The following is a 166195-nucleotide window of genomic DNA, read 5'->3' as shown; positions in this document are numbered from 1 at the left end:
ACAAACTAATTTGCGCATAACTCTTGACACTACCTTCCGCGTTCCGTGATAAACTCACACTGCTGACAAATTTTTCTTTTTAGCATCAGATTCTCTGCACAACACGTTCTAAGAAAAACCGCCGTCCATGGGGACGGCGGTTTCATCAGTTCTTCTTTGATTTTCCAAAGCCGGACACAATGGCGTGGGTCGGACAGACCTCTTTACATAGTCCGCACCGAATGCATTCGGCAGAATTGATGTTTTGAACCACATTCACACCCATTTTGCAGGCTTTTTCGCATTTTCCGCAGTGTACGCAGGCATGTTCATCCACCCGCATCTGATAGGCGCTGAAATGGTTCAACAGCCCGTAAAACGCTCCCAACGGGCAGAGATACTTGCAAAACGGGCGGTACAGCAGAACCGACCCAACCAGCACTAACACCAAAATTCCCATTTTCCATGAAAACAGGAATCCGGCGGCAGAGCGCAGGCTCTCGTTGGCCAACAACAGCGGGATTCCTCCCTGCAGCGTCCCGGCGGGGCAGATGTACTTGCAGAAGACCGGATCGCCAATGCCGAAGGCGTCCGTCAGCACCGCCGGCAAAATCAGCACAGCGGCCAGCGCAGCATATTTGCCCCAGCGCAGTGTTTGGTCCAGTCGGCGCGGTATTGTTGGCTTGGGCGTACGGATCTTATGCAGCAAATCCTGCACAAAGCCAAACGGGCACAGAAAGCCGCAGATCAGCCGTCCAAACAAAACGCCGAACAGCAGCAACACACCAAACACATAATAGGACACATTTTTTGTCCGTCCGCCGATGACCGCCTGCAGCGAGCCGATGGGACACGCTCCAGCGGCTCCCGGACAGGAATAGCAGTTCAGTCCCGGCACACAGATGCGTTTTGTGCTTCCCTGATAAATGCTCCCCGTAAAAAAGTTGGGAATATGAGGATTGCTCAACAGCGTTGCCAGCGCTTGGATCAAGTGTCTTTTTCCTTGTTTCATCAGCCGATACCAATACATTCCAGACAGATGTTGACTGCCTTTTGCCGCACTTCGTCAGGCTCGCCAATAAAAATTCCAACGGCGATCAGAATAATTGCCGCCGCAAAAATCGCGGCAGTGACATACTTGCGCGTTCTCATACAGGAACACATGTCCCGTCGTACATGCCCCAAGTCTTTTCTGCCAGCGCGGCAGATTTCCCCCGCTTTTCCAGAACGCCCCCCAGCATCTTTTCCGTCTTTTCAAGCCCCAGAATGATCGCATTGCATTTCATTTTTGATCCTTCTTTCTTGCAAATATGGTCTGATTGATCCCGCCCACCGTCATATTCGCCAGCCGCCGGCGGCAGGCCTCGTTCATGTCGGCGTATAAACCGTCCATAACATTGCCCATTCCTGAAGAAATCAGGCATTCCCGGTCAATCGCTCCCGAGCGCCAATTCATCGTAATCGGCTCTTCGTCCAGCGCGTCCAGAACCCGATCCAAGGACAGTTCCGCACTGCCGGGCCGGGACTGGTAGCCGCTTCCTTTCCCCTGAAACGCGTCCACCAGTCCGGCTTTGTGCAGCTTTGTCATGACCTTGCGTACCCGAGCGGGATTCGTGCAAATATTGTCCGCCAGCTCCTGGCTGGAAACCACGCACTCTTTATGGAGCAGGTATACCAGCGCATGGACTGCCAACGAAAATTCCGCCGTCATGCCGCCGCCTCTTCCAGCAGAGAATCGATGATTCTTGCCCAATCCCCTCCACTGCGGGAGCCAACATAGGACTGGCCCACAAGATTCCCCGCGCTGTCCACAAAAATGGTCTCCGGCACGGCGCTGACTGATTTCAGTTTGGCGGACACCAAATCCACGGAGGGCAGCAGGTGGGGATAGTCCGCGCCGGTCTGGGCGACCAGCGCCTGCGCCGTCTCGACCATCTCGGGAGAATACGTCCCGTCGTCTCTTTGGGAAACGTCTGCCACGATTCCAACGATCTGTACGCCGCGCTCCGCATAGTCAGCTGCCAGCTGCCCCAGCTCCGGCATTTCCCGCAGGCAGGGGCCGCAGAAGGTGGCCCAGATGTTAATCATGGTCAGCCGATGATCCGCAAAGATACTTTCATCCTCCGCGACGCCGTTCAAATCATAGGTGGCAAAGGAAGTCAGTGTCCCCTCCTTTTTCTCCGTCTGATAGGCTCCGCTTTCCGTTTCATAGGTCCAGTCCTGAATACCGCCAAAATCGGACACATTGGTATAACCCATGCCCACCAGCTTCTGTGCGGCCTGTGCACTGCGGTTTCCGCTGCGGCAGTATAGAAGAATCTCCGTATTCAACACGGGAATCGCGGCCAAAGGCTCCGTGCCGATCTCCTCATTGGGAATCAGAATCGCACCGGGAATGTGATTTTCGGCATACTCCTCCGCAGTCCGCACATCCACCACGACAATGGGGTCGCCGCTGTTCATGCGGGCATACGCCTCCTCGGCGGTAATGTTCACCACACCAATAGACTCTTCGGCACTGCCGGACGTCTGTGCGCCCATGCTTCCGGTAGCAGTCTGTCCGTTGGCGCCGCAGGCGCTCAAAAGCAGCAAGAGGGCAAGGCCCAGCAATAATCCTGTTTTTTTCATCATGACTTCTCCTTCATTGCAATCATAGCGGTTTATTAATGTAATCGTTATGGTTACATTAATATATACCATACTCCGCCTTGCATTGCAATAGCTTTTTTCAAAATTCTGACCGGTCAAGGCAAAAAGCAAGCGAGAGGCGGTGTCTCTCGCTTGCTTTCCTATGTAATTCTTCTCAATTGACAGTTCGCAGATTTTCGGCTTTCGCCTTAGAAAAACAATTGGCTTTCTGCCCGACGGGTGTAATTGGTTTCCAGCATGTCCTTGTGGGACAAAAACGCCGGGTCATCGAAATATTTGGCGCCTGTGGGACACTTCACCACACAGGCCTGACATTTAATGCACACGCCGGGTACGCTGGAAACATCCGCCGGGTCGATGGAACCCATGGGACACACCGCCGCGCACAGCCCGCAGTCCGTACACTTGTCCGGATCGGTCTGAGGCTTTGCCTTCAGGAATTTGGCGGGCTGACCGTCGGTTCCCAACGGCGTATAATAGGGTGCGGCAGGATCACCGGAAACCTGAACAGGGGCCGGAATCTGCGTCAACCCTTTTATCTTTACAGCTATATCTTTTCCAAAACGCTCCGCCTGAGCAAAGTCCTCTTCGTCAGGGCGGCCCGCAGCCAGCTTGGTCGCAAAGGCGTGCTGGCCCACAAAGGCGGCGGCGGCCACGGTGTGGAATCCGTGGGCCTCCAGCTCCGCGCAAAGCTCGGCCAGAGAGTTGTCAAAGTTCCGGTTGCCAAACAGCACCACCGGCACTGCCAGCGCACCGTTTCCCGTCAGCTTCGTCTGGAAATAGGGCAGCATCTTGTTGGGAATGCGCCCCGCATAGGTGGGTGTTCCCACAACCACCAGATCCGTATCTGTAAAGGAAATATCCTTTTCACGCTCCGCCGGGGATGAAATATTCACAGTTTCCAACGGCTTCCCCAGTTCGCGCGCCAGCCCTTCCGCCACGGCTGTGACGACCTTCTCCGTGGTACCTGTCGCGCTGTAATAGACCACCCGGACTTTTTCGATCTCCATATCCGCTTTCCCCTCTTTTTCTATTTTTAGGTTCGCTCTCAGAGCGAAAAATCCTCTTCCTTCAACCGCGTCGTCTCCAAGGTCGCGGGCCGAGGCGGCATCCGCTTCAGTGGATCGTACCGGAATTTGCGGCAGCTGCTCTCCATCGGGACGATTCCCTTTTTCACACAGGCCACTTCCCGTTCGTTGATCTGCGCACCCTGCCGGCAATATGCGCATCGCGGGTCAATATCTTTTCGGAACAGCACGAAAGTCACCTTCCTTTACAGTGCTTACAAAGCATAGAGTTTCACTTTTTCATCTTCCACCGTCGCCCGAATTTGAGAGATGGGGTGCTCAAAGCTGTCGATCATCTGGGCGGCCATGGGGTCCTCCAGCTCTTTCTGAATGGTGCGCCGCAGATTGCGGGCGCCATAGGTCACGGAATAGGACTTGTGCGTGAGATAAGCCAGCAGTCCGTCGTCGTAGGTCAGCGTCACGCCCTTGTCCTTTAAGGACGCGGTCAGCTCCTCCAGCATAATGCGGGCAATGGACTGGAAATTCTCCTCGCTGAGGCGGTTAAAGCAGATCACCTCGTCCACGCGGTTGATGAACTCCGGGCGGAGGAACTGCTCCAGCCCCTTCATGGCCTTCGCCTTGTCCTGCTGTCCGGCGGTGCGGTCAAAGCCAACCGTCCCCTCCTTGGTGGCACTGCCGGCGTTGGAGGTCATGACGATCACGGTGTTTTCAAAGTTGACCTTCCGCCCATGAGAGTCGGTGATCTCGCCGTCATCCAGAATTTGCAGTAAAATATTCAGCACATCCGGATGCGCCTTTTCGATCTCGTCAAACAAAACCACGGCGTAGGGCTTACGGCGGATTTTTTCCGTCAGCTGCCCCGCCTCGTCATAGCCCACATATCCCGGGGGAGAGCCCACAATGCGGGAGACGGAGTGCTTTTCCATAAACTCGGACATATCCAGCCGGATCAGGCTGTCCGGCGTGTTGAACAGGTCGGTCGCCAGCTGCTTCACCAACTCCGTCTTTCCCACGCCCGTGGGACCGACAAAGATAAAACTGACGGGCTTGCGCTTGGGGCTGATGCCCACTCGGTTCCGCCGCACAGCGGCAGTGACGGACTCCACCGCGGCGTCTTGTCCCACGATGTGGGATTTCAGACGGCTATCCAACTGGCTCAAGCGCTGGAACTCCTGCTCCCGGATGCGGGAGGCGGGAATTTTCGTCCATAGTTCAATGACATGGGCCAGATTTTCCATGGCAAGCTGAGGGTCGCCCTTGTCCAGCAGAACCTGCAGCTCAGAGCCCAGCTGCGCACGCTTGCTCTTCAAAAACGCCATCCGCTCATAGTCTGGCTCCGCGCCGTCATCGGCGGCCAGCTCCTCCAGCATGGCGTTTTCCTTTTCATAGTCCTCCAGCTCCCGCTGAATCTCCATGCGGCGGGAGATGTTCGGGTCTTTCAAATTCAGATCGGAACAGGCCTCGTCAATCAGGTCGATGGCCTTGTCCGGCAGGAAACGGTCCGTAATATACCGCTCGGAGAGCAGCACCGCCTGACGCAGAATGCCGTCGCTGAGTTTCACGCCGTGGAACGCCTCATACTTCGGAGCAAGCCCCTTCAAAATCTGGATGGAATCCTCGATAGACGGCTCGTTCACCGTCACCGGCTGGAAGCGCCGCTCCAGCGCCGTGTCCTTTTCGATGGACTTGCGGTACTCGGTAAAGGTGGTGGCTCCAATCACCTGAATCTCGCCCCGGGAAAGGGCGGGCTTCAAAATGTTGGCGGCATTCATGCTGCCCTCCGCATCCCCCGCGCCCACGATGGTGTGAACCTCGTCGATCATGAGGATGATGTTCCCCAGCCGCTTTACTTCGTCAATCAAGCCCTTCATCCGGGACTCAAACTGGCCACGGAACTGCGTACCCGCCACCAAGGCGGTCAGGTCCAGCAGATAGACCTCCTTCTCCCGCAGCTTAAAGGGAACCTGCCCCGCGGAAATGCGCTGGGCCAAGCCCTCGGCAATGGCGGTCTTGCCAACGCCCGGCTCGCCGATCAGGCAGGGATTGTTCTTCTGGCGGCGATTCAGAATCTGGATCACCCGCTCAATCTCCTGTTCCCGGCCGATCACCGGGTCCAGCTTGCCGTTTTTGGCCCGCTCCGTCAGATTCAGGCAATAGCTCTCCAGATACTTGCGCTTTTTGTCGCCCTTGTGTTCCTTGTCCCGGTCCGCCCGGGCAGAACTGCCCTCGGACTGCTCATCGTTCCGGGACGAGGAGTCGCCATTGAACAGACGGTTCAAAAACGGGAAGGTGGCAGTTTTGCCCTCTTCCTCATCCGTGTCCGGATCTTCCTCCTTGGGCAGATCCTCCACGTTCTCCACGCCGTCAAACGCCTGAAGCATCTCATTGTTCAGCGTGTCCAAATCGTCGTCGGAGATCCCCATCCGCTTCATCATATCGTCCACCTGAGGCAAGCCCAGTTCCTTCGCGCACTTCAGGCACAGGCCCTCGTTCACGGTGTTCTCGCCGTCCAGCCGGGAGATGAACACCACGGCCACATTTTTTTTGCATCTTGAGCAAAGTTTCGGTTGCATCGTATACCTCCAGAATTACAGTGGGCGTCCGGGACGCCGTGCGCAGTCACTGCGCGGAAAGTCAATAGAAAAGCAAGTCCAAAGGACTGTGGCTTGTGAAAAAACTCAGTAACCGGGTCTGGGCCACGATCTCCGTGTCGAAAGAGACGCGCAGACAGCGCAGCAGCCAAATCGCCAGGAAGATCAGCAGCACTCCCTGAATCAGACCCACCACAGCGCCGCCCAATCCATTCAGCAGGTGAACGCCCGGCAGCTTCATCGCGATATCCAGCGCCCTTGCCACCAAGTGGAGCAGGAGCGACAGCACCGCAAAGGACAGGGCAAACAAAACCATGTACACGAAGGACTCCATCACACTGTCCACCACGGCCATGGCGAGGGAAACGCCGGTGTCCCGGACCTTTTCCTCCGCCCGGTCCGAAAGGGATTTCGTCAGGGTATCGTCCCAGCCCATCAGCTTCAGCAGCTCTCCCGCCTGCAGGCGGGTCTGCGCGCCGCTGTCACCCAAAGCACCGGAGGAATCCGCCGCACTGGCGGAACCGGCGGAACCGGACGGCGACGAAGCCTCCGAAGAAGGCGGACTGATCTCCGGCTGCATGGGAACCACAGTCTCTTCGCCTCCCTGCGAGGGCGCGCTGCCGTTCATGGCGTCGTCCACCCGCTGCGTGACAGTATTTTCAATCACGGGGCGAAGCAGATTCGTGGCAATCGGGGTCAGCTCCCGGGCAACAAACATGGCTCCCGTCAGGGCGAGGATCACCATCAGCAGCCCCGCAACCGCTCGAAACAGGCCGCGCCATGCCCCATAAATCAAGAAGCCCAGCAGCACAGCTGCGACAATACAGTCTATTATAACAGCTGTTTGCATGTTTGCCTACCTCCCCACCCGTAAATAATTTGTGAATTCAGCTGAAATATCGTCCAAAAATGCACGTTCATGGCAAAAATCTCACTGCTTTCTCCGATGCCATCAGCAGAGCGGACCCGTCACTTCCCACCAGTGCTTCCCGGGCATAATCCGTTCCCGTGAGGGAGGCATACTGCTCCAGCTGGGGTGTGTAGATCGCCAGCTTGTCGGCATACAGCACCGCAATATACCGCCCGGAGGCGGAGATACTCAAAACTTCCTCACTGACATCGAGCGAGGCGATCTCCTGTCCGTCGGCCCCCACCGTCACCAGTCGGGCCACGCTTCCGGACTGATAGCGGTTCAGCAGCAGCACCGCATAGTTCTCGCCCTGAAGATCGTACTCCCGCAGATAGGACCCTCCATAGGAATACGAGGCCGACAGCTCCCGGTCTGAAGCACTGAAGTACAGTCCGTCGTCGCAGACCATGGTGAGGCTGCCGCCCACGGCTCCCATATCGTAGCACATGCCGCTGCCCACGGGCCAAGATGCCACCGGATCGGTAGCCGTCAGATCATAAAGCACCACATTGGATGCAAACGCCCCGCCGGACTGGCCCAGCGTCACTGCCGCCAGATACTTTCCGTCGTCGGTCGCATAGGCGTTGGAAACAAAACGCTCGGAGGAGTTGAAGGCAAACAGCGGATTTCCAGCCGAATCATAGACGGAGACAGCCGCCTTATAGTTCTGCTTTCGGGCAGTCACCGCCAGCTCGCCGCTGCTGTTCAGGGTTGCGGAGAGATACGGCTCTGTCTCGTCGGCGCTCACCTGATAAACAAGCCCCGCTTGATCCAGCACATACAGCTGCGTACCGCCCACATCGTAGGCCACAGCCCGGTCCCCCACGGCGCTTAATGCCGGGGATTCCATTTTCACAGAGGCAGACCAGAGCGTATTTCCGTTTCCGTCCACCAGAGACAGTGCCGTGTCCGACAGTACCACCAGCGTATTCCCCAGTTTTGCAAAGCGGTTGCTGGAGGACGCGTCGTAAACGTATCCTGTGGACCCGTCTCCCTCGCTTTTGCCATAGGCAAAGTAACGGTGCAGAGCGTCCAGCCCCGTACCGTCCCTCCATGCGGCGGCAAGAACCACCAGCAGCACCGCCAGAAGCAACAGGAAAAAGATCAGGAAGCTGCGCAGACGGTGGCGTTTGATCGGAAGGTCTTCCTCGTCATCATCATTCCAAATATCTTTCGTTCTATTAGCCATTGAGCTGTTCATCCTCATACCAAAGTCTCGTCAGGTACAATCCGCCCGGCGGCGCGGTGGGTCCCGCAGCGCTGCGGTTCCGTCCCTCCAAAATCGCGGGGATATCCTCCGGGGTGAATTTCCCCTCCGCCGCGTACAGCACCGTTCCGGTGATGGCACGCACCATATTATACAAAAAGCCGTCGGCGCAGACCTTCAATTCCAAAAGGTCCCCCCTGCGGGATACATCGCAGTAATAAATCGTGCGAACGGTGGTTCTCGTCTCCGTCCCCACGCTCCTCACCGCCGCAAAATCGTGGGTTCCCACGAACATTCCCGCCGCCCGGTTCAGAAATTCCTCGTCCAGTTTCTTGGGGTAAAAATAAGCCCGATTCACATAAAAAGGGTTTTTAAAAACAGAGTTGTAAATGCGATAGGTGTATTCCTTTTTGATGCAGGACCCGATGGCGTTGAAATCCGGGTCCACTTCCAGCGCCTCTTTCACGGCGATGCTCTCCGGCGTGTGGGTGTTGATAGCAAAGGGCAGCCGATCCACTGGAATGCGGCTGTCTGTGCGGAAATTGGCGACATACCGCTCGGCGTGGACTCCCGCATCGGTGCGGCCGCAGCCGGTGAGATGCACCGGCCCCCCACAGACCTCCGCCAAGGCTTTTTCCAGCGTCCCGCAGACGGAGACGGCGTTTTTCTGCACCTGCCACCCGTGGTAGGCGGTGCCGTTATACATCAGTTTCAGGGCAATGTTGCGCATAGCAGTCAAAACTCCTTATTTGGGACAAGTCGGTGTTGGATCGGCGGAGGCGCGGTACTCCAGCCGAAAAAGGAACTTCGCGCACAGCAGACGCGGCACCTTCTGTTTGGTAAAAAACACAGCCGCCGCGCGGGCGTCCTCCTTCACGAAACTATCGGTGGAATGCTCTGTGGGAGAACGCTTCCCCCGTGTTCTGTGATGGAGGTGGATTCCAGTGGAAATTCATAGGAAAGCCCGTCCTCTCCGGTGCAGGCAAAGGTCAGGGACACTTCGTCTCCGCTCTGACACACCAGCGCATTGTCCCACGGCTGAGGGCCATAGAGGTACTGTCCCGACTCATCCTCCACGGCGGCAAGCTGCTTTATCCGTTCACCGTTGCAGTACAAACGGAACGATGCGCTCTTAACCTCCGCCGGTTTGCTCCCGTCCAGCACGGAGACGCGACAGTCCGCATTGATGCGCATCAGGCCCACACCCGGCGCCGGCAGCGCCTTGCGAACATAGGTCATACCGCCCTCTTTCACATCCACCCGAAGGGAGGCCAGCATAAACAGAGCGTTGGGATAGTCCCCCAGCCGCTCCTGCGCGTACACGCCGCCGCCCTTCACCAATGCCGACAAGGCAATGCTCTGATCGTCCTGCTGTGATGAAAGAGGCAGTGTCAGTGATCCGCTATAAACGCCGGAGGAATTCCGGGTCAGCGTTTGAGAGGCGGCGGAGCCGCCCCGGGTCACCAACAGCGTCACCGCCGCATCGGGCTGGTCGTCCCACAGCGTCAAGGACACGTCCGCCGTTACCGTTTCCCCCGCTTCGTCCTTTCCCTCGGGCACCAAATCAAAGGTTTTTATCAGCTGAGAGATACTTTTTGGAGACAGGGCGGAAGCGCCCGTCTCCCCGGATGAGGTCTGTGCAGACAGGGCGGGCGCAGTCATTCCCATGCCGCGCAGTCTGCTCCCCTGCCAGATTACCACGCCAATCAGCGCGGCGCACAGCGCCACCGCAATCAATAGCATCCACATCGGCAGCTTTCTGTCCTTCATGCGGCAGACCTCCCTTTTCCGACCTCAGTTTTTAAAATCCGAACCGTCCCAATGCAATCACGCCCGCCGTGACTACCACGCCGCAGACCAGCGTCCAATAATCCCGCGCGGCGTATTTCAAGGGGTTCAGCTTTGTCCGCCCCTCACCGCCGTGATAGCAGCGGCACTCCATCGCCACCGCCAGCTCGTCCGCCCGGCGAAACGCGCTGATAAACAGCGGCACCAGAATGGGGATCAGCGCTTTGGCCTTGTGGAACAGGTTCCCGCTCTCAAAGTCCGCGCCCCGCGCCTTCTGGGCGGACATAATCTTGTCCGTCTCCTCAATCAGCGTGGGGATAAACCGCAGAGCGATGGACATCATCATCGCCAGCTCGTGAACCGGCACATGGATTTTTTTCAAGCCCCCCAGCAGCCGTTCCAGCCCGTCCGTCAGGCGGATGGGGCTGGTGGTGTATGTCAGAAGGAACGTCCCCATAATCAGCAGCATGATTCGCAGCACCATCCGCACCGCCATCGCAATTCCCTGCCGGGAGATGTGGAGGAATCCAAATTGCCACAGATAGTCGCCGGGGGTAAAAAACAGATTCAAAATGCCGGTAAAAAGGATGATAAGCAGTACCGGTTTCAGTCCCCGCACCAGCGCTCTGGCTCCAACTTTGGAAACCCGGGCGCAAATCAAAAAGGCGGCAATCATCACCCCGTAGGTCAGAACCGAGTCCGCGCAGAAAAGGCCCACGATATACAAAACCACCAGCAGCAGTTTTGTTCTGGGGTCCAGACGGTGGGCGATGGTATCGCCGGGAAAATACTGACCCAGCGTGATATCCTTCAGCATCCCGCCGCCCCCTTTCGCAGGGCCATCAACTGCCGTTCCAGCTCCTCGGCGGTGTACACCGCCGGGTCCACGGCAAGTCCCCGCGCTTTCAGCGCCATGGCGACGCGGGTGATCTGGGGCACGTCCAGCCCAGCGGAGAGCAGTTCATCCGCCCGGGAAAAGACCTCCTTGGGCGTCCCCTGCATCAGCACATGGGCGGACTTCAGCACCAAGATGCGGTCCACATTTCGGGCCACCTCTTCCATGCTGTGGCTGACCATGATGACCGTGCCGTTTTTGTTCCGGTGATAGTCCCGGATGTTGGCCAGCAGATTTTCCCGGCCCGCCGGGTCCAAGCCCGCCGTGGGCTCGTCCAAAATCAGCACCTGCGGCTCCATCGCCAGCACACCCGCCAGCGCCACCCGGCGCTTTTGTCCGCCGGAAAGCTCAAAGGGAGACTTTTCCATCTGATCGTCCCGGATGCCCACAAGGCGCGCGGCCTCCCGCACGCAGCGGTCCAATTCTTCCCCAGTTTTTCCCATGTTCATGGGGCCAAAGGCGATGTCTTTATAGACCGTCTCCTCAAAGAGCTGATACTCCGGATATTGGAACACCAGCCCCACCCGAAAGCGCACGTCCCGGATTTTCTTCGGCGCGGCCCAGATGTCCTTTCCGCACAGCAAAATCTGCCCGGAGGTGGGCTTCAAAAGGCCGTTGAGATGTTGAATAAGAGTGGATTTTCCAGAGCCGGTGTGGCCGATAACGCCCAAAAATTCCCCGTCCGCCACGTCAAAGCTCATATCCTCCACGGCGCTGCGCTCAAAGGGCGTGCCGATACCGTAGGTATGGGTCAGGTTCTTGACCTGTAAAATCGGTTCCAATGCTCTTGTTCCTTCCTGTCTGGTTTTATCGCAGCGCCGCTGCCACCGCGTCCGCGCACGCATCCACAGTGAGCGCGTCCAGCGGCAACTCCAATCCGTCCCTGCGCAGGCGGTCCAGCAGATCCACGGTGTCCGGCACCGTCAGTCCCAGATTGCGCAGTTCCTCCACGCGGGTAAAAATCTCCTGCGGGGTGCCGTCCATAGCGACCTTGCCGTTGTCCATGACGACGACGCGGTCCGCGTCCTCTGCCTCATTCATGTGGTGGGTGATAAGCACCACGGTGATGCCCTTCTCCCGGTTCAGCCTGTGAGCGGTGGACAGCACCTCCTGCCGTCCCGTGGGGTCCAGCATGGCGGTGGCCTCGTCCAAAACGATGCAGTCCGGCTCCATGGCGATCACGCCCGCAATGGCAATGCGCTGCTTTTGCCCGCCGGAAAGCAGGTGCGGCGCGTGCTGGGCAAATTCCGCCATGCCCACCGCGCCCAAAGCGGTATCCACCCGCCGGCGAATTTCGGCCGTGGGAACCCCCAGATTTTCCGGAGCGAAAGCCACGTCTTCTTCCACCACATTTGAGACGATCTGGTTATCGGGATTTTGAAACACCATCCCGACCTTTCTGCGGATGTCCAGCAGGCGCGCTTCGTCGGTGGTGTCCATTCCCTCCACGCGCACGCTGCCCGCGGCGGGCAGCAGAATGGCGTTGAAGGTCTTCGCCAGCGTGGATTTCCCGGACCCGTTGTGGCCTAAGACTACCACGAAGGTTCCTTTTTCGATCTTCAGATCCACGCCACGCAGGGCCACCGTGGCCTGCTCCCCCTCCTCCACCGCCGGATAGAGGTATTGAAGGTTTTCCGTTTCCAGAATCGTTGACATATCTATGACTGTTCCTTTCACTTCGCTTCAAGGCACAAAAGGCCACGAAAAGGGATGTCCATAATGTGTATCGTTTTCGGCTGCCGCTGAAGCGGCGAGAAAAATGCACCGCAAAGAAACGAAGTTTGAACCTGTTCAAACTTCTTCCCGCCGCTTATTCGCTGAACCAGCGTCCCGTCGCCCCGCAGGGCAGGCACATTCCCGTTTTTGTCACCGGCAGACCCAGCTCGTCCCACGCGCACTTGCCGCCGTATTTTTCCTTCACCAAAATTCCCAGCAGATATCCCAGCACCGACGGGGCAAGGCCGGTGGTATAGGAATTGATAAGCACGAACAAGGGCTTGTCCGACAGCACGCCCACGCAGAGCTTCACAAAGTCGTAGAGATTCTCCTCCAGCTTCCACACTTCGCCGCCGGGGCCTCGTCCGTAAGAGGGCGGGTCCATAATAATGGCGTCGTAGGTCTTTCCCCGGCGGATTTCCCGCTCCACAAATTTGCCGCAGTCATCCACGATCCAGCGGATAGGCGCATCTTCCAGGCCGGAGAGTTTTGCGTTCTCCTTGGCCCAGGCCACCATGCCCTTCGCCGCGTCCACATGGCACACGCTGGCTCCCGCCTTGGCGCAGGCCACCGTGGCCCCGCCGGTATAGGCGAACAGGTTCAGCACCCGAATGGGCCGCCCTGCGTTTTTGATCTTCTCCATCGCAAAGTCCCAGTTAACGGCCTGCTCTGGAAAAAGCCCGGTATGCTTAAAGTTCATGGGCTTGACCTGAAATGTCAAGTCTCCATAGTGCATTTCCCAGCTCTCCGGAAGCTTTGCCTTTTCCCAGTGTCCGCCGCCGGTTTGGGAGCGGAGATACCGTCCTCCCACCCGTTTCCAGCCGGGATCGCTGTGGTCCGTCTCCCAGATGGCCTGAGGGTCCGGGCGCGCCAAGAGCTGGCCTGCCCAGCGCTCCAGCTTTTCGCCGCCGCCGCAGTCCAGCAATTCATAATCCCGCCAGTTTTCCGCGATCCACATGATGGTTCCTCCGTTTTCTCAGTAAAATCAAATCAATTGTAACATTATACTTCAAAAGCGCCCGCCCCGTCAATCAAGGATTTGGGGGTAAATGCCGCCGCATGTCCGTTTTTCGCGGGCAGGCGGGCCTTCTTTCGTCTTTCCATCGCAAAACGACGCAAACCCGCACAAAAACTTCTTGACTTTTTAAAAACCCATGCTAAAATAGCACCAATATGAAAAGGCAGTGACGGAGAGGGCGGAGACGCGGACCTTTCAGAGAGCCGGCGTTTGGTGCAAGCCGGCAGGGAAACGTCTCCAATGCCTATGGCTCCCGAGCCGAAAGAGCGAACCCGTATAGGGATAGGTCTTTCCGTGTCGCCGCGTTAAGGCAGAGGGCTTGTTGGAGCCTGTGAGAGGCGTGTTTTTTGCACGCAATTTGAGTGGTACCGCGGAAGTTTTCAGTGACTTTCGTCTCAAAGGATGCTTTGAGGCGAGGGTCTTTTTCTTTTGCCTCAAAGTGTCAAACGGAAAGGAGTTCAACACGATGAGCAATCAGAAAATCGAAACCATCTGCGTCCAAGGGGGCTACACGCCCGGCAACGGCGAACCCCGCCAGATTCCCATTGTCCAGTCCACCACCTTCAAGTACGCCACCTCCGAAGACATGGGCAAACTCTTTGATCTGGAGGCCAACGGTTATTTCTACACCCGCCTGCAAAATCCAACCAACGACTATGTAGCGGCGAAAATTGCCGCGTTGGAGGGTGGCACGGCGGCCATGCTTACCTCCTCCGGTCAGGCGGCAAACTTCTTCGCCCTGTTCAACATTGCCTCCTGCGGGGACCATATCGTGGCCTCCTCCTCGATTTACGGCGGTACCTTCAATTTGATCTCCGTCACCATGGCAAAAATGGGCGTGAAATGCACCTTTGTCGCCCCGGACTGCACGGACGAGGAGCTGGAGGCCGCTTTCCGCCCCAATACAAAGTGCGTCTTTGGCGAAACCATCGCAAATCCGGCGCTGACCGTATTCGACATTGAGCGCTTCGCCGCCGCGGCACATGCTCACGGCGTCCCTCTGCTGGTGGACAACACCTTTGCCACGCCCATCAACTGCCGTCCCTTCGAGTGGGGCGCGGACATCGTCACTCACTCCACCACCAAGTATATGGACGGCCACGGCGCCGCCGTGGGCGGAGCCATCGTGGATTCCGGCAAATTCGACTGGCTGGCCCATGCGGAGAAGTTCCCCGGTCTGTGCACGCCCGACGACAGCTATCACGGTGTGACCTATGCGGAGAAATTCGGAAAAGAGGGTGCGTTTATCACCAAGTGCACCGCCCAGCTGATGCGGGACTTCGGCTCTATCCAGTCCCCCCAGCACGCATTCTATCTGAATCTGGGTCTTGAGAGCCTGCACGTCCGTATGGCCCGTCACTGTGAAAACGGGCAGGCCGTGGCGGAATTTTTGAACAGTCATCCCAAGGTGGCCTCCGTCAGCTATTGCGGTCTGCCCGGGGATAAGTACCACGCACTTGCGGAAAAATATCTGCCTCACGGCTCCTGCGGCGTGGTATCCTTTGAGCTGAAGGGCGGACGAGAGGCCGCCGGGGTATTCATGAAGCATTTGAAGCTGGCTGCCATCGAAACCCATGTGGCGGACGCCCGCACCTGCTGCCTCAACCCCGCCACCTCCACCCACCGCCAGATGACCGACGAGCAGCTACTGGCCGCGGGCATTCCCGCAGGGCTTGTCCGCATGAGCTGCGGCCTTGAGAGCAAGGAGGACTTGATTGCCGATATCTCCCAGGCGCTGGATCAGGTGAAGCGTTGAGCGCTGTCTCCGCATTTTCGCATCGCACCGCTTTGAAAGGAGCTATCGGCTTTGCCTATTAAGATTCCAAATCAACTGCCTGCCACCAGCACGCTCACACAGGAAAATATTTTTGTCATGACTGAAACGCGTGCGATCACGCAGGATATTCGCCCCCTGCAAATCCTCCTGCTGAATCTGATGCCCACGAAGGCGGATACAGAAACGCAGCTGGCCCGGGTGCTGGGGAACACACCGCTCCAGATCGAGATGGAGCTGATCGCCCCGGTGGGGCACGTATCCAAAAACACCCCGCAGGAACACATGCTGGCTTTTTACAAGAGCTTTGACGAGGTGCGGGAGCGAACCTTTGACGGACTGGTCATCACCGGCGCGCCGGTGGAGAATCTCCCCTTTGAAGAGGTGGATTACTGGCCGGAGCTGTGCAAGATCATGGAGTGGAGCAAGACCCATGTTCACTCCACGCTCCACATCTGCTGGGGCGCGCAAGCGGGACTTTACTACCATTACGGTATCCCCAAGCGGGCGCTGCCGGAAAAGCTGTTCGGCGTGTTCCGGCACACAGTGGAGGACCCCAACTTCATCCTTTTCCGGGGCTTTGACGATCAGTTTGAGGTTCCTCACTCCCGCCACACCACCGTAGACCGGGAGGATATCGAAGCCGTGCCGCAGTTGAAGGTTTTAGCCTCCTCGCCGGAGGCGGGAGTCTACGCGGTGAAAACCGACGGGAGCCGTCAGATTTTTCTGATGGGCCACGCGGAGTATGACCGGGATACGCTGAAACGGGAATACGAGCGGGACGTATCCACCGGAACCGCCATCCAACTGCCCAAGCATTATTTCCCCGGTGACGATCCATCTCAAACACCCAAGGTCACTTGGCGCTCCTGCGCCAACCTGCTGTACTCCAACTGGCTGAACTACAACGTTTACCAGACATCCCCCTATGATATCCGGGATATTCAGTACGGCAAGCGGACGGAGGATATTTGAATTTCACCTCTCTGATTCCCACAAGTCCTCATATTACCTGCATTTTCCCATAGAAAAGCCCGGTGCGGAGCCTTCCGCGCCGGGCTTCTTATCACATAAGCTGCTGTTTATGCGGCTGTATCAATCGCGTATTGCACTGTCTTGGGCAACACCACGCAAAGAACGCCTTGTGACTCTGCGGTAATGCCCGTGAATTTTTGAAAGGAGCAGGACGGTATTTCACCTTGTCTCACGATTTGACCACCACATTTTCCTCGCCCAGCGTCTCCCGCGCCTCCTGCAAAAGGGCCTGATGGAGCAGCAGCTGCGTGCCGAACACCTTGCGGGTGTCCGCCATCACCAGCTTCACCGGCGTGGTCCCGGGGAACATCTGAAACACCAGCTTCATATGGCGCAGCTGAGGGCTGTCCTTCCCCGGAAATTTCAGGTAGAGAACGCTTCCATCCACCGCCGCTTTTGGTTTCCCGTCGTTGGCGGCGGAAGCCGGGAGCGGCACACCGCTATCTAGCGGCATGGCAGAATCGCACATAATCTGGGGGGCTTTCTCGTCCCGGACAGACAGCTTCCCCTTCACAATCACGGCCTGATTTTCCTGCAAGCACGCGCCGCAGGCATCCAGCGTCCGGGAAAAGCACAAAAGCTCAATGGCGGCGGTGTCATCCTCCACCGTGACGTAGGCCATGAGGGTGTTGCTCTTGGTGGTTTTTGTCTTGCTGGAGGTCACCACTCCGGCAATCGTAACCCGCTGCCCGTCAGAAAAGCGGGTGGGACCGCCCTCCTGCGAAAAATCATCCAAAATGGAGACGATGGAAGGTGCGTTCAGCCGTTTAACCTCCTCACGATACTGATCCATGGGGTGGCCGGAGAGATAAAGTCCGGTAATCTCCTTCTCCATGTTCATCAGTTCCTGCGGAGAGAATTCCGGGATATCCGGCAAATCCACCTCTTTCGACGGCTCCGGCTCCGCGCCGGCTCCCGCCGCCATGGAAAAGAAGTCGATCTGCCCCTCCACATTCTGGCGGCTGGCGTTGGCGATGGAATCCATCACCGTCTCGAACACGCGTATCAGCTGAGAGCGCCTCGCCCCGAAGCCGTCAAACGCGCCGGAACGGATGAGGTTCTCCACTGCCCGCTTATTCATTTCGCTTCCGTTCATCCGGCTGCAAAAATCGTTCAGTGAGGAAAAGGGCCGCTCCTGCCGCTCCCGCATCACCGCCTGTATAAAGCCCCGGCCAATGTTTTTCACCGCGGCAAGGCCAAACCGAATGCCGCCCTCCTCCACGGTGAACGCATCACAGGAGCGGTTGATATCCGGCGGCAGAAGCTGGATGCCCCAATCGCGGCACTCCGTGATATACCCCGCGATCTTGGCGGAGTTGTCCAACACGCTGGTCAGCAGCGCTGCCATATACTCCTTGGTGAAATGGCGCTTGAAATACGCCGTCTGATACGCCACCACGCCGTAGGCCACGGAGTGGGCCTTGTTGAAGGCGTAGTTGGCAAAATCGTAAATATCCTGATAGATGGCCTGCGCCGTGGCCTCCGGGATGCCGTTTGCCACGCATCCCGTAATTTTCCGTTCTGCGTCGCCATGGATAAACGCGCCCTTTTCCCGCTCAATCTGGACGGCTTTCTTTTTGGAAATGGCGCGGCGCACCATGTCCGCCTGACCCAGAGAGTACCCCGCCAGCTGGCGGAAAATCTCAATAACCTGCTCCTGATACAAAATGCAGCCATAGGTGATGGACAGGATCGGTTCCAGCCTTGGATGGAGATAGGAGATCAGCTTTGGATTCTGTGCGCAAGCGATAAACTTTGGAATCGAGTCCATGGGGCCGGGACGGTAGAGGGCAATGATGGAGGAAATATCCTCCAGATTCCGGGGCTTCAGCCCCACGCACACGCCGGTCATGCCGGTGGATTCCATCTGGAACACGCCGATGGTCTTCCCCTGTCCCAACATCTCATAGGTAGGCCGGTCGTCCTCGGGAATGTCCTCCAACCGGAAGCCGGGGTGCTCCGCCTGAACCATTTTCACCGCATCGTCCAGCACGGTCAGGTTCCGCAGGCCCAGAAAGTCCATTTTCAAAAGACCCAGCTCTTCCAGCGTGGTCATAATGTACTGGCAGACCACCGCATCGTCGTTTTTCGCCAGCGGCACATATTCGTACACCGGCTTTTTCGTGATGACCACGCCGGCGGCATGGGTGGAGGCGTTGCGGGGCATTCCCTCCAGCTTCTGCGCCGTGTCAATCAGCGCTTTCACGTTTGCATCGCCTTCATAGAGATCGCTGAGGGGCTTTGAAAGACGCAAGGCGTCCTTGAGCGTAATGTGTAGGGTGTTTGGCACCTGTTTTGCGATGGCGTCCACGTCCGCATAAGGCAGGCCCATCACCCGCCCCACGTCTCGGATCACGCCCCGGGCCGCCATCGTGCCAAAGGTCACAATCTGGGCCACGTGGTCGTCGCCGTACTTACGGCGGACGTAATCCACCACCTCGCCCCGGCGAACATCGCCAAAGTCCATGTCAATATCCGGCATACTGACCCGCTCCGGGTTCAAAAACCGTTCAAAATACAAGCCGAACCGCATCGGCTCGATGTCCGTGATCTCAAGGCAGTAGCTCACCATGCTTCCGGCGGCGCTGCCGCGTCCCGGCCCCACGGGGATTCCAACGCTTTTGGCATAGCGCACAAAGTCGGAGACGATCAGAAAGTAGTCTGTAAAGCCCATCTTTTCGATCATTTCCTGCTCGTAGGTCAGCTGTTCGCGGTACTCCGGGTGGGCGCCGCCGTACCGCTTGGAAAAGCCTTGATCGCACAGTTCTTTTAGATAAGTATAAGCGTCGTACCCCTCCGGCAGCTTGAATTCCGGCAGCTGATACTTGCCGAAGACAAACTCCACATTGCACATCTCGGCAATTTTTCCGGTGTTGTCCACCGCGCCCTCATACCCCTCGAAGAACTGCTGCATCTCCTCTTCCGAGCGGAGGTAGAAGTTTCGTGGCTCATAGCGCATCCGGTTTTCATCCGCCAGCTGCTTGCCCGTCTGGATGCACAGCAGAACATCGTGGGCCTCCGCGTCCTCCTTACGGAGATAGTGAGCGTCGTTGGTGCAGACCATGGGCAGGCCCGTCTCCCGGTGCAGTTTCAAAATCCCGCGATTCACGGTCTGCTGGTCCGGGATGCCGTGGTCCTGCACCTCCAGATAAAAACGGTCCGGCCCGAAAAGTTCCGCCATCTCCAGCGCCACGGCCTTGGCGGTGTCATACTCCCCGTTGCGCAGCCGCCGGGGAATCTCTCCGGCAAGACAGGCGCTGAGGGCAATCAGCCCTCCGCAATGGGCTTTCAGCAGATCCATGTCGATGCGGGGTTTGATGTAGAAGCCCTCGGTCCACGCCATGGACACCATGTAGCTCAGGTTGCGATACCCTTCCTCATTTTCGCACAGCAGCACCAGATGGCGGCTCTCCGCATCGAATTCGTGCTGCTTTTGAAACCGTGTCCGCCCCCTTGGGGTGACATAGACCTCACAGCCGATGATGGGCTTCACGCCCGCGTCTTTACAAGCGCGGTAAAAGTCAATCACGCCGTACATCACGCCGTGATCCGTGATGGCGCAGGCAGTCTGGCCCATGGCCTTTACCACGCTGGGCAGTTCTTTGATGCGGCACGCACCGTCCAGCAGGCTGAACTCCGTATGAACATGTAAATGGGCAAAGGACATGGTTCGCTCCTATTCTTTTAACACTTTTGCATTGCCGTTCTTCCAGCCGAATCGGGTTGAGACGGAAACACGTTCCGCCGCGCCCGGACTTTCCGCTCCATCAGCGGTCGTTCAGCATTTCCTCCACGATTTCCACCGCTGTGACGATCATAATCGCGCAGTGATTTGTCAACTCCATACGCTGGGCGGCGGGAGTCGCGTCGTCAGGCTGATACTTCTCCGCCAGCAGATTCGCACAGCGCAGATGTCCGAACTTCTCGGAAAACCGCTTCTGAAATTCCCGGGAAAGGCCCACGGCCCGTTTCTTCCCCGCCGTAGGGTCCTCAATCGTGGCGGGAAACATCTGGGACAGTGCCATTACCGCCCCGGTGATCGCACCGCACAGTTCTCCCGTTCCCGCGCCGCCGCCAAAGCCGCCGCCGATAGCAAGGCTCTCCGCCTCGCTCAGCCCCGTTATGTCGGAGAAAGCCGCCAGCACTGCCTGACAGCAGTTACAGCCCTTTTTATGATAGTCGTTTGCACGCTCACAGCGATCCATGTTTCATTCCTCTTTTTCTTACTGATTCTGGGAAACACACTTTTCAAGTTCCTGATAAAACGCGCCCAGATGAATCCCATCCGCCAGCGCGTGGTGCGCCACCAGCGTCACCGGAAGGGTGGTCCGTCCGTTTTCCGTGGCGTACTTGCCCCACGCCAGCCGCACATTGCTAAACGCAGGCTCCGGCAGCGGCTGTTTCATGTCCGTATACCGCAGCCACGGGACGCAGGAGATGAAAAAATATTCCCCGCTGTCCCCGTCCTCGCGCATCGTCCCACCGTCCCGGGCCGCGTCCAGAGCCTTTCGCCCCTGCGCCAGATACTCCGCCCAAGGCAGCGTCCCGTCCAGCGTACAGTAGGCATAAGACCCGTCCGGCTTTGCCACGGTGCAGGAGCAGCGGCATGCGTCGTATTCCACCACCCGATCGCCCTCGATCCGCCGCCGCAGTTCCGGCACGGCGTTGGCCGCCGCCAGAACCTCATAAGTAAACGCAAGGAAAAACGGCGCGCCGCTTTGCGCAAGCCGCTCCATAAAAGCGGTGATGTCCACCTGACAGGTCACGCCCGCATAGGGGTCCTTCAGGGACGCGAAATACTCAAACTGCTCATGGCGTGGATCTTTGGTCATGTCAATCACACGTTTTTTCATCGCGGTTCTCTCCTTTACTTCTGGGAAAGCACAAGGCTTTCCGTCCGTTCCGTCTCTCCGTCCGCGCCGCGAATGGTAACGTTGAGCGCCGTGCCGTCCTCCGAATAGGATAAATCAGAGATGAACTCCGGCTCCTGCAAATCGTAAGAGGCCAGCGCTTCGCCGTTGTAATTCAGGATATCGCCCCACAAGGAGTAGACGATGGTGTTCACGTCATCGCCGTAAAAGGTCAGATTTCCCCCCTGTATGTCCTTTTCAAAGGTCTTGGTTTTCGTATCAAACACGCCATAATATACGACCTTCGGGTTGATGTGTCCGCCCACAATAATGGTATCCTCCCCGATGGTATCGTAAATTTCCAGCGCGTTTACCGATGGACACCGCTCCGTGATCTCATAGTCCGTGCCGTCGAAAGTAAACACGGTTCCTTCCACCGACGCCGCGGTGTGAGGCACGGGGGCGCTGGCCGCCATCTGTTCCGCGTTGGCGCAGCCTGTCAGAATCAACAGGGCGCAAAGCCCCATCGCCACAAGTCCCTTTTTCACGCAGTCCCTTCCCCTTTCAGCTTGCGCGCCAACTCCACGAGCTTGCGCAGCCGATGGTTCAGGCAGGATTTGGTGATGGGCGGTTCAAAGCTGTCAGCCAGCTCGGAAAGACTCAACTCCGGATTTTCAAGCCGGGCCGCCGCCGTCTCCTGCAGCTTGTCCGCCATCTGCTCCAGCAGCCCCGCGCGCATCAAAAGCCGAATGGCCTCAGTCTGCTCCAGCGCCGCGTCCACGGCCTTGTCCAAATTCGCGTTATCGCAGTTCAGACGGCGGTTCACGCTGTTGCGCAGGTCCTTTTCCATTTTCGCGCTCATCACGTTCATTGCCGCCACCGGAGCACCCACCAGCGTCAAAAAGTCCTCAATCTGGTCGCTCTGCTTGAAATAGGTGATGTAGCTGCCGTTCCGGCTCAGTCCCTTGGGCGGAAAGCCGTTGTCCCGCAGGAGGGCTTCCAGCTCCCGACTCACCTGCAAATGGGAGGTGGCCAGCTCCAGATGATACCGTTTCAGTGGGTCGGTGACGCTTCCTCCGGCAAAAAACACACCCCGGAGGAAGGACGCCCGACAGCATTCCTCTTCCAGAAGTCCAAAATTGATGTGCAGCACCAAATTTTGCTGCGGCGCATAGCCCAGCGCGTCAATAATCCCATCCAGTTTTTTCTGTTCGGTGATTTGAAACACCAGCTTTCCGGGCGTATCGGGTTCCGGAATCCGGTCAAACCGAATGCGGAACGCCCGGTGGAACAGCCGGGGCAGCCGCGCGGCAAAGTTGGGATTTTCTGTAACGATACGCACCTCGCCGGAGTTGAACGTATTGCAGTAGAGCAGGATGCCGTATGCCTCTGCCCGGGCACAGCATTGCTTTTGCACATCCAGCCGGCACAGTTCGTTTTTCGCGTCAAAAGAAAAGGACATCTCCGCTCACCTCCTGCCCCGCGCCTTACTCGTTCAGGGCTTTTTTCAAATCCTCCAGATATCGTCTCTGCTGCTTTTTCAAATAGGCTCCCACCAAAATCGTCATGGGAAACCGCTCCACCGTCACGCGTTCGTTAAAGCGGACGCGGCAGCCGCCGTCCCGCTCTGAAAATTCCCCCGTCCAGTCGCCCCGGAGATTCGCGTTGCGCATCTGGAACGCGTACCGGCGGCAAGGATCCTTTTCCGTGATGGTAAACTCCGTGGCAAAGCCCTGTGGGGTATACTCTGTAAAGGAATTCCCATTTTCAGCGACTTCCACCCGGGCAAGATCGCTCCGCCAGCCTGTGCGCCGGTTGTCCGTCACGGTGGCCCAGACCTTCTCCACAGGACTGCGCAGCTGCGCCGAAATCTCCCGTTCAACGATTTTTGCCATCTGCGCCCGGCCCCTGTTCCTTGGAATCCTCTACGAGGTAAAAATCTTTATCAAATGTAAACCGATCCCCCGCAATGCGGACGCTGCGCTCTGCGTGGAGCAAAATCAGCTCCCGGGCAAGATGACCGGGATCATGGCGCACAAACCCATTTTCCACCGTGGCCACGGGCCGATTGATTATCTCCACGCCCAGTTCCCCGCACCGCTCTTTATCGCAGCGGATCAGCTCCGCCCCCTCCTGCGCGTACCGCTGGGCGACACCCTTTGGAATGGGGGAGGAATTGGTGAGACACAGGTCGAAGAGATTCGGTACGGAGTGCTTGAACAGCGCCGCAATATGGTCGGCGGCGGTGTACCCCTCTGTCTCCCCCTCCTGTGTCATTACGTTGCAAACGTAAATTTTCAGTCCGTCGGACTCTTGAATGGCCTCTACAATGCCATCCACCAAGAGATTTGGGATGATGCTGGTGTATAGGCTCCCCGGCCCCAGCACTACCATGTCCGCGTTTTGGATGGCCTCCACCGCCGCGCACAGCGCCTTTGGGTGCTCCGGCAGCAGCCGAACCTGCCGGATGCGGCAGTCCTGCTCCTTTTTGCAGTAGAAGATTTTGGATTCTCCCACCACCCGCACGCCGTTTTCAAACTCCGCCTCCAACTGCACGTTGGCGTTGGTGACGGGCAGCACCCGCCCGGTGATGGCCAGCACCTCGCTCATACGGCTCACCGCCGCGTCAAAGGAAGAGGAGATGCCGTTCAGCGCCGCGAGAAACAGATTTCCAAAGCTCTGTCCCGCCAGCGTACCTTCGGAAAAGCGGTAGTGCAGAAGCTCCGCCATCAGCGGCTCTGTGTTTGCCAGTGCCTCCAGACAGTTGCGGATGTCTCCAGGAGGGGGCATCCGCAAGTCCTGACGCAGCATTCCCGACCCGCCGCCGTCATCCGCCACCGTGACGATGGCCGTGATGTTTTCCGTATACTGCTTTAGTCCCCGCAGCATGGTGGAAAGGCCATGTCCTCCGCCGATGACGGCGATTCGCGGCCCATGGGCTTTGGGGAGACGATAGGACGTCCTTCGATTTTCCATAGGTCCCCTTTCAAAGTTTCCTCTGTTCAACCCCGAGGCATGTCCCGGTGATACTCCGTGACGGGATAGCCCTTTTGCTGGATAAACCCGGTCAGCGCATGGGCAATGGCCACGGAGCGGTGCTGTCCGCCGGTACAGCCCACCGCCACAGTGAGGCTGGTCTTTCCCTCCTCGGCGTACAGCGGCAGCGTCAGCGTCAGCAAATCCTCCAGCTTCGTGAGAAAATCCTGTGTCTGCTGGAAGGAAAACACATAGTCAGACACCGCTTGGTCAAGGCCCGTTTTCTCCCGCAGCGTCTCGATATAAAACGGGTTTGGCATAAACCGCACATCCAGAACCAAATCGGCTTCCAGCGGCAGACCATACTTGAATCCGAAAGACGCCACCGCCACGGTCATACCCGCCTTTTCGTCCTTGCCGCTGAACATCCGAAGCAGCTCTCCACGCAGCTGGGCGGTAGAAAGGCTGCTGGTGTCGATCACGAAGTCCGCCCGCTCCTTGACCGGGCGCATGACCTCGATCTCCCGACGGACCGCTTCTTCCAGCGTGTCTGTTCCGCTGCTGAGAGGGTGGCGGCGGCGCGTCTCTTTATAGCGCTTGATAACGGTTTCCGGGGATGCCTGTAAAAACAGCATCCGGCACACGCCGCCCATGCTTCGCAGCTTATCCAGCACATCAAACAACTCTGAGAAGGAGTCCGACGTGCGCACGTCATACACCAGCGCGACCCGGTCGTACCGCCCGTTTCCGCCCGCACAAAACTCCGCAAATTTTAAAATCATTGCCGCAGGCATATTGTCCACGATATAAAAGCCCATATCCTCCAAAAAAGAGGCCGCTTTGCTCTTGCCAGCCCCGGACAGGCCGGAAATAATCACAATTTCCATGAAATCACCCGTTTCTCTCTCCCGCGCGGGGCTTTACCCCACAATTTTAACCTCCGGTTCCAAATAGACGCCGGTGGCCGTCAGCACCCGCTCCTGCACCTGCGCGATCAGCCCTGTCACGTCGGCAAACGTTGCTCCGCCCCGATTGATGAGAAAGCCCGCGTGCTTCTCGCTGACCTGCGCGCCGCCAACAGTCAGTCCTTTCAGTCCGCATTGGTCAATCAGCGTTCCGGCAAAATTCCCCTCCGGCCGCTTAAAGGTACTGCCCGCACTGGGCCACTCCAGCGGCTGGCTGGCTTTCCGCTTTCCCATGAGCTCTTCCATCCGGGCGCGGATTTCCGCGCCGTCGCCGGGATACAGACGGAACACCGCATGCAAAACCACCCAGTCCGGGTGGTCGGTCAGAATACTGCGGCGGTATCCGAATTTCATTTCCGCGCCGGAAAGTATCTTCACGCCGCACTCCGGGTCCAGCAGAGTAACCTGCTCCACCACCTGTGCCATCTCCCCGCCGTAAGCTCCGGCGTTCATGCACAGGGCTCCGCCCACCGTGCCGGGGATGCCGTGAGCAAATTCAAGACCTGCAAGGCCCCGCTTTTGGGCAAAGTCTGCCAGCCGCGCCAGCGAGATGCCGGACTCCGCCGTTACCTGCGTCTCTGCTGCGCCCATTTCCAGCCGGTTCAGCCCGGCGGAGGTGTCAATCACCAGCCGGTCCAGTCCCTCGTCCGGAACCAGCAGATTCGTGCCGTTGCCGATTACCAGAGGCCGCGCGCCGCATTTGTGCGCAAAATCCGTCAGCAGCACAAGCTGTTCCCCCGTCTTGGGAAACGCCATCCGCCGCGCCGGTCCGCCGATGCGGAAAGAGGTGTGGCGGCTCATGGTCTCATCGTTCTTGATCTCCAAGTCCGGCAGGTATTCTCCCGCGCACCGGTCCAGTTCTTCCGCCCAATCCATGCAGGTCCTCCCCTAAACTTAAATTGCCCGCTTCAGCAGCGCCGCCCCGATGATTCCCGCGTCGTTGCCAAGCTCCGCCTTCACCACCGTGGCTTTTCCGCCGCAGTGGGCGGCGTAGCTTTCCCGGTCCACGATCTCCCGCAGGGGCGTGAGCAGCAGCTCATCTTCCGCCTCGCTGACGCCGCCGCCGATGGCAAGCACCTCCGGCTGCAAAATATTCAGCAGGTTTACGATCCCCGCCGCCAGATAGTCTACATATGTCTCGCACAGGGCCTTTGCCGCTACGTCTCCCCGCAGGGCGGCGGCAAACGCCGTCCGGCCCGAGACAGCCGTTCCGCCCTTGGATTCTTCCCAGAGCAGGCTCTCTCGATTCCCCTCCATGGCCTCTTTTGTCATGCGGATCAGGCCAGTGGCGGAAGCATATGTCTCCCAACAGCCGCGCCGCCCGCAGTTGCAGACCGCGCCGTTCCGCTCCACTACCATATGCCCGACCTCGCCGGACATACCGCTGGCGGCATAGAGCTTCCCGCCCAAAATAAAACCGCCGCCAATGCCGGTACCCAGCGTCACCACGGCAAAGTTCTTTGTCCCCCGTCCCGCGCCGCAGAAATATTCGCCCACGGCGGCGCAGTTTGCGTCATTTTCCAGCAGCACCGGCACGTCCAGATACTGGCTGAACAGCCGCTCAATGGGGACATTTGCCAATGGGATGTTGCAGGTGTAAAGGATATTCCCCTCCGCCACCGCACCGGGGATACCCATGCCCACGTACTCCAGATCCCCGGGGGCCACGCCGCCATCGCGCGAGACTTGCGCCGTCAGTTCCGCCAGTCTCCGGACAAAATACTCCTTGCCCTGAAACGGCCCAAGGGGGATTTTCCGCGTTGCCAGCAGGCGGCCCGCCTCATCCACAAGGCCCGCTTTCAGATTTGTGCCGCCCACGTCAATTCCAACGTACATCGTTTCCGCTCCTCTTTCAGTTCTTTTTGCTGATGCCAAGATTTGCCCGCTCATCCACCCGTCGGGCCAGCTCTTCCGCCGCGTTAAAGCCGAAGCGCCGGTGGCGGTTGTTCATAGCCGCCACCTCCACAATATTGGCCAGGTTCCGCCCGGGCCGAACCGGAATGGTGACGCAGGGCACCTGCAAATCCAGAATCTCCGTATAATGATCCTCAATGCCCAGCCGGTCATAGAACTTGTTGTTGTCCCACTGCTCCAACTGCACCACAAGGTCAATCTGAGACTCGACCTTAATGGCCCGCATTCCAAACAGCTGCCGCACGTCGATCACGCCGATGCCCCGCAGCTCGATATAGTGCCGGATCATCTCCGGCGAGGTGCCGATCAGCTGGTTGGACACCCGCTGAATATCCACGGAATCGTCCGCCACCAGCCGGTGGCCCCGCATAATCAGCTCGATGGCCGTCTCGCTCTTGCCGATGCCGGAATCGCCGGTGAGCATAACGCCCTCGCCGTATACGTCCATCAGCACACCGTGCCGCCCGATGCAGGGCGCCAGCTTGCGGTTCAAAAATTCGATGGTGTGGGCCGTGAAGTCCACGGTCGTCTCCGGGGTGCGTAGCAGCGTCCGTTCATGCTCCTGCGCGCTTTCCAAGCACTCCGGGAAGCAGTCCAGATCCCTTGCGATCACCAGAGCGGGAATATCGTAGAGAAAAAGATCGTCAAAGGCTTTTTTCCGCTCCGCCCCCGTCAACCCCTTCAGGTACATAACCTCCGCCTTGCCGATCACCTGAAGACGGCGAGGGTCAAAATAATCGTAAAAGCCCAGAAACTGAAGTCCGGGCCGGTTCACGTCCGTGATGGAGAGGACGGCCTCCTCATAATCATTTCCGCGATTGAGGATTTGCAGGTCGAAGGAAGCTGCAAAGTCCTTCATTTTCAGTCCGCTGACCGCCATAAACTTCTGTCTCCTTTTCGTGGCGGCCATAGTGCCGCCACCCGCAATATTTGTTTTCCCGGCGCACGCGCCAGGCTCTTTTCCGCAGCAAGCGCCCACAAACGCCGCCTCACGGCCCGTTCCTGCGGAGTGCACCTGCACGATATGCACTCATTATAACGTATGGGTCGTCTTTTCGCAACAGTTTCCCCAGCGCCGACTTTCTATATTTTTGAATTTTTTTGAATTTTCCACTTGCTTTTTACATTTTTATCTGTTATGATATCAGCTGTGCCTGTGAGAAATGGGTACTAGTCCGCAACAGCGAGGAGGTGCAACGGATGGCTAAGTGCGAGTTTTGCGATAAGGGTGTCACCTTTGGTATTAAGGTGTCTCACTCCCACAGACGTGCCAATCGTCCCTGGAAGCCCAATGTAAAGCGTGTCAAGGCAATCGTCAATGGTACGCCGCGCCATGTATATGTTTGTACCCGGTGTCTGCGCTCCGGCAAAGTCACCAGAGCGGTCTGATAAGACGAATAGGCTCCCGAACTTCGGTTCGGGGGTTTTTTTCTGCGGGGTGGGCATTTTCCCACCCGTAAAGCAGCCCGAACATGCTCCCCCGAATATCTCCGCTCCACCGCAAACACCGGAAGCGGCCGCTCTTGGCGGCTGCCTCCGGTGTTTGCAGATTCACCAGTACGCTCGATTAAATAGGCCCAATCAAAAAATTGCAAGCCGCGCCTTTCGACGCGGCTTGCTTCTTCTTTGTTCCATAGGCGGAATTTCCGCAGAAACTCACATCCAGCCGTAGCCCAGCTCGTCTTTTTTGGAGCGGGTCATCAGCTCCATGACCACGTCCCGGACCTGTTTGCCCTGATACAGCACCTGATAGGCGCAGGTGCAGATGGGCATCTCCACCCCGGCCTTCTGCCCAAGCTGATAGACGCTCTCAGCGGCGTAGTATCCCTCCACCACAGCGCCTACCTCCTCCATGGCCCCCTGCGCGGTCTTTCCCTGTCCGATCAAGATGCCCGCCCGGCGGTTCCGGGAGTGCATGGAGGTGCAGGTGACGATCAGGTCGCCCATGCCCGCAAGACCCGCAAAGGTCTGACGCTGACCGCCCAAAGTCTCTCCGAGCCGGGCGATTTCGGTCATGGCGCGCGTCATCAAAAGCGCCTTGGTATTGTCTTGATAACCCATGCCGTCGCAGATGCCGCAAGAGAGCGCCACCACGTTTTTCAGCGCGCCGCCCAGCTCCACGCCCACGATATCCGGGCTGGTGTAGACGCGGAAATTACGGTTCATGAACGCATCCTGCACCAGCTTCACGGCCTCGCCGCTCTCCCCCGCCGCCACGCAGCCGGTGGGCAAACGAATGCTGACCTCCTCCGCGTGGGAGGGGCCGGACAACGCCGTCACCGGGAAACGGCCTTTCGTCTCCTCCAGCAAAAGCTGGCTCATGCGCAGGTTCGTATCCCGCTCAATGCCCTTGGAGACAGACACCAGCACGGCGCCTTCTTTCAAAAACGGAACAACCAGTCGGATATTGCTCCGCACCGCATAAGACGGAGAGGCGGAAACCACAATCTCCGCGTCCTTTACACAGGCCGGGTTCCCGTCAAGTTTCAGCGCCGCGGGCAGTTCCACGTTTGGCAAAAGCGGATTTCTCCGCGTCTGCGCCATCAGGGCCGCCTTTTCCGGGCTGTGGGACCAAAGCGTCACATCGTGCCCGTTGTCACACAGCACCATGGCCAGAGCCGTGCCCCAGCCGCCGGAACCTAAAACCACTGTTTTCATATCCATAATCCCGCTTTCTCAGGAAATTTCCCGACGGTTTTCGCCGCCGGGATCGGGGAAGAAAACTCCGCCGCAATCAACACACGCTGAAATCAAGCGGAGACTCCTCCGTACCCGTCACTTTTTGTGATGAAAGGTAAATTTGTTCTCCTGTCCCTTTAAAAGGCGCTTGATATTTGCCCTGTGGCCCCAAGCCAGCAATCCGCCGCAGCAGCCCGCCAGCACCGCCAGCACCAGACTGTGCATCACAAAGTAGGTGGCAAAGGGAAAGGCTGTTCCCGCGTACAAAGAACCGAGAGATACGTATCGGGTCAGCGCTGTTAAAATCACAAAGCCGCCCCAGACAATCAGCGCCACCCGCCAGTCCAGCATAATGGCAACAACACCTCCGGAGAGAACGCCCTTGCCACCCTTAAAGTGAAACATGCAGGGAAACATGTGTCCGATCATGCAAAACAGGCCGGCAAACAATTTTCCCTCCGCCGCATAGCCGCCAAACAGCCACGCGCCGATCAGAACGGCAATTACCGCTTTCAAAACGTCTGTGAGAATCACCACAAAAGTCAATGGGCCGCCAAACGTCCGATAAAAGTTGGTCAGTCCCGCGTTGCCGCTGCCGTGGGTGCGGATATCGTCCTTTAGAATATACTTGGAGACGATAACCGCCCCGTTGAAGCAGCCCAAGAAATAGGCTGCCGCCGCAGTTATCAGACAAATCAGCACCAGCATTCCGCCGGTGGGGACCGCCATGATTGGCACTTTCGCCATAATACTCAGTCCTCCTTATCCCCTTTTTGCCGGATGGACAGAATGATCGGCGTACCGCTCAAACCGAACACGGAGCGAATCTGATTTTCCAGATACCGCTGATAGGAGAAGTGGAACAGCCGCGCGTCGTTGCAGAAAACCACGAAATGGGGCGGGCGGATGCCCACCTGCGTCATATAGTAAATCTTCAGTCGGCGGCCCTTGTCGGAAGGAGGCTGAACCCGGGTCTGCGCATCGGAGAGAACATTGTTCAGCATGCCGGTGGTGATGCGTAGGGACGCCTGATTGCTCACCGCCACGATCAGTTCAAAGAGCTTTTCCACCCGCTGCCCCGTCAGGGCAGAGATGAACAGCACGGGCGCATAGGTCATAAAGCCCAGATCCCGCCGGATATCGGCGGTGAGCTTGTCCATGGTCTTGTCGTCTTTGTCCACCAAATCCCACTTGTTCACCACGATAATGCTGGCTTTTCCCGCCTCGTGGGCAAGTCCTGCCACCTTGGTGTCCTGCTCCGTCACACCGTCCCGCGCGTCGATCAGGATCAGACACACATCGCTGCGCTCGATGGCCATGGTGGCCCGCAGAACGCTGTATTTCTCAATATCCTCGTCCACCTTGGATTTTTTCCGCATACCCGCAGTGTCGATCAACAGGAATTTTCCGTGCTTATTTTCAAAGGGAGAGTCGATGGCGTCCCGGGTGGTACCCGCCACGTCGCTGACGATGCTCCGTTCCTCCCCCAAAATCCGGTTCAGCAAGGAAGATTTGCCCACGTTGGGCTTGCCGATCAGCGCCACCTTAATAGCGTCGGCTCCCTCCTCCTCGTCTTCCTCCGGCGGGAAAAACTTCACGCAGGCGTCCAAAAGGTCGCCGGTTCCATGTCCGTGGACTGCAGAGACGGCAATAGGATCGCCCAGTCCCAGATTGTAAAATTCATAAAAATCAGGATCCACTCTGCCGGTGGAATCCATTTTATTCACCGCCAGAACGATGGGCTTGCCGCTTCGAAGCAGCATATTCGCCACCTCGTGGTCCGAGGCGGTGAGGCCGGTTTTGATATCGGTCAAGAAGATGATGACCGCGGCGTGGTCGATGGCCAGCTGCGCCTGTTGGCGCATAAAGGTCAAAATCTGATCGTCGGTCCGCGGCTCGATGCCGCCGGTGTCGATCAGGGTAAAGGCGCGGCCGTTCCAGTCCGTCTCCCCGTAAATACGGTCGCGGGTAACGCCCGGTGTGTCCTCCACGATGGAGAGCCGCCGACCGATCAGTTTATTAAACAGCATGGACTTGCCCACGTTGGGCCGGCCCACAATGGCAACAATTGGTTTCATTGATTTCCTCCCGTTTCTTGATTGTTCAGGCTCCCGCCGGGATGCCGGGAGCGCTCCTGTCTCTCATTATACCCAGACGGCATAGAATTGCAACCGCACAGCCGGAAAAAGTAGCGGATACAAAACAAGGAGGAAAGAGCGGACTCTTTCCTCCTCATTATGATGCAAAAAACTTATTTTGCAGCGTTGGCGGCAACAGACTTGACGACTTTAATCGTCCGGCCGTTGTAAGTGCCGCACTCCTTGCACATTCTGTGAGGCAGGTGCAGCGCACCGCATTTGGAACAAGCCACGAGACCGGGAGTCGCCAGCTTCCATGTAGAGCTGCGCCGCTTGTCACGTCTTGCCTTGGATACTTTTCCCTTGGGTACTGCCATAATGACACCTCCTTCAGATCAGCGGACGGCTTTTCGCCTTTCCGCTCTGGTTCCATTTATTAGTTGTTCTCTAAAAGCTTTGCAAGGGCAGCCAGACGCGGATCCGCATCCTTTTTGCAGCCGCAGGGGCCGAGGTTCAGGTCGGCGCCGCAGCGGGGGCAGAGTCCTTTACAATCTTCCGAACACAGAAATTTAGCGTCCATTTCAAGGATGAACGCAGTGCGAGCCAGATCCTCCACGTCCACTTCGCCGTCTTCCAGCAAAACGATCTCGTCGTTTTCCTCGTTCTCCAGTTCTTCCGCCAGCAGGCAGTGGAACTCCACTTCCTTGGGCAGTCGAATCGGTTTGGCGCAGCGGTCACACGCGGCGTCCAGCATAGTGGATGCCGCCATGAAAAGCTCCAGCAGTCCGGCGGTGTTCCGCACGGAGCCCCGGACTTCAATCGGTTCCTGAGCGGGATACTGCCCGTTCAGCTCCGTGTCGGACAGGTCCAGCGCAAACTGAAAGTCCAACGATTTGCCGGGGGAATTTAGAATTGGTTTTACGTCGAAACGCATAGTACACCTCGCAATGACACGAGTAGTATTATAAGGGATATTTTTCGGCTTGTCAAACACTTTTTTCTGATTTCCTTGCATTTTTTTCAAAATCGGATACAATAGCCATATATCGCTTTTTGGGAGGCTCCTATGCGGGAATTCACCATCAATAAAAATGACGCCGGACAGCGGCTGGACCGGTTTGTGGCAAAGGCCGCGCCCCTACTCCCCCCTGCTCTGGTGCAGAAATACATCCGGCTCAAACGGGTGAAGGTCAACGGCAAAGGCTCCAAGCGGGAAATCCGGTTGGAGAAGGGCGACGTGCTGCAAATGTACATCAATGACGAGTTTTTTGAGGGACCGGACGCGCAGGAGGATAAATTCCTCTCCGCGTTCCACCCGCAGCTCGACATGGTGTATGAAGACGAAAACCTGCTGCTGGTGAACAAGCGTCCGGGGCTGGTGGTCCACGCCGATGAAACGGAAAAGGTCAACACACTGGTTCACCATATTCAGGCATATCTTTATCAAAAGGAAGAATGGGACCCGGCGGCAGAGAATTCTTTTGCTCCGGCTCTTTGCAACCGTATCGACCGCAACACCGGCGGCATCGTCATCGCCGCGAAGAACGCCGAGACGCTGCGCGTCATCAATGAGAAAATTCGCACTCACGAGCTGCGCAAGGCTTATCTCTGCGTGGCAGTGGGACGGCCTCGGCCCGCCGCTGGGAAAATTGAGGGGTTTCTTTTAAAGGATGAGGAGAAAAAGCAAGTCGCCTTCTACCGCCGCCCCGTTTCCGGCGGACGCAGCGCCGTCACCTATTATAAAACGCTGGAGACACGGGGTGAACTTTCTTTGGTAGAGTGCGAACTTTTAACGGGCCGGACGCACCAAATCCGCGTTTCCATGGCGGAAATCGGCTGTCCTCTGCTGGGAGACGGGAAGTACGGCCGGGGCGAGGTGAACCGGAGCTATCATGAACAAAAGCAGTGCCTTTGGTCCTATCAGCTGACCTTTGATTTTCAGTCCGACGCGGGAGTTCTGGAATATCTGCGGGGGAAGGTATTCCGGGTAGAAAATATTCCATTTAAAAATCGCTATTTTTCTTGACTTTTCAGCATGTTTCCGATATAGTTTTTAATTGCCGAATTTCAACGAGAAAGGTTCCCCCTCAACAGAGAAAAGAGGCGCTTCTATTTTTTTATCAATTGTAGAAACGGGGGAGGATACATGTCCAAAGAGTTGATTCGCCTGCGGGATCTCTGCATGGCGTTTGACGACGAGCTGGTTCTCGATCACTTAAATCTTTACATTAATGACAAAGAGTTCCTCACACTGCTTGGCCCCAGCGGCTGTGGCAAGACCACGACGCTGCGGATCATCGGGGGTTTCACGACGCCAATGTCGGGAGATGTCCTGTTCGACGGTGTGAGGATTAATGACGTTCCGCCTTATCAAAGGCAGATCAACACCGTGTTCCAAAAGTACGCGCTGTTTCCCAATATGAACGTCTTTGAAAACGTGGCCTTCGGCCTGCGGATGAAACGCATTCCCGATCCTGCCGACCCCAGCGGAAAGCGGACGGTAAAGCTGGCGGAGGCGGAGATCGAAAAGCAGGTTCTTGAGATGCTGGAAATTGTCAGTCTCAAGGGCTTTGAGCACCGCAAGCCGGACGCTCTCTCCGGCGGCCAGCAGCAGCGGGTGGCCATCGCCCGGGCGCTGGTCAACCGGCCGAAGGTTCTTTTATTGGACGAACCTCTTGGCGCGCTGGATTTGAAGCTGCGCAAGGACATGCAGATCGAACTGAAGAAAATTCAGCAGCAGGTCGGCATTACCTTTGTGTACGTTACCCACGATCAGGAGGAAGCCCTCACCATGTCCGACACCATTGTGGTGATGGACAAGGGCTCTATCCAGCAGATTGGCACGCCGGAGGATATTTACAACGAGCCGAAAAACGCCTTTGTGGCAGACTTTATCGGCGAGTCCAATATCATCGACGGGCTGATGCTTCAGGATAAGCTGGTGAAAATATACGGGAAGACCTTCCCTTGTGTGGACGGCGGGTTTGTGCTCAACGAGCCTGTAGATGTGGTCATCCGGCCGGAGGACATCGATATCGTGCCCGTGGAGCAGGGACAGTTGGTGGGCACCGTCACCAATGTGACCTTTAAGGGGATGCAGTACGACATCATCGTGGACTTCCGGGGCTTCAAGTGGTTGATCCAGACCACGGACCACTCCCCTGTCGGCGCAAAGATCGGTGTGAAAATTGATCCCGACGGATTCCACATTATGAAAAAGAGCGAATATTCCGGCAAGTTCGGCGATTACAGCTCTTATAGTGAGGAATACGACGAGCTTTCCGATGTGGAGGCGCTGGACGAGACGGAGGAGGTTGCGGCAGCGGAGGGCAGCGGCAATGAAGAATAAGGGTCTTGCTGTGCCGTATGTCGCTTGGCTGGCGATTTTCGTGGTTGCACCGCTGATTTTGGTGCTGATCTACGCGTTTCATGACGGCAGCCGCTTCACGCTGGATAATTTCCGCGTTATGGGGACTTATGCCGCCGTGTTCGGCCGGTCCTTCCTGCTGGCGGCCATCGCAACGCTGATCTGTATTCTGATCGGCTACCCCGTGGCTTGGTTTTTAGCGCGGGAGGGCGCAGGAATGCGGCGTATCGCCACCATTCTCATCATGTTGCCCATGTGGATGAATTTTTTACTGCGGACTTACTCTTGGATGTCCATTTTGGAGAACACCGGGCTTTTGAACACGCTGTTTCAGAAAATCGGCCTGATCTCCCTTGTCAACGGCATTTTTGGAACGAATTACACCTATTTCTCCATGATTAACACGCAGGGGGCTATCGTGCTGGGCATGGTTTATAACTATCTGCCCTTCATGATCCTGCCTATTTTCACGGTCATTGAGAAGATCGACCCCCGCCTCATCGAGGCGGCGCAGGATTTGGGCGCCAACAGCGCCGTAGTCTTCCGCAAGCTGATCTTCCCCCTGTCCGTTCCCGGCATCCTCTCCGGCGTGACGATGGTGTTCGTCCCGTCTGTGGCCACATTTGCCATTTCCCGCCTGCTGGGCGGCGGCATGGTGACGCTGCTGGGCGACCTGATTGAAGCTCAATTCTTGGGCGGAGCATACAATCCCTATCTCGGCTCTGCCATTTCCCTTGTGATGATGGTGATCGTGCTGGTGTGTATGGCCGTGATGAACCGCTTCGGTGAGGGCGAAGAGGAGGCGATGCTGCTGTGAAAAAGAACAACTTCGGCAACCGCCTGTTTCTGGGGCTGATTTTCCTCTTCCTCTATGCGCCCATCTTTGTTCTGATCGTCTTTTCTTTCAACGCCACGAAAAGCCGGACAATTTGGGGCGGTTTTTCTTTGCAGTGGTATGTGCGGCTGTTTCAGGACAGCGCTATTTTAAGCGCCTTGCAGACAACGCTTTTGGTCAGCGTCCTTGCGTCTCTGATCGCCATGGTTGCGGGCACTGCCGCCGCCATCGGCTTTGCCGCCATGAAGCGGCGCAGCCGTCACATGCTGATGAGCGTCAACAACATTCCCCTGACCAACGCGGATATTGTCACCGGTGTTTCCCTGTCTCTGCTGTTTATGCTGGCGATCAACGCATTCAACAGCTCGTTGGGCAGTGCGATGAATATTACGCTGGCCAAGGGCTTTGGCACCATGCTCATTGCCCACGTCACCTTTGACATTCCCTATGTAATCCTATCCGTCATGCCCCGGCTGCGGCAGCTGGACCCGCATATCTACGAGGCGGCGCAGGACTTGGGCGCACGGGGGTTCTATGCGTTCCGCAAGGTGATTCTGCCCGATCTGATGCCCGGTATTATCAACGGAACCATCATCGCCTTTACCATGTCGGTGGATGATTTCGTGATTTCCTATTTCACCGCGGGCAACAAGGTTTCCACCTTGGCGATGGAGGTTTATTCCATGGCTCGGCGGCGCATCAGCCCGGAGATCAATGCCATTTCGACGCTTCTATTTGTTGCGGTTCTGGCGATGCTGATCATTGTGAACCTACGGCAGGCGCGTCAGGATTCCGCTGCCCGCCATCAGCGGGCCGCTTTGACACCGAAGCGCTAAAGCTCTGGCGCAGTGCGCCGTTTATATAGTTGAATCTTATTGAGTAAAGGAGAACGCGAAGAATTGAAAAAGATTCTTTCTCTGATTCTGGCAGTCCTCATGGTCTGCCCCTTGCTGACCGCCTGCGGCGGCAGCGGTACCAGCAGCCAGTATCCCAACGGTGAAGTGAACGTTCTGAACTGGGGCGAATATATCTCTGACGGACAGGACGGTACGCTGGACGTGATTGAACAATTCCAGCAGGAAACCGGCATCAAGGTCAATTACAACGTCTGCCCCGATAACGAGACGCTGTATGCAAACCTGCAGCAGGGCGATTCCTATGACGTGATCATTCCCTCCGATTATATGATTTCCCGCCTGATCGACGAGGGGATGCTGACTCCGCTGAATTTTGATAATATCCCCAACGCTTCTGATGTGGACCCCAAGTTTTTGAATCCGGCCTATGACCCGGACAATGCCTATTCTGTTCCCTACATGTGGGGCACGGTTGGAATTATTTACAACACCACGATGGTGGACGAGGCCATCACCAGCTGGGATTCTCTGTTTGACAAGAAGTACGCCGGGCAGGTTTTGATGATTAACAACTCCCGAGACGCGATCGGCGTGGCGCTGAAGGATCTGGGTTATTCCTACAATACCACAAATCAGGCACAGATCACCGAGGCGGTGAACCTTCTGATTCAGCAGAAGCAGAATGGCATTGTGCAGGCCTATGTTATGGACGAGATTTTCGACAAGCTGGAGGGCGGCGAGGCGGCCATGGGCGTGTACTACGCCGGAGACTACCTCACCATGTACGAAAACAATCAGGATCTCGCCTTTGTGGTCCCCTCTGAAGGGTCCAACATCTTTACCGACGCCATGTGCATTCCCGCTGGAGCCGCCAATCAGGCCAACGCGGAGAAGTTCATCAACTTTATGTGCTCCAAGGATGTGGGCGTTGCCAACTGCGAGGCCATCGGCTACTCCTCTCCTCTGATGAGCGTGGTGGAGGCTCTGGACCCCGCCATTACCGCCGACCCGGTGGCGTATCCGTCGGATGAGGTTCTTGCCTCCTGCGAGGCATTTTTGAATCTGCCGGAGGATATTTTGAAATTCTACGACTCCGAATGGCTGCGGCTGAAAGCCTGAGCAAACGCAGAACATAAGCGGTGGGAAATCAATTTTGATTTCCCACCGCTTCTCTTTTCAATCCGACCGCCACAAACGGTAATCGGTCATGCCTTGGATTTTCATAGCTTTTACCCCTTGTACGGCAGAGCTGTTTTCAGTATAATAGTACACGATCAATCAAAAGGTAAAGGAGCAATCGCATATGATAATAATTGGAGCAAAATGTCAGGTGGAGCAGGTCGTCACGGATCAGCTGACCGCCGCAGTGGCCGGTTCCGGTGCTTTGGCGGTATTCGGCACACCGTTTATGATCGCCATGATGGAAAACGCCGCCCTCACCTGCCTGCAGGCAGGTCTGGAAGAGGGAAAGGGCAGCGTGGGCGTTCACATGGACGTGAGCCACGACGCCCCCACCCCCGTTGGAATGAAGGTCTGGGCCGAGGCGGAGATCACCGCCGTTTCCGAAAACGGCAAAATGGTAGACTTCAAGGTGAAGGCATGGGACGAAAAAGGCCCCATTGGGCAGGGTGTCCACACCCGTGCCATCATCAACAACGAGCGCTTTCTCTCCAAATGCAACGCCAAGCTGGAGGGCTGAACAGCAGTCCGTCCGAAAAAACGACCGGCTGCGGGAAATTTCCCGCAGCCGGTCGTTTTATACGCATCGATTTTCGCCAAAGGCAAGAGCGCAGCGGACTTTGCCGCGTTCCCCGTCTTGTCTCGCGTAAAATTCCACCAGAATTTTACGCAAAGGAGGCGGCGCAAGAATGCGAAGCGCAGTTTTCGCCCTTAGGCGGAAACGGAGTGCAGCAGACTTTACGATGCCGATCAGCCCGGAGGCCAAGTCATATCCCGGCCGCTGAGCACATGAAAGTGGAGATGATGCACACTTTGGCCCGCCTGCTCTCCGATGTTGGAGACTACGCGATAGCTCTCAATCCCCTTTTCAGCAGTAATTTTGGCAATGACCTCGAAAATATGGGCTACGAGGCCGCTGTTGCTTCCGTCAATTTCGGATACAGAGCCAATGTGCGCCTTGGGAATCACCAGGAAATGGGACGGTGCCTGCGGCGCAATGTCATTGAACGCATAGCAAAGTTCGTCTTCATAGACCTTATCGCTGGGGATTTCGCCCGCAATAATTTTGCAGAATAGGCAATCAGACATCAGTACTTCCCTCCTTAAAAAATTTCTGAATACATGGGGTTCAGACAAATTGATTGTGCGCGGCGTCATAGCGGTAATTCAGATCGGCCAGCGTCTCAAGGAGTGCCGTTTGATTGGCGTCTTCCCCGGCGCAGAGATCGTCCAGATCGGAATAGAAATCCCGCAGCTTTGTATTTACCACGCTCAGTAAAATCACAGGGTCCTTCGGCAGCATAGCAACTCAGTCTCTCTGTCATAAAGATTTTTTGTGGAGTCCCCTCGATAGGCCTCCCTTAGGCAGCTTATTTCAGCTTTCCCGCCACGAAATCGTCCACCGCGGCCAGCGCATCGTCCAGCTTCAGCAGGTCTTTGCCGCCGCCCATGGCAGAATCGGGCTTGCCGCCGCCGGAGCCGCCCGCGATTCCGGAAACCAGCTTCACCAGATCCCCGGCCTTGACGCCCTTCGCCACAGCCTCCTTGCCGCACACGGCCAAGAAGGTGATTTTATCCTCGCCGGTAGCGGCCAAAACCGCCACAACACCCGGCTCCTTATCCCGCAGGAAGTCGCCCATCTGGCGCAGTGCGTTTGCATCCGCGCCGGGGCGAACGTTGGTCAGCACCTTCAAGCCGCCCACCGCCTTGGCGGACATCAAGAACTGCTGTGCCTGTCCCAGAGACGCCTGCGCCTGGAACTTCTCCAGAGAATGGCGCAGATCCCGCATCTCGTTCATCATCTGCTCCGCCTTGCCCGCCAGCTCGCCGGGATTGGTCTTCATCATCTCCGCCACATGGAACAGCATCTCCTGATTTCGGTTCATCACCTCCAGAGACGCTCTGCCCACGGTTGCTTCGATGCGGCGCACGCCGGAAGCTACGCTGGCCTCGGATTTAATGCGGAAGGGGCCGACCTTGGCGGTATTGTCCAAATGCGTACCGCCGCAGAACTCCAAGGAGGCAAGCTCCTCTCCCTCTCCCATGGAGACGACGCGGACGGTCTTGCCGTACTTCTCGCCAAAAATAGCGGTAGCGCCCAGTTTCTTTGCTTCCTCAATGGGCATCTCGCGGGTTTCAACCGGCATACCCGCCAAAATTTCATCGTTCACCAACCGGTCGATTTTGGTAAGCTCCTCCGGTGTGATGGCGGAAAAGTGAGTGAAATCGAACCGCAGACGGTCCGGCTCCACCAAAGAACCGGCCTGATGGACATGGTCACCCAGCACCTTTTGCAGCGCCGCATCCAGCAGATGGGTGGCGCTGTGCGCGCGGCGAACCGCCTGACGGCGCTCCCGGTCGATGGCGGCGGTGATGGTGTCGCCCACCTTCAGCTCGCCGGACTCCATCACACCGTGGTGCAGGAACTTGCCCGCCTTGTCCTTTTGGACGTTGGTAACGGTAAACACCGCGTCGCCCAGAGAGATTGTGCCATGGTCGGCCACCTGACCGCCCATCTCGGCGTAAAACGGCGTTTTGTCCAGCACGATCACGCCCTCGGCACCCTTCACCATAGCGTCCCGCAGCTCTTCGTCCGCCACGATGGCCAGTACCTTGCCGCTGTCTGTGTCGTGGTCATAGCCGGTAAACGCGGTGGGCGTGGCGTCCAGCCCCAAGTCGATTCCGGCCCAAGCCACGTCTCCCAGCGCCTCTCTGGCCTTTCTGGCCCGGGTGCGCTGCTGTTCCATCAGCTCGTCGAACCCGGCCTTGTCCACGGTCATGCCCTCTTCTTCCAGCATTTCCGCCGTCAGGTCGATGGGGAACCCATAGGTGTCGTAGAGCTTAAACGCATCCGCGCCGGAGAACACCGTCTCCTGCTTTTCCTTGTGCGCCGCCAGCAGATCCGTGTAAATTTTCATGCCCGCGTCCAGCGTCTTCAGGAAGTTCTCCTCCTCTGTCCGGACGACCTTGGTGATATAGGCTTCCTTTTCCACCAGATCGGGATAAGCAACCTTGTTCACTTCCACCACGGTGGCAACCACGGTATAGAGGAAGGGCTCGTCCATACTCAGCAGCTTTCCATGCCGCGCGGCGCGGCGCAGAAGGCGGCGCAGCACATAGCCCCGTCCCTCGTTGGAAGGCAGCACGCCGTCGCAAATCATCATAACGGCGGAGCGGATGTGGTCGGTGATGACCCGCAGACTCACGTCGGTCTTGGCACTTTCGGCATAATGTGCCCCGGTGATCTCGCTCACCTTGTTGGTGATGTGCATGACGGTATCCACGTCGAACAGCGACGCAACGTCCTGACTGACCACCGCCAAACGCTCCAGACCCATTCCGGTGTCGATATTCTTATTCTGCATCTCTTCGTAGTGGCCCTCGCCGTCGTTGACAAATTGAGAGAAGACATTGTTCCAGATTTCGATATACCGGTCGCACTCGCAGCCCACGGTGCAGTCCGGCTTGCCGCAGCCGTATTTTTCGCCCCGGTCGTAATAAATTTCAGAGCAGGGACCGCAAGGCCCGGGGCCGTGCTCCCAGAAGTTGTCCGCCTTGCCGAAGCGGAAAATGCGCTCGGCAGGGATGCCCATGTCCTTGTTCCAAATCTCAAAGGCCTCGTCGTCGTCCACATAGATCGAGGGATAGAGCCGATCCGGCTCCAGACCCACCACCTTGGTCAAAAACTCCCAACTCATGGGGATGGCGTCCTTTTTAAAATAGTCGCCAAAGGAGAAATTGCCCAGCATCTCAAAATAGGTGCCGTGGCGGGCAGTCTTGCCGATGTTCTCAATATCGCCGGTGCGGATGCACTTTTGGCAGGTACACACGCGGTTGCGGGGAGGCTCCTCCTCCCGCGTAAACCAGGTCTTCATGGGAGCCATGCCGCTGTTGATGAGCAAGAGGCTTGCGTCGTTGTGAGGGATCAGGGAAAAGCTGGGCAGGCGCAGGTGCCCTTTGCTCTCAAAGTAGCTGAGGAACATCTCCCGCAGTTCGTTCAGCCCATAAACCGGATGTGACATATTGTTTTCCTCCGTCTTTCTCAAATTCCGGGTACAAAAAGAAAACGCCCCGCCCCGGTATAGGGGCGAAGCGATGCTTCACGGTACCACCCTAATTATCCCCTTGCGGGGCATCTTAGCCATCCTGTATCGGGGATGAACCGCCCCGCTCAACACGGGATGCTCAGGAGTGGCTGCTTTTCGTCGTCGGTCAAGGGGCTTTCACCGTCCCCCTCTCGCTTCGGCCTGTGCGCAAAGCTGGCTCCATCGTGGCATTTTTCAGATTACTTTGCTATTTTAGCACATTTTTGCACAATGTCAATGGCATTTTGCGGAGAAAACTCCGGAATTCCACGCCAACACGTTTTAGAAAATCCAGTTAATGAGGAACGTCATCAGCCTCCGCACCGGAGCCCACATGGCGGCAAGCTCCGGCTTCAAAAATTCCAAAACCTGTGCCGCAGTCACGGCGGGGTTTGTCAGCATCCGGCCGCCCTTAGCCTCCAGCCCCACGGCAGTAGAAGCCGATGCGGCAGCGCCCACTGCCACGCGGGAGCCTTGCGCCGCCGCGCCCACCGCATAAACGCCCAATGCGGACGCGCCCACCGCCAGATAGCCCACCGCTACCGCGCCAAAGGCCACCACACCGATGGAAATCATTCCAAACGCGACTCCACCCAGTGCAATCATCCCAATCGGCAGCAATCCGGCGGAGATCAGGCCGATGCTGACGACACCCAGCGAAAAATTGCCGATGGCAATCACACCCACCGCCGTGTTCTCCCGGCAGGGATGGCGGTCATGTCCGAAACGGACGGATACCAGCGGCAGGCCGAAAATTTTCCGGCGGCTGGTGAAGCTGTAAATACGGTTCCGGTTTGCCAGTGCGTCCACCTTTTCCTCCAGACGCGCGGCGGTATCTTTGTCCAGCGCAGGCTTGGCCATTTCCGGTTCCTCTATGTAATCTTTCACCAGATAGTCCAAACTCACGCCGAACAGCTCCGACAGGGCCGTCAGCTTGCCAAGCTCCGGCATCGCCGAGCCGGACTCCCACTTGCTGACAGACTGCCGCGTCACATCCATCCGATCAGCCAGCTGTTCCTGACTCATGCCCTCCTGCCGACGGAGTTTCATCAATTTCTCAGAAAACATCAATTTTGGTTCCCACTTTCCATCTGACCTTAAGGGGCCGATTGCCGTCAGCATATCCGTTTTTCACCCATCTTGCAAGAACGCGGCGGTTGGAACCTTGTCAACCACTGGTTGCGCACACTGCGCCCCAATGGTTTGCGCGATTTAACATTCACGGTGCTTATGCCAAAAACGGCACCACCAAAGACGCCAGCAGTGAAAACACCAGCAGGCAGACGATAACAACCGCCACGATGCGCGTTCCCTTATTCATTGCTTCTTTTCCTCCTCTGTCAAAATTTTGCGGATGCTCTTTTCCGCCCGGCTCCGGGGCAGCATCAACTCATGCCCGCAGCCCATACACTTAAGCTTGATATCCATGCCCACCCGCAGAATTTCCCAGCGCTTGCTGCCGCAGGGATGCTGCTTTTTTAGTTCCACCTGATCATAAAGATGCAAGTCCATGAAATTCCTCCTGTCAATCCTGCGCCGGGAATCGCATATAGTGGCTCAGATGCTGAATGAAATGCCGCGCTGCGCGGCGGATGGAGAGAGTTGCCATGCCGGAAAATAAAATTTACCTGCCGGAGGGCCTGCGCCCCTGCGCCCCCCTGACCCCCGCTCTGCTGCGGGACGCTCTGGAACAAGAGACGATTCTGGAAGCCCCCGTGGAACGGTGCGACGGGTCACGAGCGCTCCATATCTCACTGGGGCCCATAGACGGGCTGATTCCCCGCGAGGAAGCGATCTCCCCTTGGATCAGCGGCGCCAGCCGGGACATTGCACTTTTGTCCTTGGTTGGTAAGCCGGTTTGCTTCACCGTCACAAGTCTCGCCGCCGACGAAAAAGGCGCGCCCCACGCACTGCTCTCCCGCAGAGCGGTGCAGGAAAAGGCGCTGGATCATCTGCTGGAAACACTGGAACCGGGAATGCTCCTTACCTGCCGGGTCACCCACATGGAATCCTTTGGGGCCTTTGTGGACATCGGCTGCGGAATCGTTGCCATGCTGCCCATCGAGCGCATTTCCGTCTCCCGCATTCCTCATCCGGCGGCCCGGTTCCGCACGGGTCAGAAACTCTTGGCGGCGGTACTGTCCATCGACCGGGAAAACCGTCGTTTCACCATGACTCACCGGGAGCTGCTGGGAACTTGGATGGAAAATGCCAGTCATTTCTCTCCCGGAGAGACGGTACAGGGCATTGTCCGTTCGATTCGGGAATACGGAGCCTTCGTGGAACTGGCGCCCAACCTCTCAGGTCTTGCGGATTTAAAAGAGGGCCTCAAGGAAGGGGACCGTGTCTCGGTCTATATCCGCTCGATCCGTCCCGAGCATATGAAAGTAAAGCTGCAAATTATCCAGCGCCTGCCGCCCCCGATCTATCCCGCACCCCTGCGCTATCAGATCACGGACGGAAAGCTGGAGCGCTGGGTCTATTCTCCGCCCAGCTATGAAAAGCCGCCGGTAGTCACGGACTTTACCGCCTCGGAAATTTCCGGGTCGGACGCAGACATTATTTCTTGATCTCGTCCCAATACCGCTTGGCGGCCTGTTCCGTTTTGTTTTCGCCGTATTCATAGTACCGGGCGTTTTTCAGCGCATCCGGAAGATATTGCTGCTCCACCCAGTGGTTGGGGTAGCTATGGGGATACTTGTAATTCTGTTTGTTGTCAAAACCTGTGGTGTCGGCGTGGACATTTTGAAGCTGGCGGGGAATATCGCCGGTGCGCCCCGCTTTTAAATCGGCCCGGGCCGCGTTGATCGCGTCGTGAGCGGAATTGGATTTTGGCGCGGTGGCCAGTAAAATGGCGGCTTCCGCCAGTGGGAGCTGTGCCTCCGGCAAGCCCAGCTGCACCGCCGCGTCCACGCAGGCTTTTGTCACCACGATGGCCTGCGGATAGGCAAGGCCGATATCCTCCGCCGCGATCACCAGCAACCGCCGGCAGGGGGACAGCAGATCGCCCGCCTCCAAAAGCCGGCCCAGATAGTGAACCGCTGCGTCCGGGTCGCTGCCCCGGATGGACTTTTGGAGGGCCGACAGGATGTCATAATGGGCGTCGCCGTCCCGGTCATAGCGCATGGCACTGCTCTGGGACACCTGTTGGGCGTCACTCCGCGTCAGCTTTAGTTTTCCGTTTTTGCCCGGACGCGCCGCCTGACAGAGAAGTTCCACGGCGTTGATCGATTTGCGCACATCGCCGCCGCAGGCGGTGGCGATGTCCAGCGGCACTTCCTTTTCCCACGAAAGAGGCAGCTCCTGCCTTCCCTTTTCAATCTCCAGCGCCCGCTCCACAGCGGGCAGAACCTCTCTGGGGGACACAGATTTAAACTCAAACACCGTGCTGCGGGAAAGCAGTGCGCCGTAAACGTAAAAATATGGGTTCTCCGTGGTGGAGGCGATCAGTGTAATCTGTCCGTTCTCCATGAACTCCAGAAGGCTTTGCTGCTGCTTTTTGTTGAAATACTGAATCTCATCCAGATACAGCAAAATGCCGCCGGGGGCCAAGAGTGTGCCCACATTCGCGAGGATGTCCTTCACGTCTTGCAACGAAGCGGTGGTGGCGTTGAGCCGGTAGAGCGTTTTTTGCGTCTTCTCCGCGATGATGTTGGCCACGGTGGTCTTTCCGGTGCCGGAGGGTCCATAAAACACCATATTGGTGGAGGTTCCGCTCTCGATCAGGCGGCGAAGCACCGCGCCGGGGGCCAGAAGATGGGTCTGCCCCACCACCTCGTCCAGTGTTCTGGGCCGTATTTCATCTGCCAACGGGCGCTGCACGGCGCTCCCTCCTTTCTCATACGACTCTTCCAAGAAGACAAATGATTTTTCGTATAAAATGACTGTTGGAATCTTTTTTGCATACTTGTTTAACATATCACACTCATTTAAAAATTGCAACATTTCTCCTGCGGTGAGAGGGCTCGCTGCACCGCGTGCGGTGCGAAAGTGTTTGCCGCATAAACAGATGGAAAGCAGCGCCCCGGCTGTCAGGAAACGAACCTGACGGCCGGGGTGCTGCCTGCTGCTTTTGTAGGATTAAATCAGAGCTTTGTAATGCCTATTATTTGCCGTTTTTCTTTGGCCTGTATTTCAGGGCCGTATACCGATCCTTGCCTTCTTTTTTTGCCTTGTACAGCGCCTCATCCACGCATTTGAAAACGCTTTCATAGTCGGCGCTCTCTCCGGCGATGCTGATGATGCCGATACTGGCCCGAATCGGTTTTTCAGTGCCGATGGTGATTCGATGCAACTCCTCCAGAATTCTGGCGGCCTTTTTCTCAGCAGCTTCAAGCGAGGCGGCAGACTTCATATAAACGATGAACTCATCGCCTCCAAAACGGACAACAATATCCGCCCCAGAGAACAGTTTCCGCAAAATCATGCCCACCTGCCTGAGCACCTGATCCGCCTCCAGATGGCCATAGGAATCGTTGATCCACTTGAAATTGTCGATATCCATAAACAGGATGCAGTTAACCTCCTCCAGCGTCCGCTTCTTCAAAGCCTGCTTGATCGCCGTCAGACCGTAGTTTTTGTTAAGGATTCCGGTCAATTCGTCATACTGCGCGTCCATGCGGAACCGGTCCTTTTCCAGCATCATATCGTTGATATCGTCCAATCGGCCAATCACCCGATAGGCGCACCCTTCCTCGTCGGCAAGCGTCACATATTTTGCGCGATACCAGCGCAGCGTCCCGTAATAATTTCCTCGGAAATCATAGGTTCCGCTGGCGCGGTCACTGGCGGCGCTGCGCAGGGCGGAAATAAAGCGCCGCTCTTCCTCGTTGGAAATTTGATCTCCGTGGGAAACCTCCTCCGCATAGTGTTCATAGGTCGTTTCAATGGGATCTTCACCCGGTAGGTGCAGCGAAATGCGCATAACGTCGTCCTGCGGCGCATAGTCAAAGGTTATTACATCTGTGGACTCGCTCAAAATTCGATACTTTTCCATTTGCCAAAGGTACTCCTGCTCCCGTGCCAGTTCCTCTGTAATATTTACCAGAACCGCATAATACAGCGGAACTCCCTCCTCGTTTCTGCTCATGCTGCAAAAAGCCCGCAGCCAAAACCGGCTTCCATCCTTCCTCTTTGCGTGCATTCTTCTAATCACCAGCGGCTTGCCCGACATCAGCGTCTCAAGTCCGGCCTTTGTCAGTTCATCCGCCGTGGGCACAAAATTCGTGGATTGGCCATTGGCAATACGCAAATCATACTCTTTCCTTGTAAAACCAAACATCTCGCAGGTTTTGTCGCTGGCATAGACCGGCAGCAGCTTTCCTTCCTCCATTTCATAAATCGCAACGCCTGTGGGAATATTTGAAATGATTTGCTGCATTCTGGTTAAAAGCCGCTCCAGTGCAATTTTTGACCGCATCTGCGCATCCAAATCCGTCAGGCTGCCGATGATGCGCAGCACCTTGCCGTTTTTATCCTTGAGGAAGGTTCCCGCCATTTTCGTCCAGCGATAGCTTCCATCCGTCATTTTCACGCGGAGAGTCTCTTCCAGATAAGGCGTTTGTGTCTTCGTCGCATTAAAAAAGCGGTCAAGAAGCTGCTGGTCGTCCGGATGGACAATGCTGCGGTCCCCGCGGTTGTAGATAATTTCCTGCTGGTCGCACCGGCTCATCTCGTACTTATGATACGCCTTTGTGGATGAGAATTTTCCGGTTTGCAGATTCATCTCAAACGCGGCGATCCCGGTTTGCGCCACGATGACGCGGTACAGGTTCTGGTTCTCTGCCTGCGATTTTAGAATTTGCAGTTTCTCTCTGTCCAGCTCCGCATTTTTTTGACTTGTCACGTCCTTGGTGCAGCACAGATAGCGGCTTACATCCATCTGCAGCAGCGTACTTTGGCAGTAGTGGAGCGAACCGTCCGGCAGAGAGATTTGGTAGTTCATCGAGGGAGTCCGGCCCTTGCGGAACATCTCCCGGATATGCGCAAGGTCCATAAATTCATCAAGCGCGGCCCGGTCCTTCGCGCACACATAGGTTTCTATCCATTTCGTAAATGTCTGGTAAAGGTTCGTTGCTCTAACGCCTCTGCCTGTCTGCTTGTAGTTTGCATACAGTGGCAAAAACGTATTGGCGGCGAAGTTGAATTCAACAATTTCATCGTACAGCGCGCTCAGTGTTCTGGTATAGAGCTGGAGCGTCCAATTGTACTCGGTCTGACGGATTTGTGGCACATTTTCTGCAAAGCAGCTTCGATCCGTACCCAAAACCTGAATCACCTTGCGTCCATGCCACAGGAAGGAGGATGCCTGCATGATATAGCGGCGGCCGTCATTTTCCGCCTCCACAGGGAGGGACAGTCCCATCCAAGAAAGCGACCTGATCGGACACCCGGGACACACAGCGTCGCGTCGGGCAAATGCCTTGTAGCATGATTCCCCTCTCAGCGGAACGCCCTTTGATGCCTCAACAGAGGGGTTCCAATAAAGGACTTCATAGGTATCGGGATCGACCATATAGATATAAGCCGGGCTGCTGTCCATTCGCCGCAGTGTCTCCTCCGGCAGATCGAAATTATCGTTTTCATGATTTGAGAACAGAAGGGTACTTAAAATCTGGGCCACAATGCGCAGTACGTTAATCTGCTGCCCTGTCCAGATTCTGGTGCGCCGGCACTCATCAAAGCCAAGACAGCCGCAGAACGCCCCACCCTTCAAAATTGCGCACTGGATGATCGCCCTGACTCCCCGAGGCTCCAGTTCTTTTCGTATCCAGTCCGGAAGTGTGGAAACATCGGAGCAGGAGAAAATCTCATTGTCGCCGAATAGTTCCGCGTATTTTCTCTCTGGGGCCTCTCGGTAGGCCCGGGACGGAAGATGGTTCTTCTCTGGTGCAGCATCGCCGCCGCACCATTCAAACGTATTTAAAAGATACCGCCCATCTTCCTCTTTCTGCATGATATAGGTGCGGCTGACATCAAATTTTTCTCCCAGATAAGACAGGATCGCCTGCACAGCCGTCCGCGAATCGGCAGCGGCATTCAGCGTTTGAAGCACCTCTCGCACAGCCCTCCGGTCATAGGCCAAGTCCTTAAAATCGCAGCCTGTGAACTCAAACAGCTTTTTGTTCAAGCTCTGATTCATATCGTTCTGTACTTGACTGACCTGCCCCACGATCCGGCAGACCTTTCCCGCCTCGTTTGCGATGGAGGCAATTTGCACGGAGCAATCGCAAAATCCACCGCCAAAGCGGTTCGACCGGTATTCAAGGGTTCGGCGGAGCGGTTCCTTGATCGCCTCCGCGAACATCTCCCGGATGCGTTCCCGATCCTCTACACTGATGAAGGGATTATCGGAAAGTGTAGCAAAATAGTGCCGTGTCATCTCCTCGACAACGCCGCGCTCCGAGTCCATGCGCTGTGTTTTTAAAACATCGGAAACGGGGTCATAGTCATAGACCAGTACGCCGGTTTTTTCAATAAAAAGACGGTTCCGCTCACTTTCCTTTTGCTGCGCGGCGGCAAGTGCCTGCAGCTTTTCATTTTCCTTAGCCAAAAACTCGGCGTTTTTCTGGCCCGTGATGTCCTTGTTGCAGCTCAGATGCACCGACCCGCTTAGATACAGCACCGTATTGGACGCCCAGTGTTCTTTTCCCTCCGCGTCATGATACCGGTATTCCAGCGTCTCCGGCATGGCGTTTGCACGATTGCCCGTTCTTTGGTAAAAGTCCCGAATTCGTTGACGATCCTCTGGAAACGCATACCGCTCACATAATATGTCAAGGGTCCGGTTAAAGGGCATTAATTTGCCAATGCGGGAATCATCTGGATTTTTTGCCGATCTCATGGAGCAGATATTCTGATCCAAATCAAACTCAAAAACTTCGTCGAATAATCCGAACAGCGCGCCGCTCAGACGCTTTAGATCCGCCTGCTTGCGGTGGCTGATATCGCTGAGCACCACCTGAATGGCCTCTTCACCGTTCTGATAGTTCACTCTCTGAAGCAGCACCCGCAGCCACCGGATGCTGCCATCCGGGCGGATGATTCGAAACTCGCAATCCGTCTGCATCCCCGTCTTTGCCGCAGAGATTTTCTTAAGGGCCTCGCTCACAATGGGCAAATCTTCGGGATAAACATCTTTCAGCTTGCTTTTTCCGCGCATGGCCGCCACATACTGGCTGCGGCTGTCATAGCCGCTAATTTTCCATGCGGTATCGTTCAGGCTGAGCAGTTTCCCCGTTTCGCCCTCCTTACTGGCGGCTGAAAACTGCATAATGCCGCAAGGGATCGTGTCGTATAGCGCTTGCAGCGAGATCCGCTGCTTTTCCAATTCCTGCTCCTGCTTTGCCGCAGTTTGCCGGCTCTTTACCTCATCGTCAATATCAAGCAGGATTCCGCTTGCAAATCTGACGTCTCCATTTTTTCTTAAAACGCGGGCAGTTAGACGTACATAGCGCCAAGTGCCGTTCCGGCAGATATGGCGGTAGACCGTTTCCAGCGTGGGAACCTCTCCGCGGATCAGCCGACCAATCTGACGGCCTGCCTTTGGGAAATCATCGGGGTGGATGGTGGCCAGCGGATCGTCGGCAAACAGCTTTTGATACTCCTCCCGCGTATATCCAAACATCGCCGGAGCCATATCGTTGAAATAGCTGATACGCGCTTTGTCCGTGATCTCATAGTCTAAAATGCCACCGGGAAGATTGTCCATGATGGCGGAAAGATGCTCTGTCAGTTCCGAGTTCTGGGTCAGCAGCTTTACTCTCTGCGTAATATCCTCCACCGCCAGATAGAGAATGTAACGGTTTGCGTTTTGAGCCAAAAGCCGCAGCTGCACTCTTGTCCAAAGGGTGTGGTTGTGGCCCCCGATTGGCAGAGAGTGCAGTTCGCAGCTGCTCTCCCTGCCGGTTTCGATGGCCTTTTCAATCGCGTTTACCAGAATCGCCCGGTTTTCCTTGTCAAAGCGATCCAGCAGATGGAGCTGCTTGCCCGCATACTCCTCACGCGTGACGCCCAGCGTTTCAAAATATTTGTCGTTTAGGCGCAAGGCCTCCACATTACTGCCGTCATATTCGATGATAGCCGCCCCGCCCACAAAGCTGTTGAACAAGAGAGTCGCCTGCGTAGAGGCGGAAAGGAAATTCTCCGCGCCCTCAATATCGTCGGAAAAGCACTTTTGGTTGCCGCCCTTTAGCGTACTGGAAGCAAGAATCTTTTCAAATTCCTTCACCGGCATCGGCTTTGCAAAATAGTAGCCCTGCATATGGGTGCAGCCGATGCTTTTGAGGTAATCCGCCTGCGCCTTTGTCTCCACGCCCTCGGCAATCACGGGCAGCTTGAGCCAGTGGGCCATGCGGATAACCGATGTAAGGATGTTGCCGCCCCTCGTGTCGTTCATGCTCTTTTCAAGGAACTTCATGTCCAGCTTCAGCGTCTGAACCGGCACATCCTTCAGCGTGTTGAGCGAGGAATAACCGCTTCCGAAATCGTCCATCTCCACGGTAAAGCCCGCTGCAAGCAGCTCGTTGACAATTTCGATCAGCTGGTCGGGATTGTCCATATACGCCGACTCGGTGATCTCCAAACGAAGAAGCTCAGGCGCAAGCCGATATTTCTTTACAAGATTCTGAAGCAGTCCGCACAGATGGGACCGATAGATGTCCCGCCGCGAAATATTAACCGAAATCGGCACAATTGGCTTTCCGTCATCCAGCCATCCGCGCAGCATACGGCACACCTGTTCCCAGACATACTCGTCCACGTTGCTGATAAAACCATTGCGCTCAAAGACAGGAATAAATTTTCCCGGAGAAATCAGTCCCTTTTTCGGATGCTGCCACCGCACCAGCGCCTCTGCGCCGTCGAGGGTTCCCGCAGCATAGTCATACTGCGGCTGCAAGTACACGACAAACTGCCCCTGCGCCAGAGCGCGTTCCATCTCCTGAAGAATCTCCTGCTCCTCCAGTAGCGACGCACGCATGGAATCGTCATAAAACGCCACGCGCGCCAAATAGTTGTTTTTAACAGAGCGCAGCGCCAGCAGCGCCCGGTCGCACATCAGCGACACGTCGATTGTCGGGTCATTTACCTGATACACGCCTACCCGGGTGACAAAATCGAAATCGTCATACAGGGAGTTGAGCGCACCAATCGTTCGGTTTAGTTCCGTAATAAACTCATACGCCTGAAACTGCGCCGCCTCCACGCAAAGGACAAAGTGATCCGCTTCCCAGTGTCCGCAAGTCGTTCCCGGTTTGGCGTTGTTGCAGAGTATCTGCCCGATTTCACTCAACAGGATATCGCCCGCAGGTACGCCAAAGGTATCGTTAAAAATTTTAAAGCGATCAATATCCCAGCGCAGGATCACATAGCTTTTATTCGGGTGAGCTGCCAGCAATTCAGCGGTTTTGCGGCAAAATGCTTTCTTATTGAGGATTCCCGTCCTCTCATCAATCTCAGACTGGCGAAGCTGCTCTTCCAGAACGCGGTTGCGCGCCGCCTGCTGTCCGGCTTCCCGGTGGTTGATCAGATTGCGCACCCGGTGCAGGGCGATCTGCGGATTGAACGGCTTGATCAGCACATCCAAGGCGCCCAAATCCAGCGCCTTGAGCTGGCTTTCAAGGTCGTCGCTGCCGGTGTCTACCACAACCGGAATATCCCGAAGCTGCTCGTCCGCTCGCATGGCCCGCAGCACGCCATAGCCGTCCAGTTCCGGCATTTTTATATCCAAAATCACGGCGGCCACATCCGCCACGCGTCTTAAAATAGCCATCGCCTGCAGACCGTTTTCCGCCTGCTCCACCTGATATTCCTTAGAAAATATCTCATGGAGCAGCTTGAGATTTGTTCGTGAATCATCCACTACGAGAACCACGGGTTTTCCCGTCTGTTCCGCCATTACTAACCCCTCCAGAGCATTGCAGATGCCCTTCCTGACGGAAACGCATACGCAGTAAAATTCCGAGAGTCCTCGCCCACCTGCTGACTGGGCCCTTCATTGCGGAAAACCGGTAAGGTCCGTCAATGCCATGACCGTGCGCAAAAAGCGCCTGTCAGCCGCATGACAGGCGCTTTCCCAACTCTTCAGTTGCCGCCACCTGCTCGCGCTATGGCTCTCGACTTTGTGCGGCGGCATTCGCCGCCGGAGTTGTCCCTTTTCTTTCTTTTCAAAACTGTATCGCACTTAAGGCAGCACCGCACAATATCCGCCTCTGCCTTTAAATCGCATTGGCTTGCAGCGTTTTCACCAAAAGCCATCCGATATTTCCTCCGCCTATTTTTTTTCAGTATATCATTTTTCTATAATTTTGCAACCGTTTTTCGACGGTTTTCGCATTTGTGCATCCCATGTCCTTTAAACTGTCCTCAGCATCACGGAACCGCTTGACATTGGGTTTCGGAAACTCTATAATATTGTGTCATGACTAAGCTGGAATCCTTGTGGACATCCATAAGGAAAATATAGGGGAGCAGAAAGGACTTGTACCGATGAGCAACGAATACAGGATGAGCCAAGCCCGTCTCGACGAGCTGCAGACAGAACTGAATTTTTTAAAAACCACCCGCAGTGACGAGGTTGCAGAGCAGATCAAAATCGCCCGCGGCTTCGGCGATCTCAGCGAAAACAGCGAATATGACGAGGCAAAAAACGAGCAGGGCAAACTGTACTCCCGCATTGCGGAGCTGGAGGAAGTCCTGCAGCACGCTGTGGTGGTGGACGAGAACGCCGCAGACAACGACGCCGTCACCATCGGCTGCAAGGTCACTGTGGCGGATGGCAGCGGCAACGTGCTGCCCACGGTCTATAAAATCGTCGGCTCTCAGGAATCCGACCCGATGCACGGCATCATTTCCGAGGAATCCCCCTTTGGCAAGGCCCTGATGGGCGCAAAAGAGGGGCAGACCGTCACGGTGGAAGCCCCCAACGGCAGTCTCACCTACGTGGTTCACAAGATTGAGCGGTAAGGAGAATAATATGGCTGAACAAGAGACATCCCAGCGGCCCGAACTGGATCTGAGTGAGCAGACCCGGGTCCGCCGAGAAAAGCTGGCAGCGCTTCAGGCCGCGGGCGAGGACCCTTTCCGCCAGACCCGATTTGACTGGAACGCCACCAGCGAACAGATCAAGTCCCATTTCGACGCCATGGAGGGCCAGAGCGTGAAGATCGCGGGCCGTCTGATGAGCAAGCGCGGCATGGGCAAGGTGAGCTTCTGCGATCTCGCCGACCGGGAGGGCCGCATTCAGCTCTACGCGCGGCAGGACGAGATGGATGAGGCGGTCTATAAGAAGTTCAAAAAGTACGACATCGGCGACATCGTTGGTGTGGACGGCGAGGTTTTTCGCACCCAGCGGGGCGAGATGAGCGTCCGGGCCAAGGACATCGTCCTCCTCAGCAAGGCATTGCTGCCTCTGCCTGAAAAGTTCCACGGCCTTCAGGACAAGGAGCTGCGGTATCGCCAGCGGTATGTGGATTTGATTGTGAATCCGGAGGTGAAGCGCAACTTCATCATCCGTTCCCAGTTCATCAAGCACCTGCGCAACTATCTGGACAATCTGGGTTATATTGAGGTGGAAACCCCGGTTTTGAACACCATTTCCGGCGGCGCGGCCGCCCGCCCCTTTGTGACCCATCACAACACGCTGGATATCGACATGTACATGCGTATTGCCACGGAGCTGCCGCTGAAGCGGCTGATCGTGGGCGGCATGGACCGGGTCTATGAGATTGGCCGCATCTTCCGCAACGAGGGCATGGACCCCAAGCACAACCCGGAATTCACCACCGTGGAGCTTTATCAGGCCTATACCGATTTTCACGGGATGATGGACATTGCCGAGGGCGTTGTCTCCTCCGCCGCGAAGGAACTTTTGGGCACCTATGAAGTGGAGTGGATGGGACAAAAGATTGATCTGACTCCCGGCTGGCCCCGCCTGACCATGATTGACGCAGTGAAGCAGTACGTGGGGATTGATTTCGGCGCCATCTCCGACGACGCAGAAGCAGTTGCCGCCGCGAAGGCCAAGGGCGTGGAGCTGGCAGACAGCGCGGAGAAGACATGGGGCAACGCCCTGTACCAGTGCTTTGACCAGCGGGTGGAAGATCATTTGATCCAGCCCACCTTCATCACCATGTATCCGGTGGAAGTCTCTCCCCTAACCAAGCGCAGCCCGCAGGACCCCCGTCTCACCGAGCGGTTTGAGTTTTTCATTAACCACAGCGAGATGGGCAACGCCTATTCCGAGTTGAACGACCCCATTGACCAGCGCCAGCGGTTTGAAAAGCAGGCGGAGGCCCGGGAGCGGGGCGATGAGGAGGCCGAGATGCTGGACGAGGACTTCCTCACCGCTTTGGAATACGGACTCCCCCCCACCGGCGGCATGGGCATTGGCATTGACCGTGTGGTCATGCTGCTGACCAATTCCGACACCATCCGGGACGTAATCCTGTTCCCCACCATGAAGCCCTTGGACAACTGATTGTTCAAACGCCGCCATGCGGCATATAGAAGCAGGACGGAGCCGCCGCTTTGGCGTCTCCGTCCTGTTTTTTTAAGACTGGTCATGGCGAGGTTTTTCCGGCATCTGTTTTTTCACGCTGTTTCAACGAACGTCAGGCCGTTCACAGCCGCACTTCCACATGGCAGGTTTTGACCCCCTCTGGCGGGAGCGGAACCAGATCGCCTGCAAGCGGCAGACCGTTCAGTCGCAGCTGGGGGCGGTGTCCGCCGCCGTTACGGATGTGGATGGTATAATCCACGCCCCGGAACCGTCGGCAGACAGTCAGTTCCCCTAGCTCCCTCGGCAGGCACGGGCGAATGCGCAGCCCATCATAATCCGGCTGAATGCCTAAGATCGCCTGACTGATATTTACGAAGGACCAAGCGGAAGTCCCGGTAAGCCAGCTGTTTTTTGCCTCGCCGGGTCGGGCGGCAGCGCGTCCCGCCACCGTCTGGCTGTATACATACGGCTCCGTTCGGTGAATCTCCGAGCGCTCCTCCACCCATGCAGGGCAGATGCGGCGATAGACGTCGAAAGCTTCTTCCCCTCTGCCAAGCTCTGTTTCCGCGATGGAAAGCCAAGGGTTGTTGTGGCAGAAAACGGAGCCGTTTTCCTTGTAGCCGGGTGGATAGCTGGTGATTTCCCCCAACTCCTTGTGATACGCGGTATAGCAAGGGGTGAGCAGCTCCACGCCGTAGTCCCCCAGCAGATGCTTCCGAACGGAATCCAGCGCCTTTTGGGGCCGCCCCTCTGCCCCACCGATACCCGCCATGGCGCAGAAACCTTGCGGCTCGATGAAAATCTGTCCCTCGGTGCAGGATTCTCCGCCCACGGGATTTCCCGCTGCGTCATAAGCCCGGAGATACCACGCTCCGTCCCAGCCGTCCGTAAGGACGGCTTTTTCCATGTCTGCGACCGCTTGGTCCACGCGCGCCGCTTCGTCACCCAGCTTCAGCCAGCGGCACAGATCGGCGTATTCCCGCCCGTATTTCACGAACATGCCGGCAATAAAGACGCTCTCTGCCACCACCCCGTCGCTGGGACCGGTGACTTGAAAGCTCTCTCCCGGTTCCTCGGAAAAGCAATTCAGATTCAGGCAGTCGTTCCAGTCCGCCCTTCCGATCAGGGGCAGACCGTGGGGGCCTAAATGGTTCATGGTGAAGTGGACGCTGCACCGCAGATGCTCCAGCAGCGGTGCCTCACTGCCGGGGCGGCTGTCAAAGGGAACCAGCTCTTCCAGAATGGAAAAATCCCCCGTCTCCCGCAGGTAGGCACACACCGCAGCCACCAACCACAGTGGATCGTCGTTAAAGCCGGAGCCGATGTCGTTATTTCCCCGCTTGGTCAAAGGCTGGTATTGGTGGTAGGTAGAGCCGTCCGGCTTCTGGACGGCGGCGATGTCCAAAATGCGCTCCCGCGCCCGATCTGGGATCAGATGGACAAAGCCCAGCAAATCCTGGCAGCTGTCCCGGAAGCCCATACCCCGGCCCATTCCACTTTCAAAATAGCTGGCGGAGCGGCTCATGTTAAAGGTCACCATGCACTGGTACTGGTTCCAGATGTTTACCATCCGATCCAGCCTGGGCTCTTTGCTGGATACCGTGTAAACGGACAGCAGTTCCGTCCAGTAGGATTTCAGCTCCGCCAGCGCGGCATCCGCCGCGGCGGGATTCAGAAACCGATCTACGACCCGCCGCGCCCCATCCTTTCGCACAACGCCGGGGGCAGAAAACTTTTGGTCCCGTGGATTTTCGGCATAACCCAGCAAAAAGACGTACCGTGTCTCCTCGCCCGGCTCCAGCTTCACTGTTATGCGGTGAGCGGCGATGGGGGCTCCGCCATGGGCCTCGGAATTTTTGCTCTGCCCCGCCGTCACCTGCCGGGGTGCACGCCAGTCGCCAAACGGCCCCAAAAATTCGTCCCGATCTGTCTCAAAGCCATCGGTGTGCGTGTTGACAGAAAACCAAGCGTAGTGATCCCGCCGCTCCCGATACTCCGTGGTGTGATAAATAACGGAAGGCTCCGTCTCCACCTCGCCGGTGTTCAGGTTCCTCTGGAAGTTGGCCGCGTCGTCCGCCGCGTTCCACAAACACCACTCCACCGCCCCCCAAAGCTCGATCTCCTTTTCCTGCTTCCCGTTGTTCTTTAAAGTCAGGCTGTGAACTTCACAGGTTTCGTGCAAGGGGATAAAGGCTGTCAGCGATGCGGCCAGATGATCCTTCTCGCTTTCAAACACCGTATAGCCCAGCCCATGGCGGCAGCGATAGCGGTCCAGCGCCGTTCCGCATGGGAGAAACGCCGGACTCCATGGAGTCTTTTCCGGCTCCCGGAGATAGAAAAATCGCCCTCCCATATCTGCGGGAACGTTTTGATAGCGATAGCGAATGAGCCGCCGGAGTTTGGCGTCCCGGTAGAAGCAATATCCGCCTCCGGTGTTGGAGATCAGGCCGAAAAAATCCTGATTCCCCAAATAATTGATCCACGGCAGCGGCGTTGCGGGAGTTTCTACGACATATTCCCTATTTTCATCATCAAAGTACCCAAATTTCAAAGAAAAGCCGCCTCCACTTCAATTTAAACATTAAAGAACACGTTTTTGCAATTACAGTTTCTAACAGATGCCCCTACCATAGCGCAATTTTTTATTTTGCACAAGAATAATTTGAAAACATTTCATTTTTTAACATTTATTACAAATTAATCTCTAAATTATTATAGAATTTTTCACCAAGAAAAGTGTTGACGTGGATGAAATTGGAAAATATAATGGAGTTACGAAAACGTGTTCGATTCGTGTGGAGGAATACTATGGTGACCATCAAAGACATTTCAAAAGCCTGCGGAGTATCGCACTCCACAGTCAGCAAGGTTCTCAACGGCTACCCCGACGTTAGTGAAGAGACGGTGGCTCTGGTCCGCCGAACGGCGGAGGAGATGGGCTACACACCCAACGCCGCGGCCCGGCTGCTGAAGACCAATCGTTCCCATAACATCGGCGTCCTCTTTGTGGACCAACTGCAAAGCGGTCTGCGTCACGATTATTTTTCCGCCGTTCTCAACGACTTTAAAAACGAAGCGGAGTGCGGCGGCTATGATTTAACCTTTATCAGCCAGAATTTGGGCGGCAGCTCCATGTCCTATCTGGAGCACTGCCGTTATCGCAACTGCGACGGAGTCATCATCGCCTGCGTGGATTTCGAAGACCCCGCGGTACGGGAATTGGTAAGCAGTGATATTCCGGTTGTCACCGTGGACCATGTATTTGACCAGCGGGGCGCAGTTGTCTCCGACAACGTGAAGGGGATGCAGGATTTGGTGACCCACGTCTATGAAAAGGGTCATCGGCGCATTGCCTATATCCATGGCGAGATGACCTCAGTCACCCGCAGCCGTCTGGCCAGTTTCTGCCGCACCTGCGAGGAACTGGGGGCGGAGGTTCCGGAGGCGTATATCCGCCCCGCCCGCTATCGCGACCCAACGTCCAGCGCACAGGCTACACAGGCGCTTTTAAGTCTGCCCGTCCCTCCCACCTGCATCCTCTATCCCGACGATTTCTCTTATTTGGGCGGACGGAACCAGCTGGAAGCTATGGGCCTTTCCGTTCCGGACGACATCAGTGTAGCCGGATACGACGGTATCTATCTCAGTCAGGCTCTGCGCCCCATACTCACCACCATCCGTCAGGACACCGAGCGTCTGGGCAGCCACGCCGCCCGCATGCTCATCGAGGCCATTGAGCAGTCCCGCACCCATCTCCCCCGCCAAGAGTTGATTCCCGGCGAACTGCTGATCGGCGGCTCTGTGAAGCAGCTGTAATCCATATTCTCCGCCCGCAGCGGGCGCGTGGATAAACGACCGGCGCAAACCATACGGCACATGTTTGGAAACAAATTTGGATATGGAGGAATCAAAATGAAAAAAGTCCTTGCCGCACTTCTCTCGATGATGATGCTTCTTAGTCTGGCCGCCTGCGGAAACGGCGGCGGAGCCGCCCCTTCTGCCGCTGTCTCTTCCGGGAGCTCCGCGTCTGCATCTGCATCGGCATCCGCCAGCGCCGAGGACAGCACCGCCGTCACCGGCGACCCCAGCGCCGCGAACGCCTTTGTAATCTGGGCGTGGAACGCCGACTTTACGACCATTCAGGAGAAAGTCCTTCCCAAATATCTCAGTCAGGCCGATATGGACCGCATCGTATTCGTAAACGTAGGCAACTCCGACATCTATCAGGACAAAATTGACGCCATTTTGGCGGACCCCGGCAACGAGCTGTATCCGGACATTATGCTGCTGGAGGTTGGCTATGTACAGAAGTACGTCCAGTCCGGTCTGCTGAAAAACGTGGCGGATTTGGGCATTACCGCCGACGACATGTCCGACATGTACGACTATAATCTGAACTTGGGGTCCGACGCTGCCTCCGGCGATACATACGCCCTGTTCTGGCAGGCGACTCCCGGCTGCTGGCAAATCCGCGCGGATCTGGCCCAGCAGTATCTGGGCACCACCGATCCCGCCGCTCTTCAGGAGATGTTCTCCACTTGGGACAAGGTGGTAAAGGTTTCCGCGCAGGTGAACGACGCTTCCGGCGGAAAGGTGAAGCTGCTCAGCGGAACCGACGACTTGAAATACGTTTTCTGCAACGGCGCCCGTTCTCAGGCATGGTATAACGACAAAGACAACATTGTTGTGGACGACGCAATCAAGGACTATCTGGAACTGAGCAAGCAGCTCAAGGGTCTGACCTTTGACACGCTGATGTGGAAGCCCGACTGGGCCGCGCTGAAAGACGGCGACGGCGTGAACACCGAGGCCTGCATTGCCTTCACCGGCTGCCCGTGGTACTCCTATTGGTGCCTGACCGACACTTGGACCGACAACACGGTTCTGATTCAAGGGCCGCAGGCATTCTATTGGGGCGGCACCGGCCTTGCCGCCACGGCGGAGTGCTCCGACACCCAGCTGGCCCGCGACATTCTCTACTATGTCACCTGCAACGCCGACTCTATGGTGGAAATCAACACCGCAAACGGCGATTACGTCAATAACGCAAAAGCGATTTCTGACATTCAGGAGCACGGCTCCGGAACCTCCAGCACCTTTAAGTGCTACAACGATCAGGATATCATCGGCTTCTTTGCCGACAAGTGCAACGGCATCCATGTTCTGGCCGTGGGTGAGGATCAGGTCATCTGCGAGCAGCTGCTGCCCACTGCCGTGTCGGAGTATGCCTCCGGCAGCGTCGATCTGGACACCGCCGTCTCCAACTTCAAATCCGCCATCCACGACCGGTACTCTTACCTGAACGTGGGCTGAACACCGTAACCACGGGCTCCCCCTCCCAAAACAGGCGGGAGGGGGAGCTTCGGGAAATGGGGGAAGTGCGTCCATGAAAACCACAAAGCCGGAAAAACTCAAAAGCGTTCGTTACAGTAAGTACGGGTATTGGTTTATCCTGCCATTCTTTATTGTTTACACTGTTTTTTCACTCTGGCCGCTGATCAGCACCTTTTATTACAGTCTGTTTGCATACACCACCCGCAACTTAAAAGAGACGATCACGTTTACCGGTCTTGGCAACTATCTCAAGTTGCTGGGTCTGGCAGACGGGGAGAAAGCCTACTTTCTCAAATATCTGGGCAACACACTGCGCATCTGGGTCTTCAACTTTATCCCTCAGATCGCTCTGTCCCTGCTGGCGGCGGCTTGGCTGACGGACAGCCGGGTTCGGCTGCGGGGCAAGGGAGCCTACAAAGTCCTGATCTACATGCCCAATATCATCACCGCCGCCTCCATTTCTCTGCTGTTTTACGCGTTTTTGAGTCAATATGGCCCGCTGATGTCCGTTCTGCGGAACGCCGGGCTAATTTCTCAAAATTCCAACATCATGTCCAGCACTTGGGAAACCAGCCTTGCCATCTCCTTCATCCTGCTCTGGATGTGGTACGGCAACACCACCCTGCTCCTGATCTCCGGCATGATGGGCATCAACGCCAGTCTTTACGAGGCGGCGGATCTGGACGGGGCCAGCACTTGGCAGAAGTTCACCCGCATCACGTTGCCGCTGCTTAAACCCATCCTTGTCTATGTGCTGGTGACCTCCGCCATCGGCGGACTTCAGCTCTATGACATTCCGGCGCTGTTCAACGCCAGCGGATACATCGGCCTGCCGGACGATACCTCCACCACCGTGACCATGTACATTATGCGGCTCCACAGCACGGACACCGGCCGGGCCGCCGCCGTTTCCATTATGCTGTTTCTTATCACCGTGCTCATCAGCCTGTTCCTGTTCCGAGCCATGCGCCAGAGCGAGAGTGGACGGCGGCGCAAAAAAGCGGAAGGGGGCGGGCAGTCGTGAAAAAGAGGCGTTCCGCCCCGGAAAATCCAGTCCTTCGGCGGCAACGGCGGCTTCGCTCCGCGGTCATGATCTTTCTTTGCATACTCAGCCTGCTCCCCTTTTACCTGATGTTTATCAACGCCACGCGAACCTCTAACGACGTGAAATCCAGCATCTCCTTCCTCTTTGGCAGCCATCTCATGGAAAACATCGCCACCTTTACGCAAAAGCAAAAGGGCGTTGGCATCACGGCGTGGGGCAGTATGGGCAACTCCCTGCTCGTTGCCGTTCCCTATACGGCTTTGTCCGTTTACTTTTCAGCACTGACGGCCTATGGGCTTTACGCTTATAATTTCAAGGCAAAAAAATTTGCTTGGGGCTTTATTCTGGCAGTGATGATGGTTCCCACGCAGGTCTTTGCCGTTGGCTTTTACAAATTCATGCTGCATCTGGGCCTGATTGACACCTTCCTGCCCTTAATTCTGCCCGCCATCACAACTCCCGCGGTGGTCTTCTTTATGCGCCAATATCTGGCAGCCACCTTGCCGCTGGACATTTTGGAGGCCGCCCGCATCGACGGGTCCGGCGAGTTTCACACCTTCAACACCATCGTTTTGCCCATGATGAAACCGGCGCTGGCTACACAAGCCATTTTTCAGTTCGTTGCCAGCTGGAACAATCTGTTCCTCCCCAGCCTCATCATCAGTTCCAGTGGGAAAAAGACCCTGCCCATGTTTGTGCAGATGCTGATGGGTGAATCCTTCCGTACGGATTACGGCGTGGTGTTTCTGGCGCTGTCCATCACCATCCTGCCCATGTTCGTGATGTACTTCATTCTCTCCCGATACATTGTGGAGGGCGTTACGCTGGGCGGCGTCAAGGAATAACATTTCCCGCCCACGATTTCAATCCGTTTCCGCTGCTCCACTTTTTGGCGGACCGGACGAAAAAAAAGGTATTCCGTTTGGCTTGCGGTGCGGCAGCGGTGGAGCTTGCCGTAAGGCGGCGCGGACGTAAGTCTGCCCGCGAGGCGGCGGCGCGGAAGCGGCTCCGTCAAAGCCCTAAGCATGGCAGAAGTTATTTTGAAAAACATCAAGAAGGTTTATCCCAACACAGAGGCCAAGAAGCACCGAAAGGACGGCGGCGAGAAACTGGCTGACCTTCAGATCACCGATGAAGGCGTGTTGGCCGTTCAGGATTTCAATCTAGAAATTGCCGACAAGGAATTCGTGGTGCTGGTGGGGCCTTCCGGCTGCGGAAAGTCCACCACGCTGCGCATGGTGGCGGGTTTGGAGGAGATCAGCGGCGGGGAACTGTACATGGGTGGCAGGCTGATGAACGATGTGGCCCCCAAGGACCGGGATATCGCCATGGTGTTTCAGAATTACGCCCTGTACCCCCACATGACGGTCTATGAGAACATGGCTTTTTCCTTAAAGCTGAAGAAAACGCCCAAGGACGAAATGGACCGCAAGGTGCGCGAGGCGGCGGAGATTTTGGACATCACCCAGTACCTAGACCGCAAGCCCAAGGCGCTTTCCGGTGGTCAGCGCCAACGGGTTGCCATCGGGCGGGCCATCGTTCGGAACCCGCAGGTATTCCTGATGGACGAACCCCTCTCCAATCTGGATGCAAAGCTGCGCAACCAAATGCGCGCGGAGCTAATCAAGCTGCGCACCCGCATCAATACCACGTTCCTCTATGTCACCCACGATCAAACAGAAGCTATGACACTGGGCGACCGCATCGTTATTATGAAAGGCGGCGTCATCCAGCAGATCGGTACGCCGCAGGAGGTTTTCGACCACCCCATCAATTTGTTTGTGGCGGGCTTTATCGGCTCGCCCCAGATGAACTTTTTTGACGGAAAGCTGATTCAGACAAATGGCGTTTGGCAGGCGGAGACTGCCGGGGCAGTCATTCCTCTGGGACAGAAAACGCAGGCGGCCCTAAACGCCGCTGGCGTCGCTCCTATGGCGGTAAGCATCGGTATCCGTCCCGAGCACATTCAGCTGGAGACGCAGGCGGGGGCGCACACCGTCGCCGCGCAGGTGGATGTATCCGAAATGATGGGCAGTGAAATCCACCTCCATGTGAGTGCAGAGGGAAAGGACGTGGTTGTGCGGGTTCCCACGCTGGAGCTTTCGGAAAAATGGCCAAATGGCCTGCATCGGGGGGATTCCTTCTATTTCTCCTTCCGGCATGATCTGGTTCACCTCTTCGACACGCAAAACGAGGAAACGCTTTTGTAAGCAACGGAAACACAGGGACCCAGCCGTTTGGCCGGGTCCCTCCTTTTGTGCCGATGCAACACATTGACGCTTCTCTTTTCGCGCACCCTGTGCTATAATATTCCAATAAATACCGCTTTTCGGATTCGCGTCGTATAATCGCCGCATGGTTTTGCCAAAACTACCCCCGACAGCGTTTTGACAGATTCGGCTTCTGCAAGGTGCGCCGCTAAAGGCAGCCCCAGCAAGAGCGGGCGATACACCGAAGCAGGCAAGGAGTTGACGTTATGGAACAGGAGCACAAGCGCCGCGTGCGCTATCAGGGAACGCATCCCCGGAACTTCCGGGAAAAATATAAGGAACTGAACCCAGAAAAGTACGGTGACGACGTGGAGAAGGTGCTGCAAAGCGGTAAAACGCCCGCGGGAATGCACGTTCCCATCATGGTGAAGGAGATTCTTGATTTTCTGGAAATTCAGCCGGGGCAGACGGGCTTTGACGCCACGCTGGGCTACGGCGGCCACACCCGAAAAATGCTGGAGCAGCTTCAGGGCCAAGGCCATCTCTACGCCACGGACGTGGACCCCATTGAGTCTGAAAAGACCCGTAAGCGCTTAGAGGACCTTGGCTACGGGCCGGAGATTCTCACCATCCGCCGGATGAACTTTGCCCAGCTGGATCAGGCGGCTCCCGGCATTCTGTTTGACTTTGTTCTGGCGGACTTGGGTGTTTCCTCCATGCAGATTGACGATCCGGAGCGGGGCTTTACCTTCAAGTATGACGGCCCGCTGGATCTGCGGCTGGACCCCACCTCCGGCGTTACCGCCGCGCAGCGGCTGCGAGAGCTGGACGAGGAAGAGCTTTCCGCCATGCTGGTGGAAAATTCCGACGAGCCTTACGCCGACCGCATTGCCCGCGCCGTTTTTCAAGTCTTTCAGCGGGGCGGAACGGTGGACACCACCAAGCAGCTGGCGGCCATCATTGAGGACGCCCTCTCCTTCCTCCCCGCCGGGGAACGGAAGGAAGCTGTTAAAAAATCCTGCCAGCGGGCATTTCAGGCGCTGCGCATCGACGTAAACAGCGAGTTTGAATCGCTGTACAGCTTTTTGGACAAGCTGCCCGGCGTTTTAAAGCCCGGCGGGCGCGCCGCAATCCTGACCTTCCACTCCGGGGAGGATCGGCTGGTAAAGCAGGCCTTTAAGCAGCAGCTGCGCGCCGGTGTTTACAGCGCGGCTGCGCAGGAAGTCACTCGTCCATCCGCCGAAGAATGCTTCCGCAATCCCCGGGCGCGTTCCACTAAGCTGCGCTGGGCCATTCGGGCGTAAGGAGAGAGAATCATGCTGAAAGACGAGACGATCAACCGCGTTTTGAAATTCCGGGACGACCGGGACTGGCGGCAGTTCCACACCCCCAAGGATCTGGCCATCTCCATGAATCTGGAGGCCGCGGAGCTGCTGGAGATTTTTCAATGGAGCGGCGGGGATTTGGAGTGCCGGGAGAAACTGGGCAGGCTCCGAGAGGAGCTGGCGGACGTATTAAGCTACTGCATTTTGATGGCGGACGTCTGCGGGCTGGATCTGGACAAGATTATGAATGACAAAATTACAAAAAACGAGGCCAAATACCCCGTGGAAAAAGCACGAGGAAACGCGGCAAAATATACGGAGCTGGATTAAGAGGTTTGGGTTGTGGTGGAGCCGGAAAATCAGTCTGCGTAATCTGGCTCTGACAAATTGTTGGGAGGAAACAAAATGGATCGTTTTCTGAAAAAAATTAAAATTAACTCGCTGATTAACGCAATCATCTATGCGGTTCTCGGTCTGGTTCTGGTTGTCTGGCCCGTTACCTCAGCAAGCGTACTGTGTCTGGCGCTGGGGGCGGTGCTGCTGATCTGCGGGGTGATCGACGTGATTTTGTTCCTCACTCACCGGGACGGCAGCCTGTATTCCGGCGGAATACTGGTACTGGGCATCATTTTGGCAGCGCTGGGCGTGTGGATCATCGCCAGCCCTCAATTGGTAGCGGTTCTGGTTCCCCGGGTAATCGGCGCCCTCATCTGCATTCACGGTATCGGCGACCTCGGAGATGCCATTGCACTGCGCCGGGCAGATCATCCCCGTTGGACGGCGGCGCTGATTCTGGGACTTGTGACGCTGGTTCTGGGCGCGGTTCTGGTGTTCTACTCCTTTACCGTTCTGTCCACCATTGTGCGGATCATTGGTATTTTCCTGCTGTATGACGGTCTGTCCGACATCTGGATCACCAGTCAAGTTTCCAAGGCCGCAAAGCAGGCGGCTCGGGATTCCGAGGCGCAGGCAAACGCCGTGGATGTGGAATTCACAGAGGAAGACAAGCCCAAGGAATAATCCCCGCTTTATGCTGGCGTGAAGCGACGGGAAGCTTATGGCGGCGGCCCTGCGGGGTGTGTATTTGACGGCTCAAGCCTACGCGCCGCCTGGTGCCAAGCCACACCGTGGTATGGCGGTTTTATATGAGAAGGAATTTCGCGCCCAGTGCGGGGTTTCCTTTTCAAAAGAATGCAGTCAAAAAGCGAGGCGGCAGGCTGATAGCCTGCCGCCTCGCTTTAAATTTCACTCTGCAATCCGCAGGTACGCCAAAGGCGCGCCCTCCATGCGGTATTTACGGAAAATACGCCGTCCTTATTTGGACCGCTTCAGCACTTCCACCACGAACTTCCACATCCGCTGGGTAGACGCAATGCTCAACCGCTCCCGGGGCGTATGAATCTCCGTCAGGTCCGGGCCGATGGAGACACAGTCCAGCCCGGGCAGCTTGCCGGAGAACAGTCCGCACTCCACACCCGCGTGAATCGCCTCAATTGCCGGGGCCTCGCCGTACTGGTCTTTGTAGACCTCCACCATCAAATCCCGCAGGGGAGAATCCGCGCGGTATTCCCATGCGTCATAATCGCCAAAGACTTCCGTCTTTCCGCCCAGCTGCTTTGCAAGGCAGGTCAACCGCGCCCGCAGCATCTCCTTCTGACTGCTCACGCTGCTGCGCACGCAGAAGGTAGCCATCATAGCGTCTTCCCGCGTGGCAAGCACGCCCAGATTCAAGGACGTCTGCACCAGTCCGTCAATGTCGGCACTCATGACCTGAACGCCGTTGGGCGCGCAGGCAAGAAAGCACACACAGCGATTCGTGGAATCCGCATCCATAGGCGCATCCCCCGTCTCCCCGGCAGACACACGCACAAAAACATCCGGGTCTGTGACACGGTACTCGTTTTTCACGGCCGCATCCATCTGCTCCACAGCGGCGCGGGCCTTCTCCTCATCGGCAACCAGCACGGTGGCCGTCGTCTCCCGAGGAATGGCGTTGTCCTTCAATCCGCCGTTCGCCGCCACCAGACGCAGCTCGGAAACCTGACTCATGGCAAGCAGCACGCGGCCCAGCAACAGGCTGGAATTGCCGCGTCCCTTATTGATTTCCTGTCCGGAGTGGCCGCCAATCAGGCCGCCCACCGTCACGGTGAGTGCTGTGCCGGTAAAGTCGCTCCGCCGAACGGGAAGCGTACACTTTGTCATGTTGCCGCCCGCGCAGCTGACGGTGAAAATGCCCTCAGCCTCGGAGTCCAGATTCAGGAACTTCCGCCCCTTTAACGGCGACACATCCAGCGCCTCCGCGCCCAGCATTCCGACCTCTTCGTCCACGGTAAACACAGCCTCAATACGGGGATGAGACAGGTCGTCCGCATCCAGAACTGCCATCGCCATAGCTACGGCAATTCCGTCGTCGCCGCCCAGCGTGGTTCCCTTTGCCAGAACCAGATCGCCGTCCACCGCCAGATCCAGCCCCTCTTTCGCCATATCCTTGGCACACTCGGGAACCTTTTCGCAGACCATATCCAGATGGCCCTGCAAGATCACCGGCTCCGCCTGTTCATATCCGGCGGTCGCTTCCTTGATGATGATGATATTGTTTGCCGCGTCCTGATGATACTCAAGGCCACGCGCCTTTGCAAAGTCCGCGCACCAGTCACTAACCGCCTTCGTGTTTCCGGAGCCGTGGGGAATGGCGCACATCTCCTCAAAAAATTGGAAGACCTTCTTCGGCTCCAACTGGTCCAAAACTGCCATAAGAACTACCTTTCCTTTCTGTTCGCTCAGGGGCGTCGGTGGCCGCATCAGCGGAGAAAAAGCCGCGCCGGAGGCATTGGACAAACTTTTTTGTCCCTTTTAACCGCTCACCGCCTCATGCGGTAGCATCCCTTGTCTGCGGGTTCAATATACTGCTGATCCAACAGGAATTCCATAAGCTGTTTTGTAAATTTTCGGGGGTCCTGCACCGCCGCGCGGCGGCGGGACCAGAACTGCCCGACCTGTACGCCCGTCACCAAAGAGGCTATCTCTTTTTCCGAGATAGTTCCGTTTTTCTTGAGATACTTCAGCACCTTGCTGCCGCATCTGTTCAGCAGCATTCGCTGAAGATCCTCGCCTTGGGTCATGGATTTTTTCAGTCCCCACGCATAGAGAATGGCCCCGGCAATCGCAAACAGGACGATGCCCAGTGCAATCATACCTTTGCTCATCGGGCCGCCTTATCTCTTCCCCGGAACAGGATAAATTCATTGTTCCGCAGAATCTGAACGTACTTCACCAGCCGGTCATACAGAGGCTCGGCATCCTTGCCGAATTCCGCTTTCATCAGCTCCGCCAGCTGGCCCACGGTTTTTTCCCCGTCGATCTGCTTCCAGAGGAAGCTGCCGTATCCGTCCAGATTGATGTTGCTGACGCGCGGGGTATGGAAGAATTTCTGGGCGATTTTTGCGTAGAAGCCCCGGTGGATCATATGGATAGTGACAACGCCGTCCTTTTCGTCCCAGTTGTTTTTGGGGTTTGCCATCGGCACATAGTCCAGATAATTTGCCGCTTTTGTATTTGCCATGCGCATCGCTCCTGTTTGCCCAAATCGGGCTGTATACTTCATAGTATACAGCCCGGTCGGGTTTTTCTCAAGATAAATAAATCTCGCTTATTTGTCGGCCTTCGTGGCAGCCTTGGCGCCCTTGTTGGCGAAAAGATAGATGGTGAAGAGAATGGCGGCGAAGCAGACAAGACCGCCGATCTTGCCGATGCTGAACACACCAGAGACATCCACATTCAGACCGGCCACTGCGAACACGGCCAGCAGGATGCCCACAATGCCCTCGCCTGCGATCAGGCCGGAGGTATAAAGCACGCCAGACTGAACCGCGTCGTTCTTGGCCTTCTCATTGGCATACTTGCGCTTTTCCATGAACCAGCGCAGCAGGCCGCCGGCCATGATGGGGGTGGACAGATAGATGGGCAGATACAGACCGATGGCGAAAGGCAGCACAGGGATGCCCAGCACCTTAACCACAATCGCGATGAACACACCGGTGAACACCAGCGTCCAAGGCAGGTTGCCGCCCATGACGCCCTCGACCACCATCTTCATCAGCATGGCCTGAGGAGCGGGCAGCTCGTTGGAGCCATAGCCCCATGCCATACTCAGCAGATACATAATCGCACCAATGGCAATGGCAGAGACGACAACGCCCACAATCTCTCCGATTTGCTGCTTTTTGGGGGTCGCGCCCACCAAGAAGCCAGTCTTCAAATCCTGAGAGGTATCGCCCGAAATGGCGGCAATGACACAGATGACGCCGCCGATGGTAATGGCAGCGATCATGCCGTTGATGTCGTTTTGACCGGTGGCCTTCAGCAGGAGGGTTGCGATCAGCAGCGTGGCAATCGCCATGCCGGAGACCGGGTTATTGGACGAACCAATCAGACCCACCATGCGGGAGGAAACAGTTGCAAAGAAGAAGCCAAAGATGATAACGATGAAAGCGCTGAACAGATTCAGGGGGATGGACGGAATCAGCCACAGGGCAACCGCCATAATCAAAATGCCGATCAGAAGGGTCTGCATAGACAGATCCTGCTCTGTACGCAGTGTGGATTTACCGTTTTTGCCATAGCCGCCGATGGCGTCCTTAAACGTGCGCACAATCAGGGGCAGGGAGCTGATCAAACTCATGATTCCGCCTGCCAGCACGGCGCCCGCGCCGATGTAGCGGATGAACTTGCTCCACATGGCATCCGGGCCGCCCTGCAACAGCAGCTCGTTCACCGTCACGTCAGCGGGGAACATCACGGTATCTCCGCCGAACAGGGCGATCAGGGGCATCAGAACGAACCAAGCCGTCACGCCGCCCGCGAACAGATAAGAGGAAACCTTTACGCCGCAGATGTAGCCCACGCCGGCAAGGGCCGGCAGAACGTCCACACCGATACCGGAGCCCTTATAGGCCGGGATCTCATAGGCAACCTCGCTGGGGAACACCTTCAGTCCGTCGGCAACAAACTTGTATGCCGCGGCAATTCCAAGACCGGCAAACACGGTGGACGCCTTGGCGCCGCCCTCTTCGCCGGCGATCAAAACCTCAGCGCAGGCCTGCCCTTCGGGATACGCCAGAGTGCCGTGCTCCTGCACAATCAAAGCAGAGCGCAGGGGCACCATGAACAGTACGCCCAGCACGCCGCCGCACAGAGCGATCAGGCCGATTTCAATCAGGGACGGAACCTCGCACAGGCCCTCGTTCGCCCACATAAACAGGGCAGGCAGGGTAAAAATAGCGCCTGCGGCCACAGATTCACCTGCAGAGCCGATGGTCTGGACCATGTTGTTTTCCAGAATGGAGTCGCGCTTGAGAATGAACCGAATGATACCCATAGACAGCACCGCCGCCGGAATGGAGGCAGACACCGTCATGCCGACACGCAATCCCAGATACGCGTTGGCGCCGCCGAAGACAACAGCCAGAATCGCACCGAGAATTACCGATACCACGGTGAACTCGGGCATGATTTTGTCCGCTGGGATGTAAGGCTGGAATTTCTTTTCTTCCACTGAATTTTCCCCTCTTTCACTTTAATGAATTAGTGCTTTACAGAGATGTACACGGTCCATGAACATTCTGTGAACCTATTGTACATGCATCAAAGTTGTTCGTCAAGTCATACAACGCTTTCCCAACTTTTTCTTTATTTTGCCGGAAATGGCGTTAAAAAATTGTTAAATATATCGAAATTATTTAAGAATTATTTTTTAAAAGTGGCACAGAAAAATTTACAAAAAAACATAAAATTCTTTTATTTTCATTTTTAGCTGATACCATGCGCCTTTTTATTGGGACACAAGCGCGCCGCTGTGTCAAAAGTATCTCACTTTTCCCCTATATCCATGCGCTGCAAGGGGATTTTTTCCAAATTTTCTACAAAGTTTCCTGAAAGAGCCGTTCCCCATTCCATAGATTTGTGGTATAATCGTCGAAAAAGCGGCTGATTCCGCGCAGCACTCCATCGGTTCCGCCCTGTGGCGGAGGGGGCGTTCCTGCGGCGCGGAACGATTGGCGAACACCGCTTCACAGCCGTTCGACGAATAGACCAAATACCCGCGTCCGCCTTGTGGCGCGGCAAGGAGGAAGCACCATGGATTATGCAAAGGAATCCCTGCGCCTGCACGGAGAGTGGAAAGGCAAAATTGAAGTCGTCGCCACAGTTCCGGTGTCCACCAAAGACGATCTGTCTCTGGCCTACACACCAGGTGTGGCTCAGCCCTGTCTGGAAATTCAGAAAGACCTCAGCAAAAGCTATGAGCTGACGCGCCGCCACAACATGTGCCTTGTGGTCACCGATGGCAGCGCGGTTCTGGGGCTGGGTGATATCGGTCCGGAAGCGGGTATGCCCGTAATGGAGGGAAAATGCGTACTATTTAAGGCATTTGGCGGTGTGGACGCCTTCCCTCTTTGCATTAAGAGCAAGGATGTGGACGAGATCGTCAACACCATTTATATGATCTCCGGCAGCTTTGGCGGCGTAAATCTGGAGGATATTGCCGCACCCCGGTGCTTTGAGATCGAGCGGAAGCTGAAAGAAAAGTGCGACATCCCCATTTTCCACGACGACCAGCACGGCACCGCCGTCATCACCCTGGCGGGTCTTACCAATGCGCTGAAGGTCGTCGGCAAACGGCTGGAGGACGTAAAAATTACGGTCAACGGCGCGGGCGCGGCGGCAATCGCCATCACAAAACTGCTGCTCTCCGCAGGCGCAAAGGACGTGACCCTCTGCGACCGCACGGGAGTCATTTATAAGGGCCGGGAAACCGGTATGAACTGGATAAAAACGGAGATGGCGGAGGTCACCAATCCCCGTAATCTCAAAGGCTCTCTGACGGACGCTATGGCGGGCGCGGACGTATTCATCGGCGTATCCGCCCCCGGCTCTGTATCACAGGACATGGTTCGCTCCATGGCAGAGGACCCCATTCTCTTCGCCTGCGCTAACCCCACACCGGAGATTTTCCCCGACGAGGCGAAAGCCGCCGGAGCACGGGTGATTTCCACCGGTCGCAGCGACTATCCCAATCAGATCAACAACGTTTTGGCCTTCCCCGGCATTTTCCGGGGCGTGTTCGACGTTCGGGCCAGCGACATCAACGAGGAAATGAAAGTCGCCGCCGCTCACGCGCTGGCGGAGCTGATCTCTGATGAAGAACTCAGCGAGGACTATATCATTCCCGCCGCCTTTGATCCCCGCGTCGGTCCCGCCGTGGCAAAGGCCGTGGCGGAGGCGGCGCGGCGGACCGGCGTTGCCCGCATCTGAGACGATACCCAAACGCTCCCCCGGAAAAGGCGTTGCCTTTTTCGGGGGAGCGTTGTTTGAAAAGCCCTGCCGAGCCTCACGGAATTTCAGTTCCGGAACCACACTGTGCAGTCCCCGCAGTTGGAGAAAACAGGTCACCTCCGCCTGCATTCGGAGCTAAAACTTTTAGATGCAATCTGCGGAAGTGTCCGCAGCTCTTCCTTATACCGTTTTCTACGGGCAAAAAAGCCTGCGGCTATGCCGCAGGCTTTTTCCGATTCAGTTATCGGGCGTTGTAGGCCTGAATGCCCAGCGCCAACAACTCCATGGCACGCTCCAGATCAGCCTGCTTCAAAACGTAAGCAAGGCGAACCTCGTCCCGGCCCTTACCGGGAGTGGCGTAGAAGCCCTCGCCGGGGGCGAACATAACGGTATCGCCATGATCCTCAAAGTTCTCCAGCAGCCACTGCTGGAAGGTGTCGGTGTTGTCCACCGGCAGCTTGGCCATGATGTAAAACGCGCCCTTGGGGCACTTGCAAACCACGCCGGGAATTTTCTCAAGACCGGCCATGCAGGTATCGCGGCGCTTCTTGTACTCGTCACGAACAGCGGCAAAATACTCGGGACCCACTGTGTACAGCGCGGCAGCGCCCACCTGATCCAGCGTGGCGGAGCAGAGACGGCCTTGGCAATACTTCATAGCGTGGGACATCAGTTCCTTGTTGCGGGAGATCAGAACGCCCACACGGGCGCCGCAGGCGGAGAACCGCTTGGACACGGAGTCGATCACGATGACGTTCTCTGCCGCATCCTCAAATTCCAGCAAGGTGGCCAGCTTCTCGCCGCCATATACAAACTCGCGGTACACCTCGTCACCGATGACAAACAGGTTGTGCTCCTTGGCAATGTCCACGATCAGCTTCATTTCCTCGTGAGTCAGAACCACGCCGGTGGGGTTGCCGGGGTTGGTGACCATGATGGCGCGGGTGTGCTCGTTGATCTCTGCCTCGATCTTCTTGCGGTCGGCGTAGTGGTAGCCCTCCTCCGGGGTGGTGGGGATGGGGTGGATCTTTCCGCCGGTAACCCGGGTAAATGTGTTGTAGTTGGGATAGAAAGGCTCAGGGATCAAGATTTCGTCCCCGTCGTCCAGAATGCACTCCAAAACCATTTCCAGCGCCTCGCTGCCGCCGGTGGCAGCCAGAATATCACCGGACTCCAGCTTGATTTCCAGCTTCGCATAGTAGCTGCGAACAGCTTCCACCAGTTCGGGGATTCCGGGGGATGGGGCATATGCCAGGACAGGCTGCTTAAATTCCTTCACCGCGTCAAAAAAGACGGGGGGCGTTTCAATGTCGGGCTGGCCGATATTCAGGTGGTAGATCTTGCGTCCCTTTGCTTCCGCCGCCACTGCAAAGGGGTGGAACTTCCGCATGGGGGACAGTCCGCACTTTTCGATCTTGCTCGAAAATTTCATGACAGGATACCTCCTTATTATTTTCAAAACTGCCTGCGCACACTGGTTTATACTTCCATTCTAAGCGCGTTTGCCTCCCTTGTCAACACTTTCCTATGGTCGGTTTCCCCCTGTGGGACATGACAATTTGTACAGTACCAAACGGAGTATCCTTGTTAAAAATTATACATATTTAACAAAGAAAAAGCCGCCGGACAGGAAGACTTTCCTCCCATCCGGCGGTCTAGTTCGCTCGTTATTCTTCTTCCGGCGATGCTTCGTCAAAGGGCGGTGCATCAGGTTGAGGCGCGGCGGAACTCTGGCCGCCCATCTGCATTTCCTGCCACTTCTCCTTTGTAATCAGCAGTTGGCGGGGCTTGGACCCCTCAAAAGGACCCACAATCCCCCGCTGCTCCATCTGGTCCACCAGACGGGCGGCGCGGGAATACCCGAGTTTCAGTCGCCGCTGGAGCATGGAAACGCTGGCCTGTCCGGTTTCCAGCACCACGTCCACGGCGGCGGGCAGCAGCTCGTCTCCCTCGTCCTCGGCGGCGTCCACGGCGGCGGCATTCTTTCCGCCCGCGGATTTTTCCTTCTCCTGCACACTCTCCTCAATTTTCTGCATAACTTCGTCGGAGTAGTGGGCTTCGCCGGTTTGCTTGGCAAAGGTCACCACCCGTTCGATCTCCTCCGGGCTGATAAAACAGCCCTGCACACGGGTGGGCTTGCCGGAACCAAGGGGGAAGTACAGCATATCGCCCCGGCCAACCAGCTTTTCCGCGCCCTGCGTGTCCAAAATGATGCGGGATTCCAGCGAGGACGCCACGGCGAAGGCAATTCGGCTGGGGATATTTGCCTTCATGATGCCGGTAATCACGTCGGCGGAGGGCCGCTGGGTGGCGATGACTAAGTGCATCCCAGCCGCACGCCCCATCTGCGCCACGCGGCAGATGGATTCTTCCACCTCTTTCGCCGCCACCAGCATCAAGTCCGCCAGCTCGTCGATGACCACCACCACAGAGGGCATGGTGCTCAGCTCTTCGTCGGTCCTTGCAAGGGCGTTGTAGCCCTTCAGATCCTTCACGTTGTGCTCCGAAAAGATCTTGTACCGCTTCATCATCTCGTACACCGCCCATTGCAATGCCCCGGCAGCCTTTTTCGGGTCTGTCACCACAGGGATCAGCAGATGGGGAATGCCGTTGTAGGGAGCCAGCTCCACCATTTTCGGGTCCACCATGATAAAGCGCACCTCATCAGGGGTAGACTTATACATGAGACTGACAATCAGGGAGTTGGTACACACGGATTTACCGGAGCCGGTGGTTCCCGCAATCAATACGTGGGGCAGCTTTCCGATATCGCCCACGATGCAGTGCCCGCCAATGTCCTTGCCCACGGCAAAGGACACCGTGGATTTGTGGTTTACAAAGGTATTGGACTCCACTACGTCCCGAATCAGGACGGAGGAAACATGCTTGTTGGGAACCTCAATGCCCACTACGGAGATTTTGTCCGGAATGGGCGCGATGCGAACGCCGGAGGCACCCAGCGCCAGCGCAATATCGTCCGACAGGTTTGTGATTTTGGAAAGCTTCACGCCCTGATCCAGCACGAATTCATACCGGGTGACGGTGGGCCCGTGGACCACCTCTCCCGCCGTGGCCTCCACGCCAAAGCTCTTCAGCGTCTCACTGAGACGGCGGGCGTTATTCCGCAGCTCCGCCCCGGCTTCGGTAAAGTCGCTGCCCGCATTCTCGCTGAGCAGTGTGATCGGCGGGAACTGATAAGCATTTTCGGGGGCGGTCATGGCGCCCTCGATCTGGGCTGTGACCTCTGCGGTAGCCGCAGCCACCTCTCCCACGACAGACTTGGGCTTCTCCGCCGCTGCTGGCGGCGCCATCGCCGGAATTGCCGGGGTTACCGGAATCGCCGCAGGCGCGGGAGGCGGCACGGGAGCGGGAGACGGCGTGAAGATCGGCGCAACCACCGGCGCGGGCATGGAGAACGGTTCCGGCGGAGCAACCGGGGTTTCAGGCTGAACCGGATGGGCGGCATTCTTTGCCGCCTCCTCTGCCAAAAGCTGATCCGGCGTGATCTGCTGATCCGATTTCTGGCGGAAAAAGCCTTTGAGCAGGCCCGGCTTCTTTTCCGGTGTCGGTCTTTCCTCGCCATCCAGCGGAATGTCGATGGCAGAGCGCGCCTCTCCCCTGCGGCGAGGCGCTTCGGCAGGAATGGCGGGAACCGGACGCGCGGGTTTTTCAGGCTCCGGCTGGTACCGGGGGCGATTGCGGTGCTTTTCCATAAGATCGCTAGGCGTGATATGAAGCGCGACCATGAGCAGCACAAGAGCCAACACCACGAAAATGATGATGGAAGCAATCCTTGAAAACGCCATAACAGCCCCAACGGCAAGCAGTCCGGAAACCGCGCCGCCGGATTGAAGCGCATTGCCGGTGGTCCACAGGGTCTTCAAAAGGCCCTGCGCAACCTCATATCCGTCTTTCAGCAAAATCATGTGCGTCAGAGTTCCGAACAAGAGGGTAATCAGTAGGGCGCAAGTCACCCGCGCGGCCACCGGCCGCCCGCGATGCAGCAACAAAATGAGTCCCGCCAAGACAAGCGAAGGGCCTGCCAGCCAATAGCCATACCCAAACAGGCCCTTCAGCAGCACGGCGAACCAGTCAATAAAAACGGCGTCAACACCGAAATAGTTCACTGTTGCGCACAGCGCCAGCACAAGGCAAACAATGCCTCCCGCTTCCCTGCGCACAGGTCTTTTCACCGGAGGAGCCGCTTTTCTTCGGCCTCCGGTGGTTTTTTTCGTCGTTCCTTTCTTTTTCGTCGCGGTGCTCGCCACAGTGGTACCTCCCTCGTTCTTCTGTAAAAATCCTCAATTAAGCCGTGGTATTTTTGACAAAGGTGACAACCAGCGTCAAAAGGCCCATGGCCCAGCAGTAATACGCAAACCAGCCGAATTTTCCCTTGTCCGCAATCATTTTCAGCAGCCGGATACAGCCGTATCCCACCACTGCAGCCACCAGAACTCCCGCCAGATATACCGGCACATCGCCCCAGTTGATCCCGGCCTCCGCCGCGTCCTTCAGCGTCAGGATGTTGGCTCCCAGCACAGCGGGGATGGACAGCAGGAAGGAAAAGCGCACGGCAAATTTCCGCTCAAAGCCCACAAAACACCCTGCGGTAATGGTGGTTCCGGAGCGGGAAATGCCCGGGCAGGTAGCAATGGCCTGCCCAATGCCGACCAAAATCACATCCAGCATCGTGGCGGAACGCTCGGTCTTGCGGCCTCTGCGCACCCGGTCGCTGGCAAACAGCAGGCAACCGGTCAGAATCAGCGCCACAGCCACAAAGTAGATGTTGCTGGACAATCCCTCAATCTTGTCCTTAAAGGGCAGCACCGCAAACAGCGGCAGCGTCCCCACGATGATGAGAAAGATCATCCGCCGTGCCGGAGGCAGCGGCGTGGGCGTGGAATGATGAACAAGGTCCCCAATCCCGTGGAAAAGCTCAAAAACCATGGCCTTGATGTCCGCCCAATAGGCCGCGAACACGGCCACCAGCGTACCCAAATGCAGCAGCACGTCAAAAAAGTCCGGCGGGGTTCCAAGCCCCGTCTGCCCCAGCACATATTCCGCAATGGCCAGATGGCCGGAGCTGGAAATCGGTAGAAACTCAGAAACGCCCTGAATAAACCCCAGGACGATAGACGTGAGCAATGACAAAAGCTCCACTCTCCTTTTATATGTAAGATCATTCTCCGGTCCCGCGCAAGCGGACAAAATCCGGTTTTCAGCGATACACGCATTCTTCCCACCCAGCGCAGATCGCAATACCATTTGGAATTATATCACAGCAGCCTGTAAAATTCCAGTCATATTTACGACGGCCAGACAGAACCAGTCCCCACACGGCGGTGGATTTTCAGTCGGCCCAGTTCAGCAGACACACAGGCATTGCACTGCCCTCCGTTCGGATTCCGCCCCCTTTTCAGCAGACCGAGGCGGCGGGTTTCCCCGCCGCCTCTTGCGTTCACTTTTGTATGTTTGTCAGCTTTTCCAGAGCTGTTCGGGCGGCGGACTGCTCCGCCTCCTTCTTGCTGTGGCCGCCGCCATCGCCAACGACCGCGCCGTTGAGTAAAACCTCGGCCAAAAAGGTCTTGTCATGATCCGGCCCTTCTTCGCCCGCCATGCGGTAAAGCAGACTCTGATCCGCCTTGCGCTGGACCAGCTCCTGAAGCTCCGTTTTATAGTCCCGCCGCCGCTCTTCCACGGCCTCTTCCTTCTCCGCGTCCAACAGGCACCGGTGGATCAGCGCGGAAGCCGCTTCGATGCCGCCATCCAGATACACGGCGGCAAAGACTGCCTCCGTGGCGTCCGCCAAAATGGACGTCCGCTCCCGGCCGCCTCCGGCTTCTTCGCCCTTACCCAGCTTCAGGTAACGGCCAAGTTCCAGCTTCCGCGCCACCTCATAAAGGCTCTGTTCGCATACCAGCGCCGCCCGGATACGGGTCAAGTCCCCCTCAGGCAGGTCGGGATGCTGCAAAAACAAGAACTCCGCCGTCACAAAGCCCAGCACCGAGTCGCCCAAGAATTCCAGACGCTCGTTGCTGTTCATTTTCCGCCCCCGGTGTTCGTTGGCGTAAGAGCTGTGATTCAGCGCCTCGTCCAGCAAAGCGGTATTTCGGAAAGCATAGTCCAATTTGATTTCCAATTCCCTCATAAAAGAACACTCACACTCCTCAAAAGGAAACCCCGCACTGGGCGGGGCATTCCTTCTCATTTGTTCAGTTTTCCGACAATGTAGTGGACCGCGTCCCCCACCGTCTTCAAATCGCTCAGATCGTCTTCTTGGATTTCACCCACGTCAAATTCTTCCTCCATGGCCATTACCAGTTCCACGAGATCTACCGAATCCGCGCCAAGATCTTCCTCAAAAGACGTGTCCATTGTCACTTCATCCGGCTCCTGAGCAAATTGCTCGGCCACCAGATCGCGCATCGTTTGAAATACCTCTTCGTTCGACATACCAGTCACCCCTCAGGTCTCACGTTGTTGGAGTAATCATACGGCAGAGCCGCATTTCTGTCAATAGGATATCAGATTTTTTCTATCATATCCAATTTCATGGCCTCAATATTGGATTCCACATCCGCGATAAAGCCGCTCTTGGCAAATTCCGCGGCCTGACGCACCGCGTTTTGAATCGCCTTGGCGTCAGACCCGCCATGGGCCTTGATGACCGGCTTGGTGATGCCGAGAAACGGCGTGCCACCCACCTCGCCGGGGTCCATCATCCGTTTGAATCCGGCCATCTGCTCCTTCATCAGCACAGCGGCCAGCTTCGTTTTCGTGCCGGAGAGGAACATGGACTTCAGCTCCTTGGACATGAACTTCGCCGTGCCTTCCAGCGATTTGAGCATCACGTTTCCGGAGAATCCATCCGTCACGATCACGTCCGTCCCGCCAAGCATGGCGTCGGACGCTTCGATATTGCCGATAAAATGGATGCGTCCCGCTTGGCCCGCCCGATCCAGCACGGCATACGTCTCATGGCGCAGCGTATCGCCCTTTTCGCTCTCCGCGCCGATATTCAAAAGACCCACCCGGGGCTTTTCCACGCCCATGACCCGGTGGGCATAGTAACTGCCCAGAAACGCGAATTGCAGCAGGTATTCCGGCGTACATTCCGCATTGGCCCCCGCATCGCACAGCACGGCGCGGCCTCCCAGCACGGGAATTTGGGGGCACAGCGCCGCCCGGCGGATACCCCGGATGCGCTTGACCACGAGCGTTGCCCCGGAGAGAAGTGCGCCGGTGGAGCCGGCGGAGACGAATCCGTCTCCCAGCCCGTCCTTTAGCATGTTCAGCCCCACGGTCAGGGACGAATCCTTCTTCTTTTTAAATGCCGTGGCAGGATCGTCCGCGATCTCCACCACCTCGCTGGCATCTCGGATCTCCACCCCGGCGGACAGCGTTTTCTCGCCGCAGTCCTCCACAGCTTTGAGCACCTGCGCGGCCCGGCCCACCAGCACGATCTCTGTGCCATACGCTTTGTGGGCAGCCAGCGCCCCCTTCACGATCTCAATCGGGGCGTTGTCTCCGCCCATGGCATCTACGATGATTTTCATATAGCCCATCCCTTTCGCTGCGCCCCGAGGGAATGCCCTGCGACACGCAAAAATCTGTTTACCGGAGCGTCTCTTCCCGCATACCGTTCACGATTTCCAGTGACCGGCGGGATAGCTCCGCATTCTTGTCGCGTTTTCCCTTGACCCGATGGTCCAAAGGCGGCATGATGCCGAAATTAATATTCATGGGCTGAAACACCGTGACGGCGGTGTCGCTGATATAAAGTCCCAGTGCCCCGATGGCAGTCTCCCTGGGAAAATCCAGCGGCGGCAGATCCCGCAGCCGCCGGGAAAGCTCCACCGCGGCCAGATATCCGCTGGCGCAGGACTCCACATACCCCTCCACGCCGGTCATCTGTCCGGCAAAGGCAACGCGCGGTTCCTTTTTCATCCGGTAATACCGGTCCAGCAGGCGGGGAGAATCCAAAAATGTATTGCGGTGCATGACCCCGTACCGCAAAAATTCCGCGTTGCGCAGAGCGGGGATCATGGAGAACACCCGCTTTTGCTCCGGGAACTTCAAATGGGTCTGAAAGCCCACCAGATTGTAGACACTGCCGTCGGAATTGTCCCGGCGCAGCTGCACCACCGCATAGGGCCAGCGGCCCGTTCGAGGATCGTCCAAGCCGCGGGGCTTCAGGGGGCCGTACAGCAGCGTGTCGTGGCCCCGGCGGGCCATGACCTCCACCGGCATACAGCCCTCGAACACCTTTTGATCCTCGAACCCGTGAACGGGGGCCTCCTCCGCGGTGGTCAACGCCTGCCAAAACGCGTCATACTCCGCCTGCGTCATAGGGCAGTTGGCGTAATCCGCCGTTCCCTTGTCATACCGGCTGCCCATCCACGCGGAGTTCATATCCACGCTGTCCGCCGCGATCAGCGGGGCGGCGGCATCGTAAAAATGCAGAGCGGTGTCCGCGCCTAAAAGCTCTTGCAGCCGCTGGGCCAGCGCGTCGGAGGTCAGGGGGCCGGAGGCCACCAGCACCTCGCCCTCCGCCAAATCCGTCACCTCGCCGGGGACTATGGTAATATTGGGGCAGCTCCGAATTTTCTTCGTTACCATGGCGGAAAATCCGTTGCGATCCACCGCCAGCGCGCCGCCTGCCTCCACGCGGGTGGCGTCCGCGCAGGTCATGATGAGGGAACCCAGCCGCCGCAGCTCCTCTTTTAATAGCCCCACGGCATTTTCCAGCTGGTCGCTGCGCAGGGAGTTGGAACAGCACAGCTCCGCGAAATCGTTCGTCACATGGGCGGGCGTCCGCTTTTCGGGCTTCATCTCATAGAGCGTTACCTGAATACCCCGCTGGGCCAGCTGCCATGCTGCTTCACTGCCGGCAAGGCCGGCGCCGATGACTGATACTTTCATGAATGTGTCCTTTCGGATGCTCTCCCCTCAGGGTGAACGGGAATTTCACGCCTTGGCGGCGCGAGAGGCAGATTAGTCTTCTTTCTTTTTTGCCGCCGCTTTCTTCGGAGCGGGCTTTTTTGCGGCAGGTTTCGAGGCCGCAGTCTTCGTAGTCGTCTTTTTAGCCGCCGCAGTTCCGTCGGCGGAGTCCGCCGCCTTTGTCGCCTTGGTGGTTTTGGCTGTTTTAACGGTCTTCGTCGCCTTTGCCGCAGCCTTCGCAGCCGGTTTTTTGACCGCCGCAGTTCCATCGGCGGGGTCCGCCGCCTTTGTCGCCTTTGTGGTTTTGGTCGTCTTAGCGGGCTTCGCCGTCTTTGCGGCTGTCCTTTTGGCGGCAGGCTTTTTCGCCGCCGCCTTCTTCGCGGCAGACTCTTCCGCAGACTCCAAAGTCTCCGTGGCCGTTTCGCCGCCCTCGTCGGTTTTCTTCTTGGTGTAACCCCGCTGATCCTCCGGCAGGAAATTGGAGCAGGCGGGATTCACACAGTAGGGCCGCTTATAGCCCCGGCCCGACCGCTTGAACATGGTTTGTCCGCACACCGGGCAGTCGTCCTTTACCGGTACGTCCCAAGTCATAAAGTCGCACTTGGCGGACTCATCCTTGGCACTGCGATGCTCACAACAATAGTAATTATACTGCTTGTTGGTCTTTTTGCTCACGCCGGTGCGCTTCATGATCCGTCCGCCGCACTTTGGGCACCGGCCCGGCATCACCACCACCAGCGGCATGGTAAAGCTACAGTCCGGATAGCCCGGGCAGGCCAAAAAGCGACCGAACCGGCCGGATTTTACCACCAGATTCCGCCCGCACTCCGGGCAGATCTCCTCGCTGACCTCGTCAGGCACCTTGATGCGGGTACCCTCCAGAGCCGTCTCCGCATCCTTGAGACTCTTGTCAAAATCGCCATAGAAATCCCGCAGAACGTTTTTCCAGGGGGTCTTCCCCTCCTCCACAGAGTCCAGCTTCTGCTCCATGTGGGCAGTGAACTGAAGGTCCGCGATGTCGGAGAAACGCTGTTTCATCAGCTCCGTCACCACCCGGCCCAGATTCGTGATCTTGAGGTACTTGCCCTCTTTAATCACGTATTCCCGGTCGATGATGGTGGACACGGTGGGCGCATAGGTAGAGGGACGGCCGATCCCCTGCTCTTCCATGGCGCGGATGAGGGTGGCATCGGTATAGTGGGCGGGAGGCTGGGTAAAGTGCTGGTCGCGCTTAAATTCCTTCAGATCCAGCGGCTGGCCCTCCCGTAAAGCGGGCAGGGGAGATTCCTTTTCCTCTTTGTCCTCGTCTTTGCCCTCTTCGTAAACGGCGGTATAGCCCGCAAATTTCAGGCCCGATGCGGTGGCACGGAAAATATGCACCCCCGCCGCGATGTCCACAGACACGCTGTCGTACACGGCGTTTTCCATCTGACTGGCCAAAAAGCGGCTCCAGATCAGCTTATACAGCCGGTACTGCTCCCCGGTAAGGTCACCCTTCACCTGCTCCGGCGTTAAGGTCACGTTGCTGGGTCGGATGGCTTCATGGGCGTCCTGCGCGTTGGCCTTGGCCTTGTAGTGCCGGGTCTGGGCGGGATAGTAATCCTTGCCGTACCGGCCAAGAATAAAGTTCTTGGCGGAGGCCAGCGCCTCCTCGCTGATACGCAGGGAGTCGGTTCTCATATAGGTAATCAGACCCACCGTTCCCTCGCCCGCAATGTCCACGCCTTCATAGAGCTGCTGGGCGATGGCCATGGTGCGCCGGGGTGTCATGCTCAGTTTCCGGGACGCGTCCTGCTGAAGCGTGGAGGTGGTAAACGGAGGCGACGGGCTGCGCTGCTTGTCGGTCCGTTTCACGGACTTGACGGCGAACGCCTGATTCTTGGACTCCTCTACCACGGCTTCCACCTCTTCGGCGGATTTCAGTTCTGCCTTTTTGCCGTCCCGCCCGTGGTAATGGGCGGTAAATTCCGTCCGCTTCACGTCGTCGCTGCGTAGAATCGCGTCCAGCGTCCAATATTCCTCCGGCGTGAACGCCTCGATCTCCCGCTCGCGGTCATCCACCATGCGGGTGGCAACCGACTGCACCCGTCCCGCGGAAAGGCCCCGGCGGACCTTTTTCCAGAGGAGCGGACTGAGCTGATAGCCCACAATTCGATCTAAAATACGCCGGGCCTGCTGGGCGTCCACCAGATTCTGGTCGATGTCCCGCGGCTCCTGAATGGACTCCTGCACCACCTTTTTTGTGATCTCGTTAAAAGTCACGCGGTGGGTCTTGCTGTCCGGAAGATTTAAAAGCTGCTTTAAGTGCCAAGAAATGGCTTCGCCCTCGCGGTCCGGGTCGGTCGCGAGGTACACGGTATCCGCCGCTTTGGCGGATTTTTTGAGATCGCTGATAATGTCTTCCTTGCCCTTGATGGGCTGGTACACCGGGTCGAAGTCGTTCTCCACGTCCACGCCCAGCGTGCTCTTGGGCAGATCCCGCAGATGGCCCATGGAGGCCTTCACGCGGAAATCCTTTCCCAGATACTTTTCAATGGTCTTGGCCTTCGCGGGAGATTCCACGATGACCAGGCTCTGCTTTGCCATAGTTACCTCCAAAACTTTGCGGGGATCAAAGTAAAAATTTATTCAGAAAGCGTTACAGCGCGCATATAGCGTTTTCCGCTGCACTGCGTCACATATTGGTCGATTTCCAGCATGGTCAGCGCGGAGAGCACTCGTCGGGTGGGCAGCTCCGTCAGCTCAATTAAGTCGTCCGTCAGCATGGGCTGATCCGTCAGGGTGCGCAGAAGAAGAATCTGGTCGTCGGTCAGTCCCGCGCCCTTTAATGAGAGGGACGGCATTGCCGGTTCGGCGGTTTCCACCATTTGACCAGGCTGAGTTTCCAGCGGCCCCGGAGCGGAACGGGTCGTTCCACGCAGTTTGCCCGGGAATTGGGCCTCGTAATCCCGTAAAATGTCCCACGGCTCCGCCGCCACGCCCGCGCCGTCCCGGATCAGACGGTTGCAGCCCTTGCTGTTTTCCGCGTAAATCGGGCCGGGGACGGCAAACACATCCCGCCCCTGATCCAGCGCCATTCCGGCGGTAATGAGCGCCCCGCTGCGCACCGGAGCTTCCACCACCAGCGCGGCAACGCTCAGTCCGGACATGATGCGGTTGCGAATGGGAAAGTGAGCCGGGAGCGGCTCCGTACCCGGCGGATACTCCGAGATCAGGCATCCCGCGGCGGCCACGTCGTCATAGAGCCAGCCGTTTTCCTTGGGGTAGATCACGTCCACGCCGCCACCCAGCACGCCGATCACCGTTCCGCCAGCCCGCAAAGCGCCCTGCGCCGCCATAGAGTCGATGCCCCGGGCAAGACCCGTGACCACCAGTGCCCCCGCGTCTGCCAGCCCAAAGGCTAAGTCCTCCGCGCAGCGGATACCGTAGGGCGACGCCTTGCGCGTCCCCACCACGGCAACGGCGGGCAGCTCGTCCACTTCAGGAAGCCGGCCCCGGAGATACAGCAGGCAGGGCGGATCGTAAATGCTTCTGAGCCGAACGGGATAGGCCGCGTCACGAAGCGTCAGGACTTGAAGTTCCAAGCGCTCACAGTCGGCCAGAATTTTCTCCGCTTCGGTCAGGTCCTTTGCTTTCAGCGCATCCGCCTCCCGCCGAGTCATACCCTCGGTCAGCAGAATTTCACCTTCGTCGGCATAATAGACATCCTCCGGCGTGTTGAAATGCTCCAAAAGCGCAAGCCGGGTCTGATTCCCGAGGCCGGCAAGCTCCGAGAGCCACACCCAGTATTTCAACATGGACATGTACGTCCCTCCTTACCTTCGGCTCCGCGCCATCTCCCACAGCAGCGCGGCGGCCGCCGCCGCCGCATTCAGAGATTCGCAGTGGTCACTCATGGGAATTTTGACCGTTGCGTCGCAAAGGGCCAAAACCTCGTCGGAAAGTCCACGTCCCTCGCTGCCAATGGCAGCGGCAGCCCGAAGATACTCCACGTCCCGAATATCCCGGGTATCCGCCCGCAGCGCCGCGCCGTACAACGGCACGCCGCTCTTTTTCAGCAGCGCGGACAGTTCTCCCGCGCCGCAGGTCCACACCGGGCAGCGGAACACCGCGCCCATGCTGGCCCGCAGCGTCCGGGGATGGTAAAGATCGGCACAGCCGTTCACCAGAAACAGCCCGTCCGCCCAGAAAGCGTCCGCCGTCCGAAGAATCGTACCCACATTGCCGGGGTCCTGCACACCGTCCAGCACCACGTACCGGCTTCCGTCCAGTTTTTCCGGCAGCTGCGTCCCCCGCGTCCGGCACACGGCCAAAACCCCCTGCGGCGTTTTGCTGGGAGCGATGGAGGCCATAACGTCCTCCGGTACCTCCGCCACCCGAACACTGGGCGGCAGATTGGCCACAGCTTGTCCCGGCGTGATCACCACGGCATCCACCGTCTCCGGCGCCCAACGGAGAGCTTCCTCCGTCAGCTTGGGACTGTCGCAGAGGAAACAGCCGCTCTCGCGGCGGTATTTTCCGTCCGCGGCCAGCTTTCGGATCTGAAGACAGAGCGAATTTTTTCGACTGGTGATTTTCTCCATATTCTCCCTTCTCCCCTCTTTTTCAATCAGATCCGATACATTTAAATATACAAATCCAAATTTTAATACGAAAGTGAGTATATCATACGCCACCGCAAGATTCAAGTCAACGCTTTTACATCCACACGCAATCTCTCCAAACGGGGCAGCCCATTGCGGTTTCAGGAAAAATCAGTTGCAAGCGGAGAAGAAAAGGCCGCGCCGCCCGCGAAAAAATTCGTATGCGGCGCACCTTTTCCGTCAAAGCGAATGTCAGTCCACCTTCATCTCGATCTGCGCGGCCCGCAGCACACCCGCCCCGCACAGCGCGGCAAGCAGCTGCTCCCGGCAGCAGCCAACGGGCAGCCGGTCCTCCAGCGCGGGCAGAGTCAACGTCACATCTTTTGGCACTTCCGTTCCATCATACAGCGCCAGAACCACGCCGCCGCGCAATTCGGGCCTTGGGGTAAAGAGCAAAACGCCATCCGCCGCTGCGATCTGTCCGGCGGCAGGACGCAGAATCAGTGACACGCCGAATTCCCGCCGCAGCTGGCGCGCCAGCTCCTCCCCGCCGTCGGGAATATCCAGCAGCACGTACCGATACCGCAGGCACAGCTCCGTCACTGTCCGCACTAACTCCCCCGTAAGCCGATCACCGCACACCGCCACCGTGGCCGCGCCGGAAAGCTCCTTGGCTGCAAGGGCCGCTCGGAGCCATTCCCCCGCAAGACTGCGGTACAGCGGCAGTACCTCCACCGGTAAAATACCCCGTTTTGCAAAGATTGCCCCATAGGGAAAGTCCTCGGGGAACACCGCGCGGGTGACGCCAAGTTTTTGGAGCTTCCCCGCAGCGGTGGCTGCCCGGCGGCGCAAAATAGCCGCAGGTGTATTCTTCCGCCGCGACACGCTCACCGCGCAAAACCGCATCCGCAGGACCGCTATCTCCTCCGTCCGCCGGGGCGCTTTCTCCTCTGTCCATGTCACAAATCCAATCATGCGAACCTCCCTACCATCCCGTGGGAAAATCGGAGCGGACTTCCCCGCGCCGGAGCGGGCCGTGTGACCGGACGCAAAAGCCCTCCCGTCCCATTTCTATGGGACAGGAGGACTTTTTATGTGGCTTAAGCGCTGGACGAAAGGGTATATCCGCTGAGATAACCCATTTTGGGCGCCGCACCGTCGCTCAAGGGGTTTACTCGAACGCCGTTTTCCACCACCTCAAAGTGCAGGTGAGGCCCAGTGGAGTTGCCTGTGGAGCCGGTAATTCCGATCACATCTCCCTGATTGACATACTGCCCCACCTCTACCTTCCGACTGGACATATGCCCATAGAGGGTTGTGTTTCCATTGCCGTGGGAGATGGCAACATAGTTGCCATAGGATCTGGAGTATTGAGAGACAATGACCGTTCCGGCCTTGGACGCATAGATGGGGCTGGTATAGCCCACCCGGCCGATATCGGTGCCCTTGTGATTGGTGGAGCCAACTCCTCCGGGAGAGGCACGGCCACCCACGGTAGAGGTAATGTACCGGCTGTCCACCGGCCAGATATAGCCGCCGGGATTCGAGTGGCTGGATTGGCCGTTGGCTGCCTGTTGTGCAGCCAGCTTTCGGCTCAACTCCTGAATTTCATTTCGGATGCGTTCCTCTTCTTCTTCCATTCCGTCAATCGCGGCTTCTGTCTCCTCCTCGTTGGCAGCCAGCTGGGCAATCATCTGGTTGGCCTGCTTGCGCTGCTGCTCCAGAGCGGACTTCTTGGATACCAGGTCCGCTTTCGCCGCCTCTGCCTCGGACTTGGAGGTTTGCAGGGATGCTTCTTTCTCCGAAATTTCGTCCTGAAGCGCCTTCAACTGGTCAATGACCGCCTGATCGGCATCCATGATTTCATTCACCGCGTCCAACCGGTCTAAAAGATCCGTGAAACTGTCGGACTTGAAGAGCACGGACCAATAGCTGACGGTCCCGTCCTCCTCCATGGCCCGCACCCGGTGGCAAAACAAATCATACTGGGCGGCTTCCCGCTCCTGCGCGTCAACCAGCTCCGCCTGTGTCTGGGTAATCAGATCGGCATAGGTGGAAATCTGGCTCTCCACGTTGCTGATCTCCTTTACCTGCACGGCAATCTGCTGATCCAGCACTTCCTTTTTCTTCAGGACCTGTGCCTTGTCGTCGGACAGAGACGACAGCTTTGCCTCCAGCTCTTTTTTCTGGCTGGTCAGGTCGGAGGCATCGCCTTTCAGCGCGTCAATATCCGCCTGTGTCACGGCGCTTACCGGCTGGGGCAGCAGCGCGGCCGTGCAGATCACCATCAGCGCCAGAATGCCCGCCGCAATGCGTTTCATCGGTTTCATTTGGTTCTCTCCGTCCTTTCCGCAAAAGTGATTTTTCCAATCATACCTGCAAGAACCGCCGAATGGCGGAAAGGCTGCCGCCCACACCAATCACGATGCCCGCAACCAAAAACGTAACTGCAACGGGAATCCACAGATCCCCGAAATTCACCACACTGATCAGCTGAAGCGTATCGCTGCTCTCCACCCCTTTGGTCACCGCCTCATACAGCGTCCACTGCAACAGGAACGCGATCACCGCGCCCGTGAAGCCAAGCATGAACCCTTCGTACACGAAGGGCCAGCGGATAAAGCCGTTGGTGGCGCCCACCATACGCATGATGGCAATCTCCTCCCGCCGGTCAAAGGTGGTGAGTTTAATGGTGTTGGAGATGATGAACACAGACACCACCAGTAAAACGACAATCAACGTCACGCACACCACCGTTGCAATGTTCCGAACGGTGATCAGACCGTCGGAAATCTCTTCGTAAGCGTTGACCTTGACAATCCCCGCTACGTTCTCAATCGCCTTTACCGTGTCCCCGGTTTTCTGGATATCCACGGTTTTGATGGCGTACCGGTCTCGGAAGATCTCCGGGTCCAAATCCTGAAACACCGACTCATTGGCGTATTTCTCCTGAAAATTCTCCGTGGCCTGTTCCCGGCTGATAAAGGTGGCAGAGGACACGTTGGTCTGCGCCTCAATTGTCTTTTGGAGCATTCGGGCCTGCTCCGTGGTATAGCTCTCGTCCACATAGGCCAGAATCTCATTGTCCTTCTCCATGTCCTTGAGCTGCTGGTTGGCGTTCACCGCCACCAAGGTAAAAGTTCCCATAATCAATAGGCAGGCCACCGTAATACCAATGGCTGCAAAGGACATAAATCCATGGCTGAACATGTTGGAAACGCCCTCACGAAAAAAATAGCGGAAATTATGCTTTCCCATGGATATGTCCTCCCACATAGCCGCCGACGGAGTCGTTGACAATCCGGCCTCCGTCGATGGTAACGACGCGCTTTTCAAAACGGTCCACTAAGTCTTTTTCATGGGTGACAACCACTACGGTCGTCCCCAGCGAGTTGATTTTCACCAGCAGCCGCATCAGCTCCAAGGACCGCTCGGGGTCCAAGTTGCCGGTAGGCTCGTCGGCGATGATCGTTGTGGGATTGTTTACCAGCGCCCGGGCAATAGCCACGCGCTGCTGCTCGCCGCCGGACAACTCCGTGGGATAGTGAGTCGCCTTTTTCTCAAGGCCCACCAGCTTCAAAACATAGGGGATGCGCTTGCGCAGCTCCTTTTCTCCGGCCCCCACGGCCCGCATAACGAAGGCCAGATTATCGTACACCGTCTTCTTTTCAATCAGGCGGAAATCCTGAAAAATGATGCCCACCGTCCGCCGCATCAGCGGCAGCTGTTTGTCAGAGATATTGCTGACGGAAAAGCCGTTGATCATGATGCGGCCCCGGCTGGGTTCCACCTCGCCGGTCAGCAGCTTGATAATGGTGGATTTTCCCGCACCGGAAGGACCCACCAAAAAAATAAACTCGCCGTCTTCAATGGCAAGGGTGATGCCCCGGATGGCCTGCGTCCCGTTATCGTACTCCATTTCCACGTCTTTCAGACGGATCATACGCGCACCTCGCTTTATTGCAGCCGGCCTGCCGGAATTTTCCGTATGGTCGACATAAATCTACAATCGAATACATTATATCTGCTTTTTCCCTGTCATGCAAGAGGGAATATAGGATATTTCATTTTAGAAACTTTTTCCGTTTTTTAATTCTACGTGTCTCTCTTCCTGCTTGATTGCCTCTCGGCTCTTCAACCGAGCGAAATAGGACGGCGGTAGAGGAGGAAGACGGAACGCAGCAGGACGACATGCGGCAATCGTGCCAAATGCGCAGCGAGGAAGCGGAAGAGAGACAGGCAGACGTTATGCGCTCGTTTTTCTCTCCAGCACACAAAAAGAGAGCGGACGTATCCGTCCGCTCTCTTTGTCATGCTCGATCAGGCGTCGATGCCCCGGGAGGTCAGGTACTTTTTGACCATCAGCGCCACCTTGAAGGTGATGGCGTCGTCAAACTCCCGAAGGTCCAGCCCCGTGAGTTTTTTGATCTTCTCCAGCCGGTAAACCAGCGTGTTGCGGTGGACGAACAGCTTTCTAGCCGTCTCGGAGACATTCAAATTGTTCTCAAAGAACTTATGAATGGTGAACAGCGTCTCCTTGTCCAGCGCGTCAATGGGGTTCTTCTTGAAAACCTCCTGCAAGAACATTTCGCACAGGGTGGTGGGCAGCTGATAGATCAGACGCCCGATACCCAAGTTCTCATAGTTGATAACATATTTCTCCGTGTCAAAGACCTTGCCCACCTCGATGGCGATCTGGGCCTCCTTATAGGACTTGGCCAAGTCCCGCAGGTGGGTCGCCACGGTGCCGATGCCCACCACAACGGTAGACTCGCCATTGGCCCGAAGAGCCTCTTCAATGGATGCGGCGGTCTTGTTCAACTCCCGAATGCCAGACCCTTCGGGCAGCTGACAGATCAGAACCACATTCCCTTCGCCCACGGAGAGAACAAAATCGTTCTGCCGGTCGGGATAAAGAGTCTGAATGGCGTCCGTGGGAACGGACTCCATCTTTTTCAAAGAGCGAATGACAAACACGCCCCGGGCCACATCGCTGGCAACCCGCAGTTCCTTTGCCCGCATGTAAATATCGCCCAGCATGATGTTGTCGGTAATGATATCCTTAATAAAGGAACCCCGGTCATGCTTTTCCTCATAATAGGATTTAGCGGAATTCAGCGCCACCGTTGCCAAGGCGCAGACCGTCTTGCTGATCTCGTTATCGCCAAACGCAAAAGCCGCATAATCAAACTGATTACCCCAGCCATTCAGCGCTTTGAACGTCTTTCCGGAGGAAGCGATCATGTTCCCCCCGGCAGTGTTGATTGCAGGGACGAACTCCGCCCACCGCTGTCCGATCATGGAAAGTTCGCTGCACGCGATCACGATGCCCTCGCCATCGATCACGCCCACCGTCCGGTCCGTATTCTCCTTAAGCTGCAGGACTACGTTCTGAAAAATTCTTCCCGACATTGCCGGCCCTCCTAGCGCAAATTTGTCAATTTGCTTTGTGCATTTTGTCAATGACTACATTATATCGGCATTTTTGTGAGAATGCAAGACATTTTTTCTTTTTTCAACAAAAAAATCGGCTTCTTTTTGTCAAAAATTAAACATTCGTTAAGTATCTTCCATATTTCCCCGCAGCATATTCAGCTCGTTCTCTGTCAAAAGCCGAAATTCGCCGATACGCAGTTTCTCATCCAGAGTCAATTTGCCCATGGCCACCCGCTTTAAATAGATCACAGGCTTTCCCTGGGCCGCCAGCATTCGTTTTACCTGATGAAATTTTCCCTCCCGCAGCGTCACAAGGCATTCGCTCTGCGCCCCGGCAGTCAGAATTTTCAGTCCGGCGGGACGGCACACCAGACCGTCTCCAATGGTCATACCCATCTCAAACGCCCGGCAGTCCACCTCTTCAAGGCAGCCGTCCACTCTGGCGTAGTAAACCTTATCCACATGGTATTTGGGGGACAAAAGACGATGCGCCGTCTGGCCGTCATCCGTCAAAAGGAGCAGGCCCTCCGTGTCCTTGTCCAGCCGGCCCACGGGAAACAGCTCCAGCTTTTGAAGGTCCGGCGGCAAAAGGTCCAAAACGGTCTTCCCCTTTCCGTCCTCTGTGGCGGAGAGGTACCCGTCGGGCTTATTCAGCATCACCCATGTGTGCTTCCGCCAGAAAACATTTTCTCCGTCCACCGTCAGCATCACAGTCTCCGGATCGTACTTTTCCTCCGACGACGGAGCAGGCGCTCCATCCGCCAGTACCCGGCCCTGTTTCACCAGCAGTTTCACTTCCCGCCGGGACCATTTGCCCGTACCCGCCAACAGTTTGTCCAGCCTTTGCATCTCCACAGCGTCCGTCCTCCCCTCCGTTGTATTTTTCTTGATTCTAGCATATCTGTGCGGCGAATGGAATAAGGAAATGGCGGAAGGGCCATAAAGTTTGTCCAAAAAGTTATGGTTTCGCGCCGCCGGAAATGGCGCCGCGCAGGGAGAAAGGGATGGTTTATCATGTTCATCTGGACAGCGCGCTTACGGAAGAAAAAAACATTTTTCGTGGCAATTTTAGTTGCCGCACTGGTAATTCTACTGGCGTTTCTCAGCGCATTTCTGCACAAGTCCACTGAAAACGGCGTAGGTCGTCTGGACACAGAGGAGTCACGAATCGATTATTTGAAGGATTTGGGTTGGGAAGTCTCCCCCGACCCGGTGGCAACCTTGCAGCTTTTGCTGCCCGATCCTCTGACCGATGATTATGCCGCCTATAATAAACTTCAAAAGCAGCAGGGATTCGATTTGGAAGAGTTGCAGGGGCAGCAGGTCACCCGCTATACATACACCGTTTTGAACTATCCCGACCACCCAGACGGGGTACAGGTGAATCTGTATCTCTGCGAGGGGATTCCGGCGGCGGGAGATATCATCGTCACCGGGGCAGACGGCTTTCAGGCAGGGCTTGCCTTCCCGGAATAACGCTTCTTCCGAAATCCGCGCGGTCTAATGGGTGTCGCTGCGCAATGGCTGTCTGGCAGCTGCCATTCCCCTTCCGAAGTCCGTAAGCAAAGCGCGACAGACCCGGCAAAACGAACCACAGCCCGCTGTACTGCGTACAGCGGGCTGTGGCGCTTTTCAAAGAGAAGAAACTTTTTAGTTCTTGGTGTGGATGGCGCGCTTCTCCACGCTCAACGCCGCCTCACGCATCGTCTCGGTGACGGTGGGATGAGAGTGGATGGTGGAGATCAGCTCATCCACCGTGGCCTCCAGACGGATGGCCAGCGCACCCTCGGCAATCAGGTCCGTGGCGCGGGGCCCGATGATGTGCATGCCCAGCACCTCGCCGTACTTCGCGTCGGCAATGATCTTCACAAGGCCCTCGCCGCCGTTGAGAATCAGAGCCTTGCCGTTGGCGCTCATGGGGAACTTGCCGACCTTGTAGTCCAGACCCTTGGCCTTGCACTGCTCCTCGGTGAGGCCCACGCCGGCAGCTTCCGGCTCCATGTACACGCAGGTGGGATTGGTCTTCTCGTCATAGACGGCGGGAACACCGCAAATGTTCTCAGCAGCCACTTCGCCCATGGCGGAAGCGGTGTGTGCCAGCTGGGCGTGACCCATGACGCAGTCGCCGATGGCATACACGCCGGGGACATTCGTCTCCATCTTGTCGGAGACGATGATGCGGCCCCGGTCGTTGTTCAGTCCGGCAGCCTCCAGATTCAGGGAAGCGGTGTTGGCGCGGCGGCCGATTGCCACCAGAACCTTTTCCGCCTCAAAGCTGACCGTCTCGCCAGCCTTGTTCTTGCAGACGACCTTTGCGCCCACGGGAGAGGTTTCAACGGACTGCACCGGGCACTCCAGATGGAACTCCATGCCCATCTTCTTCATGTGGGCAACGCCGATGGCGGTGAGATCGCCGTCCAGCATGGGCAGCATGTGATCCAGTGCTTCCACCACAGTGATCTTGGTGCCGAACGCGGAGTAAGCGCAGGCCAGCTCCAGACCGATCACGCCGCCGCCGATGACCACCATAGACTTGGGCAGGGTCTCAAGGCTCAGTGCGCCGGTGGAATCAATGCAGTTGGGGTTTTCCTTCAGGCCGGGAATGGGAGGCGCGAAGTTGACGGAGCCGGTGGCCAGAATGATGGCATCGGCAGTCATGGTTTCCGTGGAACCGTCGGACTTCTTCACGCTCAGGGTTTTGGGAGCGGTGAAGGAAGCCTCGCCGTCGATCTTGGTGACCTTGTTGAGTTTCAGCAGGCCGGCCACGCCGGAGGTGAGCTGCTTGGAGATGGCGTTCTTATGGGCAATGACCTGCGAGAAGTCCACTTCCACACCGGTAACCTTCACGCCGATGTCCGCGCCCTGATCCTTAATCTGCTCGATCAGCTCGGCGGAGTGCAGCAGGCACTTGGTGGGGATGCAGCCAATGTTCAGGCAGGTGCCGCCAAGATGCTCTTTTTCAATGACGGTAACCTTCGCGCCCAGCTGCGCTGCCCGGATGGCGGCCACATAGCCGCCGGGGCCGCCGCCAACCACGATGACGGTCTTGGAACCGGCTGCGGCGGGAACCGCTGCGGCAGCGGAAGCTGCGGGAGCAGCCGGTGCGGCAGCGGGGGCCGCCGTGGGAGCAGCAGCGCCGCCGGCGGCGGGAACCGCCTCGCCCGGCTGGCCGATATAGGCCACCACGGTTTTGCAGTCCACAGTCTCGCCCTCGCCGAAGAGGATCTTCAGCAGGGTGCCGTCAGTGTCGCACTCCACATCGTTGGTCAGCTTATCAGTGGCCACGGAATACAGCACGTCGCCGACCTTGACGGCGTCGCCTTCCTTCTTCTTCCATTCCTCAATCGTGCCCTCGGTCATGGTCAGACCCATTTTCGGCATCAATACTTCGGTTGCCATAATGAATATCCTTCTTTCTTAAATGAAGCGGGAGCCCGGCCTCAGCCGGGCCCCCTGTTTTCTCCGCCCTGCGGAGAAATGATTCAAATCATTTTCAACAGAACATGTGCCTGCCGAAAATTTCCCGTCCCGTGCGCCTTGGGCGCACACCCGTCTGTGGATCGGCAGCGGGAAGTTCGAGGGAGAGCAAGCTCTCTCTCGGTCATCAAACGAGCAGCATGTACGGGTTTTCCAGCAGATCGCAGATGCGCTTGAGGAACTTGGAGGCCATCACGCCGTCCACCACGCGGTGATCGGCAGTGAGGCACAGGTTCATCATGGGACGGATCACAATCTCGCCGTTGCGGACCACGGGGGTATCCACCATGTCGCACACACCCAGAATCGCCAGCTCAGGCTGGTTGATGATGGGGGAGAAATTGGTGATCCCATAGGGCCCCAGAGAGGAGATGGTAAAGGTACCGCCGGTCATATCCTCCATGGCGATCTTGCCGTCGCGGGTGGCGGCAATCAGGTCCTCGGTCTCCTTGGCGATCTCCGCCAGAGACTTGGTGTCGGCGCTCTTCACGTTGGGGACGATCAGTCCGTCGCCCTTGGCCACAGCCAGACCCATATTCACATGCGTATGATGGGTCAGCATGTTGTCCGCAAAGCTGGAGTTGATGTCCGGGAACTCGGTCAGAGCCTTGGCAACCACCTTCATCAGGATGTGGTTGTAGGTCAGCTTGATTCCCTGCTCCTTCAGACCGTCCTTCAGCTTGGAGCGCAGCTCCTTCATGGCGGTGACATCCACGGGATGCGTATAAGTCACCCGGGGAGAGGTGTGCCAGGAGTTGGACATGTTGGCGGCAATGCTGCGGCGCAGCGGATTGACCTTCTTGGGCTTTTCATCGTTGCTGCCCAGAACAGGTGCGGCGGCGACAGCGGCTTCGGCGGCGGGTGCAGCGACGGTCTTACCGGCAGCGGCCAGCACGTCGGCCTTCATCACGCGGCCGTTGATGTCCAGACTGCCCAGATCCACGCCAAGCTCCGCGGCCAGTTTCGCGGCCATGGGGCTGGTTTTGGGTCCCGCCACAAAGGACTCCACGTCCTTGGCGACGACCGTACCCTTGGGGCCGGTGCCGGGGATCAAAGTCAGATCATAGCCCTTATCCTTTGCCAGCTTGCGGGCAAAGGGCGTTGCCAGAACGAACTCGCCCGGCGCGCGGTTTGCGGTGGCGCTTGCCGCGATGGCGGCAGCGGCGGGTGCGGCGGCCGCAGCAGGAGCGGCAGAAGCCGCCGCAGGTGCGGACGCGGGAGCTGCGGCAGCGCCGGGAACGGCTTCCCCCGCAGCGCCGATCCAAGCGATGACCGTCTTGCAGGCCACAGTCTCGCCCTCGCCGAAGAGAATCTTCAGCAGAGTTCCGTCCGTGTCGCACTCCACATCGTTGGTCAGCTTATCAGTGGCCACGGAGAACAGTACGTCGCCAACCTTGACGGCGTCGCCCTCCTTCTTTTTCCACTCTTCAATGGTGCCTTCGGTCATGGTCAGACCCATCTTCGGCATCAATACTTCAGTTGCCATATTTGAAAATCTCCTTTTCAACAGGCATTAAAACATGCCCTTGATGCCCTTGTACAGATCCTCCGGGAACACGCGCACCATCTTCTCCAGAGTGGGGGCGAAGGGAATGGGGCAGAACGGAGCGCCGTACCGCAGGATGGGGGCGTCCAAATACTCCATGGCCTCCTCGGCGACGGTGGCGGCGATCTCCGCGCAGAAACCGCCCTGCTTGACGGCCTCCTGAACCAGGCACAGCCGATGGGTCTTCTTCACAGAGTTGAGCACCGTCTCCTTGTCCCAAGGGGACAGGGTGATGAGGTCGATGACCTCAGCCTTGATGCCGTCCTTCGCCAGCAGGTCCGCAGCGCCGCGGGCGTTCTTCATGCCGATGGAATAGGACACGATGGTCACGTCGGTGCCCTCCCGCTCCACGCGGGCCTTGCCGATGGTGTAAGGAGTCTCGTCGGCCAGCTCGGGCATCTCGCCTTTTTCCTTATAGAGGATCTTGTTCTCGAAGTAGATCACGGGATCGTCGGACTCGATAGCGGCCTTGAGGACCATCTTCGCGTCATAGGGATTGGAGGGGGCAACCACCTGCACGCCGGGGATGTGGGTGAACCAAGCCTCCACGCACTGGGAATGCTGGGCGGCGCCCTGGAAGGTCATGCCGTCGGGAGCGCGGAGCACCAGAGGCACCTTGGCCTGACCGCCGAACATGTAGCGGGCCTTTGCCATCTGGTTGAACACCTCGTCCATCGGCACGCCGATGAAGTCGGCAAAGTGCATATCCACAACGGGACGTGCGCCGGCCAGAGCCGCGCCCACGCCGCCGCCGATGATGAAGGTTTCAGAAATGGGGGTGTCCATGATCCGGCCGGGGAACTGCTCGGGCAGACCCTTGAACTGGCCGAAGATGCCGCCCTGACGGGCCAGATCCTCGCCCATTACAAAGATTTTATCGTCTTTTTCCATGGTCTCGGCCATTGCTTCGCAAGTGGCCTGAGCAAACGTTAATTTACGCATTGTTGTTATCCTCCTTATTCCTTAGTCGACATAGACGTACTTCATGTACTCGCTGGAATCGGGATACTCGGACTCCATGGCGAACTTCTTGGCCGCCTTGATCTTTTCCGCGCACTTCTCGTCGATTTCATCGCATTCCTTCGCGGTCATGACCTTCAGCTTGGCAGCCTTGATACGGAACATCTTCAGAGGATCGGTGTCGTGGAAGATCTTCTGGGTTTCTTCCTTTTCGCGATACAGCTCGGGGTCGCCCACATAGTGGCCCTCGATCCGGTAAGTCTTGGCCTCGATAAAGGTGGGGCCTTCACCATTGCGGGCGCGTTCAACGGCTTCCACAGCCGCATCATAGACGGCAAAAACGTCCTGTCCGTCCACGATCACGCCGGGCACATGATAGCCCACTGCACGGTCGGAGATATTCTCGGTGTTGCAGGTGGTGCGATAGGGGGTGGTGGAGGCCCAGCAGTTCATCTCGTTGACGAAGATGACGGGCAGCTTCCATGCGGAAGCCACGTTCATGGCCTCGTGGAAGGTGCCGCGGTTGGAGGCACCGTCGCCGAAGAAGACCACGGAAACCTTGTCGTTCTTCAGAACCTTCTTATTCGCCAGAGCCGCGCCGGTAGCCAGATTATAGCCGCCGCCCACGACGCCGTTGGCGCCCAACATGCCGATGGAGAAGTCCGCGATGTGCATGGAGCCGCCGCGGCCCTGGCACATGCCGGTCTTCTTGCCGAAGATCTCAGCCATCATGCGGTTCACGTCTGCGCCCTTTGCGATGCAGTGGCCGTGGCCGCGGTGAGTGGATTCGATCATGTCGTCCTGCCGCAGAGCGGCGCAGACACCTGTGGCGATGGCCTCCTCGCCGATGTACAGATGTACGAAACCGGGGATCTCGCCGGCCAGAGAGTCATGCTTGATGCTCTCCTCAAAATGGCGGATCGTAGACATGGTCTCGTAAAATTTCCTGGCCTGTTCCTGGGTGTACGTTGCTTTTGCAGCCTTTGTAGTTGCCATAGGAAAAACTCCCTTCTGCCGACTTTTTATCGGTATTTTATAAAAAATGTGAATTTACAGGGTCGGTTTTTATCTAATTGTCAAAATTTTCACTCGTGCGGCTCTGAAAAAGCGTGGCGACAGTCGCCTGCGGCCACGCTTTTCCAGTTAACGCAACTTACAACTTTTCGTAACCTTGTGCCGTAGACCGAAAGCTTAGGCCTCGGTGAAGGCAGCGATCAACTCGGGAGTCAGCTTGGCAGAGAAGTCATCATAGCAGGAGGCGGAAGCATCCTTGAACTCCTGAATCGCCTCGGGAGTCAGTTCGGTAACCGTGACGCCCGCATCGGTCCACTTCTGCAGAACAACCTGATCCTGCTCGCGCTCCAGCTGACGCTGATTCTGAGCAGCCTTCTGGCCGCACTCGTCAACGATTGCCTGCAGCTCGGGAGACAGAGAGTTGTACAGATCGCCATTCATGGTGAAGAAAATGCAGTCATACACGCCAGTCCAGTAGGTAACATACTTCTGAACCTCGGAGATGGAAGCGCCGTCGGCGGTGGGAAGGGGGTTCTCCTGACCGTCATAAGTACCGGTCTGCAGGCCGGTGTAAACCTCGGACCAGTTGGCGTTCGCCCAGTTGGCGCCCCACTTGGTGTACTCGGCGTTCAGCAGCTCAGAACCGGCAACACGGAGCTTCAGGCCCTTCATAGCAGCCAGAGAATCGATAGGACGGACGCTGTTGGTGGGATGACGGAAGCCATTCTCACCAACGCCCAGCAGGTGCAGGCCCATGCTCTCGACAACTTCGCCCAGAGCCTGGCCGCCAGCGCCATCCAGCTTTGCATCGACATCCTCGAAGGAATCGAACAGGAAGGGCAGGGAGACCACGTTCAGACGCTGGTCGAACGCAGAATAGATCAGGTTGGAGTGAGCGGAGAGTTCAGTGGTGCCGTCGATGGCGGCCTGAATGCCCTCGGACTGGTTGCCGGCAGTCAGCTGGTCAGCAGCATAAACCTCAACCGTGACAGCGCCGCCGGTGGCGTCGGAGACCATCTGACCAAAGTCGCGGCCCATGTCTGCCCAGCAGGTATTCTCGGTAGCGGAGCAGGCAAACTTCCAAGTCTGCTTCTCAAAAGTGGTGCCGGAAGCAGCAGCGCTGGAAGAGGAGCCGCTGGACGCAGCAGGAGTGGAGGCAGCGGAGTTGCCGCCGCCGCAGCCGGCCAGCAGCGTGGCAGTCATGGACAGAGCCATGGCCAGTGCAAGAAACTTTTTCATGGTTTTTCCTCCTTAAAATTTTGGTTGCGTAATCAAGTTGCGTTATCTGAAATCACTTGCGTGATGGCAGATCCTTAGGATCAGGTAGCAGCGCCCAGGAACACGGTGGAGAAGAAGGGAACATAAGTGACGATCAGCAGCGTGATGACGCAGGCGAGGATCATGGGCCACACAGCCTTGGAGATCGTCTCGATGGTCACTCTCGTCTTGTCCTTGATGTCCTTCAGCTTATCGCTGACGCCGATGGCCACAAACAGGTTCACGCCCACGGGAGGAGTCACCTGACCGATTGCCAGGTTCACAGTGGACAGCACACCGAAGTGGATGGGGTCGATGCCCAGCTGCTGCGCCACAGGGAACATGATGGGGATGAAGATGTACATGGCGGAGTTTGCGTCCACGAAGCAGCCTGCGATCAAGAAAATCACGTTGACAATCAGCAGGAAGATGTACTTGTTGCCGGAGATATTCAGCAGCAGAGTCTGCGCTGCGCCGGAAATACCGTGGACGGTGCAGATGTAGGAGAACAGGGTTGCGCCGCCGATGATGAGCATGATGCCACCGGTGGTTTTGCCGGAGTCGACCAGCAGCTCATACAAATCCCGGAGCTTGACCTCGCGGTAGATAAACACGCCGACGATCAGGCCATACACCACGGAAACGGCAGCGGCCTCGGTCGGAGTAAAGATGCCGCCATAGATACCGCCAAGAATGATTACGGGCATCAAGAAGCCCCAGAACGCGGTGCGGAAGGACTTCCAGCGAGCATTCCAAGATGCCTTCTCACGGGATGCCTTCAGTCCCTTGCGGCGAACCTCGATCATGATAACGATCACCAGAGCAAGGCCCATCATGATGCCGGGGAGGATGCCGCCCATGAACATGTCGCCCACGGATACGCCGGTAATGGAGGCATACACCACGAACGCGATAGAGGGCGGAATGACGATTGCAATGGAAGATGCAGTTGCCATCATGGCGGAGGAGAACGGCGCGGAGAAGCCGCCGCGGTTGATCATGGCGGGAATCAGAATGATGCCCAGCGCCGCCACGGTAGCCGGGCCGGAACCGGAGATCGCGCCGAAGAAGCAGGCCACAACGACGCACACGATGGCGATACCGCCGCGGCGGTGGCCGATGCAGTCGTCAATGAACTGAACCAGACGGGTGGAAATACCGGCCTTCGCCATGATGTTGCCAGAGAGGACGAAGAACGGGATTGCCAGCAGCAGGAACTTTGCCATGCCGTTGTAAACGTTGGTGGGAACCACGGAGAGCTTGTCCCCGGAGTAAATCATAGCCAAAACGGACGACAGGCCCAAACTGGCGCAAATGGGAATATTCAGAAACAGCATGATAAAGAAGGAACCAAACAGGATCAGGTTAATCATCAGTTGCTTCCTCCTTCTTCGTTTGTTTCGGGCTTGACGCAGGCCGCGTTGTTCGTCATCACGTCAATGCAGAACTCAATGGTATGCAGAATCAGGAACACACAGCCAATGGGCAGGAAAATGGTGAAGATCCACTCAGGCAAGCCCAGAGAAAAGGTGCGCTTTCCGTTTGCCAACTGAGCCAAGACCTTGTCGATACCGGTCTTCATCAGCAGCACCCAGAACGCCGTGTTCGCGACGGTGATAATGAGGACGAAGATCTTCTTTCCGCCGGCCTTCAGCCGGTCAAAAACCAAGGACAAGCTAATCAAGCTGCCCTCTCGTGCGCACAGTGCGCATCCGAGCATAATCAACAAAATAAACAAGTTGATGACCAGCTCCTCGGTCCAAGCAAACTGACTGTCGCTCAGTTTCCGGACCACGACGTTTGCGAAGGTGATCACAGTGACAAAAACCAGAACCGCGCTGAGAATGACTTTCTCAATTCCGGCGATGACATCCATGATCTTTTTGTAGACTCTCATTCGATCAATCCCTCCTGTTGATGCTGCGGTCTTCGCGGTAGAATATTCATGCGTTTTTTTCGGATAATCAATCGTGTGCCCCGAGCATAGCGCAAAATTTTCATCCGTGCAGATCCGCTCCACAGAAAATTATGAATTTTCTGTTAATGTGGACAAGTATATCACTGTTGCATAGAAATATCAATTCTTTGCCCTGAATTTCGCTGCGTTTCAGCGCTTTACATATGATTCAAAGCAAAAAAGAGCATTTTGCACAAATTGTCGTTTTTTTAATTTCGTAAGGGTCTTTAAATTTTTCTGGCTTTTTTTATGAGCCGTGGTATACTGACAATAGCCCGTGCGAATTTCACAAAAGTGGAAATTTATTCAAACCATCGTCCAAAGGAGTGCCAGCAATATGTCTTCATGCCAGATCACCCTCAGCGCCAACGCGGGCGCAGCTCTTCACCTTGGCAGCGTCCGCCTGTGGGCAGACGCTTTGCACGACAAAACCGTCTCAGGCTTTTCCACGCTTACCTCGGAGCTTCAAGCCGCCGTGGCGGCTCATCCGGATTTTGCGGACCCAAACCTAATTTTTTACACCCACTGCCACCCGGACCACTTTTCTCAAGTCCTGACGCAGCAGGCGCTGACGCGCTGGCCCTTTGCCGAAGTGATTCTGCCGGAGCGGCAGTTTGAAGATCAATTGCTGCTTTCCCGTCCCCGGGAGCAGTTGTTCCTGCCGGAACTTTCCATTCAGTTTGTCCGCCTGCCTCACGAGGGGGAGCAATACGCGGATGTCGCTCACTACGGCTGCCTTCTGGACCAAAACGGGTTCCGGGTTCTCATCCCTGGGGACTGTGCCGTGGCAAGCCCCGTTCTGCGTGAATTTCTGATGGAAACCGGGCCGGTGGATCTGGCTCTGCTGGATTTTCCATGGATCACGCTTAGTAAGGGGCGGCGGTTCATCGAGCAGTTTATGCAACCCCGCCATCTGGCGGTGTACCATCTTCCCTTTGCATCGGATGACATTTTCGGATACCGTCGTGCCGTGACAAAAGCCGCAGAGCAGGTTCAAGTGGAAGACCTGCGGCTGTTCTTGGAGCCGTTTCAGTGCGAAAACTTTGGATAGGTTCTACGGGAACGCGCATTGCGCGTTCCCTTTTTGTTTAGGTCAGCATGGTCAACGGCTTTTCCAGCAGTCCCTTCATGGACCGCAGCAGCTTTGCCGCCGCCTCGTCGCTCATTGCTCCGGAGTCGTAAGCCAGATGTACCCGGGCATGTCCGTCCGTGGGATCTCCCACCGTCATGGCGGCAGTCTCCCCTTCGTTCAGAACCGGCAACGCGCCCTCAATGCCGTCTCCCGCGAACCGGACCGGCACAGACAGCCGCTCCGCGGCCCGCTGGGCAAATGCAGGAAATGTCAAGGCCCCGTCCAGAGTTTTCAGAGCCGCCAGCAGTTCACGGACATCCACCGTGGTGTAATATCCAGCCACACCGCCCGCGGCGGAATTTTCCGCCGTCTTCGCCGCGGCGTCCACGTCCCTCCAGACAATCCGTCCATTGGGGCCGCTGCCGGTCAAAGTCTCCAGCACCACGCCCAATTCTCTTGCCGTTTTTCGGGCGTAGGGCGACACATGGAGCCTCATTTTCTCAGCCATAGCGCCCTCCCTCAGCGGCCCAGCGTCTTTTTCACGCCGGAGACGATATCGGCCGGATGGGGGAATTCCGCATCCTCCAGCACCGGAGCAAAGGGAGAAACCACGTTTAACCCCGCCACACGGCCCACCGGGGAATCCAGCTCGTCGAACAACTCCTCGGTGATCTGGGCAGAAAGCTCCGCACCCACGCCGCCGCGCTTGACGCCTTCTTCCACAACGACCACGTTGTGGGTTTTGCACACAGATGCCTTCACCGTCTCCCAGTCCAGCGGCACCAGTGTCCGAAGGTCCACGACCTCCGCGTCGATTCCCTCCGCCGCCAGCGTTTCGGCGGCTTCCAAGGCAAAGTAAACCTGCCGGGACCAAGTGAGGATGGTTACATCCTTGCCCGACCGCTTGATATCGGCTTTGCCCAGTGGAATGATGTACTCGCCGTCAGGAATCTCTTCCTTCTTGGCGTAAAGCAGCTTGTGTTCCAAAAACACCACCGGATCGTCGTCCCGGATGGCGGCCTTCAAAAGGCCCTTGGCGTCCGCCGCCGTAGAGGGGCAGACCACCTTCAGTCCGGGAATGTGGGTGAACAGCGCTTCCAAACACTGAGAATGCTGTCCGGCGTTCCGCCGACCTGCGCCCATGGGTGCCCGGAAGACCACGGGAATTTTCACCTGTCCGCCGGTCATGTACCGCAGCTTTGCCGCCTGATTCATCACCGGATCAAGGCACACCGTAATAAAATCGTCGTACATCCACTCCACCACGGGCCGCATGCCTCGCATGGCCGCGCCCACGGCGATGCCCGTGAAGCCGGATTCGCTGATAGGAGTGTCGATCACCCGGTTCTCGCCAAACTCGTCCCGAAAACCGTGGGTAATGGCAAACACGTTGCCCATCACGCCAACGTCTTCGCCCAACAGGATCACGTTTTCATCCCGCTCCATTTCCTCATGGAGCGCCTGGCCAATGGCCTTGCTAACGGTGAGTTTCATCGCAGCACGCTCCTTTCGTTGTCAGAGGAGTAAACGTCCTCGATCACCGCTTTGGGATCCGGATCGGGTGAATTCTTTGCAAACTGATAGGCCCCCTCGATCTCCGCCGACACACTGCGGTCAATGGCTTCGATCTCCTCGTCCTGCACACCCAGCTCCAAAAGCCGGGCACGCGCCTTGTCAATGGGGTCCTTGGACTTTCCCTCTTCCAGATATTCTTTAGGCCGATAGGCGGCGGGATCACCGCAGTAGTGGCCCTGATACCGATAGACCATCGTCTCAATGAGAGAGGGTCCGTCGCCGGAACGGGCGCGTTCCACCGCCCCGGCGACGGTGTGGAAAACTGCTTCGACATCCGTACCGTCCACGGTGACGCCGGGGATGCCGTAGGCATCCGCCCGGCCCGCGAGACGGTCGGTATTAGTGATACGGTGAATCTCCGTGGAGACTCCGTAATGGTTGTTTTCAAGCAGGAAAACCATGGGCAGCTTCCATGCTGCCGCCATGTTCAGCGTCTCGTGAAAAGTCCCTTGGTTGGAGGCTCCATCACCGAAAAACGCCATGGTCACCGCGCCGTCTCCCTTGATCTTTGACACCAGCGCGCTGCCCGCCGCCAGCGGGATACCCGCTCCCACAATGCCGTTGGCGCCCAGAATCCCCCGGTTCACGTCCACAATATGCATGGACCCGCCCCGGCCTCTGCAATAGCCGGTTTCCTTGCCAAACAGCTCCGCCATGGACCGGTCCGTGCTGGCGCCCTTTGCCAGACAGTGTCCGTGTCCCCGATGTGTGGAAGTGATATAGTCCGACTCCTTCAGCGCAAGGCATGCGCCCACGCCGCTGGCCTCTTGGCCCATATACAGGTGAATATTACCCGCCAGCTCACTGCGGGTAAAGCACTCGGCGGCCTTCGTTTCAAAGCCCCGGATCAGTGCCATGCGCCGGTAGGCTTCACGGTACCAGTCCGCTCCGCAGAGCGTTTCTGCTGTTTTCACTGGACTGCCCCTTTCTCTTATTCCGCGCGAAACATCGTGTCCAAAATCTCGTCTCTCTGAATTCCGCCAAACAGTTCCGCCAGCGGGAAACGGTCCAACACTGCCGCCGCGTCCTCCCGCCGAAAAGCACAGCCCTTCAGCGCTTCCGTCAGCTCGTCCAGCGGGCAGACAGAAAGGAAATCGCCGTAAAACACAATGTTGGAAATATGGCCCTTTTCCACCGCGATCTGCGGCTCTAAGGTTCCACCCTCAAACCGACGCTTATCGGTGAAATCGTAATGAGGAGAGCGCCCGAAATTCCACTCCCAAGTGTCGTACTTGGTGCGCTTCAGCGTCTCCACAGCAGCCAATTCCTCAGTCGTCAGCGCATCGGGGACCAGACCGCCGCCCGCCAGCGCCGTTTTCAAATAGTTCCAAAAGTCCGTCATGCTCATTTTTTCGGGCAGGAACTCTCGGATGTTCCCAATCCGGCTCCGAACGGACTTTGCACCCTTGGACTGGAATTTTGCCGGGTCCGCATTCAGTGCTCCGGCCACCATACCGGGATTTGCATCGAACAACAGCGTACCGTGATGGAGGATGCGGCCCTTCATCAGCCGCTGGGCAGTTCCGGAAACCTTGCGGCCCTCCACCAAAATGTCGTTCCGGCCGGAGGCCTCCGCATTCAGGCCCAAGCCCTTCAGCGCTTCTACAATCGGTTTTGTGAACCGCTCCATGGTCAAACGCTCGGCATTCCCGGCGTCGGTGATAAACGAATAGTTCAGATTACCCAGATCGTGATACACTGCGCCGCCGCCGGTGGTGCGGCGAACCACATGAATGTGATGCCCCTCCACAAAAGTGCGGTTGATCTCCGCTTCAGCGTTTTGGTTCTGGCCAATGACGATGGTATTGTCGTTCTGCCACAAAAGCAGGTAGTCGCCCTGCGTTCTGCGAGCCAGCACCGTTTCTTCAAACGCCAAATTATAGCAGGGGTCTTGTGATCCCGTTTCTAAATAATTGGTCAGACTGCTAATAATGAACACACGCTCCTTGTTGCATTTTTGGTAGGACCAATTACCGGCCGACGGTATAATGGTATGTTGGTCATACCAAATAACTTATAGTATCACCATAACATTTCGCTCCGCAGTAGTCAAGTTCAGACATGCGGAGCGAATGCCAAATTTTATGTCGATTTATTTACAAAGTTAACAAAAGGTTCACTTTTTTCAATCCCGATCCGGATATTTTTCCGTGAATTCTGAAACAATGGCCAGATGAAGCTCCATTTCCCGCTTCGCCAGCTCCGCGTTCCGCGCCATCACCGCCTCATAAATTGCGCGGTGGGACGCCTGCGTCCGCTGCTGATACTCATGCGAACCCAGTGTAAAAAGCCGCCGCCGAATGTCGGCGATCATACTATTGGTCAAGTGAATCGTCGCGGCCAGCATCACGTTGTGGCTGGCCACTGCCAGCGCATCGTGGAACTCCACGTCGGCCATATAGTCGTCCGGCTGGGCCTCCAAATGCTCAATCGCCTGATAAATGGAGGCGAGGTCCTCCGCCGTGGCCCGCTGGCAAGCCAGCCCCACGATGGCCACTTCGTTGACCAAACGAAATTCGTTAAAATCCTGCTGAATGTCCGGCTGATTGGACGCGCGGACAAAAGAGATGGCCTTTTGGATGTAATCTGCATCCCGCATGACCACCTTTCGGTTTCCTCGGTTCTCTATCGCACCCAAGAACTCCAAAATGGCGAAGCACTCTCGAAGCGAGCCGCGGCCCACGCCAAGAGTTTCCGCCAAATCGCGCTCCGAGGGCAACTCCTCACCCACCCGGATCTGATTGCTGTCAATGGCAGCGATCAGCGCCTGCATAACAAGTTCCGGGATCTTGGGTGACGCGTATTGAATTTTTTCCAGCTGCATAGCTGTGCCTCCCTTGTTTGGTAATACCATGATACCATTGTACATTTTAAGCGTCAAGAAATCCACATGTAAAAAAAACGGCGTTTTTTTGGAATTCTCGTCAAATAGGCATTAAAATCGCCGTCCTTTTGGACGGCGATTCAGTCTTTCCTTAACTTTTGCGTAGGGTTGAAGCCAAGAGCAGACAGGACCCCGCAGAAAACACCGTTCCGGTGGAAACGCCTTACAGTTGGCCCCTGTTTGCGTACCGTGCGGCATAGGCCATCGGGGCCAGCAATGCCGCCACAATCAACACAGCGGTAAACACGGTGGAAGTCGAGGTCACCATGACTCCCCCAATCACCAAAAGCCCCGCCGCCATCCAGACACGGCTGGCAAACAGATGAACGGCTTTCCAAGCGGTGTCGTTGTGCTCCGTAGAGGAAAATCGAAGGGCGATTCGGGCGTCCCGAGGGCAGTCCCACATATGACCGCCCAGCATCATCAAAAGCAGGCCCAAGACGCAGGGCGTGACAAAGGGCAGCGTCAAATCCCCGCTGGAAGACTGCAGAATCATGCCGCTGCAAAAGAGAACAGAAATCAGAGAAAATCCCCATCTGCCCATCAGCCGAACCGCAGGCTTGGGAATCGTCATACGCTTTTGGTTGGCCATGAGCTGCCCGTGGGCAATCAGATCCATCAGGCACATGAAGCCCGGAAGGCCAAAAGCTACCACCCAGCGGGGAATGGAGTCGTCCTGACCGTTGCTGCCGATCAGTCCGCTGGGTACAACCTCCGGAATTTCGCTCCACAACCGCGCGCCTAAAATCATGGGCAGCGCACAGGCGATCAGCGTCACGGTCAGCAGTGCTCGTCCTTTTTCTTTCGATACCTGCTTACCAAAAATCTTCGCACCCGCAATCTCCGCCTCCCGCTCCGCGGCAGACTTTTGATTCTTCTTATTGCTCATGGTGGAAATAGTTCCTCCTTCAAGGCCCGGTGGGCCGCAAATTGCAATGGGTGCATCATATCACATCCCTGTTGGATTGTAAAGTATGTCTCCTTTGCCGTTTTCCGCCGCCGAACCCCACGCCTTTGCCTGTGACAGCAGCCTTCCCCTTCGCGCCACAAAAAAAAGCGCGAAAGGGCCGCCGAAAAAATATGTTGGCTTTTTCGGCGGCCCGCTTTTCAGTTCAGCCGGATTTCCTTTGCCGTTTCGGGCTTAAAATAGCCCTTCATGTCGTACTTGTTGTACCCGGAGAAGTCGGACAACGTCCGTCCCTCCAGCGAATAGCTGCGGATAAACCGCTTGCCATCCACTGAGGTCCAGTTCTCCGCATCCCAGCTCAGGTAACCGTCTTCGTCGGTCTGCTTTTCTGCAAACAGCAAGTCCACCTGCCGGTTATGATTGGCCACCAGATCCACCAAATCCTCCCACGTCAGGTCCTTTTCGCACTTTTGGATCACGTCGTTGACTTTCATCACGCAAAACCTCCTCAGCCCACGTATCCGGCCTTTTTCAAGATTTCCAAGGCTTTTTCGTGGTTGGCCTCGCTCATCATCACCAGCGGGCCGGTGCAGCCCATGCCGCTTTCGGCATAGATGCCTACCTTCCACAGCGCCTGCACCGCATCCTCCAGATCCATGACCTCGATGCCGGGGATACTGGCGGTAACCGGTTCGGAGGGCGGGGCTTTCACAGTCTCCCCCGCATCGGCAGATTTTGCGGCGGCTTTGCGGGCCTCTAAAATCTTGTTTAGTCCCGCCTTTTCCGCCTTGGCAAATTCCTGCTCCGCCACTTGGAACACCTTCCCCCGCACCAGCTGGGCAGCATATTCCAGCGCGTTTGCGATCAGCGGCGCGCCAGAGGCTCGGGAGATGATGAGGATTAGCTTTTCGTAGCCCTTGCCGATGCCGGGGCCGTAGCCATACCCTGTGGCTTCAAAGCTGCCGCCGGTGGTAAAGGCGGAGAGCATTTTAATGAGCACGTTGCCCGTCAGGGAATCCGTTACCAGAATGTCCGGCGTGCCTTGCAGCACATCGTTTCCCCGGAGCACCGCGCCGCCGTCCGCCCGGGAGGACTGGGCGAACTGGAAGTCATAGCCGCCCTCCTGAAGCTGCTTGAGCGCCATTTCCGTCTGCCGCGCGCCGTCCACATTCAAAATGCCTACGGTGGGGTTCTGAACGCCGCTGGCCTTGGCAGCAATGATGCCGTACACCGCGTTTTTAATCATGCCCTCAATGCGGTCAGCGCTGGAGGTGCCGGTGGTGTTAGCGATGAACATTTCGCGCCCCTGCGCCGGAGTCACCGCCCGACCCACGGTGGACACGCCGATGGGAAACGGGAAATGCATGGTCACCGCACCGTCCACCTCGTGGGCGTCCACCATCTGCTCCATCTTTTTGTGGCCCTCTTCGTCGTCAGAGACATGAATCGTGGTGACACCGGGGGCTTCCAGCGTACCGATATAGTACACGTCCACGCCCCGCTTCGCCGCCATTTGGGCGGCGGCCATGGCGTTTTCCTCCCCATGCTCACTGCCCATGCCGGTCAGCGCGATTTTGGGGCGAACGCCATAGGACCCGTTTTCAAGGCCCTCTGCCATCTCCAAAAACGTCTTGGCAATGGTTTTTTCCAGATTACTCATGCTGCACCTCGCTCAATCCGTCTGCGCCAGCAGGGTTGCCGCAAACTCCTTCATGGCCTTGGCGATCAGGCTCTTAACCTGCTCCTCGCTGACGCCACCCGCAGCGGTTTCCTCACCGGAGTTCTTTTGGATGACGAAGGACACGCCGTCGAACAGGTTCGTCATGCGGCCAAGGAACAAAGAACCCTTGCCGACAATCATGACCCGGTTCAGCTTGCCCGCCAACAGGTCTTCCCGCGCAAAGCCGATATAGGGCACACCGGAGGGGATATGCCCCTGCGTGGGCGCCCAGCCGGTCAGGCCGTGCTCCACGGGGAACTTCATCAGGTCAGCCTTCTCAATCTCGCCCCGCTTCACCGCCAGAGCCGCGATCATCTTATAGTTCGCCAGAGGCACGTCGCCCGCGCCTGCCGGCTTGGTGATGTCGGGATTCTGCATCTCGGGGGAATATTTGTCGATATCGGTGATTTTCAGACCTGCCCGATCCAGAGGCGCGGTGACAAGGCTGGAAATGACCGCCTGCGGCGCGGAGCCGGTACCCACACAGTGGCGGCCCAACAGGTCCAAATTGATTTCGGGGTTCACACCGTCGTTCCGGGTCACCACCACAGCAAAGCCGCCGATCATATCCTCCAGAATGGGCAGGCCTTTTTTCACATGATCCTTGCCGTTCATCCCCAGCTTGGCGGTGCAGCCGCCAGCGGTGACCACCACGGTTTGATACGCGCCGGAGGCGACCAACGCCGCGGCCTCAATCATGGCGTGGGCCGGAGCGGCGCAGAAGCCCCGGCAGTCCGAGCCGGTGGCGCTCATCAGGCCGGCGATCTCCGCGGCGGACTTGGCAAAGTTGCCGCCGCCCCGCTGGTTCATATCGCCGCAGGCCTCCTCCGCGCAGTCGATGACATATTCCACTTCGTTCTTGTCAATGCCCGCATTTTTCACAGCGGACAGCAGCGCCAGAACGGAGGATGCCTTGGACACCAAATTTTCGTGCATCACATGGGCAGAGAGATTCACGTCGATGTCATGGGCGCGGTTCACGCAGCCCACCAGCTTGTCGTGGTCGTAAAGGCCCTCGGAGTGTTCTTCGCTCACCAGCCGGGCAATTTCCGCTCCGTCCACACCGTCGTTGATCCGGGCCATGATCGTCTCGTCCATCAGGGGGTTGGCGGCAAGAGCCGCCTTGTGCGCTGCCACAAAGTCCTTGTCCAATTTTACCAGATCAAACACGTCGCAGCTTTGCATCAGCAGCAAAAATTCCTCCTGCGGCATGATCTGTCCGAACTTGCCGTTCCGCGCGTTCACGTCGCAGACCTTGTCGTGCCAAGGCTGCTCCACGGCGGAAAGCTCGTCGGGCGTTTTGTTGCCAATGTACACCTGATTGGGCCAATAGGAGAGGGCCTGTTCAAAGCTGCGGAGGTGACTGGGCAGCTCCTTGAGGTATTCGCTGTCGGGATTGACGATCCGCTCGGTGGTCTGCGTGGTGCCGTTGCGCAGCACCATATCGGGCGTATGGACCAAAATGTAGCCCGCGCCTTTGATGACACTCTTCATGAAAAATACCGTCCTCTCTGCGTTTCAAAATAGAAGTTCCGTTATTTTAAGGAGAATCAGCAACCTTAAAAAAGCAAAATGTGTGCGCTTGACTCTCACCACAAAGGGCAAAAATCACTTCAAATCATGCTGATTTGAGCGCCCATTCGGCCTTAAAATCCAATTTTCACAACCCGGAGCAGACAAAGCCGCACCGATCAAAAGTGGAATCTAAAGGGGGGACAACGTCCCCCCTTTAGATTTAGTACTTGCAGTACTGCTCACGGATGGCAGTCATTTCATTGACGATGTCGTCAACGTCCAGAACCATTTCCATCATGCTGACCTGCTCGTCATAGACGGCCTCATCGAATTCCGCCTTGATCTCAGGCTCGCAAACGTGATAAACCTTGAGTCCCAACTGGACTCCTGTCAACGGACCGGCATAAGTCGGGTCACCATTGGTGACCGTCTCAGCAGCAAGGCCGGAAGCCTCGCCCTCAGATGCACCCAGAAGAACGACAACGTTCTCGGGGCCATACTGCTCGGCGAACTCCTTAACCCGCTTCTGATTTTCCAGATCCATTGCACCAGCGGCCGTTCAGACGAAGCACTCCGTCGAGGAAAACACCACTTCAGCGCCGGCGCTCTTGGCGCAGGCCTCAATGGCCTGACCGGGGATGCCGTCGCGGTCGCCGATGATGACGACTTTCTTGCCCGCTAAAATGCCCATGTTTCTGTTCCTCCTTTTCTGTAAGATTATAGTCAGCCTTTCGGCTTGCTACCGATTGTCAGGAGGGGACTTTGCCCTCCCGCGGATTCCCACGCGCCGGTTTGCAAACCGGCGTGGGCGCACAAAGTCACACGAGTCGGGGTATTTTGTCAGGCGTATATCCTGTCAAAATAACCTCAGTTTTTTAGCCCACGTACTTCTTGATCATCGCTTCCACGTTTTCGGGCGTGGCGTCGTCCTTCACGCAGGAGTCGATCATCTCTCCGTTTTCATATACGGCAATGACCGGCAGACCCAGAATCTTCTGCCCAATGGCAAGGCGGCGGGCCTTGGTGGTGTTCAGGGCGCAGAATTTCAGTGTATCGCTGGCATACTTCTCCGCGAACTCATGCACATGGGGCATCAGAGCGGCGCAGGGAACGCAGCCGTCACCATAAAAATCCACAACGACCTTGCAGGGTGCCTGAAGCACTTCAGGCTCAAAGGTAGTCTTATCCAGTTCCAGCATGTCTAATCTCTCCTTTTGTTTTATTTTAAATTGGCAATATAATGTTCGGCCTGCATGGCGGCAATTGCTCCGTCGGCCGCAGCAGTGACCACCTGCCGCAGGCTCTTCACCCGCAGGTCGCCTGCGGCGAACACGCCGGGAAGGTTGGTGTGCATGTTGTCGTCGGTCTTGATATAGCCGTTTTCCATGTCCACAAGCCCGTCGAACAGCTTTGTATTAGGCAGCAGGCCGATGAACCCGAACAGACCGAACATGCCGTCTTCCTCGTCCGCCTCAATGGTGGTCAACTCGCCGGTCTTGGTGTTTTTGACGATCATCTTGGAGAGAATCTCGTCGCCGTCCACCTCGTCCACCACGCTGTCCCACATAAAGTGCATCTTCGGATTGGCAAACGCCTTCTCCTGAATGGACTTGGCGGCCCGCAGCTCGTCGCGGCGGTGGATCACCGTCACCTTTCGGGCAAACTTCGCCAGATACATGGCCTCTTCCACGGCGGCGTCTCCGCCGCCCACCACATACACCTCGAAGTCCTCAAAAAACGCGGCGTCGCAGGTGGCACAGAAGGAGATGCCCTTGCCCACGTACTTGGCCTCGTTCTTGCAGCCGATGGGCCGGGGAAACGCGCCGGTGGCCAAAATTACCGTCTTGGCCAGATACTCGCCCTTGTTGCCCGTCAGCTTCTTCACATCGCCGCTGAGGTCCACGGACTTGATGACGTCCCCGACCCGTTCCGCGCCGAATTTTTTGGCCTGCTCCGTCATCCGGGCAATGAGGCTGGGGCCGGTTTCGCCCTCCAGCTGCTGCCCGGGATAGTTTTCAATCTCATTGGTGATGGCAATTTGTCCGCCATCCTGTCCCTTTTCAATAATAAGGGTGTCCAGACGGCTGCGCCCGGCATACAGCCCGGCGGCCAGTCCGGCGGGGCCTGCGCCCAGAATAATCACATCATAGACTTTGCTCATTGCTTCACCGCTCCTATGATCGCTGCCCCACGGCGGCCTATGCGGCCGCCGTGGGGGCGATATTCAAATCGTATCAGACCTCGAAAATGGTCTGGTCCTCGACCTCGGTGGTCAGCGCTTCCAAAGCGCGGGTCACCAGCTTCTTGCGCAGGGCGTACTCCTCTTCGGGAGTGAGGGCGGGATTGCCCAGAGGATGGGGGATTGCAATGGTGGGAACGATCCGGTTGGCACCCACCGTCATGGAGATCGGAGTGACTGTGCACATATGCACCACGGGAATACCCGCGCGCTCAATCTCTTTAACCATCGTTGCACCGCAACGCGTGCAGGTACCTCACGTGCTGGTCATAATGACCGCGTTTACGTTGGCCTGCAGGAGCTTTTGCGCATACTCCATGGCGAACTTCTTCGCGGACGCAACGGCGGTGCCGTTGCCGACGGTGGTATAGAAATAGTTGTGGAGCTTGCCGATCTTGCCTTCTCGCTCAAACTCCCGCATCACGTCCACAGGCAGGACGCGGTTGGGGTTCTCGTTGGCATAGACCGGATCGTAGCCGCCGTGGGCCGTCTCATAGGTTTCCGCCGTCAGCACATCCACGCCGTCCAGACAATACTCCCCATAGTGGGAGGCGGAGGAGGACTCGATGTGGTCGGGGTTGCCCTTGGGGACGATGCCGCCGGAGGTGCACAGGGCAATGGTCGCCTTGGACAAATCCTTGATGGCCTTGTTGGGGGCCACGCGGTCGAAAGAGGGCATGGGATACTCGGTGGTAAAGGGTTTTTCAGCAAGCTTTGCCAGCAGCATATCCACCGCGCGCTTGGAGCCGCGCTCCTTCTCGAAGAAGTTCTTGCGCACGCCGTTGGGCATATAGCCCTCCTCGCAGGAGGCGCCCAGCGCTTCGCCGCGCATCAGCTTCATAGCCAGCTTTGCCATAGCAGGGGCAGCCTTGCGCATACCGGCGGCGGAGTTGGTGGTGGCGACGATGAGGATTTTTTCCTTCATGTCCGCGCCGGGGTTCTCCTCGTACATACCGGTGAGGACGGGAATGCCCAGTTCTTCCTTCACGGCCAGCGCCACGTTGGCGCAGGCATAACCATACCGTCCGGCGTTAAACGCAGGACCAGCGATGAACAGGTCCGGCTTTGCCTCCTTGACCCACGCCAAAACCTGCGCCTTGGCGTCCTTTTCATGCTCGGCAAAATAAGAGTCGCCGCACACAATGGTCTGCACGATCTCCGCCTCGCCCTTCCACGCCTGATTAAAGGCAAGGCCGGGGCCCACATGCCCTTCCCGCAGTTCGGGAGGCACATGCGCCATTTCCTCGCCGCCGATATTGGCGAAGAACTGGTTAATGTAATGAACTACACGATAACTCATGGTTCTCGATATCCTCCTTTCCTTATCTTGCGCTCAGGCAGTTGAAGCCCATCTCGTTGGTGGCGCCGGTGATGACCTGCAGCTCCGCTTCGATGGTCCCGTCGGGACGCAGAGAGCCGGCATGTCCGCCGGCGATCTTATCCACATAATCCAGCGTGCCGATCACCTTGTCCATCGCGGGCAGGATGATGACCTCGTTGGCGTTGCCGCCGGTGACCACCGCATCCGCCAGAGGATCGGCATCCGCCAAAGACTGGGACTTGCCGTCCTGTCCGGCGTATTCATCGGTGATGATGGTGGTCTTCACGCCCATCTGCTCAATCTTCTTGGTGTTCATGATGAGGTCGGTGTCTGGATTGCCAAAGCCCTCCTGAGAGACGATCACGCCGTCCAGATCCAGCAGGCGGCAGAGTTTGGCGCTCCAGTCGGAAGAACGCATCTTGTCGGCCAGATACACGTTCTCATTGGTGATGATGTTGCACACGTAGTTCAGCGTTTTGCCGTGCTGCGCGAACAAATCCGCCACCACGGGGTTGTTCTGGTGATGATAGGTGGTATTCTTGTCGCAGGCGGACACGCAGTTGCCGGAGAGAATCGCACCGTCCATCGTCTCGGTGGGGTAAATGATGGTGGTCAGGCTGCGCTTGGCATCCACGCCGTAAACATAGGTGTCGTGCAGCAAACCCTGAGACTGGAGCATATGGACATAGGCCACGCGGGGAAGGTCCGGGAATTTCTCGATGCCTTCCTTGATGCCGTAAGTCTCGAACTCCTGCGTGTCATCGGGAGTGACAGCGCGGCCCAGCTCGCCCACAAACGTGGCGGCGCGAAGGCCCGCGATCCGGACAGCATGCTCGTACTCATGCTGATGAACGCCCTCTACCGGCTCGCACACCAGCACCAGATTCAGCAGCTTGGAGAAAGGGGTATAATCCGCGCCGGGACCGGACATGTCGATAACGCCCTCTTGGAAGCCCACAATCTTGCCGGCCGTGACGACGGCCATCCCGCGAAGCACATGCGTCTTGCCGGAGCCGACGGTGTCAACCTTGGCGATGACGCCGGGGAACTCGCCGCCGGGACCTTCCACCTTCACGCGGGGCTCGATGACATCCTTCACCGGAGTAATGCGCACGCTCTCGCCGGGCTTGGCGATGTCAAAGTGCGCTGCCTTGACACAGGCCTTCACGTCGTCGTCCTTGAATACGAAGTCTTTCACTTCATCGGCATTGACGTAAAGCGTTCCGTTTTCTACCTTGCATTCCTTTGAAAATTGAATGTCCTTGATCTGGATAAAACCCAGTTCCAATTTCAAAGTGAGCACCTCCTTTTCATTTTTTGTTACATGCGTTACTAAGACCCGCTGCGGCGTCAAAGCCCAAGGCGCCGGAGAGCAGGGTATAGTCAATCAGTTGGAAATCCTCCCTTACCTTTTGGGATAATTCCCTGTGCCGGGGCGCAAATTTGTCGCAGGCAACGATACTGTTGGCCATGATTTCCGCCTGATCGGCCTGCATCTGCCCCGCCGTGCGGGACACCACCACGGATTTATACGGCGTCTCGTTGGGTTTTACGCTGCCTGCCAAGGGATGTGTATACAACTCGTGTCCCTCGTAGACCATGTCCCGCGCTTTCACCAAAATGTCCCGAAGGGACAGGTCCGCAAAAAACCGGATGGCATACCGTCCGTCCATACAGGTTTTTACCAGCGGATTATTGGTGAGAATCAAATACTGGCGGTCACTTGCCATTTTGGCTCTCCCCTTTCTTCGGGGCACTGAAAAAATAAAAAGCAGGGACAGGCAATACAAGTCCTGTATTGCCCGACCCTGTTCGTTTACCTGAGAGATTCCCCGTGTTGGCGGGTTGCTCCTTCGGCGCTTTCGCTTTCCAGAGTGTAGTCGGGTTGCAGTCCTTTCGCCTGAGATGTTCATACCACGCCGGCAAGCTGCGATACTTATTCCTTCGGCCCCGCTTCAATAATGAGCAGATCTCCTGCAACCGTCATCCACATGATTCACTTTTTCAATGGAGACTCTGCCCCATGTACATCCCTATTCTAATCTGCTCCCGCATTTTGGTGCAAGGAAAGAATTCAATTTATAGGATTTTACTATAAATACGATTCAGCAAATCGACGAGGGTATTTTCCCCAAATATAATCATAATTCTTCCTAATATGCTCAGACTTTGTTCATTTTTTCACACTTTTTCAACGTTTTCTTCAGCACATTGCCGCAATTTCCCCGCTATTTCTATGAAATTTTTCTCCGTTTTGCACAATTCTTATGTCAATTATTCCAGACTTCGGCGGTAGAATTCCTCTGCAAAACGGTAGAAAACCTGAGCCGATGGAGAGAGCACGCTGTTTTTCCGGCGAAGGATATAGAGCTTTCGCCGGATTTTGACCGCAGGCAGCTCAATGACCAGCAGTCGCTCCCGCTCTTCTGCCACGCTTTTGGAGAGGACGGAGATTCCAACGCCCTCCTCCACCAGACGCTCCGCTTCCTCGTTGGAGGAAACCTGCGCGGCGATATGCACGCCCGCCGGGTCCACGCCCATGGCTCTTAAAAACAGCTCCGTCTCCCGGCGGGTGCCGCTGCCCTCTTCCCGGAATACGAACGGCTCCCGCGCGATGCGGCGCAGAGAAACTCCCTCCTGCCGATAGGCCCGATACCGCGGCGTGTCCGGGGCCACCATCACCAGATTGTCGTTGGCGAACTCCCGGGCAATGCACTTGCCGCCGGGAAGCGTGCCGCAAAAGCCGATCTCAGCCTTTCGCTCCGTCACCTGTTCCACCGCGCCGGCGCTGTCCGTCATGCGCAGATCAAACTTCACATCGGGGTGCCGCTTTTGAAATGCCGCCAGCAGTCGGGGCAGAAAATATCGGCCCGGAACTGTGGACGCGGCCACGGTGACCGTGCCAGACAGTTCTGTGGCAAACCGGCGCATCTCCTCGCCCGCCTGCCGCCGAAGCGTCAGCATCTGTCCCGCGTATTCCAGTAAAATCCGCCCCGCCTCCGTGGGGCTGACCTCGCGAGTGGTTCGGGCGATCAGGGTCAGTCCCAGTTCCTGCTCCAGCGCCGTGACATGAGCGCTGACGGTGGGCTGGCTGACATGCAGCAGCTCCGCCGCACGGGAAAAGCTGCCGGTTTCCGCCACATAGGTGAACGCTTCCAGCTGTCGCAGTTCCATAAGCCCTCCTTCGGCGCTCTGCGCCGCAAGCATAGTTTACCGGGACAAAAAAACGGGACGCTGCGCAGATGCGCGGCGTCCCATGGCGGGAATATGTGGGAATCGAACCCACCTGGGCAGCTCTTCACCACCCTCACCGGTTTTGAAGACCGGGGGGCACACCAGCACCCATCTACTCCCACGAAAATCGCCGCTTTCTGCGGTCGACGGCGTGATTATACCATGTCCGTCCTCAAATGGCAAGCCCTTCCTGCGGCGCGGACGCGCCCAGCGCTATCCCCCGCGTCCGCGCTTCACGGCTGGTTTTCTTTCAAAAACTGGGGATTTCCAAGGCGGCGGAAGTCCCCCTCTTTTTTTGTCACATGGGTCCGGTCCAAATACTCTAAAATCGCCAGCGCATACTTGCGGGAAGTGCCCAGCGCATCCCGCAGTTCCGCCAGTGTGATCGTCTCATGCTCCGCAAAGTGCTGCGCCACCACGCCGCACACCCGCTGATAGGTCTTCTCATGATAACAGATCTGGGGCGCGAGCATCACCAGCTCCCCCGCCGTGAGAACGCTGTCCAGAACCTGTTTTGCATCGGCCTTTTCGTTGGGCGCAAACTGAGCCATGATCTCCTCTGTGGTGGCAGGCTCGATGTCCGCTTTGTAATAGCTCTCCAAAAGGCGCTGCTTGATGGCGCTCTGCTTTTTGGTGAAGTGGACGAAAAATTCCGCCAGCGCATACCGGTCCGCCACACGGCGGATGCTCCCCTCTTCACAGAGCTGATTCAGCAAGGCGTCCGCCGTGGTCTGATCCATGGCCTTGAACAGCTTTTGGCGCAGTTCGGCAGCCTTCATACCCGCATGAAGCGGATTCTTTTTGTGATAGTCTCCCAACAGCGTCCGGCAGGAATCCCGCACGCCGTCCATGACCTCCGCCGCGGCAAAGCGGTTCGGCAGCGGCTCCACCAGCCGCCCAACGCTCACCAGCTCCCGCAGCTCTTCTTCCAGCTCCGTGATGTCCATGCCCAGCTTCCCCGCCAGCTTTCCGCCGTCGGGCAGGGCTGTGCCGAATTCCGCCGTCACCTGCACAACCCGATCCCCGCTGGACCCGCTCTCCCGAATCTTCAGCGCCTCCAGAACGGCAGGGACATTGCGCCGGTGCCGCACGGGTGCATCGTCCAGAATCGTTCCTCCGCCGATGGTTTCCAGCGGCGAGAGGAATCGGATCACGAACCGATCCCCGTTCTTCGAGGCAATCGGCTCCGTCAGCCGCAGCTGGGCAAAGCAGCTCTCGCCGGGGTTTAAACTGTCCCGGTCCAGCAGTACAATCTTAGCCAGCAGCACCGCCGCGCCATGGTACAAATGCACCTGAGAGTCGTTTAAAATCACCCGCTGGGAATGGCGCAGATTTTGCAGACGCACGTCCAACATTAAGGATACCCGAACACTGTCGGGCTTCACCACCGCGTCGCCCCGCTGGACATCCGTCTTTTTCAGTCCCGCCAGATTCACCGCCACCCGCTGGCCCGCGTAGGCAGTCTCCACATCTTTTCCGTGGACTTGCAGGTTTCGGACGCGGGTTTCCGCACCGGAGGGCGCCAGCTGCGCCAAATCCCCTTCGTGCATGGCCCCTTCAATCAGCGTGCCGGTAACCACCGTGCCGAATCCGTCCACGGAAAACACCCGATCCACCGGCAGGCGAAACGGCACCCGCAGATTTTTCTCCCGGGCGCGGAGCACCAGCTGGTGCAAATCCTCTTTCAGCTCTGGAATGCCCTGCCCGGTATAGGCGGAGACGGTGTGGATGGGCTTTCCCTCCAAAAATGTCCCTTCGACCCGCTGGGCAATTTCCTCGTGCATCATCTCCAGCCACTCCGGGTCCACCATGTCGGCCTTGGTGATGACCACAAGGCCGTCCTTGATGCCAAGGAGGGTCAGAATGCCCAGATGCTCCACGGTCTGGGGCATGAATCCCTCGTCCGCCGCAACCACCAGCATGGCAAGATCAATGCCGCCGGCTCCCGCCAGCATGTTTTTGATAAATTTTTCGTGGCCCGGCACATCCACGATGCCTGCCTGCGTTCCATCGTCAAAATCCAAGTGGGCAAAGCCCAGCTCGATGGTAATGCCCCGCTTCTTCTCCTCCTGCAGCCGGTCGGTGTCAATGCCGGTGAGGGCCTTGATGAGCAGGGTCTTTCCGTGGTCCACATGGCCCGCAGTGCCGATGATGACATGTTTCATAGTGCGCTCTCCGTCAACGCCTGCACGATGCAGGCAAACTCGTCTTCCCGCAGCGTGCGGGCGTCCAGCAGATACCGGTCATGGGCAATGCGGCCGATAATGGGCCGGTCCCGCAGGCGCATGGCCGCTTCCAGATTGTCCACGCTGACCCGTCTCGGCGTTACCGCCACGGCAAAGGTGGAAAGCAGCTGGGTGGGAACGCTTCCGCCGCCCACCTGATCTTCAGACGGAACCACCTCCGCGTCCACGCCCGCCTCTTGAGCAAGCGCGCAGAGCCGCAGTGCTTTCATCTTGAGCGTCTCCGGCGCTGCCGCCAGCATGGACAGCGTTGGAATTTCCGTCTCCGCCGTGCCGTCGGAATAGGCCCGCAAGGTCGCCTCCAGTGCCGCTAGCGTCATTTTGTCCAGCCGCATGGCGCGATAGAGCGGGTGGCTGCGGAACCGGTCGATGTACTGCTCTTTTCCCACGATAATACCCGCCTGCGGCCCGCCCAGCAGCTTGTCGCTGGAAAAGGACACCACATCCACCCCCGCCGCGACGGACGATTGCACCGTCGGCTCGTCATGCAGGCCAAACCGCTCCAAATCCCACAGAGAACCGCTGCCCAAATCCTCAATCACCGGCAGGCCCTTTGCATGGGCCAGCGCCGTTAAATCCGCCAGCGGGACGGACTCCGTGAAGCCCTGAATGCGGAAATTGCTGGTGTGCACCTTCATCAAGGCCCGGGTATCCTCCCCGATGGCTTTTTCATAATCCGAAAGATGCGTCTTGTTGGTGGTGCCCACCTCTCGCAGTTTTGCGCCGCAAGTTTCCATGATATCGGGAATGCGGAACGAGCCGCCGATCTCCACCAGTTCTCCCCGAGAGGTGACCACCTCTCCCCCCGCCGCCATGGCGGATAAAATCAGCAGAACGGCGGCGGCGTTGTTGTTTACCGCCAACGCGCTCTCCGCGCCGGTGAGACGGGTCAAAAGGCTCTCCACATGGGCGTATCGGTGTCCCCGGCATCCGGCGGACACATCGTATTCCAGCGTACAGTAATGCTCGGCGGCATCCCGGGCTGCCTCCGCCGCCCGCCGGGAAAGACACGCCCGGCCAAGATTTGTGTGCAGCACCACGCCAGTGCCGTTGATGACACCCCGTAAAGAGGGCAGCGCCGCCTGACGCGCCAGCGTCTCCACCTGCGCGCACAGCGCGGCCCGCTCGGGAAGCGTCTCCCGCATTCCCGCCAGCACCTCCCGCCGGAGGCCATCCAACGCGGTACGAACTGCGTCGGTCACCGTCTGGGCAGGCATTTTTTCCATCAGAACCCCAACACTTGGTTCCTTCAGCAGGTCGTCCACCTTGGGGATTCCTCGCAGTAATTTCTGATCCATGACCCTACGCTCCCTCTGCCTTTCATCACAATGTAATCAACATGGCATGTTCTCGCAAAGTGCCTTCCGCCGCGCGGGGAAAATCTCAGCGCAGTCTGATTCGTTTTCCGCCCTGATAGGACGCAATCGTGCCGATCCGCTGGGCGCTGGGGACGCAGTCTTTCAGTTCCGCGAACAGCGCGTCCGCGTCCTTTTCCGCCACAGAGATCAAAAGCCCTCCGGCGGTCTGCGGGTCGAACAACAAATCCTGCTTGGCAAGCTCCACGTCTCCCACGTCCACGCCCGGCTCGGCAAAGGTACGGTTGCGGTACATGCCTGCGGGAAGAATCCCCATTTTCGCCAGTTCCAGGGACTCCGGAATCAAATCGACGGCGTTCACGTCGATGGTCATTTCTACATCGCTGCCCTGAGCCATCTCGAAGGCGTGGCCCAGCAGACCAAATCCGGTCACGTCGGTGCAGGCGTGAACCTCGTACTTCACCATGGCGTCCCGGGCGGACTTGTTCAGGGTGGTCATCATCCGCTGGGCCAGCTCCAGTCCCTCCGGGGACAGCATATCCGCCTTGTGGGCGGTGGTCAGCACGCCGATGCCGATGGGCTTGGTCAAAAGCAGCACGTCGCCGGGACGGGCCGCGGAGTTGGTCAGCATTTTGTCAGGGTGGACAAAGCCCGTGACACACAGGCCGTATTTCGGCTCGTCGTCCAAAATGCTGTGGCCGCCCGTAATCAGCGCCCCAGCCTCATACACCTTGTCATAGCCGCCTCGGAGCATCTGGTGAACCGCCTCTTTCGGCATGGATTCCGGAATCGCCATGATATTCAGACACAGCTTCGGCTCGCCGCCCATGGCATACACGTCGGACAGGGCATTGGTGGCCGCGATCTGCCCGAACAGATAAGGGTCGTCGGCAATGGGCGGGAAGAAATCCACCGTCTGCACCAGCGCCAACTCGTCGCTGATTTTATAGACCGACGCATCGTCGCTCTTGTCAAAGCCCACCAGCAGGTTCGGGTCGTGGTGGACCTTGATGCCATCCAGCAGCTGCGCCAGCACACCCGCGCCCACCTTTGCGCCGCACCCCGCGCACTTTGCCAGCTTTGTCAGCTTAATGTCCTGTTCTTCCATGGTACGTCTCCTTTCAATGCTCCCCAAACGAGAGTCGGTTCTTTTGTTCTCAACATACCATGACCCCGGCAGTCTGTCAACGCGCCGCGGACAGGCTTTCCGACGGTAAAACGCCCTCCGCTCTGTGCAAATGATACAGGAGAGAGACGTTTTTTCGTCTCTCTCCCGTGTTTTTCTCCGAAAAAATTTTCTTCTGTGCGGTTTATACCGACAAAGACTCGCTCAGTTCCAGTCCCGGATTGTGCTTGAGCAAAAAGCCCACCGACCACTCGCCGCCAAAGGCAATTAGATAGCGATCCCGGAAGTCCGCCAGCACCTCCGCGCCCATGCACAGCGTCAAATCCTTGGGGTTTTCCACGGGGCAGACGGCGATGCGCCGCAGATGCTCATAGGGCAGACCGTACATATAGAGGTCCACACCGTACTCATTCTTCATCCGGTACTCGAACACGTCGAATTGCAGCGTGCCCACCACGCCCACAATGACTTCCTCCATGCCTGCGCCGGGAACCTTGAAGATCTGGATGGCACCCTCTTGGGCGATCTGCTCCGTGCCCTTGATGAACTGCTTGCGCTTCATGGTATCCTTGGGACTGACCCGCATGAAATGCTCCGGCTCGAAGGTGGGAATACCGGAGAAGTGAAACTTTTTCCCCGGCACGGTAATGGTGTCTCCGATGGAAAAGATACCGGGATCGAACACGCCGATGATATCCCCGGCGTAGGCTTCTTCCACGATCTCCCGCTCCGCCGCCATCATGGTCTGTGGCTGGCTCAGACGCATTTTCTTGCCGGTTTGCATGTGATAGACCTCGGCGTCCCGCTCAAACTTGCCGGAGCAGATGCGCATGAACGCCAGACGGTCCCGGTGGGCCTTATTCATGTTGGCCTGAATCTTGAAGACGAAGGCGGAGAAATCCGGAGAGAACGCGTCGATTTCCCCGCAGTCCGCTACCCGGTTGATAGGCGGCGTGGTCATGCGCAGGAACTCCTCCAAAAACGGCTCCACGCCGAAATTGGTCAGTGCGGAGCCGAAGAACACCGGACTCAGCTTTCCGGACTGCACGGCCTTCAGATCAAATTCCCGGCCCGCGCCCAGCAGCTCCACCTCGTCCCGCAGGGCGTGCCACCGCTTTTCTCCGATCAGCTGGCCAACCTTGGGATCGTCCAAATCCACCTCGGTGGCCTCTGCCTTTTTCCCGTGGCCCGCGCCCTCAAAGAAGAGGATGCGCCGCTTCTCCCGGTCATAAACCCCCGCAAATTCCTTGCCACAGCCGATGGGCCAGTTCACCGCGTAGGTGTCGATGCCCAGTTCCCGCTCCACCTCTTCGCACAGCTCCAGCGGGTCCCGTGTCTCCCGGTCCATCTTGTTGATAAAGGTGAAAATGGGGATATTACGCAGGGCGCAGACTCTGAACAGCTTTCGGGTTTGAGGCTCCACGCCCTTAGCCCCGTCGATGACCATGACAGCGGAATCCGCCGCCATCAAGGTACGATAGGTATCCTCGGAAAAGTCCTGATGGCCCGGGGTATCCAAAATGTTGATGCAGTAGCCCCCGTGTTGGAACTGCATCACCGACGACGTGACGGAAATGCCGCGCTGGCGCTCGATTTCCATCCAGTCGGAGGTCGCAGCCTTGGCGCGCTTGCCCTTGACCTCGCCGGCTTGGGCGATTGCGCCGCCGTACAGCAGGAATTTTTCGGTCAGGGTGGTTTTACCGGCGTCGGGGTGCGAAATAATCGCAAACGTGCGGCGCCGGGAGATTTCTTCGTTCAGGGCGGACATGGCGTTTCTCCTTACTGTTTATGAATCCAAATGAGCCTTTTTACATCACATGTTTGGCATGACAGATGGCCGTGCGCTTAAGTCGCGGCACGGCCTAAAATTCAGACACATTCCCGCAAAACAGCAACATGCCCAATAAAATAGCCATTTTTCGGATATTTTATCACACCGCCCGGCATTTGGCAAGGCCCGCATAGACGGCGGCGATGGCAAAATTTTCAGGCAGACCTGCCCACTTCTAAACACCGGATTGCGAGGTGTTGTCTGAAGGCTCTCTCTTGATGCTTTCCAAAAATAGAGCTTTTCACCCAGCAGTTTTCCCATTCCCGGCAAAATTTTTCTGCAAACAAAAAAGAGCTCCGGGTCGCCCCAGAGCTCTTCCATGCTTTTTGCATCCGACCGGATAACGACTTTACTTCTCCGCCAGCAGCTTGCTCAGTTCCGCCATGAAGGTGTCGATATCCTTGAACTGGCGGTAGACCGAGGCAAACCGGACATAGGCCACCTGATCGAGGCCCCGGAGCTTTTCCATCACCAGTTCACCGATATGCACCGTGGTGATCTCCCGGTCCATGCCGTTTTGCAGCTCCTGCTCCACCTCGTCCGCAATGCGCTCCAGCTCCGCCAGAGGCACCGGCCGCTTCTCGCAGGCCCGGATCATACCGCCCAGCACCTTGCTCCGGTCAAAGCTCTGGCGGCTGCCTTCCTTTTTCACCACCACCATCGGCAGACTCTCCACCGTCTCATAGGTGGTGAATCGTTTCGTGCAGGACAGGCACTCCCGCCTGCGGCGGATACTGGCCCCGTCGTCGGCGGGGCGGGAATCAACAACCTTGCTCTCAGCGTACCCGCAATAGGGACATTTCATCGGGCTGCCTCCTCTTTCTCAAGTAGGGTCTTTTCTATGCGCCGTCTGCCGCAGCAAACGGACTCAGCCGCGTTTCACAGCGGCTTCACAATCCTCGTCTCTTTGCCAAACAGAGGAAAAAGCTATGCCGGAAGCGGATTCCGGCTGCTTTGCGGCTATTGTACCACACCGCGGCCGGTTGTGGTATCCGGCATTTATTTTTTGTGTAACTCTACAAATTCTTCTTCAAAAAATATCCAATTTGCAACATTTCCCAGCTGTTTCAAGGCATCAGCGGCTTTTCCCTCCCATCAAAGGCAAAGATGACGTAGCTTATGCTCTCCATTCGGCAGATTTTTGCAAAGCAGAACAGCGGCGTCATTGGAAACGGCTTTGCCGCGTCCCACGGAATCGCGATGAGCCGCCGATCCCCCTCCCGCCGCAATAAAACGCCGGAAAGGCCATGCAGCATATGGGAGAAAAAAGGGTTGGACAGCAGCTGCTCCGGATCGGAGACGCGCTCCCACGCCTGCTGCCCGTTTCGCCGCGCCTCGCAGCGGATAAGCCTGCCTAAGTTTTCCGTTTCACGGCGGCTGAATCTGCGGCAGATGGTGAACACGCCGCCCTCCGGGGCCAGAACGCCCAAAAGCATTTCGGTCCGCTCTCCCACAAGATACGCTCGAAGAAGAGCCGGCCCGGCAGTGCGGCACACCGCGCGGTAATCAGCATACATTCCGCAGTCCGTCACAATCAGCTCTCCGACGGACCTGCCGTCCAGATACAGCGGATACTTGTCCATGGTACTTTCATCTCCCTTTGGGCGCGGCATTCCGAAATTCGCGGCGGCGGGGGCGTTTCCCCAAAGGCGTTCCCCGCACAAAGCCTGCTGCACCCTGTGGGTGCAAAAAGGCGCCGCCTGCGCTCATTCTATGCGCCGGCGGCATCCTTTTATGTATGTTTGATGTTCGCAAAAGCGGCTTTGCCCATCAGTTGAGAGAATAGCTTCCCCGCACCAGCAGTTTCACACCGTCGGACGTGGCTTTGACCGTCCGCCCGTCGATGGTGGACATGTACAGGTGATTTTTCACCAGCGCACCGCCGTTATCAACGGAACCCGCCGTCGTTTCATCGATCAGGCCCGGGGCGGATGTCGCGCCGCAAGCGGCCGATCCCACCCGGAGCATCACCTCGCCGCCCACGGAGAGGCTCAGACTTTGTCCCTTGCTCAGGTCCACCACCGTAAAGCTTGTCCCCGAAGCGCCGGAAGCCGTTCCCTGTACCTGCGAGAGAATTTTGGGCAGGAACGTTTCGTTCAAATAACTCAGCGTCACCAGTGGGTCGCCTTGGGACCCCGCCTCCGCTGCGGCGGAAAATGTAACCATTGCCGTCATGGAAGCCAGCATCAGCGCCAGCGCCCGCAGGTACCATCTGTTTTTCTTTGGTTTCATGGATCCTCCTTACCGCAGGCGGCGCCCGGGAAAAGGATACAGTTTATGTATTCTTTTCCACAGGTTCTGCCGCCTGTTTGAAATCAAAAATTCCTGCTCAGACCAATTGGTCGCGCTGCAGGCCGAAACTCACCGCGATGGCGGTGTCGATTTTTTCCATCACCTGCTCATCCACATGACCCATGTGCTCTCTCAGGCGCCGTTTATCCAGCGTCCGAACCTGCTCCAACAAAACCACGGAATCCTTGGAAAGTCCGCGGCTGTCGGCCACGGGCAGATCAATATGAGTTGGCAGCCGGGCCTTTCCCGTTTGAGAGGTGATTGCCGCCGCGATGACGGTGGGACTATATCGATTACCGGTGTCGTTCTGAATAATCAGCACAGGCCGGACGCCGCCCTGCTCGCTTCCCACCACCGGGCTGAGGTCAGCGTAATAAATGTCGCCGCGTTTCACAACACTCGTATCCACAAAGTTCACACTCCGCCGAAAATAGTACCCGCCGCTAAAACCTGTGTTTCAGCGGGGCCACTATCATTCTCCCACGCAGCCGGAAAATTTATACGCCGTTTTTCCGGCACGACCGGCCCCGGTTCATTCTATGCGCCGGGACCGGCGGAAGTGTGTTTGGAGGGTTAACGCGGAAGGCCACTCATCAGAAAAGGAGCTGCAAATTGCGGTCCACGACCTTGCCGTTTTCGATGTACACCCGGGGAACGCGCTTGGCCACGTCGCATGTCAGCTCATAGGTAATGGTGCCGGCCATCTCCGCCATCTTCTCGATGGGATTGTGGGGGCCGAAGACCTCCACCTCGTCGCCGGTCTTCACATCCGGCAAATCCGTCAGGTCCACCATGCACATGTCCATGCAGACGCGGCCGCAGATTTTCGCGGGGCCGCTTTCCGTCAGCATTTCCCACCGGTTGGAAAGGCAGCGCTGGAATCCGTCGGCATAGCCGATGGGCAGCACGCCGATGCGACGCTCTTTGTCGGTAAAATACGTCCGCCCGTAGCTAACGGAGGTTTCCGGCGCATAATTTTTCACAGGGCCTACCGTAGTCTTCAGCGTCATGACGGGCTTTAGGCCCAAATCGCGGCTCATCGGCTCCGTACCGAACAAAACCACGCCGGGGCGGCACATATCCCACGCAAACTCGGGGTGATACACCACCGCGCCCGAGTTGCAGCAGTGATGGATGCGGAACTTCATACCCGCCTTGCTCTCCACCTCGTTCACCATATGAACAAAGCGGTCGTGCTGTACCTTGGTAAATTCCTGACTGGCGGCCTTTTCCGGCTCGTCAGCCACGCAGAAGTGCATGAAAACGCCCTCCCAGTCAAGGTTTGGCAGCTTCACGGCTTCTAAAATTTCTTCAAGGCTCTTGGCAAAGTGCGCCTCGTCGCACTGGAATCCCAATCGACCCATACCGGTATCCAGCTTCAGGTGGACCGTCAAAGTTTTGCCGCAGGCCGCGGCTTCCTTGGAGTACGCCTTGGCCAGCTCCAGCGTCGGCACATCCTGCGCCACCCGGTTGTCAATCAAAACCTCCGTCATGTCGGCGGGGGTGTAGCCCAGCATCAGAATGGGCAGCTTAATCCCGTTATGGCGCAGCTCCTGCGCCTCTTCCAAATTGGAAATGGCCAGATAGTCCGCTCCCAGGCTCTCCAGCTTCTTTGCCACGCGGACAGCCCCGTGTCCGTATGCGTCCGCCTTGACCACGCCCAGATATTTGGCCTTTGGTCCCATCTGTTCCCGCAACTTGTGATAGTTATATGCCAGCGCATCGAGATCGATCTCCGCCCAAGTCCTCCGAAGGAATTTTTCCATACGCTCACCTTCCAAATTTCATTTGTTGGGGTCATTCGCCAGCGGCCCCGCTGCCACCGTCCAGTATAGCACCGAATTGGAACTCCGTAAACTCCGCCTGTAAAATTATTTCTCCGTCCACGGCGATCTCGCCCCGGACGGGGGTGTGGTCCTCCTCTTTCAGCCAAAGGGTGGAGACTACGCGGCTTCCGTCTCCCCCGGTCTGTTCCATGCTCATCCGCAGACAGGGCGCGTCGTTCCAATCCTCTTTGTTTTCCTCCAGCAGCCAACCATCCCGCAGCGCATTCATCAGCCGAGGCAGACAGGCCGCCGGACTCAGTTTTTCGCGGCTCAGCGGCCCGGCGGGAAGAACGTCCTCCTCATAGGTCAGCGTCACGCCGTCCCCGCTGAGGACAGCTTTCACCCCCGCCGCCGTCTCCGGCGCCAACACCTCCACGGTGGACTCCTCTGGCGTGTAATCGCACTTCAGGGTAAACGTGCTCACCTCGTCGCCGTAAGCGGCGGAGACTTCCGCCGTCATCGAGCAGCTTTCCATCTCCTGATAGGGCGCTCGCGCGGCCTGCGCCGCATCCGCATCCTCCGCACTGCCGCCGCACGCGCACAGCAGCAGGCAAAGGCTCATCATCGGTACACAAACCCACGGTCTGCGCACCTGAACATCCCTCCTTAACGTTCTTCGATCAACACCGTTTGAAATGCGCTGGGCAGTGCCTCCGCCACATCCTGAGGCGTCATACCATACTCCGTCAGCCATCCGGCGCAAAGGTCCCCGGCAAGGCCGTGGAGATACGCGCCGCAGGCCGCCGCCCGCACCGCCGTGGCCCCCTGTGCCAGCAGCGCGGCGATCACACCGGTGAGCACGTCGCCGCTGCCCCCCTTGGCAAGCCCGGAATTCCCTGTGGGATTTTCCAGCACGGTGCCCTGCGGTGTGGCAACGAGCGTCCGATGTCCCTTTCGCACCAGAACGCAGCCATGGGCCTCGGCAAAGTTCCGGGATGTGTCCGCCCGGTCCGCGGCGGTATCTCCGCCCAGACGAGCGAACTCCCCGTCGTGGGGCGTCAGGACAGTGACGCGGCCCCGCCGCGCGTCCAGACTATCCATATGCCCCGCCAGAGCGTTTATTCCGTCGGCATCCAGCACCACCGGTTTTTCCGTTTCCAAAAGAGCCAGCGTCAATCGCTGCGTCTCCGGCGAGCGGCCAAGTCCCGGCCCCAGAGCCAGCACGTCGCATTCTGACAATCTTTCCCGCAGGGCTTTCAGCGCCTTTTCCGTAAGCATTCCGTTTTTATCCGGCAGGGGAAACGGCATGGCGCAGACGCATTTTTCCGCCTCTACCGGCCAGATCGTCTCCGGTACGCCCAAAAACACCAGTCCGCATCCGGATCGCGCCGCACCCTGTGCCGCCAGATACGGCGCGCCGGTGTATCCCACCGCGCCGCCCACGATCAAAACCTTACCGAAATCGCCCTTGTGTCCGTCGGTCTTCCGGGGCGGAAGCGCCTCCCGGACAAATTCCATGGTGACCTCCTGTGGCTTCATACATTACGTCCTTTCCGCGGTCAAAGCGCCCGCTGTTTTATGTCCGTTGCAGCATCTTTTTATGAAAGCTATTATAAGGCCCCGCTGTCGGATTGCAAGGGCTTTGGGCGCAAAAAGCCTCTTTTGATAATTGCAAAGGCATTGAGCTTCAAAAAAACTTTCTCAGCAGAGGAAAAATGCTGCAACTTTTCTGTTCTTTACTGCGTCTTATATAAATAATGGTATTTTTTTCAATTTCAAACCCTAACAAAAGGGAGGCTCTTTATGAAACGTGCTTTAGCACTTCTTTCCACCGCCGCACTGGCCTGCTCCCTCGCCGCTTGCGGCGGCTCTGACCTCTCCTCCACCTCCAGCGCGAACGTGGCATCCGCAGGCTCTCCGGAACCGAAGGAAGCGGACGTACTGGCGGCCTATACCCAAGCGGCAGAGGTTTATGACTGGTTCAATCTGTATTCCCTTCCTGCGGTCGGAGAACCGGTCACAGAGAACGGACAGCCCTACGACGACAATCAGGACGGCATCCCCTATCAGGCGGTGGACTATCCGGGTCTGAACACCTACGCAGACCTTGACATCCGAGTTCGCTCCTGTTTCTCCCCGGAGCTGGCGGACGAGATCATGGGCGAGGGCGCCAACTATCGGGACATCGGTGGAAAGCTCTACACCGCCTCCGGCGCACGGGGCAGCAATCTCTATCTGCTGGATAAGACCGCCGCCGCGGAGCGGGTAGACGAAAACCACTGGACGGTAACGCTGACGTTTTGGGCAGATTTTTCCGATCAGGAGCCGCAGGCGGACGGATATGACCACACCGTTGCCACCACCGGCTATTCTCAAAAGGTACTGGACTATGAGAAAACGGCAAACGGCTGGCGATTCACCTCCTTCTGCCCCAGCGACGCGCTGGATTTGGACGCGGACACCGTGTTCACGATTAATTATTACCAGGATTTTGAAGTCACTTCCGCTTATTTGGATTACTCCGACTGGAAGCTGGTGTGCTATCTGATTTATTCCGACGGCGCTTATTCAGAGGCACCCTTCGACCTTCTCTACCAGCGATTTCTGGAACGTCCGGAGGATATTCTGAAAGTATTGGCCCTGTTGGACGGGTCCCCCTACGCGGAGAAAGGGCCGGACTACCTGAATATCGACGCCATCGTAGCCAGCGCAGGATATCATGCCGGGGGACTAGACCCAGCGGAGCAGTCCGACTTTCTCTCCGTTTTGAATACCTGCCAGCCGGAAACGGAGGCCGAGCAGGCGGTGTTGGATAAAATCCGGGCAGCCTATGAAAAAACATCCGCATTGAACGCAAATCCCGGTTGAACCAAAGCATACATACTTTTAACGGGCGGTCCACGAGGGCCGCCTTTTTGATTCGCTTTCTAAAAGCTCCGGACAAAAACACGGATAATCCGGTATGCCTCACCGGCGAAACGCATCTCTCCCTTCTCCCGATGAGAATTCACCGGATAGGGGATTTTTCACTTGCATTTTCTCTTTTTATGTGCTATAAATTGTACTTGATATCAGCGTTGAACGGGAAAATAACGAGTCTCCGCCGCCAAGAGAGGATTGGTCACCGGCTGAAAGCCGATCCGCGGCGCGTCGTTTGGTTCGCCCGGGAGCCGCCGTGGAGACACGGCCGGTCACCCACCGTTATCTGGGTTTCGAGCGCGTACCCTGTGGGTACGAATCTGGGTGGTACCGCGGAAGCTGCGTCTTTCGTCCCAAATATTGGGATGAAGGGCGTTTTTTTATGCCCTTTGTCCCCAAGAGCAGTGAACCATTTTCATAAAAAGGTAAAGGAGCATTGACTATGAAGGAACAACTGGAAGCCATCCACAAAAGTGCGCTGGAATCCGTGTCGGAGACGAAGGCGGCTACGGATCTGGAAGCTCTGCGGGTCAAGTATCTGGGTAAAAAAGGCGAGCTGACGGGGCTTTTGAAGCAGATGGGCGGCCTTTCCGCCGAGCTGCGCCCCATCATGGGCCAGATGGCCAACGACGTGCGCGCCGCGGTGGAAAAGGCCATCGACGAGCAGTCCGCCATTCTGGAGCGCAGAGCCATGGAGCAGCGCCTTGCCAGCGAGACGCTGGACGTGACCATCCCCGGCAAAAAGCTGCGGATGGGACACAAGCACCCCATGTATTCCGTGCTGGACGAGATCAAGGACATTTTCATCGGCATGGGCTTTGAAATTCTGGACGGCCCGGAGGTGGAGCTGGCAGACTATAACTTCACCAAGCTGAACACCCCCGACGATCATCCCGCCCGGGAATGGTCAGATACGTTCTATCTCACCGAGGACTCCAACGTTCTTCTGCGCACCCAGACCTCCAGTATGCAGATTCGCGCCATGGAGACCCGTTCCCTTCCCATCCGGGTCATGTCTCCCGGTCGTGTCTACCGCAAGGACGAGGTGGACGCGACCCATTCCCCCATGTTCCATCAAATCGAGGGACTGGTGGTGGATCAGGGCATCACCATGGGCGATCTGAAGGGGACGCTGAATGCCGTTATCCGAAAGATTTACGGTGAGAACACCGTTACCCGTTTCCGTCCCCATCACTTCCCCTTCACCGAGCCCAGCTGCGAAATGGATATCCAGTGCCATAAGTGCGGCGGCGTGGGCTGCCCCACCTGCAAGGGCGAGGGCTGGATTGAAGTGCTGGGCGCGGGCATGGTCCATCCCAAGGTTCTGCGGGGCTGCGGCATCGACCCGGACGTGTACTCCGGCTTTGCCTTTGGCATGGGTCTGGAGCGGCTGGCGCTGGGCCAGTATAAAATCAGCGATATGCGTCTGATTTTTGAAAACGACGTGCGGTTCCTCGAGCAGTTTTAAGAAGGGAGAGCGAGAAATATGTTACTGTCCAGAAAATGGCTGAATGAATTCGTGGAAGTGGACGCTTCCGACCGTGACTTCGCGGAGGCGATGACGCTCTCCGGATCTAAGCAGGAGGTCACCACCGACCTCAGCGCGGACATGAAAAACGTGGTTGTGGGCAAAATCATGAAGATGGAGCGCCACCCGGACTCCGACCACATGTGGGTTTTGCAGATCGACGTGGGCAGCGAGACTACCCAGATTGTCACCGGCGCGTGGAACATCCACGAGGGGGACCTGGTTCCCGTAGCAAAGCACAAGTCGCTGCTTCCGGGCGGCGTGAAAATTGAAAAGGGAAAGCTGCGGGGCGTGGAGTCCAACGGAATGCTGTGCTCCCTGAAGGAATTGGAACTGACCACCGAGCACGACTATCCCGACGCGGTGATCAAGCCTGCCGCGCTGCTGAACGACTATAAGCCCCTGGATCCGGCCAAGCCCTCCATTCCGGCGGACATTCAACCCGGTCAGAAAATTTTTGGGCCGATAGTCGCCGCCAGAGTGCTGGAAGTCGCCGCGCAGCCCGATGGGTCTTATCACACCTGTCTGGACATCGGCGGCGCCACCGCCGTGCCGGACACCGACTGCCAGAATCTCCACGAGGGAGACATGGTGGCCTACCATACCAAGGAGGATTCCATCTGCACGCTTGCCGACCTTCATGCCCAGCAGGCCGAGTTCCCCCACTGCATTGCCGACGGCATCTGGATTCTCCACGAGGACTGCATGCCCGGCGACGACGTGGCAAAGCTCATCGGCCGGGACGACCGCATCGTGGAGTTTGAAATCACCCCCAACCGCCCGGACTGTCTGAGCGTGATCGGTCTTGCACGGGAGGCCGCCGCCACTTTCCGCAAGCCCCTCAAGCTCCATACGCCGGAGATTAAGGGTTGCGGCGGCAGCATCGCCGAGCTGGTGGACATTGAGATCGAAGACCCGGAGCTGTGCCCCCGGTACACCGCCCGGATGGTAAAAAACGTGAAGATTAAGCCGTCCCCCGCATGGATGCGGGAACGGCTGCGCAACTCCGGCGTGCGCCCCATCAACAACATCGTGGACATCACCAACTATGTGATGCTGGAATACGGCCAGCCCATGCACGCGTTCGACTTCTCCTGCGTGGAGGGCGGAAAAATCCTTGTCCGCACCGCTCGGGAGGGAGAAACCATCCAGACGCTGGACGGCAACGAGCGCAAGCTGACCCCCTCCATGCTGTGCATCTGCGACGAGCATCGGCCCGTGTGCGTAGCCGGCGTGATGGGCGGCGCCAACAGCGAGATCGTGGGCGACACCGCGCAGGTTTTGTTCGAGTCCGCCAACTTCAACGGCGCATCCGTCCGGCGCACCGCCGTGGCGCTGAACATGCGCTCCGAGGCGTCCGCCCGATACGAAAAGGGTCTGGACCCCATGAACACCATGAAAGCGGTGCAGCGGGCCTGCGAGCTGGTAGAGCTGCTGGGCGCGGGCGAAGTGGTGGACGGCGTGATGGACGTGATCGCCAAGGACGCCGCTCCCCGCATCATTCAGTTGGAGCCGGAGCGGATCAACGCATTGCTGGGCACCGATGTACCCGAGTCCGAGATGCGAGCCATCCTTGAAAAGCTGGACTTCCAGCTGGACGGCGATGAGATCACCGTTCCCTCCTGGAGAAGCGATGTGGAGGGCATGGCGGACATTGCCGAAGAGGTCGCCCGGTTCCACGGCTACAATAACATCCCTGTCACCCTGATGGGCGGTGCTTCCGCGCAGGGCGGCTATACTCCCGTTCAGCAGGCGGAGCGCACGGTGGGCGCACTGTGCCGGTCTTTGGGCTACGATGAGATCATCACCTATTCCTTCATCAGCCCCACTTATTATGATAAAATCGGCCTTGCTGCCGACTCCCCCCTGCGCAAATCCCTGAAAATCCTCAACCCTCTAGGGGAGGATACCTCCATCATGCGCACCACCACGCTGCCCTCCATGCTGGAGATTCTCACCCGGAACTACAACTTCCGCAACAAGTCCGCTTATCTCTATGAGCTGGGCCGCACCTACTTTGCCAAGGAGTCCGGCCCAGACGCCGACGGCGTGGCCAATGAGCCGAAGGTGCTGTCTCTGGGCGCGTTTGGCCCCGAGGTGGACTTCTTCTCCCTCAAGGGTGCGGTGGAAACCATTCTGGAGGGGCTGCGCATCGAGGGCGCGTCCTTTGCCGCCGTCACCGACAATCCGTCTTATCACCCCGGCCGCTGCGCCAAGGTTCTTCTGGGCGAAAAGGAGCTGGGCATCTTCGGTCAAATCCGGCCCGACGTGGCCGGGAACTACGGTGTGGACTGTGAGCTGTACGCCGCCGAGTTGAGCTTTGACGCGCTCTTCGCCGCACAGGGTGCGCTGCCCATCTATCATGCACTTCCCAAATTCCCTGCCGTGGCGCGGGACATCGCCGTGGTTTGCGACGCAGGCATTACCGTGGGCGCACTGGAAAACTGCATCCGCCGCGGCGCAAAGGGCCTTTTGAAGGAAGTCGCCCTGTTCGATATCTACACCGGTACAGGCATCGCCCCGGGCAAAAAGAGCGTGGCCTTCAACCTGACGCTCCGGGCAGATGACCGCAGTCTCACTGCCGCCGAGGCGGACGAAGACGTGGCTAACATTCTGGCTCTGCTGAAAAGCGAGCTTGGCGCGGCATTGCGTTAAACTTCTTCTGCTCAATATTTATCAAAGATTTTTTCTTGACTCTTTACAGTCTGGCAAAAATCGAGTATAATAGAACCTGTCCAAAAGGGAAAGGTGGTGTCTGCATGGATGATTTTACAAGGAAATTTAATATTGTGATGGAAAAGGATGCGGAAATTCGCCATGTCCTGTCCACAGTCTATCAGGCATTGGAGGAAAAAGGCTATAACCCCATTAATCAGATCGTTGGCTATATTCTCTCCGAAGATCCCACCTATATCACCAATCACAACAACGCCCGGACGTTGATCCGCAAGATTGACCGGGATGAGTTGCTGCAGGTTCTGGTTCGGAAATATCTGGGACAGTAATGTTTTGCCGTCAGAGACTTGCTCCTATGCATAAAAACGATTCCGGAAAGCAATGCTTTCCGGAATCGTTTTTTCTCCTAGCAGAGTATCATCCTCCGCTTTTTTCTTGATCACAGAGTTCCTGTGCCTGCGCAAGAACTCTTTTCATCACGGCTCGCGCTCCCGCCATATTGCCGCTGTCCATCATTTCTATGGCGTCCTCCAATGGGCCGCACAACGCGCAGAAGCTCAATTCCTTATCTGTCATAAAACCATCTTCTCCCACATTAAGCAAGCTGTTTATTAGGATACCCCATTTCTCCTGTCGAAGTCACAGGTTTCCAGCCGACGCGCATTCTTCTTTCGATCGTGTCACGTGCGCTTGCCGCATAGTTTTGTTTTCCTTGCGTATACTGTTTTGACAAACACATGCGGAAAGGATGACGCCCTATGGAAAATCACTATCCCTTCGCTCTGCCGCCGCTGCCGTATCCTTACGACGCGCTGGAGCCGGAGATCGAGTCTAAAGTTCTCTGTTTTCACCACGATAAGCACTTTGCCACTTACGTGGAAAATCTGAACAAGCTGTTGGAGCCGTATCCGACTTATCACAGCTGGACGCTGAATCAACTGTGTGAAGGCTGGGCAAACCTGCCTAAAGAGATCTGCCAAGGCGTCCGCAACAACGCTGGGGGCGTTTTTAACCATGACCTCTATTTCCGCACGCTCCGCGCCCTGCCGCCTTCCATGCCCCAGCCGCCGCTGGACAGCGCCATCCGCCGTGTCTTTGGCGATATAGAGGGGCTGAAGTCCGCCTTGAAAAGCGCCTCGCTGTCCGTTTTCGGTTCCGGTTGGGCTTGCCTCTGCGCCGACTGCGGCGGAGATCTGTCCATTCAAAAGGTTGCCAATCAGGACACCGTTCTGCCCTTGCTACCCCTTTTGTGCTGCGATGTGTGGGAACATGCCTATTATTTGCAATATCAAAATCGCCGCCCCGACTACTTTGATGCTTGGTGGCGGCTGATCGACTGGCCTCAAGTCTCTGCGGATTATGCCGCACATCTTGAAAATCGCCTGCCAATTCCCGAAAAGTGAGTTGCTTCCTCACTTTTCTATCCAATATTACAATACTTTTGTATTTATAATTTGTCAAGGCGAAATTTACAATAGTTTAATATAGTATTGTAATTTGGAAATCAGGAGGAATCTCCCATGCTGTGCGACGAGATCCGCCGACTGCGGCTCGCAAGGGGTATCACACAGACGCGCCTGGCTGATTGTTTGGGCGTTTCCAAGCAAAGCGTTTCCAACTGGGAAAATAGCAATATCCAACCCTCCGTGGAGCTGTTGGAAAAGTTGGCGGATTTTTTTTCCGTCTCCACAGACACGCTTCTGGGCCGGGAGTCCGGCGCCCAAATCAGTGTCTCCGGCCTGACCGATCAGCAGGCTGCGCATATCCGGCAATTGGTCCACGATCTTCGGGACGCCAATAAAAAACTCTGAGCGCATAGAAAAGCGCCCACCGCTTGAAAATCAAGCGGTGGGCGCTTTTTCGCTTATCTACTTTTTGAGCGTCTCCACAAACCGATAGAGAAGAACCAGCATTTGCTCCCGTGTACACCAGCTCTTGTACTGAAAGGTTCCGTCGGTATTTCCCTGCATGATTCCGCTTTCCTCTCCCCAGTTCCGAGCCTGTGCCGAGAAACCTCCGGGCGGCAGCTGTCCCCGCTTCTCCAGCCATGCTTCCATCATGGCATTGAATGTCTCCTGTGTCATTTCATCCTCCTCCGCGCCGAATGCCGGACTTTGTAGCGCAGTGTCCGCATACTTCGGGCGAAACGCCCCCGCCGTATATCGCAGCGCCCGCGTCCGCCGCTGCACCTCGCCGCCGTTGGCGTCACTGCCCGCGCCGGTATTTCCTTCGATGGTAACCAGACTTCCGTCTCCATTCACCCGTTCCACCACGCCGATGTGCTGGATGGCCGTTCCGGAAAACCGCAGAAACACCAAATCACCGGGTCGATAGTCTTGTGAAAGGAAACGTCCGTTTCGCTTTGCCCAGCCGGCCAACGCCCCACAAGAAGCAGTTCTACCTCCGCCGTAAAAAAGAGGTGCAAATCCCGCCTCCTGAAAACACCACCAGAGAAACACGCAGCACCAAGGGTAGCTGTCTCCCGACACCTCCCGCCTGTAATACGCCGTGTTGTATTTCACGCGGTTGCTCCCAGCAGGGGATTCCTTGGTTCCCAGTTCCTGCCGCGCAACGCGCAGCAGCTTTTCCGCCCCGGTCATTTTCCGTCCGTTTCCCGCAGCGCATCCTCTGCATTCTGCACGGCCTGCACCACAGTTTTGACACTTTGCGCGTCCACCCGGCCCTCTGTGACAATATACGTTACCACGGAAGCCACAGACACCACCGCTCCCGCCACAGTGGCAATCACGCCCTCGTCCAACCCGAATACCATGGCAAGTCCCGTTACAATGCCCGCAGCTGCCGCCCACAGTTTTCGGGAACTCAGTTTTTGCAATGCTGTTTTCATCAAATTTTTCTCTCCCTTCAACACCTTTTGTCGTGACCCAGCGTGGAAGTCTCTGAACCTGTTCACTTCTTTTTATACGGTGCCTCCACGCGTCAGCAGAAAACTGACAAACGCTCCCGCCAGCACCAGAAGAATCTTGTCCATCAGACTGTCCCACCGCTTTCCGGGTCTTTTTTCCAGTGCGTCAAGTTTCTCGTCCAACCTTGCCACACAATCCGCCACATTCTCCTGTTTTGTCGCCAGTACCTCCACCGCCGTGGCCAGCCGACGCAAAGTCTCCTGCGCCTGCTCCAGCGCGCCGATCCGGCGGGTATTGGACAATACCCGTTCCTCCAGCGCTGTAATCCGCCCACTCCACTCCTGTTCCATCTCACACCGCCAATTCAAAACTGAACCAAGTGTGGTCCCCATTCTCCACCTTCGCCCATGTCCAGCCGTGGCTCTCGCACTCCGACCAGAGCATGTACCGGAAATAGAATTCCGTCTCCAGATGGCAAGGAATGATGTCCATCACAATTTTTTGAATCTGCTGAAATTCCTCCGGAATACCCGCCACCTCCGGAAAGATGATGCGGATATGCCCTCCGCCCATTTCCTGCGCCAGCGCCTTGATGCCGCAGCCGCTGATGGTACGGTTGATGCTGTCCAAAGAAAAACTGTCCGCGTCAATCTGCATGAGGGCCGCGATGGCATTTCGCCGGAGCGGAACCGTATTGGCTGCGGGCCGACGGGCAAACAGCGCCTCTCTTCTTTGCAGCCCCTCACCCTCCGCAGTCCCCGTCAGCGTCTCCCTCTCCGCATACTCCAGCTTGTCCGCAGCACTGTCCAGTCCCAAAGCGGCGGCGTAGAGCATACTCTCGCTCAGCGTCCCGTCTCTGAGATCATAGATACCCAGCGGCGTTAGCAAATCTTTCAGATACGCTTCATACTTCGCCATCTCACGACCCCATCTCCGTCACTGTCAGCGTCCCCAGCTTGGGCAGGGTCGTGCTGTTCCCCGCCGCATCTGCCGCAGGTGATAAAATGTGATAGTTTTTTACGCCGTCCACAGCATAGATCAGTCGTCCCAGCTCCGCCAAAAGTACAGGCTTGCCCAGCAGTTTTCCCGTGAACCACCCGGCAACTGCGGATTCCACCCGGCCTTTCACTGTTACAAAATCTTCCTCGCCCGCATCCAGATCCACCGTCACATTTACACCTCTTTGCACCGGAGCCAGCACCTGCACGTCCACCGCGATCTCCCGCTTCGCCTGCAAATCCTTTCTCACCTCAGCCAGCAGTGTGCTGTCCGGCGCGCCCGCCGCTGTGGCGATATACACATCCACCGTACCAATGCCTCGTGCCCGGCCAATGGCTGTTGCCGCGGCTACGCCTTCATGCCGCAGCGCCTGTTCCTCGTAAAAGGCAGCATTGGCTCCATTTGGTAGCCGCTGAAAGCTGGCCAGTACCCTTGCACGCAGCGCACCGTCACTCTCAGCGTCTGTTCCTCCGGTAAATGCCGCCGGATTTGTGCAGCCCGTGATCCCCACCGGACACACCGCCAACACCGTCACGCTGCCCGCCGCAACATTGCCGCCTTTTCCGCCTTCCAGTGCCTCGGCGGGCACCTCCACCGTCAGATCCCCCGCCGCCAGCACAGCTGCCTGTGTGGTCCGGAACCGCGTCTCGCCCTCCGTCATGCAAACGCTCCCCAGAGGGATGCTCAGATCACCCAGCGGCGCATCCGCCACGGAAAACCGCAGCATTCCCACGGCCTTTTCCGCCTCTTGGCGGGCAATTCCCCGCATGGCTGCGTGATCGTCCAGATAAACGCCCTGCGCCGTCTGGGGAAAGCTCTGGTTCAGCACCCAGTCCGTCTGGCACTCCAGCGCCTGCACCTGTGCCGCCACCGCGTACAGCCGCACCGCCAGGTCGCAGGAATCCTCCAAGTCACAGCCGGACCGCTCCCGAAATGCCCCCAGCATTTCCTGATAGATTTTCTCTGTCGTCCTCATGTTTTCACTCCATTACCGTACTGTCAGCTGAACGTCCAGTTCTTCCCCTTTGTTCTTCAAACGCACCGTCAGCCGATCTCCGTCCAATTCCACCTGCTCCACCTGCAAGTCCTCCTCATCTGCCAGCGCCTGCACCACAGCTGTCGCCGCCGCGCTCTGCCGCTGGGATACCGGCACATTGCCCAGCGCATGCAGCGTACTGCCCAGATTCTCCAAAAAGGGAAATCCACCCCGTCTGGCTGTCAGCTTAAACAGCACTCTTTGCAGCAGCGCATCCCTTCCCTTGACGTGGACCGCGCCGCCCACGCCGTCGGAGACATAATCCCCATCTTTAATTTTAAGCTCCGCCACGTTGTATACCTCCTCAGCCGCCGGCACCGGGCTTGTACGGCTCGCCATTGATATACAGCGAGCCGTTTATATCCACCCGTCCCTTCAGAACGATATTGCTGCCCCGCATCTCCACCGTACCGTTGTTTCTCAGACATACGCCGCAGCCACCGGAATGAATATATACCTCGCCGGGCCGCAGTCCGTCGGGTGCCTCCGTCTGCTTCGCCCCCGCCACGCAGGATTCTTCGCCGCCGGTACCACCTTTGATGACCAGCACCGTCTCTCCTACCGCGGGCTGCCAGACGTAGCCTCCCGGCCCATAGACCGGCAGTTTTCTCGTCTCACCCTTGGTAACTACTCCGGCGCTGACACCGGAAATGGAGGTCACGCCCAAATCGGACCCGGACACGGCCATTCCTGATCGCGTCTGCTTTGATAACCACATATTGCTCCGTTCCTTTCCCTGCTTCATCGTTCCCGCAGCGTCAGCGTAACAGTCTGCCCGCCTCCGTCGGCCCTTGTTCGCGCTTCTGTTACGCAATAGGTTCCCGTCAATCCGGTCCGTTCCAGTTTCAGCGTGACCTCGTCTCTAGGGAACGCTAAAAAGCCTCCCGACAGTGTCACTTCCACGCTCACCTCATCTGCTTTTGACTGCTTGATCTGATACTCTCCGGTGTACCGCATTTTGGCCCAAGTGCTCTGTCCCGGCGTGTACAGTACCCGTCTGCACTGGCCGCCCCGGTCCATCCAGTCTTGATTTTTCACGCTGTATTCCTGATTTCTCGTCTTGTCCACAACCAACATTTCTGACAACACACCGTAGTGGTCCTCCCTTTTTACGAGCGATAAAATGTTGGATGAATCCGAAATTTCAAACGTCTTTGAAACGTTTGCAGGCGCAGCCCACAGCCGTCCGTATCGGTCAAAGGTCGGCGCGAAATCGCCGTAGGCCCTGCAAAAGTTCTCCAGCGCCTTCCACTGGCTGCTCCCCGCCGCCACGGTATACATCTCCCCGCCGCTGCTGATATCCGCCGTCTGGTCGCATTCGATTCCGTAGGGCGCGACATGATTCCGGATAATTTCGGCCAGTGTCGCCCCCTGATAGTTGGCCGCCCGCGATTCATTGTCCAGCAGCCGCGCCGCATAACCCCGTCCCGCCACCAGTGCACTGAGGCCCTCCTCTGTCTGCCGGATTTCATACTCATCCACGATTCCCCGCAGCAGCACAGTTTGCCCGTCCATCAGGGTAAATCCCGCCGCCCGCCGCAGCACCGGTTCCAGTGCCGCCGTATAGAGGCATGTCACCGTGAAGCTGTCGCAGGGCACCGTCCCGGTATACGCCACATCCCATGACAGAAGCGCCGGAAGTTCAAATACCACATGGTCGCATGTTGTGATCTGCCCCTTCATTTCACCCGCACCTGATTTCCTGCGTAAATGAGATTGGGGTTTTTAATCTGCGGATTCGCCTTAATCAGGCTTTGAAGCGTCACGCCATATTTTTTTGCGATTCCCCACAGCGTGTCCCCTTTTTTCACGGTGTACCACACTGCGGCCGCGCCGCTGCCCCCCGCTTCCGTTCCGGGGCTGTTCGCCGTGCTCACTGCCGTCATCTCCGCGTTCTGCCCGCAGTCCTCCCAGAACTCGAAAGCGTAGCGCACATAGTCGGGTAGTGGCTCTTCCGTCAACTGTAACGATACGAAATGTGCCTGCGCCGCCTGCCATACGGGATGGGTCAGCATCCCCGCCCCGTCCTGATCTAATACCGCCGCCAGCCTTTGGAACTCCTGATAGGCGCTTGTCCCCACAAATGTCCCCTCGCCCCGCATTACCCGGTAGCCCGGCCCCATCTCCTGCATACAGTATCGTCCAAAGGGCACCTTGTGCACCGCGATCTTTCTCTGCCATGTGACGGAATAGGTCTCCGGGTTGTGGGGCCATACGTAGTCCTTATACCGCATCGGCGTCAGTTCCACGCCGTCTCACCTCTCTTCTCTCAATACAGCGGATACCCGCCGTCATACCGTCTTGCGTCCCTCTGGAATGTCCGGGACAGTTCCCCGGCGGACACGCCATGGTCTGCCACAAAAATCGCCTCCCGAAAATCCCCGGATTTGTTAGGGTCCGGCGGCGTGCTGCCGTCTTGCACAGTCATTTCCACCTGACGAACCGCGCCCTGTTCGTTGTTATTCTGCCGCCCTGCTGCAAATCCATTTTCGGTCGTTTTTATCTGTCCTGCCCACTCCTGTGCAGGACCTGCTTCTCCCATCGGGGGTTCTGCCGTCATTGCCGCTTTCAGCTCCGTCTCCGTAAAACCCAAAACACTTACCGCCTGCCGAAAGCTCTGGTTGCTTCTGCGCCGCAGTGCTTGGTTCCACTCTGTCATCGCGCCTGCGCCATTCTGTTTTAACAATTCCGCTGTTGGGGAGAGGCGGAGAGCGCCGTCCCCGCCGCTCTCCGCCACCCATTCTCCATCACAGTCCGCGCCCCCCCATCTGCGCGTCGTCTCTCCGATTCGCTCCGCCGCCCAGCAGCGCGGCAAACGCCGCCGTCTGCCGCAGCAGCTCCTCTTCGATGTAGTTCATGTCCGCTCCCTCCGCATCGTCCGAAACCGGGCTGTATCAAAGCCGGAATTTTCTCCGCTTGAAAGAAGCGCCGTTTCCCCAGCCAGACTCTTCAAAAGCAACTCCATCTCCCGCGCCGTCATCGTCTCCAACACCGCTTCCGGACCGTCGAACAGCCGTTCCCCCTCAAAAAAGCAGCTTTCCGCCAGTACCGCCGCGTTGCACAGCAAGCCCCGAACCATCGCGTTTTTTTCCTGCTCCGTCTCCCGCCAAATGCTCAGCAGCCGTCCAGCAGTGGGTGGACGTAGTCCGTCCGGCCTTGTCATACCGTTGTCTCGATGCGGCGGGCCGCTACCACGGTGATTTTCTCCGCCACCATAGCGTCCAGCTCTCCCTGCTCAGAAATACTGCTCCACTGGCATCCGGAATAGATGATCTTTCGATCCGGCTTGCAGACCACCAGCGAAAAATCGCTCAAATCGTAAAAGTTGATTCCGTCGGAGATCGCATCGTCGGTGGCGTACAGACGGGTCAGCTCCAGCGTGTATTTGTTTTGTCCCGCAATGGTTCCAATCGGCTCTCTCTCGCCAAAAGCCTGCACGCTTCGGCTGGTCTTGCTGGCCTTGGCGGTATAGCTCTGTACCACCGCCACCTTTTTTCCGTTCAGTTCCAGATAAATATCCGCACTGGTGGGAAATCCCGTTACTTCCATGACTTTCACTCCCTTTTCAAAAATAGGTTTCTTTGCCGCTCCGAGTCACCAAATCCGCCCGAATCAGCAAGTATCGCTTAAATGGTGATGTGGGCCGTCAGATAAATCTGGTTCAGTCCGTGAGCCACCGCAAAGCTGAATTCCACCAGACACACGGTGGGATCGTCTGCCGACACGCTCACCGCCACCTCGCCATAGCTGTCGATAATCTCCGCCGCCAGCTTCTTCTCCAGCTCTACAATCACCTGTGAGCGAATCGCCCCTCGGTTCTGAGCCGTATTTTTTGTCCGGGTGAATTTGCTGCGCAGAGAAGACCGGATGGCCGGAATCACATTGTCCACAATCTGGATGGTGCTCAGTTCCCGCCATGTGGCGTCCGCGGCCCCGTCCGTGGTAGTCTTCGTGGTGACGCACCGCACCGGGGAGATTACCCCCGCCACACTCTCCATCGGGGTCACACCGCCTCGCACCAGCGTGTCAATATCGTTGTCGCTGTACACGGCGCTCAACCCATTCAGGCCATACAGCACCGCCCCATTCAGCGGCACTGCCGGGTCGCTTCCTCTGGCGACCGCGCCAGCCAGCGCTGCCGCGCAGAAGACCCCCGCCAGCGTCTCTCCGCTGGTTCCCAGACCGTCCGGTCCCACCAACACCATGCGCTCGCTATTCAGCGCAGCCGCGTGGGTCACCAGCTGGGCAACCTTTTCCTCGCTTCCGCCCACCACGGCGATGCGTTCCTTCCTCCTTGCCGACGCAGTCTCCACCTCTGTGCGCAGCGCCTGATGAACGGCGGTGTCCGCGCTGTCGCAAACCACGATCCGCACATCCTCCAGGTTTCCAAGCGCCGTAAAGCCCGCCTCATAGTCCGTCGTCGCGCCCGCGTCCGCCACCCGAACTGCCATCACCTTGGATGCCCCGTTCAGAAACAACAGCCGCAAAATGGCGCTCATACCCGCACTCTCTCCGTCTTCTCCAAAAGCGTTGATACCCTCGGCGTAGCCGGTCAGCGTCACCGCCGTTCCCACATCACCCTTGGCCGCCTTCGCCGCCACGCCGATGGTCTTCGTCCCAGTTCCTGCGGATACCACGGAAGACGCGTCATAAGAGGAATAGATCCCCGGACGCTCATGCTTCGTCGTACTCAATGTCTCATCGTTCCTTTCAAAATAAAGTCCAGCAGATTCCCTGTCTCATCAGAGTCCTCCGCCAAAAACGCGGCCCTGCACGCCGCACTCCCCTTCCGTAAAAACATTCCCGTGGTCTTGTCCCACGCGATGCCGCTCCAGCTCATTTTTCCCAGCCGTAGCCCGGCGGGCAGTCCTCCCATCAGCGCTCCGACGGCAGTCTCCATCGCCGTTTCACAAATTTCAGCCCGCTCCGCCCACACACTGAGAGAAATCGTTACTTCCATCTGCATACCGTACAGCTCACGGACAGTCCCGTTCTTCTCGTCCCAACTCTCGCCCAGATAGCTGGACAGTCCCACAGCTTTCCCCTCTGCGGTGGCCACATCCACCGCGGCCACCGCGCCTGCATACTTCTTCGCGTTCCCCTCATAGGCCGGCACTGCCGCCACTCCCGCACTCTTCAACGCGGAAATCACCGCATCCCGCACCTGATTTAGTCCGTTCATTCCGCCGCCTCCCTCTCCACCGTCAGGGACGCCCACCAGTAGACGATCTCGTCCCCAATGTAGACGCTCTCGCAGCTGCGCACCGTGTATCCCCGTCCTCGAAACTCCACCCGGTCCCCCAGCTTCAATTTCGTTTCTCCAAGATACATCCACTTCCGGTCATCCACCGCTCCCAGAGACGAGACTTCAAATGGCACGGCTTTTTCTCTTGCGGGCTGAATAAACGCCCGAGTCTCCGTCCCGTTTACCTTCACCGTCTGTCCATACTTTCGTAAAATGCGGGCAATGCTCGGCTTCATCCCCGCACCCCCCGAACGGAGAAATTCTCCGTCTTCACATAGGGGGCCATCAGCCGTTTGGCCTCTTTTCGCAGGTCTTTTGCCGTCTCGCTGCCTTCCGTCTCCGTTACAGATACGTCCCCCGCCGTGAAACGTAAGGCTCCGCCCCGTCCGGTAATCAGCCCTGCCGCGGCGCTCATCGCCGCCGCGCAGAGAAACGCCGCGCGGCACTGCTCCGCCGTTATGCCGTCCCGGAGCCTCTCCGTCCAATCCTTTTCAGCCGCCGCGCACAACAGCGCCAGCAGCCCCGCTTCATCCCCTCCCGCGCTGGAGAGGGGCGTTGCCAGCGTCAAAATATCCTCTTGCATCTTCCGCGCCTCCCTTCTGTTCCCACTCAGGCGGCAGAACCGCTCAGATTACCAGAACCTTGCTCGCCTCTGTAAACAGCTTGGCGAATCCGGAGATGGACGTGATTGCCGCCCGCTCCAGCTGTCGGTCGATCAGCTTGTCGTATTCCACCAGCACATCACCGGCACAGATCTGCTCCAAGGCATACCCCTTGTCAAGGCCGATCATCTTGCCGGCTGGCATGGCGCTGGTTCTCAGCAGCGTGGCCCCCAGCGGAGTGGTCAGCGTGCCGGTTCCCTGAAAATTTAAGCCCGTCAGCGGATTCTGGAATTCACTGAGCTTCAACAGCTTCAGCATCACGTCGCCGCCCACCAGCATGGTGTTCATGGTGTACGGATCAAACTGGCTCCAGAATTCCAACAGGGCGTCATAGCTCAGCGTACCCTTGGTTCCGGACACAGGCGCGGTGCCGATGGTATAGATTGGGGCGGCATTACCGTTGCCGTCGCCGTCGCACAGCACCTTGATGGCGTCCTGCAAATGCATTCTGCCGATGTAAGCGCCGATCTGGCGCAGCGTCACCGAGAACAAATCCAGTCTCTGGAACCGGATCGCCTCATAGGACGCCACCAGCATCCGGCCTCTTTTGTGCAGCCGCACCAGATTCTCCTGCGTCCGGATCGTGGTAGACGGGATGGTACTGCCCTCTTCCACACGCTTGAGCTCCTTTTCCTTCTCCGTGGGCACAGATGCGATGGATCGGTAATCCATTCCCTCCACATTCGTCACCGTGGCAGTGATGGCGGGCAGAATGCTTTCCTCCTCCATCCCCTGGCGCACCACACGGGACACAAACTCCGGGAACAGCACGGCGGAGTCGCTGGTCTTGAAAAACTTCTCCACGCGGTCGCTGCCCGCGCCCTTAACTTTGATGTCAAAACGCTTGAGCTGGCGCTGAAACGCATCCAGTCCCTCCGCGGGGGTGCCGCGGTAATTTTCGCTGGGGTCCAGTTCCTCCAACGCCTGAGAAAAGCTGCGGCCCGACTGACCGTACATGCCCTTTTCCAGTCTGATATTTTCGTAATGATAAGCCATATGCTCTGTCCTCCTCATACTATTTTTCGATGAAATTCTTTCATCAAAGCTGCCGCACAAAGCGCGTCAGCCCGTATCATGCAGAATTCAACGCGCTGTGTGCTGTAAATAACATTCAATGTTTTACAGCGCAAATACAACGACTTTCGCTGTCGTATCCGCATCCACTACGAGATAGTTCCGCCCCGTGGAATCAACCTTAACGCCGCCGCTTCCGTCTGCGGACAGTTTGCACCAGCCCGCAGTGGGCGCGGTGTCACCGGTATAGTCGGCGGTGATAAACCCGCCCAACTGCACGGCGCAGGCGTCTCCACCCCGGCCCAGAGAGATTGCCTGTCCACAGAATGCGTCTCCCGCGCTGCACAAGCCTACGCTTCCGTTTCCGCTCACCTTCACCAGATCGCCCTCCTGAACACCCGCGCAGGCAAATGTGGCCGCCCACTGTCCAATGCCCTCAAAAGAAATTTTCATCGTGCTCCTCCTCAATATTGATTGTTTGGATTTCACCGCCAAGCCGCTCCACACAAGTCATTTCCGCGCGCCGCCGCTCCCAGCTCCCTCCTTTATGTAGCAGGCGTGACGCGTCACACCCGGAACACCTCTCCGTCTCCGTCCTTCACTTCGCGGCCCGCTCTGCGCAGCTGGATGGAAAGCCGCTTCTCCGTCCGCGCTTCATAGGCTTTTTTCAGTTCCAGCAGCTCCGATTCCTCCAGCTTGTCCGCAATGCCCTGAAACACGGTTCCATCCAAGTCCTCATCGCTTACCAGCGCCAGACGAACCACCTCCCGGCGCAGGCCCGCCAGATAGCTTCTTCCCATCTCCGCCTGCTTCTGCAAGGTGTCCCATGCCTCTCGAAACTCCTTTTTCTGCCCCACGTACTGCGCAAGCCCCGTATCCGTCTTTTGGCCGAAGCGCTTCAGAACTCCCGCCTCTCTCTGGGCGGGTACCGCCACAAAGGACCATTCATAGGCGTCAGTCGGCTCCCTCAGTTCCGCATAGCACAGCTGAGAACCATAGGTCTGCCCCTTTTGGTGCTGGCAGGTTCCGCTTTCCTCTCCGCAGATGGAGCATACGCTCCGCCCCACCGCACAGCCCACGGAGACTTCCTTTTTGATGCCGCCCTCGATTTCTGCGATCAGGTCGGCGTTTTTCTCCGTTTTCAGCAGATAGGCCCATACTTTCAAATAACAGTATCCATCGCCCGCCGCCGTGACTCGTCCCGCTTCCCGTACCATCTCCGTCCGATAGATTCTCGCCGTCTGCCCCAGCGCCGACCACTGATGGTCAAACACGCCGCTCTTCCCCACGAACAGATCGCCCAGTATGCTGAGCGCTGGCTCGTCGAACCGTTCAAAGTCCCGGTCCACCTCGTTGTCACACAGCCGCACCGCAAAGGTGTACACCTCGTCCGCCGTCAGAATCTTTTTGGCGAATCGGTTGATGCAGCTCATGTCATCCTCTCCGACAACCCATTGCTCCGCAGTTCCCGTGTCCTTTCGTACATCCATTCTTGCGCCCCTCTTTCAAAAAATTTGTTTGAGTGATCACTCCGCTGAATTACGACCGCATTTTTCCCGTCTCCTGCCGGTCGTTTTCAAGTCTCAGCTTTCGCGCCTGCTCCAGATACAACGCCGCCCTCGCGTCTTCCACCTCGTCCTGCAAATTGATGTCCTCCCAAACCAGCTCAAAGCTGCACCCATACCCATGCATACGGAGCCACAGTCTGCAAACCTGTTCCACCGCAGGCGCCAGCGACCGCCGGATGGCTGTGATCTCGGTGGTCAGCATGTCCGCCTGCTGAGAGCTCATCCGCTCCGTGGAATTCCAGCACAGCCCCAGCATGAAGGGCGGAATTCCGGTTTTCGCGACGATTTGTTCCAAAATCTGCCGCACCGGAATCTCACTGTCCAAGATCTGTTCATCCGCGCCGATGGCTTTGATCTCCACATCGCCCACGGCAACAAAATCCCGCACCCGTCCGTTTTTCGCGTCCTGCATGGCGGCGGACCACTCTTCCGCCAGTTGTCGGCTCCGCTCCGCCGCCTGTCCCCGGCCATCCTCACCGGGTTTGCAGGTCACCGCAAACCGCACATTGCCGCACCGCTCCCAGTTGACTCCCACAGTGTGATAAATTTTCATTAGGATGTCCGCCAAAAACGGCATGGATCGCAGCAGCGACACGCCGTAGGGATTTCCCGTCTCCGGGTTAAACGGCGTGAACAGCAGCAGCTCCTGCCGGGGCAGCGGCCCCATCCGTCCCGACTCGTCCCGGCCGCAGAGGCAAAAATCCAGCGGATTATCCCCCTCCTGAATCTCCACGTCCTCTGCCCGGCCGCACAGCAGCGCCGCGATCTCCCGCCCGTTTCCCGTGGGCACAATCTCGCCCACAGCTCGGCCGCAGGTCAGCAGTGAATCCAGATAACACTCCAAAAACGCATTGATTCCCCGTTGTCCCCGCCCCGCCGGAACGGTGCGCAAAAACTCTTGCAGCTCCCGTTCCGCCCGCACCTCTGCGCACTTGACGGATACGCCTCCGGTCATCCTCACCAGCTTGTAGATTGCCGCGTCCACCAGCGGAACGCCCTCCCGAATGGCCCGGTACAGCCGGATTTCTCCTTCACGCAGCGGTACGTATCCATCCAAAATACCGAAGGGATGACGTTCCGCGTTCCGCAGTTGTACCGCTGCCGCCGTTTCCGGCTCCTGTCTTTTCTTCCCGAATTTCATGATTGCTCCTCCCGCATGCTCCGGACGGCATCCCCCGATTCGCCGCCCGCGTCTTCGATGCGCCTCTGCGCCGAAAATTCACAGTGCCGCCTCACATTTCCCGCTCTACCCATGTGGCGGCAAATCCGGCTCCCTGTGGCTTTGCGATGCTCATGGCAAAGTAGCGCAGGTCGTCCATGGCGTGGTCATTTTCTTTTTTCGGCGCATCCCGGTTACCGGACTCCCAGCAGTACCCTTCCATCTCCCGCAGGCAGTCTTCGCAGCCTTCGCAAATAACAATTTTTCCGCTTTTCAGAGCGTCCGCCGTGGTCCGAATTCCGTCCAGCACATTGTTGTCCGCCTTTTCCACTGAAAACCCCGCCTGCCGCAGCGCCGTGATAAAGCTGGCCGCCGACGGGTCCGCCACCACCGTTTCCACCTTCCGCTCCCCGATCAGCTTCCTCATATCCTCCACGTATTCCTCGTCGGTCTTCTGCCGCCCCTCCATTCTGGAATTGTAATAATACTCCTCCACCCGGTACCACACGCCGCCCCGAAGGCCCCATAGCCCAAAGGAGGCCGGATTTGCCGTTCCGTAGTCCACGGACACCCGCCACCGTTCCATCTCACCCTTTGGCGCGGCGGCGCAAAATGTCTCCCGCTCAAAAAAGTCGTAGATCAGTCCCTGCGCCGCCACCCATTCTCCCAGCACAAAACGCCGGTAAAAAATGCCGCTGTAACAAGTTTCGTACCGCGCCCGGATCTCCTCCGTCAACACCGGATTGTCCGCCATGGTGAAGTGGAGATACAACGCCCGCTTCTCTCTTGCCTTGCAAATCCACTCCCGGTAAAACCAATGGTTCGGCCCCTCTGGATTGCAGTCCAGCCACAGCTTGCTCCCCGCCACAGAGCACCTCGCACATGCCTGCTCCACAAACGATTGGGGCATCAGCGCCGCCTCGTCTAACAATACCCCCGCAAAGGTGCTCCCCTGAATCAAAGCCGCACTGGACTCGTCTTTTCCGCCGAACAGACAGAACCGATTTCTCCTTTTTCCGCTGCAAACCACCACCAGATTTTCCGACCGCTTCTCCGTGCAGGTCATCCCCAGCTTCCGCAGCACGGGTACGATTTCCTGCAAGACATTTCGCCGCAGAGAGAGAATTGTCTTTCCGCACACGCCGAACTGCTGACCGTCAAAGCTGCTCATTGCCCACAAAAAGAAGGACAGTCCCATGGAAAAGGTCTTTCCGCTTCGCACAGCCCCGTCGCAGATCACCGCGTCGTACCGTCTCCCATCCGTCTGCCACCAGCGCAGCGCCCTCCGCTGCTTATCAGAGAACCGTACCGCCTCCACGCTCCGGCCCCTCCTTTTCATCCTCCGCCTTCAGCGCCTGCAAAAACCGCTCCATGCCGTCCTCGCCGCCCTCATCCAGCAAACCCCACAGGGTTTCCAGCGCCTGCACCCGGTCGATCAGTTTCATCTCCGTTCCCTTGTCCGTAATTTTCAACTCTGCCACATCGGACAAATCCAGTTCTCCCGACTCCAGCATCTCCCGGTTTGCCAGCTTTGCCGCGTCCGATACCCGTCCAAACGCCATCTGTCCCAGCCGCCGCAGCACATCCTGCCGGGTGGGCAGCTCCATCCGCCGCATCCATTTTAGCCGCTCCTCCACCGCCGTCAGCCGCAGAAGGGCATAGCCGTCCTCGCGTCCCACGCTTTTCGCCGCTCGGTTTGGGTCCATGGATAGCAGAAATTCCCGGCAAAACCGGTCAAGTTCCCCGCCGGTCAGTTTCTTTTGCATCGTTCTCACCTCGCTCTTACATGAAGTAGGCCCCCTCCCTCACAACTTGCACGTTAGCGTACATGTCCCCAAAAAACAAAAAAATTCCGCCTTTCGGCGGAACCACAACTTCCCTTAGATGGACTCAATATTTTCTCAGCCTAAAAAACGCTCCGCCCGCAGACGAGATTCTTGTGCGTGCTACATATAAATGATGATCATTCCCACCATCATTCCAATCACCGCCGCCAGCGCCGGGGCTTTGGATTGCCACAGGCCGCTTGCCTCCGGCAGCAGCTCTCCAAACACCACGTACAGCATCGCTCCCGACGCAAGACTCAGCGCCACCGCCAGCGTTCTCGGCCCCAGCGTTCCCAAAAAGTACCCCGCAACCGCCCCCAAAATGGTAGGCGCCCCTGTAACGGCAGTGGTAATCACCGCTTTCGGCTTTGAAATTCCTCCCGATATCAGCGGCACCGCCACTGCCATCCCCTCTGGAATATTGTGCAGTCCGATCACCGCCGCCATCATTAATCCACCCCGGCTCACCGCTCCCACCGCTGCCTCCTTGGCAAATGACGCGCCAATGACCATCCCCTCCGGCACGTTGTGCAGCGCAATGGCCGCAGCCATAACCACGCCCGCCATAAACATTCCGCCCCGGTTTTGCTTCTCCGTCTTTTCGCGCCTGCTCTCAATTTTTGCATTCAGCCCGCAGATGATCCCGTATCCTGCCAGCACACCTCCGACAATCAGCCCCAGCGGTGTCTGCCCCTCGGCGCTCACCGGTGCCAGCGCGTCTGTCAGCAAATCAAAACACACTACCGCCACCATAACCCCCGCTGCAAAACTCAGCAGCAAGCTGATCGTCCGGCTGGAGTCCCGTCGGAACAAACAGCTCACTGCTCCGCCCAGTCCTGTGCCCCCCATCCCTGCCAGCGCGGTAATTCCCAGCATCCGCAGCACTTCCACCTTCCTATTTCCCCTTTCAATCCATCGCCTTCACCGCCTCGGTGTCGTCCCTGCCGAAACCGCCTCCATCGGCACACAATAAAAAGGACAGGAAGCCGCACAGCAACTTCCTGCCCTTTTCTTTCGTCTATTCGCTCTCGCCGTATCCTCTTCGGCTATTGGAAGATGATGTAGGTCAGTGCCCCTATCAACCCAACTCCCGCCAGCGTCAAATCGAAGGCAAATGTCTCGCCAATCAAAAACCGCTTGGGTTTCCGGGCATACACACCGAAATTCTCGTTCTTCTTCGGTACGAATACGCCGGGTGCTTTCAGGTACAGCAGCTTTTCTCCCGCCAGCACCAAAAAATCTCCAATGCCCGCGCTCACCCGGGCGCACAGCGCCCCAACGAACGCAAGTCCCTTCACGACAGGCCGATACACCAGATCTTCCAGATCCAGCTTCTCCGGCCAAAGATCCGGGTACGCCGCTCCATCGGCCGTCTTCTTTCGGAACACCGTCCGAACCAGCAGCACGTATATCGCCGCGCCGATGGCCAGCGAAATCAGTGCTCCCTGCAAATTTATCCAGGAGAAATACTGGATACGCCCGTGATGCTCGCCTGCCCGCAGGAATATAGAGGAACTCTCCGCAATTGTCTGCATACTGGCCCAAGGCGTCAACCCGAGGGCCAGCAGCAAAAACGCTGTCAGCCCCACCGTAACCTGCGTCGCCGGAGCCATGTACTCCCGGGCGTTGAACTTCTGTTTTTCTGCCCGGCGTTCCAAAAAGATCGCCGCAAACAGCTTTGTCATATACGCCGCCGTCAGTCCGCCGGAAATCAAAAAGAGCCATTCCACCGTTTGAAATCCCGCTGCGGAAATCCCCAGATGTTCCAGCTCGTGGATATATTCCACAATGCTCTCATGAAGCAGCGTTTTACTGATGTACCCGCTGGTTCCCGGCACACCGGCAATGGCCGCCGCACCAATGAAGAACACGGTTTTCAGCATGGGCTTGTTTCGTCCCCAGCCTCGAATATCGTTCAGGTTCAGCGAATGGGTTCCCAGATAAACCACGCCCGCCGATACAAACAGCACCAGCTTAATCAGCCCGTGATTCAGCATGTGGAGCACAGTCCCCCATGCCGCCAGCGCGTTTTCCGCTCCTAGGTAGCCCTGCATTGCCACGCCCACCAGAACAAATCCAATCTGAGACATGGAGGAACAGGCCAGCGTCCGTTTCAAGTTGATGGAGAACAGCGCCAGCACCGCACCCAGCACCATCGTGATCGTTCCTGAAACCAAAATCACCATATTCCAATCGGCGGAGGAAAAGAACAAGTACCGGGATGTCACCAGAATGCCGAAAATACCACTCTTGGTCAAAATTCCGCTGAGCAGTGCCGATGCCGGCGCAGGCGCCACCGGATGGGCCTTTGGCAGCCAAATGTGCAGCGGGTACATGCCCGCCTTAGCCCCAAAGCCCACCAGACAGAACAATCCCGCCGCAAACAGCTCGCCGTACTGGTCTTTCCGCAGTGCCGCCACCAGTCCCGGCATCCGTTCAAAAATTAACGACCCCAGCAGATGATGCAGCATCAGCAGCCCCACCAGTAGCATCATTCCCCCGAACACCGCCACCGCCAGATAGGTCTGTCCGGCCCGCAGTGCCCCGGGATTCTCATTTTGCGCCACCCACACATAGGAGGCAAAGGACATGATCTCAAAAAATACAAACAGGGTAAACAGGTCTGCCGCCAGAAACACACCCATCAGCGCTCCCAGCGTCATCAGCCACGAGCAGTAATAGCGGTTCACTCCTTCGCGGTCCGCAAAATATTCCTTGCAGGGCAGCGCCGTCATCAGCCACAAAAATGCGGACAGCACCGCCAGCATCGTGTGCAGACTCCCGGCCTCAAACCGCAGTCCCATGCCGCATACCTGCGACAATACCGCTGTTCCCGGAAAGGCCAGCAGCAGCACCGCCGCCATCAACTCCACGCCGGGAATGACGCGAATGTACAGATTACGGTATTCTCGACCTCTTCTGCGCAGCGGATAAACAAAATACGCCGACAAAAAAGGAAAAAACACTAAAAACAACAACAAAAATGTACCCACTCAGCGTTTTCCCCCTCTCAAAGCGTATTGAAGCCCACCGCCTGCAAAAATGCGATCAACGGATTGGATACCAGCGCCAGTACAATGCCCGCCGCCGCCAAAACCACCAGCGGAATCGTCATGGCCTTCCCCGGATCATGAATGTCGGCCAGTGCCTCCGCGTCCACCGCGCCCACCGGGAACCATGCCCGGACAAAAATCGTCATCATATACAAGGTCGTCAGCAGGGTGGACAAAATCAGCGCGCCGATACCCACATAGGCCAGTGGGTCCGCCGACAACACTGCGGCGGAGCAGATCATCCACTTCCCCGCAAAGCCGCCCAACGGCGGCAGTCCGATCAGCGCGAACGCCGACACGGTAAACGTCCCGAATACCACCGGCATCCGCCGCCCGATCCCTTCAAACTCGTAAATATACTCCCGCCCGCACTTCTGGATAATCGCGCCTGCGCAGCAGAACATGGTGATCTTCACCACCGCATGATAGACCATGTGGGTCAGTGCGCCGGTGAGTCCTGCCGGCAGCATCAGTGTCAGCGAAAAGAGGATATAGCTGAGGTTGCTCACCGTGGAAAAGGCCAGCCGCCGCTTGAGGTGGGGCGTGCGCAGCGCCCGAGCGGCCCCGTATACGATGGTAACAATCGCCGCCGTCATAACCACGGTCTGAGCCGTGGTTCCCCGCAGAAAATCCGCACCAAAGCCGAAGTAGATCAGCCGCAGCACCGCAAACGCTCCCGCCTTCACCACCGCCACCGCGTGGAGCAGGGCGCTGACCGGCGTGGGAGCCACGGACGCGTCCGGCAGCCATCCGTAAAACGGGAAAATGGCCGCCTTCACGCCAAAGCCAAAAAACGCCAGTACAAACACAGCCCGCAGCGTGGGTTCGTTCCCCGCCGCCTTCACCATGTCCAGCACACCGCCATAGGTGAAGTCCAGAGTTGTTCCATAATTGAGCAAAAACACAATGCCGATAAAAGCAAACGCCGCTCCCGAAAGGGAATACACAAGATATTTCCGTCCGGCGTACCGAGCCTTCTCGTCCATAAAGTGCATCACCAGCGGCAGTGTCGCCAGCGTCAGCAACTCGTAGAAGAGATACAGCGTCAAAAAGTCTTCTGCAAACGCCACTCCCAGCACCACGCCGAAGCTGGCGATCCAAAAGCCGAAGAACCGGTTCTCCTGCCCTTCGTGAGTCATATAATCCAAGCTATACAGCGTGATAAGCGGCCACAGGGCCGACACAATGGACCCATATACCATCGACGCACCGTCAATGCGCAGCGAGATGGAAAACTCGCTGGAAAACCGCACCAGTGTGCAGGCCGGGGCCACGTCGGCCGCAGCCGCCACCGCAATGGATGCGAAGGAGAGGGCCGCCGTCAACAGTACCGACGCCATAATATAGCAGTTGCGCACCTTTCGGCTCTGGGGCTGCAAAATCAGCAGTCCCAAGCCCAGCACCACAGGAATCAAGATGGGAAGTGCCTGAAGCCAGTACATCCGTCGGCCTCCTTTCGTTCCGGATTCATATCAGAATATCTGCGGCAGCAGTGTCGAAATCCACACCTGCAAACCGTTTGGAAACAGTCCAAAGAGCAGCACCGCCGCGCCCAGCAGCATCATGGGCGCAGTCATCTGCGGACCCACTTCCCGGCGCTCCACCAGCACGTCTTTGCCTGGGAAGAATCCCCGCACCACAATAGGCAGCAGGTACCCGGCAGTCATCAGCGCCGACAGAATCAGCATCGCCACACCCAGATACCCAATAACCCGGGACTCAAAATTCAGCGCCGCGGACGCTAAATACCACTTGCTGATAAATCCGCTCATCGGCGGAATGCCGATAATGGACAGCGCCGCCGCGGAAAAGCACACCATCGTTCGGGGCATCCGCTTTCCGATGCCCACCAGCTGATCCACCAGAGTGAAGTTCGTCGCAATGATGATCGCGCCCGCCGCCATAAACAGCGCATCCTTTGCCAGTGCGTGGAACACCATCTGCAAAAGCGCACCCCGCACGCCCCCGGGTGTCAGCAGCAGCAGTCCAAACAGCACATAGGACACCTGACTAACGGTGGAATAGGCCAGCCGCTTTTTCAGGACCTTCTCCTTCAGCGCCAGCATAGAGCCGGTGAACACCGTGCAAAGGGCCAGTATCAGCAGGGCATACTGCGCCCAGCTTCCCTGCAAAAACTCCGGGCCAAACAGGTAGTATGTCACCCGGATCATCGCCAGCACACCGCCCTTCGTAATCACGCCGGACAGCACGGCGGAGGCCGGGGCCGGAGCCACCGGATGGGCCGTGGGCAGCCACGCCTGCATGGGCATCATGCCCGCCTTTGCGCCAAAACCCACCATCATCACAAAAAACACGCACAACAGCAACGGTCTGTGTTCTTCCGCCAGTTGGAGATTCAGCGCACCCCCGCCGGAAAAGCTCTGGTTCAGCAGGAAGTGGGACAGGAAGAAATATCCCGCCAGTGCCATACCCGCGCCAAATACGGAATACCCCAGATATTTCAGGCCGGCCCGCCGAGCCGCCGGAGTACCGCTATGAAGCACTAAAGGCACTGTCAGAAGGGACATCATCTCAAAAAACATGTACAGCGTCACGAAGTTGTCCGCCAGCGCAAGGCCCATCAAGGCGCCCAGCGTCATGGTGTAAAATCCCTGAAACTGCTGTTCCCGCCCCGCATGGCGGAGATATGTTCTGGCAAACATCGCCACTGGCAGCCAGATTGCAGCAATCAGTACCATAAAGAACTTGGCCAGAGAGTCACTCTGCAAAGCCAGCTGCAACGTTCCCTCAATGGTCATCAGCTTCATAGAACGCTCCGGCAGGACGCACAGAACGAGCGCAGCCGCGGCGGTCGCGGCAGTCAGCCACAGCACCATCCGGTTGCGGGTCTTTTCATCTTTCTGGCGGAAGACGAACACGCCTCCCACCACGGGCAGCAAAATCGGTATCAGCAGCAAAGCGGATTCTCCCCTCGCAAAATTTCTGTGTCACATCAGCCGCACGCCGGCCTCGATCACATTTAAAATCGGGTGATAGACAATGCCCAACAAAAAGATCAGGCCCATGAACGCCGCCGCCGCGATAAAAAACGAACGGTCGAACCGTGTATCCTCCGGTTTCACCTCCAGCATAATGAGCTGAATCTCTTCCCAAGGCGGCCGCACCCAAATCGCCAGAATTGCCGGCACATAGTACAGTGCGTTCAGCACCGTGGACGCCGCAATCGTCAGCAGTACCACCGCCATAAAGGGCGACTCCAGTGCAGCCTTTGAAAAATACAGCTTGGACACGAAGCCCCCCAGCAGCGGAATGCCAATCATGGAAAGTGCGCCCACCGTGAAGCCGACTCCGGCGGCAACGTCCCGATAGGCACTCCCCCGCAGATTTTTCAGCGACCGATGATGTCCGCTGACTGTGGAGAGCCGCCCGGCGCAGCAAAAGAGCAGCGGCTTGCAGGCCGCGTGAACCAGAATGTGGAAGCACGCCGCCACCACGCCCGCCTCGGTCCCCAGCCCCAGACCCATAAAGATGTATCCGATCTGAGCCACCGAGGAGTTTGCCAGCATCCGCTTCACGTGATATTCCCGCATCGCCGCAAGCGACCCGAAGATCATGCCCAAAAGGCCCAGCGTCAGCAAAATATTGCTTACGCCCACCTCCCGCATCAGCTCCAACCCGAACACCCGCGTCATCAGCGTGATGAGCAGCACAATGTACCCTTTCAGCACCAGCCCCGACAAAATGGCAGAGGACGATGTGGTGGCACCGCCGTGCGCGTCCGGCAGCCATAAATGGAAGGGAAACATAGCTCCTTTGATGCCAAGACCCACCACCATCAGTCCAATGGACACGATCAGCGGCCGGTGATACTGCCCCAGCTCCGCCAAAATCGCCACAGCGTTCGCCAGCGGCTCCATCAGCAGGTATCCCGCGATGCTGTTGAGCAGTGTCAGGCCGATTAAAAACAGGCCCGACCCCAAAAGGCTCATAAAGAGGTATCGAATCGTTGCGATCAGGTTTGGTCCCGTGTCCTTCGCCATCACCATGGCACAGGCCGCAATGGTGGTGATCTCAATGAACACGTATCCGGTGAACATGTCGTTGGTGTAAACCAGTACCAAAAGTCCCGCCATCAGCAGGTCCGTCATGACAAAATACAGCCCCTGCTTTTCCGGCAGAATGTCATGGAACAGGCTCTGTCCTCCGCCCAGCAGGGATAAGCCCATGACAATGGCAAATACCGTCACCAGCAGCGCCTGTAAAGGCCCTGCCTTGATGGCGTTGCCAAAGGGCGCGGCAAACCGCCCCATGGAATACACAAAACTGATGTTTTCCGTGTAAAGGCAGTACAGCAGCACCGCCGAAAGCACGGCAATCGTTGCCGACATCGCCAGCGCCAGCCGATAGGTCTTTCGCCCGTCCCGAATTACTGCGGACAATACACCGCAGACAATTGAGATAAAAATGCAGATAAAGGGGAGGTTCTCGTAGAAAGGCCGCATCAATCCTCCTCCTTCTTTGCCCGCTCCAGCAGTTCGTGCAGCTCAATAGTGCCGTAGCGCTGATAAATGCGCTGGATCAGTGCCAGCGAAAACGCTGTCACACTGACCGACACCACGATTCCAGTCAGCACCAAACCGCTGGGAATAGGGTTGATATACAGCGAGGCATTGACGCTTCCCTCGTCTATGATGGGTGCGCCATGTCCTTCGATGTATCCGAGAGAGGCCAGCAGTAAAAACACTGCGGAGTCCATAATGCTGAAGCCGATGACCTTTTTCATCAGGTTCTGCTGGAGCATCATGTTCAAAAGTCCGATGCCGAATAAAATCACCGCTACCACGGCGAATCGGTTTTGCACGATTGCCTCCAGCATCAGACTTTCCCCCTTTGAAACATGGTATAGAATCCATAGATGGTGCAGGCCACCACCAGCCCCACCGCCAGATCAATCACGATCATCATCCACTCCATCTCCAGCTTGATTCCGTTGGCTCCCGCGAAGATGTAGATGCCATAGGTCAGCGCATAAGCCATCAGTCCCGTGATCCGCACCGTGTCATAAAGGCTCCGGGTCAGCAGCCGACTCAGCTGTTCCGGCCCGTAAGCAGAGGAGTAGAGAATCAGCCCTCCACCCAAAATTGCGCCGCCGGAAAAACCGCCGCCCGGCGATATCTCTCCGTTGAACAGCACATACAACGCAAACAGCAAAATAAACGGTGTCAGCAGCTTGGCAGATTTTCGCAAAATGTTGTCCGGATGGGTTCGCTCGATGGCGTCCTCCCGCCGCAGGCGATGGAGCGTCTGCTCGTCGGTGTTGTTTTTGTCCCGCTGCAACAGCATCATCACGCTGCTCACCGCTAAAAACAGCACACAGCTCTCGCCCAGTGTGTCAAATCCACGGTAGCTCAAAATCATGCCCGTCACGGCGTTGGTGGCACCGGTTTCCTCCTCGGTGTACTCCAAATAGTGACGGGACACCTCGTTGTTGGTAGGATTCCCCGGCTGACCAAAGGGCGGAATATAGATCACCGTGGCAAAAAGAATCGCAATGAGTGCCACGCAGAGAAAGCCCGCCGCCAGCGGATAGAGCCCAAGAAATTTTTTGAGCCGCAGACGCTCTCGCTGCTCGTGCAGCTCCGGCGGTTCCTCCTGCCGTGGCGGACGCCGGTTCATCACGTACTGAGTTGTGCGGTCAATGGGTTCGCTGTCTCCGTTCACCCAGTCTGCAAAGCGTCTCCACGCGCTCTTTTCCCTTCCGTCACTCATCCCGTGTACCCTTCAGCGCCCGAATTTTTTTCAATGTCAAGAAAAAGAGGATACCGCTGATTCCCGTGCCCACCGCGGCCTCCGTGATGGCAAGGTCCGGACTTTGCAGCATACTCCACAGCACTGCCAAAATCACGGAGAACGCCAGATACACAATCACCGTCGCCAGCAGCCGCTTGCACAACGGGGCCGCCGCCGCGCAGATGATCAGGCCCGCCAGCAGAATATTTTCCAAGATCGTCATCGTTTTTCCACCTTACATTCCGACTTGAGATTGGGGTTGGTCGCCGTCTCCACCTGCGCAATCAAATGACTCGCCACCGGACTTGTGATCCAAAGAAACACCAGAATCAGCAGCGCTTTCATGGAGGACAGTGTGGGTGCGTGGAACAAGATCACGCCCACCAGAATACAGAAAATTCCCAGTGCATCGCCCACTGCGGCGGCGTGCATCCGGTTGAGCACATAGTCGAACCGGTAGAGTCCCAACACCGCCGAAAAGAACACGAACACGCCAAACACCAAAAAAATCAGTCCGGCAGCGGTCAGAATGTTATTCAGCATGCTCTGCCGCCTCCTTCTTCGCATCCGTCGGTTCAGTCTTTCTGCACTTTCTCCAGTGGCGCACCAGCACCAGCCGCGTCATAACCACCACGGTCAAAAAGCTCAAAAGAGCGTATACCAGCGCCACGTCCACCAGAAAGTCCTGTTTCAGTCGTACCGATAAAATCGCGATAATCGCCACCGCCATGGTGTTGATCATATTGACGGCAATTACCCGGTCTGTAAAGCGCGGCCCAATCACGGCCCGCACCAACGTCGCCAAAATCAGCACCGCCAGCAGGACTGCCGACGCCGTCAGCGCCAAGTTTTTCAGGTCGGTCATACGTCCCTCTCCAGTTTCCGCAATTTCCGTTCAAACTCGCTGTGCTCCAACCCCTCGGCCAGAGAGGTATCCAGCGCGTGAACGCACAGCAGATCCCCTTCCTGAGACACGGTAATCGTCCCCGCTGTCAGGGTGATGGCGTCACTGAGGGCGGCCCGGGCGCTGTCGTTCATCAGATCGGTGTGAAACCAAATAAGTCTTGGCTCCATATTCCGCCCCTTCGTATAAATGAGCCGCATTACCACCAGCCCTGCCCACAGCATTTCCTTCAAAAGATACAGCAGGTAGCAGACACCGCCCCCCAGCCTTTTCAGCGCTTTCAAGTCCCCGGAGAGACTGTATCCCAGCGTCCGGCAGGCCAGTATGTACAGTGCCACGGAGACGATTGCCCCGATGGCGCAGATCTCAAATCCCAGTTTTCCGGAAAGAAGAACCCAAAGTCCAAACAGTAGAATACCCAAGCAGCCGCCTCCCCTTTATCCGCTTAATAATCAAAGACGTTCTTCCAAATTTACAGCATTGCGTCCGGGCCACGCCGTTTTTTCGCGTATTCCTGCACATACCGCATGAAATTCCGCGTCACCGGTGACAATGCCTTCAGCTGCGGCACGCCCATTCCCAAAACGCGGTACTGGGGCGGGTCCATGGGCATGGCCACCGCGTCGTTCTGATAGTTCCGCAAAATCAGCTCGGGCAGGATGGAAACCCCCAGCCCCGCTGTCACAAGGCTGATGATGGCATAATCGTTGCAGGCGGAAAACCGGATATGCGGATATTGCTTCAGTCGGTCTAATATATGGTGGACCTCGTAGTCATATCCAGCAAGCGGCATGATAAATTGCTCGTTTTCAAACGCCTCGATGGGCACAGACACCCCCTCCGTCAGGGGATGCCCCGGCGGCAGAAGCGCCAGCATCTCGTCCCGGCACAGCGGCAGCCAGTCAAAGGATCGCTTTTCTCCGCCGGTGTACAGGCATAAATCCGCCTCATGATTGTCCATCATGGCGTCGATGCGGTCCGCGCCGCCCTCGATGATCTGAATTTCCACATTGGGATAGTCGTTTTGAAATGCGCTGATGATGTTGGGGAGCCAGTAGATCGCCACGCTGGAAAAAGAGGCGATTCGGATATGACCGGTGTCCGCGCCCTTAATCTTGGCAATATTCTGCTCCAGATTCTCATTCGTGCTTAAGAGCTGCCGAATAATGGGCAGCAGCATCTCGCCTTCAGAGTTTGGAAGGATGCCGGAGGAGGTTCGGATCATCAAAGGAAAGCCCACCTCGTCCTCCAGAGATTGCATCATGTGGCTGATGCCGGACTGCGTATAACCAAGCTCTTCCGACGCCTTGGACAAGCTTCCCAATTCCACCGCGCGGACGAATGCCTCGTATTTTTTGATATTCACGCGCTATGCCGCCCTTTCATGTTTCGTAGTACAAATCAGACATTCTCTAATAGCCACCCTTATGTTATCGTATCTATGTAAGAAATGCAAGAGCTTTCTTCTTGAGCCGTGCTATGCCGATGCCACGGTTCGTTTCTCTCATACAGGGCAGTTCCCTCTTCCGGTTTGACAGGGCTGGAAAGATGTAGCTGCCCGCCCCTCTCATAAAAGGAAGCCGCTGTAGGATTACAGCGGCTTCCTTTTTGTGCATATATCCCCGTCGTCCCGCATAGGTTGCCGGCAAGGGGGAATGTTTAAATGACGATTCATGTGGTAAACATTGGCGACTCAATAGACTCCATCGCCGCGGTATACGGCGTTGATCCTTTCCGTCTGGCTGCGGACAACGAGGTCCCCGCCTCCGGCGCTCTCGCAGTGGGACAAACTCTTGTCGTCCGCTTTCCAAAAGTCATCCATGCCGTCCGCGCCGGGGATACCCTCTCCTCCATTGCCGCAGCTTACGGAGTCACCGTCCGCAGCCTTTATCAAAACAACTGGGCTCTGGGTGGTGTTCCCGATTTGGATGTGGGTATGGACATCGTGATCTCCTATGAGGAACCTCCAATTGGCGCGGCCTCCTTCAATGGCTACGCCTACCCCTTTATCGACCGCTTGCTGCTGGACGCGGTTACTCCGTATCTCACTTATCTCACGCCCTTTACGTACGGCATCACCGCTGAGGGCACTCTTTTTCCGCCGGAAGATGATGCGCTCCTTCTCTCCGCCCGGGAACACGGAGCCCTCCCGGTTCTCCATCTTTCCACCTATACGGAAAACGAACAGTTTGATTCCGAGCGCGCCGCTCTCATCCTGACGGATCAGGCCGCGCAGGCCCGGCTAATCGCCGATATTGAGCAGGTCTTGCGGGAAAAAGGTTTCGCGGGTCTGGACGTGGATTTTGAATTTCTCCCCGCCTATCTCGCCACACCCTACGCGGAATTTCTCGCCCGCCTCCGCCGTCTTTTTGGCGCACAGGGCTATTTTGTCTGGGCGGCTCTCGCGCCCAAAACTTCTGCCGCCCAGCGCGGCCTTCTCTACGAAGCCCATGACTACGCCGCCATCGGCTCCGCCGTAGATGCCGTTCTTTTGATGACGTATGAGTGGGGATATACATATCACCCATGTTGTTATATGTGATTGTCCCGGAAATCATTCGTGATTTCCGGGACATCTTTTTGCCTAATGCTACTTGCCAAATGTACCATCCATCTTGCACAATTCTGTTCTGAAAACTTGTGCAAGTTTTTTATTTTCACGTATTAAGGATGGAAGCTACTGGCTTGGGATGATTGCGGTGTTAAACCGCGCAAAATAGCAAAGAACCCCCACCAACCATAATGGCTGATGGGGGTTCTATTTGTGCCCGAATCGGACACTTACGTATTAAACAGTTTCTGTTCCGCGATTCTTCGCCGTGTCAGGCCCGCGATGGCCTTGCCGCCGGACTTGTTGTACAGCGGCAGCTTGGCGGCGATCTGCGCCGCCGTGCGGCCCTTGCAGAGCGTCTTGAGGCACCCGCCGCCGCAGTTGTAGGTGAACGATACCAGCGCGTCAAATTGATTCTGCGTCAGCTGGGCTGTGATGGGGCAGTACGCCACGTTCAGCACGTACTTTTCGTACTTCTTCAGATCTTCCACCAGCATCGCGTCGGCCTTTTCCTGCGTGATGGTCTGGTTGGCCTTTACGTCCGGGCCGTAGTGACCCCAGCCAATGGTCCAATACTTTTCGTAGGCAAAGGGCTTGTACGCTTTCAGGCGGCACCCTTCAAACTGCTTGATCAGGGCCAGTCCGGCTGCACCGGTGGACGTGGGCCGCGCCGTCGTGGTCTTTTTAAGCGTAAACACGATGTAGCTGTACAGCACCCGGTTGCCGTCGCAGTACCAGCTGCCGCCGTCCCTGTTGAAGAACAGTGTGCTGCCGCCGCCATCCAGCATGATGGCTTCATCCCAACCGTAGGATGCCAGACGATCCCGCAGTTCCTCCGGGGTCAGCTTGTCCCGGCAGGCGTACCATGCCACGCGCCCCTGCTTGCGTCCGATGGCCGCCCGCGCACAGCGGTACGCCATGTCCGGCTGATAGTCGGGCTTGTTCACCGGAACGCCGTGGATGATCAGGGACACGCACTGGATGTAGTTTCGCGCGTCACTAGCGGGCAAGTCCGCCATGCGCCAGTCTGCGGGGTTGTCCCACACGATGCCGCCGGAACCCAGCCGCAGCAGTGCCACATAGTTCGGCGCACACAGCGTCTTCCCG

General features: G+C 57.3%; 161 protein-coding genes, 1 tRNA gene, 1 riboswitch and 1 other annotated feature. Of the genes, 30 read left to right on the top strand and 132 right to left on the bottom strand.

The window, feature by feature from the left end; genetic code table 11:
* Window positions 1-145: 145 nt before the first annotated feature.
* From ON16_RS08540 to ON16_RS08470, 16 genes are all read right to left on the bottom strand, one after another.
* Window positions 146-1009 (bottom strand): 4Fe-4S binding protein, encoded by an 864-nt coding sequence (locus ON16_RS08540; protein WP_040661276.1) that lies wholly within the window; start codon window positions 1007-1009, stop codon window positions 146-148.
* Window positions 991-1131 (bottom strand): CD1871A family CXXC motif-containing protein, encoded by a 141-nt coding sequence (locus ON16_RS15915; RefSeq protein ID WP_162829300.1) that lies wholly within the window; start codon window positions 1129-1131, stop codon window positions 991-993. The genes ON16_RS08540 and ON16_RS15915 overlap by 19 nt, the downstream gene beginning before the upstream one ends.
* On the bottom strand, window positions 1128-1265 hold the full coding sequence (locus tag ON16_RS15775; protein ID WP_158441610.1) for a hypothetical protein: 138 nt from the start codon (window positions 1263-1265) through the stop codon (window positions 1128-1130). The genes ON16_RS15915 and ON16_RS15775 overlap by 4 nt, the downstream gene beginning before the upstream one ends.
* A complete protein-coding gene (locus tag ON16_RS08535) occupies window positions 1262-1690 on the bottom strand; it encodes an RrF2 family transcriptional regulator (protein WP_040661275.1) in 429 nt (142 codons plus the stop codon). Before ON16_RS08535 ends, ON16_RS15775 begins: the two co-directional genes overlap by 4 nt.
* Entirely contained in the window at window positions 1687-2610 is a 924-nt protein-coding gene (locus ON16_RS16250; protein ID WP_274531950.1) for a rhodanese-like domain-containing protein, read from the bottom strand. Before ON16_RS16250 ends, ON16_RS08535 begins: the two co-directional genes overlap by 4 nt.
* Window positions 2611-2816: 206 nt before the next feature.
* Window positions 2817-3638, bottom strand: coding sequence for an EFR1 family ferrodoxin (locus ON16_RS08520; protein ID WP_040661274.1), 822 nt, complete (start codon window positions 3636-3638; stop codon window positions 2817-2819).
* A 38-nt stretch (window positions 3639-3676) separates the two neighbouring features.
* Entirely contained in the window at window positions 3677-3886 is a 210-nt protein-coding gene (locus ON16_RS08515) for a hypothetical protein (protein WP_051131639.1), read from the bottom strand.
* A gap of 24 nt (window positions 3887-3910) precedes the next feature.
* Window positions 3911-6229, bottom strand: a complete 2319-nt coding sequence (locus tag ON16_RS08510; RefSeq protein ID WP_040661272.1) for an ATP-dependent Clp protease ATP-binding subunit — start codon at window positions 6227-6229, stop codon at window positions 3911-3913.
* Between the two features lie 61 nt (window positions 6230-6290).
* Window positions 6291-7097 carry a CvpA family protein gene (locus ON16_RS08505; RefSeq protein ID WP_040661271.1) on the bottom strand — a complete coding sequence of 269 codons (807 nt, stop codon included), beginning with the start codon at window positions 7095-7097 and terminating at the stop codon, window positions 6291-6293.
* A 67-nt stretch (window positions 7098-7164) separates the two neighbouring features.
* The gene (locus ON16_RS08500; RefSeq protein WP_040661270.1) at window positions 7165-8346 is read right to left on the bottom strand and encodes a DUF5711 family protein; all 1182 of its coding nucleotides are present in this window, start codon (window positions 8344-8346) and stop codon (window positions 7165-7167) included.
* Window positions 8339-9094 carry a tRNA pseudouridine(38-40) synthase TruA gene (truA, locus tag ON16_RS08495; protein ID WP_040661269.1) on the bottom strand — a complete coding sequence of 252 codons (756 nt, stop codon included), beginning with the start codon at window positions 9092-9094 and terminating at the stop codon, window positions 8339-8341. Before truA ends, ON16_RS08500 begins: the two co-directional genes overlap by 8 nt.
* Before the next feature lie 143 nt (window positions 9095-9237).
* Entirely contained in the window at window positions 9238-10134 is an 897-nt protein-coding gene (locus ON16_RS08490; protein ID WP_040661268.1) for a hypothetical protein, read from the bottom strand.
* A 31-nt stretch (window positions 10135-10165) separates the two neighbouring features.
* Window positions 10166-10969, bottom strand: coding sequence for an energy-coupling factor transporter transmembrane component T family protein (locus tag ON16_RS08485; protein WP_040661267.1), 804 nt, complete (start codon window positions 10967-10969; stop codon window positions 10166-10168).
* Complete coding sequence (locus ON16_RS08480; protein WP_040661266.1) at window positions 10963-11829, bottom strand: energy-coupling factor transporter ATPase; 867 nt, start codon at window positions 11827-11829, stop codon at window positions 10963-10965. The genes ON16_RS08485 and ON16_RS08480 overlap by 7 nt, the downstream gene beginning before the upstream one ends.
* Window positions 11830-11854: 25 nt before the next feature.
* Window positions 11855-12703, bottom strand: coding sequence for an energy-coupling factor transporter ATPase (locus ON16_RS08475; protein ID WP_040661265.1), 849 nt, complete (start codon window positions 12701-12703; stop codon window positions 11855-11857).
* 154 nt (window positions 12704-12857) lie between these two features.
* Window positions 12858-13721, bottom strand: coding sequence for a class I SAM-dependent methyltransferase (locus ON16_RS08470; RefSeq protein WP_040661264.1), 864 nt, complete (start codon window positions 13719-13721; stop codon window positions 12858-12860).
* Window positions 13722-13938: 217 nt separating this feature from the next.
* Window positions 13939-14182: a binding site (T-box leader), on the top strand.
* A 65-nt stretch (window positions 14183-14247) separates the two neighbouring features.
* On the opposite strand from ON16_RS08470, the gene ON16_RS08465 reads away from it, so the two are divergent.
* Together ON16_RS08465 and metA are read left to right on the top strand one after the other, a co-directional pair.
* Window positions 14248-15537: an O-acetylhomoserine aminocarboxypropyltransferase/cysteine synthase family protein gene (locus tag ON16_RS08465; RefSeq protein WP_040661263.1), complete on the top strand. Its 1290-nt coding sequence runs from the start codon at window positions 14248-14250 to the stop codon at window positions 15535-15537.
* 51 nt (window positions 15538-15588) lie between these two features.
* A complete protein-coding gene (gene metA, locus ON16_RS08460) occupies window positions 15589-16530 on the top strand; it encodes a homoserine O-acetyltransferase MetA (protein ID WP_040661262.1) in 942 nt (313 codons plus the stop codon).
* A 229-nt stretch (window positions 16531-16759) separates the two neighbouring features.
* Here the strand turns inward: metA and ON16_RS08455 are convergent, their stop codons facing one another.
* The 11 genes from ON16_RS08455 to hprK all read right to left on the bottom strand — a co-directional run bounded on the left by ON16_RS08455 (window position 16760) and on the right by hprK (window position 28205).
* Complete coding sequence (locus ON16_RS08455; RefSeq protein ID WP_040661261.1) at window positions 16760-20257, bottom strand: DNA polymerase III subunit alpha; 3498 nt, start codon at window positions 20255-20257, stop codon at window positions 16760-16762.
* Between the two features lie 100 nt (window positions 20258-20357).
* The gene (locus tag ON16_RS15015) at window positions 20358-20795 is read right to left on the bottom strand and encodes a C-GCAxxG-C-C family protein (RefSeq protein ID WP_051131638.1); all 438 of its coding nucleotides are present in this window, start codon (window positions 20793-20795) and stop codon (window positions 20358-20360) included.
* Window positions 20796-20813: 18 nt separating this feature from the next.
* Window positions 20814-21443, bottom strand: a complete 630-nt coding sequence (locus ON16_RS08445) for a CatA-like O-acetyltransferase (RefSeq protein WP_040661260.1) — start codon at window positions 21441-21443, stop codon at window positions 20814-20816.
* Window positions 21444-21457: 14 nt separating this feature from the next.
* Window positions 21458-21988 (bottom strand): hypothetical protein, encoded by a 531-nt coding sequence (locus tag ON16_RS08440; protein ID WP_040661259.1) that lies wholly within the window; start codon window positions 21986-21988, stop codon window positions 21458-21460.
* Complete coding sequence (gene whiA, locus ON16_RS08435; RefSeq protein ID WP_040661258.1) at window positions 21985-22902, bottom strand: DNA-binding protein WhiA; 918 nt, start codon at window positions 22900-22902, stop codon at window positions 21985-21987. Before whiA ends, ON16_RS08440 begins: the two co-directional genes overlap by 4 nt.
* A gap of 25 nt (window positions 22903-22927) precedes the next feature.
* Window positions 22928-23335, bottom strand: a complete 408-nt coding sequence (locus ON16_RS08430) for an SRPBCC family protein (protein WP_040661257.1) — start codon at window positions 23333-23335, stop codon at window positions 22928-22930.
* A complete protein-coding gene (locus tag ON16_RS08425; protein WP_051131637.1) occupies window positions 23319-24416 on the bottom strand; it encodes a gluconeogenesis factor YvcK family protein in 1098 nt (365 codons plus the stop codon). The genes ON16_RS08430 and ON16_RS08425 overlap by 17 nt, the downstream gene beginning before the upstream one ends.
* A gap of 26 nt (window positions 24417-24442) precedes the next feature.
* Window positions 24443-25303, bottom strand: coding sequence for an RNase adapter RapZ (gene rapZ, locus ON16_RS08420; protein ID WP_040661256.1), 861 nt, complete (start codon window positions 25301-25303; stop codon window positions 24443-24445).
* Between the two features lie 33 nt (window positions 25304-25336).
* On the bottom strand, window positions 25337-26257 hold the full coding sequence (gene murB, locus ON16_RS08415; protein WP_040661255.1) for a UDP-N-acetylmuramate dehydrogenase: 921 nt from the start codon (window positions 26255-26257) through the stop codon (window positions 25337-25339).
* Between the two features lie 18 nt (window positions 26258-26275).
* Window positions 26276-27217: an ROK family protein gene (locus ON16_RS08410; RefSeq protein WP_040661254.1), complete on the bottom strand. Its 942-nt coding sequence runs from the start codon at window positions 27215-27217 to the stop codon at window positions 26276-26278.
* Between the two features lie 16 nt (window positions 27218-27233).
* Window positions 27234-28205, bottom strand: coding sequence for an HPr(Ser) kinase/phosphatase (hprK, locus tag ON16_RS08405; protein WP_243441798.1), 972 nt, complete (start codon window positions 28203-28205; stop codon window positions 27234-27236).
* Window positions 28206-28495: 290 nt separating this feature from the next.
* Between hprK and rpmB the strand changes: the two genes are divergently transcribed.
* The gene (gene rpmB / locus ON16_RS15335; RefSeq protein WP_081579639.1) at window positions 28496-28684 is read left to right on the top strand and encodes a 50S ribosomal protein L28; all 189 of its coding nucleotides are present in this window, start codon (window positions 28496-28498) and stop codon (window positions 28682-28684) included.
* 267 nt (window positions 28685-28951) lie between these two features.
* Here the strand turns inward: rpmB and ON16_RS08395 are convergent, their stop codons facing one another.
* The 5 genes from ON16_RS08395 to ON16_RS08375 form a co-directional block, all read right to left on the bottom strand.
* A complete protein-coding gene (locus ON16_RS08395; RefSeq protein ID WP_040661836.1) occupies window positions 28952-29953 on the bottom strand; it encodes an NAD(P)H-dependent glycerol-3-phosphate dehydrogenase in 1002 nt (333 codons plus the stop codon).
* A gap of 117 nt (window positions 29954-30070) precedes the next feature.
* A complete protein-coding gene (locus tag ON16_RS08390) occupies window positions 30071-30721 on the bottom strand; it encodes a glycerol-3-phosphate acyltransferase (protein WP_051131636.1) in 651 nt (216 codons plus the stop codon).
* Window positions 30722-30726: 5 nt separating this feature from the next.
* Complete coding sequence (der, locus tag ON16_RS08385; RefSeq protein ID WP_040661252.1) at window positions 30727-32052, bottom strand: ribosome biogenesis GTPase Der; 1326 nt, start codon at window positions 32050-32052, stop codon at window positions 30727-30729.
* Window positions 32053-32225: 173 nt separating this feature from the next.
* Window positions 32226-32429, bottom strand: coding sequence for a 50S ribosomal protein L32 (gene rpmF / locus ON16_RS08380; RefSeq protein ID WP_040661250.1), 204 nt, complete (start codon window positions 32427-32429; stop codon window positions 32226-32228).
* 59 nt (window positions 32430-32488) lie between these two features.
* Entirely contained in the window at window positions 32489-32986 is a 498-nt protein-coding gene (locus ON16_RS08375; protein ID WP_040661249.1) for a YceD family protein, read from the bottom strand.
* A 132-nt stretch (window positions 32987-33118) separates the two neighbouring features.
* Here ON16_RS08375 and ON16_RS08370 point away from each other — a divergent pair, with 132 nt between their 5' ends.
* The 6 genes from ON16_RS08370 (at window position 33119) to ON16_RS08345 (ending at window position 38810) form a co-directional block, all read left to right on the top strand.
* Window positions 33119-34078, top strand: coding sequence for an RluA family pseudouridine synthase (locus ON16_RS08370; protein ID WP_040661248.1), 960 nt, complete (start codon window positions 33119-33121; stop codon window positions 34076-34078).
* Between the two features lie 120 nt (window positions 34079-34198).
* Window positions 34199-35401: an ABC transporter ATP-binding protein gene (locus tag ON16_RS08365; RefSeq protein WP_040661247.1), complete on the top strand. Its 1203-nt coding sequence runs from the start codon at window positions 34199-34201 to the stop codon at window positions 35399-35401.
* Window positions 35391-36236: an ABC transporter permease gene (locus ON16_RS08360; RefSeq protein WP_040661246.1), complete on the top strand. Its 846-nt coding sequence runs from the start codon at window positions 35391-35393 to the stop codon at window positions 36234-36236. The genes ON16_RS08365 and ON16_RS08360 overlap by 11 nt, the downstream gene beginning before the upstream one ends.
* A complete protein-coding gene (locus ON16_RS08355; protein ID WP_040661245.1) occupies window positions 36233-37090 on the top strand; it encodes an ABC transporter permease in 858 nt (285 codons plus the stop codon). Before ON16_RS08360 ends, ON16_RS08355 begins: the two co-directional genes overlap by 4 nt.
* A 63-nt stretch (window positions 37091-37153) precedes the next feature.
* Window positions 37154-38230 carry an ABC transporter substrate-binding protein gene (locus tag ON16_RS08350; protein WP_040661243.1) on the top strand — a complete coding sequence of 359 codons (1077 nt, stop codon included), beginning with the start codon at window positions 37154-37156 and terminating at the stop codon, window positions 38228-38230.
* Window positions 38231-38414: 184 nt separating this feature from the next.
* Entirely contained in the window at window positions 38415-38810 is a 396-nt protein-coding gene (locus tag ON16_RS08345; RefSeq protein ID WP_040661242.1) for a thioesterase family protein, read from the top strand.
* A gap of 230 nt (window positions 38811-39040) precedes the next feature.
* Here the strand turns inward: ON16_RS08345 and ON16_RS08340 are convergent, their stop codons facing one another.
* From ON16_RS08340 to ON16_RS08320, 5 genes are all read right to left on the bottom strand, one after another.
* Window positions 39041-39379 carry a histidine triad nucleotide-binding protein gene (locus ON16_RS08340; protein WP_040661241.1) on the bottom strand — a complete coding sequence of 113 codons (339 nt, stop codon included), beginning with the start codon at window positions 39377-39379 and terminating at the stop codon, window positions 39041-39043.
* A gap of 40 nt (window positions 39380-39419) precedes the next feature.
* Window positions 39420-39593, bottom strand: a complete 174-nt coding sequence (locus tag ON16_RS08335) for a DUF4250 domain-containing protein (RefSeq protein ID WP_040661240.1) — start codon at window positions 39591-39593, stop codon at window positions 39420-39422.
* A gap of 67 nt (window positions 39594-39660) precedes the next feature.
* Window positions 39661-42312: an alanine--tRNA ligase gene (gene alaS, locus ON16_RS08330; protein ID WP_040661239.1), complete on the bottom strand. Its 2652-nt coding sequence runs from the start codon at window positions 42310-42312 to the stop codon at window positions 39661-39663.
* Between the two features lie 345 nt (window positions 42313-42657).
* Window positions 42658-43443, bottom strand: coding sequence for a helix-turn-helix domain-containing protein (locus tag ON16_RS08325; protein WP_051131635.1), 786 nt, complete (start codon window positions 43441-43443; stop codon window positions 42658-42660).
* Between the two features lie 249 nt (window positions 43444-43692).
* Window positions 43693-43887, bottom strand: coding sequence for a DUF951 domain-containing protein (locus ON16_RS08320; RefSeq protein WP_040661237.1), 195 nt, complete (start codon window positions 43885-43887; stop codon window positions 43693-43695).
* A 95-nt stretch (window positions 43888-43982) separates the two neighbouring features.
* Here ON16_RS08320 and ON16_RS08315 point away from each other — a divergent pair, with 95 nt between their 5' ends.
* Window positions 43983-44945: a S1 RNA-binding domain-containing protein gene (locus ON16_RS08315; RefSeq protein ID WP_081579637.1), complete on the top strand. Its 963-nt coding sequence runs from the start codon at window positions 43983-43985 to the stop codon at window positions 44943-44945.
* Here ON16_RS08315 and ON16_RS08310 read toward each other — a convergent pair.
* Window positions 44935-46197 carry a replication-associated recombination protein A gene (locus ON16_RS08310; RefSeq protein ID WP_040661828.1) on the bottom strand — a complete coding sequence of 421 codons (1263 nt, stop codon included), beginning with the start codon at window positions 46195-46197 and terminating at the stop codon, window positions 44935-44937. The two genes, ON16_RS08315 and ON16_RS08310, sit on opposite strands and share 11 nt — an antisense overlap.
* 283 nt (window positions 46198-46480) lie before the next feature.
* Window positions 46481-53272: an EAL domain-containing protein gene (locus tag ON16_RS08305; protein ID WP_040661236.1), complete on the bottom strand. Its 6792-nt coding sequence runs from the start codon at window positions 53270-53272 to the stop codon at window positions 46481-46483.
* Between the two features lie 590 nt (window positions 53273-53862).
* On the opposite strand from ON16_RS08305, the gene greA reads away from it, so the two are divergent.
* On the top strand, window positions 53863-54339 hold the full coding sequence (greA, locus tag ON16_RS08300) for a transcription elongation factor GreA (protein ID WP_040661234.1): 477 nt from the start codon (window positions 53863-53865) through the stop codon (window positions 54337-54339).
* Window positions 54340-54349: 10 nt separating this feature from the next.
* Complete coding sequence (gene lysS, locus ON16_RS08295) at window positions 54350-55852, top strand: lysine--tRNA ligase (RefSeq protein ID WP_040661233.1); 1503 nt, start codon at window positions 54350-54352, stop codon at window positions 55850-55852.
* Between the two features lie 142 nt (window positions 55853-55994).
* Here the strand turns inward: lysS and ON16_RS08290 are convergent, their stop codons facing one another.
* Window positions 55995-58424 (bottom strand): glycoside hydrolase family 94 protein, encoded by a 2430-nt coding sequence (locus tag ON16_RS08290; RefSeq protein WP_040661231.1) that lies wholly within the window; start codon window positions 58422-58424, stop codon window positions 55995-55997.
* A 257-nt stretch (window positions 58425-58681) separates the two neighbouring features.
* Between ON16_RS08290 and ON16_RS08285 the strand changes: the two genes are divergently transcribed.
* From ON16_RS08285 to ON16_RS08250, 8 genes are all read left to right on the top strand, one after another.
* Window positions 58682-59689 (top strand): LacI family DNA-binding transcriptional regulator, encoded by a 1008-nt coding sequence (locus ON16_RS08285; protein ID WP_040661230.1) that lies wholly within the window; start codon window positions 58682-58684, stop codon window positions 59687-59689.
* 96 nt (window positions 59690-59785) lie between these two features.
* A complete protein-coding gene (locus ON16_RS08280; protein ID WP_040661229.1) occupies window positions 59786-61186 on the top strand; it encodes a type 2 periplasmic-binding domain-containing protein in 1401 nt (466 codons plus the stop codon).
* A gap of 73 nt (window positions 61187-61259) precedes the next feature.
* Entirely contained in the window at window positions 61260-62231 is a 972-nt protein-coding gene (locus ON16_RS08275; RefSeq protein WP_040661228.1) for a carbohydrate ABC transporter permease, read from the top strand.
* Window positions 62228-63097: a carbohydrate ABC transporter permease gene (locus ON16_RS08270; protein ID WP_051131634.1), complete on the top strand. Its 870-nt coding sequence runs from the start codon at window positions 62228-62230 to the stop codon at window positions 63095-63097. The genes ON16_RS08275 and ON16_RS08270 overlap by 4 nt, the downstream gene beginning before the upstream one ends.
* 180 nt (window positions 63098-63277) lie before the next feature.
* Window positions 63278-64462, top strand: a complete 1185-nt coding sequence (locus ON16_RS08265; protein WP_040661227.1) for an ABC transporter ATP-binding protein — start codon at window positions 63278-63280, stop codon at window positions 64460-64462.
* 266 nt (window positions 64463-64728) lie between these two features.
* Window positions 64729-65766: a 16S rRNA (cytosine(1402)-N(4))-methyltransferase RsmH gene (rsmH, locus tag ON16_RS08260; protein WP_040661226.1), complete on the top strand. Its 1038-nt coding sequence runs from the start codon at window positions 64729-64731 to the stop codon at window positions 65764-65766.
* A 12-nt stretch (window positions 65767-65778) separates the two neighbouring features.
* Window positions 65779-66117 carry a nucleotide pyrophosphohydrolase gene (locus ON16_RS08255; protein ID WP_040661224.1) on the top strand — a complete coding sequence of 113 codons (339 nt, stop codon included), beginning with the start codon at window positions 65779-65781 and terminating at the stop codon, window positions 66115-66117.
* 75 nt (window positions 66118-66192) lie between these two features.
* Window positions 66193-66807 (top strand): HdeD family acid-resistance protein, encoded by a 615-nt coding sequence (locus ON16_RS08250; RefSeq protein WP_040661223.1) that lies wholly within the window; start codon window positions 66193-66195, stop codon window positions 66805-66807.
* Between the two features lie 294 nt (window positions 66808-67101).
* On the opposite strand, the gene ON16_RS08245 is transcribed toward ON16_RS08250, so the two are convergent.
* The 4 genes from ON16_RS08245 to ON16_RS08230 form a co-directional block, all read right to left on the bottom strand.
* On the bottom strand, window positions 67102-68541 hold the full coding sequence (locus ON16_RS08245; protein WP_040661222.1) for an aminoacyl-histidine dipeptidase: 1440 nt from the start codon (window positions 68539-68541) through the stop codon (window positions 67102-67104).
* Window positions 68542-68648: 107 nt separating this feature from the next.
* On the bottom strand, window positions 68649-68993 hold the full coding sequence (locus ON16_RS08240; protein ID WP_040661220.1) for a hypothetical protein: 345 nt from the start codon (window positions 68991-68993) through the stop codon (window positions 68649-68651).
* A complete protein-coding gene (locus ON16_RS08235; protein WP_051131633.1) occupies window positions 68990-69349 on the bottom strand; it encodes a PqqD family protein in 360 nt (119 codons plus the stop codon). Before ON16_RS08235 ends, ON16_RS08240 begins: the two co-directional genes overlap by 4 nt.
* Before the next feature lie 87 nt (window positions 69350-69436).
* Window positions 69437-71341 (bottom strand): OPT family oligopeptide transporter, encoded by a 1905-nt coding sequence (locus ON16_RS08230; RefSeq protein WP_040661217.1) that lies wholly within the window; start codon window positions 71339-71341, stop codon window positions 69437-69439.
* A 581-nt stretch (window positions 71342-71922) separates the two neighbouring features.
* Here ON16_RS08230 and ON16_RS08225 point away from each other — a divergent pair.
* Entirely contained in the window at window positions 71923-73098 is a 1176-nt protein-coding gene (locus tag ON16_RS08225; protein ID WP_040661216.1) for an NAD(P)-dependent malic enzyme, read from the top strand.
* Between the two features lie 262 nt (window positions 73099-73360).
* Here ON16_RS08225 and ON16_RS08220 read toward each other — a convergent pair whose 3' ends face one another.
* The 16 genes from ON16_RS08220 to ON16_RS08145 form a co-directional block, all read right to left on the bottom strand.
* Entirely contained in the window at window positions 73361-74551 is a 1191-nt protein-coding gene (locus tag ON16_RS08220) for a pyridoxal phosphate-dependent aminotransferase (protein ID WP_040661215.1), read from the bottom strand.
* Between the two features lie 235 nt (window positions 74552-74786).
* Window positions 74787-77387 (bottom strand): DNA translocase FtsK, encoded by a 2601-nt coding sequence (locus ON16_RS08215; RefSeq protein ID WP_040661213.1) that lies wholly within the window; start codon window positions 77385-77387, stop codon window positions 74787-74789.
* A 37-nt stretch (window positions 77388-77424) separates the two neighbouring features.
* Window positions 77425-78279: an undecaprenyl-diphosphate phosphatase gene (locus ON16_RS08210; RefSeq protein ID WP_081579636.1), complete on the bottom strand. Its 855-nt coding sequence runs from the start codon at window positions 78277-78279 to the stop codon at window positions 77425-77427.
* A gap of 298 nt (window positions 78280-78577) precedes the next feature.
* The gene (rnc, locus tag ON16_RS08205) at window positions 78578-79267 is read right to left on the bottom strand and encodes a ribonuclease III (protein ID WP_040661212.1); all 690 of its coding nucleotides are present in this window, start codon (window positions 79265-79267) and stop codon (window positions 78578-78580) included.
* A gap of 56 nt (window positions 79268-79323) precedes the next feature.
* Window positions 79324-79572 carry an acyl carrier protein gene (gene acpP / locus ON16_RS08200; RefSeq protein WP_040661211.1) on the bottom strand — a complete coding sequence of 83 codons (249 nt, stop codon included), beginning with the start codon at window positions 79570-79572 and terminating at the stop codon, window positions 79324-79326.
* 71 nt (window positions 79573-79643) lie between these two features.
* Window positions 79644-80675, bottom strand: a complete 1032-nt coding sequence (gene plsX / locus ON16_RS08195) for a phosphate acyltransferase PlsX (protein WP_040661820.1) — start codon at window positions 80673-80675, stop codon at window positions 79644-79646.
* A gap of 58 nt (window positions 80676-80733) precedes the next feature.
* Window positions 80734-82041: a methylenetetrahydrofolate--tRNA-(uracil(54)-C(5))-methyltransferase (FADH(2)-oxidizing) TrmFO gene (gene trmFO, locus ON16_RS08190; RefSeq protein WP_040661209.1), complete on the bottom strand. Its 1308-nt coding sequence runs from the start codon at window positions 82039-82041 to the stop codon at window positions 80734-80736.
* Between the two features lie 72 nt (window positions 82042-82113).
* Window positions 82114-84645 (bottom strand): type I DNA topoisomerase, encoded by a 2532-nt coding sequence (topA, locus tag ON16_RS08185; RefSeq protein ID WP_040661207.1) that lies wholly within the window; start codon window positions 84643-84645, stop codon window positions 82114-82116.
* Between the two features lie 38 nt (window positions 84646-84683).
* A complete protein-coding gene (dprA, locus tag ON16_RS08180; RefSeq protein ID WP_040661206.1) occupies window positions 84684-85862 on the bottom strand; it encodes a DNA-processing protein DprA in 1179 nt (392 codons plus the stop codon).
* Window positions 85863-85874: 12 nt separating this feature from the next.
* A complete protein-coding gene (locus ON16_RS08175; protein WP_040661205.1) occupies window positions 85875-86642 on the bottom strand; it encodes a TrmH family RNA methyltransferase in 768 nt (255 codons plus the stop codon).
* A 252-nt stretch (window positions 86643-86894) separates the two neighbouring features.
* A complete protein-coding gene (locus ON16_RS08170) occupies window positions 86895-87617 on the bottom strand; it encodes a hypothetical protein (RefSeq protein WP_040661204.1) in 723 nt (240 codons plus the stop codon).
* A 125-nt stretch (window positions 87618-87742) separates the two neighbouring features.
* Window positions 87743-88972: a murein hydrolase activator EnvC family protein gene (locus ON16_RS08165; RefSeq protein WP_243441797.1), complete on the bottom strand. Its 1230-nt coding sequence runs from the start codon at window positions 88970-88972 to the stop codon at window positions 87743-87745.
* 40 nt (window positions 88973-89012) lie between these two features.
* A complete protein-coding gene (ftsX, locus tag ON16_RS08160) occupies window positions 89013-89900 on the bottom strand; it encodes a permease-like cell division protein FtsX (protein WP_040661203.1) in 888 nt (295 codons plus the stop codon).
* Complete coding sequence (ftsE, locus tag ON16_RS08155) at window positions 89887-90585, bottom strand: cell division ATP-binding protein FtsE (RefSeq protein WP_040661202.1); 699 nt, start codon at window positions 90583-90585, stop codon at window positions 89887-89889. The genes ftsX and ftsE overlap by 14 nt, the downstream gene beginning before the upstream one ends.
* A gap of 377 nt (window positions 90586-90962) precedes the next feature.
* Window positions 90963-92054 (bottom strand): PucR family transcriptional regulator, encoded by a 1092-nt coding sequence (locus tag ON16_RS08150; RefSeq protein WP_040661201.1) that lies wholly within the window; start codon window positions 92052-92054, stop codon window positions 90963-90965.
* A gap of 147 nt (window positions 92055-92201) precedes the next feature.
* Window positions 92202-92927, bottom strand: coding sequence for a pseudouridine synthase (locus tag ON16_RS08145; protein ID WP_040661813.1), 726 nt, complete (start codon window positions 92925-92927; stop codon window positions 92202-92204).
* 165 nt (window positions 92928-93092) lie between these two features.
* Between ON16_RS08145 and ON16_RS15010 the strand changes: the two genes are divergently transcribed.
* Complete coding sequence (locus ON16_RS15010; protein ID WP_051131631.1) at window positions 93093-93554, top strand: DUF4830 domain-containing protein; 462 nt, start codon at window positions 93093-93095, stop codon at window positions 93552-93554.
* A gap of 174 nt (window positions 93555-93728) precedes the next feature.
* On the opposite strand, the gene lpdA is transcribed toward ON16_RS15010, so the two are convergent.
* The 7 genes from lpdA to ON16_RS08105 form a co-directional block, all read right to left on the bottom strand.
* Window positions 93729-95477: a dihydrolipoyl dehydrogenase gene (gene lpdA, locus ON16_RS08135; RefSeq protein ID WP_040661200.1), complete on the bottom strand. Its 1749-nt coding sequence runs from the start codon at window positions 95475-95477 to the stop codon at window positions 93729-93731.
* A 205-nt stretch (window positions 95478-95682) separates the two neighbouring features.
* Window positions 95683-97041: a dihydrolipoamide acetyltransferase family protein gene (locus tag ON16_RS08130; protein WP_040661198.1), complete on the bottom strand. Its 1359-nt coding sequence runs from the start codon at window positions 97039-97041 to the stop codon at window positions 95683-95685.
* A 27-nt stretch (window positions 97042-97068) separates the two neighbouring features.
* On the bottom strand, window positions 97069-98043 hold the full coding sequence (locus ON16_RS08125; protein ID WP_040661197.1) for an alpha-ketoacid dehydrogenase subunit beta: 975 nt from the start codon (window positions 98041-98043) through the stop codon (window positions 97069-97071).
* A gap of 21 nt (window positions 98044-98064) precedes the next feature.
* Complete coding sequence (locus ON16_RS08120; protein ID WP_040661196.1) at window positions 98065-99057, bottom strand: thiamine pyrophosphate-dependent dehydrogenase E1 component subunit alpha; 993 nt, start codon at window positions 99055-99057, stop codon at window positions 98065-98067.
* A gap of 195 nt (window positions 99058-99252) precedes the next feature.
* Window positions 99253-100314 (bottom strand): DctP family TRAP transporter solute-binding subunit, encoded by a 1062-nt coding sequence (locus ON16_RS08115; RefSeq protein WP_040661195.1) that lies wholly within the window; start codon window positions 100312-100314, stop codon window positions 99253-99255.
* 80 nt (window positions 100315-100394) lie between these two features.
* A complete protein-coding gene (locus ON16_RS08110) occupies window positions 100395-101705 on the bottom strand; it encodes a TRAP transporter large permease (protein WP_040661194.1) in 1311 nt (436 codons plus the stop codon).
* Window positions 101705-102229: a TRAP transporter small permease gene (locus tag ON16_RS08105; RefSeq protein WP_040661193.1), complete on the bottom strand. Its 525-nt coding sequence runs from the start codon at window positions 102227-102229 to the stop codon at window positions 101705-101707. The genes ON16_RS08110 and ON16_RS08105 overlap by 1 nt, the downstream gene beginning before the upstream one ends.
* Window positions 102230-102626: 397 nt before the next feature.
* Here ON16_RS08105 and ON16_RS08100 point away from each other — a divergent pair, with 397 nt between their 5' ends.
* Window positions 102627-103340, top strand: a complete 714-nt coding sequence (locus ON16_RS08100; protein ID WP_040661192.1) for an MBL fold metallo-hydrolase — start codon at window positions 102627-102629, stop codon at window positions 103338-103340.
* Window positions 103341-103377: 37 nt separating this feature from the next.
* On the opposite strand, the gene ON16_RS08095 is transcribed toward ON16_RS08100, so the two are convergent.
* From ON16_RS08095 to ON16_RS07950, 29 genes are all read right to left on the bottom strand, one after another.
* Complete coding sequence (locus ON16_RS08095) at window positions 103378-103869, bottom strand: E3 binding domain-containing protein (protein WP_040661191.1); 492 nt, start codon at window positions 103867-103869, stop codon at window positions 103378-103380.
* A gap of 11 nt (window positions 103870-103880) precedes the next feature.
* A complete protein-coding gene (locus tag ON16_RS08090) occupies window positions 103881-104855 on the bottom strand; it encodes an alpha-ketoacid dehydrogenase subunit beta (protein WP_040661190.1) in 975 nt (324 codons plus the stop codon).
* Window positions 104852-105793, bottom strand: coding sequence for a thiamine pyrophosphate-dependent dehydrogenase E1 component subunit alpha (locus tag ON16_RS08085; protein WP_051131674.1), 942 nt, complete (start codon window positions 105791-105793; stop codon window positions 104852-104854). Before ON16_RS08085 ends, ON16_RS08090 begins: the two co-directional genes overlap by 4 nt.
* 74 nt (window positions 105794-105867) lie before the next feature.
* Window positions 105868-106875, bottom strand: coding sequence for a lipoate--protein ligase (lplA, locus tag ON16_RS08080; protein WP_051131630.1), 1008 nt, complete (start codon window positions 106873-106875; stop codon window positions 105868-105870).
* A 186-nt stretch (window positions 106876-107061) separates the two neighbouring features.
* Window positions 107062-107760 carry a FadR/GntR family transcriptional regulator gene (locus tag ON16_RS08075; RefSeq protein ID WP_040661188.1) on the bottom strand — a complete coding sequence of 233 codons (699 nt, stop codon included), beginning with the start codon at window positions 107758-107760 and terminating at the stop codon, window positions 107062-107064.
* Window positions 107761-107983: 223 nt separating this feature from the next.
* The gene (locus ON16_RS08070) at window positions 107984-108709 is read right to left on the bottom strand and encodes an SdpI family protein (RefSeq protein ID WP_040661187.1); all 726 of its coding nucleotides are present in this window, start codon (window positions 108707-108709) and stop codon (window positions 107984-107986) included.
* A gap of 218 nt (window positions 108710-108927) precedes the next feature.
* Window positions 108928-109221, bottom strand: a complete 294-nt coding sequence (locus ON16_RS08065; protein WP_040661186.1) for a hypothetical protein — start codon at window positions 109219-109221, stop codon at window positions 108928-108930.
* Between the two features lie 14 nt (window positions 109222-109235).
* Window positions 109236-110387 (bottom strand): glycine/sarcosine/betaine reductase complex component C subunit alpha, encoded by a 1152-nt coding sequence (gene grdD / locus ON16_RS08060; protein WP_040661185.1) that lies wholly within the window; start codon window positions 110385-110387, stop codon window positions 109236-109238.
* 12 nt (window positions 110388-110399) lie between these two features.
* On the bottom strand, window positions 110400-111941 hold the full coding sequence (grdC, locus tag ON16_RS08055; protein ID WP_040661184.1) for a glycine/sarcosine/betaine reductase complex component C subunit beta: 1542 nt from the start codon (window positions 111939-111941) through the stop codon (window positions 110400-110402).
* 241 nt (window positions 111942-112182) lie between these two features.
* On the bottom strand, window positions 112183-112653 hold the full coding sequence (gene grdA / locus ON16_RS08050; protein ID WP_081579633.1) for a glycine/sarcosine/betaine reductase complex selenoprotein A: 471 nt from the start codon (window positions 112651-112653) through the stop codon (window positions 112183-112185).
* A gap of 184 nt (window positions 112654-112837) precedes the next feature.
* Window positions 112838-113161 (bottom strand): thioredoxin TrxA, encoded by a 324-nt coding sequence (trxA, locus tag ON16_RS08040; RefSeq protein WP_040661181.1) that lies wholly within the window; start codon window positions 113159-113161, stop codon window positions 112838-112840.
* 20 nt (window positions 113162-113181) lie between these two features.
* The gene (gene trxB, locus ON16_RS08035; RefSeq protein ID WP_040661180.1) at window positions 113182-114123 is read right to left on the bottom strand and encodes a thioredoxin-disulfide reductase; all 942 of its coding nucleotides are present in this window, start codon (window positions 114121-114123) and stop codon (window positions 113182-113184) included.
* Window positions 114124-114196: 73 nt separating this feature from the next.
* Window positions 114197-115501: a glycine reductase complex selenoprotein B gene (gene grdB / locus ON16_RS08025; RefSeq protein ID WP_081579632.1), complete on the bottom strand. Its 1305-nt coding sequence runs from the start codon at window positions 115499-115501 to the stop codon at window positions 114197-114199.
* Window positions 115502-115523: 22 nt separating this feature from the next.
* The gene (locus ON16_RS08020) at window positions 115524-116816 is read right to left on the bottom strand and encodes a glycine/sarcosine/betaine reductase component B subunit (RefSeq protein WP_040661177.1); all 1293 of its coding nucleotides are present in this window, start codon (window positions 116814-116816) and stop codon (window positions 115524-115526) included.
* 16 nt (window positions 116817-116832) lie between these two features.
* Window positions 116833-117252: a GrdX family protein gene (locus ON16_RS08015; RefSeq protein WP_051131629.1), complete on the bottom strand. Its 420-nt coding sequence runs from the start codon at window positions 117250-117252 to the stop codon at window positions 116833-116835.
* A 148-nt stretch (window positions 117253-117400) separates the two neighbouring features.
* Window positions 117401-117509: riboswitch (glycine riboswitch) on the bottom strand.
* 287 nt (window positions 117510-117796) lie between these two features.
* Entirely contained in the window at window positions 117797-118696 is a 900-nt protein-coding gene (locus ON16_RS08010; protein WP_040661176.1) for a selenium metabolism-associated LysR family transcriptional regulator, read from the bottom strand.
* An 83-nt stretch (window positions 118697-118779) separates the two neighbouring features.
* Window positions 118780-118876: transfer RNA gene (locus ON16_RS08005), tRNA-Sec, on the bottom strand.
* Window positions 118877-118989: 113 nt separating this feature from the next.
* On the bottom strand, window positions 118990-120921 hold the full coding sequence (selB, locus tag ON16_RS08000; RefSeq protein ID WP_051131628.1) for a selenocysteine-specific translation elongation factor: 1932 nt from the start codon (window positions 120919-120921) through the stop codon (window positions 118990-118992).
* A complete protein-coding gene (gene selA / locus ON16_RS07995; RefSeq protein WP_040661175.1) occupies window positions 120918-122297 on the bottom strand; it encodes an L-seryl-tRNA(Sec) selenium transferase in 1380 nt (459 codons plus the stop codon). The genes selB and selA overlap by 4 nt, the downstream gene beginning before the upstream one ends.
* A gap of 85 nt (window positions 122298-122382) precedes the next feature.
* Entirely contained in the window at window positions 122383-123423 is a 1041-nt protein-coding gene (gene selD / locus ON16_RS07990; RefSeq protein WP_040661174.1) for a selenide, water dikinase SelD, read from the bottom strand.
* Between the two features lie 202 nt (window positions 123424-123625).
* On the bottom strand, window positions 123626-125209 hold the full coding sequence (locus ON16_RS07985; protein WP_040661173.1) for a peptide chain release factor 3: 1584 nt from the start codon (window positions 125207-125209) through the stop codon (window positions 123626-123628).
* 45 nt (window positions 125210-125254) lie between these two features.
* The gene (locus ON16_RS15570) at window positions 125255-125593 is read right to left on the bottom strand and encodes a hypothetical protein (RefSeq protein ID WP_144032075.1); all 339 of its coding nucleotides are present in this window, start codon (window positions 125591-125593) and stop codon (window positions 125255-125257) included.
* Between the two features lie 28 nt (window positions 125594-125621).
* Window positions 125622-126077, bottom strand: a complete 456-nt coding sequence (gene nrdR, locus ON16_RS07980) for a transcriptional regulator NrdR (RefSeq protein ID WP_040661172.1) — start codon at window positions 126075-126077, stop codon at window positions 125622-125624.
* 262 nt (window positions 126078-126339) lie between these two features.
* Window positions 126340-126855 carry a hypothetical protein gene (locus tag ON16_RS07975; RefSeq protein ID WP_040661171.1) on the bottom strand — a complete coding sequence of 172 codons (516 nt, stop codon included), beginning with the start codon at window positions 126853-126855 and terminating at the stop codon, window positions 126340-126342.
* A gap of 187 nt (window positions 126856-127042) precedes the next feature.
* Complete coding sequence (locus ON16_RS07970) at window positions 127043-127504, bottom strand: hypothetical protein (protein WP_040661170.1); 462 nt, start codon at window positions 127502-127504, stop codon at window positions 127043-127045.
* A 97-nt stretch (window positions 127505-127601) separates the two neighbouring features.
* Window positions 127602-127973 (bottom strand): type II toxin-antitoxin system PemK/MazF family toxin, encoded by a 372-nt coding sequence (locus tag ON16_RS07965; protein ID WP_040661169.1) that lies wholly within the window; start codon window positions 127971-127973, stop codon window positions 127602-127604.
* Window positions 127974-128157: 184 nt separating this feature from the next.
* Window positions 128158-129330 (bottom strand): alanine racemase, encoded by a 1173-nt coding sequence (gene alr, locus ON16_RS07960; RefSeq protein ID WP_040661168.1) that lies wholly within the window; start codon window positions 129328-129330, stop codon window positions 128158-128160.
* 31 nt (window positions 129331-129361) lie between these two features.
* Complete coding sequence (locus ON16_RS07955; RefSeq protein WP_040661167.1) at window positions 129362-129982, bottom strand: hypothetical protein; 621 nt, start codon at window positions 129980-129982, stop codon at window positions 129362-129364.
* Window positions 129983-129996: 14 nt separating this feature from the next.
* The gene (locus ON16_RS07950; protein ID WP_081579630.1) at window positions 129997-130869 is read right to left on the bottom strand and encodes an NAD(P)H-hydrate dehydratase; all 873 of its coding nucleotides are present in this window, start codon (window positions 130867-130869) and stop codon (window positions 129997-129999) included.
* A 264-nt stretch (window positions 130870-131133) separates the two neighbouring features.
* Here ON16_RS07950 and ON16_RS07940 point away from each other — a divergent pair, with 264 nt between their 5' ends.
* From ON16_RS07940 to ON16_RS07920, 4 genes are all read left to right on the top strand, one after another.
* Window positions 131134-132198, top strand: coding sequence for a hypothetical protein (locus ON16_RS07940; protein ID WP_040661165.1), 1065 nt, complete (start codon window positions 131134-131136; stop codon window positions 132196-132198).
* 493 nt (window positions 132199-132691) lie between these two features.
* Window positions 132692-133717, top strand: a complete 1026-nt coding sequence (gene pheS / locus ON16_RS07930) for a phenylalanine--tRNA ligase subunit alpha (protein WP_040661163.1) — start codon at window positions 132692-132694, stop codon at window positions 133715-133717.
* A gap of 18 nt (window positions 133718-133735) precedes the next feature.
* A complete protein-coding gene (pheT, locus tag ON16_RS07925) occupies window positions 133736-136432 on the top strand; it encodes a phenylalanine--tRNA ligase subunit beta (RefSeq protein WP_040661162.1) in 2697 nt (898 codons plus the stop codon).
* A 104-nt stretch (window positions 136433-136536) separates the two neighbouring features.
* A complete protein-coding gene (locus ON16_RS07920; protein ID WP_040661161.1) occupies window positions 136537-136782 on the top strand; it encodes an IreB family regulatory phosphoprotein in 246 nt (81 codons plus the stop codon).
* Window positions 136783-136870: 88 nt separating this feature from the next.
* On the opposite strand, the gene ON16_RS15770 is transcribed toward ON16_RS07920, so the two are convergent.
* Window positions 136871-137029: a hypothetical protein gene (locus ON16_RS15770; RefSeq protein WP_158441609.1), complete on the bottom strand. Its 159-nt coding sequence runs from the start codon at window positions 137027-137029 to the stop codon at window positions 136871-136873.
* 182 nt (window positions 137030-137211) lie between these two features.
* Between ON16_RS15770 and ON16_RS07915 the strand changes: the two genes are divergently transcribed.
* Both ON16_RS07915 and ON16_RS07910 read left to right on the top strand, forming a co-directional pair.
* Window positions 137212-137856 carry a superoxide dismutase gene (locus tag ON16_RS07915; RefSeq protein WP_040661160.1) on the top strand — a complete coding sequence of 215 codons (645 nt, stop codon included), beginning with the start codon at window positions 137212-137214 and terminating at the stop codon, window positions 137854-137856.
* Window positions 137857-137973: 117 nt separating this feature from the next.
* Window positions 137974-138264 (top strand): helix-turn-helix transcriptional regulator, encoded by a 291-nt coding sequence (locus tag ON16_RS07910; protein WP_040661159.1) that lies wholly within the window; start codon window positions 137974-137976, stop codon window positions 138262-138264.
* 57 nt (window positions 138265-138321) lie between these two features.
* Here ON16_RS07910 and ON16_RS15005 read toward each other — a convergent pair whose 3' ends face one another.
* From ON16_RS15005 to ON16_RS07740, 34 genes are all read right to left on the bottom strand, one after another.
* Entirely contained in the window at window positions 138322-139053 is a 732-nt protein-coding gene (locus ON16_RS15005) for a CHAP domain-containing protein (protein ID WP_051131626.1), read from the bottom strand.
* Window positions 139050-139301, bottom strand: a complete 252-nt coding sequence (locus ON16_RS07900; RefSeq protein WP_051131625.1) for a hypothetical protein — start codon at window positions 139299-139301, stop codon at window positions 139050-139052. Before ON16_RS07900 ends, ON16_RS15005 begins: the two co-directional genes overlap by 4 nt.
* 72 nt (window positions 139302-139373) lie before the next feature.
* Window positions 139374-139670 carry a hypothetical protein gene (locus ON16_RS07895; protein WP_040661158.1) on the bottom strand — a complete coding sequence of 99 codons (297 nt, stop codon included), beginning with the start codon at window positions 139668-139670 and terminating at the stop codon, window positions 139374-139376.
* Between the two features lies 1 nt (window position 139671).
* Complete coding sequence (locus tag ON16_RS07890; RefSeq protein ID WP_040661157.1) at window positions 139672-140238, bottom strand: hypothetical protein; 567 nt, start codon at window positions 140236-140238, stop codon at window positions 139672-139674.
* 1 nt (window position 140239) lies between these two features.
* Entirely contained in the window at window positions 140240-141295 is a 1056-nt protein-coding gene (locus ON16_RS07885) for a baseplate J/gp47 family protein (RefSeq protein ID WP_040661155.1), read from the bottom strand.
* Window positions 141296-141307: 12 nt separating this feature from the next.
* Window positions 141308-141646, bottom strand: coding sequence for a hypothetical protein (locus tag ON16_RS07880; RefSeq protein ID WP_040661153.1), 339 nt, complete (start codon window positions 141644-141646; stop codon window positions 141308-141310).
* Between the two features lie 13 nt (window positions 141647-141659).
* Window positions 141660-142073, bottom strand: a complete 414-nt coding sequence (locus ON16_RS07875; protein ID WP_040661788.1) for a hypothetical protein — start codon at window positions 142071-142073, stop codon at window positions 141660-141662.
* Between the two features lie 23 nt (window positions 142074-142096).
* On the bottom strand, window positions 142097-143038 hold the full coding sequence (locus ON16_RS07870; RefSeq protein ID WP_040661152.1) for a hypothetical protein: 942 nt from the start codon (window positions 143036-143038) through the stop codon (window positions 142097-142099).
* Window positions 143035-143604 (bottom strand): LysM peptidoglycan-binding domain-containing protein, encoded by a 570-nt coding sequence (locus ON16_RS07865; protein WP_243441796.1) that lies wholly within the window; start codon window positions 143602-143604, stop codon window positions 143035-143037. The genes ON16_RS07870 and ON16_RS07865 overlap by 4 nt, the downstream gene beginning before the upstream one ends.
* Window positions 143605-143624: 20 nt before the next feature.
* The gene (locus tag ON16_RS07860) at window positions 143625-144014 is read right to left on the bottom strand and encodes a hypothetical protein (RefSeq protein WP_144032074.1); all 390 of its coding nucleotides are present in this window, start codon (window positions 144012-144014) and stop codon (window positions 143625-143627) included.
* A gap of 195 nt (window positions 144015-144209) precedes the next feature.
* A complete protein-coding gene (locus ON16_RS07855; RefSeq protein WP_144032073.1) occupies window positions 144210-144518 on the bottom strand; it encodes a hypothetical protein in 309 nt (102 codons plus the stop codon).
* Complete coding sequence (locus tag ON16_RS07850; RefSeq protein WP_040661147.1) at window positions 144515-144904, bottom strand: hypothetical protein; 390 nt, start codon at window positions 144902-144904, stop codon at window positions 144515-144517. The genes ON16_RS07855 and ON16_RS07850 overlap by 4 nt, the downstream gene beginning before the upstream one ends.
* 77 nt (window positions 144905-144981) lie before the next feature.
* Complete coding sequence (locus ON16_RS07845; protein ID WP_040661145.1) at window positions 144982-146049, bottom strand: phage tail sheath C-terminal domain-containing protein; 1068 nt, start codon at window positions 146047-146049, stop codon at window positions 144982-144984.
* Window positions 146046-146537, bottom strand: a complete 492-nt coding sequence (locus tag ON16_RS07840; protein ID WP_040661141.1) for a hypothetical protein — start codon at window positions 146535-146537, stop codon at window positions 146046-146048. Before ON16_RS07840 ends, ON16_RS07845 begins: the two co-directional genes overlap by 4 nt.
* Window positions 146534-146836 carry a hypothetical protein gene (locus ON16_RS07835; RefSeq protein ID WP_040661139.1) on the bottom strand — a complete coding sequence of 101 codons (303 nt, stop codon included), beginning with the start codon at window positions 146834-146836 and terminating at the stop codon, window positions 146534-146536. The genes ON16_RS07840 and ON16_RS07835 overlap by 4 nt, the downstream gene beginning before the upstream one ends.
* The gene (locus ON16_RS07830) at window positions 146833-147183 is read right to left on the bottom strand and encodes a hypothetical protein (protein ID WP_040661137.1); all 351 of its coding nucleotides are present in this window, start codon (window positions 147181-147183) and stop codon (window positions 146833-146835) included. Before ON16_RS07830 ends, ON16_RS07835 begins: the two co-directional genes overlap by 4 nt.
* 43 nt (window positions 147184-147226) lie before the next feature.
* The gene (locus tag ON16_RS07825) at window positions 147227-148258 is read right to left on the bottom strand and encodes a phage major capsid protein (RefSeq protein WP_040661135.1); all 1032 of its coding nucleotides are present in this window, start codon (window positions 148256-148258) and stop codon (window positions 147227-147229) included.
* A gap of 123 nt (window positions 148259-148381) precedes the next feature.
* A complete protein-coding gene (locus ON16_RS07820) occupies window positions 148382-148729 on the bottom strand; it encodes a hypothetical protein (protein WP_040661133.1) in 348 nt (115 codons plus the stop codon).
* Between the two features lie 113 nt (window positions 148730-148842).
* On the bottom strand, window positions 148843-149766 hold the full coding sequence (locus ON16_RS07815; RefSeq protein WP_040661131.1) for a hypothetical protein: 924 nt from the start codon (window positions 149764-149766) through the stop codon (window positions 148843-148845).
* Between the two features lie 49 nt (window positions 149767-149815).
* Complete coding sequence (locus ON16_RS07810; protein ID WP_040661129.1) at window positions 149816-150985, bottom strand: phage portal family protein; 1170 nt, start codon at window positions 150983-150985, stop codon at window positions 149816-149818.
* A gap of 91 nt (window positions 150986-151076) precedes the next feature.
* Window positions 151077-152321, bottom strand: a complete 1245-nt coding sequence (locus ON16_RS07805) for a PBSX family phage terminase large subunit (RefSeq protein WP_040661127.1) — start codon at window positions 152319-152321, stop codon at window positions 151077-151079.
* The gene (locus ON16_RS07800) at window positions 152299-152769 is read right to left on the bottom strand and encodes a terminase small subunit (RefSeq protein WP_040661125.1); all 471 of its coding nucleotides are present in this window, start codon (window positions 152767-152769) and stop codon (window positions 152299-152301) included. The genes ON16_RS07805 and ON16_RS07800 overlap by 23 nt, the downstream gene beginning before the upstream one ends.
* 180 nt (window positions 152770-152949) lie before the next feature.
* The gene (locus tag ON16_RS07795) at window positions 152950-153720 is read right to left on the bottom strand and encodes a ZIP family metal transporter (RefSeq protein WP_051131622.1); all 771 of its coding nucleotides are present in this window, start codon (window positions 153718-153720) and stop codon (window positions 152950-152952) included.
* Between the two features lie 155 nt (window positions 153721-153875).
* Window positions 153876-155822 carry a complex I subunit 5 family protein gene (locus tag ON16_RS07790; protein WP_040661123.1) on the bottom strand — a complete coding sequence of 649 codons (1947 nt, stop codon included), beginning with the start codon at window positions 155820-155822 and terminating at the stop codon, window positions 153876-153878.
* Between the two features lie 17 nt (window positions 155823-155839).
* A complete protein-coding gene (locus tag ON16_RS07785) occupies window positions 155840-157324 on the bottom strand; it encodes a complex I subunit 5 family protein (RefSeq protein ID WP_040661122.1) in 1485 nt (494 codons plus the stop codon).
* Window positions 157325-157354: 30 nt separating this feature from the next.
* Window positions 157355-158800 (bottom strand): complex I subunit 5 family protein, encoded by a 1446-nt coding sequence (locus ON16_RS07780; RefSeq protein ID WP_040661121.1) that lies wholly within the window; start codon window positions 158798-158800, stop codon window positions 157355-157357.
* Between the two features lie 30 nt (window positions 158801-158830).
* Window positions 158831-160345 carry a complex I subunit 5 family protein gene (locus ON16_RS07775; RefSeq protein ID WP_040661120.1) on the bottom strand — a complete coding sequence of 505 codons (1515 nt, stop codon included), beginning with the start codon at window positions 160343-160345 and terminating at the stop codon, window positions 158831-158833.
* Window positions 160345-160719 (bottom strand): sodium:proton antiporter, encoded by a 375-nt coding sequence (locus ON16_RS07770; protein WP_040661119.1) that lies wholly within the window; start codon window positions 160717-160719, stop codon window positions 160345-160347. Before ON16_RS07770 ends, ON16_RS07775 begins: the two co-directional genes overlap by 1 nt.
* A complete protein-coding gene (gene mbhE, locus ON16_RS07765; protein WP_040661118.1) occupies window positions 160719-161612 on the bottom strand; it encodes a hydrogen gas-evolving membrane-bound hydrogenase subunit E in 894 nt (297 codons plus the stop codon). The genes ON16_RS07770 and mbhE overlap by 1 nt, the downstream gene beginning before the upstream one ends.
* Window positions 161605-161856: a Na(+)/H(+) antiporter subunit B gene (locus tag ON16_RS07760; protein ID WP_040661116.1), complete on the bottom strand. Its 252-nt coding sequence runs from the start codon at window positions 161854-161856 to the stop codon at window positions 161605-161607. The genes mbhE and ON16_RS07760 overlap by 8 nt, the downstream gene beginning before the upstream one ends.
* The gene (gene mnhG, locus ON16_RS07755) at window positions 161853-162176 is read right to left on the bottom strand and encodes a monovalent cation/H(+) antiporter subunit G (protein WP_040661115.1); all 324 of its coding nucleotides are present in this window, start codon (window positions 162174-162176) and stop codon (window positions 161853-161855) included. The genes ON16_RS07760 and mnhG overlap by 4 nt, the downstream gene beginning before the upstream one ends.
* Window positions 162166-162498 carry an MrpF/PhaF family protein gene (locus ON16_RS07750; RefSeq protein ID WP_040661114.1) on the bottom strand — a complete coding sequence of 111 codons (333 nt, stop codon included), beginning with the start codon at window positions 162496-162498 and terminating at the stop codon, window positions 162166-162168. The genes mnhG and ON16_RS07750 overlap by 11 nt, the downstream gene beginning before the upstream one ends.
* Entirely contained in the window at window positions 162495-162959 is a 465-nt protein-coding gene (locus tag ON16_RS07745) for a Na+/H+ antiporter subunit E (protein ID WP_040661113.1), read from the bottom strand. The genes ON16_RS07750 and ON16_RS07745 overlap by 4 nt, the downstream gene beginning before the upstream one ends.
* Window positions 162960-163009: 50 nt before the next feature.
* Window positions 163010-163903, bottom strand: coding sequence for a LysR family transcriptional regulator (locus tag ON16_RS07740; protein WP_040661112.1), 894 nt, complete (start codon window positions 163901-163903; stop codon window positions 163010-163012).
* Window positions 163904-164200: 297 nt separating this feature from the next.
* Here ON16_RS07740 and ON16_RS07735 point away from each other — a divergent pair, with 297 nt between their 5' ends.
* Window positions 164201-165079, top strand: coding sequence for a LysM peptidoglycan-binding domain-containing protein (locus tag ON16_RS07735; RefSeq protein WP_040661782.1), 879 nt, complete (start codon window positions 164201-164203; stop codon window positions 165077-165079).
* 239 nt (window positions 165080-165318) lie between these two features.
* Here ON16_RS07735 and ON16_RS15330 read toward each other — a convergent pair.
* Window positions 165319-166195: glycoside hydrolase family protein (locus ON16_RS15330; RefSeq protein ID WP_081579629.1), on the bottom strand; the 877-nt coding region annotated here is incomplete at its 5' end.

Source organism: Oscillibacter ruminantium GH1, from assembly GCF_000307265.1.
Taxonomy (GTDB): domain Bacteria; phylum Bacillota; class Clostridia; order Oscillospirales; family Oscillospiraceae; genus Oscillibacter; species Oscillibacter ruminantium.
This window is presented reverse-complemented; position numbering and strand designations above follow the sequence as displayed.

Excerpts from the sequence above, each read along its gene's own strand:
- ON16_RS08540 (WP_040661276.1), bottom strand. The coding sequence starts at position 1,009 with ATGTATTGGTATCGGCTGATGAAACAAGGAAAAAGACACTTGATCCAA.
- ON16_RS15915 (WP_162829300.1), bottom strand. The coding sequence starts at position 1,131 with ATGAGAACGCGCAAGTATGTCACTGCCGCGATTTTTGCGGCGGCAATT.
- ON16_RS15775 (WP_158441610.1), bottom strand. The coding sequence starts at position 1,265 with ATGAAATGCAATGCGATCATTCTGGGGCTTGAAAAGACGGAAAAGATG.
- ON16_RS08535 (WP_040661275.1), bottom strand. The coding sequence starts at position 1,690 with ATGACGGCGGAATTTTCGTTGGCAGTCCATGCGCTGGTATACCTGCTC.
- ON16_RS16250 (WP_274531950.1), bottom strand. The coding sequence starts at position 2,610 with ATGATGAAAAAAACAGGATTATTGCTGGGCCTTGCCCTCTTGCTGCTT.
- ON16_RS08520 (WP_040661274.1), bottom strand. The coding sequence starts at position 3,638 with ATGGAGATCGAAAAAGTCCGGGTGGTCTATTACAGCGCGACAGGTACC.
- ON16_RS08510 (WP_040661272.1), bottom strand. The coding sequence starts at position 6,229 with ATGCAACCGAAACTTTGCTCAAGATGCAAAAAAAATGTGGCCGTGGTG.
- ON16_RS08505 (WP_040661271.1), bottom strand. The coding sequence starts at position 7,097 with ATGCAAACAGCTGTTATAATAGACTGTATTGTCGCAGCTGTGCTGCTG.
- ON16_RS08500 (WP_040661270.1), bottom strand. The coding sequence starts at position 8,346 with ATGGCTAATAGAACGAAAGATATTTGGAATGATGATGACGAGGAAGAC.
- truA (WP_040661269.1), bottom strand. The coding sequence starts at position 9,094 with ATGCGCAACATTGCCCTGAAACTGATGTATAACGGCACCGCCTACCAC.
- ON16_RS08490 (WP_040661268.1), bottom strand. The coding sequence starts at position 10,134 with ATGAAGGACAGAAAGCTGCCGATGTGGATGCTATTGATTGCGGTGGCG.
- ON16_RS08485 (WP_040661267.1), bottom strand. The coding sequence starts at position 10,969 with ATGCTGAAGGATATCACGCTGGGTCAGTATTTTCCCGGCGATACCATC.
- ON16_RS08475 (WP_040661265.1), bottom strand. The coding sequence starts at position 12,703 with ATGTCAACGATTCTGGAAACGGAAAACCTTCAATACCTCTATCCGGCG.
- ON16_RS08470 (WP_040661264.1), bottom strand. The coding sequence starts at position 13,721 with ATGTGGATCGCGGAAAACTGGCGGGATTATGAATTGCTGGACTGCGGC.
- ON16_RS08465 (WP_040661263.1), top strand. The coding sequence starts at position 14,248 with ATGAGCAATCAGAAAATCGAAACCATCTGCGTCCAAGGGGGCTACACG.
- ON16_RS08455 (WP_040661261.1), bottom strand. The coding sequence starts at position 20,257 with ATGTCCTTTGCCCATTTACATGTTCATACGGAGTTCAGCCTGCTGGAC.
- ON16_RS15015 (WP_051131638.1), bottom strand. The coding sequence starts at position 20,795 with ATGGATCGCTGTGAGCGTGCAAACGACTATCATAAAAAGGGCTGTAAC.
- ON16_RS08445 (WP_040661260.1), bottom strand. The coding sequence starts at position 21,443 with ATGAAAAAACGTGTGATTGACATGACCAAAGATCCACGCCATGAGCAG.
- whiA (WP_040661258.1), bottom strand. The coding sequence starts at position 22,902 with ATGTCCTTTTCTTTTGACGCGAAAAACGAACTGTGCCGGCTGGATGTG.
- ON16_RS08430 (WP_040661257.1), bottom strand. The coding sequence starts at position 23,335 with ATGGCAAAAATCGTTGAACGGGAGATTTCGGCGCAGCTGCGCAGTCCT.
- ON16_RS08425 (WP_051131637.1), bottom strand. The coding sequence starts at position 24,416 with ATGGAAAATCGAAGGACGTCCTATCGTCTCCCCAAAGCCCATGGGCCG.
- rapZ (WP_040661256.1), bottom strand. The coding sequence starts at position 25,303 with ATGGAAATTGTGATTATTTCCGGCCTGTCCGGGGCTGGCAAGAGCAAA.
- murB (WP_040661255.1), bottom strand. The coding sequence starts at position 26,257 with ATGGATTGGGCGGAAGAACTGGACCGGTGCGCGGGAGAATACCTGCCG.
- ON16_RS08410 (WP_040661254.1), bottom strand. The coding sequence starts at position 27,217 with ATGTACGTTGGAATTGACGTGGGCGGCACAAATCTGAAAGCGGGCCTT.
- hprK (WP_243441798.1), bottom strand. The coding sequence starts at position 28,205 with ATGGCCGCCACGAAAAGGAGACAGAAGTTTATGGCGGTCAGCGGACTG.
- rpmB (WP_081579639.1), top strand. The coding sequence starts at position 28,496 with ATGGCTAAGTGCGAGTTTTGCGATAAGGGTGTCACCTTTGGTATTAAG.
- ON16_RS08395 (WP_040661836.1), bottom strand. The coding sequence starts at position 29,953 with ATGAAAACAGTGGTTTTAGGTTCCGGCGGCTGGGGCACGGCTCTGGCC.
- ON16_RS08390 (WP_051131636.1), bottom strand. The coding sequence starts at position 30,721 with ATGGCGAAAGTGCCAATCATGGCGGTCCCCACCGGCGGAATGCTGGTG.
- der (WP_040661252.1), bottom strand. The coding sequence starts at position 32,052 with ATGAAACCAATTGTTGCCATTGTGGGCCGGCCCAACGTGGGCAAGTCC.
- rpmF (WP_040661250.1), bottom strand. The coding sequence starts at position 32,429 with ATGGCAGTACCCAAGGGAAAAGTATCCAAGGCAAGACGTGACAAGCGG.
- ON16_RS08375 (WP_040661249.1), bottom strand. The coding sequence starts at position 32,986 with ATGCGTTTCGACGTAAAACCAATTCTAAATTCCCCCGGCAAATCGTTG.
- ON16_RS08370 (WP_040661248.1), top strand. The coding sequence starts at position 33,119 with ATGCGGGAATTCACCATCAATAAAAATGACGCCGGACAGCGGCTGGAC.
- ON16_RS08365 (WP_040661247.1), top strand. The coding sequence starts at position 34,199 with ATGTCCAAAGAGTTGATTCGCCTGCGGGATCTCTGCATGGCGTTTGAC.
- ON16_RS08360 (WP_040661246.1), top strand. The coding sequence starts at position 35,391 with ATGAAGAATAAGGGTCTTGCTGTGCCGTATGTCGCTTGGCTGGCGATT.
- ON16_RS08345 (WP_040661242.1), top strand. The coding sequence starts at position 38,415 with ATGATAATAATTGGAGCAAAATGTCAGGTGGAGCAGGTCGTCACGGAT.
- ON16_RS08340 (WP_040661241.1), bottom strand. The coding sequence starts at position 39,379 with ATGTCTGATTGCCTATTCTGCAAAATTATTGCGGGCGAAATCCCCAGC.
- ON16_RS08335 (WP_040661240.1), bottom strand. The coding sequence starts at position 39,593 with ATGCTGCCGAAGGACCCTGTGATTTTACTGAGCGTGGTAAATACAAAG.
- alaS (WP_040661239.1), bottom strand. The coding sequence starts at position 42,312 with ATGTCACATCCGGTTTATGGGCTGAACGAACTGCGGGAGATGTTCCTC.
- ON16_RS08325 (WP_051131635.1), bottom strand. The coding sequence starts at position 43,443 with ATGTTTTCTGAGAAATTGATGAAACTCCGTCGGCAGGAGGGCATGAGT.
- ON16_RS08320 (WP_040661237.1), bottom strand. The coding sequence starts at position 43,887 with ATGGACTTGCATCTTTATGATCAGGTGGAACTAAAAAAGCAGCATCCC.
- ON16_RS08315 (WP_081579637.1), top strand. The coding sequence starts at position 43,983 with ATGCCGGAAAATAAAATTTACCTGCCGGAGGGCCTGCGCCCCTGCGCC.
- ON16_RS08305 (WP_040661236.1), bottom strand. The coding sequence starts at position 53,272 with ATGGCGGAACAGACGGGAAAACCCGTGGTTCTCGTAGTGGATGATTCA.
- greA (WP_040661234.1), top strand. The coding sequence starts at position 53,863 with ATGAGCAACGAATACAGGATGAGCCAAGCCCGTCTCGACGAGCTGCAG.
- lysS (WP_040661233.1), top strand. The coding sequence starts at position 54,350 with ATGGCTGAACAAGAGACATCCCAGCGGCCCGAACTGGATCTGAGTGAG.
- ON16_RS08285 (WP_040661230.1), top strand. The coding sequence starts at position 58,682 with ATGGTGACCATCAAAGACATTTCAAAAGCCTGCGGAGTATCGCACTCC.
- ON16_RS08280 (WP_040661229.1), top strand. The coding sequence starts at position 59,786 with ATGAAAAAAGTCCTTGCCGCACTTCTCTCGATGATGATGCTTCTTAGT.
- ON16_RS08275 (WP_040661228.1), top strand. The coding sequence starts at position 61,260 with ATGAAAACCACAAAGCCGGAAAAACTCAAAAGCGTTCGTTACAGTAAG.
- ON16_RS08265 (WP_040661227.1), top strand. The coding sequence starts at position 63,278 with ATGGCAGAAGTTATTTTGAAAAACATCAAGAAGGTTTATCCCAACACA.
- rsmH (WP_040661226.1), top strand. The coding sequence starts at position 64,729 with ATGGAACAGGAGCACAAGCGCCGCGTGCGCTATCAGGGAACGCATCCC.
- ON16_RS08255 (WP_040661224.1), top strand. The coding sequence starts at position 65,779 with ATGCTGAAAGACGAGACGATCAACCGCGTTTTGAAATTCCGGGACGAC.
- ON16_RS08250 (WP_040661223.1), top strand. The coding sequence starts at position 66,193 with ATGGATCGTTTTCTGAAAAAAATTAAAATTAACTCGCTGATTAACGCA.
- ON16_RS08245 (WP_040661222.1), bottom strand. The coding sequence starts at position 68,541 with ATGGCAGTTTTGGACCAGTTGGAGCCGAAGAAGGTCTTCCAATTTTTT.
- ON16_RS08240 (WP_040661220.1), bottom strand. The coding sequence starts at position 68,993 with ATGAGCAAAGGTATGATTGCACTGGGCATCGTCCTGTTTGCGATTGCC.
- ON16_RS08235 (WP_051131633.1), bottom strand. The coding sequence starts at position 69,349 with ATGGCAAATACAAAAGCGGCAAATTATCTGGACTATGTGCCGATGGCA.
- ON16_RS08225 (WP_040661216.1), top strand. The coding sequence starts at position 71,923 with ATGGATTATGCAAAGGAATCCCTGCGCCTGCACGGAGAGTGGAAAGGC.
- ON16_RS08220 (WP_040661215.1), bottom strand. The coding sequence starts at position 74,551 with ATGAAATTTTCGAGCAAGATCGAAAAGTGCGGACTGTCCCCCATGCGG.
- rnc (WP_040661212.1), bottom strand. The coding sequence starts at position 79,267 with ATGAGGGAATTGGAAATCAAATTGGACTATGCTTTCCGAAATACCGCT.
- acpP (WP_040661211.1), bottom strand. The coding sequence starts at position 79,572 with ATGTCGAACGAAGAGGTATTTCAAACGATGCGCGATCTGGTGGCCGAG.
- plsX (WP_040661820.1), bottom strand. The coding sequence starts at position 80,675 with ATGAAAATCATCGTAGATGCCATGGGCGGAGACAACGCCCCGATTGAG.
- trmFO (WP_040661209.1), bottom strand. The coding sequence starts at position 82,041 with ATGAAAGTATCAGTCATCGGCGCCGGCCTTGCCGGCAGTGAAGCAGCA.
- topA (WP_040661207.1), bottom strand. The coding sequence starts at position 84,645 with ATGGCAAAGCAGAGCCTGGTCATCGTGGAATCTCCCGCGAAGGCCAAG.
- dprA (WP_040661206.1), bottom strand. The coding sequence starts at position 85,862 with ATGTCCATGTTGAAATACTGGGTGTGGCTCTCGGAGCTTGCCGGCCTC.
- ON16_RS08175 (WP_040661205.1), bottom strand. The coding sequence starts at position 86,642 with ATGGAGAAAATCACCAGTCGAAAAAATTCGCTCTGTCTTCAGATCCGA.
- ON16_RS08170 (WP_040661204.1), bottom strand. The coding sequence starts at position 87,617 with ATGATTGGATTTGTGACATGGACAGAGGAGAAAGCGCCCCGGCGGACG.
- ON16_RS08165 (WP_243441797.1), bottom strand. The coding sequence starts at position 88,972 with ATGAAACCGATGAAACGCATTGCGGCGGGCATTCTGGCGCTGATGGTG.
- ftsX (WP_040661203.1), bottom strand. The coding sequence starts at position 89,900 with ATGGGAAAGCATAATTTCCGCTATTTTTTTCGTGAGGGCGTTTCCAAC.
- ftsE (WP_040661202.1), bottom strand. The coding sequence starts at position 90,585 with ATGATCCGTCTGAAAGACGTGGAAATGGAGTACGATAACGGGACGCAG.
- ON16_RS08150 (WP_040661201.1), bottom strand. The coding sequence starts at position 92,054 with ATGTCGGGAAGAATTTTTCAGAACGTAGTCCTGCAGCTTAAGGAGAAT.
- ON16_RS08145 (WP_040661813.1), bottom strand. The coding sequence starts at position 92,927 with ATGCAAAGGCTGGACAAACTGTTGGCGGGTACGGGCAAATGGTCCCGG.
- ON16_RS15010 (WP_051131631.1), top strand. The coding sequence starts at position 93,093 with ATGTTCATCTGGACAGCGCGCTTACGGAAGAAAAAAACATTTTTCGTG.
- lpdA (WP_040661200.1), bottom strand. The coding sequence starts at position 95,477 with ATGGCAACCGAAGTATTGATGCCGAAAATGGGTCTGACCATGACCGAG.
- ON16_RS08130 (WP_040661198.1), bottom strand. The coding sequence starts at position 97,041 with ATGGCAACTGAAGTATTGATGCCGAAGATGGGTCTGACCATGACCGAA.
- ON16_RS08125 (WP_040661197.1), bottom strand. The coding sequence starts at position 98,043 with ATGCGTAAATTAACGTTTGCTCAGGCCACTTGCGAAGCAATGGCCGAG.
- ON16_RS08120 (WP_040661196.1), bottom strand. The coding sequence starts at position 99,057 with ATGGCAACTACAAAGGCTGCAAAAGCAACGTACACCCAGGAACAGGCC.
- ON16_RS08115 (WP_040661195.1), bottom strand. The coding sequence starts at position 100,314 with ATGAAAAAGTTTCTTGCACTGGCCATGGCTCTGTCCATGACTGCCACG.
- ON16_RS08110 (WP_040661194.1), bottom strand. The coding sequence starts at position 101,705 with ATGATTAACCTGATCCTGTTTGGTTCCTTCTTTATCATGCTGTTTCTG.
- ON16_RS08105 (WP_040661193.1), bottom strand. The coding sequence starts at position 102,229 with ATGAGAGTCTACAAAAAGATCATGGATGTCATCGCCGGAATTGAGAAA.
- ON16_RS08100 (WP_040661192.1), top strand. The coding sequence starts at position 102,627 with ATGTCTTCATGCCAGATCACCCTCAGCGCCAACGCGGGCGCAGCTCTT.
- ON16_RS08095 (WP_040661191.1), bottom strand. The coding sequence starts at position 103,869 with ATGGCTGAGAAAATGAGGCTCCATGTGTCGCCCTACGCCCGAAAAACG.
- ON16_RS08090 (WP_040661190.1), bottom strand. The coding sequence starts at position 104,855 with ATGAAACTCACCGTTAGCAAGGCCATTGGCCAGGCGCTCCATGAGGAA.
- ON16_RS08085 (WP_051131674.1), bottom strand. The coding sequence starts at position 105,793 with ATGGCACTGATCCGGGGCTTTGAAACGAAGGCCGCCGAGTGCTTTACC.
- ON16_RS08075 (WP_040661188.1), bottom strand. The coding sequence starts at position 107,760 with ATGCAGCTGGAAAAAATTCAATACGCGTCACCCAAGATCCCGGAACTT.
- ON16_RS08070 (WP_040661187.1), bottom strand. The coding sequence starts at position 108,709 with ATGAGCAATAAGAAGAATCAAAAGTCTGCCGCGGAGCGGGAGGCGGAG.
- ON16_RS08065 (WP_040661186.1), bottom strand. The coding sequence starts at position 109,221 with ATGAAAGTCAACGACGTGATCCAAAAGTGCGAAAAGGACCTGACGTGG.
- grdD (WP_040661185.1), bottom strand. The coding sequence starts at position 110,387 with ATGAGTAATCTGGAAAAAACCATTGCCAAGACGTTTTTGGAGATGGCA.
- grdC (WP_040661184.1), bottom strand. The coding sequence starts at position 111,941 with ATGAAGAGTGTCATCAAAGGCGCGGGCTACATTTTGGTCCATACGCCC.
- trxA (WP_040661181.1), bottom strand. The coding sequence starts at position 113,161 with ATGCTGGAACTGGATAAGACTACCTTTGAGCCTGAAGTGCTTCAGGCA.
- trxB (WP_040661180.1), bottom strand. The coding sequence starts at position 114,123 with ATGAGCAAAGTCTATGATGTGATTATTCTGGGCGCAGGCCCCGCCGGA.
- ON16_RS08015 (WP_051131629.1), bottom strand. The coding sequence starts at position 117,252 with ATGGCAAGTGACCGCCAGTATTTGATTCTCACCAATAATCCGCTGGTA.
- ON16_RS08010 (WP_040661176.1), bottom strand. The coding sequence starts at position 118,696 with ATGGAACTGCGACAGCTGGAAGCGTTCACCTATGTGGCGGAAACCGGC.
- selB (WP_051131628.1), bottom strand. The coding sequence starts at position 120,921 with ATGAAACATGTCATCATCGGCACTGCGGGCCATGTGGACCACGGAAAG.
- selA (WP_040661175.1), bottom strand. The coding sequence starts at position 122,297 with ATGGATCAGAAATTACTGCGAGGAATCCCCAAGGTGGACGACCTGCTG.
- selD (WP_040661174.1), bottom strand. The coding sequence starts at position 123,423 with ATGGAAGAACAGGACATTAAGCTGACAAAGCTGGCAAAGTGCGCGGGG.
- ON16_RS07985 (WP_040661173.1), bottom strand. The coding sequence starts at position 125,209 with ATGTCCGCCCTGAACGAAGAAATCTCCCGGCGCCGCACGTTTGCGATT.
- ON16_RS15570 (WP_144032075.1), bottom strand. The coding sequence starts at position 125,593 with ATGGAAGAGCTCTGGGGCGACCCGGAGCTCTTTTTTGTTTGCAGAAAA.
- nrdR (WP_040661172.1), bottom strand. The coding sequence starts at position 126,077 with ATGAAATGTCCCTATTGCGGGTACGCTGAGAGCAAGGTTGTTGATTCC.
- ON16_RS07975 (WP_040661171.1), bottom strand. The coding sequence starts at position 126,855 with ATGGACAAGTATCCGCTGTATCTGGACGGCAGGTCCGTCGGAGAGCTG.
- ON16_RS07970 (WP_040661170.1), bottom strand. The coding sequence starts at position 127,504 with ATGAAACCAAAGAAAAACAGATGGTACCTGCGGGCGCTGGCGCTGATG.
- alr (WP_040661168.1), bottom strand. The coding sequence starts at position 129,330 with ATGGAAAAATTCCTTCGGAGGACTTGGGCGGAGATCGATCTCGATGCG.
- ON16_RS07950 (WP_081579630.1), bottom strand. The coding sequence starts at position 130,869 with ATGAAGCCACAGGAGGTCACCATGGAATTTGTCCGGGAGGCGCTTCCG.
- ON16_RS07940 (WP_040661165.1), top strand. The coding sequence starts at position 131,134 with ATGAAACGTGCTTTAGCACTTCTTTCCACCGCCGCACTGGCCTGCTCC.
- pheS (WP_040661163.1), top strand. The coding sequence starts at position 132,692 with ATGAAGGAACAACTGGAAGCCATCCACAAAAGTGCGCTGGAATCCGTG.
- pheT (WP_040661162.1), top strand. The coding sequence starts at position 133,736 with ATGTTACTGTCCAGAAAATGGCTGAATGAATTCGTGGAAGTGGACGCT.
- ON16_RS07920 (WP_040661161.1), top strand. The coding sequence starts at position 136,537 with ATGGATGATTTTACAAGGAAATTTAATATTGTGATGGAAAAGGATGCG.
- ON16_RS15770 (WP_158441609.1), bottom strand. The coding sequence starts at position 137,029 with ATGACAGATAAGGAATTGAGCTTCTGCGCGTTGTGCGGCCCATTGGAG.
- ON16_RS07915 (WP_040661160.1), top strand. The coding sequence starts at position 137,212 with ATGGAAAATCACTATCCCTTCGCTCTGCCGCCGCTGCCGTATCCTTAC.
- ON16_RS07910 (WP_040661159.1), top strand. The coding sequence starts at position 137,974 with ATGCTGTGCGACGAGATCCGCCGACTGCGGCTCGCAAGGGGTATCACA.
- ON16_RS15005 (WP_051131626.1), bottom strand. The coding sequence starts at position 139,053 with ATGACCGGGGCGGAAAAGCTGCTGCGCGTTGCGCGGCAGGAACTGGGA.
- ON16_RS07900 (WP_051131625.1), bottom strand. The coding sequence starts at position 139,301 with ATGAAAACAGCATTGCAAAAACTGAGTTCCCGAAAACTGTGGGCGGCA.
- ON16_RS07895 (WP_040661158.1), bottom strand. The coding sequence starts at position 139,670 with ATGGAACAGGAGTGGAGTGGGCGGATTACAGCGCTGGAGGAACGGGTA.
- ON16_RS07890 (WP_040661157.1), bottom strand. The coding sequence starts at position 140,238 with ATGGCGAAGTATGAAGCGTATCTGAAAGATTTGCTAACGCCGCTGGGT.
- ON16_RS07885 (WP_040661155.1), bottom strand. The coding sequence starts at position 141,295 with ATGAGGACGACAGAGAAAATCTATCAGGAAATGCTGGGGGCATTTCGG.
- ON16_RS07875 (WP_040661788.1), bottom strand. The coding sequence starts at position 142,073 with ATGTGGTTATCAAAGCAGACGCGATCAGGAATGGCCGTGTCCGGGTCC.
- ON16_RS07870 (WP_040661152.1), bottom strand. The coding sequence starts at position 143,038 with ATGAAGGGGCAGATCACAACATGCGACCATGTGGTATTTGAACTTCCG.
- ON16_RS07860 (WP_144032074.1), bottom strand. The coding sequence starts at position 144,014 with ATGACAGAGTGGAACCAAGCACTGCGGCGCAGAAGCAACCAGAGCTTT.
- ON16_RS07855 (WP_144032073.1), bottom strand. The coding sequence starts at position 144,518 with ATGACAAGGCCGGACGGACTACGTCCACCCACTGCTGGACGGCTGCTG.
- ON16_RS07850 (WP_040661147.1), bottom strand. The coding sequence starts at position 144,904 with ATGGAAGTAACGGGATTTCCCACCAGTGCGGATATTTATCTGGAACTG.
- ON16_RS07840 (WP_040661141.1), bottom strand. The coding sequence starts at position 146,537 with ATGAACGGACTAAATCAGGTGCGGGATGCGGTGATTTCCGCGTTGAAG.
- ON16_RS07835 (WP_040661139.1), bottom strand. The coding sequence starts at position 146,836 with ATGAAGCCGAGCATTGCCCGCATTTTACGAAAGTATGGACAGACGGTG.
- ON16_RS07830 (WP_040661137.1), bottom strand. The coding sequence starts at position 147,183 with ATGCAAGAGGATATTTTGACGCTGGCAACGCCCCTCTCCAGCGCGGGA.
- ON16_RS07825 (WP_040661135.1), bottom strand. The coding sequence starts at position 148,258 with ATGGCTTATCATTACGAAAATATCAGACTGGAAAAGGGCATGTACGGT.
- ON16_RS07820 (WP_040661133.1), bottom strand. The coding sequence starts at position 148,729 with ATGAAAATTTCTTTTGAGGGCATTGGACAGTGGGCGGCCACATTTGCC.
- ON16_RS07815 (WP_040661131.1), bottom strand. The coding sequence starts at position 149,766 with ATGGATGTACGAAAGGACACGGGAACTGCGGAGCAATGGGTTGTCGGA.
- ON16_RS07810 (WP_040661129.1), bottom strand. The coding sequence starts at position 150,985 with ATGAAATTCGGGAAGAAAAGACAGGAGCCGGAAACGGCGGCAGCGGTA.
- ON16_RS07800 (WP_040661125.1), bottom strand. The coding sequence starts at position 152,769 with ATGCAAAAGAAACTGACCGGCGGGGAACTTGACCGGTTTTGCCGGGAA.
- ON16_RS07785 (WP_040661122.1), bottom strand. The coding sequence starts at position 157,324 with ATGTACTGGCTTCAGGCACTTCCCATCTTGATTCCTGTGGTGCTGGGC.
- ON16_RS07775 (WP_040661120.1), bottom strand. The coding sequence starts at position 160,345 with ATGCGGCCTTTCTACGAGAACCTCCCCTTTATCTGCATTTTTATCTCA.
- ON16_RS07770 (WP_040661119.1), bottom strand. The coding sequence starts at position 160,719 with ATGCTGGAGGCAATCGTGCAAAACCGATTCGCCGTGGTAGCGGTGATT.
- mbhE (WP_040661118.1), bottom strand. The coding sequence starts at position 161,612 with ATGAGTGACGGAAGGGAAAAGAGCGCGTGGAGACGCTTTGCAGACTGG.
- ON16_RS07760 (WP_040661116.1), bottom strand. The coding sequence starts at position 161,856 with ATGACGATCTTGGAAAATATTCTGCTGGCGGGCCTGATCATCTGCGCG.
- mnhG (WP_040661115.1), bottom strand. The coding sequence starts at position 162,176 with ATGCTGAATAACATTCTGACCGCTGCCGGACTGATTTTTTTGGTGTTT.
- ON16_RS07750 (WP_040661114.1), bottom strand. The coding sequence starts at position 162,498 with ATGACCGACCTGAAAAACTTGGCGCTGACGGCGTCGGCAGTCCTGCTG.
- ON16_RS07735 (WP_040661782.1), top strand. The coding sequence starts at position 164,201 with ATGACGATTCATGTGGTAAACATTGGCGACTCAATAGACTCCATCGCC.